At 68.8% G+C, this 230686-nt stretch carries 189 protein-coding genes, 10 tRNA genes, 1 rRNA gene and 1 pseudogene (1 of these 201 cut by a window edge); 128 read left to right on the top strand and 73 right to left on the bottom strand.

Annotation, left to right across the window (positions count from 1 at the left end):
• From IPN47_00005 to IPN47_00015, 3 genes are all read right to left on the bottom strand, one after another.
• Nucleotides 1-686: metal ABC transporter ATP-binding protein (locus IPN47_00005; protein ID MBK9406439.1), on the bottom strand; the 686-nt coding region annotated here is incomplete at its 3' end.
• A complete protein-coding gene (locus tag IPN47_00010) occupies nt 683-1633 on the bottom strand; it encodes a zinc ABC transporter substrate-binding protein (protein MBK9406440.1) in 951 nt (316 codons plus the stop codon). The genes IPN47_00010 and IPN47_00005, both read right to left, overlap by 4 nt.
• A 1049-nt stretch (nt 1634-2682) precedes the next feature.
• A complete protein-coding gene (locus tag IPN47_00015; GenBank protein MBK9406441.1) occupies nt 2683-2934 on the bottom strand; it encodes a hypothetical protein in 252 nt (83 codons plus the stop codon).
• A 623-nt stretch (nt 2935-3557) separates the two neighbouring features.
• Here IPN47_00015 and IPN47_00020 point away from each other — a divergent pair.
• Nucleotides 3558-5882 carry a TonB-dependent receptor gene (locus IPN47_00020; protein ID MBK9406442.1) on the top strand — a complete coding sequence of 775 codons (2325 nt, stop codon included), beginning with the start codon at nt 3558-3560 and terminating at the stop codon, nt 5880-5882.
• A 242-nt stretch (nt 5883-6124) separates the two neighbouring features.
• Here IPN47_00020 and IPN47_00025 read toward each other — a convergent pair whose 3' ends face one another.
• The 13 genes from IPN47_00025 to IPN47_00085 all read right to left on the bottom strand — a co-directional run bounded on the left by IPN47_00025 (nt 6125) and on the right by IPN47_00085 (nt 19485).
• The gene (locus tag IPN47_00025; GenBank protein ID MBK9406443.1) at nt 6125-7018 is read right to left on the bottom strand and encodes a deoxyribonuclease IV; all 894 of its coding nucleotides are present in this window, start codon (nt 7016-7018) and stop codon (nt 6125-6127) included.
• Nucleotides 7019-7142: 124 nt separating this feature from the next.
• Nucleotides 7143-8384: a peptidoglycan DD-metalloendopeptidase family protein gene (locus IPN47_00030; protein ID MBK9406444.1), complete on the bottom strand. Its 1242-nt coding sequence runs from the start codon at nt 8382-8384 to the stop codon at nt 7143-7145.
• Nucleotides 8381-9232, bottom strand: coding sequence for an ABC transporter permease (locus IPN47_00035; protein ID MBK9406445.1), 852 nt, complete (start codon nt 9230-9232; stop codon nt 8381-8383). Before IPN47_00035 ends, IPN47_00030 begins: the two co-directional genes overlap by 4 nt.
• A gap of 10 nt (nt 9233-9242) precedes the next feature.
• Entirely contained in the window at nt 9243-9938 is a 696-nt protein-coding gene (ftsE, locus tag IPN47_00040) for a cell division ATP-binding protein FtsE (GenBank protein MBK9406446.1), read from the bottom strand.
• 201 nt (nt 9939-10139) lie between these two features.
• A complete protein-coding gene (locus IPN47_00045) occupies nt 10140-10445 on the bottom strand; it encodes a hypothetical protein (GenBank protein MBK9406447.1) in 306 nt (101 codons plus the stop codon).
• On the bottom strand, nt 10442-10996 hold the full coding sequence (locus IPN47_00050; GenBank protein ID MBK9406448.1) for a hypothetical protein: 555 nt from the start codon (nt 10994-10996) through the stop codon (nt 10442-10444). The genes IPN47_00045 and IPN47_00050 overlap by 4 nt, the downstream gene beginning before the upstream one ends.
• A complete protein-coding gene (locus tag IPN47_00055) occupies nt 10993-11883 on the bottom strand; it encodes a hypothetical protein (GenBank protein MBK9406449.1) in 891 nt (296 codons plus the stop codon). The genes IPN47_00050 and IPN47_00055 overlap by 4 nt, the downstream gene beginning before the upstream one ends.
• Complete coding sequence (locus IPN47_00060; GenBank protein ID MBK9406450.1) at nt 11880-12854, bottom strand: carbohydrate kinase family protein; 975 nt, start codon at nt 12852-12854, stop codon at nt 11880-11882. Before IPN47_00060 ends, IPN47_00055 begins: the two co-directional genes overlap by 4 nt.
• Before the next feature lie 86 nt (nt 12855-12940).
• Nucleotides 12941-13942, bottom strand: coding sequence for an ROK family protein (locus tag IPN47_00065; GenBank protein MBK9406451.1), 1002 nt, complete (start codon nt 13940-13942; stop codon nt 12941-12943).
• Between the two features lie 52 nt (nt 13943-13994).
• Entirely contained in the window at nt 13995-14789 is a 795-nt protein-coding gene (locus tag IPN47_00070; protein ID MBK9406452.1) for a sulfite exporter TauE/SafE family protein, read from the bottom strand.
• A gap of 2 nt (nt 14790-14791) precedes the next feature.
• Nucleotides 14792-15811: a glycosyltransferase family 9 protein gene (locus tag IPN47_00075; protein MBK9406453.1), complete on the bottom strand. Its 1020-nt coding sequence runs from the start codon at nt 15809-15811 to the stop codon at nt 14792-14794.
• Nucleotides 15812-15944: 133 nt separating this feature from the next.
• Nucleotides 15945-17741, bottom strand: a complete 1797-nt coding sequence (gene lepA, locus IPN47_00080) for an elongation factor 4 (GenBank protein ID MBK9406454.1) — start codon at nt 17739-17741, stop codon at nt 15945-15947.
• Nucleotides 17742-17910: 169 nt separating this feature from the next.
• Nucleotides 17911-19485 (bottom strand): DUF4384 domain-containing protein, encoded by a 1575-nt coding sequence (locus IPN47_00085; protein ID MBK9406455.1) that lies wholly within the window; start codon nt 19483-19485, stop codon nt 17911-17913.
• A 352-nt stretch (nt 19486-19837) separates the two neighbouring features.
• On the opposite strand from IPN47_00085, the gene IPN47_00090 reads away from it, so the two are divergent.
• From IPN47_00090 to pdxA, 6 genes are all read left to right on the top strand, one after another.
• Nucleotides 19838-20683, top strand: a complete 846-nt coding sequence (locus tag IPN47_00090) for a DUF58 domain-containing protein (GenBank protein MBK9406456.1) — start codon at nt 19838-19840, stop codon at nt 20681-20683.
• Nucleotides 20680-22488, top strand: a complete 1809-nt coding sequence (locus IPN47_00095) for a BatA and WFA domain-containing protein (protein MBK9406457.1) — start codon at nt 20680-20682, stop codon at nt 22486-22488. Before IPN47_00090 ends, IPN47_00095 begins: the two co-directional genes overlap by 4 nt.
• The gene (gene mfd, locus IPN47_00100) at nt 22488-25883 is read left to right on the top strand and encodes a transcription-repair coupling factor (GenBank protein ID MBK9406458.1); all 3396 of its coding nucleotides are present in this window, start codon (nt 22488-22490) and stop codon (nt 25881-25883) included. The genes IPN47_00095 and mfd overlap by 1 nt, the downstream gene beginning before the upstream one ends.
• A 37-nt stretch (nt 25884-25920) precedes the next feature.
• Nucleotides 25921-27372 carry a peptidylprolyl isomerase gene (locus tag IPN47_00105; GenBank protein ID MBK9406459.1) on the top strand — a complete coding sequence of 484 codons (1452 nt, stop codon included), beginning with the start codon at nt 25921-25923 and terminating at the stop codon, nt 27370-27372.
• 90 nt (nt 27373-27462) lie between these two features.
• Entirely contained in the window at nt 27463-28842 is a 1380-nt protein-coding gene (locus tag IPN47_00110; GenBank protein MBK9406460.1) for a peptidylprolyl isomerase, read from the top strand.
• Between the two features lie 31 nt (nt 28843-28873).
• Nucleotides 28874-29800: a 4-hydroxythreonine-4-phosphate dehydrogenase PdxA gene (gene pdxA / locus IPN47_00115; protein ID MBK9406461.1), complete on the top strand. Its 927-nt coding sequence runs from the start codon at nt 28874-28876 to the stop codon at nt 29798-29800.
• 11 nt (nt 29801-29811) lie between these two features.
• Here the strand turns inward: pdxA and IPN47_00120 are convergent, their stop codons facing one another.
• Nucleotides 29812-31125: an HlyC/CorC family transporter gene (locus IPN47_00120; protein MBK9406462.1), complete on the bottom strand. Its 1314-nt coding sequence runs from the start codon at nt 31123-31125 to the stop codon at nt 29812-29814.
• A 42-nt stretch (nt 31126-31167) separates the two neighbouring features.
• Between IPN47_00120 and IPN47_00125 the strand changes: the two genes are divergently transcribed.
• Nucleotides 31168-32169 carry a cation transporter gene (locus IPN47_00125; GenBank protein MBK9406463.1) on the top strand — a complete coding sequence of 334 codons (1002 nt, stop codon included), beginning with the start codon at nt 31168-31170 and terminating at the stop codon, nt 32167-32169.
• 15 nt (nt 32170-32184) lie between these two features.
• Here IPN47_00125 and IPN47_00130 read toward each other — a convergent pair whose 3' ends face one another.
• Complete coding sequence (locus IPN47_00130; GenBank protein MBK9406464.1) at nt 32185-32328, bottom strand: hypothetical protein; 144 nt, start codon at nt 32326-32328, stop codon at nt 32185-32187.
• 51 nt (nt 32329-32379) lie between these two features.
• Here IPN47_00130 and IPN47_00135 point away from each other — a divergent pair, with 51 nt between their 5' ends.
• Together IPN47_00135 and IPN47_00140 are read left to right on the top strand one after the other, a co-directional pair.
• Nucleotides 32380-32844, top strand: a complete 465-nt coding sequence (locus IPN47_00135) for a hypothetical protein (GenBank protein MBK9406465.1) — start codon at nt 32380-32382, stop codon at nt 32842-32844.
• 398 nt (nt 32845-33242) lie between these two features.
• Nucleotides 33243-34421 carry a type IV pilus twitching motility protein PilT gene (locus tag IPN47_00140; GenBank protein ID MBK9406466.1) on the top strand — a complete coding sequence of 393 codons (1179 nt, stop codon included), beginning with the start codon at nt 33243-33245 and terminating at the stop codon, nt 34419-34421.
• Between the two features lie 183 nt (nt 34422-34604).
• Here IPN47_00140 and IPN47_00145 read toward each other — a convergent pair whose 3' ends face one another.
• The gene (locus tag IPN47_00145; GenBank protein MBK9406467.1) at nt 34605-34799 is read right to left on the bottom strand and encodes a hypothetical protein; all 195 of its coding nucleotides are present in this window, start codon (nt 34797-34799) and stop codon (nt 34605-34607) included.
• Between the two features lie 103 nt (nt 34800-34902).
• On the opposite strand from IPN47_00145, the gene typA reads away from it, so the two are divergent.
• The 3 genes from typA to IPN47_00160 all read left to right on the top strand — a co-directional run bounded on the left by typA (nt 34903) and on the right by IPN47_00160 (nt 38870).
• Nucleotides 34903-36744: a translational GTPase TypA gene (gene typA, locus IPN47_00150; protein MBK9406468.1), complete on the top strand. Its 1842-nt coding sequence runs from the start codon at nt 34903-34905 to the stop codon at nt 36742-36744.
• 59 nt (nt 36745-36803) lie between these two features.
• On the top strand, nt 36804-37112 hold the full coding sequence (locus IPN47_00155; GenBank protein ID MBK9406469.1) for a hypothetical protein: 309 nt from the start codon (nt 36804-36806) through the stop codon (nt 37110-37112).
• A gap of 232 nt (nt 37113-37344) precedes the next feature.
• Nucleotides 37345-38870, top strand: a 16S ribosomal RNA gene (locus tag IPN47_00160).
• 215 nt (nt 38871-39085) lie between these two features.
• Here IPN47_00160 and IPN47_00165 read toward each other — a convergent pair.
• The 6 genes from IPN47_00165 to IPN47_00190 all read right to left on the bottom strand — a co-directional run bounded on the left by IPN47_00165 (nt 39086) and on the right by IPN47_00190 (nt 49616).
• Nucleotides 39086-40282: a hypothetical protein gene (locus tag IPN47_00165; protein ID MBK9406470.1), complete on the bottom strand. Its 1197-nt coding sequence runs from the start codon at nt 40280-40282 to the stop codon at nt 39086-39088.
• Nucleotides 40279-45393 (bottom strand): Ig-like domain-containing protein, encoded by a 5115-nt coding sequence (locus tag IPN47_00170; protein ID MBK9406471.1) that lies wholly within the window; start codon nt 45391-45393, stop codon nt 40279-40281. Before IPN47_00170 ends, IPN47_00165 begins: the two co-directional genes overlap by 4 nt.
• Nucleotides 45394-45405: 12 nt before the next feature.
• Nucleotides 45406-46149 carry a hypothetical protein gene (locus IPN47_00175; GenBank protein ID MBK9406472.1) on the bottom strand — a complete coding sequence of 248 codons (744 nt, stop codon included), beginning with the start codon at nt 46147-46149 and terminating at the stop codon, nt 45406-45408.
• Complete coding sequence (locus IPN47_00180) at nt 46149-48113, bottom strand: serine/threonine protein kinase (GenBank protein MBK9406473.1); 1965 nt, start codon at nt 48111-48113, stop codon at nt 46149-46151. The genes IPN47_00175 and IPN47_00180 overlap by 1 nt, the downstream gene beginning before the upstream one ends.
• Nucleotides 48110-48808, bottom strand: coding sequence for an FHA domain-containing protein (locus IPN47_00185; protein MBK9406474.1), 699 nt, complete (start codon nt 48806-48808; stop codon nt 48110-48112). The genes IPN47_00180 and IPN47_00185 overlap by 4 nt, the downstream gene beginning before the upstream one ends.
• Before the next feature lie 265 nt (nt 48809-49073).
• On the bottom strand, nt 49074-49616 hold the full coding sequence (locus IPN47_00190; GenBank protein MBK9406475.1) for an FHA domain-containing protein: 543 nt from the start codon (nt 49614-49616) through the stop codon (nt 49074-49076).
• A gap of 490 nt (nt 49617-50106) precedes the next feature.
• Between IPN47_00190 and IPN47_00195 the strand changes: the two genes are divergently transcribed.
• The 4 genes from IPN47_00195 to IPN47_00210 all read left to right on the top strand — a co-directional run bounded on the left by IPN47_00195 (nt 50107) and on the right by IPN47_00210 (nt 52012).
• Nucleotides 50107-50180 (top strand) — tRNA-Ile (locus IPN47_00195).
• A 407-nt stretch (nt 50181-50587) separates the two neighbouring features.
• A complete protein-coding gene (locus IPN47_00200) occupies nt 50588-50725 on the top strand; it encodes a hypothetical protein (protein ID MBK9406476.1) in 138 nt (45 codons plus the stop codon).
• A gap of 103 nt (nt 50726-50828) precedes the next feature.
• On the top strand, nt 50829-51359 hold the full coding sequence (locus IPN47_00205) for a Rieske (2Fe-2S) protein (protein MBK9406477.1): 531 nt from the start codon (nt 50829-50831) through the stop codon (nt 51357-51359).
• The gene (locus tag IPN47_00210) at nt 51356-52012 is read left to right on the top strand and encodes a cytochrome b/b6 domain-containing protein (GenBank protein MBK9406478.1); all 657 of its coding nucleotides are present in this window, start codon (nt 51356-51358) and stop codon (nt 52010-52012) included. Before IPN47_00205 ends, IPN47_00210 begins: the two co-directional genes overlap by 4 nt.
• 15 nt (nt 52013-52027) lie before the next feature.
• On the opposite strand, the gene IPN47_00215 is transcribed toward IPN47_00210, so the two are convergent.
• On the bottom strand, nt 52028-53335 hold the full coding sequence (locus tag IPN47_00215; GenBank protein ID MBK9406479.1) for a YncE family protein: 1308 nt from the start codon (nt 53333-53335) through the stop codon (nt 52028-52030).
• A 146-nt stretch (nt 53336-53481) separates the two neighbouring features.
• Between IPN47_00215 and IPN47_00220 the strand changes: the two genes are divergently transcribed.
• The 15 genes from IPN47_00220 (at nt 53482) to IPN47_00290 (ending at nt 74761) form a co-directional block, all read left to right on the top strand.
• Nucleotides 53482-55647, top strand: coding sequence for an Ig-like domain-containing protein (locus tag IPN47_00220; GenBank protein ID MBK9406480.1), 2166 nt, complete (start codon nt 53482-53484; stop codon nt 55645-55647).
• 130 nt (nt 55648-55777) lie between these two features.
• Nucleotides 55778-58831, top strand: coding sequence for a hypothetical protein (locus IPN47_00225; protein MBK9406481.1), 3054 nt, complete (start codon nt 55778-55780; stop codon nt 58829-58831).
• A gap of 226 nt (nt 58832-59057) precedes the next feature.
• A complete protein-coding gene (locus tag IPN47_00230; protein MBK9406482.1) occupies nt 59058-59483 on the top strand; it encodes a hypothetical protein in 426 nt (141 codons plus the stop codon).
• Entirely contained in the window at nt 59425-60555 is a 1131-nt protein-coding gene (locus IPN47_00235; GenBank protein ID MBK9406483.1) for a hypothetical protein, read from the top strand. The genes IPN47_00230 and IPN47_00235 overlap by 59 nt, the downstream gene beginning before the upstream one ends.
• Nucleotides 60552-60719, top strand: coding sequence for a hypothetical protein (locus IPN47_00240; GenBank protein MBK9406484.1), 168 nt, complete (start codon nt 60552-60554; stop codon nt 60717-60719). Before IPN47_00235 ends, IPN47_00240 begins: the two co-directional genes overlap by 4 nt.
• Before the next feature lie 79 nt (nt 60720-60798).
• Nucleotides 60799-62613: a TonB-dependent receptor plug domain-containing protein gene (locus IPN47_00245; protein ID MBK9406485.1), complete on the top strand. Its 1815-nt coding sequence runs from the start codon at nt 60799-60801 to the stop codon at nt 62611-62613.
• A 1159-nt stretch (nt 62614-63772) separates the two neighbouring features.
• Nucleotides 63773-65164 carry a RagB/SusD family nutrient uptake outer membrane protein gene (locus IPN47_00250; GenBank protein MBK9406486.1) on the top strand — a complete coding sequence of 464 codons (1392 nt, stop codon included), beginning with the start codon at nt 63773-63775 and terminating at the stop codon, nt 65162-65164.
• A 100-nt stretch (nt 65165-65264) separates the two neighbouring features.
• Nucleotides 65265-66296, top strand: a complete 1032-nt coding sequence (locus tag IPN47_00255) for a putative sulfate exporter family transporter (GenBank protein ID MBK9406487.1) — start codon at nt 65265-65267, stop codon at nt 66294-66296.
• 120 nt (nt 66297-66416) lie between these two features.
• Entirely contained in the window at nt 66417-67769 is a 1353-nt protein-coding gene (soxC, locus tag IPN47_00260) for a sulfite dehydrogenase (GenBank protein ID MBK9406488.1), read from the top strand.
• On the top strand, nt 67769-68419 hold the full coding sequence (locus IPN47_00265; protein ID MBK9406489.1) for a cytochrome c: 651 nt from the start codon (nt 67769-67771) through the stop codon (nt 68417-68419). The genes soxC and IPN47_00265 overlap by 1 nt, the downstream gene beginning before the upstream one ends.
• Before the next feature lie 109 nt (nt 68420-68528).
• On the top strand, nt 68529-69992 hold the full coding sequence (locus tag IPN47_00270) for a TolC family protein (protein ID MBK9406490.1): 1464 nt from the start codon (nt 68529-68531) through the stop codon (nt 69990-69992).
• Nucleotides 69993-70028: 36 nt separating this feature from the next.
• Nucleotides 70029-71063 (top strand): efflux RND transporter periplasmic adaptor subunit, encoded by a 1035-nt coding sequence (locus IPN47_00275; protein ID MBK9406491.1) that lies wholly within the window; start codon nt 70029-70031, stop codon nt 71061-71063.
• Nucleotides 71064-71067: 4 nt separating this feature from the next.
• A complete protein-coding gene (locus tag IPN47_00280; GenBank protein ID MBK9406492.1) occupies nt 71068-74301 on the top strand; it encodes an efflux RND transporter permease subunit in 3234 nt (1077 codons plus the stop codon).
• Nucleotides 74240-74530, top strand: a complete 291-nt coding sequence (locus tag IPN47_00285; protein MBK9406493.1) for a hypothetical protein — start codon at nt 74240-74242, stop codon at nt 74528-74530. Before IPN47_00280 ends, IPN47_00285 begins: the two co-directional genes overlap by 62 nt.
• Nucleotides 74531-74563: 33 nt before the next feature.
• Nucleotides 74564-74761, top strand: a complete 198-nt coding sequence (locus tag IPN47_00290) for a DUF2892 domain-containing protein (GenBank protein ID MBK9406494.1) — start codon at nt 74564-74566, stop codon at nt 74759-74761.
• 65 nt (nt 74762-74826) lie between these two features.
• Here the strand turns inward: IPN47_00290 and IPN47_00295 are convergent, their stop codons facing one another.
• Complete coding sequence (locus IPN47_00295; protein MBK9406495.1) at nt 74827-75246, bottom strand: DUF302 domain-containing protein; 420 nt, start codon at nt 75244-75246, stop codon at nt 74827-74829.
• 149 nt (nt 75247-75395) lie between these two features.
• Here IPN47_00295 and IPN47_00300 point away from each other — a divergent pair, with 149 nt between their 5' ends.
• Both IPN47_00300 and IPN47_00305 read left to right on the top strand, forming a co-directional pair.
• Nucleotides 75396-75785 carry a winged helix-turn-helix transcriptional regulator gene (locus IPN47_00300; protein MBK9406496.1) on the top strand — a complete coding sequence of 130 codons (390 nt, stop codon included), beginning with the start codon at nt 75396-75398 and terminating at the stop codon, nt 75783-75785.
• 137 nt (nt 75786-75922) lie between these two features.
• A complete protein-coding gene (locus IPN47_00305) occupies nt 75923-76993 on the top strand; it encodes an AI-2E family transporter (protein MBK9406497.1) in 1071 nt (356 codons plus the stop codon).
• Nucleotides 76994-77081: 88 nt separating this feature from the next.
• On the opposite strand, the gene IPN47_00310 is transcribed toward IPN47_00305, so the two are convergent.
• Nucleotides 77082-78734: a GGDEF domain-containing protein gene (locus IPN47_00310; GenBank protein MBK9406498.1), complete on the bottom strand. Its 1653-nt coding sequence runs from the start codon at nt 78732-78734 to the stop codon at nt 77082-77084.
• Between the two features lie 423 nt (nt 78735-79157).
• Between IPN47_00310 and IPN47_00315 the strand changes: the two genes are divergently transcribed.
• On the top strand, nt 79158-80153 hold the full coding sequence (locus IPN47_00315; protein ID MBK9406499.1) for a VWA domain-containing protein: 996 nt from the start codon (nt 79158-79160) through the stop codon (nt 80151-80153).
• A gap of 19 nt (nt 80154-80172) precedes the next feature.
• Here the strand turns inward: IPN47_00315 and corA are convergent, their stop codons facing one another.
• Nucleotides 80173-81228: a magnesium/cobalt transporter CorA gene (corA, locus tag IPN47_00320; GenBank protein MBK9406500.1), complete on the bottom strand. Its 1056-nt coding sequence runs from the start codon at nt 81226-81228 to the stop codon at nt 80173-80175.
• A gap of 179 nt (nt 81229-81407) precedes the next feature.
• Here corA and ccmA point away from each other — a divergent pair, with 179 nt between their 5' ends.
• The 11 genes from ccmA to IPN47_00375 all read left to right on the top strand — a co-directional run bounded on the left by ccmA (nt 81408) and on the right by IPN47_00375 (nt 90567).
• Nucleotides 81408-82121, top strand: coding sequence for a heme ABC exporter ATP-binding protein CcmA (gene ccmA, locus IPN47_00325; protein ID MBK9406501.1), 714 nt, complete (start codon nt 81408-81410; stop codon nt 82119-82121).
• Nucleotides 82118-82804, top strand: coding sequence for a heme exporter protein CcmB (locus IPN47_00330; protein ID MBK9406502.1), 687 nt, complete (start codon nt 82118-82120; stop codon nt 82802-82804). Before ccmA ends, IPN47_00330 begins: the two co-directional genes overlap by 4 nt.
• Nucleotides 82805-82866: 62 nt before the next feature.
• The gene (gene ccsA / locus IPN47_00335) at nt 82867-83541 is read left to right on the top strand and encodes a cytochrome c biogenesis protein CcsA (protein MBK9406503.1); all 675 of its coding nucleotides are present in this window, start codon (nt 82867-82869) and stop codon (nt 83539-83541) included.
• Nucleotides 83534-83683, top strand: coding sequence for a CcmD family protein (locus IPN47_00340; protein ID MBK9406504.1), 150 nt, complete (start codon nt 83534-83536; stop codon nt 83681-83683). Before ccsA ends, IPN47_00340 begins: the two co-directional genes overlap by 8 nt.
• Complete coding sequence (gene ccmE, locus IPN47_00345) at nt 83680-84153, top strand: cytochrome c maturation protein CcmE (protein ID MBK9406505.1); 474 nt, start codon at nt 83680-83682, stop codon at nt 84151-84153. The genes IPN47_00340 and ccmE overlap by 4 nt, the downstream gene beginning before the upstream one ends.
• A complete protein-coding gene (locus tag IPN47_00350) occupies nt 84150-86204 on the top strand; it encodes a heme lyase CcmF/NrfE family subunit (GenBank protein MBK9406506.1) in 2055 nt (684 codons plus the stop codon). Before ccmE ends, IPN47_00350 begins: the two co-directional genes overlap by 4 nt.
• Nucleotides 86204-86833 (top strand): redoxin domain-containing protein, encoded by a 630-nt coding sequence (locus tag IPN47_00355; GenBank protein MBK9406507.1) that lies wholly within the window; start codon nt 86204-86206, stop codon nt 86831-86833. Before IPN47_00350 ends, IPN47_00355 begins: the two co-directional genes overlap by 1 nt.
• Entirely contained in the window at nt 86833-87354 is a 522-nt protein-coding gene (locus IPN47_00360; protein ID MBK9406508.1) for a cytochrome c-type biogenesis protein CcmH, read from the top strand. The genes IPN47_00355 and IPN47_00360 overlap by 1 nt, the downstream gene beginning before the upstream one ends.
• Nucleotides 87355-87673: 319 nt before the next feature.
• Nucleotides 87674-89170, top strand: coding sequence for a hypothetical protein (locus IPN47_00365; protein MBK9406509.1), 1497 nt, complete (start codon nt 87674-87676; stop codon nt 89168-89170).
• A 160-nt stretch (nt 89171-89330) separates the two neighbouring features.
• The gene (locus tag IPN47_00370) at nt 89331-89783 is read left to right on the top strand and encodes a hypothetical protein (GenBank protein MBK9406510.1); all 453 of its coding nucleotides are present in this window, start codon (nt 89331-89333) and stop codon (nt 89781-89783) included.
• A gap of 202 nt (nt 89784-89985) precedes the next feature.
• Nucleotides 89986-90567 carry a CBS domain-containing protein gene (locus IPN47_00375; GenBank protein ID MBK9406511.1) on the top strand — a complete coding sequence of 194 codons (582 nt, stop codon included), beginning with the start codon at nt 89986-89988 and terminating at the stop codon, nt 90565-90567.
• Between the two features lie 73 nt (nt 90568-90640).
• Here IPN47_00375 and IPN47_00380 read toward each other — a convergent pair whose 3' ends face one another.
• Nucleotides 90641-91147 carry a hypothetical protein gene (locus IPN47_00380; GenBank protein MBK9406512.1) on the bottom strand — a complete coding sequence of 169 codons (507 nt, stop codon included), beginning with the start codon at nt 91145-91147 and terminating at the stop codon, nt 90641-90643.
• Between the two features lie 87 nt (nt 91148-91234).
• Between IPN47_00380 and cadA the strand changes: the two genes are divergently transcribed.
• From cadA to IPN47_00400, 4 genes are all read left to right on the top strand, one after another.
• On the top strand, nt 91235-93100 hold the full coding sequence (gene cadA, locus IPN47_00385; GenBank protein MBK9406513.1) for a cadmium-translocating P-type ATPase: 1866 nt from the start codon (nt 91235-91237) through the stop codon (nt 93098-93100).
• 153 nt (nt 93101-93253) lie between these two features.
• A complete protein-coding gene (locus IPN47_00390) occupies nt 93254-94912 on the top strand; it encodes a HAMP domain-containing histidine kinase (protein ID MBK9406514.1) in 1659 nt (552 codons plus the stop codon).
• Nucleotides 94912-95598 (top strand): response regulator transcription factor, encoded by a 687-nt coding sequence (locus tag IPN47_00395; protein ID MBK9406515.1) that lies wholly within the window; start codon nt 94912-94914, stop codon nt 95596-95598. Before IPN47_00390 ends, IPN47_00395 begins: the two co-directional genes overlap by 1 nt.
• A gap of 215 nt (nt 95599-95813) precedes the next feature.
• Nucleotides 95814-97100: a universal stress protein gene (locus IPN47_00400; protein ID MBK9406516.1), complete on the top strand. Its 1287-nt coding sequence runs from the start codon at nt 95814-95816 to the stop codon at nt 97098-97100.
• A 227-nt stretch (nt 97101-97327) separates the two neighbouring features.
• Here IPN47_00400 and IPN47_00405 read toward each other — a convergent pair whose 3' ends face one another.
• A complete protein-coding gene (locus IPN47_00405; protein MBK9406517.1) occupies nt 97328-98599 on the bottom strand; it encodes an MgtC/SapB family protein in 1272 nt (423 codons plus the stop codon).
• A 172-nt stretch (nt 98600-98771) separates the two neighbouring features.
• Entirely contained in the window at nt 98772-99101 is a 330-nt protein-coding gene (locus IPN47_00410) for a hypothetical protein (protein MBK9406518.1), read from the bottom strand.
• A 1145-nt stretch (nt 99102-100246) separates the two neighbouring features.
• Here IPN47_00410 and IPN47_00415 point away from each other — a divergent pair.
• The 11 genes from IPN47_00415 (at nt 100247) to IPN47_00465 (ending at nt 113836) form a co-directional block, all read left to right on the top strand.
• Nucleotides 100247-101293, top strand: coding sequence for a sensor histidine kinase (locus tag IPN47_00415; GenBank protein ID MBK9406519.1), 1047 nt, complete (start codon nt 100247-100249; stop codon nt 101291-101293).
• Nucleotides 101294-101312: 19 nt separating this feature from the next.
• On the top strand, nt 101313-101975 hold the full coding sequence (locus IPN47_00420) for a response regulator transcription factor (GenBank protein MBK9406520.1): 663 nt from the start codon (nt 101313-101315) through the stop codon (nt 101973-101975).
• Nucleotides 101976-102053: 78 nt separating this feature from the next.
• Nucleotides 102054-102851 carry an ABC transporter permease gene (locus IPN47_00425; protein MBK9406521.1) on the top strand — a complete coding sequence of 266 codons (798 nt, stop codon included), beginning with the start codon at nt 102054-102056 and terminating at the stop codon, nt 102849-102851.
• Nucleotides 102848-103864 carry an MCE family protein gene (locus IPN47_00430; protein ID MBK9406522.1) on the top strand — a complete coding sequence of 339 codons (1017 nt, stop codon included), beginning with the start codon at nt 102848-102850 and terminating at the stop codon, nt 103862-103864. The genes IPN47_00425 and IPN47_00430 overlap by 4 nt, the downstream gene beginning before the upstream one ends.
• A 237-nt stretch (nt 103865-104101) precedes the next feature.
• Nucleotides 104102-106003, top strand: a complete 1902-nt coding sequence (locus IPN47_00435; GenBank protein ID MBK9406523.1) for a PAS domain S-box protein — start codon at nt 104102-104104, stop codon at nt 106001-106003.
• A 169-nt stretch (nt 106004-106172) separates the two neighbouring features.
• On the top strand, nt 106173-108380 hold the full coding sequence (locus IPN47_00440) for an ATP-binding cassette domain-containing protein (GenBank protein ID MBK9406524.1): 2208 nt from the start codon (nt 106173-106175) through the stop codon (nt 108378-108380).
• Nucleotides 108380-109687: an HlyD family efflux transporter periplasmic adaptor subunit gene (locus IPN47_00445; GenBank protein ID MBK9406525.1), complete on the top strand. Its 1308-nt coding sequence runs from the start codon at nt 108380-108382 to the stop codon at nt 109685-109687. The genes IPN47_00440 and IPN47_00445 overlap by 1 nt, the downstream gene beginning before the upstream one ends.
• Nucleotides 109684-111126: a TolC family protein gene (locus IPN47_00450; GenBank protein ID MBK9406526.1), complete on the top strand. Its 1443-nt coding sequence runs from the start codon at nt 109684-109686 to the stop codon at nt 111124-111126. Before IPN47_00445 ends, IPN47_00450 begins: the two co-directional genes overlap by 4 nt.
• A 310-nt stretch (nt 111127-111436) precedes the next feature.
• Nucleotides 111437-111844 (top strand): Hpt domain-containing protein, encoded by a 408-nt coding sequence (locus tag IPN47_00455; protein ID MBK9406527.1) that lies wholly within the window; start codon nt 111437-111439, stop codon nt 111842-111844.
• Nucleotides 111841-112218, top strand: coding sequence for a response regulator (locus IPN47_00460; protein ID MBK9406528.1), 378 nt, complete (start codon nt 111841-111843; stop codon nt 112216-112218). Before IPN47_00455 ends, IPN47_00460 begins: the two co-directional genes overlap by 4 nt.
• A 31-nt stretch (nt 112219-112249) precedes the next feature.
• On the top strand, nt 112250-113836 hold the full coding sequence (locus IPN47_00465) for a response regulator (protein MBK9406529.1): 1587 nt from the start codon (nt 112250-112252) through the stop codon (nt 113834-113836).
• Nucleotides 113837-113878: 42 nt separating this feature from the next.
• Here IPN47_00465 and IPN47_00470 read toward each other — a convergent pair whose 3' ends face one another.
• Nucleotides 113879-114700: a ubiquinone/menaquinone biosynthesis methyltransferase gene (locus IPN47_00470; GenBank protein MBK9406530.1), complete on the bottom strand. Its 822-nt coding sequence runs from the start codon at nt 114698-114700 to the stop codon at nt 113879-113881.
• A 40-nt stretch (nt 114701-114740) separates the two neighbouring features.
• Here IPN47_00470 and IPN47_00475 point away from each other — a divergent pair, with 40 nt between their 5' ends.
• A complete protein-coding gene (locus tag IPN47_00475; GenBank protein ID MBK9406531.1) occupies nt 114741-115991 on the top strand; it encodes a mannose-1-phosphate guanylyltransferase in 1251 nt (416 codons plus the stop codon).
• Between the two features lie 198 nt (nt 115992-116189).
• On the opposite strand, the gene IPN47_00480 is transcribed toward IPN47_00475, so the two are convergent.
• Entirely contained in the window at nt 116190-119348 is a 3159-nt protein-coding gene (locus tag IPN47_00480) for a prolyl oligopeptidase family serine peptidase (GenBank protein ID MBK9406532.1), read from the bottom strand.
• Nucleotides 119349-119800: 452 nt separating this feature from the next.
• On the opposite strand from IPN47_00480, the gene IPN47_00485 reads away from it, so the two are divergent.
• Both IPN47_00485 and IPN47_00490 read left to right on the top strand, forming a co-directional pair.
• Complete coding sequence (locus IPN47_00485; GenBank protein MBK9406533.1) at nt 119801-122758, top strand: SusC/RagA family TonB-linked outer membrane protein; 2958 nt, start codon at nt 119801-119803, stop codon at nt 122756-122758.
• Nucleotides 122759-122821: 63 nt separating this feature from the next.
• Nucleotides 122822-124240 carry a RagB/SusD family nutrient uptake outer membrane protein gene (locus IPN47_00490; protein ID MBK9406534.1) on the top strand — a complete coding sequence of 473 codons (1419 nt, stop codon included), beginning with the start codon at nt 122822-122824 and terminating at the stop codon, nt 124238-124240.
• Between the two features lie 169 nt (nt 124241-124409).
• On the opposite strand, the gene IPN47_00495 is transcribed toward IPN47_00490, so the two are convergent.
• Nucleotides 124410-125111 (bottom strand): hypothetical protein, encoded by a 702-nt coding sequence (locus tag IPN47_00495; protein ID MBK9406535.1) that lies wholly within the window; start codon nt 125109-125111, stop codon nt 124410-124412.
• A gap of 426 nt (nt 125112-125537) precedes the next feature.
• On the opposite strand from IPN47_00495, the gene IPN47_00500 reads away from it, so the two are divergent.
• The 5 genes from IPN47_00500 to IPN47_00520 all read left to right on the top strand — a co-directional run bounded on the left by IPN47_00500 (nt 125538) and on the right by IPN47_00520 (nt 130475).
• Entirely contained in the window at nt 125538-125912 is a 375-nt protein-coding gene (locus tag IPN47_00500) for a RagB/SusD family nutrient uptake outer membrane protein (protein MBK9406536.1), read from the top strand.
• 267 nt (nt 125913-126179) lie between these two features.
• Nucleotides 126180-126977, top strand: a complete 798-nt coding sequence (locus IPN47_00505) for a CPBP family intramembrane metalloprotease (protein ID MBK9406537.1) — start codon at nt 126180-126182, stop codon at nt 126975-126977.
• 299 nt (nt 126978-127276) lie between these two features.
• Nucleotides 127277-128389 carry a M20/M25/M40 family metallo-hydrolase gene (locus tag IPN47_00510; GenBank protein MBK9406538.1) on the top strand — a complete coding sequence of 371 codons (1113 nt, stop codon included), beginning with the start codon at nt 127277-127279 and terminating at the stop codon, nt 128387-128389.
• Between the two features lie 76 nt (nt 128390-128465).
• On the top strand, nt 128466-129584 hold the full coding sequence (locus IPN47_00515; protein ID MBK9406539.1) for an aminotransferase class I/II-fold pyridoxal phosphate-dependent enzyme: 1119 nt from the start codon (nt 128466-128468) through the stop codon (nt 129582-129584).
• 156 nt (nt 129585-129740) lie between these two features.
• A complete protein-coding gene (locus tag IPN47_00520; protein MBK9406540.1) occupies nt 129741-130475 on the top strand; it encodes an SIMPL domain-containing protein in 735 nt (244 codons plus the stop codon).
• A 176-nt stretch (nt 130476-130651) separates the two neighbouring features.
• Here IPN47_00520 and IPN47_00525 read toward each other — a convergent pair whose 3' ends face one another.
• A complete protein-coding gene (locus IPN47_00525; GenBank protein ID MBK9406541.1) occupies nt 130652-132622 on the bottom strand; it encodes a PAS domain S-box protein in 1971 nt (656 codons plus the stop codon).
• A 177-nt stretch (nt 132623-132799) separates the two neighbouring features.
• On the opposite strand from IPN47_00525, the gene IPN47_00530 reads away from it, so the two are divergent.
• From IPN47_00530 to IPN47_00540, 3 genes are all read left to right on the top strand, one after another.
• A complete protein-coding gene (locus IPN47_00530; protein ID MBK9406542.1) occupies nt 132800-133657 on the top strand; it encodes a hypothetical protein in 858 nt (285 codons plus the stop codon).
• A gap of 138 nt (nt 133658-133795) precedes the next feature.
• A complete protein-coding gene (locus tag IPN47_00535; GenBank protein ID MBK9406543.1) occupies nt 133796-134968 on the top strand; it encodes a YncE family protein in 1173 nt (390 codons plus the stop codon).
• Nucleotides 134969-135283: 315 nt separating this feature from the next.
• Complete coding sequence (locus IPN47_00540; GenBank protein MBK9406544.1) at nt 135284-137143, top strand: Ig-like domain-containing protein; 1860 nt, start codon at nt 135284-135286, stop codon at nt 137141-137143.
• Nucleotides 137144-137325: 182 nt separating this feature from the next.
• Here the strand turns inward: IPN47_00540 and IPN47_00545 are convergent, their stop codons facing one another.
• Nucleotides 137326-139986, bottom strand: a complete 2661-nt coding sequence (locus IPN47_00545) for an ABC transporter permease (GenBank protein ID MBK9406545.1) — start codon at nt 139984-139986, stop codon at nt 137326-137328.
• Nucleotides 139983-140732 (bottom strand): ABC transporter ATP-binding protein, encoded by a 750-nt coding sequence (locus tag IPN47_00550; GenBank protein MBK9406546.1) that lies wholly within the window; start codon nt 140730-140732, stop codon nt 139983-139985. The genes IPN47_00545 and IPN47_00550 overlap by 4 nt, the downstream gene beginning before the upstream one ends.
• On the opposite strand from IPN47_00550, the gene IPN47_00555 reads away from it, so the two are divergent.
• The 10 genes from IPN47_00555 (at nt 140731) to IPN47_00600 (ending at nt 145313) form a co-directional block, all read left to right on the top strand.
• The gene (locus IPN47_00555) at nt 140731-141486 is read left to right on the top strand and encodes an arylesterase (GenBank protein ID MBK9406547.1); all 756 of its coding nucleotides are present in this window, start codon (nt 140731-140733) and stop codon (nt 141484-141486) included. The genes IPN47_00550 and IPN47_00555 overlap by 2 nt on opposite strands.
• A gap of 61 nt (nt 141487-141547) precedes the next feature.
• Entirely contained in the window at nt 141548-142114 is a 567-nt protein-coding gene (gene efp / locus IPN47_00560; GenBank protein MBK9406548.1) for an elongation factor P, read from the top strand.
• A gap of 76 nt (nt 142115-142190) precedes the next feature.
• Nucleotides 142191-142264 (top strand) — tRNA-His (locus IPN47_00565).
• 72 nt (nt 142265-142336) lie between these two features.
• Nucleotides 142337-142409: transfer RNA gene (locus IPN47_00570), tRNA-Trp, on the top strand.
• Nucleotides 142410-142503: 94 nt separating this feature from the next.
• Nucleotides 142504-142576, top strand: a tRNA-Glu gene (locus IPN47_00575).
• A gap of 22 nt (nt 142577-142598) precedes the next feature.
• Nucleotides 142599-142670: transfer RNA gene (locus IPN47_00580), tRNA-Glu, on the top strand.
• A gap of 147 nt (nt 142671-142817) precedes the next feature.
• Nucleotides 142818-142891, top strand: a tRNA-Asp gene (locus tag IPN47_00585).
• A gap of 18 nt (nt 142892-142909) precedes the next feature.
• Nucleotides 142910-142991 (top strand) — tRNA-Leu (locus tag IPN47_00590).
• 70 nt (nt 142992-143061) lie between these two features.
• Nucleotides 143062-143133 (top strand) — tRNA-Thr (locus tag IPN47_00595).
• A 152-nt stretch (nt 143134-143285) separates the two neighbouring features.
• Nucleotides 143286-145313: a S9 family peptidase gene (locus IPN47_00600; GenBank protein MBK9406549.1), complete on the top strand. Its 2028-nt coding sequence runs from the start codon at nt 143286-143288 to the stop codon at nt 145311-145313.
• A 70-nt stretch (nt 145314-145383) separates the two neighbouring features.
• On the opposite strand, the gene IPN47_00605 is transcribed toward IPN47_00600, so the two are convergent.
• From IPN47_00605 to IPN47_00635, 7 genes are all read right to left on the bottom strand, one after another.
• Nucleotides 145384-146544, bottom strand: coding sequence for a hypothetical protein (locus IPN47_00605; GenBank protein ID MBK9406550.1), 1161 nt, complete (start codon nt 146542-146544; stop codon nt 145384-145386).
• Nucleotides 146535-147746 (bottom strand): hypothetical protein, encoded by a 1212-nt coding sequence (locus IPN47_00610; GenBank protein ID MBK9406551.1) that lies wholly within the window; start codon nt 147744-147746, stop codon nt 146535-146537. The genes IPN47_00605 and IPN47_00610 overlap by 10 nt, the downstream gene beginning before the upstream one ends.
• Complete coding sequence (locus IPN47_00615) at nt 147739-147897, bottom strand: hypothetical protein (protein MBK9406552.1); 159 nt, start codon at nt 147895-147897, stop codon at nt 147739-147741. Before IPN47_00615 ends, IPN47_00610 begins: the two co-directional genes overlap by 8 nt.
• A gap of 501 nt (nt 147898-148398) precedes the next feature.
• Nucleotides 148399-149376: an ABC transporter ATP-binding protein gene (locus IPN47_00620; GenBank protein ID MBK9406553.1), complete on the bottom strand. Its 978-nt coding sequence runs from the start codon at nt 149374-149376 to the stop codon at nt 148399-148401.
• Nucleotides 149373-149753, bottom strand: a complete 381-nt coding sequence (locus IPN47_00625) for a GntR family transcriptional regulator (protein MBK9406554.1) — start codon at nt 149751-149753, stop codon at nt 149373-149375. Before IPN47_00625 ends, IPN47_00620 begins: the two co-directional genes overlap by 4 nt.
• A 132-nt stretch (nt 149754-149885) precedes the next feature.
• Complete coding sequence (locus IPN47_00630; protein MBK9406555.1) at nt 149886-151967, bottom strand: methyl-accepting chemotaxis protein; 2082 nt, start codon at nt 151965-151967, stop codon at nt 149886-149888.
• A 99-nt stretch (nt 151968-152066) separates the two neighbouring features.
• On the bottom strand, nt 152067-154100 hold the full coding sequence (locus IPN47_00635) for an MCP four helix bundle domain-containing protein (GenBank protein ID MBK9406556.1): 2034 nt from the start codon (nt 154098-154100) through the stop codon (nt 152067-152069).
• A gap of 188 nt (nt 154101-154288) precedes the next feature.
• Here IPN47_00635 and IPN47_00640 point away from each other — a divergent pair.
• From IPN47_00640 to IPN47_00695, 12 genes are all read left to right on the top strand, one after another.
• Nucleotides 154289-154361: transfer RNA gene (locus tag IPN47_00640), tRNA-Gly, on the top strand.
• A gap of 306 nt (nt 154362-154667) precedes the next feature.
• The gene (locus IPN47_00645) at nt 154668-156914 is read left to right on the top strand and encodes a molybdopterin-dependent oxidoreductase (GenBank protein MBK9406557.1); all 2247 of its coding nucleotides are present in this window, start codon (nt 154668-154670) and stop codon (nt 156912-156914) included.
• Nucleotides 156911-157459 carry a 4Fe-4S dicluster domain-containing protein gene (locus IPN47_00650; GenBank protein ID MBK9406558.1) on the top strand — a complete coding sequence of 183 codons (549 nt, stop codon included), beginning with the start codon at nt 156911-156913 and terminating at the stop codon, nt 157457-157459. Before IPN47_00645 ends, IPN47_00650 begins: the two co-directional genes overlap by 4 nt.
• Nucleotides 157460-157466: 7 nt before the next feature.
• The gene (nrfD, locus tag IPN47_00655) at nt 157467-158429 is read left to right on the top strand and encodes a polysulfide reductase NrfD (GenBank protein MBK9406559.1); all 963 of its coding nucleotides are present in this window, start codon (nt 157467-157469) and stop codon (nt 158427-158429) included.
• Between the two features lie 9 nt (nt 158430-158438).
• On the top strand, nt 158439-158951 hold the full coding sequence (locus IPN47_00660) for a YeeE/YedE family protein (GenBank protein MBK9406560.1): 513 nt from the start codon (nt 158439-158441) through the stop codon (nt 158949-158951).
• Nucleotides 158948-160129 carry a YeeE/YedE family protein gene (locus tag IPN47_00665; protein ID MBK9406561.1) on the top strand — a complete coding sequence of 394 codons (1182 nt, stop codon included), beginning with the start codon at nt 158948-158950 and terminating at the stop codon, nt 160127-160129. The genes IPN47_00660 and IPN47_00665 overlap by 4 nt, the downstream gene beginning before the upstream one ends.
• Nucleotides 160129-160824 (top strand): thioredoxin domain-containing protein, encoded by a 696-nt coding sequence (locus IPN47_00670; GenBank protein ID MBK9406562.1) that lies wholly within the window; start codon nt 160129-160131, stop codon nt 160822-160824. The genes IPN47_00665 and IPN47_00670 overlap by 1 nt, the downstream gene beginning before the upstream one ends.
• A gap of 417 nt (nt 160825-161241) precedes the next feature.
• Nucleotides 161242-162798, top strand: a complete 1557-nt coding sequence (locus IPN47_00675; protein ID MBK9406563.1) for a hypothetical protein — start codon at nt 161242-161244, stop codon at nt 162796-162798.
• A 2-nt stretch (nt 162799-162800) separates the two neighbouring features.
• Nucleotides 162801-164468, top strand: coding sequence for a cytochrome c3 family protein (locus IPN47_00680; GenBank protein ID MBK9406564.1), 1668 nt, complete (start codon nt 162801-162803; stop codon nt 164466-164468).
• Between the two features lie 71 nt (nt 164469-164539).
• The gene (locus tag IPN47_00685) at nt 164540-166237 is read left to right on the top strand and encodes a hypothetical protein (GenBank protein MBK9406565.1); all 1698 of its coding nucleotides are present in this window, start codon (nt 164540-164542) and stop codon (nt 166235-166237) included.
• Nucleotides 166234-167148 (top strand): cytochrome b/b6 domain-containing protein, encoded by a 915-nt coding sequence (locus IPN47_00690; GenBank protein ID MBK9406566.1) that lies wholly within the window; start codon nt 166234-166236, stop codon nt 167146-167148. Before IPN47_00685 ends, IPN47_00690 begins: the two co-directional genes overlap by 4 nt.
• Before the next feature lie 68 nt (nt 167149-167216).
• On the top strand, nt 167217-168740 hold the full coding sequence (locus IPN47_00695; protein ID MBK9406567.1) for a hypothetical protein: 1524 nt from the start codon (nt 167217-167219) through the stop codon (nt 168738-168740).
• 181 nt (nt 168741-168921) lie between these two features.
• Here IPN47_00695 and IPN47_00700 read toward each other — a convergent pair whose 3' ends face one another.
• On the bottom strand, nt 168922-169551 hold the full coding sequence (locus IPN47_00700; GenBank protein MBK9406568.1) for a hypothetical protein: 630 nt from the start codon (nt 169549-169551) through the stop codon (nt 168922-168924).
• Between the two features lie 442 nt (nt 169552-169993).
• On the opposite strand from IPN47_00700, the gene IPN47_00705 reads away from it, so the two are divergent.
• The 7 genes from IPN47_00705 (at nt 169994) to IPN47_00735 (ending at nt 179317) form a co-directional block, all read left to right on the top strand.
• Nucleotides 169994-170341, top strand: coding sequence for a hypothetical protein (locus IPN47_00705; protein ID MBK9406569.1), 348 nt, complete (start codon nt 169994-169996; stop codon nt 170339-170341).
• A 274-nt stretch (nt 170342-170615) separates the two neighbouring features.
• Nucleotides 170616-173066, top strand: a complete 2451-nt coding sequence (locus IPN47_00710; GenBank protein ID MBK9406570.1) for a histidine kinase — start codon at nt 170616-170618, stop codon at nt 173064-173066.
• A 20-nt stretch (nt 173067-173086) separates the two neighbouring features.
• Entirely contained in the window at nt 173087-173923 is an 837-nt protein-coding gene (locus IPN47_00715) for a response regulator transcription factor (GenBank protein ID MBK9406571.1), read from the top strand.
• 214 nt (nt 173924-174137) lie between these two features.
• On the top strand, nt 174138-175943 hold the full coding sequence (locus tag IPN47_00720; GenBank protein ID MBK9406572.1) for a methyl-accepting chemotaxis protein: 1806 nt from the start codon (nt 174138-174140) through the stop codon (nt 175941-175943).
• Nucleotides 175933-176352 carry a response regulator gene (locus IPN47_00725; GenBank protein ID MBK9406573.1) on the top strand — a complete coding sequence of 140 codons (420 nt, stop codon included), beginning with the start codon at nt 175933-175935 and terminating at the stop codon, nt 176350-176352. The genes IPN47_00720 and IPN47_00725 overlap by 11 nt, the downstream gene beginning before the upstream one ends.
• A 190-nt stretch (nt 176353-176542) precedes the next feature.
• Nucleotides 176543-178858, top strand: a complete 2316-nt coding sequence (locus IPN47_00730; protein MBK9406574.1) for a methyl-accepting chemotaxis protein — start codon at nt 176543-176545, stop codon at nt 178856-178858.
• 87 nt (nt 178859-178945) lie between these two features.
• Entirely contained in the window at nt 178946-179317 is a 372-nt protein-coding gene (locus IPN47_00735) for a hypothetical protein (protein MBK9406575.1), read from the top strand.
• A gap of 115 nt (nt 179318-179432) precedes the next feature.
• On the opposite strand, the gene IPN47_00740 is transcribed toward IPN47_00735, so the two are convergent.
• Entirely contained in the window at nt 179433-179792 is a 360-nt protein-coding gene (locus IPN47_00740; GenBank protein MBK9406576.1) for a P-II family nitrogen regulator, read from the bottom strand.
• Between the two features lie 84 nt (nt 179793-179876).
• A complete protein-coding gene (locus IPN47_00745; GenBank protein ID MBK9406577.1) occupies nt 179877-181064 on the bottom strand; it encodes an ammonium transporter in 1188 nt (395 codons plus the stop codon).
• A 482-nt stretch (nt 181065-181546) separates the two neighbouring features.
• Here IPN47_00745 and IPN47_00750 point away from each other — a divergent pair, with 482 nt between their 5' ends.
• The 3 genes from IPN47_00750 (at nt 181547) to IPN47_00760 (ending at nt 183267) form a co-directional block, all read left to right on the top strand.
• Nucleotides 181547-182407 carry a proline iminopeptidase-family hydrolase gene (locus tag IPN47_00750; GenBank protein MBK9406578.1) on the top strand — a complete coding sequence of 287 codons (861 nt, stop codon included), beginning with the start codon at nt 181547-181549 and terminating at the stop codon, nt 182405-182407.
• Nucleotides 182408-182508: 101 nt separating this feature from the next.
• Nucleotides 182509-182582: transfer RNA gene (locus tag IPN47_00755), tRNA-Pro, on the top strand.
• Nucleotides 182583-182739: 157 nt separating this feature from the next.
• Nucleotides 182740-183267 (top strand): hypothetical protein, encoded by a 528-nt coding sequence (locus IPN47_00760; protein MBK9406579.1) that lies wholly within the window; start codon nt 182740-182742, stop codon nt 183265-183267.
• Nucleotides 183268-183470: 203 nt separating this feature from the next.
• On the opposite strand, the gene IPN47_00765 is transcribed toward IPN47_00760, so the two are convergent.
• The 16 genes from IPN47_00765 to IPN47_00840 form a co-directional block, all read right to left on the bottom strand.
• Nucleotides 183471-183743 carry a hypothetical protein gene (locus tag IPN47_00765; GenBank protein MBK9406580.1) on the bottom strand — a complete coding sequence of 91 codons (273 nt, stop codon included), beginning with the start codon at nt 183741-183743 and terminating at the stop codon, nt 183471-183473.
• A 112-nt stretch (nt 183744-183855) separates the two neighbouring features.
• Nucleotides 183856-184044, bottom strand: a complete 189-nt coding sequence (locus tag IPN47_00770) for a hypothetical protein (protein MBK9406581.1) — start codon at nt 184042-184044, stop codon at nt 183856-183858.
• A 352-nt stretch (nt 184045-184396) separates the two neighbouring features.
• The gene (locus IPN47_00775) at nt 184397-185008 is read right to left on the bottom strand and encodes a hypothetical protein (protein MBK9406582.1); all 612 of its coding nucleotides are present in this window, start codon (nt 185006-185008) and stop codon (nt 184397-184399) included.
• A 27-nt stretch (nt 185009-185035) separates the two neighbouring features.
• Nucleotides 185036-185245, bottom strand: a complete 210-nt coding sequence (locus IPN47_00780) for a hypothetical protein (GenBank protein ID MBK9406583.1) — start codon at nt 185243-185245, stop codon at nt 185036-185038.
• Between the two features lie 23 nt (nt 185246-185268).
• Entirely contained in the window at nt 185269-186774 is a 1506-nt protein-coding gene (locus tag IPN47_00785) for a hypothetical protein (protein ID MBK9406584.1), read from the bottom strand.
• On the bottom strand, nt 186674-188428 hold the full coding sequence (locus IPN47_00790; protein ID MBK9406585.1) for a hypothetical protein: 1755 nt from the start codon (nt 188426-188428) through the stop codon (nt 186674-186676). Before IPN47_00790 ends, IPN47_00785 begins: the two co-directional genes overlap by 101 nt.
• A 71-nt stretch (nt 188429-188499) precedes the next feature.
• Nucleotides 188500-189345, bottom strand: a complete 846-nt coding sequence (locus IPN47_00795) for a hypothetical protein (protein MBK9406586.1) — start codon at nt 189343-189345, stop codon at nt 188500-188502.
• A 3-nt stretch (nt 189346-189348) separates the two neighbouring features.
• Nucleotides 189349-190224, bottom strand: a complete 876-nt coding sequence (locus IPN47_00800) for a hypothetical protein (GenBank protein ID MBK9406587.1) — start codon at nt 190222-190224, stop codon at nt 189349-189351.
• The gene (locus tag IPN47_00805; protein ID MBK9406588.1) at nt 190224-190466 is read right to left on the bottom strand and encodes a hypothetical protein; all 243 of its coding nucleotides are present in this window, start codon (nt 190464-190466) and stop codon (nt 190224-190226) included. The genes IPN47_00800 and IPN47_00805 overlap by 1 nt, the downstream gene beginning before the upstream one ends.
• A 280-nt stretch (nt 190467-190746) precedes the next feature.
• On the bottom strand, nt 190747-192075 hold the full coding sequence (locus IPN47_00810) for an AAA family ATPase (protein MBK9406589.1): 1329 nt from the start codon (nt 192073-192075) through the stop codon (nt 190747-190749).
• The gene (locus IPN47_00815; protein ID MBK9406590.1) at nt 192072-192827 is read right to left on the bottom strand and encodes a hypothetical protein; all 756 of its coding nucleotides are present in this window, start codon (nt 192825-192827) and stop codon (nt 192072-192074) included. The genes IPN47_00810 and IPN47_00815 overlap by 4 nt, the downstream gene beginning before the upstream one ends.
• Entirely contained in the window at nt 192803-193033 is a 231-nt protein-coding gene (locus IPN47_00820) for a hypothetical protein (GenBank protein ID MBK9406591.1), read from the bottom strand. The genes IPN47_00815 and IPN47_00820 overlap by 25 nt, the downstream gene beginning before the upstream one ends.
• A complete protein-coding gene (locus tag IPN47_00825; protein ID MBK9406592.1) occupies nt 193033-193290 on the bottom strand; it encodes a hypothetical protein in 258 nt (85 codons plus the stop codon). Before IPN47_00825 ends, IPN47_00820 begins: the two co-directional genes overlap by 1 nt.
• 72 nt (nt 193291-193362) lie before the next feature.
• On the bottom strand, nt 193363-193866 hold the full coding sequence (locus IPN47_00830; GenBank protein MBK9406593.1) for a hypothetical protein: 504 nt from the start codon (nt 193864-193866) through the stop codon (nt 193363-193365).
• Nucleotides 193863-194114, bottom strand: coding sequence for a helix-turn-helix domain-containing protein (locus tag IPN47_00835; protein ID MBK9406594.1), 252 nt, complete (start codon nt 194112-194114; stop codon nt 193863-193865). Before IPN47_00835 ends, IPN47_00830 begins: the two co-directional genes overlap by 4 nt.
• Entirely contained in the window at nt 194111-194308 is a 198-nt protein-coding gene (locus IPN47_00840; protein MBK9406595.1) for a hypothetical protein, read from the bottom strand. The genes IPN47_00835 and IPN47_00840 overlap by 4 nt, the downstream gene beginning before the upstream one ends.
• Nucleotides 194309-194406: 98 nt before the next feature.
• Here IPN47_00840 and IPN47_00845 point away from each other — a divergent pair, with 98 nt between their 5' ends.
• Nucleotides 194407-195063: a helix-turn-helix transcriptional regulator gene (locus tag IPN47_00845; GenBank protein ID MBK9406596.1), complete on the top strand. Its 657-nt coding sequence runs from the start codon at nt 194407-194409 to the stop codon at nt 195061-195063.
• 55 nt (nt 195064-195118) lie between these two features.
• Here the strand turns inward: IPN47_00845 and IPN47_00850 are convergent, their stop codons facing one another.
• Entirely contained in the window at nt 195119-195478 is a 360-nt protein-coding gene (locus IPN47_00850; protein MBK9406597.1) for a hypothetical protein, read from the bottom strand.
• A 362-nt stretch (nt 195479-195840) separates the two neighbouring features.
• Between IPN47_00850 and IPN47_00855 the strand changes: the two genes are divergently transcribed.
• The 4 genes from IPN47_00855 to IPN47_00870 all read left to right on the top strand — a co-directional run bounded on the left by IPN47_00855 (nt 195841) and on the right by IPN47_00870 (nt 197718).
• Entirely contained in the window at nt 195841-196083 is a 243-nt protein-coding gene (locus tag IPN47_00855) for a helix-turn-helix transcriptional regulator (GenBank protein ID MBK9406598.1), read from the top strand.
• 16 nt (nt 196084-196099) lie between these two features.
• Nucleotides 196100-196864: an FRG domain-containing protein gene (locus IPN47_00860; protein ID MBK9406599.1), complete on the top strand. Its 765-nt coding sequence runs from the start codon at nt 196100-196102 to the stop codon at nt 196862-196864.
• Between the two features lie 210 nt (nt 196865-197074).
• Nucleotides 197075-197269: a hypothetical protein gene (locus IPN47_00865; protein MBK9406600.1), complete on the top strand. Its 195-nt coding sequence runs from the start codon at nt 197075-197077 to the stop codon at nt 197267-197269.
• A gap of 14 nt (nt 197270-197283) precedes the next feature.
• Nucleotides 197284-197718 carry a DUF2335 domain-containing protein gene (locus IPN47_00870; GenBank protein MBK9406601.1) on the top strand — a complete coding sequence of 145 codons (435 nt, stop codon included), beginning with the start codon at nt 197284-197286 and terminating at the stop codon, nt 197716-197718.
• 109 nt (nt 197719-197827) lie between these two features.
• Here the strand turns inward: IPN47_00870 and IPN47_00875 are convergent, their stop codons facing one another.
• Entirely contained in the window at nt 197828-199126 is a 1299-nt protein-coding gene (locus IPN47_00875; GenBank protein ID MBK9406602.1) for a site-specific integrase, read from the bottom strand.
• Between the two features lie 283 nt (nt 199127-199409).
• Nucleotides 199410-200252, bottom strand: a complete 843-nt coding sequence (locus tag IPN47_00880; protein MBK9406603.1) for a DUF4037 domain-containing protein — start codon at nt 200250-200252, stop codon at nt 199410-199412.
• 303 nt (nt 200253-200555) lie between these two features.
• Here IPN47_00880 and IPN47_00885 point away from each other — a divergent pair, with 303 nt between their 5' ends.
• From IPN47_00885 to IPN47_00900, 4 genes are all read left to right on the top strand, one after another.
• Nucleotides 200556-202664 carry a glycoside hydrolase family 97 protein gene (locus IPN47_00885; GenBank protein ID MBK9406604.1) on the top strand — a complete coding sequence of 703 codons (2109 nt, stop codon included), beginning with the start codon at nt 200556-200558 and terminating at the stop codon, nt 202662-202664.
• A 335-nt stretch (nt 202665-202999) separates the two neighbouring features.
• Nucleotides 203000-204946 (top strand): beta-lactamase family protein, encoded by a 1947-nt coding sequence (locus tag IPN47_00890; GenBank protein ID MBK9406605.1) that lies wholly within the window; start codon nt 203000-203002, stop codon nt 204944-204946.
• A 135-nt stretch (nt 204947-205081) separates the two neighbouring features.
• The gene (locus IPN47_00895; GenBank protein ID MBK9406606.1) at nt 205082-206428 is read left to right on the top strand and encodes a Gfo/Idh/MocA family oxidoreductase; all 1347 of its coding nucleotides are present in this window, start codon (nt 205082-205084) and stop codon (nt 206426-206428) included.
• Nucleotides 206429-206484: 56 nt separating this feature from the next.
• Nucleotides 206485-207687, top strand: coding sequence for a peptidoglycan-binding protein (locus IPN47_00900; protein MBK9406607.1), 1203 nt, complete (start codon nt 206485-206487; stop codon nt 207685-207687).
• A 56-nt stretch (nt 207688-207743) separates the two neighbouring features.
• Here IPN47_00900 and IPN47_00905 read toward each other — a convergent pair.
• A pseudogene (locus IPN47_00905) lies at nt 207744-208519 on the bottom strand (metallophosphoesterase family protein).
• Nucleotides 208520-208532: 13 nt separating this feature from the next.
• Complete coding sequence (locus tag IPN47_00910) at nt 208533-209015, bottom strand: winged helix-turn-helix transcriptional regulator (GenBank protein MBK9406608.1); 483 nt, start codon at nt 209013-209015, stop codon at nt 208533-208535.
• 83 nt (nt 209016-209098) lie between these two features.
• Here IPN47_00910 and arsD point away from each other — a divergent pair, with 83 nt between their 5' ends.
• The 4 genes from arsD (at nt 209099) to IPN47_00930 (ending at nt 212700) form a co-directional block, all read left to right on the top strand.
• Complete coding sequence (arsD, locus tag IPN47_00915) at nt 209099-209584, top strand: arsenite efflux transporter metallochaperone ArsD (GenBank protein MBK9406609.1); 486 nt, start codon at nt 209099-209101, stop codon at nt 209582-209584.
• A gap of 11 nt (nt 209585-209595) precedes the next feature.
• Entirely contained in the window at nt 209596-211479 is a 1884-nt protein-coding gene (gene arsA / locus IPN47_00920) for an arsenical pump-driving ATPase (protein MBK9406610.1), read from the top strand.
• 120 nt (nt 211480-211599) lie between these two features.
• Complete coding sequence (locus tag IPN47_00925) at nt 211600-212118, top strand: DUF2202 domain-containing protein (protein ID MBK9406611.1); 519 nt, start codon at nt 211600-211602, stop codon at nt 212116-212118.
• Nucleotides 212119-212232: 114 nt separating this feature from the next.
• Nucleotides 212233-212700 carry a DNA-binding protein gene (locus tag IPN47_00930; protein MBK9406612.1) on the top strand — a complete coding sequence of 156 codons (468 nt, stop codon included), beginning with the start codon at nt 212233-212235 and terminating at the stop codon, nt 212698-212700.
• Between the two features lie 77 nt (nt 212701-212777).
• Here the strand turns inward: IPN47_00930 and IPN47_00935 are convergent, their stop codons facing one another.
• Nucleotides 212778-214802 carry a glycoside hydrolase family 3 protein gene (locus tag IPN47_00935; protein MBK9406613.1) on the bottom strand — a complete coding sequence of 675 codons (2025 nt, stop codon included), beginning with the start codon at nt 214800-214802 and terminating at the stop codon, nt 212778-212780.
• 925 nt (nt 214803-215727) lie between these two features.
• Here IPN47_00935 and IPN47_00940 point away from each other — a divergent pair.
• The 9 genes from IPN47_00940 to IPN47_00980 all read left to right on the top strand — a co-directional run bounded on the left by IPN47_00940 (nt 215728) and on the right by IPN47_00980 (nt 225005).
• On the top strand, nt 215728-215898 hold the full coding sequence (locus IPN47_00940) for an SH3 domain-containing protein (GenBank protein MBK9406614.1): 171 nt from the start codon (nt 215728-215730) through the stop codon (nt 215896-215898).
• A 166-nt stretch (nt 215899-216064) separates the two neighbouring features.
• Nucleotides 216065-216568 (top strand): HNH endonuclease, encoded by a 504-nt coding sequence (locus IPN47_00945; GenBank protein ID MBK9406615.1) that lies wholly within the window; start codon nt 216065-216067, stop codon nt 216566-216568.
• A gap of 170 nt (nt 216569-216738) precedes the next feature.
• A complete protein-coding gene (locus tag IPN47_00950; protein MBK9406616.1) occupies nt 216739-218469 on the top strand; it encodes an L-lactate permease in 1731 nt (576 codons plus the stop codon).
• Between the two features lie 71 nt (nt 218470-218540).
• On the top strand, nt 218541-219593 hold the full coding sequence (locus IPN47_00955) for a proline racemase family protein (GenBank protein ID MBK9406617.1): 1053 nt from the start codon (nt 218541-218543) through the stop codon (nt 219591-219593).
• Between the two features lie 99 nt (nt 219594-219692).
• Nucleotides 219693-221258, top strand: coding sequence for a HAMP domain-containing histidine kinase (locus IPN47_00960; GenBank protein ID MBK9406618.1), 1566 nt, complete (start codon nt 219693-219695; stop codon nt 221256-221258).
• A 75-nt stretch (nt 221259-221333) separates the two neighbouring features.
• Nucleotides 221334-222563, top strand: a complete 1230-nt coding sequence (serA, locus tag IPN47_00965; protein MBK9406619.1) for a phosphoglycerate dehydrogenase — start codon at nt 221334-221336, stop codon at nt 222561-222563.
• A 2-nt stretch (nt 222564-222565) separates the two neighbouring features.
• Nucleotides 222566-224134, top strand: coding sequence for an FAD-binding oxidoreductase (locus tag IPN47_00970; protein ID MBK9406620.1), 1569 nt, complete (start codon nt 222566-222568; stop codon nt 224132-224134).
• 71 nt (nt 224135-224205) lie between these two features.
• Nucleotides 224206-224682 carry a GNAT family N-acetyltransferase gene (locus IPN47_00975; protein ID MBK9406621.1) on the top strand — a complete coding sequence of 159 codons (477 nt, stop codon included), beginning with the start codon at nt 224206-224208 and terminating at the stop codon, nt 224680-224682.
• Between the two features lie 2 nt (nt 224683-224684).
• On the top strand, nt 224685-225005 hold the full coding sequence (locus IPN47_00980) for a hypothetical protein (protein ID MBK9406622.1): 321 nt from the start codon (nt 224685-224687) through the stop codon (nt 225003-225005).
• Here the strand turns inward: IPN47_00980 and IPN47_00985 are convergent.
• Both IPN47_00985 and IPN47_00990 read right to left on the bottom strand, forming a co-directional pair.
• Nucleotides 224986-225879, bottom strand: a complete 894-nt coding sequence (locus IPN47_00985; protein MBK9406623.1) for a cyanophycinase — start codon at nt 225877-225879, stop codon at nt 224986-224988. The genes IPN47_00980 and IPN47_00985 overlap by 20 nt on opposite strands.
• A 13-nt stretch (nt 225880-225892) precedes the next feature.
• Nucleotides 225893-226387, bottom strand: coding sequence for a hypothetical protein (locus IPN47_00990; GenBank protein MBK9406624.1), 495 nt, complete (start codon nt 226385-226387; stop codon nt 225893-225895).
• Between the two features lie 239 nt (nt 226388-226626).
• On the opposite strand from IPN47_00990, the gene IPN47_00995 reads away from it, so the two are divergent.
• Both IPN47_00995 and IPN47_01000 read left to right on the top strand, forming a co-directional pair.
• Nucleotides 226627-228249, top strand: coding sequence for an amidohydrolase (locus tag IPN47_00995; GenBank protein MBK9406625.1), 1623 nt, complete (start codon nt 226627-226629; stop codon nt 228247-228249).
• Nucleotides 228250-228495: 246 nt separating this feature from the next.
• Entirely contained in the window at nt 228496-229698 is a 1203-nt protein-coding gene (locus tag IPN47_01000; protein MBK9406626.1) for a S8 family peptidase, read from the top strand.
• A 149-nt stretch (nt 229699-229847) separates the two neighbouring features.
• On the opposite strand, the gene IPN47_01005 is transcribed toward IPN47_01000, so the two are convergent.
• A protein-coding gene (locus IPN47_01005; GenBank protein ID MBK9406627.1) for an acetyl-CoA hydrolase/transferase family protein crosses the window boundary here: on the bottom strand, nt 229848-230686 show its 3' portion. Its footprint extends 448 nt past the window's final position; only the last 839 of its 1287 coding nucleotides appear in the window; its start codon lies off the right edge, out of view; it ends in the stop codon at nt 229848-229850.

The following is a 230686-nucleotide window of genomic DNA, read 5'->3' on the forward strand; positions in this document are numbered from 1 at the left end:
CCGTAGACGTCGCCCAGCGTCTCCTCGGTGAGGATGCTGTCCACCGCACCAACGCGAAACTGTCCGCGCACCACGAGCGCGATCCGCTCCACGTAGTTGGCCACTTCGTTGAGCGCGTGGCTCACCATGAGCACGGTGAGCCCGTCGCGCTCGTGCAGGTCGCGCACCAGGCCGAGGATCTGCGTGGTCGAGACGAGGTCCATCCCGCTGGTCGGCTCGTCCAGCACGAGGACATTCGGGTCGCCGACCAGCGCGCGCGCGATGAGCGTGCGCTGCTTCTGCCCGCCGGAGAGCGCCGTCAGTCGCCGCTCGGCCAGGTCGGTGATCCCCACCTGTTCGAGCGCGCGATAGGCGAGTGCATGGTCCGAGGCTCCCGGCCGTCGCCCCAACCCGATGCGGTCGTACCGCCCCATCAGGACGACATCGAGGACGCGCAGCGGGAAGTGGGCGCTCACCTGGTCGCGCTGCGGCACGTAGCCGAAGCGGAGACCGGTCGCCCGACGGATTGTCCCCGCCAACGGGGCCAGCGTCCCGAGCAGCGCTCGCAGCACCGTCGTCTTCCCCGCGCCATTCGGCCCCACCAGTCCCAGGAAATCGCCTTCGGTAAGCGTGAAATCGAGCCCGGAGAGCACGGCCTTGCCGCCGTAGCCTAACGAAACGCCCTCGAAGGTGACGAGGGCGCTCATCGCACGGCCGCCGCGAGCTGCTGGATGTTGTGGCGCATCACGGCCACGTAGTCGTCCAGCCCCTTCACCCCGCCCACTGACGGCGGCAGGATGAGCACCGTCCCTCCGACCTTGCTCGCCACGAAGTCCGCGGTCTTCCGGTCGTAGAAGGGTTCCATGATGATCACGCGTGCGCCGCGCTGCTTCATCGTCTGGATGAGCCCCGCCAGGTGCGACGGCGACGGCGGGACGCCCGGCTTGGGCTCCATGAAGCCGACGATGTCCACCCCCGTATACTCGGCGAAGTAGCGCCAGCTCGTATGCCAGGCGACGATGGGCTTGCCCTTGAGCGAGGCGAGGTCTCCCGCCCAGTCCCGCTCGGCGGCGTTCAGTTTGTCATCGAAGGCCTTCTCATTCGACTGGAAGGTCGCCGCATCCTTGGGAGCGAGCGCACTGAACGTCCCGCGGAACAACGCCGCGATCTTGCGGCCGTTCTCGGGGTCGAGCCAGTAGTGCGGATTCCCCTGCGGATGCACGTCCCCTTGCGAGCGGTCCACCGTGCCGCGCGCCTGGTCGAGCACCGGGATCGCCCGCGAGACGTCGAGGTATCCGCTCCCCCCCAGGCGGATCCTCGGGTTCCGCGCGCCGTCCAGCAGCAACGACATCCACCCGATCTCGAGGTCGAGCCCCACGAAGGCCCACACGTCGGCTTTCTGCAGTTGGAGGACAAACGATGGCTTGGCCTCGATGAAGTGCGGATCCTGATAGCCCTCGCCGATGTGCGTGGCGACGATGCGGTCGCCGCCGACCGCCCGGGCAATGTCGTAGAGGTCCGTCGTGCTCGTGACGACGCGCAGCTGCGCCGCGGCCGGGCGTGTGCCGGCGAGTGAGACAACAGCGGCCAGCAACACGGCAGCTCGGCGCCCGATGGCACCGCGCGGGATCGACGGACGTGGAGAATGAGTCACCCGGGAAGGGATGCGGCTTTGTGGGCCGAGGCAATGTGGCCTGCAGGATGATCCGGTCGTACGCCGCGGCACTCGTGCGCGGCGGGATCACTCGTTCATACCCCGCCACGAGCTTCGAGAACTCGCTTGGGAAGAACTCGAGATACGCCGATGCGGCCCGCGTCGTCCCGCCGTCGTAGTCGGGATCCTGCAGCACGTCCGTGCGCGCCCCCACGTAGCCGCGACGCCCCGTCTGCCAGCGCGCGTAGGCGTAGAAGCCGGAATAGTCACGCGTGGGGCCAGCGTAACCCACGTCGCTGGCCGGCACACCGTTCACCTGGCGCAGCACTTCGGTCTGCAGGATGAACGACCGGTACAGCCCCTGCTGAAGCGGACGCCAGCGAACGGTCAGGTCCGCGCCGTACACGGTCTGTCGCACATCGACTGCGTTGGTCCCGTCAGCGAGCGGATTGTTCAATGGCTGTTCGCGCTCGCCCGAGATGACCGATCCCGACAATTCCACGTTTGCGCTCTGCGACAGATCCCAGTAGTTGCGGAGCCGAGCCGAGTATCCGAGCCCTGTCAGCTTCTTGTTCGCCGGCTCGTCGGCGACGAGATCGGGGTTCACTTCGCCGAAGCGATCGACCGCCGTCACGATCAGCTCCTGATAGAAGCCGAACGGCGAGACGACCTTGCTGGCGTAGATGCCGGTTCCCTTGAGTCCCTCGGGCCCAAGAAAGCGCTGCAGGACGTACGGGTACTCGATCGTGTGCAGGTCGTGCCGGTGCGTGGTGTTCTCCTTCCCGACCGGCATGAGCAGGCGTCCCAAGCGTAGCTCGAGCCCCCACGGGAGCGCGCTCGCCGTGAGATACGCCTGTTCGATCGATACCCCCTCGTTGTCCGAAATCCCGAGGAAGACATCGCCGCGGAAGTACGGGTCGACGGCGGCCTGAATCGCGACTTCGACCTCGCGAATGCCGAAAGGCGAGCGATCCTCCTCGGTGCTTCCCTTGGGCGAGAGATCGCCGATGAGGTCGCCCACCGCGCTGAGGTCGGGGAGCAGGCGGGGATTACTCGCACCCGCCTGCCCGGCAGGGGAGGTGCCAGCTGGTTTCCCCTTGTCCTTTCCCCTCCAGTTCGCGGACAATCGCCAGCGAGTCGGCCACGCGAATGCTGTCCGCCCGCAGCGAGTCCGCCTTCGCGCGCCGCGCCGTGGAATCGCGGTGCTGGGCACCGGGCAGCAGTGGCGACGGCAGAAAGAGGATCGCCAGTCCAACGGATCGCGATGCGGTGCAGCGGCGCAGGAAGAACGACTTGTGCACGTGGGCGCGCTCCGCTGGGAATATTTCGTCGCCCTGAAAGCCCCCGCCGGAATGGCGGCGCTGGTAGGCAAGCTAGGCGAGGTTTCGACGCACTCCATGACAATTCCTGCGAAACCGCACGGCGGCATCGGGGAATTGTCCAAGGCGACGTCGGGCACTAGGCTTTGGGCATGCGTTCGCGCCGCGTCGTCCTCCGCTTGCTGGCCGCCCTTGTGGCGGTCCTGCAGGGCTTTGCCCCTGGGGTGGCGTCCATCATCGACGCCCGTCCGGCCGCCCTCGCCCTGTCGGAGAATGCGGTCACGCACTTCGAGGAGCCGGGCTCGCCGCACGCGATTGCCCACGAGGAGCACTGCGTACTCTGCAGCGCGGCGACACAGCTTCCCGCCGAGCCGCTGCGCGCTCGCCCTCGGCGACATCGGCGTTGCGTCGTGGCCCTCCCGTGCCGACTGGATCGGGCACGCCAGCTTCGACTGGAACGGCACCCTCAGGTCGCGCGCCCCGCCAGCCTGAGTGAACCGCGCCGCGCCTGCCGGTGCGCGCGGAGATCGCACATTCCCGGACGCTTCGCCCGACAGGCGCAATCGCGCCGCATCCGGGCCTCACGCCATGTTGCGAGTTCACTCATGCCTATTTCCACCGCCGTTTGCGGCGCCAGGATTCCGACGCTCGTCGCGATCATCGCGGGGACGCTCTTGACGGTCGCGGCTGCGCCACGCCGCGTCGACGCCCTCTCGCCTGCGCCACACCGCTTCACCTCGTTCGCCGCGTCAGCCGCTGCTGCGCCCGGCATCGTCGGCACGGTCAAGGATTCCACGGGCCGTCCCCTCGCCAACGCACAGGTCGTGGTGAGCGTGGTCAATCGCGCCCTCCAGACCGACGCCAACGGCGCCTTCGCCGTGCGTGGCCTCGCGCCGGGCGTCTATCACGTCGACGTCTCGCTCATCGGCTTCGCCCCGCAACATGCGGTGGTGACCGTCCCCGAATCCGGAGCCGACGTCGTGCTCAACCTCGTGCTGCGCGCCTCACCGTTGCGCCTGACCGGCGTCCTGGTGAGCGCCGCCCCCACCGGGACCGATGCGCTCGGGGTCACGCAGGCCGCCGTCGAACTGTCGGGGAAGGGGCTCGCCCTCAACCTCGGCAGCTCCGTCGCCCAGACGCTCGCCAACGAGCCGGGGATGGCGATGCGCTACAACGGGCCGATGGCCAACGTCCCGGTCATCCGTGGCCTCACCGGCGACCGCATCCTCGTCCTCCAGGACGGCGAACGCACGGGCGACCTCTCGTCCGCATCGGCCGATCACGCGCTCTCGATCGATCCGTTCAGCGCCGATCGCATCGAGGTCATTCGCGGCCCCGCGTCGCTCCTGTACGGCAACAACGCCTTGGGTGGCGTAGTCAACGTCATTTCCAACGACATCCCCACCGACGTGCCGACGCGCCCTACCTTCTTCCTTGGCGGTCAGGGGGAATCGGTGACGCCGGGCGGTGTGATCGGCGGCGGCGGAACCATTCCGCTCGGGTCGAAGGTCGCGCTCACCGCGCGTGGCACCTGGCTGAGCACGGACGACCTCCGCGTGGGCGGACGCGGGACGCTCGCCAACACCGATGCCTCGACCAACGGTGGTTCGATCGGTGTGGGCTACTCGGGCGATCGGGTGCAGGTCGGCGCGGCGTTCCGCGCCACCTCGTTCGAGTTCGGGGTCCCGTTTCCCACGGACGGCGAGGCGATCCGCCTCGACGGGCTCCGCACGCAGGGGGCGATGCGCGCCACGGTCAACACCGGCGCTGGGCTCATCCCCACGGTGCGCGTGGACGGTACCGTGCAGCGCTACGAGCATGACGAGATCGAACCCGACGGTGCCGTGGGGACCAGCTTCCTCCTCAACACGCAGACCGTCAACGTGATGGCCCGCACGCAGGGGAAGCGCCTGACGGGGACGATCGGCCTGCAGGGCTACTTCCGTGACTACAAGCCGACGGGCGAGGAGGCCTTCACCCCCGGGGCGACCAATCGCAACGTGGGGCTCCTCCTCTTCCAGGAACTCCCGCTGCGCCGCGCGGTGCGCACCGATGCCCGCGTGCCCAAGTTGCAGCTGGGGGCGCGCTACGACTGGTTCACGCTGCAGACCAAGGCCGATGCCGGTCGGTTCGGCCCCGCCGAGTCGCGCGACTTCAACAGCGCGTCGGCATCGTTAGGCCTGAGCCTCCCGGTCGGGCAGGCCGCCAACTTCAGCGTCAACGCGCAACGCGCCTTCCGCGCCCCGACGGTCGAGGAGGTCTTCGCCGATGGCTATCACGTGGCCGTCGGCACGTACGACGTCGGCAACCGCGACCTCACCGCCGAGGTGAGCACGGGGATCGAGGGGATCCTGCGCACGCAGTCGACCAAGGGCTTCGCGCAGGTGAGCGCGTACGTCAACGCCATCGGCGACTACGTGGCCCCGCGCGCCGTGGGGACGGTCGACGTGGAAGGCGAGGACGGGCCGGTGGAGGTGCCGCTCGTCAACTTCGTGCAGCAGGACGCCCGGATCTTCGGCCTCGAGGCGCAGGGTGAGGCCGAGGTGGCCCGGCACTGGGTCCTGGGGACGAGCGCCGACTGGGTGCGCGGGCGCTTCACCGACGACTCCAACCTCCCCTACATCCCGGCCGGACGTCTCGCCGCCACGCTGCGCTGGGACAACGGGCGCTTCTCGTTAGGTGGCGGGGTGCGCCAGGTCTTCAGGCAGCAGAAGGTCTCGGGCGACGCCCTCGACGTGGCGACCGACTCGTACACGCTCGCCAACCTCTCGATCGGCTTCACCATCCTCGGCGGAGCCACGGTGCAGAACATCGTCCTCCGCGCCGACAACCTGTTCGACACCATGTACTACGACGCGACCAGCCGCATCAAGAGCTTCGCCCCCAACCCCGGTCGCAATCTCGCCCTCGTGTACAAGATTCTCTTCTAGAAGACGGGAAGACGGGAAGACGGGAAGACGAGAAGACGAGAAAGAGCAACTACAGAAGCTCGACGCGGAGGTTCACGGAGGTATCACAGAGGTACACGGAGGCGTTCACGCCGACGCCGTCTTCCTCCGTGAAACCCCCGGGTAACCTCCGTGAACCCCCGTGTCATGCTTTTGATCGTGGCCTCACTCGTCCTCTCGTCTTCCCGTCTTCCCGTCTTCCCGTCTTCCCGTCTTCCGTCTTCTCAAACCGCATACGACCTGAGCCGGTTCAGCATCTTCGTGTCCATCACTTCCGGCTCGTCCCCCTTGGGCGTCTCGATCACCTTCGCCACGCCGCGCAGCCGCTCGTCGGTCATGATGCGGCGGAATGCCCCCTCGCCGATCGCCCCTTCGCCGATCAGCTCGTGACGGTCCTTGCGGGAGCCGAAGGGGGCCTTGGAGTCGTTGAGGTGCATCATCCCTAACCGCGCAAAGCCTATCGTGTCGCCAAAGCGCGCCCAGACGTCGTCGTAGGCGTTGACGAGGTCGTAGCCGGCGGCGAACACGTGCGCGGTGTCGACGCAGACCCCCACGCGATGGCGCACCGCGGGATCGATCGACTCGAGCAGGAACGCCATCTCCTCGAAGTTCGCGCCGATCGCCGTCCCGCTCCCCGCGGTCGTCTCCATGAGCAGCGTCGTCCGCCCCGGCACCACCGCCAGCGCGATGCTGATCGCCTCGGCGTTGCGGGCGATCCCGCTGGCGCGGTCGTCCATGAAGTTGCCCGGATGCGAGACGAGGTACGTCAGCTGCAACAGCTCGCAGCGCCGCAGCTCCGAGATGAACGAGATGAGCGACCGGTGCCAGAGCACCGGATCGGGGGAGCCGAGGTTGATGAGGTACGAGTCGTGGGCGTTGGAGACCACGACCTCGGTCGCGGCCAGCGTCTCCAGGAAGGTGGTGCGATCGTCCGGCGTCACGCCGGGCTCCTTCCACTGGTTGGCCTGCTTGGTGAAGATCTGCATCGCCGTCGCCCCGATCGCCTTGGCGCGCGGGACGCACGACGTCAGGCCACCGGCCGTGGAGACGTGCGCGCCTAACGGGCCGGTGTTGGAGGCGGGAGACGGGAGACGGGAGACGGGAGGTTGCCTGGGCATGCGGGGCGGGTGAAACACGGAGAGGGGAAGGGAAGGTTAGGCCGCCATCAACCACCAAGGAAGCCGCAAGTGAAACGCGCGCGGCAACGCCGCGCGCACTCCCGTCTCCCGTCTCCCCTCCGCCCTACCGGCTCCCCGCTCGCAGCGCCAACCAGGCCAGCGGATCGGTCGCGCGCCCCTTGGGGCGAATCTCCAGGTGCAGGTGCGCGTCCATGTCGGGGTCTGCACGCCCCACGGCGCCGATCACCTGTCCCTTGCCGATCTTGTCTCCCTTGCGCACGTCGGCGCGCGACAGCGAGCCATACACCGAGTAGTCGCCGCCGCCGTGCTGCACGATCACCGTGAGCCCGTACGTGCCGATGGGATCGGCGACCATCACCTCGCCCGACGCGATCGACTTCACCGCGGCCCCTTGGGTGGCGCGGATCCCGATCCCGTTCCACCGGATCGCCGTGTTGTTCGGGTTGATCACGCGGCCGAACCGATAGATGATGTCCCCGTCCACCGGCCAATCGAGCTTCCCGAAGTCAGCCGTCTTGAGCGTGCTCGTGGTCGGTGCCGGCGCGTTGGGCCGCGACTCGTTGCGCTTGCGCGTCTCCTCGAGCGAGGCGAGCAGCTGCGACAGCCGCTGCTCGTCGCGCTGGATGCGCGCCAGCCGGTCCTGGATCTGTTGCTGCGATTCCTTCACCTGCGCGAGGTTGCGCGTGCGCACCCCCTCGAGCGATCGCAGGCGTTGCTCCTCGAGCAGCTTCTCCTCGCGATTGCGTTGCAGCTCCTCCTGCAGCTTCAGCAGGAGGGCGCGCTGCCCCTCGATTTCGCGATAGAGCACCTCCACGCGATGCACGACCGAGCGGTCGTGCAGTGCCAGTTCGTGCAGGTACTTGTAGCGTCCGACCAGTTCGCCGAAGGTCCGGGCGGAGAGCAGCGCCTCGGTGGTGTACATCGGGCCGCGCTTGTAGATGTCGACCACGCGACGCTTGAGCGTCCCGCGGCGCGACTGCACCTCGCCCTCGGCCCGCTGAAGCGAGACCGTCGTCGAGTCGACGTCGGCATTGATGGTGATCAGCTGCGCGTCGAGCGAGCGCACCAGGCGCGCCGTCGTCTCGGCCTGCCGGTGGAGGTTCTGCGCCTCGTCGGCGAGGTCGTGTGCGCGCCCCTGCAACTCCTGCAGCCGCGATTGCAGCTCCGAGCGCTCGCGCCGAATCGACTCCAGCTCCTCGCGCTGCTGCCGGAGCCGCTGCTCGGCGTTCTGCGCACGACCGACCGAGGGGACGAGCGCGAGCATCGCCAGCGCCAGCGCCGCCACTACGGGCGAGCGTCCCCACGTGGGCCGGCGCGACGCGCCGTCGCGGCGCTCGGGCGTCACAGCACCCGGCGGATCTGGCGCCCGACCGAGACGGCGCTCCCCACCACGCCGATGACCGCCCCGCCTAACAAGCCGAGCATGGCGAGGCGCAGGTCGAAGAACTCGGTGCGGATGAAGTAGCGGGAGATGAGCGTCGCCGCGAGCCAGGTCAGCAGCAGCGCCATCGCCCCGCCCAGGACCCCCTTCACGAACCCCTCGATGAGGAACGGGCGCTGGATGAAGCCGTCGGTCGCCCCCACCAGGCGCATGATCGAGATCTCCCGGCTGCGCGCCATCACCGCCATGCGGATCGTCGCCCCGATCACGATGATCGAGACCGCGGCGAACGCCAGGCCCAGGATGATCCCCGCCGCCGTGGCGACGTTCCGGATGCTGTACAGCTTCTGCACCCACTCCTCGCCGAAGCGCACGTCCTCCACCATCGCTAGCTGCTTCACGCGCTCAGCGATCTGCTTGACCGTGGCGGGATCGCGATAGCCGTCGCGCAGTCGGATGTCGATCGAGGCCGGAAGGAACCCCGCCTCGAAGACGTCCTTGAACTCCCCCAGCTCCTTGCGGGCACGTTCCAGCGCCTGCTCCGGGCTCACGTACTCCACCCGGGCGACTTCCTTGTAGGCCCCCACGTCGCCCATCGCCAGCGCGATCGACTCCGGGGAGGTCGAGTCGGCGATGAAGGCGCGGATCTCCACGCGCGATTCGACCGAGCGCAGCGTGTTCCGGATGTTGAGCGCCACGAGCGAGAAGAGCCCGAACGCGAACAGCGAGAACGCGATCGTCGTGATGCTCAGGACGCTCAGCACCGGCGCACGCTTGAACCCCAGCAGCGCCTCGCGGACGGCGAGCTTCATCGGGGGCTCCTCACGGCGTCAGCTCCGGCGCGCGCCGCTTTTCGTCGGCGCTGTCGAAGACCACCGCCCCACGGTTGATCTCCAGCACGCGGAGGTCGGCGCGCTTGACCAGTTCGAGGTTGTGCGTCGCCATGACCACCGCCGTGCCGGCGGCGTTGATGTCGCGCAGGAGCTGGAAGACGCCGCGCGTCGCGCGTTCGTCCAGGTTCCCGGTCGGTTCGTCGGCCACGAGGACGAAGGGGTCGTTCGCCAGCGCGCGGGCGATGGCCACGCGCTGCTGCTCGCCCCCGCTCAATTCGCGCGGATAGTTGGTCGACTTGGACGAGAGCCCAACCTGCGTGAGCAGGCGGCTCACCTTGGGGTGGATCTTCTCGTGCGGCGTCCCGATGACGTCGAGCGCGAACGACACGTTTTGCTCGACGGTGCGATCCTCCAGCAGGCGAAAGTCCTGGAAGACGACGCCCAGCTTTCGGCGCAGGAGCGAGATCTCCTTGCGCGTCACCCCCTTCGAGCGCGTCCCGCTCACCCAGACGTCACCCTTGGTCGGGAGTTCGTCGAAGTAGATGAGCTTGAGGATCGTGCTCTTCCCGGCGCCGCTCGGTCCCGTGAGGAAGATGAACTCTCCCTTGTTCACGGCAAACGAGACGTCGTTTAGGGCGACGCCGGTACGCGGATACTCTTTGGTGACGGAGGCGAATCGGATCACGGGGCGGTAAGCTAGCAACCGTGAGACATGACGACCGAGGGGGCCCCTTGGTCAGGTTGTGCGTGACGCCGCACCGGCACGGTCGAGTTCGCCGACAGGAAGGGGTGGCGCGAGGGCCGATACGCCAACCTCGGCGCGCCACGGCCCGCGGGGGGGGCGGGAGGCCCGGGCGACGCCTGGTGCCCCGGCGCCGCGAGAACGTTAGGCGGGGCGCCCCGGGATGCGGGGGCGCTCGCGTTCCGGATGCACGAGGCGCACGATTTCCGAGACGGCGATCCCCGCAATGTCGCGCACGGCGACCCCGCCGCGCGGGAGGCTGGGGTCGAGCGCGATGGTCGCCAGCTCCTGGCGTCGCGGCCCTTCGACCCAGACGAGGTCGCCCTCGTTCATGAGGCGCGACGCGGCGTCGTCGGGGCGCATGCGCACCAGCGGTCCGCGCTCGGCATCGCCCCGTCGGGTCGCCCAGAAGCCCACCACCTGCAGCGGTGGGCTCGACGCGAGGCTCACAGCGCCAGGGAGAGCGACATGTAGCCGTCGTCGCGGCGCATCACGAGACGACGCGCCGAGAGGTGATCGAGCATGCGCGAGGCGGTCTCGGCCGGGGCGCCCAGCTCGACTTCGAGTTCCTGCGCCCGCATGCGTCCGTGCGTGTTGACGAGCTGCCAGGCTTGGCGCGCCCCGTCGTCGAGCGTGCCGACGAGGCGCAGCGTGCCGTCCTCCCCCTCGACGATCACGGCGAGGTTGTAGCGCTCCAGCACCGCCTCGATGGCTTCGAGGTGGCCGTCGTGCACGCCGCGGATGAGGAAGTAGCGCTGCGGCTGGCCGGCGAGCTTCTGATAGTAGTCGAGGAGCTTCCCCACGACTTCGTCGGCGCAGGAGAAGTCGAGCATCTTGACCTGGGCAAAGTCGATGACCGTGACGTTAGGCTCGGGGAGTTCGGCGAGCGCCGCCTCGATGGCCTGACGTACGGCCACGCCCGTGGGGCGCGTGACCAGGTTCGTGTAGAGGTCGCACACCGTCTTGCGAAGGACGGAGCTGACGGAGATGTGGTAGATCACCGCTGGGGTACCCGTTCCGGTATCGTGATCTGGACTTGTGCCCCAGGGAGGGGAGAGAGGTGCTCGCGCATCGGCAGGTCGTCGTCCCAGGGGGGGACGAGCGAGATGCGCGCCGTGCCGCTTCGCACGGAGAGTTTCCCGTCCCACCGCCCCACGTACCGACGGACCCCGGCGAGCCCCTGGCCACGACCCGGATCACGGAATCGACTGACGCCACGAATCACCGCTTCTTCCAGCGCCATCCCGTCGTCCCACCGGTCGCTCAACTTCCGTCCCGGCGCGCTCTCGAGCGAGCGACGGAAGCCGATCCCGGCATCGCAGACGGCGATGACCACCACGCGACGACCCAACCGCTGGCGATAGCGGTACGTCTGCACCGCCACCCACCCCATGGTCTGCGCGTGTTCCACGATGTTCTGGCAAACTTCGGAAAGCGTCATGGCAAAGCGCATCGTCGCCATCGGGTCGAGGTTCAACTCGTTGACGAGGATCTGCTGTGCCTTGGTCTGAATGCGTTCGACGACATCGTGCACGTCGTCGCTCTTGGCCACCGGCGTGATCTCGAGGAGCACGTTGGACTCGGCGGCCTGCGCGCGGGCGCGCGGGACGTGGCCGTGCATCTCGAAGAGCTCTTCGGCGTAGCGATAGAAGCCCGCCCGCTGCCAATAACTGGCTGTCTCCTCGGTCTCGGGGCCGGTGAAGGCCGCCTGCGTCCCGCGCGACTGCGCCAGCGTGAGGAGGGCGGTGAGTCCGTACGGCGAGGCCCACCGCGTGTGACGCGCGTCGATCAACACCTTCTGGTCGACAGCCACCGGTGCCAACTGTTCCAGCACCTGTTCGAAGGTGTGGTCGTCGAGCGAGGGAGGAACGGTGATGACGGTGGTCACGAGGGAATCAGTTCGCCGCGTAGGTGATGCGAGAGTCCGCGGGCCCCGCGGTAGGTCACATTGCGTGCGGCCGCTTTGATCGCGGCGTGTAACGCGTTCGTGAACGTATCACCGGCGAGCAGTCGCGAGAAGAGTGTCGCGCCAAAGACATCGCCGCACCCTGTGGGGTCGCCGCCACTCCCCTTGACATCGGCCCGCTCGGCCGCCACCAACGCCGTCCGAATCGCCCCTAGAACAGATGTTCCGGCCCCGCGACGCGCCAAATCGCCCAGCTGCTCGAATCCTGGGGCGGTGAAGTACACCACGCCCCGCGCGCCGAGCGTCACCACCAACGCCGACACTTGCTGTGCCAGTGCTGTCGCCGCCAGCGCCATCGAGTCCGGCGCCATCATCGCCAGCTCGTCCTCGTTCATCTGGATCACGTCGGCGCAGGCCATCCATTGCGCCGCGTTAGGCAGCGGCTGCAGCGTGCGCAATCCGTCGGGCTGCACCGCCAGCACCAACGAGTGCATGTCGAAGTAGATCGGCCCGCTGAAGTGCTGCCGGATGAGCTGCATCGTCTCCAGCTCGAGCTCGAAGCCGGAGATCAGGTTGATGTACAGCGCATCGAGGTCGCGCAGCAATGGCCGCAGGCCGAGCCACGGCCAGGCCGGCACCCCGCCCGTCAGCACCTCGCTCCGCCGCTCGTCGGAGTGATAGCGCAGCTCCACCCGGTTGTTGGGGTAGGGGACGGCGATCGGTTCGGCGTCCGGGGCCACGCGCCGCAGCGTGCGCAGGAACTCCCGCGCCTGCGCGTGCAGGTCCTCGCCCACACGCGCCAGCGGGACGATCTGCCAATCGTTAGGGAGTGCGGCGTCGAGGGCCGAGAGGGCGTAGGTGATCCCCCCCCACTCCTCCACTGGCGCGCTGCGCGGGTCGCGCCCGTGGATCACGTCCCACACGAAGCTCCCGATCACCCCAAGGCGCTTCATCCCCCCTCCCGCCGCGGCCCCGTGCCCATCGCGTCCGCCGACGCTCGCATCGCGCCCTGCGACGCTCGCGTCGCGTCGCTCGACACTCACACCGCGCCCAGCGCCTGCTGCTTGAAGCTCGCCACGGCGCCGACCACCCCTGCGTTCCCCGGCAGCGACCCCGGGACGATCCGGCAGGCATCCACCGCCGCCTTGAACGCGCGCTTGCGCACCTCGCGCTTGAGCGGGTCGAACAGCGTCGCCCCCGCCTGCGTCACCCCGCCGGCGATCACCACCACGTCCGGGTTGAACACGTTGAGCAGGTTGGCGATCCCTGCCCCGAGGAAGCGCGCCGTCTCGCGCACGACTTCCAGCGCCGTCTCGTCTCCCTTCTTCGCCGCGTCGTAGACGATCGCCGCCGTCAGGCGCTCGAGCTCGCCATCGACCATCGTGTACATCGTCGACTCATGGTCCCCTTCCAGCTGCTCGCGCGCCCGCTCGGCGATCGACGGCCCCGACGCGTACGCCTCGAGGCAGCCGTAGTTGCCGCACTTGCAGCGGCGACCCGTCACGTCGATGGTCGTGTGCCCGATCTCGCCGGCGATGTCGGACGAGCCATGGTACAACCGCCCCTCGAGGATCAACCCGCCCCCGATCCCCGTCCCGATCGTCACGCCGACGACATTGCGCCCCCCCTTGGCCGCTCCCATCCACCACTCGCCTAACGTGGCGCAGTTGGCGTCGTTGTCGAGCTTGACCGCCAGCCCCACCCGCTCGGCGATCACATCGCGCAGCGGGAAGTTCTGCCACCCCAGGTTGGGCGTCGTCAGGATCACCCCGCGCTCGCGATCGAGCGGGCCGGGGGCGCCCACGCCCACGCCGAGGAAGTCCTCCCGCTTCGCGCCAGTCTCGGCCATCGTCTCCTTCACCGCCGTCTCGATCATGCGCACCATGCGATCGACCACGGCGTCGGCCCCCTGGTCGGAACGCGTCGGCTCCGAGCGCATCGCGAAGTCCTTGCTCCCGTCTTCAGCGCACGCGCCGACGACGATGTTGGTCCCGCCGAGGTCGACGCCGATGATGTACTTGGGACGCTTGGGCTTGGGCATGCGAGGGGCGGAAGACGAGTAGAAGGGAAGGCGAGGCGATGCGCTGCCTGAACTACGGGACCACGTGCAGCTTTCGAAGGGCGAAATATGTCCCCAACACGAGGATCATGACAGCGAACCCCTGCTTGATCCGGTGCTGCGGAACGCGGCGCACCATGCGGGTCCCGAGCAGCGCCCCCACCGCCGCCACCCCGGTGAAGCTCCCCACCAGTCCCCAGTTGATCGGGACCTGGCCGATGTAGCCCACGAAGCCCGACAGCGCGTTCATCGTGATGATCAGGAGCGAACTCCCCACTGCCTCGCGTACCGGGAGGCGGGCGAGCAGGACCAGGGCAGGGACGATCACGAAGCCCCCGCCCGCGCCGATGAGCGAGGTGAGCGCCCCCACGCCGAGCGCCTGCAGCGCCAGAGGAGCGGTGAAGTGCGCATCGGCCGCCCGTGGCTCGGTCGCGCCGCTCCCCCCGCTTCGCCCGGTTCGCATCGAATCGCGCAGCATCATCAGCGCCGCGGTCACCGCGAAGACGCCGAAGAGCCCGAGCTGCACCTGTTCGGGGACGTGGCGCGCCAGGCGAGCGGTGACGAAGGCCCCGCTCATCGCGAACAGCCCGAAGGGGATCGCCACGCGCAGGTGCACCGTTCCTTGACGCCAGTGCGACAGGAAGCCGACGCCCGCGCTCATCCCCACCACTGCGAGGCTCATGGCGATGGCCGGCTTGACCGGCACCAGGAAGACGTAGAGGAAGATCGGGAGCGCCAGGATCGATCCCCCGCCGCCGAGCAGGCCAAGCACAAACCCCACCACGAGGGCGAGGACGAGGCCGATGATGGGGTGCGGGACGCCCTCCATCGCTATCCCTCCCCCGAGCGCCGGACGGCGTCCACCGCGTCGAGCACCTCGGCGACGGTGAGGTCGCGCATGCAGCGCCAGTGCGTCAGCGGGCATGCGCGTGGTCCGTGCGCGTCGCACGGGCGGCACGCGAGCATCGGGACCTCGGCCACCTGCCGTGCGTCGGCCAGCGGCCCGAAGCCTAACGACGTGACGGTGGGGCCGAAGAGCGCGACGGTCGGGGTGTTCATCGCCGACGCCAGGTGCAACGGCGCCGAGTCGTTGGTGACCAGGACGTGCGCGCGTCCGATGAGCGCGGCGGAGGCGAGGAGCGACAGCTTCCCCGTCGCGTCGATCGCGCTTCCGAAGGTCTCGGCGACGATCTCCTGGGCCAGGTGCGAGTCGCCGTCGCTCCCCAGAATCACCACGCGCCCGAGCAGGGTGAGCCGCCGCGCCAGCGCGGCGTAGTACGGCCACCGCTTGGTGGCCCATGCCGATCCCGGGGCCATCGCGAGCAGCGGTTCGCCGGCGTGCGCGTTGGCGTCGAGCAGGCGTTGCACCGCCTCCTCGTCATCGGCGCCGGGAAAGAGCGTCGGGCGCAACGTCGCCGCGTCGGCGCGTGCGCCATCGCCGTGCCCCGCCAGCGACCAGAGACGCTCGGCGTGGTGCCGGTCGCCATGATACGGATAGCGGCGCGTGTACAGCCATCGCCCCGTCGACGTCTCGAAGCCGATCCGGTCGGTGTAGCCCGCGGCGACGGCCAGCGCGGCGCTCCGCACGGAGCCCTGGGCCAGGAACGCGGTGTCCGATGCTCCCTCGGCCTTCGCCAGCCGCACGATATCGCGAAAGCCCCGCGCCCCCGCATGTGCGCCGCGCTTGTCGTAGCGGTACACGTGCCGCACGTGCGGGTGATGCGCCAGCAATCCCGCGTTGGCCGGCGTGGCCACGACATCCACCGGGCCGCGGGCCGCCAACTCGCGAATGAGCGGCGTGGTGAGGACCATGTCGCCGAGGAAACTCGTCTGGATGACGAGAGCGCGCATGTCGCGTTATGCGCGGGGAAGACGAGAAGACGGGAAGACGAGAGGACGAGATACCGTCCCTCGGGCGCGGACACTCGGCGCCTGGGACGCAACCACTCGTCCTCCCGTCGTCCCGTCTTCCCGTCTTCCGCCCCTAGTCAACTTGCAGCACCGCCAGGAAGGCCTCCTGCGGAATCTCGACCGCCCCCACCTGCTTCATGCGCTTCTTGCCCTCCTTCTGCTTCTCCAGCAGCTTGCGCTTGCGGGAGATGTCGCCGCCGTAGCACTTCGCGAGCACGTCCTTTCGCAGTGCCTTGACCGTCGTGCGGGCGATGATCTTCGTCCCGATGGCGGCCTGGATGATCACCTCGAACAGCTGGCGCGGAATGAGCTCCTTGAGCTTGTCGGCGATCTTGCGCCCCCAGTCGTACGACTTGTCGACATGGATGATCACCGAGAACGCGTCGAGCACGTCGCCGTTGATCAGCATGTCGAGCTTGACCAGCTTGCCCGGGCGATAGTCGGCCATCTCGTAGTCGAGCGAGGCGTAGCCGCGGGAGATGGTCTTGAGGCGGTCGTAGAAGTCGAGGATGATCTCGGCCAGCGGGAACTCCCAGTCGAACTCCACGCGCGCCGTGTCGATCCACTTCATCCCCATGTACACGCCGCGCCGGTCGGTGCCTAACGTCATGATCGGCCCGATGTACTCCGACGGCGAGACGATGCGCGCCTTGACGTACGGCTCCTCGATGCGCCCGATGACCTGCGGCGACGGGAGCTTGGCCGGGTTCTCGATCAGCTCCATCTCCCCGTCCGTCTTGTACACGTGGTATTCCACGTTGGGGACGGTGGTGACGAGGTCGAGGTTGAACTCGCGCTCCAGCCGCTCCTGCACGATCTCCATGTGCAGCAGCCCCAGAAAGCCGCAGCGGAAGCCGAAGCCCAGCGCGGTCGAGGTCTCGGGCTCGTAGTTCAGCGACGCGTCATTGAGCTGCAGCTTGCTGAGCGCATCGCGCAGCGACTCGTACTGCGTGGTGTCGGTGGGATAGATCCCCGCGAACACCATCGAGTGCACGTCCTTGTAGCCCGGGAGTGCCACCGTGGCGTGGTTGGTGGCGTCGAAGATCGTGTCGCCGGCGCGCGTCTCCTTCACCGAGCGCACGTTGGCCACGACGTACCCCACCTCGCCCGCCGCCAGCGACTCCCCCTTCACCTGCCGCAGCATGAGGGATCCCACCTCGCTCACCTCGTACCGCGCATCGTTTGCGCCAAAGGTGATCTGCATCCCGGGCTTCAGCACGCCGTCCACCACGCGAATGCTGGGGATGGCGCCGCGATACCGGTCGTAGTACGAGTCGAAGATCAGCGCGCGCAGCGGGGCGTCGGGATCGCCCGTGGGCGGCGGCACCTTGGCCACGACCATCTCCAGCAACTCGGGGATGCCCAGCCCTTCCTTCGCGCTCACCAGGAGGATGTCGTCGGGATCGACGCCGATGAGGTCGTGCACCTCCTGCTTGCGTCGCTCCGGCTCGGCCCCCGGCAGGTCGATCTTGTTGAGCACCGGGATGATCTCCAGCCCCGCGTCGAGCGCGAGGAAGAGATTGGACAGCGTCTGCGCCTGGATCCCCTGCGAGGCGTCGACGACGAGGATCGCCCCTTCGCACGCCGCCAGCGACCGCGAGACTTCATACGTGAAGTCGACGTGCCCTGGCGTGTCGATCAGGTTGAGCTCGTACTCCTCACCGTTCTTTGCGGTATAGCTCATCCGCACCGCGTTGAGCTTGATCGTGATCCCCCGCTCACGCTCCAGGTCGAGGGTGTCGAGCACCTGCGACTTCATCTCGCGCTTGTTGAGCGTCCCGGTCGCCTCGATGAGGCGGTCGGCGAGCGTCGACTTGCCGTGGTCGATGTGCGCGACGATGCAGAAGTTGCGGATATGCTGGAGATTCACGATGCAGCACGGGCAGGGGACGACTCTCCGCGGCGGACGAGCCACTCGGAGGACTAACCAGGCACTCACAGGCGAGCCACCAAGTATAACCGGGCGTCCCCCGAGACACCGACGGGGGAGCCTTGGCTGGCTCCCCCGTTGGTCCCACTCAGTCAGTCCAGGCCGTCGGCTACGGCTTGTCCGGCTTCTTTTCCGTGGACAGCGGGCGTCCGCCCCCCGACTCGGCCGGGCGCACCGGCTCTGAGCGCGGCGCCGGGGCGGGGTCGGTCCGCACCTGCCCTCCCCCCGAACCGCCCGAGCTCCCGCCGGCCGACGGGTTATGGCTCGGCGCATAATCGCGCGGCGGCGGCGGGGCGTAGTGCGGCTGATCGATCGAGTTGCGCACGTTGGGCGGCGGCGTGTCGAAGCGCGGCCCCTGCGTCCGCACGGGCGGTTCGTAGCGCGGCTCGTTGCGCGAGGGACCGCGTCCCTCGCTTCCGCTCACGAAGGTGGTGCGTCCGCCGCGGAACTCCCCGTCTCCACGCTCGCCCCCGGACCGCGGCGAGCGAGGGAGGGCGCCGCTTCCATATGGGTTGCGCGCCCCCTCGACGACGTCGCGCGGCGGACGAACCCAGATGATTTCCGGGCCGCCGGTGGCGGTCGGATTCATCCGGTCCGGGCGCGCCGACGTCTCGCCGCCACGATCGCGCCCTTCGCCAAAGGTCATCGGCGAGTTGCGCAGTGCCCGCCCCGGAATGGCGTACGAGCGACGCGACGGATCGTCGGCGTCAACCGTCGTTCCGCGCCCGGGGCCTTCGGTGATCGTCGTCTGGCGGCGGATGTTGTTGAGCGCCTCGCCGTTGCGACGCTCGGGGATCGTCCCGACGGTGTCCGGACGCCCGCCCTTGATACTGTCGGGCAGCCACCCCGGGACCCGGCTGGAATCGACCGGTGGGGTGTACGGCGGCACTGGAGGATTCTGCGGGTTGGTCGGAGGACGACCGAGGAGGCAGACCGGGTTGATGTGGCCGAACATCCCGTAGTCGAAGCTGTAACCGCCGTAGGGCGACCATCCCAGGCCGCTGCAGCCATAGCCGCTGAAGTTGTTGCAGTCGGCCGACCCGCCGTAGCCGTCGCCGTAGTACAACTGGTCGTCCCACCGCTCGGCCATCCCGCGGCGATAACCGCCGTAGTACCCGTTGCAGAAGTTGGAAAAGCCGGCCGACGAGACCCAGTAGGGGGCGTCGACGTTGTAGTACTCGACCGCGTAGTCGAACGGCGAGTCGTCGCTGAAGTTCACGAGGCTCGCGAAGCGCGTCACCACGCGATGCGGATCACCGATGTACACGCGGCTCGGCCGCCCGACGTACATCCCGGTGACGTAGCGATCGAAGTCGCGCAGGGCGAGGCGGGAGAGATCGAACGGATCGTACGACGCCATCGCGAAGACGAAGCCGCCCCCCACCCGGTCGGTCGCGTAGAACGACGCGGAGCCGCGGCGTCCGCGAATCGGGATGTCACGCCCCCCCTCCACGCCGGTCGACATCGTGCGGCTCGCGGGATAGAGCAGCGTGAGATGGCCGTTGGCATCGACGCGGGCAACGATGACGTAGGCGTCCTGGCTCACGTTGAACCAGACCCGCACCGGCGCACCGTACGAATAGACGCTCGTGCCCTCCATCCAGACCTTCACGAGGGGCGCATCTTCGAGCGTGTCGGACGCGCTGGCCAGCGCGTTCCAACGGATGGTCTGAGCGCGTTCCATCGTTCGGGCGGGCTGCGAACCCACGCTGCGCGTCGCCTGCGCCCCTCCGGATGTCGCAACGGAGAGCACGGCGAGCGTCCCAAGCACCAACGATCGACGTCCCATGTCCACACCTCCGACCTGACGCTGGACCGCACGGCATTGCCCGCGCAATCGGTTCGAATGCCCCCCCAACCTAACGTCCCCATCACCCCGCGCCAGCACTTTCGCCCCGCCCCCCGTAGGCAAGCCACATGCCCCAGGCTATTTGACCAGTCTCGGCACCATCCCTAGCTTCCGCCTCCCTATGGAGACGAGTCGCGCCTCGCGCGCCGATCTGATCGACCCGGCCCAACTTGCCTCGCTAGGCCGGATGGAAATCGTCGCGAAGTGGGTCGTCGACGGTTTCCTGCAGGGGCTACACCGTTCCCCCCGGAAAGGTTTCTCAGTCGAATTCGCCGAGTTCCGCCCGTACCAACCGGGCGACGACCTGCGATACATCGACTGGAAGATCGTCGCGCGCGCCGACAAGTGGATGGTGAAGCAGTTCGAGGAAGAGACGAACATGCGCGCCGCCATCGTCCTCGACGTCTCCAAGTCGATGGATTGGCGCGGCGCGCCCGAGCGGATGACCAAGCTGGCCTACGCCGAGCAGATCGTGGCGTCGCTGGCACTCCTCCTCATCCGGCAGAAGGACGCGGTCGGCCTCATCCGCTACGACGACACGTTGCGCAGCGTGATTCCGCCGCGCGCGCGCAGCGTCCAGTGGCGCCGCATCGTGAAGGCGCTCGAAGAGGGGGGCTCCGGGAAGGACTCGGACATGTCGGCCGCCCTCGTACAGGCGGGCAAGCTCGTCTCCCGCCCGGGGCTCGTCGTCCTGGTCTCCGACCTCCTCGTGGACGAGGAGGCGACGCTGGCGGCGCTCAAGGTCGTGCGCGCCGGTGGGCACGGGGCGACCGTCCTGCACATCATGGATCCCTCGGAGCGCGACTTCGACGTCTCCCCCGAGGCGATCTTCGCCGACACCGAGCGCAACTTCCAGCTCCCGGCCACCGCGGCCGAGGTGCGCGAGGCGTATCGCACGACGGTCGAGCACGCGATCGCCGACTGGCGCAGCAAGCTCGCCGCCCTCGGCGTGGGGTACGAGGTCGTCTTCACCGACTCTCCGTTCGGCGTGCCGCTGCGCCGCGCCTTCGCTTCGCGCCAACGACTGCCGTGAGCTTTCTCGCCCCACTGTACCTCATGCTCGCCGGGGCGGTCGCCATCCCGCTCTTCCTGCACCTCCGGCGGCGCCGCATCGAGAACAAGGTCGACTTTCCCGCCGTGCGCTACCTCGAGCGCGCGGAGAAGGAGAACGTTCGGCAGCTCAAGGTCCGCAACCTGCTCCTGATGTTCCTGCGGATCGCCGCCGTCCTGGCCATCGCCTTCGCGGCGGCGCGCCCGATCGGGGCCTTCTTCGGCGCGGGGCACGTCCCCAGCGCGCTGGCGATCGTCCTCGACAACTCGCTGAGCACGAGCGCGATCGTGAATGGGCAGCCGCTCCTGGCCACGCTGCGCGAACGAGCGCTCGAGGCGGCCAACGCGGCCTCGCGCAACGATCGCGTCTGGCTCGTGACGGTCGACGGCACGGTGACCGGCGGTTCGCTCGACGCGGTGCGGCAGGCGATCACCCGCACCGATGTGCACCCCGGTCGCGGCGACCTGGCCAACGCCATCACGCGCGGCGCCGGCCTGGTGGTCGGGTCGGGGATGGAAGGGCGTCAGGTGGTGGTGGCGACCGACGCACAGGCATCCACATGGAACGCGCCGATCGCCACCGGTGATGTGCGCCTCTCGGTGCTCGCACCGGCCGGGGAGGCGCCGCGCAATCGCGCCGTCGTGCTCGCCGAAGCGCGTCCCTCACGCTGGACGCCGCGCGGGACGGTGGTGGCCCGTGCGCAGCTCTCCGACTCGGCGACGTACCGCATCGCGTTAGGCGAGCGCACGCTCGCGCGCGGAACGGCGCGCGGCGGCGAGGACCTGACCGTGCGCGCCGCCCCCCCCGAGCGGGGGTGGCAAGCCGGCGTCGTCGAACTCGAGCCCGATGAACTGCGGGCCGACGACACCCGCTTCTTTGCCGTCTGGCTGGGAGCGGCCCCGCTCGTGCGCCCCGAGCCGACGGCCGGCCCATTCCTGCGCACCGCGGTCGACGCCCTGGTGCAGGACGCGCGGGTGGCGTTAGGCGGCGACATCGCGCTCGCCCCCGCCGACGGCGCGGTGCGGCTCCCCGCGCTCCTCCTCGCCCCGGCCGATCCCACGCGGCTCGGGGCGGCCAATCGCACGCTCGAACGACTCGGGCTCCCGTGGCGCTTCGGTGCCCCGCGCCGCGACGAGACAGCGGTGCGCGGCGACAAGTTCGACGGTGTGCGCGCGACGCTGCGCTATCCGCTCGAGGCGCAGACGGGGGCCACGGGCGACACCTTGGCCACCGCCGGTGGCGCCCCATGGATCGTGGCCGGCGACGGCTTCGTCATCATCGGCAGTCCGCTCGATCCCGCCGCCACCGACCTTCCGCTGCGCGCGAGCTTCGTCCCCTGGCTGGGGGACATCATCGCCCAGCGGCTGGCCGGTACCGCGTCGGCCGACCTGCAGGCCGCCCCCGGCGCCGCGATGCGTGTCCCGAGCGGCACCGACGGTCTCGAAGGTCCCGATGGACAGGTCACCCCGCTCACCGCCAGCAGCAACGCTCCGTCGCGCGCCGGCGTGTACTTCCTGCGTCGCGGCACCGCGCGGGTCGGGGCACTGGTCGTGAATGCGGAACCCGAGGAGTCGGACCTGGCGCGCCTCCCGCTGGCGACGCTGCGCGACCGGGTGCGCACGCGCGACGCGCTGGTCACCGCCGACGCGGCGGAGTGGCGGCGCTCGCTGTTCAACCTCGGCGCACGCCGGCCGTTGCAGCTGCCGCTCATCCTGCTGGCCCTCGCCCTCCTCGCTGCCGAGACGCTGGTCGTGCGGCGCGACGAGCGGCGCCGCTCGGCGGCCTGATGTCGCTCCCCACGATCCTCGACGCGATCGAGCGCCTCGGCGCCTTCGCGCGAGTGGCGAACGCCTTCCCCTCGGGAGGGGCGCGTGTCCCGGTGGCCGGGCTGCACGGGTCGAGCGACGCGGTCATGGTGGCGGCGCTCGCCCGCCGCTTTCCGCAGCGCTTCTTCGTCGTCGTCACCGACGCCGTGCCCGACGCCGAGCGCTGGCTCGCCGACCTCCAGGTCCTCGTCGATGACGCGCACGCGGCGCTCTATCCGCCGCGCGAAGGGTTTGGCGAGGTCGAGCCGCACGCCGAGATCGCCGGCGAGCGCGTGGAGACGTTGGAAAAGGTCTCGCGTGGCGCGGTGCGCATCCTCCTCACCACGTCGCGCGCCCTGCTCGAACGCACCGCGCTGCCGCGCGCGTTAGGCTCGGCGCGCCTCGAGCTGCACAAGGGCGACACGCGACGCCCCGAGGACCTCGCGTCGCACCTCGAGTCCATCGGCTTCGAGCGGGTGGCCATGGTCGACGATGTGGCCCAGTTCTCGGTGCGCGGCGGAATCTTCGACATCTACTCGTTCGGCATGGCCGAGCCGGTGCGCCTCGAATTCTGGGGCGACGAGATCGTCGAGCTGCGCCACTTCGAGCTCGGCTCGCAGCGCTCCACGCGCCCGGCCACCGTCGCGGTCGTCCTCCCCGTCGACGGCGCCGTGGGCGACGTGGCCTTCGGGACCGAGCGCGTGTCGATCCTCGAGCTCTTTCCGCCGGACAGTGTCCTCGTGCTCCCCGACGAGTCGCACATTGCCCCGGAACTCGCTCGCACCTGGGAGGAGGCGGAGCATCACGCCGACCTCGCGCGCCGCCGCGGCGAGGACGTCGTCCCGCGCGACCAGCTCTTCCTCCCCCCCGCCGATGTCACCAAGGCGTTAGGCGCGTTCGGTCGCATCGCCGCCGCCGACCCGTCGCGCGAGAAGGACTGCATCACCTTCCCGATCCGCCCCCCGGAGAGCATCGCCCGCGACATCAAGCTGCTGCGGCAGGTGGTGCGTGACGGCACCCCGACGGTGATCCTCTGCGACAACCCGGGCCAGGCCGAACGCCTGGACGAGCTGCTCAACGAGGACGTCGATTTCCGCGCGCCGGCGTCGCTGGTGATTGGAGTGCTCAACGGCGGGTTCGTGGTCCCGCCTGGCGTGAAGACGAGAGGACGAGAAGACGAGAAGACGAGTGAGAGCGGTGACATCTCGTCTTCTCGTCTTCCCGTCTTCCCGTCTTCCGAGAACGCGAAGGGACTGCGCGTCCTCACCGACCACGAGATCTTCCGCCGCGAGCGCAGGCTTCGGCGTGCTCGACGTTACGCCACCGGCGCCGCCCTCGAGACCATCACGGCGCTCAAGTCCGGCGACTACGTCGTGCACCTCGAACACGGGGTCGGGATCTATCGCGGCATCGAACAGTTGTTCATGCGCGAGAGCACGATCGAGGTGGCCGTCATCGAGTACGAGGGTGGCGATCGCCTCAACGTCCCGCTCTATCGCATCGACCAGATCGAGCGCTATCGCTCGGGCGTCGACGTTGGCGACGATGCCCCGCCGCCCAAGCTGCACCGGCTGGGCGGGCGACGGTGGGCGCAGCAGCGCGAGAAGACGCGCGCCGCCATCGAGGAGATGACGCAGGAGCTGCTCGTCCTGTACGCTCGACGTCACGTCGCGTCACGCCCGCCGCACGTCCCCGATACCGCGTGGCAGCGGCAGGTCGAGAGCTCCTTCCTCTTCGAGGACACCCCCGACCAGCGCAAGGCGACCGAGGACGTGAAGGGGGACATGGAGAAGGCGCGCCCCATGGATCGGCTTCTCGTGGGCGACGTGGGCTACGGCAAGACCGAGATCGCCATTCGCGCCGCCTTCAAGGCGGTACAGAGCGAACGACAGGTCGCGGTCCTCGTCCCCACGACCATCCTGGCCGAGCAGCACTTCCGCACCTTCTCCGAGCGCCTGGCCGACTTCCCGGTGCGCATCGCCGTCGTCTCGCGCTTCCAGACCCCCAAGGAGCAGCTGACGATCCTGGCCGAGCTGGCGGCGAAGAAGATCGACATCGTCATCGGGACGCATCGCCTCCTGTCGGAGGACGTCGTCTTCGGCGCGTTGGGGCTCATCGTCATCGACGAGGAGCACCGGTTTGGCGTGAAGCACAAGGAACGGCTCAAGCAGCTCAAGCTCGAGACCGACGTCCTCACCCTCACCGCCACGCCCATCCCGCGCACGTTGCACCTGTCGCTCGCCGGGCTGCGCGACATGACGCTGATGCAGACGCCGCCGCGCGACCGCTCCCCGGTCCTCACCTTCGTGGAGCCGTGGGACGATGGGCTCATCGAGGAGGGAATCGCGCGCGAGCTCGATCGCGGGGGGCAGGTCTTCTTCGTGCACAACCGCATCGAGACCATCGAGGCCATCGCCGACCACGTGCGCCGCGTCGTCCCGCGTGCGCGCGTTGCAGTGGGGCACGGACAGATGCGCGAAAAGGACCTCGAAGACGTGATGCGGCGCTTCGTCTCGGGCGAGGTCGATGTCCTCGTCTCGACGCTCATCGTGGAGTCGGGGCTCGACGTCCCCAACGCCAACACGATGTTCATCAACCGCGCCGACCACTTCGGGCTCGCCCAGCTGTATCAGCTGCGCGGGCGCGTGGGGCGCTCGCATCGCCGCGCCTACTGCTACCTCGTCGTCCCCGATCGCATCGACGAGGATGCCGAGCGCCGTCTGCAGGTGCTCGAGCACCACACCGAACTCGGTGCCGGCTACCGCGTCGCACTCAAGGACCTCGAACTGCGCGGGGCGGGGAACCTCCTCGGCGCCGAGCAGTCGGGGCACGTGCATGCCGTCGGCTTCGAGCTGTACCTGCGCATGCTCGAGGAAGCGGTGCAGCGCGTCCAGGCTGGCGACGCCACCCCCAAGGTGATCCCGACCGACGTCTCGCTCGACCTCCCGTCGTACCTCCCCGACGACTACATCGCGTCGCAGGAGGCCAAGCTCGATATCTACCGCCGCCTCACCAACATCACCGATCCGGGAGTGATCGAGGCACTCAAGGGCGAGGTGCGCGATCGGTTCGGCCCACTCCCGGCCGAGGCCCAGCACCTGTTCGCCGCCGCCATCCTGCGCCTCGTCGGCGGGGAGATGGGGATCGAGGGGATCCTGGTGCATGGCGACGAAGCCCGTGTTACCTTTCGCGACTCCGCGGCACCCCGCCTCAAGGGGCTCAACGCGGCATTTGGAGAGGTGCAGTTCCGCGCCGATGTGCGACGCGTGCAACCGCTGTCACTCAAGCTCACCCGGCTGGGCGGCGCGGGGATCCTCGATGGACTCGTACGCGCCCTCAACATGCTGCGGCCGAACGAGACGCGCCGAGCCGGGTAACCCACGTTCCTCACTTCGATTTCCTCACCGGACGACCATGACTCGCCTTCGCTCCCTCGCCACGCTCGCCCTCGTCTCGCTCGCCGCGTGCGATGGACTGAAAGAGGCCTTCTCTTCGCATGTAGACGTCGCCGCGCAGGCGGGCTCGCAGGAGCTCTCCGTCCAGACGCTTGCCGACCTGCTCGGCAAGTCGCGCGTCCCCGTGCGCAAGGAAGTCGCGCAGAGCATCGCCGACGCCTGGGTCAACTACCAGCTCCTCGGCATCGCGGCCGCCAATGGCGACTCGCTTTCCGATCCCAAGCTGATCGACGAGGTCATGTGGCCCGTCTACACCTCGGCCAAGACCAACAAGTTCTACAAGCAGGTCTCCGAGAAGTGGACCACCGACACGTCCGACGCGACCGCCTCGGTCGCCTTCGACAAGGGAGACTTCCTCGCCGCCCGGCACATCCTCTTCCAGCTCGCGCCGGGACAGGAAGGTGACTCGCTCGCCGTCATGAAGAAGGCGCAGGGCGTGCTCGCCCGTACCACCTCGGCCAACTTCGCCACGCTCGCCAAGGAGTACGGCTCCGACGGCACGAAGGACGTGGGTGGTGACCTCGGCGTCTTCGCCCCCTCGGCGATGGTCCCCGAGTTCTCCAAGGCCGTCGCCGCCCAGAAGCCGGGCGACATCGGCATGGTCCGCACCCAGTTCGGCTACCACATCATCCGTCGCAGCACCTACCCCGAGGCCAAGGCCGCCTTCATGGCGGAGTTCGTGAAGCGCCAGCGCTTCGTGGCCGAGAGCACCTTCATCACGGGGCTCGAGAAGGACGGGAAGATCGACATCAAGGAAGGGTCGGCCAAGGTCGTCAAGGCGATCGCCGCCAACCCCTCGGAGCACGAGAAGGACAACACCGTCATCGCCACGTCGTCGCTCGGCAACTTCACCGCGGCGCGCGTCACCCGCTGGATCAACGGCTTCCCGAACCCCGACCAGATCCGCGGCCAGATCGCGCAGGCCCCGGACTCGTTGATGAAGACGTTCGTCATCAACCTGCTGCGCAACGAGCTGATCCTCGATGCGGCCGAGAAGGCGAAGGTCACGACGGACAGCAGCGAGACCAACGAGATCCGCTCGTCCTTCCGCGCCCTCATCGGCAACACCTGGGCTGGGCTCGGAATCGGCCCCGAAGCGCTGGCCGACAGCGCCAAGGACAAGGCCGGCAAGGAGCGCCTCGCGGCCGACCGCGTCGACGCCTACCTCGCCAAGCTCGTGAACGGAGAGGCCCAGTTCGTCGAGGTCCCGTCGCCGCTGGCGCAGGCGCTGCACAAGAAGTACGACTGGAAGATCAATCAGGCGGCGCTCGACAAGGCCGTGACCGCCGCCCAGCCCATCCGCGCCAAGGCCGATTCGGCGCGCTCCGCGCAGACCCCGCCCTCGGCGGTGCCGGTCCCGGGCGCGACGCCGCCGGCCCCCCCGCCGGTCGACACGAGCGCCAAGAAGTAGGCGCTCACCCCCGTTGAGTCTCACGCGCGGGCGATCCTTCGGGGTCGCCCGCGTTGAACTTCCCGACCCTTCCTCGTGTACCTTGTGGGCATGAAACTCCTCTCCCGGATCGCCCTGGCGACGGTGGCCCTCGCGGCCTCGGTGCTGTCGTGGCCGACGTCACTCGCCGCACAGGCGCCGATCAACATCCCGGTCGACAAGATCGTCGCGGTCGTGGGGCAGCAGCCCATCCTGTGGAGCGACGTGCTCGAGGAGATCTCGCAGCGCCGCGCCGCCGGGTTGCAGGTCCCGGAGGATTCCACCGCGCAGCTGGCCCTTGCCAAGTCCATCATCGAGGAGATGATCGACGTCGAGGTCATGGTGCAGCGCGCCAAGGCCGATACGTCGATCACCGTCGAAGACGCCGACCTGACCAACACGGTCGAGCAGCAGATGAAGCGGCTGCGCGACAACTTCAAGACCGACGGGGAGTTTGCCGCCGCCCTCAAGGGGGGTGGCTTCGGCAACGTCGAGGAATACAAGCGCTGGCTCACCGATCAGGCCCGGCGCCGCGCGCTGCAGGAGCGCCTTGTCGCCAAGATGAAGCAGGACGGCAAGATGATCTCCGTGGCCGTCTCCGAAGAGGAGATCACCGAGGCCTTCGGGCGCGAGCGCGAGCGACTCCCCAAGCGTCCGGCCACCGTCACCTTCCGGCAGATCGTCGTCCCCACCGTTGCGTCCGAGGCGTCCAAGAAGATCGCCTACGCGAAGGCGGAGTCGATCTACAAGGACCTCACCACCGGCGGAGACTTCGAGAAGATCGCCAAGCGGGTCTCCGAGGATTCGGGGTCGGCGGTGCAGGGCGGTGACCTGGGGTGGAGCCGTCGTGGGCAGATGGTCCCCGCCTTCGACGAGATGATGTTCCTCCTCCCCCCGGGGCAGATCTCGCCGATCGTGGAGACGCAGTTCGGCTTCCACATCATCCGCGTCGATCGTGTGCAGCCGGCGGAGCGCAAGGCGCGCCACATCCTCATCAAGCCCAAGTACGATTCGGCCGACGTGGCCATCGCGAGCATGCGGGCCGACTCGGTGCTCGCCCTGTGGGAAAAGGGGACGACGTTCGATACGCTCGTCGCGCGCTACCACGACACCGCGTCCGACGAAGCCAAGGGGGTGCTCGAGCCGTTCGAACGCTCGCGCCTCCCCGAGTCGTACCAGAAGGCCTTCGAGGGGAAGAAGAACGGCGACTTCATCACGCCGTTCCCGGTCGACGACAAGCAGCGCGGCGTCCCCAAGTACGTCATCGCGCAGTTGGTGAACGTCGTCGATGAAGGGGAGTACACCGTGCAGGACCTGCGGAACCAGATCCGCGACCAGCTGTCGCAGGAAAAGTCCTACCGCCGCCTGCTCGACGGGCTGCGCAAGGACACGTACGTGACCGTCCTGCTCGACGCCGCAGAAAAGAAGTCGGCCGCCAGCCAGCCGAACTGACGCCACCCCCCTCTCGGTCCGTCGCCCCGCGATGTCGCGCCCCATTGCCATCACCCTCGGCGATCCGCGCGGCATTGGCCCCGAGATCGTCGCCAAGGCGTTAGGCGATCCGCGCGTCGCCGCGCTGGGGTCATTCGTCCTCGTGGGGCCGAGCGGGACGGGGCTCGAGGTGCGGCACGACGTGGGGCGCTGGCACCCCGGCACGTCGTCGGTAGGCGACGCGGGGCGACTCGCCGGGCTCGCCATCGAGCGCGCCGTCGCGTTGGCGCTGGCGGGTGAGGTGGGGGGCATCGTGACCGCCCCCATCGACAAGGCGGCGCTCCTGGCCGGGGGCTATGACTACCCCGGCCACACCGAGATGCTCGCCGCCCTCACGGGATGCCGGGTAGCGATGATGCTCGCCTCCGACAAGCTGCGTGTCGTTTTGGCCACCACGCACATCGCCTTGCGAGACGTTCCCGCGGCGGTGACTCGTGAGGCGATCCTGCAGGCGGCGGAGGTCACGCGCGACGGACTGCGGCGCTGGTTCGGCATCGCCGAGCCGCGCATCGCGCTCTGCGCGATCAACCCGCACGCGGGGGATGGCGGGCGGTTCGGTCGTGAAGACGAGACGATTCTCGCCCCCGTCGCGCGCGAGGCGGGGATCAGCGGTCCGTTCCCGGCCGACACCGTTTTCGTGCGCGCCATGCGCGGTGCCTTCGACGCGGTCATCGCGCCCTATCACGACGTGGGGATGACCGCGATCAAGGTGGCCTCGTTCGGGCACGCCGTGAACGTCACCCTCGGCCTCCCCTTTCCGCGCACCTCGCCCGATCATGGCACGGCGCTCGACATCGCGGGGCAGGGGATCGCTGATGCGGGGAGCATGGTCGAGGCCATCACGCAGTGCGCCGGCATCGTCGCTCGCCTTGCGGCGACTCCGGAGGGCACGCCAGAAGGGGCGGCGGGCGCCGCCTAACGCTCGTCCGCCTAACGCTTCTCCGCCTGGCGCACGCCGTCGATCGTCATCGCCAGCACCTTGATGCGCCGGCCGTCCATCTCGCGCACGTCGAACGTGGCGCCCCCCGCCGAGACGCGGTCGCCCACGAGCGGGAGTCGCCCCAGGGCGCCAAAGACGTATCCGCCGATCGTCGTGTAGTCCTCGTCCGAGAGCTCCAGCCCGTACTGCTCGTTCACCTCGGCGACGTGCGTTTCGCCGGGGAGCGTCGTCTCGCCTGACGACGAGGTCGTGGCGCGCTCCTCGGGCTCGTCGTACTCGTCGAGGATCTCGCCGACGATCTCCTCGAGCAGGTCTTCCATCGTCACGATGCCGGCCGTCCCGCCGAACTCGTCGAGCACCACCGCCATGTGCTCCTTCCGGCGCTTGAAGTCGGACAGCACCTCCTCGACCTCGCGCGACCCGGGGACGACGAGGACGTCTCGCATCACGTCGCGCAGGGTGAACGACGGCGTGGGGCGGCGCAGTGCGCGCAACAGGTCCTTGGCGAGCACCACCCCGATCACGTTGTCCAGCGTCCCTTCGTAGACCGGATAGCGCGAGAAGTTGCTCTCGTCCACCGCCGTCAGCGCCTCCTCGAGCGTGGCCTCGATCTCCAGCGCCACCACCTCCGTCCGTGGCGTCATCACCTCGCGCGCATTCTTCTCGCTGAACTCGAAGACCCCTTCCATCAGCGCCGCGTCCTGCGTGTCGATCGCCCCCCCCTCCTCGCTGTGCTCGATGAGCATCCGCAACTCGTCAGGCGAGTGCACCGTGTCCTCGGTCACGTCGGCCTTCTGCCCAAACAGGCGCAACACGAGTTCGGCCGACGCGTTGAGGACGAAGGTGAAGGGGGCGGTGAGCCACGCGAATCCCAGCAGGAGCGGGGCAAGGATGCGCGCGAACTGCTCGGGGTGGTTCAGCGCGGCCGCGCGCGGCGCGAGTTCGCCAAAGACGACGTGCATGAAGGTGGCGCACGTGAGCGCCACTGCCGCGCCGATGCTCACGCGCACCGATGCCTCCAGCGCGATCGGGAGCGAGGCGAACCAGTGCTCGAAGAACTCGCCCAGCGTCCCCTCGATCGCCCACCCCAAGCCGAGCGACGCGAGTGTGATCCCCAACTGGCTCGCCGACAGCACCTTCGCCAGATTGCCGGTGGCCTTGAGCGCGTACGTCGCCAGGCGATCGCCCGAGCGCACCATCGCCTCGAGCCGCGTCCGGCGCGACCGGACCAGGGCGAACTCCACCGCGACGAAAAAGCCGTTGAGGAGCAGCAGGATGACGATGAGCAGGGCGCGATTGGGCACGCTGGAACTTACCCGAACGACGGACGCGTCGTCCACCGAAAGATGACGTCGCCGCCGCACGCGCCCACACATTCGCACGAGCACGGGCAGTCCCACGCCCATGGGCGTGACCACTCACATGGCCACTCGCATGGTCACGGGCATGGGCATGGGCACGCCCACGCGCATCTCCCCCATGGCTCCGCCGACCCGGCACTCCAGCGCCGCCTGCGGTGGGCGCTCGCGCTCACCGTCGTCTTTCTCGTCGCCGAAGTCGTTGGGGGCTTCGTCGCCAACTCGCTCGCGTTGCTCGCCGATGCCGGGCACATGCTCACCGACGTGGCGGCGCTGGCCCTGTCGCTCTTCGTCGCCTGGTTCTCGCGCCAGCCCGCCGCCCCGGAAAAGACGTATGGCTATCTGCGATGGGAGATCCTCGCCGCCTTCCTCAACGGCGCGGGGCTCCTCGTCGTCTCGGCGGTCATCATCGTCGAGGCCATCGGCCGGCTGCAATCGCCCGAACCGGTGGCGACGGGGCTGATGCTCGGCGTGGCCGTCGGCGGGCTGCTGACCAACGCCGTCTGCGCCTGGATCCTCCACCCGCTGCACCAGCACTCGCTCAATGCACGCGGCGCGTATCTCCACGTCCTGGGTGACCTGCTCGGGTCAATCGGCACCGTGGCCGCCGGTCTTCTCATTCGATTCACCGGATGGGACGCGGCCGACCCGATCGCCTCGATCCTCGTGACGCTGCTCATCGTGCGCTCCTCGTGGCACCTCGTGCGGGAGAGCGTCGACGTCCTGCTCGAGTCGACACCGTCGCACATCTCGTTAGGGGCGGTGCGCGAGCGGTTGGGCGGCGTGGCCGGCGTGGCCGCGGTGCACGACCTGCACGTCTGGACGGTGACGTCGGGAATGATCGCGATGAGCGCCCACGCCGTCGTGCCGCGCGACGTCGATCACCAGCGGGTCCTGCGCGACGCGGTGGCCGCGATGCGCGACTTCGGCATCCACCACTGCACGGTGCAGATCGAGTGCGAGCCGATGTGCGAGAACGGTCACCCCTGACCATCCGGGCGACCGTCACCGCCCCGGCGTGACGCGGATCACCAACGCCTCCTCGACGGCCCCCCCGTTCACGTTCTGCCCCGCACACGCCGACACTCGCACGTGCCGCCCGAACGCGCGCGGCGCCAGGATGGCGGGGCCCGTGACGGCGCACCGCATCGGGCGTCGTGTCCGGTGGAGATAGTCAACACGCGAGCGCCGATGTGGACCATGATCAACGATTTCCGGATCGAGAAGTCGCGCCTCCCGGTGGTGCTCGTCACTGTCGATGGGCAGCGCGTCTCGGGTGACCTGTTCGTGCAGGCGAGTGCCCGCAACCAGCTGGGGCACGAGACCGCGCGCGACGTGCTCAACGCACCGGAACCCTACTTCCCGATCGCGACCATGAAGGGACGCACGTTGCTCCTGGCCAAGGACAACGTGCGCGAGCTGTTCGTCGCCCGGGAGGACGCGGAGCAGGAGGAGTGGGAGTTCGGCACCCCCGCGGAGGTCGACGTGGTCATGCAGGGGGGCTCCCGACACCTCGGCACGATCCTCATCCAGCAATCCTCGGGGCGGCAACGCGTCCTCGACTATCTCAACCGACTCGGTGATCGCTTTCTCGCGCTCCACAAGGACGAGGGAATCGTGCTGTTGAACCGCGCGCGCATCGCGCACGTCTGCCACGAAGCCTGATGTCCCAGATCCCCCGCCTCCTCGAGGTGCTGTCCAGCACCCGCGCCGACGCCCTCACCATCACCGAGGGGGCGCCGATCACGCTCACGCGTCCGGATGGCACCCACCCGATCACGAAGCAGCCACTGACCTCCGCGCACTGGCGCATCCTCGTGGGCGAGTTGATCGCCCCGACGCCGATCGCGTCGCTCGAGGAGGGAGCGGTGGTGGAGCAGCCGTACCTGTGCGCGGGGCAGGAGTACCGCGTCAAGGCCTGGCGCGATGGATCGTTAGGGCGGGCCGAGGTGCGCCTGACGTCGGCGCCGCGCCCGTCGGCGGCGCCGGCGCCGGTCGCGGCCGTCCTGGCCACCCCGGCCGAGCCGTGGCGCGCGCCGGTCGACCGCGAGGCCCATGCGCGCATGGACGAGCTGCTGCGCGAGCAGATGGCGCGCGGCGCCTCGGACTTGCACCTGCGCTCGGGCGACTATCCGCTCATGCGCGTGCACGGCGACATCGTGCGCCTCACCGACCATCCGCTGGTCGATCCGGACACGTTAGGCGCGATGCTCCACGCCATCATGCCCGAGCGCAATCGCCGGGAGTTCCACGAGATCCACGACACCGACCTGGCCTACGAGATCCCGGGGCTCGGGCGCTTCCGCGTCAACGTCTTCTCCGACCGCCACGGCCCGGCCGCCGTCTGCCGCGCCATCCCGTCCAAGATCATCACGGCCGAGGAGCTGGGGCTGACCGCCGAGGTCCAGGCGCTGACCCGCCTCACCAAGGGACTCGTCCTCGTCACCGGCCCCACGGGGAGCGGGAAGTCGACGACGCTGTGTGCGCTCGTCGACCTCGTGAACCGCGTCCGGCAGGATCACATCGTCACCATCGAGGATCCCATCGAGTTCGTCCACGAGAGCAAGGGGTGCCTCGTGACGCAACGCCAGGTGGGGATGCACACCGGCTCGTTCAAGCACGCGCTGCGCGCGGCGCTGCGCGAGGATCCCGATGTGGTGCTCGTGGGCGAGTTGCGCGACCTCGAGACCGTCGGCATCGCCATCGAGACGGCGGAGACGGGACACCTCGTCTTTGGCACGCTGCATACGACGACGGCGGCCAGCACGATCGATCGCATCATCGACCAGTTCCCCCCGGACCGTCAGGAGCAAATCCGCACCATGCTCTCGGAGTCGCTCAAGGGGGTCATTGCGCAGACGCTCTGTCGGAAGATCGGCGGGGGGCGGGTGGCCGCCATGGAGGTCCTGCTGGCGACGCCGGCGGTGTCGAACCTCATTCGCGAGTCGAAGACGTTCCAGATTCCCAGCGTCATGCAGACGTCGCGGCGCCTCGGGATGATCACGCTCAACGATGCGCTGGTGGACCTGGTCGACAAGGGACAGGTCGAGCCGAAGGAGGCGTACCTGCGGGCCATCGACAAGGGGGCGTTGGTGACCAACCTCAAGACGCGCGGCTTCGACATGTCCTTCATCGAGCCCGAGGCGGGGAGCGCGCCTAACGCGTCGTCACGATCCGACGCGCCGTCCCCGGTGCAGGCCCGGACTCCCGCCGCGCGCACCGGCTTCGGCCTGCGTCGCTGACCGCGGCGTGGGCGGCCCCGCCGCGCCGCCCCCCGGCCCACTGGGCACTCCCGGCACCCGCGTCACTTCGAATCCGCCCGGCACCCCCGGGCGACCACCGAAACAAACGGCGCGAGGGTCGTCCCTCGCGCCGCAATCGTAACTCTGGGTGGTGGTGACGCCCCGTCCGGGGCGACGTGGTCGTTACGTCCTGACGTCTTCGCTGGAACCCGCCGCATCGAGGTCATTCCCCTTCGGCAGCTCGCCACGGGGCCGTTCGTACTCTTCACGCTCGCTGTAACCGTAGCCGCCGCGGACTTCTCCTCCCCGCATGTAGTCGTGTCCGTAACCGCGTCCGATGGGGTATTCGTCCTTCGCGGGATCCTGCTGCTGGTGCATGGCACACCTCCGGCAAGTGACTGGACCCCTACACGGTGCCATGCCCGGTCTTTCTAGGCAAGAGCCTTGAATGCCCATCGGCGCGCGGAGATACTTCAAGGCTATGGATATCCGCAACATCGCCATCATCGCGCACGTCGACCACGGGAAGACGACCCTGGTCGACAAGATGCTTCGGCAAGCTGGTGCATTCCGGGACAATCAGGTCGTCGCTGAGCGCGTGATGGACTCCAATCCGCTCGAGCGTGAGCGGGGGATCACGATCCTCGCGAAGAACACCGCGGTCACCTGGAAGGGCACCAAGATCAACATCGTCGATACGCCCGGGCACGCCGACTTCGGCGGTGAAGTCGAGCGCATCCTCCGCATGGTCGACGGCGTCCTGCTCGTCGTCGATGCCTTCGACGGCCCGATGCCGCAGACCCGCTTCGTCCTGCGCAAGGCGCTCGACCTCAAGCGCCTGCCCATCGTGGTCATCAACAAGATCGATCGCCCTGGGGCCGAGCCGCTCCGGGTACACGATGAAGTGCTGGACCTGTTCATCGAACTCGAGGCCGACGACAGCATCCTCGACGCGCCCTTCATCTTCGCCTCCGCGCGCGAGGGGGTGGCCACCGCCGACCTGAGCGTCACGCCGGTCGACCTGGCCCCGCTGTTCGACGCGATCGTCGCCCACGTCCCGTCGCCGCCAAGCGAGACCGAGGGGACGTTCCAGATGCTCGTGTCGACGCTGGATTATTCGCCGTATCTCGGACGCCTCGCGGTGGGGCGGGTGGAGCGGGGGCGGGTCAAGCTGGGGCAGACGGTCGCCTTGCTGGCGAACGACCCCACGATTCCGGTCGTGACGTCGCGCGTGACCAAGCTGTACACGCACCAGGGGCTGGACCGCATCGAGGTGGAGGTCGCCGAGGCGGGCGACATCGTGGCGCTGGCCGGGCTGGAGGGGGTGGAGATCGGGAGTACGCTCTCGGACGTCGAGACCCAGGAGCGCATGGAGGGGATCTCGGTCGAGGAGCCGACCATCTCCGTCGACCTGATGGTCAACAACTCGCCGTTCGCCGGGAAGGACGGGAAGTACGTGACCTCGCGGCAGCTCCGCGAGCGCCTGACGAAGGAGCTCGAGCGGAACGTGGCGCTCAAGGTGGAGGATACCGAGTCGACTGACACGTGGACGGTGTCTGGGCGCGGCGAACTCCACCTGTCGATCCTGATGGAGACGATGCGGCGGGAGGGGTACGAGTTCCAGGTGTCACGCCCGCGGGTCATCCCGCGGGAGGGCCCTAACGGCGAGAAGCTCGAGCCGTACGAGGAGCTGATGATTGACGTCCCGGAGGCGCATCTCGGGGTGGTGATCGAGAAGCTCGGGCCTCGGCGGGCGGAGCTGATCGACATGCGGAATCCGGGACAGGGGATGGTACGGGTACGCTATCGGATTCCGGCGCGCGGCTTGTTCGGCTATCGCAGCGAGTTCCTGACCGATACGCGCGGCACGGGGATCATCCACCACCGGTTCCTGGAGTACGGGGCGTGGGCGGGGACGCTGGAGGGGCGGACGCGTGGGACGCTGGTGTCGATGGAGCAGGGGAGCGTGGTGGCGTTTGCGCTGGGGAACCTGCAGGAGCGGTCGACACTGTTTGTGAGTCCCGGCGATGCGGTGTACGACGGGATGATCATCGGGGAGAATTCGCGTCCGGGCGACATGGACGTGAATCCGACGAAGGAAAAGAAGCTGACGAACATGCGGTCGAAGTCAGCCGATGATGCGATTCAGTTGGAGCCGCCGCGGGAGTTGACGTTGGAAGGCGCGCTGGAGTACATAGAGGACGACGAGCTGATCGAGGTCACGCCGACCGCGGTACGATTGCGGAAGCGGATGTTGAATGCGATCGATCGCAAGAAGCTGTCCCGAGAGGTGAAGCGCGAACGGGAGCGCGCGTCATCGTAATCTTCATCCAGGAGACTAAAGCAATGTTGCCCGAGTTCGAGTCGTCGCAGGCGCACGCCATGTTCGCGATGTCCCCCCGGCGTGAGGACGATGACGACTTTGACGACGCGGAGGAGGAAGAACTGGAGGAGGACGACGAGTTCGACGACCAGTTCGACGATCCGGAGAAGGTGTCGTTGGAGGATGACGAGGAGGACGACGACGACTTCGAGGAGGATGAGGAGGACGACGAGGATGAGGACGAGGACGAGGATGACGACGAGGAGGACGAGGATTTCGAGGACGACCTGATCGACCTGGACGACGAGTACGATGAGGACGAGGACGAGGATCGTTCGCGTCCGGGACCGGGGCGATTCGAGGAGTAGACGTCCCCACTTGACGGGGTAGTTCTCTGTCTTATCTTACGCGTCCCCTCAGACCCTTGGGGGGACGTGCTGTTTGAAAATCGAGCGAGATGGTGTGCGAGGCTCTTGAAGATCCGCGGCGTTCGTGCGCTGCGGGGAGAGTCACAAACACGAATTGATTCCGGATGCAGTGACGGATCGCCGAGCGATCGACTGATCCGAGACTGCGTTCGGTGAGCTTATGAATTGAATTCTCTTGGAGAGTTTGATCCTGGCTCAGGACGAACGCTGGCGGCGTGCTTAACACATGCAAGTCACGGGGGGCCCGCAAGGGTCAACCGGCGAACGGGTGCGTAACACGTGAGCGACCTGCCCAATTGCGGGGGATAGCCGGCCCAACGGCCGGGTAATACCGCATACGCTTCCCTGGGGGCATTCTTGGGGAAGGAAACCTACGGGGCGATTGGAGGGGCTCGCGGCCTATCAGCTAGTTGGCGAGGTAACGGCTCACCAAGGCGATGACGGGTAGCTGGTCTGAGAGGATGGCCAGCCACATTGGGACTGAGAGACGGCCCAGACTCCTACGGGAGGCAGCAGTGGGGAATCTTGCGCAATGGCCGAAAGGCTGACGCAGCGACGCCGCGTGGAGGATGACGCCCTTCGGGGTGTAAACTCCTGTTGCCCGGGACGAATGCCTGTTTCGACAGGAGTGACGGTACCGGGTGAGGAAGCACCGGCTAACTCTGTGCCAGCAGCCGCGGTAATACAGAGGGTGCGAGCGTTGTCCGGAATCACTGGGCGTAAAGGGCGCGTAGGCGGTCGGGTAAGCGTGTGGTGAAAGTCCGGGGCTCAACCCCGGATCGGCCATGCGAACTGTCCGACTGGAGCACGGTAGAGGCACATGGAATTCCGGGTGTAGCGGTGGAATGCGTAGAGATCCGGAAGAACACCGGTGGCGAAGGCGGTGTGCTGGGCCGTAGCTGACGCTGAGGCGCGACAGCGTGGGGAGCAAACAGGATTAGATACCCTGGTAGTCCACGCCGTAAACGATGGGCACTAGGTCCTTGGGGGAGCGACCCCGTGAGGGCCGGCGCTAACGCATTAAGTGCCCCGCCTGGGGAGTACGGCCGCAAGGCTGAAACTCAAAGGAATTGACGGGGGCCCGCACAAGCGGTGGAGCATGTGGTTTAATTCGACGCAACGCGAAGAACCTTACCTAGGCTTGACATGGCCGGGAAAGCCAGGGGAAACCTTGGCCCCTCTTCGGAGTCCGGTCACAGGTGCTGCATGGCTGTCGTCAGCTCGTGTCGTGAGATGTTGGGTTAAGTCCCGCAACGAGCGCAACCCTTGTCACTAGTTACCAGCGGGTAAAGCCGGGCACTCTAGTGAGACTGCCGGTGCCAAACCGGAGGAAGGTGGGGACGACGTCAAGTCATCATGGTCCTTACGTCTAGGGCTACACACGTGCTACAATGGGCGGGACAACGGGTTGCGAAGCCGCAAGGTGGAGCCAATCCCACAAACCCGTCCTCAGTTCGGATTGTCGTCTGCAACTCGACGGCATGAAGCTGGAATCGCTAGTAATCGCGGATCAGCTACGCCGCGGTGAATACGTTCCCGGGCCTTGTACACACCGCCCGTCACGCCATGGAAGCGGCGAGTGCCCGAAGTCCGTGCCGGAACCCTCACGGGACCAAGCGGCCGAAGGCAAGCGTCGTGACTGGGGCGAAGTCGTAACAAGGTAGCCGTAGGGGAACCTGCGGCTGGATCACCTCCTTAACGGAGCATCACTAGTAGACCCTTCGGGCAACCGCTCGGGTCGAACGTCGCTCTCGTAGTCGCAACCCGCACACCATCCGCTCGATTCTCAATAAAACAAACGCCCCGCATCCTCTCAGATCGCGGGGCGTTTGTCTTGTCCGTCACACTCGAATCCACGCGCAGTGTACGACGCGTCGCACACGACCACAGGGCGGTCGCGCCCCGCGCCCCACCTACCGGTCCGGAGACTCCTGACGGCTGCCTAACGGGAGCGACACGCCAAGCCCTACCCGGCGGCGCGGCAACGGCGTCACGGCCAGCGTCACCCCACGGTCCTCGTTCCGCGCGATGATCGCCTCCGCGCGTGAACGCGACCGGCGCGCATAGCTCGCCGACTCCAGCGCCGCCCCCGCCCACACCACCCCAGCCGCCGCCAGTCCGGCCAGCGCCATCGGGCGCGTCGTGCGCGTCAGCGAATCGGTGTACTGGTTCCCGAATGGGTCGGTGAAGCGGTCGGTCACCACCTCCTCCTTGGACGACAGCGCCAGCACCACCGCGCCGGCCACCGCCCCAAGGGCGAGCACGCCGACCACCGGACGCCCCGTGGACATCTGCCCCATGCCCGGGAAGAGCAGCCCCGCCCCGAAGGCCTGACGCGGGGCGTAGACACGGTCTGGCAGGCGCGCCATCGAGCTGCGCACCGTTGTCAGGTCCGACGCCTGCGGCGACAGCTCGAGGTACTTCTCGAAGTCCTGGATGGCCTGCGTGCGGTCACCACGCGCCGCGCGCGAGAGCGCCCGGTTGAAGTACGGCTCGGGGGCCGCAGGAACCTGTCGCGCCACCGCGGCGAAGGCCGAATCGGCGGCGAGGTACTGGCGGCGCTGCAGGAGCGCGACGCCGGAGCGGAAGTTCGCGCGCGCCTCGTCGACACGCGCCAGCTCCGTGGCCGGGGTGAGGCGCACGATGCGGCCGCGCACCTCGTCACCGTCGGGGGCCGACGGCGAGAGCGCCAGGTAGCGGCAGTACTCGCGCACCGCCGGGTTGCTCTCGGCCAACGCCTCCAGTTCGCGCCCCAGATAGTAGGCGACACGCGCGTTGCCCGGGACCAGGAGCGACGCCTTGGCGAAGGCATCGCGGGCCGCCGTGTGATCGCCCTGCAGTGCGGCGTCCTGCGCGTCGTCGATCAGGCGGCGTGACTCGGACTCGGCGCTCGGCGCCGAGGCGCGCACCTGTGCCGGAGGAGGGAAGGCGGCGCAGCCGCTGACCCCCGAGGCCGCGAGCGCTGTCTTGACCGGGAGGCGAGCCGACTGCTGTGCGCCGACCGACGACGACGCGAGCAGCGCCGGCGAGAGCGTGATCGCGCCGAGCGTCAGCGCGTGCGCGAGCCGGCGCGAGACTTGGCGGAGGGGATGCGGCGAGACACGACTCATTGCACCACCACCGAGGCCTTGTTGGATTGCACGCCTTCGCACGATGCCGTCACCGTGGGATCCGCCGAACCCGACGGCGCGACTCCCGTGATCGTGATGACCAGCTGGCCTGACGAATCGGTGAGGCCGTCCTGCGGCGACCCCGCGATGGGCGTGGCGGGGACGGCGGTGAGCTTGTTGATGTCGTCAGATGCAATCGTGCAACGGCGCCCGGCGAGCGCGATCCCTCCGACGGCCGCCGACCGCACCTCGAGCATGAGCGACTTCGACGTCCCGGCGGTGACGGTCTCGCTCGATGGCGAGATGACGACGCTCCCGATGGGGATGAGGGTCACGGTGAGGGCGGACGACCCCGAGGGGTTGGGATTGCCCGCCGTCCCCTGGCTGGTCGCGGTTGCCGTAATCTGGACCGGAGTGGCGGCGGTGGAGTCGACGCCCGCGACGGTGCCGTTTGTCGGGTTCACCGTGGCCTTCGCCACGTTGCCGCTCGACCAGGAGAACGTGTAGGTGTGTCCGGTGATCGCCACGCCGTTGGAGTCACGCGGTGTGGGCGTGAAGAGGAAGGCGCTGCTCCCCACCTGGATGCTGGCCGTCGTCGGCGCGAGCGTCACGCTTGCCACGGGGACCGGCTTCACGACGACCGTGATAGGAGTCGTGGCCCCGATCCCGTCGACCGTTGCGGTGATGGTGGCGGTGCCGACGCTGACAGCCGTGATGCTCGCCGATCCCGCCGTCCCCGCCGCGACAGTGGCTACCGCCGGGTTGTTCGACGACCAGACGATGGTGCGCTGGCCGAGTCCGAGCGGGGCGTTCGATGCGTCGAAGGCCTGCACGGTGGCGGGGAAGGTGTGCGTGGGGTGCACGTTAGGTGGCTGTGTGGCCGAGACCTGCACCGACGCCACGGGGACGAGGCTCACGGTGAAGGGGATCGCCGTCGACGTCTTTCCTTCGGAGGTGGCGGTGATGTTCGTCGTCCCCGAGGCCACGGCGGTAACGAGCCCCGTGCTGCTGACGGTGGCGACGCTGGTCTGCGACGACGTGTACGTCACCAGACGACCGGTGAGCGCGGCATTGAAGCGGTCCTGCAGGACGACCGCGACCTGCTGTGTCTGTCCGACGAAGACCGAGGAGTCCGGTGTCGTGATGGCGATGCTGTTGACCGGCTCCTGCACGAGGAGCGACTTGGTCCCCTGCCTGCCCTCGGCGTCGGCCTGGATGGTCGCGGTGCCGGCGGCCACGCCGGTGATGACCCCGGTCTGGGCTGCGGTGGCGACGAGTGCAGGCAACGCATTCCAGGTGATCGGGCGCCCCGTCAGGACGTTGTTGCTGGCGTCGCGTAGCGTGGCGGTCGCCTGGATGTTGCCGTTCACGAAGATGGAGTCGACGCCGCCCGTTGCCACGGTGATGGACGAGACGGGGGCGAGGACGCGCACGGTGGTGCTGTTGGAGATGCCGTCGAACGGCGCGCTCGCCGTGATCGTGGCCTGGGCGCGCCCGCCGGGGGCCGAGACGCCGGTCACGGTCGTGGAGATCGACCCGGTGCCGATGTTGGTCCCCACCGTCACGACGCTCGGCGTGAGCGACAGGATGGCGACGGTACGGCCGGCGATGGTCGAGTTGCTCGCGTCGCGTGCGGTGGCCACGAGCGCGGCGGTGCCGCCGATGAAGAACGAGTCGGGGGCGACCGTGAGCAGGATACTGCTGACGGGCTGCAGGATCTTGAGCGTGGCCGACGGCTGGGTGGTGGTCCAGTCGGCCTGCACGGTCACCGTCCCCGGCGCATTGGGGGTGACGGTGGCGGTTGCACCTGACGGAGTGATCGAGGCGAAGGTGGCGCCGCCGGTGAGCGACCACACGGGGGTGCGACCGCCTAACGCGGCCCCGCTGATGACGTTGCCGGCGGAGTCACGCGGGGTGGCGGTGTAGCTGCGGGCGTTGGCTCCCCCCGGGATGACCGAATCGGCCTGTGCGCCGGGGAGGGTGACGGTGGAGGCGCTACCGACGGCGACGAAGTCGGTGGGGACGGCGATGGAGTCGGTGACCGTGCCGCTTCCGCCCTGCGCCTGGGCGTAGACCTTCACCGTCGCGGGCGAGCCGTTGCCGGTGATCGTGACCTGCCCGTTGGTCGAGCTGGAGGCGGAGACGGAGATGCCGGAGTTCTCCGATGACCACGCGATGAGGCGGCCCGGGAGCGGATTGTTCGAGGCATCAAACGCCGTCGCCGTGACGGTGCGGGCGTACGCCGACCCGATGTGCAGCGTTCCGGGGAGCGGGGTGAAGGCCACTCGGGCCACCTGCACGGCGGTGATCGTGAGTGCGGCGGTGGCGGTGACGGGAGTGCCCTGTCCCGGCGAGGACGCGCTCACCGTGATGGTGCCTGTCCCTGCGGCAACGCCCGTGACGAGCCCGGTGGTCGCGTTGATCGTGGCGGCGTTGGCGGGGGAGGTCACCAGTGACCAGGAGACGGTTCGACCGGTCGCCGACAGCACCTGCCCGCCCGAGGAGTTCAGCGTGACGCTCGGCTGTGTCGTGAGTCCGACCGTCACGAGCGGGTTGTTCGGGAGGATCGTCGCGGTCGCCACCGGCGCGAAGGTGACGGTCACCGCCGACGTACCCGGTGTGGGGTTGGTTCCGTTGACTCCCTGACCCGGGGCCGAGGCGCTGATGGTGACCGTGCCTGGGACGTTGGCGGTCACCAGCCCGGTCTGACTTACCGACGCGATCGCGTTGTTGCTCGAGGACCAGACGAGCGTGCGCCCCGTGAGGATGTTGTTGGCGGCATCGCGCGCGGTCGCCGTGAGCTGCAAGGTCTTGAGCTCCTCGACACTCACCGGCGTCGGCGACACCGAGATGCTCGCAATCGGCACCGCCGTCACCGAGACCGTCGAGACCCCCGTCACGCCGCCGATGGTCGCGCGAATGGTCGCCGTCCCCGTCCCGACGGTCGTGATCGTATTGGTATCCGCGGTGACCGAGGTGCCAACCGTCGCGACTGTCACCGCGCTCGAACTCCACGTGACCGGCCGGCCGATGAGGATGTTGTTGCTGGCGTCCCGCGCCACCGCCGTCACCGCCTGCTTCTGCCCCAGCTGCAACGCCGCGGTGCTCGGCGTCAGCGTCACGCTGGCGACCGGGATGTTGGTGACGGTCACGAACGACTGCGCGATCACCCCTTCCACCGTCGCCTGCACGGTGACGGTGCCCGGGGCGAGGGCGGTGACGGTGCCACTGGTGCTGACCGAGGCGATCGCCTGGTTGGAGACCGCCCAGCCGATGTTGCGCCCGGTGAGCGAGAGCGGGGCACCGCTGGAATCGGCGAGCAGGAGGGTGAGCGTGAGCGTGGAGCCGACGGTGACGGTCGGCGCCCCGGGAATGATCGTCGCCGTGGCGACCGGGGTCGGCGTCACGGTGATCGGGGCCGTGCCCACCACGCCGTCGACCGTGGCCGTGACGTTGGCCGTCCCGGGGGCAATGCCGCTCACGAGCCCCGACGACGAGACCGACGCCACCGCGGGGGCCGACGAGTTCCACGAGACGGTGCGCCCCGTGATCGTGTTCCCCTGCGCGTCGACCGGCGTCGCCGACAGCTGCAGCGTCCGGGCCTGCGCGATACTCCCGCTCGGCGGCGAGATGCGCACGCTGGCCACGCCCACGCTGCTGACGGTGATCGAGACGCTGGTCGAGACCCCCTCGGAGGCGGCGAAGATCAGCGCCGACCCGGTGCCGACGGCGGTGACCAGCCCCGCCTGGGTGACGGTCGCGACGGACGGGGCGCCGGAGATCCAGGTAATGACGCGCCCAGGGAGCACGTTGTTCGAGGCGTCGCGCGCACTGGCCGAGAGCTGCAACGTGCCGCCCACGAGGAGCGTGCCCGAGCCCGGCGTGATGCTCAGCGACGCCACCGGGACCGGCGTCACGGTGATGGTCGCCGTCCCCGACTTGCCCCCCGTGCTGGCGCTGATGGTCGCCCGCCCGTTGGTGAGGGCGGTGACCAGCCCGCTGTTGGACACGGTGGCGATCGTCGGCTGGTCGGTGTCCCAGGTGATGGCGCGTCCCGACAGGACGTTGCCCGCGCTGTCGACCACGCGGGCGGTGAGCTGCTGGACCTGTCCGGCGGCGAGCGTCGTCGTGCGCGGGGTGACGCTCACGGTGTCGACGGGGACGAGCGAGACGGTAAGACGCGACGTGGCGCTCCGGCCCTCACTGGCCGCGGTAATGGTCGCTGCTCCGGTCGCGAGCGCCGTCACCAGCCCGGTCGACGAGACCGACGCGACGGTGGGGGCGTTGGAGCTCCAGGTGATCGAGCGCCCGTTGAGCGCGTTTCCGGCGGCGTCGCGCGGGGTGGCGACGAGCTGCAGCGACTGCCCGAGGATGAGCGCGCCGGTGGCCGGGGTGAGCGATATGGATGCGATCGGGACGGGCTGCACCGTGACGACCGATGCGCCGGCGACGCCGTCGACGGTAGCCGTGACGTTCGCGGCGCCGGCGGCGACGCCGGTGACGACGCCGGTCGACGTGACGGTGGCGATGGTGGCGTTGCTGGTGGCCCAGATGACCGGACGTCCGGTCACGGTCGCTCCACCGGCGTCGAGCGCTTCGGCGCTGAGTGCCGTGGTGGTCCCGGCGACGATCGTGGCGGTCGACGGGGTGACGCGTACCAGGGAGACGGGGCGCGCGTTGACGGTGACCGGAAGGATCGCCGACTTGCCGCCGGCGCTGGCCGCGATCTGGGTCCCGCCCTGCGACACGGCGGTGACGAGCCCCGCCTGTGTCACGGTGGCGATCGCCGGGTTCTGCGACGACCAGAAGACCTGCCGACTATCGAGCGCCTTCCCCGCGTCGTCGAGGACACGAATGCTGACATTGCGCGCCTCGCCCACGGTGAGGCTGAGCGAGAGCGGATTGGGTTCCAGCCGGGCGACGGTCTGGTCGTCGGGGGCGAACGGAGAATCGCACGAGACGAGCAGGAGTGCGTACGTCGCCGCCATCATCGCGCGCCTGGGTCCCATCGCGCCGACCGTGCGCCGCCGGAAGCGCACGAGCGCCTGCGCCACGGAGGCGAGGCGCGTCGCGAGCGACGACGGCGGGGACGAAGGGCGCGACGGCATCATGCCTCGGGCAACCTAACGACCGGGGAGGACGACGCGCGCGGGGGCGCTGGCGTTCTCGCGATCGCCGGCGCCGAGCTGTCCGTCGATGTTGTAGCCCCAGCAGAACCCCTCCCCAGACGATGTGACGGCGCAGGTGTGGGCTCCGCTGGCGTTGACCGCGGCGTACGAGGTCCCGCCGCGCACGGCCACCGGGCGCGAGCGATCGGCGTTGCCGCCGTCGCCCAGCTGTCCATACGTGTTGCGCCCCCAGCAGTAGGCGCGCCCGTCGCGACTGCGGGCGCAGCTGTGCAGCTGGCCGGCGGTGACGGTGGCGAAGGAGACGGCCCCCTCGACGCTCTGCGGCGTGTTGGCGTCGGTGGTGGAGCCGGTGCCGAGCTGCCCGAAGTTGTTGCGCCCCCAGCAGTAGACGGTCCCCACGGTCGAGACGGCGCAGGTATGCTGGTTGCCGGCGGCGATGGAGACGAAGCGCTGGTCGGTCGCGACCTGCACGGGCGTGGCGCGGGAGGCGGTGGAGGCGTCGCCGAGCTGTCCGGCGTCGTTCTGCCCCCAGCACCAGGCGGTGCCATCGAGGGTGAGGGCGCAGGTGTGCGAGCGTCCCACGGTGAGGGCGCCGGCCACCATGCCTAACGGGACGGTGGCGGGGGTGGTGCGGGTGGCGCGCGACCCGTCGCCGAGCTGCCCGAGGGCGTTGCTCCCCCAGCACATCACGGTCCCGCTGCGGGTGAGCCCGCACGAGTGCGAAGCGCCGGCGCGCATCAACCGGAACGACGCACTGCCACTGACCCGAACGGGGGCGGAGCGGGGCGAGGTGGTGCCGTCACCGAGCTGGCCGGCGTCGTTGCTCCCCCAGCAGTAGGCCTCGCCATCGCGCGAGACGCCGCAGGAGTGCCAGACGCCGGCCGAGAGGGAGGCCAGGGCGAAGTCGCCGACGACGGGGACCGGTTCGGCGTGCGCATCGAAGCTGCCGTCGCCGAGTTGGCCGCGCTCGTTGTTGCCCCAGCAGCGCGCGCCTTGCCGGCGTCGTCGAGCATGCAGGAGTGGCGTCCGCCAGCCGCAATTGCGCCGCGATCGGCGGGGAAGCTGACGGCGGTGGCGGTGAGGGCGGCCGCACGGGCCGCGGAGTCGCGCGCGGCGGCCAGGGCGGCGCGGGAGACGGCGGCGGTGCTGCTGGGCGGAGTGCCCGGCAGCGGGGGCGTTGCCCCTGGCGGCAGCACCGCCGGCGTGCCCCCGGGGCGCGTGGCGGGCGGGATCGGGCTCGCGGTCGAGCGACCGGCGAGTTCGGAGGCCGCCAGCGCGCGCAACGAGTCGACGTTGCCGCCGGGGCGCAGGGAGAGCGCCGCGGAATCGGTCCCGGCGGCCGCCGCCGCTACCGAGTCGAACGGAAGGGCCCCGACGATCATCGCCGAGTCGGTCGGCGGGACGACGGGGACGACGACCTGCGCTGCGTCGGCGAACCGCGCCGAGTCGATGCGCGTGGCGAGTGCGGCGCTCTTCTGCTGCTGGACGTACGCGACCGCCCCGACGGCGGCCAGCACCACCGCGCCGACGACGTACCAGAGGCGGCGCGACGGCGCGACCGGCGCCGCTTCATCGGGAGGATGGACGGCCGCCGCCCCCCACGCCGGGCTGCGGCTCAGGCGCTGGGTGGCGTCGGTGTCGGCGATCTGGATCGCCTGCAGCTCGTCGGGCGAGGGCACGCCCCCCGCCGCCGCCACATCCTCGCGACGGAACTTGACGGTCGAGAGGGCAGGGTTGGCCGGCGGCGAGATGCTCGGCGCACGCGACGGGGTGACCGGGCGATAGGCCCCGGAGCGCCGGCGCTTCTTGGCGGCGGCGATCCAGTCCTTGAGCCCGGGGACGTTGTCGTCGCCGCTGAGCAGGGTGAGGAAGCGCGCCGCGCTCGCCCAGCGCCGGTCGGGGTTCTTGTGCATCAACCCCTCGATCAGGTACTGCATCTTGGGCGGGACGTCGGTGCGAATGAAGTCCAGCGGCGGGAGCGGGTCGTGCTTCTGCCGGTAGATGACCGAATAGAGGCTCTCGCCGGCCCAGGGGCGCTGTCCCGAGAGCATCTCCCACCCCACCATCCCTAACGAATAGAGGTCGGAGCGCCCGTCCAGGTGGCCGCCGTCGATCTGTTCGGGGGACATGTACGTCGGGGTCCCGATCGCCGTCCCGGTGGCGGTGAGCTCGGTGTTCTCTTCGATCGAGCGCGCGACGCCGAAGTCCGACAGGAGGGCGCGCCCGGTGATCTCGTCGAGGAAGATGTTCTCCGGCTTCACATCGCGATGCACGACGCCGCAGCGATGGGCGTAGGCGAGGGCCCGCGCGATGTCGCGCAGGACCAGCTCCGCCTCGTTGGGCGACATCGGGCTTCCGGCGAGCGCGGCCTTGAGGGTGCGCCCCGGGACGAGCTGCATGACCAGCGCGAGCCCGTTGTTGAGCTGCTTGACCGCGTGCAGCGAGACGATGTTGGGGTGCTCGAGCTGCGCGACCGTGCGCGCTTCGCGCGCGAGGCGCGCCACCGATTCGCTATCGGTGTGGAACCGTGGGCGAACGACCTTGATGGCGACGTCGCGCCCGAGCGAGCGCTCGCGGGCGCGATACACGACGGCCATGCCGCCGCGCCCGAGCTCACCGAGGCAGTCGTACTCCGTGTCCAGCTCGTGCGGCCAGCCGCCGCCCCCGACCCCACCCCCGTTCTGCACCGCCGCGTCTGTCATCGCTGATGAAAGCGGAAGACGAGTGTCCCCATCTCGATCCGGTCGCCATCACGCAGCGGGACCGGTTCCTCATCCGTGAGCGCAACGCGGTTCACGAGGACGGGATTTGTACGCGACAGGTTGGTGAGCGACCAGCCGTCGGATTCGAAGCTCATGCGGGCGTGGGACCGGCTCACCGTGGGCTCGAGGAGCTGGACGTGGCGGAACGGTGGCCCCTCGCTCCGGCCGAAGCTCACGACGGGAGGCTCGCCCCCGGCCATGCGGACGAAACGCACGTCGAGCCCGGCATCGGGGCCTTCGATCACCTGCAGGTGCCCCGGGAGGAGCGGACGCGACGCATCGGCGTGGCGATGGAAGCGCAGCGCCTGCCCCTGGATCATCTCCGCGACCGCGCCGGTCATCACCGTCTCGCCGGTCGTCATCGTGACGAGGGCATCCTCGGGCGAATCGGTGATGACGTGATACTCGTCAGGCGTGAGTCGCTGCGCGACCGCGAGCGCGGTGATGGGCGACGAACGCATGGGCGTGACCTCCCGAATCACCGGGGGGAGACGCGGCTCCTCGGTGGGGGGGAGGGTGGGCATGATGAGCATCGGCTTGGCGTGTTCGCGCAGCTCGACATCGCGCTTGCGCCTGGCGAGCCACAGCCAGACGACGATGCCGCCGCAGGCCAAGGCCAGCGAAGCCAGGATCACGGACAAACTGAGGAAGCTGACGCGCATTATCCGGTTCGAGGCCCCGGTACTGGAGCGGTCGTCGTACGCGCCGCGAGCTACCGGCGGAGACGGACGAGGTCGCGAGCGAGGGGCGAACGCCCACCGCGGACAGGTACACGCACGCCGCCCCGACGTTTCGTCGGTTTACACGGAGTACGCCGCGGTAACTTAGGCTCCCGGAACGGAGGCGCGCCAGAGAGTGGCGTACGTGCCACGCCTCGGGCGGAAGGGGGTTCCTAGCGCCCTACTTGGCGCGAAAGCGGAACACGACCTCGCCCATCTCGATGCGGTCGCCTTCGCGCAGGACGACCGTCGATCCCTCGCCCGCGAGCGGCATCCCGTTCACGATCGCCGGGTTGGTCGCCGAGAGGTTGACCAGCGACCAGCTCTTCCCATCGAGGGCGAGCTTGGCGTGCATGCGCGAGACCGTGGGCTCGTGGAGTTGCACGTGGCGATATTGGGCCCCTTCGGCGCGTCCGAAGGTGATGGTGGTCCCGTCGGGGCCGGGGGTGCGGACGAACTTGATCTCCTGCCCGACGTCGCGCCCATCGATGATCTCGAGCCGGCCGGGGAGGAACTGCAGCGTCCCGTCCTGCGGGCGCTCAAGGCGCAGCGTGACGGCGGACCGTTCGTCGCGCACGGCGTCGCGGCGGTCCCCGGCCACGTGCATGCGAAGGACGCGCGCGCGGTCCTCGTTGGCGACCTCGCCGAGTTCCATGGCGCGCATTTCCACCGGGATGGCGGGGGCGCTCGGCGTTGGCGGCGCGGGCGCAACAGGCTGCGGCATGGGCGCCACCGCTACAGCGGGCTCAACCGCAGGCTGCGCCGCGATGCTCGCCGGAGTGCGCCGAGTGGGCCTCGGCGGGATCGACGCCATGTCACCCTGTCCGAACGGAGCGATCGGAATCGGCCCGTTGAGGTGCGCGCGCCGACGTCTGCGAGGGAGCCACACCCCGAAGATCAGCGCGAGTACCAGGACGAGGACAGGAACTGCGGCGACGTACGGAAGCAAGAAACTCCGTGGCGAAAGAGCGTGCGAAGCGTTCGACGCGGGCTCGAGAAATCGGCGCGGCGAGGTACCCCGGGCGCATCCCTTCCGCGAAGGTCGTGCCGCGGTATCGAGCGATGCCCCAATCTGACGACGCGATGGGTGCGGAGGCCACCGGTTCCCGGGTGGATTTTATGCACGGCTAGCGGCCCGGGTTCCATTGTGTGCGCAGACTGCGGCGCGGTTGACCTGAGCGAGTCGGGGTGACTAGTTTGTCGTGCTCGGGTAAGGGCCTGTAGCTCAGTTGGTTAGAGCGCACGCCTGATAAGCGTGAGGTCAGAGGTTCAACTCCTCTCAGGCCCATCCTTACACTGTCGTTCCTGAAGGACTGAACAACTGACTGACGAGAGGGGGCGGCGCCGATGGCGTCCGCCCCCTTTTCCTTTTGGCCCCCGATCGGCCGCCGATCACCGGCCGCGCCCCAACGGTCGTGGTCGCCATGCGGAGGTCGCGGGCGGCCCGCGGTCAGTCGCGCGGGCCCGTGGCGCGCCGGTCGCGCGCCGGTCGCGCGCCCGTTGCGCGCCGGCCTCCCAGACGGACTGGTTGGTCCGCTCGTCGACGGCTCTGCCGTCCCCTCGGATCGCGCCGCCCCAGCCGCCGATCGAGTCGAGGCCACGCTCCGGAGCGACCGAGCGCGACCGGTACCGAGTGGTTCGGCGCCGGTCGCTCGATCGTGGTCGATCGCGCGAGCGCCGCGCCGTTCGTCGTGAATGCACCGCGAGTCCATCGGCGAGCGCATCGGCGAGTGCATCGGCGAGCGCATCGGCGAGCGCATCGGCGAGTTCACCGCGAGTTCACCGAATGGCCTCCGCGACGCGCCGCCGTTCATCTCCCTGTCACAAATCTAACGTCTCGCAGCCACGCGCGTCTCATCGCATGCAGGCAGCGCGCGACCGCGTTCCGCATCGGCGTGCCTTGCATCTGACGGACATACATCCACGGAGTACTGCCATGACCGACGACCACTGCCACGACCGCTCCCCGTGCCGCGCGAGCTGCGATCGCGCCGCCTCACGCCGCGCCTTCCTCCGCGATCTCGGCATCGCCGCGATCGGGTCGATCGCCGCGACCACGATGCTGCCGAGCGACGCCTGGGGCGCGACCGTCGAGATGCTGACGCCGCTGGCGCGCCGACAGGGTGAGGTCGCCTATCCCATTCCCAAGGGCGATGGCGTGCAGTTCGACGAAGCCACCGGGGTGATCCTCGTCCGGTGGCAGCAGCACCTCTACGCCTTCTCCAGCGAGTGCCCGCACCGCGGCGCGACGCTGAGCTACCTGGCCGCCGAGAATCGCATCTATTGCCGCAAGCACAAGGCGCGTTTTGCTCCTGACGGGGCCTGGCAGTCGGGGCGCCAGACGTCGGCGCTCGACCGCTTCCCGCTGCGCCTCGACGCGGGGCAGGCGCTCGTGCGCGTCGACGCTCCGCTGGAGGCCGAGCGTGACCCGGCGGGCTATGCGGCCGCCAGCGCAGGTGTCCCATGACCGCCCCGGCCGTTCGCGCGCCGCGCATCGCGCGTCATCGCACCTACGACCCCGTCCTTCGCGTCATCCACGGCGTCATGGCGCTCAGCATCACGGTGATCGTCGCGGTCTTCGCCCTGGGTGACCTGCTGGGCGATCGCGCCGATGGCGATACCGTCGCCCTGCTGCACACCGCGGCGGGCTTCATCCTGGTGGGCGCGCTCCTGGCCCGCCTGGTCTGGGGGATGGTTGGCCCCCACGAGGCACGCCTGGCGCGACTCTGGCATCCCCGCGTTTGGGTGGAGGCGATCCGTCGCCGCCAGTTCCCGCACGCCTCGGGCTTCGGTCACCACCCGGCGGCGAGCGTCGCGTACCTCGCCTTCTACGCGGCGATCGCATACCTGAGCGTCTCGGGGATCGTCATGGCGGGGGCGGAGTTCGACATCGGCCCGGCCACCTGGTGGACGACGTCGCGTGCGCTACGCCCGCTGGCGCGCGCGCTGGGCGAGGCCCATGAGGGGGCGGCGTTGGTGGTGATCGGCTTCATCGCCGCGCACCTGCTCGCCCTCGTGTGGCACGAGCGGCGCGATGGCGTTCCCGTCGCGCAGGCGATGATCAGCGGCTATCAGTATCGTAGCGAGTCCGAGGTCACCGGCGAGCACGTCGCGCGGTAGCCCCGGGGCGCGGGATCACCGCTCCATCTTCCAGAAGGTGATCCCGCTGGCCTGCTGCGCCACGTCGACGGTGGCCACCTTGACCATCGCCTGCAGGTCGTAGACGTCGACCTTCCCCGGCTGTGCGCCCACCCCTTCGCTCGAGACGAAGGCGTAGCGCGAGTCGGGGCTGGTCACGACGCCGTGGGCGACGGTCGTGGAGTTCTTGAAGGTCGCCACGCTCTTCCCCTGCGACAGGTCGAAGACCTCGAAGCCAGCGCCCTGCTTGAGCGTTGCGACGAGGTACTTCCCGTCGGCGGTGACGGCGAGATTGTACGGGCCGCGCCCGGTCTTGAGGCGGCGCGACACGCGCCACGAGGCGCGATCGACTTCCAGGATCTCGTCGCCCTTGTTGCAGGTGACGAAGACGACCTTGCCATCGGCCGAGGGCTGGGCCCAGGTGGGGGAGCAGGTCGCGCTCATCGACACGCCGTGTCCCTCGCTCGCATCCATCTGATGCGCGGCATGCGCGTTGGCCGAATCGGGCTTGGTCTCCATCTTGTGACCGGCATGACCTCCCGCCGCCGGCTGCATGGCGATCGGACCTTCCTTTCCCTTGGCCAGCGAAAAGCGCCGCGCGACCGAAAAGGTGCGCGTGTCGATCTCAACGAGCTGATCATCCATCATGCACCCCGAGTACTGCATCGCCCCGCTGGGCTCGATGCGGCTCCCGTGCGGCATGGTGCAGGTCTCGACCTGCGCGACCTCGGTCATGGTGGGCGTGTAGACCACGCTCATGCTGCTCGGCACCATCTCGCCGTGCAGGTTGAAGTTGGCGGAGAAGGTGTAGAGCCCGTCCGGGGTGACGTCGAGCGAGGCGGGGAACTTCCCGAGGGAGATCCCGGGGCCGGCGAGGGTGTCGGGGCCCAACGCGTACTTCCAGAGCTTGCCGTCTGGGGTGCCGTGGCCGGTGGTCATGTAGAGCCACTTGGCGTCCGGCGAGATCTGCAGGCCGTGGGGCCCTTCCATTTCGGCGGCGAGTTCACCGATCAGGATGGTCTTCTCGACCTCCGCCCCCTTGGGGCCGAATCTGACACGATGGATGCGGTCGGCCGATTCGGCACCGACGTACACCCAATAGGTGGCGGTGGGTGGTACGGGAGCCTTGGCGGTGGCGACGGCGCTCGCCGCAGTGGCGGCGGTCGCTGGCTTGGGGGCGGTGGCCGGTCGCATGGGGCGCGCGACCGGTCGCTGCGCGCGCGCCTCCGGTGCGAGGGCGGTCATGCCGAGGAGGGCCACACCGGCGGCGGTGATTGTCTTGCGACGGAATCGTACGTCGGCCATTGTCATCGCTCGCTGCAGCGGGCCCGCGCCCGTGCCGGTTGAAGCCCTGAAGTGCCGTCCGCTGCGACGCAGCGGTCCCCCATCGACGGAGAACATCGCTCATGAACGTAGCGCGAAGCCTTCGCTTCGTCACGACAGCCATTGTCATGGCTTCTGCCCTCTCCACCGCGCTCCCGGCGCAGTACGCGCAGGGGGTAGTGAAGATCGTCGCCGAGCCGTCGCGCCTGACGCTCAAGGCCGGGGAGACGGTCCCGCTCAAGGTGACCGCGCTCGACAAGGACGGGAAGGAAGTAGCCGACGCCATGGTGCGCGTCGGTGGGCCGCGTGGGGCGGTGCAGTACGCCGACGGCAAGCTGACGGCGCTCAAGGCGGGGTCGTTCACGGTGGTGGCGTCGGCGTTCCTCGGTCGTGGCATCGAGGCGATCACCCTCGACATTCCGGTGATCGTGTCGTGGCCAGCGCTGGCCACCATCGAGCTGACGGGCGAGGCGGCCCGACTCTACACGGGGACGATGCTGGCCCACACGGCGAAGGGGTCGCACGCCGATGGCTCGCCGCGCGTCGGGCTGACGGTCACCTGGCGCACCTCCGACGCGAGCGTGGCCACCGTCGATCGGTTCGGCAACGTCACGGCGCTCAAGCCGGGGGCGGTCTCCATTTCGGCCGAGGCCGAGGGCGTGAGCGCCCAGAAGCGCTACGCGGTCGTGGCGAGCCCGGTGGCGCGCATCGAGGCGACGATCAAGGAGACGTCGGTGAGCACCGGCGACGTCGTGCACCTGGCGGCGGCGGCCAAGCGGGCCAACGGCGAGACGGTGAGCGACGCCAAGATCGACTGGAGCTACCTCTACACGCCGGATGACACGACGGTTGCGCCTGGCGGCCCGGCCATCATCGACCGCGCACCGGACGGGATGCCGATCTTTGCGGCGAACGCCCCGGGGCGCTTCACCCTGGTGGCGCAGTCCGGGACGGCGCTGAGCCGTACGGTCATCGACGTGAAGCCGCGCGACGTGCGGCGCAAGATCACGGTGACGGGGCGCGGGACGATCAACACGACGGCGACGTCGGACCTCTGGCCGTGGACCGGAAAGGACGGCCGCGACTACTGCATCGTGGGGACGTGGGGGGGCGATGGCTACGCCATCATCTTCGACATCACGGACCTCAACAACATCGTGAAGACCGACTCGGTCAAGGTCGATGCGCGCACGATCAACGACGTCACGATCTCGCCTGACGGGCGTTATGGCGTCATCACGCGCGAAGGGGCGTCGAATCGCGTGAACGGCGTGGTGATCCTCGACCTGGCGACGCCCGCGCATCCCAAGATCGCCTCGACGTTCGACAAGGAACTCACCGGCGGCGTGCATAACGCCTTTGCCACGAACGACTACCTGTTCGCGATCTCCGGCGGCGAGAAGTACGTCATCATCGACGTGAAGGACATCTACGCGCCCAAGTACGTGAGCGAGTACAAGCATCCCGGCGCCCGCATCCACGACCTGTGGGTGCGTGACGGGATCGCCTACTCCGCGCAGGGGGGGGCGGGGACGGTGATCGTCGACGTCGGCAACGGGAAGTGGGGAGGGACAATCCAGAAGCCGAAGCTCATCAACGTCTTCCCGATCAACTCGGGGCACGAGATCTATCCGTACGTCCAGAAGAGCACGGGGAAGACCTACCTGTTCATCGGCGACGAGGAGATGAACCGCGCCGGTCGGGTGTGGGAAGGCACGAACTACTTCGCCTCGCTCGGACAGTCAGGGGGCATTGCGCAGACGTCGGGGGGCTACGTCCACATCGTCGACGCGACCGATCCGATGAACATGAAGAAGGTCGGGCGCTACCACCTCGAGGACTACGGCGCACACGACATCATCGTCGAGGACGACATCCTGTACCAGGCGTACTACGACGGCGGGGTGCGCGTGGTCGACGTGTCGGGCGAGTTGTTAGGCAACCTGGCCAACCAGAACCGGGAGATTGCCGTCTTCAAGTCGTTCGATCCCAAGGGGCTCACCTCCAATGCGTCGTTCGTGATGAATGCGATGCCGTGGAAGGGGCGCGTCCTGTTCACCGACTTCAACTCGGGGCTGTGGGCGGCGAAGCAGCCGGCCGCAGAGCTCCCCACCCCTCTCCAGGGGAGGCCACGACGCCCGGGGCCCCCTCCGTCCCTCGCCCGCAACCGGCTGATGGCGCCGCGTGCGATCGTGCAGACGCTGACGTCGCGCGATGCCGCGTTCGCGCGCGCGGTGTACGATCGGCGCGGTTGTGGCGGTGCATCGACCGTGACCGCGTCGCGCGACGAGTAGGGGGCGATCGTCGACGGTGGCCGGCCGCGCGCGCGGGGCCTGCTAGCGTTCGCCGGACTTCGGGCGTAGAACTTGGTAACGACCGCCACGAGGGTGGTCGCCTCCGAGACTCCCGCACCCCGATCTCACGATGTCCATCCCGCGCGGCACACGCCTGCTCCGTACGTCGAGCGTGGCGGCCGCCCTGCTTCTCGGCGCGAGCGCTCTTGCGGCGCCGCTCGGAGCGCAGGCGACGCAACAGCAGGACGAGGAGTACACCCGCCTCATCCGCGAGAATCTGCGCGACCCGCGCATCACCACCGAGCTGGTGGATCACCTCCCGGCCTCGAGCACCGTGCCGACGCCGCTCAAGTTCCATGGGCGCATCGTCGGCCAGCCGGGCGAACTCACGTATGCGCGCGACATCCAGCGCTACTTCGAGGCGCTGGCCAAGGCGTCGCCGCGCGCGAAGTTCTGGACGATCGGCAAGTCGGAGGAGGGGCGCGACATGTTCGTGCTCGCCATCGGCGACGAGGCGACGATTCGCGATCTCGACAGCTACAAGGCCAAGCTCGCCGCGCTGACCGACCCGCGAAAGACGAGCGCGGCACAGGCGAAGGAGCTCATCGCGACGGCCAAGCCGATCTACTGGCTCACGAGCGGGATGCACTCGCCGGAGACCGGTGGCCCGGAGACGCTGCAGGAGCTGGCGTACCGGCTCATCGTCGAGGAGACGCCGTACGTGCAAACGATCCGCAACAACGTGATCACGTTCATCACGCCGGTGATCGAGGTGGACGGGCGCGAGAAGCACGTCGACACCTACTACTTCAACAAGAAGCGCCCGGCGGGGAGCGAGCGGCTCCCGCTGATGTACTGGGGGAAGTACGTCGCGCACGACAACAACCGCGACAACATGGGGCAGTTCCTCAAGCTGTCGCAGCACGTGAACAAGTTCTTCCTCGAGTGGCACCCGCCCATCATGCACGACCTGCACGAGGCGTCGAACTACCTGTACACCTCGACGGGGACGGGGCCCTACAACGAGGCGATCGACCCGATCACGATCGACGAGTGGTGGTTGCTCGCCAAGACGGAAGTGATGGAGCTGACCAAGCGCGGCGTGCCGGGCGTCTGGACGTACGGCTTCTACGACGGATGGGTCCCGAACTACATGTTCTTTGCCGCCCACGCGCACAACGCGACCGGGCGCTTCTATGAAGTGCAGAGCTACGGCCCCGACACCTCGACGGTGCGCCTGGGCGCCACGCAGACGAGCCGCGAGTGGTTCCGCCCCAACCCGCCGCTGGCCAGCATCAAGTGGGGGCCGCGCAACAACGTCAACATCCAGCAGTCGGCGCTCCTCATCGCCCTCAACCACGTGGCGAAGAACAAGGAGACCTACCTGGAGAACTACTGGCTGAAGAACAAGCGCCAGGTGGAGAAGGGGAAGAACGGTCCGACCTACGCCTGGGTGATCCCGGCGGGGCAGCGTCGCAAGGGCGAGGTGGCCGATGCGGTCAACGCGCTGCGGGTGCAGGGGCTCGAGTTCCACACGGCGACGTCGGCCTTCAAGGCCGGGAACGTCGAGGTGAAGCCGGGCGACTACATCATCCGTGGCGACCAGCCGTACCGCATCCTCCCCGAGATGTACTTCTCCGTGCAGAACTTCGCCCCGGGGAACCCGCGCCCGTACGACGACACCGGCTGGACGTACCAGCTCACGCGCAATTTCAAGGTGTCGGAAGTGACCGACCAGGCGATCCTCGCGCAGGCGATGACGCCGGTGACGGCCGACGTGAAGGCGTCCGGCGGGATCGACGGGACAGGGTCCGTCGTGGTGGTGGAGCACACCACCGACAACAACCTCATGAAGTTCCGGTTTGCCAACGCGACGGTGAAGATGCTGGCCGCCGAGGAGGACTTCACGCTCAACGGCAAGTCGTTCCGCGCCGGGTCGTTCATCATCCCGAGCGCTGATCGCGGCAAGCTCGAGTCGTCGCTGCGTGAGCTCGGCCTCTCGGCCGTGGCGGTCGCGGCGGCGCCGACGGTGGCCACGCACGAGCTCGACGTACCGCGCATCGGCTACGTGCACGCCTGGCAGCGCACGCAGGACGAAGGGTGGGTGCGCGCGGCGCTCGACACCTACGGCGTCCCCTACACGTACTTTGCCGACCAGCGCCTGAAGGAGGGGAGCCTGCGCGCGAAGTACGACGTCATCATCTACCCGAGCGTCGGCGGGAACGCGATCTCGCACGTGAATGGGATCGCCAAGACGTCGGCCTTCCCGCTCCCGTACCAGAAGACGGCGGCCACGCCCAACCTGGGCGCGCTCGACCAGTCGGAGGACATCCGCGGCGGCATGGGGATGGAAGGGCTGGTGGAGTTGCAGAAGTTCGTGAAGGCGGGGGGGACGCTCATCGTGGAAGGGTCGACGTCGACGATCTTCCCGGCCTTCGGCATGACGCCCGGGATCACGATCGAGGAGCCGGCGGCGCTCTTCGCGCGCGGATCGATCATGCGCGGGATCATCGCCGACAAGAAGAGTCCGATCGCCTACGGATACGAGGGGGGGCAGCTCCCCGTGTACTTCAACCAGTCGCCCGTGATCAGCGCGGGCGGGGGCGGCGTTCCGGCGGAGTTCGCGGCGTTCCTGGGTGGTGGCGGCGGTCCGAGCCAGAACATCACGCCGATGGCGACCAAGCTGCGCCTCTCGCCGTGGGAGCAGGACTCGTCGGCGTCACGTCCGGCGGCACCGGCAGCTGACGAAGGCGCCAACTTGCGGGCGATGGCGGCGCAGTTCGGGATCAACGTCGACCAGGGGCGTCCGCGCGTGGTGATGTCGTTCCCCACCAATCCGAACGACATGCTCCTGTCGGGGACGTTGCAGAATGGGCAGCTCCTGTCGGGGCGCGCGCAGGTCGTCGATGCGACCGTCGGTGACGGGCACGTCGTGATGTTCGCGATCCGGCCGTTCTGGCGTTGGCAGACGCAGGGGACCTACTTCCTCGGCTTCAACGCGATCCTCAACTGGAACGACCTGCATGCGGGGAAGGCGGCGCCTCCTGCGAGACCGGCGGCGGCCTCCCATGGGGAGAGACGGGACGAGTGGCCCGTCTTCCCGTCTTCCTCTCCCCCTAGAGGCCTGGGGGGGGGCTCCAGCGGCCGCAGGTTGGGGACGGGGGGGAGGGGCGTCACGCCCTGACTTGCATGCCGCCCGCGCTGCTCGCGAAGATCGCGTTGTGACGGGATTCCGTGCCCGCCTTCAAGCCTGCGGTACTGCCCGCCCAAGGGCCAACGCCCGCTCTCCCTGGCGCGCGAGGCCTGGGGGGGGGAGGGTTCTGGGGGGAGGGGGGGCGGCGGGCCCAGCGGGGGTCACAGAGGGCGGTGAGGCGGACTCTGCGGCCTTGGCGCGCGGCCCGCTGCCGCCTATGGCGACGCCAGCCCCGACGCTGGCGCAACGCCCGGTTCCGGACGCGGCAGCGGTCGCGGGAGCGCAGGCGGGCGCGCCGACGCCGGCGGGGTGGCCGTCCGGCCGGGCGAAGCTTCGCTTCGAAGTGACCATTCCGGCGGCCGTGCGTGCGGAGCCGACCACCGGGCGGGTCTTCGTGATCCTCTCGCGCACGAACCAGTCGGAGCCGCGGCTGCAGATCGGGCGCATCGGCGCCCCGATGTTCGGGCGGGACGTCGAGCAGCTGCAACCGGGGCGCGCCGCCGTGGTGGGCGGAAGCGACCTGGGGCACCCGGTCTGGGACCTGGCCGAGATCCCCGCCGGGGACCTACTGGGTGCAGGCGGTGGTGAACGTCTACACCGAGTTCCCCCGCGCCGACGGGAAGGTGCTGTGGATGCACGATGACCAGTGGGAGGGGCAGCAGTGGACTCGCTCCCCCGGCAACCTGTATTCCGTGCCGCAGAAGGTGACCTTCGATCCGCTGAAGGGCGGGGTGGTTCGGCTGGCGGCCGACCAGAAGATCCCGCCGATCGCGGTGCCGGCCAACACCCCGTGGGTCGAGCGGTTCCGCTTCGAGTCGCCGTCGCTTTCCAAGTTCTGGGGGCGGCCGATCTACCTCGGGGCGACGATCCTCCTGCCCCGCGACTACCACCGCGGCACCACCGCCTACCCGGTGCTGTATGAACAGGGCCACTTCTCGTCGGGCAACCCGATGCGGTGGGATGAGGCGAGCGACCTGGGGAAGGAGTGGATGAAGGACGACTTCCCACGCGTCCTCGTGGTGACGTTCCAGCATCCGACGCCGTACTTCGACGATTCGTATGCGGTGAACTCGGTCAACAGCGGCCCGTACGGCGATGCGATCATGCAGGAGCTGATCCCCGAGGTGGAGAAGCGTTATCGCGTCATCAAGGAGCCGTGGGCGCGCTGGCTGCATGGCGGTTCGACCGGCGGGTGGGAAGCGCTCGCGCTGCAGATCTTCAACCCGGACTTCTTCGGCGGCACGTGGGCGTACTGTCCCGATCCGGTCACGTTCACCGACGTGGAAGGGATCAACATCTACAAGGATACCAACGCGTACTACAAGCAGATCACCGAGTGGCACCGCACCCCCACCATCAACTCGCGGGAGATCAACGGCGAGGTCCGGCAGACCTCGCAGCAGCGCAACTGGATGGAGCTGGTCAACGGCACGCGTGGCCGCTCGGGACACCAGCTCGACATCTGGTCCGCCACGTATGGCCCGCTAGGCGAGGACGGCTACTTCAAGCCCGTCTTCGACAAGCAGACCGGGGAAAAGTCGTCGATCGGGGCGTCGCGGAGGGTACTGGCGCGAGACACTACGACCTGCTGTATTACCTGCAGCGCAACTGGAAGACGGTCGGCCCCAAGCTCGTGGACAAGCTCCACATCTACACGGGCGATGCCGACACCTACTTCCTCGATCGCGCCACGCGGGAACTGGAGGCGTGGATGAAGACGACCGAGAACCCGCACTACGAAGGGTACTTCCTGTACGGCGACCAGAAGCCGCATTGCTGGAGCGGGCCGGTCACCGCCGCGCAGCGCCTCAAGGAAATGGCGATGCACGGGTTGCGCCACATGCCGACGGGGACAACGGCCCCGTGGTGGAAGTACTGACCGAGCCAGTGCGGCGGCCCAGAGCTGGGGCGTATCGATTGTGAAACACCAGCTCACACCTCATCTCCACAGAGGAATCATGCGACGACTATTGTTGGCAGCGTTCGCGGGCGTCGCCCTGTTCGCCGGCACGGCAGCGGCACAGGGTGGCACGCGACAGATCACCGGGACGGTGGTCGAGGAAGGGAGCAATGCGCCGATCGCATCGGCGCAGCTGCAAGTGCGCGGGACCACGGTCGGGGCGCTGTCGCGTGCCGACGGGTCCTTCACGATCACCGCGCCCACGGGTGAGGTCGTGCTCGACGTCCGGCGGCTCGGCTACCCGCCGGTCAGCGTGACGGTCGCGGCCGGCGCGTCCACGGTGCAGATCGTCATGCGGAAGGACGCGCTCAAGCTCGACCAGGTGGTCATCAGCGGGCAGGCAACGGGGATCTCGCGCCGCAACCTGCCGAACTCCGTGGCCAGCGTGAGCGCCGAGCAGGTGGCGAAGGTGTCGTCGCCGTCGGTCGACCAGGCGCTGCAGGGGAAGGTGGCCGGCGCGCAGATCTCGACGAGCACCGGTGCCCCCGGCGGTGGAAACCGCGTGCGTATCCGCGGCATCTCGTCGATCCTCGGAAGCGCGCAGCCGCTCTACGTGATCGATGGCGTGATCACCTCCGACGTGTCGATCGGGCAGGGGACCAACCTGGTGACGCGCGCGGGCGGCACGGCCATCTCCGCCGTGTCGCAGGAGGCGCCGGTGAATCGCATCTCCGACATCAACCCCAACGACATCGAGTCGATCGACGTCCTCAAGGGGTCGGCCGCGGCGGCGATCTACGGCTCCAAGGCCTCGGGTGGTGTCATCATCATCACCACCAAGCGCGGTGCCGCCGGGCGTCCGCAGTTCAACCTGCGCACCGGGCTCGGGACGGGTGAACTCGCGTATCGCAACGGACAGCGCCGATTCAAGACGGTGGAGGACGCCACCAAGGCGTTCGGTCCGCTGGCGGCGCAGTACTATGATCCCAATCGCGTCCTCGACTACGAGGAGATGATCTACAACGGGGAGCAGCCGCTCAACCGCGAGGCGACGCTGTCGGTGAGTGGCGGATCGCAGGACACGCGCTACTTCATCTCCGCCAACACGCGCAAGGAAGAGGGGATCGTCAAGAACTCCTATTCGCAGAAGATGGGGCTCCGCGTCAACGTCGACCAGCGCCTCAACGACCGAATGGAGTTGCAGGTGGGATCGGAGGTGCTGCGCACGTTAGGCGACCGCGGGTTGTTCGGGAACGACAACGCGGGCAACTCGATCGCCTACACGCTGACCAAGATCCCGAGCTTCCTCGACCTGCGCCGCAACGCTGATGGCTCGTACCCGGTCAACCCGTTCTACAACTCCAACCCGTTCCACACGATCGACGCGGTCAAGAACGAGGAGGGCGTCTGGCGCAACATTTCGACGGCCAAGCTCACGTGGGACATTCTCGCGAGCAAGCGCCAGGAGTTGCGCTTCGTCGGGTTTGGCGGAACGGACGTGCTGAACCAGGGCAACAACGTGTACTCGCCGCCGGTGCTGCAGTACGAGCCGCTCGACGGGCTGCCGGGGACGTCGACCGTCGGCAGTGCCTCCAATGTTCAGGCGAACGTGAACCTGAACCTGGTGCATGTGTGGCGCCCGATCACCCGTTGGACGGCGACCACGCAGCTCGGGACGCAGTATGAGCGCCGCAAGTTACAACGAGTCGCGCTCTTCGGCGCAGAACCTCCTGGGTGGGCTCGAGGTCGTGACGTCGGGGACGGTGCGCGACCTGTCGGAGACGCGCATCCTCACCGAGGACTTCGGCGTCTTCGGGCAGACCGAGCTCCTGTACAACGATCGCCTGCTGTTGACGGTTGGTGCGCGCGCTGACCGCTCGTCGAACAACGGCGACGTCGGGAAGTTCTATCTCTTTCCCAAGGCCTCGGCGTCGTATCGCCTGCCGCAACTCCTGCCGGGCAAGATCGACGAACTGAAGCTGCGCCTGGCCTATGGCGAGACGGGGAACCAGCCGCTGTATGGCCAGAAGTTCACCGGGCTGGCGTCGTCGAACATCGGGGGGCTTGGCGCCTTCCGCATCGGGACGGGGCTCGGCGCATCGGACGTGCGACCGGAGCGGCAGCGCGAACTCGAGGGCGGTCTCGACCTGGCGATGTTCAACAACCGGGGAACGCTCGAGCTCACCGGCTTCCAGCGCAACATCTCGGACCTGCTCATCACGCGCACGCTTCCGCCGACCAGCGGCTACTCGTCGGAAGTGTCGAACGGTGCGGAGATGAAGGTGTGGGGCGTCGAGGTCGCGGGAACACTCACCCCGATCCAGCGCGGAAGCTTCAGCTGGAACACGCGCGTCAACTGGGGGATGAACCGCAGCGAGATCACCAACCTCCCGGTGCCGGCCTTCTTGTTAGGCACGTTCCAGGTGGGCGCCGTGCGCGTGGAGAAGGGGAAGTCGGCGACACAGCTCATCGGCAACGACACGCTGCCGCAGTCGCCGCGGACGCTGTATCCCAGCGGTGTGCTCATGGGCGACGGCAACCCTGATTGGAACGGTGGTTGGTCAAACGAAGTGCGCTTCGGGCGCTTCTCTGCCTTCGCGCTCCTCGATCGCCAGCAGGGCGGGATGCTCGCCAACGGCACGTGGCGGCACTATGACCTGGGACAGAACTCGCGCGACTTCGACGATCCGGGCCCGGGCGGTCAGAAGCTGGGCGACTTCCGGCGCAACACGTACCTCGTCGTGACCCGCATCTACTACCAGGAGACGTCGTACACGAAGCTCCGCGAGCTCACGGTGGGCTACGACATCCCGACCTGGCTGGTGCAGCGCGGGTGGAGCCGTGCCCAGAGTGCGCGCGTGCAGCTCTCGGGCCGCAACCTGTATTGGTGGACCAACTTCCGCGGTGGCGATCCGGAGGCGGCGAACTTCGGTGCGGGAAACGTCCCCGACGCGGTGCAGCGCAACCGCGAACTCGCCGCCTATCCGCCCAGCCGTACGTTCTGGCTCAACTTCAACGTGGAGTTCTGATCGATGCGCACACGACACACGACCGCCCTCCGGCGGATGACGGTGGCGGCGCTCGTCAGCGCGGTCACGCTCTTCAGCGGCTGCAAGGAAATCACGGTTCCCAACTACAACTCGCCGAATGTCGACGGGTTGCTCAACAATCCGGATGCCGGCACGGTGAACACGGCGGTCATCGGGTTGCTGGTTGGCGCCCGCGGTGGCGTCGGGACCTTCTCGCAGACGCTCGGCATCTTTGGTCGCGAGATGTACAACCTGGACCAGGCCGAGCCCCGCAACTTCCTCTCGTTCCTGGTGGAGCCGCTGACGCCTGGTGGTTTCGGCACCGACCTCGGGTGGACCAATACGTATCGCCAGGTGCTGCAGGCCGAAACGATCCTGGGCGCGGTGGAGAAGGTGGGGAACTACACCGCGGCGCAGAAAGAAGGGGTACGGGGCTTCACCAAGACGTTCGAGGCACTCGCCCTGATGGAGCAGCTACGGGTGCGCGACACCTTCGGCATCGTCCTCGAGGTCGACCCGACGGCTACCAAGCTTGGGGATTTCGTGACCAAGGATGCTGGCTACACGCGTGCTGCCGCGCTGCTCGATGAGGCGCGGACGCATCTCAACGCAGCGGGAACGAGCTTCGCCTTCGCGCTCACCAGCGGCTTCACCGGATTCAACACGCCCGTGACGTTCCTGCGCGTGAACCGGGCGCTCAAGGCGCGACTGGAGATCGATCGTGGGCGGTGGCAAGACGCCCTGACCGCGCTCTCCGAGTCGTTCATCGCGGCCACGCCGGCCACCGCCGCGACGCTCGCTACGGGGGTGTATCACACCTTCAGCACCGCGTCGGGCGATGCCACCAACCCGATGTTCGACGCCTCGCCGCGCGCACTGGTGGCGCATCCGTCGTTCCTCGCCGACGCGCAGCGGAGGGCGGACAACACCCCTGACCTGCGCACCGCGAAGGTGGCGATCAGCACCATCACGCTCACGAGCCAAGGCGTGTCGTCCAACCAGCGCCTCAACCTCGTGGCCAGCAATGCTGCGTCGTATCCGCTCATCCGCAACGAGGAGTTGCTCCTGATGCGGGCCGAGGCGAACGCCAACCTGGGGAATCGCGCCGCGGCGATCGGGGACCTCAATGTGGTGCGCACAGTGGCCGGCGGGCTGGCGCCGCTCGACGCCAACTTCGCGGGCAACCTGATCGACGAACTGCTGTACAACCGCCGCTACTCGTTGTTCGGGGAGTACGGCAACCGCTGGGTCGACATGCGGCGCTACGGGCGGTTGGCGCAGCTGCCGAAGTTCGCGCCCACGCACCGCATCTACCCGATCGTGCCGCTACCGGCCGACGAGTGCAACCAGCGCTCGCCGCAGCCCAAGGGGTGCACGCAGGTGAGCGGGATCTAGCGCGGTCGGCGCCTAACGGCTCGACCGCCCACGCCACGCGTTCGGTGGCGTGAACGAGGGAGGCATTGTCCGATGCAGCGCCGCGGCGCAGCTTTGGGCGATGCCTCCCTCGGCGCTTCCCCGACTCATCTCCCCCATCCCCGGCGTCGTCGTGACGGCAGCCCTCGGCGGGGTGGCGGTGGTGAGCGCACGGTGGCTGAGCGGGGAGTTGCCACGGGTGGGGATCGACGCCGTGGTCCTGGCGATCCTCCTGGGGATCGCGGTGCGCGCGCTCTGGCACCCGCCGGCCTGGGCCCACGACGGGATCGCGCTGGCAGCCAAGCAGTTGCTCGAGGTGGCGATCGTCCTCCTGGGATTCGCGACCGACGTGCGCTGGATGGCGCGTGCGGGCGGGGTGCTCGCCTCGGCCATCGTGGTGACGACCATCCTCGCGTTAGGCGTGGGGCTGCTGTGGGGGCGCCTGTTCGGATTGCCACGGTCGCATGCCCTGCTCGTGGCCTCGGGCAACGCCATCTGCGGCAACTCGGCGATCGCCGCCGTGGCGTCGGTGATCGGTGCCAAGCGCGAGGAGACGGCGTCGGCGGTGGCGTACACGGCCATCCTCAGCCTGGCCCTCGTCCTCGTCCTCCCGTTCGTGCGCGCCTGGCTTGCCCTGGACGACCTGTCGTACGGCGTGGCGACCGGCCTCACGGTGTATGCGGTGCCGCAGGTGCTGGCAGCCGCCTATCCCGTGAGCGTGCAGGCCGGGCAAGTGGGGACGGTGGTCAAGCTCGTGCGCGTCCTCATGCTCATTCCACTCGTCACCATCGTCTCGCTGCTGGAGCGCAAGGTGGCGCACCACGCGGAAGCCGTCGTCCCCTGGGGGCGTGTGGTGCCGTGGTATGTGATGGGCTTCCTGGTGGCGACCGTGTTGCGATCGAGCGAAGTCGTCCCTCCCTTCGTGTCCGTGGGGGCGCAGCAGGGGTCGCACCTGCTCACCGTGATCTCGATGGCGGCGCTTGGTCTTGGGGTGGAGGTAGAACTCCTGCGGCGGGTGGGGTGGCGAACGGCGGCGACGGCGACAGTTTCCCTGCTCTCGCTCTGCGCGCTGGCCGCGGTGGTAGTGATGTGGCTCCCGACCACGGCTCCGTGACTCGGGACTGTCGCGCGATTCGATCCGTCGCACGTACGCTCGCAAGCTCGCTCGTCTGTTCGCTCAACTGTCCGCCCGTGTGAACGCGCACTGCGCGTGACCGACACCCTTTGCAGGAGGATGGACGTGGACCCAACGGCGCACCCCTCAGTTGACGCCGAGCCTAACGATCCGCCCGTCGTCGCGTCGCAAGAGGCGCGCCGCGCCCCGGAACGCGTGAGTCGTCGTGCCCTCCTGGCGGGGGCCGCCGGGGCGGTCGGTGGGGCGATCGTCGTCTCGATTCCGACCGCGGCCATCGGGCAATCGGGGGCGCCGACGGCGGCGCCGGCACCATCGCCAGCCGCAACACCCGCCGGCGATGCCCCCGCCTCGCTCCTTGGCACCCCGACCACGCCGCAGGGCGCCAGGGCGGCGGCCGTGAACCCGTCGCGCGTTCCCGTGGGGCAGGTGACCGGGAGTTCGCGCGCGCCACTCGGCGATCTCACCGGGACCATCACCCCGTCGGACCTGCACTTCGAGCGGCACCATGCCGGGGTCCCCGCGCTGGATGCGTCCACGCATCGCCTGCTCATTCACGGTCTCGTCGAACGCCCCACCGAGTTCAGCGTCGAGGAGATTCGCCGCCTGCCGCAGGTCACGCGCACGTACTTCATCGAGTGCTCGGGGAACGGACGCGCCCCCTTCAAGGATCCCAAGCCGAACCTCACCGCGCAGGCGGTGGCCGGGATGACGAGCAATACCGAGTGGACCGGCGTCCCGCTTGCCACCCTCTTTCGCGAGGTTGGGGTCAAGGACGAGGCACAGTGGTTCCTCGCCGAGGGGGCCGATGCCTGTCGCATGACGCGCTCGGTCCCCGTCGCCAAGGGGTGGGAGGACGCGATGATCGTCTGGGCGCAAAACGGTGAACCGCTGCGCCCGGCGCAGGGCTATCCGTTGCGCCTGCTCCTCCCCGGGTGGGAGGGGAACATCTCGATGAAATGGCTGCGACGCCTCGAACTGGGGACGGAGCCCTGGATGACGCGCTGGGAGACGTCGGTCTACACCGATCCGCTCCTGGGCGGCAAGGCGCGGCAATTCAGCTTCGTTCAGGATGCCAAGTCGATCATTACGTCGCCGTCGCATCCCGACGTGATCAACGCGCGCGGGTGGCGGCCGATATCCGGGCTCGCGTGGTCGGGGCGAGGGCGCATCGCGCGCGTGGAGGTGAGCACCGACGGCGGCACGACCTGGCACGACGCGGAGTTGAGCGGGACGCCGCAGCCCAAGGCCCACGTGCGCTTCCAGTACATGTGGAAGTGGGAGGGGGAGGAGGCGACGCTCCTCAGTCGAGCCACCGACGAGACGGGGTACGTGCAGCCGACGCGGTCGCAGTTGATCGCGGTGCGCGGCGCCGGCACGGACTACCACTTCAATGCTATCGCCGGTTGGCGCGTGCAACGCGACGGCGCCGTCTTCTACCACGGGACCACCTGATGCGCCGCGACCTCATCACGGTAGTGTTGCTCCTGGCGGGGACCGCCTGCGGTGGCGCGGGGAGTGGAACCTCGGCCAGCGCCGGCAGCACCGTTCCCGCAACCTTCGAGCGCTACGATGCCGGTGCCGTGGCCGGCGGTCCGGGGGCGGGAACTCGCTATGCTTTCGGCCGTCAGCCGAGCGACTCACTCCTCGGCGCCTGGGACACCGACGTTGGGAAGAACGGGGCCGAACTGCCGCCCGGGAAGGGGAGCGTCGCGCAGGGGGCGACGCTGTATGCCGCGTCGTGCGCGTCGTGCCACGGTGTCGGAGGCGTCGGTGGCATCTCTCCGAATCCCGCCCTGGTCGGCCGGGACTCGAGCGCCGAAGGGTTCCGCTTTGCAGACGACCCCAAGCTCGTGAAGACGATCGGCAACTACTGGCCGTACGCGACGACGATCTTCGACTACGTGAAGCGGGCGATGCCCCACGCCAACCCCGGGTCGCTGACCAACGACGAGGTCTACGCCCTCACCGCATACCTCCTCTCGGCCAACGGGATCGTCCCCGACAGCGCGACGCTCGACGCGGCGGCGCTACGCGAGGTGAAGATGCCCTACCGGGACCGATTCGTCCCGGATGAGCGAAAGGGGGGGGCTGAGGTCAAATAGTCCGTACGCGGCGAAGGGAAGGGGGAAACGGGGCGATTCTCCGGCCCGGGCGGTATTGACGATCGCTATATAACCACTTAGTTATATGCTCAGTCCCTAGACCGAGCATATGACGCGATTCTCTCCTTCTCGTATCCGGGCCGCCGCGACCGCCCTCGCCACCCTCGTGGCACCGGCGGCCCTTGCCGCGCAGGCGACGATGGCCGCCCAGGCGACCGGAAGCGCGATGTCGGTATCACTCCCGGAGTCGGCCGCACAAGCGCGGCTCTCCCTCGGAGACGCCCTCGATCGCGCCGATCGATCCGCGTACGGCAACCGCGCCCAGGGGGCGATGGCCCGCGCCCAACGGGCGCAGGCGATCGCTCCGCTCAAGGGCATCCTGCCGAGCGTGCGCTTCGACGCTGGCTTCATGCGCACGACCGATCCGATCGGCGCGTTCGGCACCACGCTGCGCCAACGCACCATCACCCAGCAGGACTTCGATCCACGCCGACTCAACTACCCGGCGGCGACGAACAACTACACCGGGGCGATGGTGCTCGAGCAGCCCCTGTTCAACGCGGACGCCCTTGTGGGACGTGGCGCGGCCACGCACGCTGGTGATGCGGCGCGCGCCAGCGCCGACTGGGCGTCGATCGCCACACGCGTCGACGTAATCCGTGCCTACTTTGGCGCCGTGCTCGCGACCGAGAAGGTCGAGATGCTGGAAACCGCGGTCCGCGCGGCTCGCGCCCACGTGAAGCAGGCGGATGAGATGTCGAAGAACGGACTCGTCACGCCGTCCGACGCGCTCCTCGCGTCGGTGAAGGCGGGCGAGGTCGAGACACTCCTCATCGAGGCGCAGGGCGACGTGCTCAACGCACGCCTCGGCCTGGCCACGCTCCTCGGCACGCCGGGCGACAGTGTCTGGCAGCTGCCGGCGGGACTTCCCGCCAGCGACGCCCTGCGCGCGCTGGCGCGTGAGGCGCTCGACGCGTCGCCCCGCGACGCGCGCGCCGACGTCGACGCCGCGCGTGCGGGCGCCGATGCGGCGGGCGCCGATGCACGGCGCGCCCGCGCACTCTACCTCCCTCGCCTGAACGGCTTTGCGCGCTACGACTGGAATTCGGCGCTGCGTCCGTTTGGGGGCGACAACAACTGGACGGTCGGGGTGATGGCGTCGTGGTCGCCGTTCGCCGGCGCGTCGGAGCTGGGTGACGTCCGCGCCACGGCCAGCCGCCGAGAGGCGGCCGAGGCGATGCGCGACGGTGCCGAGGCGAAGGCAAGCCTGGAAATGCAGCAGAGCGCCACGGCCCTTCGCACGGCGCTGGCGCGTCTCGAGATCGCCGAGCGCGCGGTGAAGCAGGCCACCGATGCGCACCGGATTGTCGGGCGCAAGTACGCGGGCGGACTCGCCCCCGTGGTGGAACTGCTCGACGCCGCCGCGATCGAAACGCAGACCCGGTTGGGGCACGCGGGGGCGCGCTATGCGCTCCTCGTCGGCACCGCCGAACGGCGCAAGGCGCTCGGGCTCGACCCGGCCGCCCTGCGTACTCTCGACAGCGCGCCGATCGTGGCGCGCGCCGAACCGTAACAGTCCACACACCCAACCGGTCCACGGAGACTCGTTATGCAGGTATTGAAGGTGACGGTGCTGGCGTCGACTGCCCTGGCGCTCGCGGCGTGCGGTGGCGCCCCGGAACACAGCGCGGTCCGCGAAGCGGCCGCCGCGCAGCCGGTCGGCACGCCGTACGCGATGCGCGACACGACGGTGGTGGCGACGCAGGAAGCGACGGCGATCGCCGAGCCGTTCGCGCAGGCGACGGTGAGCACGAAGCTGATGGGGACGGTGATCGCCGTCCTCGTGAAGGAAGGCGATCGCGTGGCAACGGGACAGCCGTTGGTGCGCATCGATGCCCGCGACCTGGATGCGAAGCGACAGCAGGTGCAAGCGGGGATCGCCAGCGCCGAGGCGATGCATCGTGAGGCCGAGCTGATGGCGGCGCGCATGCGCGCCCTGTACGCCGACAGCGCCGCCCCCAAGGCGCAGCTCGACGCGGCCGAAGCCGGGCTCGCCCGGGCGACGGCCGGAGTCTCGGCGGCGCGCGCGGGAGAGGCGGAGATCAACGCGATCTCCGGCTACGCCGTGGTGCGCGCCCCGTTTGCCGGCACGGTCACACAGCGCTTCGTTGATGCGGGGGCCTTCGCCGCCCCCGGGGCGCCGCTCGTGACGGTGCAGGACAACAGCACGCTGCGCATCGCGGCGACGGTTGCCCCCGAGGTGGCGGCCGGCGTGAAGCGCGGTGCCTCGGTCACGGTGACGGTCGAAGGGGTGGAGGCCGCCGCGACGGTCGAGGGTGTCGTCCCTGCACCTGGCGGAAGCCTCTACACGGTCAATGCCATCGTGAAGAACCGCGACGGCAAGCTGTTGGCCGGTGGCGCCTCACGCCTGCGAGTAGGGACGGGGACGCGGCAGATGCTGCTGGTCCCGTCCTCGGCGCTGCGTCGCGAGGGCGACCTGACCGGGGTGACGGTGGCGAGCGGCGGCGTGACCACCACGCGCTGGATCCGCACCGGGGCGCTTGTCGGCGACCGGATCGAGGTCCTGGCCGGGCTCGCCGCCGGCGACACCGTGTACGTGCCTAACGCGCCGGTCAAGGAGTAGGGTCATGGGCATTTCCGGACGTATCGCAAAGGCGTTCCTGCAGTCAAAGCTGACGCCGCTGGTGACGGTGGCGTCGCTGATCGTGGGGCTGCTGGGGATGCTGGCGACCCCGCGGGAAGAGGAGCCGCAGATCTCCGTCCCGATGATCGACGTGATCGCCGCGCTCCCGGGCGCTGGCGCGCGTGAGGTGGAGAACCTGCTGTCGCGCCCCATCGAGCGGCGCATGTGGGAGATTCCCGGCGTGGAGCATGTGTACGCCATGGCCGGTGAGGGCTACACGATGGTCACCGTGCGCTTCAAGGTGGGCGAGGACCAGGAGCGCAGCATCACGAAGGTGCACGCCAAGCTGGCGTCGGCAATGGATCAGGCCCCGGCCGGGGCGATGCCACCGCTGGTCAAGCCGCATTCCATTGACGACGTCCCCGTGATGACGCTGACGCTGTCGTCGTCGCGCTATTCGTCCAACGAGCTGCGGCAGATTGCCACGCACCTCGAAGACGAGATCCGCACCGTGACCGACGTCTCGGAGACGTCGGTCGTGGGAGGGCAGCCCAAGCAGGTTCGCGTCACGATTGACCCGTCGCGCCTGGCGGCGCGTGGGGTGACACCGGGCGAAGTGGCGATGGCGCTGCGCGGGGCCAACGCGCGGCTGCAGGCGGGGGAGTTCACGGCGGCGAACGAGGTCTATCGTGTCGACGTGGGGGCGCCCCTGGCCAACGCGGCCGATGTCGGGAGTGTGGTGATCAGCGCCCGCGGTGGGGCGCCCGTCATGCTGCGCGACGTGGCCACGGTGCGCGAGGAGTTCGGGGAGGTCGACAGCTACGTTTCGCACGCCGAGTCGGGGGGGAAGGTCGAGCCGGCGGTCACGATCAGCATTGCCAAGCGCAAGGGAGCCAACGCCACGCTCGTGACCAAGGCGGTCGAGGGGCGGGTCGAGGCGGCGCACGATCGGCTCCTCCCCAAGGACGTCACGCTCAGCGTGACGCGCGACTATGGCGAGACGGCGGGGGAGAAGGCGCAGGAACTCATCCTGCACCTGATCATCGCGACCCTCTCCGTGACCCTCCTGGTCGGGATCTTCCTGGGCTGGCGCGAGGCGATCGTGGTGCTGGTGGCGGTCCCCGTCACCCTCGCGCTCACGCTCTTCGTCTACTACGCGTTAGGCTACACGCTCAATCGCATCACGCTGTTCGCGCTGATCTTCTCGATCGGCATCCTGGTGGACGATGCCATCGTGGTGGTGGAGAACATCTACCGCCACATGGTCCGCGGCGACCGCACGCCCGAAGTGGCGGCGGTGGAAGGGGTCGATGAGGTGGGGAACCCGACGATCCTCGCCACGCTCACGGTCATCGCGGCGATCCTCCCCATGGCGTTCGTGTCGGGGATGATGGGGCCGTACATGCGTCCCATTCCCGTCGGCGCCTCGGTCGCGATGATCGCGTCGCTGGCGGTGGCCTTCATCGTGACGCCGTGGATCGCGCTCAAGCTCCTGCGCGGACACGTGGCCAAGCATGCAGCGGCGGCGGTCGACCGGGCGCACGAGCCCGAGGAAGGGGGGCGCTTCGGCGCGTTCTACTCGGGCATCATGACGCCGCTCATCGAGCGCGCGGGGCGTCGTTATGCCTTCTACGGCGTCACGGTCCTGCTGCTCTTCGGCTCGATGGGGCTGCTCGCCATCAAGGCGGTGCAGGTCAAGATGCTCCCCTTCGACAACAAGAGCGAGTTCCAGGTCATCGCCGATCTCCCCGAGGGGACGACGCTCGAGACGAGCCAGGCGTTAGGCGAGTCGATGGCGGCGTACCTGCGCACGGTCCCCGAAGTGAAGAGCACCGAGGTGTACGCGGGGACGGCGGCGCCATTCAACTTCAACGGGCTGGTCCGCCACTACTTCATGCGCCGCGGCGCCAACGTCGTCGATGTGCAGGTCAACCTGCTGGGCAAGGAAGAGCGCGACCGGCAGTCGCACGACATCGCGGTCGCGGTGCGGCCGCACCTGGACTCGATAGCCCAGCGCTTCGAGGCGTCGGTGAAGGTCGCGGAGATCCCGCCGGGGCCGCCGGTGATGTCGACGCTGGTGGCCGAGATCTACGGCCCCAACGACAGCGTGCGCATCGCGGCGGCGACCGAGGTGCGCAAGGTATTCGAGACGACGCCTGGCGTGGTCGACGTCGACTGGACGATCGAGGCGCCGCAGGTCAAGCGCTCGTTCCGCGTCGACCGCGTCCTCGCCGCACGGAGCGGGGCCAGTGTCGAGCAGATCACGCAGACGCTCTACCTCGCCCTGTCGGGGACGCCGGTGGGGGTGTCGCCAAGCGACGAGGCACGTGAAGGGACGGCGATCGTCCCGCGCCTCGCGCTGGAAGACCGCTCGTCGGTGGAGGCGCTGCTCTCCATCCCGGTCGCGACGATGATGGGGCCGCAGCCGTTAGGCCGCTTCGTTTCGGTCGATGCCGGAACGCGTGACGGCGTGCGCGTACGGCGCAACCTGCGCCCGGTCATCTACGTCACGGGTGACGTGGCGGGGACGATCGAGTCGCCGGTGTACGCCATCCTGGCGATGAACGAGAAGCTCGACCAGGTGCGCGTGAACGGGGCGCAGATCGCGCGCTACAACGCGGTGCAGCCGACGGACGTGAACGAGCTGGCGATGAAGTGGGACGGCGAGTGGCAGGTGACGATCGAGGTCTTCCGCGACCTCGGCATCGCCTTCGCCGCGGTGCTCATCCTCATCTACGTCCTCGTGGTCGGCTGGTTCCAGTCGTTCACCACGCCGCTGGTGATCATGGCGCCGATCCCGCTCACGCTCATCGGGATCCTCCCGGGGCATGCGATCACCGGCGCGTTCTTTACCGCGACGTCGATGATCGGGATGATCGCGCTGGCGGGGATCATCGTGCGCAACTCGATCCTGCTCGTCGACTTCATCCAACTCGCCGAAGCGCGCGGGCGATCGTTGCGCGAGGCGGTGATCGAGGCGGGGAGCGTGCGCTTCCGCCCGATCGCCCTCACCGCCGCGGCCGTCGTTATCGGCGGGCTGGTGATGGTGCTCGACCCGATCTTCCAGGGGTTGGCGGTGGCGCTCATGTCGGGCGCCATCGTGGCCACCCTGCTCACCATGGTGGTGGTGCCGCTCCTGTACTGGGAGCTGATGCATCGCCGCGCCGGAGAAGCCGATGAAGCTCCTGCTCCTGATCTACAGCGGGCCGACGCCGCAACGCATCGCGGCGCTGCTTGAGGCGCATGAGGCGCCCGGGTACACGCAGTTCGAGAACGCGCGGGGGGCCGGGGGCACCGGGCGCATCGAAGGGACGCGCGCCTGGCCAGGGACGGCGACGGTCTTCATGAGCGTCGTCCCCGCCGAGCGGGCGACTGAACTGCGCGACGCGCTCCAAGCGTATCGCAGCGCGGGCGTGGAGGGCGAGCACCTCCACGTCGCGACGATTCCGATGGAAGACTACTTCTGACGCACCAACCACCGCTGACACGAGAGACCATCGATGTGTAACGACGACGTGATCCGCCGCATCGCCGGCATCTTCATCCTCCTCTCCGTGGCACTCGGCACCTGGGTGAACCCGTGGTGGTTCGCCTTCACCGCCTTCGTGGGATTCAACCTGGTGCAGTCGAGCATCACGCACTTCTGCCCGCTGGAGAAGATCCTCGGGCGGTTCGGCCTCTTCGGCTGTCACCGGTGAGGTGCCACGCGGGGCGTCGGGGCGCGCCGTGGCGGCCCGACGGCGCTTCGCGGGAGGCGTCGCCGTTAGGCGGCGCCGCGCTCCACGTCGGCGAGCGCGCGCTCGAGGCGCGCGCGCACCTCGAGCGACAGCTCGGCGATGTCGGCGCGCCCGGTCAGCTGCAACGCCGCGGCCGGATCCATCGCCGCCACCGTGCTCGTCCCCGCTGTGTCCCCGGCGTACACGATCACGTTGCAGGGGAGGAGGAGGCCGATGTCACGTTCGGCCGAGAGGGCGCGGTGGGCGAGCGCCGGATTGCAGGCGCCGAGGATGATGTACGGGCGAAAGTCGACGTCGAGCTTCTTCTTGAGCGTCGCGCTCACGTCGATCTCGGTGAGGACGCCGAATCCTTCACGCCCGAGTGCCTCGCGCGTCCGTTCGACGGCGACGGGGTAGTCGAGCGGCACGGTGACGGCGAGGCCGTAACGGGTCGTCTGCTGGACCATGGTGGGCTCCGGATGGGAGAGGGCGTGTCACGAGGCACCCCGCGGGACGCGCGGCGACGCGCACCGCACGGGACGCGTCGCCGCGCGCCGCGGCGTACGCGCGCCCGTCGCGCGGTACGCCTGCCGACATATTACTGAGTGGCTATATTATGGTCCAGCGACCCGCCTGTCCGTTTCCGCCACGGTGTGACGAAGGAGAAGCGCCGGTGCCCAAGACGATGTCCCCTGAGTTGCTGACCCTGGTAGCCGAGCGCTTCAAGGCGCTCGCCGACCCCGCGCGCTTGCGCCTGCTCAACGCCCTCCGCCCCGGCGAGATGACCGTCGGTGAACTGGTCGAGGCCACCGAGCTGTCGCAGGCGAACGTCTCCAAGCACCTGGCCCAGTTGCACACGCTCGGCTTCGTGCGCCGCCGAAAGGAAGGGCTGTTCGTGTACTACGCGCTGGCCGACAAGGAGATCTTCCGCCTGTGCGACGTGATGTGTGGCCGCATCGAATCCGAGTTGAAGGATCGCGAGCGACTCTTGCGCCCCACCGGGTGAAGCGCTGAGGGAGGCCCTGCACGGCGGAGCACGACGTCGCCGAGCTGCACGTCGTCGAGCACCGCGGGCGGCGTTGCGAGGGGGCGGACGGCGCGCCATCGTTCGAGGGCGGCGCGCGTTCCCTCCCTCCGGCCTTCATGGACTTCCTCAATTCCAAGCAGCAGCGGGCGGGGCTGATCATCGTCCTGCTCGGGATCGGAATCCTCATCGCGATCGCCCCCTTCGCCTCCGGACTCCTCGGGGCGTCGGTGCTCTACGTCATGTGCGTCCCGGTCTATCGGCGCCTGAAGGGGATCGTGAACGCCGACCTTGCGGCCGCGATCACCCTGGTCGGCGCGATCCTTTGCATCGCGCTTCCGATCGCGTGGATCATCTTCCTCGCCGCCGACCAACTCCCTGACGCGCTGCGCGGTGCGCAGAAGAGCGACGTCATCCAGCGGCTCTCGACCATTCGCGTGGGGCGCCTGCAGGTCGGCACCGAGATCGCCAAGGCGAGCGGGAACCTCATCCAGTGGCTCTCGTCGCAGGCGATCGATGTGGTCGGCGGGGCGGCACGTGCGACGCTCAACCTGGTCATCTCGTTCTTCGCGCTCTACTACATGCTGCTCTCCGCGGAGCGGTCGTGGCGCGTGTTCCGGCGCGTGCTGCCGTTCTCCGAGGACACCGCGGACGAGCTGCGCACGCGCTTCTACAGCGTGACGCACGCGACGCTGCTCGGCACGATGCTGACGGCGGTGCTGCAGGGGACGCTCATCGGCGTCGGCTTCCGGCTGGTGGGGATTCCGAACGCGGCGTTGTGGGGCGTGGTGACGGGGTTCTGCTCGATCCTGCCGGTGCTGGGGAGCGCCCTCGTCTGGCTGCCCGGGACGCTCGTGCTCGTGATCGAGCAGCGCTATGGCGCGGCGGGGATCCTGTTCGTGATGGGGGCGGTGGTGGCCAGCAACATCGACAATGTGATCCGCCCGATCGTCTTCAAGCGCGTCTCCAACATCCATCCCATGGTGACGCTGGTGGGCGCCTTTGCCGGGGTCGCCTACTTCGGATTGTTGGGGATCCTCCTGGGCCCGCTGGCGATCCAGTACTTCTTCGTGCTCCTGCGGCTCTACCGCGAGGAGTACATCGACAAGCAGGTCACGCGCACGATGGAGATGCGGATCCCGCACCCCGTGACCGATCCGACGTCGGGGCCGGAGGACGCGCCGGCGTAGGGCACACGGGGTGCGAGATGCGAGACGGGAGTGCGCGCGGTATCGCCGCGCGCACTCCCGACTGTCGTCTTCCCCCTTCTGTCCGCGGTCAGTCGCGCCGCAGCAGCTCGAGAAATCCGTCGGCGGTTACCGGCTCCGAGAACAGCGTCCCTTGCCCGTACTCGCACTTGAAGCGCAGCAGTTCCGTCAGCTGCTCCTCGCGTTCGATCCCCTCGGCCACGGTGCGCAGGCGCTTGAGCTTGCCCAGCGCCACGATGGCCCGTGTCGCGGCATGCTCTTCCGGGCGGCGGGTGACCTGGCTGATGTAGCTGCGGTCGATCTTGAGGATGTCGACCGGGATGTCGGCCGGGTCGCCTAACGACGCGGACCGCGAGCCGTAGTCGTCGATGGCGATGCGCACGCCCAGTGCGCGCACCTGGCGCAGCCGGTTGAGCGAGTCGGTCATGCTGCGGGCGAGTCCCCCTTCGGAGATCTCGAGCACGAGGCGGTGCGGTTCGATGGCGCTCTGCTGCAAAGCCGACGCGACGTCCTCGACGAAGCGCGGGTGCAGGAGCTGGCGCGGCGTGATGTTCACCGTGACCGTCAGCGAGCGATCGGGGCCGATGGTGTCCTGCCACGTCTTGGCCTGCTTGCACGCCTCCAGGAGGATCCAACGCCCAAGCGGGACGATGAGCCCCGTCTCCTCGGCCACCGGGATGAAGGCGGCGGCGGGGATGAGCCCGCGCGAGCGATGGTTCCACCGGACCAGCGCCTCGACGCCGGCAATGCGGCGCGAGCGCAGGATCACGATCGGCTGGTACACGAGCGAAAAGTCGCCGCACTCGATGGCGCGCTTGAGGTCGTCCTCGAGCTTGGAGTGCGAGAGGGCCGGTTCATGCACGCGCGGGTCGAAGAGCTCACACGCCCCACGCCCGCGGCGCTTGGCGGCCCGCAGCGCGACGTCCGAGTGACGGAGGATGTCGTCGACCGAGTCCTCGGGCATCGCGCTGGCAATCCCGAGGTTGGCATTGCCGATGAATTCCTTGCTGTCGACCAGCAGCGGTGCGGCAAATGCCTGCCCGATGCGATCGGCGACCTGCACGAAGTTCGACTCATCGGCCATGTCCTCGAGGAGGATCGCGAAGCGCGACCCCTCGACACGTCCCGCCGAGTCGGAGGAGCGAAGGACGGTGTTGAGGCGCGTGGCCGCGGCGACGATGAGGCGCTCGAGCTCTTCCACCGTCGCGCGGATCCCCGCGGCGCGGAAGTCGTCGAACTCCAGGAAGAGCACGGCGAGCGGCAGCTGCAAGCGATGCGCGCGCGACAGAGCGTGCTCTGCGCGGTCGCGGAACAGCGCGCGGGAGGCAAGTCCGGTGAGGGGGTCACGCAATCCTTCGCTGCTCCCCGTCGAGGCGTCGCGTGCCGGCGCCTCGCGCAGCGCGATGACGACACAGCGGTCGACCGGCGCGTCGGCGAGGCGCGTGGCCGTGCACTCCGCCTCAAACCAGCTCCCGTCGGCGCGTCGCACCCGCCAGCGTTGTGGCAGGTGCAACTCCGCGCCGTCCGCGACGCGTTCCAGCGCCTGCGACGCCTCGGCCACGAAGTCTTCGTGGATGAGGCTCGAGACGCGACGCGCGCGGAGGTGGTCGGGCGACCACCCGAGCACGCGCTCGGCGCCGCGGCTGGCATTGGCAATGATGCCATCGCGCCCGGCGATCAGGACCGCGTCGGAGAGCTTGGAAAGGAAGGCTTCTTCGTTCATATCAACAGGTGTCTCAGCCGGAGAGGCGGACGTGGTGGCGCGTTCGGGACGGCGCGAGCGCTGGCGGAAGACCCACCAGAACGACAGGCCCGCGGCGACGACGATGGGTGCGACGACCGACGACAGGGCGGGCGGATTCACACCGGCACCGCGCCGGGGCGTTCTTGAAGAGGTTCGAGCACGAAGTCCTGGACGATGATCGCTCGCGTGTCTGTGGCTTGGAGCGGATGGCGCCCTCCCCAAACTCCCGTCCGGGGAGCGGAAAGGAAACCTCGCGCATCGCGCGGAGTTGCACGAAGGACGCTCATCCGAGTGTCGGCGTTGCAGACTGCATTCCTGAGCCGCACCTCGGCGGTACTTTGATGGTATAACCGCGGGACCTCGCCCACCCATCGCCGCCCCACTCACCTGGTCACGCCGCTCGTGCCCGTCTGGCTAACGCAACTCCAGTTCCACGCCCCCTGGCTCCTGCTGGCGCTTCTCGCCCTCCCGCTCTGGTGGTGGTGGCGCCGACGTCGCCAGCCTCCGGCCATCACCTTCTCGCGGGTGGCCGTCCTGGCCAAGGGACCGCGCACCGGATCGTGGATCTCACGCTCCCTCATGGTGTTGCGTAGCCTCGCCCTGGCCGGGTTGGTCCTCGCCATGGCCCGCCCGCGGGTGGCCGGGCGCACCGAGCAGTCCAACAGCGAAGGGATCAACATCGTTATCGCCTTCGATATCTCGAGCTCGATGCTGGCCGAGGACTTCCAGCCGCAGAACCGGTTGGAGGTTGCCCGCGACAAGGTGAAGCAGTTCGTCGGCATGCGGGGGAGCGACCGGATCGGGATCGTGGCCTTCTCGGGCGAGGCGCTCACGCAGGTCCCGCTCACGACCGACTATCCGGTCGTCATCGCCGCCATCGATAACCTGCAACCGGGGCAGTTGGAGGATGGGACGGCGATCGGGACCGCAGTCGCGACGGCGGCGAACCGGCTGCGGACGGCCCCGGGACGTTCGCGTGTGATCGTGCTCCTGACCGACGGGGTGAACAATCGCGGGGCCATCGATCCGCGCACCGCGGCGCAGGCCGCCGCTGCCTTCGGGGTCAAGATCTACGCGATCGGCGTCGGGACTGAGGGGATGGCGCCGGTTCCCGTTGGGCGCGGTGTGTTCGGGCTTCGGTACGAGAACCGGCCGGTGGAGATCGATGATGCCCTGCTGACCGAGATCGCCCAGAAGACGGGCGGTCGGTACTTCCGGGCGCGAGACGCGGCCGCCCTCCAGCGCATCACCGAAGAAATCGACCGCCTCGAGCGCACGCCGGTTCGCACGCGGGTGTACACGCGCTTCGCGGAGCTGTATCGCTGGCCGTTGGCGCTCGCGATGCTGGCCCTTTTGTTGGAGCTGGGGATCACGGCGTGGAAGGGGCCACTGCCTTAGGCTCGGGTCTCTCGCAGTGCTATAACCACTTCCGGTTCCGGAACAGCCAGATCAGCCCACCGCCTAACACCAGCTGTGCCACCACGATGAGCTCGAAGCCGTACGGGTGCTGAGAGAACGGAATACGGGAGAAGTTCATCCCCCACATGCCGCTCACCACCACGAACGGAATGCTGAGCGTCGCAATGACCGAGAGCCCCTTGGTCACGACGTTCAACCGATTCGAGACCTGGCTCAGGTAGCTTTCCATCGTGCTGCTCAACAGGTCGCGATACGTTTCGAGCGAGTCGTTGATGCGCAGCATGTGGTCATAGATGTCGCGATAGTACAGCTGCACGTCGGCGGGGAGGAGCGGCGACGGGCGGTTGGAGAGCACGTTGAAGATCTCGCGCTGCGGCGCGAGATAGCGCCTGAGCGACAGGATCATCCGCTTCACGGAAAAGATGTCGCGCAGCGACTCCTCGTCGAACGAGCCGAAGACGCGCTCCTCGAGCGAGTCCAGGAATTCGTCCACGCGATCGAGGATCGGGAAGAACGCGTCGACCGCGGCGTCCATGATGTGGTGCGCGAGACGGGCGGGACCACGCGAGATGAGGTCGGGCGTACGAAGCGCGACTTCCGCGACCCGGTCGATGTTCGGCGACGGACCGGAGTGCACCGTCACGAGGAACGACGGGCCGAGGAAGAAGTACAGGTTGGCCGTCTCCATGTCGTACGGATCGGTCGTTTCCTCCTGGAATCGCACAACACGCAGCGTGACGAAGAGGTAGCCGTCGTACTGTTCGACCTTGGGACGACTCATCGGGTTGAGCACGTCCTCGATGGAGAGCGGATGGAAGTTGAAGACCTTTTCCAGCAGGGCGAGCTGCTGTCGGCTGTTCGAGTCGATATCGACCCACAGCGTCCCCTGGGCCTCGCGGACGGCGTTGGCGATCTCGCGCACGTTGAGTTCGCGATGCACCGATCCTTCGCCCACCGCGTGAAAGCAGCGCGGGAGTCGCGAGTCGGCCGCCGCGCCGCCGTTCATCGCGCCATTCACCGCGCTGTTCGCCGCGCTGTTTACCGCGCCACTCACCGCGCCGGAAGCTCAGCCGGGGGTCGCCGGTCCGTCGGGGGATTGGTGGGAACGGAGTCGCTCACGTGGTCACATCTCGGGGGAACGCCGACGTGCGTGTCAGGAGGAGTCCCGGGTCACGACGGGCGTGCTGAACGATTACATTGCCGACTGTGATAGTCAGGATAGCCGATAAGGATGTGGCGGCGGCCACGGTCGAAGGGGTCACCCGGCGGTTTGGGCGTCGGTGGGCGCTTCGCGGTGTCTCTCTGTCGGTGTCGTCCGGAGAAGTTGTGGGGATCGAGGGGCACAACGGAAGCGGAAAGAGCACGCTTTTACGCATCCTGTCCACGGCCATCAAGCCGACGGGGGGCGTTGCCCGGGTCTTCGGAGCCGATGTCACGCGTGAGGCGACCCGCGTGCGCGGCCACATCGCCTTTCTCACGCACTATCCTGGCCTGTACGACGACCTCACGGCGGAAGAGAACCTTCGCTTCGCCTGCCGCATGCTCGGCGAGGACTATTCGCGCATCCCGGCCTGCCTCGAGCGCGTCGGGCTCCTGCGCGAGGCGAAGGAGACCGTCCGCACCTTTTCGGCCGGGATGCAGCGGCGCCTCTCGCTCGCGCGCCTCCTCCTGCAGCGTCCGCAGCTCCTCCTGCTCGACGAGCCGTACAACAACTTCGACCCCGCCGGAATCGCGCTGGTGAACGACGTCGTGCGTGAGACGCAGGCCTCGGGCGGATCGGCCATGATCGTCTTGCACGATCGTCACAGCGCCGGCGACATGCTCGACCGTCTCGTCTGCTTCCGGCAGGGGATGATCGACAGCGACTTCTCGCTTCGGGACTCGGCGACGGGCGCACGCCCCCACGCGGAGACGCTCGCCCCTGCCGTCGCGGAGGGGGTGTCGTGACCTGGAAGGATGAATGGCGGCGGGTGTGGGCCATCGTGTGGAAGGACCTGACCACCGAGCGCCGTTCCAAGGCCGGGCTCAACGCGGTCGCCTTCATGGGGATTCTGGTCCTGCTCCTGTTCGGCTTTGCTCTGGGCCCGGACACCGAGGCGCTGCGCAACGCCGCCGCCGGCGCCCTCTGGCTGGCGATCCTCTTTGCGGGAGTGCTCGCGTTCAACCGCTCGTACCAGCTCGAGCTCGACGGGGGGGCGCTCGAATCGCTCCTGCTTTATCCCGGCGCGCGTTGGGCGATCTATGCGGGGAAGCTGATCGCCAACCTCGTCTTCGTCCTCATCGTCGAGGCCGTCGTGGTCCCCGTCGCCATGGTCCTGTATCAGGTCTCGCTCCCGCCGGGATGGCCTGCCCTCATCGGCGTGACCGTTCTCGGGACGATCGGCTTCGTGACGCTCGGGACGTTCTACTCGGCGATGTCCAGCCGTAGCCGCGCCCGCGAGGTGCTGCTCCCGCTGCTCCTCTTCCCGATGCTGATTCCGGTCCTGCTGGCGGCGGTGGAGTCGTCCGCGTCGCTGTTGGGGGGCGACCCGATGAGCGAGGCGGGGGCGTGGGTGCGTTTGTTGGGCGCATTTGATATCATCTTTCTCGTTGCTTCGCTCCTGGCCTTCGAATACGTGATCGAGGTGTAATGATGGGAGTCACCACAGCAGGCATGACAATGGCTCCGGCAGCAAAATCGCGGTCACGTGGCATGCTGATGGGGATCGGCGCGTTCGTCCTGCTCGCGGCGATGCAGGCCTGGGCGATTTCGATCAGCGTGGCCGATCGCGACATGGGACATCTGCAAAAGATTATGTATGTCCACGTCCCGGCGGCGTGGAACATGATGATTGCCTATTTCGTCGTCGCGATCGCCTCGCTCAAGTATCTCTGGAAGGGGCAGGAGAACGACGATCTCCTGGCGGCGTCGGCCGCGGAAGCGGGGGCGCTGATGACGGGGCTGCTCCTGCTGCTCGGGATGATCTGGGCCAAACCCACCTGGGGTATCTGGTGGACGTGGGATGCGCGCCTGACCTCCTCGGCGGTGCTCTTCTTCATCTACGTTGGCTACCTGATCCTGCGGGCCTTCGTCGATGATCCCGATCGTCGCGCGCAGTGGAGCGCAGCGGTCGGACTGCTCGGGGCACTCAACGTCCCGATCGTGTACATGTCGGTGCGCTGGTGGCGGACACTGCACCAGCCACAGTCGAGCCCGCGAACGCTCGACCCCAACTACACGATGGGGCTTCGGGTGAATGCCATCGCTGTGATGCTCATTCTCATCTGGTTCATCAAGCATCGTTACGATACGGCCAAGATGGAACGGTCGGCCGATCAACTGCACGAGCGGCTCGCGCTGAGCGGCCGCGGAGGGATCAATGCCTGACAATCGGCCGTTCATCATCGCGGCGTACGCGATCACGTGGATTGCCCTGCTTGGCTACGCTGTGCGCCTGTATCGCGCGCGCGCCGAGGCCGAGCGTCGCCTGCAGCGGGCGACTGAGGATCTCACTGGAGGACCGACATGAGCGGAAACATCGAGGGACGCAAGCGAGCCGCCCTGCTGGTCGCGGCGGTGATCGTCATTGGAGGGACCTTCGGGTACCTGATGTATGGTGGGCTCGACAAGAACGTCGTCTACTTCCTCACGCCGCAGGAATTGCTGGCCAAGGGGACCAAGGTGGTCGACGTTCCGGTCCGGTTAGGCGGCATGGTCGCCCCCGGTTCGGTGAAGTGGGACGCGGAGAAGCTCGACCTGCGCTTCCAGGTGATGGACGGCGTGAAGACGGTCGAAGTCCACTCGAAGGGCGCCCCGCCGCAGATGTTCCGCGACAACATGGGGGTGGTCTGCGAGGGGCGCTTCAAGAACGGCGTCTTCGAGTCGACGAACTTGATGATCAAGCACTCCGAGGAGTATCGCGCCCCCAAGGCGGGGCAGACGCCGCAGGAGATGTACAAGGAGATGTTCAAGACCCTGCGTGAGGACGCGAAGTCATGACGCGTCTCATCGGGCATAGCGCGCTGCTGGTCGCCCTCTTCGTGGCGGCCCTCGGCGTCGTGCTCGCCCCGATCGGAGTGAAGCGCGCACGACAGGACCTGGTGCGCGCGATGTATTCGGCGACCTACGCCATGTTCGCCCTCGTCACGGCGGCGACCTTCGCGATGATCTACGCCCTCGTCACCCATGACTTCAGCGTGGGATACGTCGCGCAGGTGGGGAGCCGAGCGACTCCGCTGTTCTACACGATCATCTCGTTGTGGGGGGCGCTCGAGGGGTCGATCCTCTTCTGGGCCTGGGTGCTCACCCTGTTGTCGGCGCTCGTCGTCTTCTGGAATCGTGATCGCGAAGGGGCGCTGATTCCGTACACGACGATGACCATGCTCTCGGTCAGCGTCTTCTTCCTGATTCTGCTCGCGGGGCCGGCCGATCCGTTCACGCTGATCTCGCCGACGCCGCCGGATGGTCCGGGCCCCAACCCGCTGCTGCAGAACCACATCCTGATGGGGGTGCACCCGCCGCTGCTGTACCTCGGCTACGTCGGGCTCACCGTGCCGTTCGCCTTTGCCGTCGGCGCGATGGCGGCGGGCGAGGTGGCCACCGATGACTGGATCCGCCTGTCGCGGCGCTGGACGTTAGGCGCGTGGGCCTTCCTCACGGCGGCGATCATCGCCGGGATGTGGTGGTCGTACGAAGTGCTGGGCTGGGGTGGGTACTGGGCGTGGGACCCGGTCGAGAACGCGTCGTTCATGCCGTGGCTCACCGCGACGGCCTTCCTGCATTCAGTGATGGTGCAGGAGCGTCGCGGGATGCTCAAGCTGTGGAACCTCAACCTGATCGTCGCGACGTTCGCGCTCACGATCCTCGGGACCTTCCTCACGCGTTCCGGCGTGCTCTCGTCGGTGCACGCCTTTGGTGAAGGGCCGATCGGGATGTACTTCCTGGTCGCGATCGCGCTCACACTGCTGGTGTCGTTCGCGCTGGTCGCCGGTAACTCCGAGGCGCTCGCCAGTGAAGGGCGCCTGGATGGTGTGGCGGCGCGCGAAACGGTGTTCCTGCTGAACAACCTGATGCTCACCGCCTTCACCTTCACGGTGCTGGTGGGGACGCTCTTCCCGATCATCGCCGAGGCGGCGCGCGGGGTGAAGGTCAGCGTGGGAGAGCCGTTCTTCAACAAGATGACGCTCCCCATCTGCGCCTCGCTCCTCTTCCTGATGGGAGTGGGACCGGCGCTGCCGTGGCGCCGCGCGTCGAAGGACGTGATGCGTCGGCAGCTGGTGCCGCCGCTCATCGGCGCGGCCATCGCAGCGTTCGCCGCGATTGCGATCGGTGCGCGCCAAGTCTATGCGGTACTCGCGTTTGCCTTCGCGGCGTTCGCGTTGGTTGCGAACCTGCGGGAGTACTGGACGGGCATCAAGGCGCGCATGCAACTGCGCAACGAAGATGCGATGACCGCGTTAGGCAGGTTGGTCGGGGCCAATCGCCGGCGCTACGGCGGCTACGTGGCGCACATCGGCGTCATTGCCGTCGCCGTCGCGATCACGGCGTCGTCGACCTTCCGCAAGGAATACGAAGCGACGGTCAAGAAGGGGCAGGTGATGGACGCGGGCGCCTTCCAGATGCGGCTCGTCGAGGTGTATGCGCGCGAGGAACCGCAGCGTTCGCGCATCGCGGCCAACGTCGCCGTGCTCAAGGATGGCAAGGAGATCGGCCGGCTCGATCCGGCGATGAACTTCTATCCCACCTCGCAGCAGCCCATTCCGACGCCAGCGGTGCGCAGTCGTCCCTGGGGTGACATCTACCTCAACCTGATGGCCTTCAAGCAGGACGGCTCGGATGCGACGCTCAAGGTGATCGTCGAGCCGATGGTTCCGTGGATCTGGTTTGGCGGGGCCATCATCTGCCTGGGTGCGATCATCTCGATGTTCCCCGCGCGGCGCCGGTCGGCCGCGTGGGTCGGCGCTCCGGTGCCGGCGGACGGTCGTGGAGTAGCCCCCGTCCCCAGCGCGGCGGGGATCATGGCGAGCAATTCGTTGGAGGGAGCGGACTGATGAACTGGAAGCGCGCTGCATCGGCGGCCGCGGTCGCCGTCCCGATCATCGCTCTCCTCGGGTACGGCATGACCCGAGATCCCAAGGAGATTCCGTCGCCCCTGCCAGGCCGGGAGGCGCCGACGTTCTCCCTGGCAGTCTTTGCGGAAGGGCAGGGAGGCCAGCTACGTCCGGTCGGGGACACGGTGCGCCTCGCCGATCATTCGGGTGAGGTGGTGGTCCTGAACTTCTGGGCCTCCTGGTGCCTGGCCTGTCGTGACGAGCACTCGACGCTCTCCAGCGTGGCCGAGGCCTACGCCGGGAAGGGGGTCAAGTTCTACGGGGTTCTCTACAACGATGTCCCGGCCAACGGGACGCGCTGGATCTCCGAGATGGGGGGGCAGAGCTACCCGTCGCTCAACGACCCGCGCACCCGCACGGCGATCGACTACGGGTTGTATGGAGTCCCGGAGACGTTCTTCATTGCCCGTGATGGCCGCGTGGCGTACAAGCACGTGGGACCGGTGACGGCCCAGGTGCTGGCGTACAAACTCGACTCGCTCCTGGCGCAGCCGGCCCCCGGTGGAGCGCCGCGACGTGCTCCGGGAGATTCGGCCACGTCGGTCACCGTTCCCACGTCTGGATCCTGATGCGATCGCACTGGTCGAAGGCCGCGCCGCTGCGCGCGGGACGATGCCATCTGACGTCGCTGCTCGCCCTCGCGGCGCTGCTGGTGGCCGCCCCCATCGCCGACCCGATTGCCGCCCAGGATTCCGCCGGCGCGGCGGCACAGGCGGGAGCCGCCGTGCAGGAGCGGAGCGCTCCTGTCTCCAACGATCCGGTGCTGGAAGAGAAGACCCGAATGGTGGCCTCGGAGCTTCGTTGCCCAGTCTGCCAGGGGAACAGTATTCAGGACTCGCCCTCCGAACTCGCGCAGGAGATGAAGGGGGTCGTGCGCGACCAGTTGGCCTCCGGAAAGTCGCCGGACGAAGTAAAGCAGTATTTCATCGCCAAGTATGGCGAGTGGATCCTGCTCGAGCCCAAGGCGAGCGGATTCAACCTGGTGGTGTATCTGCTGCCGCTGGTGGTGGTGGCGGTGGGAGGGTTGGTGATCTGGCGCGCGGTCAAGAAATGGACGGCGCCGGTCGAGCCAGCGGATGGGAGTGCCTAGCGAGTGCTGGTATGGCGAAGCGAATCGGACTCAAAGTCCGGTAGTTCACTGACAAACGTTAGGCGATTCTCAGGCAGGCCGCCCCGATGGGCGGCCTTTTTCGTTTTGTGTTGGCGTCGCGACACGAGTGAGGAAAGCCCCTCACACTGCAGTCTCAAGTGATCACCACCTTCATGTCAGGTATTTCCCCCGTGGCGTCAAGAAAGTACCTACGTAGTATTACGGCCAAGTGAACGATGCATTATGTGAGGATCGTTTCACGCGCTTTCTCGAGTTCTTTTTGTTCGTGTGTGAGCCATATCTGAAGGAGGAAGGGGCAATGACGAGGCGTAGAGAGTCGCACGTGGCCGCAATGGGCATCGGGATGCTGATGCTCGTTGCCGTTGGCGGCTGCGTAGACGAGAAGATCGTCTACCGGGACGGCCCTAATTTCGCGGCGCCTCCGGCGGCCGCGGCGAGCTTTCTGGGCTACAGTGACGAGGTCAACAAAGTCACGGTCTGCGGAAGCTGCCACGTAAGTCAGCAGGCGAAGTGGAAAACGACCAAGCATGCCGGTGCCTTCTCGACGCTGGAGAAGAGCGGCTCCATGCAGGGACTCTGCCAGGCGTGCCATACGGTGAACAACCTCGGCAACGCGCTGACCGACACGACCGCCGGGTGGCGTTCGACGAAGGACAACCGCTACCACGACGTGCAGTGCGAGAGCTGCCACGGCGCGGGGCTGCAGCACGTGCAGGCGCCGGCGCGCGGGCAGATGCTCCCGTCGCTCAAGCCAGACACCGCCACGGCCCAAACGACGGGTTGCGCGGAGTGTCACAGCGGCACGCACCATCCGTTCGCCGAAGAGTGGAAGCAGACGCGTCACGCGACGTCCTTCCGTCGTGCGTACAACGGGGCGACCGCCACGGCGCCTGAAGTTCCGGGTGGTCCGCGCGCGGCCTGCCAGTCGTGCCACATCGGCCAGCGCGTTCTCGAGGCGTGGGGCGTCAGCACCAACTACGTCGAGAAGTCGCAGGGGCAGACCAACGCCACTGGCCTGGGCGTGACCTGCGGCGTCTGTCACGACCCGCACGGTTCGCCCAACAAGGGGAACCTCCGCTTCGCCATCGACGCTCGCGACGTGGATGCCAACCTCTGCATGAAGTGTCACCTCCGCCGCTCGGTCCCCGACTTTAGCGGCAGCCAGAACTCGCCGCACGCCCCGCAGGGGCCGATGCTCCTCGGGTCTGCCGGCTGGTGGCCCCCGGGCATCACGGTGGATGGCGACCTCGTCGCCACGCACGGAACGGAGCGCAATCCGAAGCTCTGCGCCGGCTGCCACGTGAACAAGTACGACGTCACCGACAAGGCGACGGGCAAGTTCGTCCAGACCGTCACCGGTCACCGCTTCGCCGCCATTCCGTGCGTCGACGCCAACGGCGCGCCGACCGCCTCGCAGACGTGCACGGTCACGCAACGCTCCTTCAAGTCGTGCGCCGGCTCGGGCTGTCACGCGACCGAAGCGACCGCGCGGAACCTGATGACGGGCGCCGAGGCGGACGTCGCACTGCTCGCCAATGCGCTGCTCCCGATGCTCAACGACGCCAAGGTCCCGGCGACTGACAAGGTGGCGGGGAAGGTCTCCACGTGGCGCGGGGCAACGTTCAACCGAAACCTGGCGCTGCACCCGGGGTCGGAAGTGCACAACCCGTTCCTGGCGAAGGCGCTCCTCCGTGCCAGCATCGCCCAGATGGCCAAGGACTACGGCATCACGCCGCCCATCGCCATCCCGCTCCTGGCGCCGTACGACAAGCTGATCCTCGCACGCGGCAACTAGGCGTGCAGGGGTAGTGGACTGTCGCGAAGCGGGTGAACGATGCAACTTCGTTCACCCGCTTCGTGCGTCTCCACCCCTCGCGCGACGGTCGGTACCCCTTCTCGCTGATGCACACGCGCGGCGACGACACGCGGACTCAACCAGAAACGATCGAATTCGGATGCGAAGACTACTGATGGTCGGCGCGGCAGTCGCCGCCGTGGCCTGTGGCAAGTCCAAAGAAACAAAGCCGGTAGACAGCCTCGCCGCGGCGCTCCCGCCGGGGCATGTGCCCATCGACCAGCCCCCGGGCGCCAGCGCGCTCTCCGTGCTCGGACAAGCCCTCGTCGATAGCGGCAACACCGCGTTCCGCGAGAAGAAGTTCGACCTCGCGCTCGACTTCTATCGCAAGGCGTCGGAGTCGGACCCGACGCATGCCGCGCCGTGGTTCGGCACGTACATGGTCGGGCAGGCGATCAAGAACACCGCGCTCGCCGACAGCGCGCTGGCAATGGTTCGCGCTCGCGCGCCAGAGATGAAGGCACGTCCAGGCGGAGCGCCCGCGCTTCCGCCGGGTACGCCCGCCCCCTTCTCGCCGCATCGCGACGTGAAGACGCCGGGGACGACGTCGTAGCGAACCCGAGATCGATAGCGCGCGCGATGTTGCGCGCATGACGTTTCTCAGGGGCGTGCAGCGCGATCGCTGCACGCCCTTTTTGTAGGCCTGAAATGCCCGACGGTTGGGGGGTGATTGTCTGACTGACGCTGCCGAGACCCAGGGGCAACGTAGCGATGCGTTGTATCACCAGTTCCACCGCCGCTCCGCAGGAGGTCACATGCTCAGGGTCCGCGACATCATGACGCCCAGCGTCGTCACATTCGCCTCTGACCAGACGCTGCGCGACGCAGTGGAAGTGCTCGTCTCCTGCCGCATCGGCGGTGCACCGGTCCTCGATGGCGACAAGGTGGTGGGAGTGCTCTCGGCCACCGACATCATCGAGTTCGAATCGATCACGCCGCCGCCTGACGCCGAGCGGGAGCAGGACGTCGAGGAAGAGGAAGAAGAGGACGACGGCATCGAGGAGTGGCAGGAAGGCGACTCGCTCTCGTCGCGCTACTTCACCGACTGGTGGCCGAGTGAAGGCCCCGACGTGGCCGAGCGCTTCGCCTCGTCGAAGAGCCAGCAGTGGGACCTGCTCTCCGATCACTCGGTTGGTGAGGCGATGTCCCGCACGGTGTGCACCGTCGATGCCGCCATGGAGGTCTCCAACGCGGCGCAGCGCATGCTCGCGGCCAGTGCGCAGCGTGCCCTCGTCACCGACGAAGGAACGCTGGTCGGGATCCTGACGACGACCGACATCCTGCGCGCGGTGGCCGAGCGTCGCCTCACGGTTCGCCAGTATGTCTTCGACAAGTAGCGACGCGTCACGCAGGTGCAGGACGACGACGGGCGGCCATGTGGCCGCCCGTTCGCATTTGCGACGGCGCGTATCAGGGGGGCGGCGCTGACACGACGCGCGTCACCCACCATGTTCCCTTCTGCTGAGGCGCCATCTGGTCGCTATGCGCGGAGGTGAAGGTCCCCTCGATCCGATTCCCCGTCATGGTCCCATGAAACACGGTCGAGAGCATGCAGCCGCAGTCGGGTGACGGGTACGGCGCGAGCGTCCCCGACACGACGTTCGTGGCGACGCGCACGAAGGCGATGGACAGGACCCGCGGTGTCGATGGCATGGCCGTGACGCTGCGCGGGTCGGACGTCGACGGCGCCATCGAACGAGGGACCATCACCACGTCACCGAACGCGGTGTCGGTCCCGGCCTTCAAGCTGAAGCTGATGCTCCCGCTGCGCCCCGTCTCGGCGCTACTGTACTCGCCGCTCCACTCGCCCGTGAGCACCGAGATCTCGCGCTGGGTGCCGACGACGTGGACGGGCGACGGACGGATCGCGCAGGCGGCGACCAAGAGGAGCGCGGATGGCGCGAGGTGGAATCGCATGGAACCTCCAGGGATGTGCTGCCAATGCACGATGCCCTGGGGACCGGCAAAGTTGCATCGGGTGCCCTACCTGAGGAGTGTCGGCGGATGAAGCCGGTCGCGTCGTCGCGGGGGGCCACCATGCTGCGGGCGTCGGTGCTGCCGGCGGCCGCGCTGCTGGGGTTGCTGGCGGGGGGGCTGGCGTTCTGGATGCAAGGCGCCCCCCTCGCGACCGGCATCTGGTTCGGCGCGCTGGCACTGACCGGGGCACCCGTGCTCATCCGGACGACGATCGCCGTCCTGCGTGGCCACTTCGCGACCGACGTGGTCGCCGCCCTGGCCATCGGGACGGCGCTCGCCTTGCGCGAGCCGCTCGCCGGGCTCGTGGTGGTCCTCATGCAGACAGGGGGCGAGGCGCTGGAGCGCTACGCCGAGGGCCGCGCGTCGGCCGCCGTGCGTGCACTCGAGGATGCGGCCCCGCGCGTCGCACACCGGGTGGCGCAGGGGCGCGAGGACGATATCGGGGTCGAGGCCGTGGCGGTGGGCGACTCGCTGGTGGTGCGCCCGGGCGAAGTGGTCCCCTGTGACGGCGAGGTGGTGGACGGTCGGTCCGACGTGGATACCTCGCGCCTCACCGGCGAGCCGCTTCCGCGTGCGGTGGCGCCGGGGGCCTCGGTCATGAGTGGGATGCTGAACGGCAGCGGCGCGTTTGTCATGCGCGCCACGGCACGATCGGGGGAGAGCCAGTATGCCCGCATCGTGGAGCTCGTGCGCTCGGCCGAGGCCTCCAAGTCGCCCTTGCAGCGCCTGGCGGACCGGTACGCCAGATGGTTCACCCCGGTCACGTTGCTGGTCTGTGCCGTGGCGTGGCTGGCCAGCGGCGACGTGACGCGCGTGCTCGCCGTCCTGGTCGTCGCGACACCATGCCCGCTCATCCTGGCGACGCCGGTAGCCATCATCGGCGGGATCAACCGGGCGGCCACCCGCCACATCATCGTGCGCAGCGGCGCGGCACTCGAGCGCCTGTCGGATGCGCAGATCGCGGTCTTCGACAAGACCGGGACGATCACCGAGGGGCGCCCGCGCGTGCACCAGGTGGTCGCGCTGGATGGGATGACGGAGGGGGAGGTGTTGCGGCTGGCGGGAGCGCTCGAGCAGCGGGCCGGTCACCTGCTGGCGCGCTCCACCGTCGAGGCGGCGCGGGCAGCCTCGACGACGCTGCCGACACCACACGACGTGCGTGAGGCACCGGGGCGCGGCGTCGCGGGTGAGGTGGAGGGGCATCACGTCGTCATCGGTGCCCGCCGCTTCGTCCTCGAACAGGTGGGGCTGGACGCCTCGGCCGTCACCCCGCTCGACCAGGATGTGTCGGTGCTGCGCGCCTTCGTGGCGGTCGATGGGGCATTACGCGGGGCGATCGACTACGACGACCGGGTACGTCCCACCGCGCGGGCCCTGCTCGAGGTGCTCCCGTCGTTAGGTGTGCGGCGGACGCTCCTCCTCTCGGGCGACAATCGGCAGAACGTGGAGGCGGTCGCGCGCGCCGTCGGGATCGGCGAGGCCATCGGCGACCTCCTGCCGGGGGACAAGGTCGACCGGGTCGCCGAGCTCTCGCGTCGCGAGGGTCGCGTGATGATGGTGGGCGACGGGACCAACGACGCGCCGGCGCTGAGCCGCGCCGACGTTGGGATCGCGCTCGCTGGGCACGGCGGCGGGATCACCGCCGAGGCCGCGGACGTGGTCATCCTCGTGGACGACCTCTCGCGCGTGGGCGAGGCGATCCGCATCGCGCAGGCGACGTTGCGCATCGCGAAGCAGAGCATCCTCGTCGGGCTCGGGCTCAGCTCGGCCGGGATGGTCCTGGCGGCGCTCGGGTACCTCCCGCCGGTGGCGGGCGCGGTGGCGCAGGAGGCGATTGACGTGGCCGTGATCCTGAATGCGCTGCGAGCCAGCCGGGTCGCCTATTCGGCGTGATGGGGAGGGAGGGCGTGGCCCCGACGTCGCGGCCGCGGCTGTCAGGGAGTTGTCAGAACGCGCCGCGACGCGCCGGCTCACGCGTTATGGTAGGGCGCCCCGCATTGCCCCCGTCCCGGTGGCAGGCGGGGCGGTCACGCACTAGCCTCCGTCATGCCGCCGCGTCGCGCCCGAGCCACCCCCACGCGCGTTACCCTCCTCGTCGTCCTCCTGTCGGCGACCGTCCTCGTGGCGGCGCGCCTGGCATACGAGGCGCACGTGGCTGCGCGTGCCGAGCGGGTGACGGCAGAACGTGCGTTGCGGGACTACGCCGCGATGGCGGCGTGGGAGTTTCGCTCCGAGGCACGGCAGCGGCTCGAGGCGGAGGCGCTGAAGGCGTTAGGCACGGTGATCGTGGGGTTGGCGCCGTCGCCGTACGAGCCGCCGCTCCCGCTCCCGGCGCTGGCCGCGGCCAGCGAGGGGGCCTTCCCCTGCGCTCGTGGCGACTCCGACTCGGCGCGGATCCTCGCCCGGCTCGACCTGCGCAGCGGGGCGAGCGCCGTCCATCCTCCCACCGTGTCGCCGGCGGCGCAGCAGGCGGTACTTGGCGCGCTCGCCCGCGCGGGGCGCGCGCTGCCGGTCCCCGAGGCGCCGTGGCGAGTCGACTTCGTGGACGTCGCGGGGACGCGTCGTGCGGTGGTGATGGGGGTGCGCTTCGCGCGGCTGGGGACGCCGCTCGCCGTCTACGCCATCACCGTGTGTCCGTCGGCGGTGGAGCTCCGGATCCCGGCGTCGGTGATGCGCGAGCATCGCCTCCTGCCGGCGGTCACGGCGGGACCGGCTCCCAACGACTCGTTGCTGGCGGTGCGACTCGTCAGGCAAGACGGTGCCGAGGTGTTGCGACTGGGGACCGACGATGGAGCCGGCTACCGCGCGGCGGCGGAGTGGAGTGACGCGGCGCTGTCCATCCAGGTCGCGCTGCGCCGCGACGCGGCGGGACGGCTCGCGGTCGGGGTGCCGGCGCGCTCCAACGTGACCTTGCTGGTCGGGCTCCTGGCGCTCACCGCCGCGCTGGGCGCGGTGGCGCTGGTGCAGATCCGCCGCGAGCATGAGCTGGCGCGGCTGCGCGCCGACTTCACGTCGAGCGTGTCGCACGAGCTGCGCACACCGCTGGCGCAGATCCTCCTGTTCGGCGAGACGCTGTCGCTCGGACGGGCGCGCACGCCGCGCGAGGCGCGGCAGGCGGCCGAGACGATCGTGCAGGAGGCGCGGCGCCTGATGCAGATGGTGGACAACATCCTGCACTTTGCGCGGGCACGGCGTGGCGCCGCACCTTTGCAGCTGGCGACGCTGCCGCTGGGCGACATCGTGCGCGAAGTGGCGTCGGGCTTCGCCCCGCTCGCCGAGGCGGCCGGAGGGACGCTCACGTGCACCGTGACCGGAGCGCCGTGGGTACGCGCGGATGCCGGGGCGATCCGACAGGTCCTCCTCAACCTGCTGGACAATGCGCTCAAGTACGGGGCCCCGGCGCGAGGGATTCGCGTGGAGGCGTGGCGCGAGGGGGACGACGCCATCGTGCGCGTCGACGACGCCGGCGACGGCGTCCCCGTCCAGGATCGTGCGCGCATCTGGTTGCCCTATGTGCGCCTGACGAGCGGCGGCGCCGGCGCGCGCGGCGGGAGCGGGCTGGGCCTCGCCGTCGTCCAGGAGTTGGCGATCGCCATGCACGGCCGCGTCTGGGTCGACGACGGGAGCCGCGGCGGCGCGGCGTTCCATGTCGCGTTGCCGCTGGCGGTGGCGTCGGGCGTCGATTCACCCGACCGGGTGGCGTGATGACGACGATCCTCGTGGTGGAGGACAACGAACGGCTGGCCACCGGGCTGCGCAGCAACCTGGAGTTCGAGGGGTATCGCGTCGTGGTGGCGGGGACGGCAGAGGAGGGGCTCCGCTGCGCGAAGGACGCGTCACCAGACCTCGTCCTTCTCGACCTGATGCTCCCCGACGCGGACGGCTACCGCGTCCTGCGCGACCTGCGCGAACGCGGGAACGACGTGCCGGTGCTCGTCCTCACGGCGTTGGGCGAGGAGGCGGACAAGGTCCGCGGCTTTCGCTTTGGCGCGGACGACTACGTCACGAAGCCCTTCGGGCTGATGGAGCTCCTGGCTCGCGTCGATGCGCTGCTGCGGCGCGCGCGGCGTGGCGGCGCCGGTGAGGGGCGGCGCGACCTGGGCTTCGGAGACGTCGTGGTCGACGAGGCGACCCGCTCGGTGCGGCGCGCGGGGGGCGACGTGGCGCTGCGCCCCAAGGAGTTCGACCTCCTGTGCGCCTTGCTGCGTCGCCAGGGCGAGCTGGCGACGCGCATGGAGCTGCTGCGCGAGGTGTGGGGATACGACGACTCCGTGATGAGTCGGACGGTCGATACGCACATCGCCGAGCTCCGGCGCAAGCTGGAAGCGGATCCGGCGTCGCCACGGCACATCCTGACCGTCCTCAAGGTGGGGTACCGGCTGCAGCGCTGACCTCGGCAGGCCCGCGGACGCGAGGTCGTGGTGCCGCGTGGACTCGGGCCAACTGGATTCTCCCGTGCGGCTTTGCCCGACAGTGGATGTCGGACTCCCTCACGCGTCGTGGGTGCAGCGACGACAGACGCCCTCGGAGCGCGGAGGCACTATCCGGTCAAGCTGTGTGGTGGCCGCAGGGTGCGGCCCCCCGGTGAAGCAGCGGAGGTGTCACGATGTCAACCGCACTTGAGACTCCCCAGGCTGGGGTGGCTGCTGTGTCGGGAGATCACAACCTCCTGGGCCCCATCATCGTCGCCACCGACGGCACCTCGTCGGCGAGCGCGGCGCTCACGGCTGCCGCGCAGTTGGGCGATCGTTCAGGGGCCAACGTCATCGTGCTGGCCGTGCTCGAACCGCTCCCTTTGGTGGCGGCTGACTACGGGCTCCTGCTCCCCCCGGCCGAGACCGATGACGCGCGTCGCACCGCCCTCACGCAGCGCGTGCGCGAACAGGTCAACGAAACCGCCGGCCCGCACCCCAAGTGGGACGTGCTGGTGCGCGATGGCGATCCCGCTGCGGTCATCGCGCGCACCGCGCGAGAGCAGGGGGCCCGCCTGATCATCGCGGGGATCGGGCATCACGACCTGCTCGACCGCATGTTCGGTGGCGAGACGGCGTTGCACACGTTGCGCCTGTCGCGCGTCCCCGTGCTCGCGGTGGCGCCAACGTTCGTCGCGCTCCCGCAGCGCTTGGCCATCGCCATCGATTTCAGCGAGTCGTCGATCATCGCGGCACAGACCGCACTGACGCTCCTGCCGTCGGCGACGATGGTGTATCTGGTGCACGTGGCGCCACGGCTGGAGCTCCAGCCCGAGGCCTACGCCGCGTGGATGTCGGACTACAGCGAAGGGGTCGAGCCGGCCTTTGCTCGCGTGCGTGCCCGGCTCGAGATCCCCGCGGGGGTCACCATCGAAACGATGACGCTCACCGGCAAGCCGACCAAGGCGCTGCTGGAGTTCGCGAAATCGGCGCACATCGATGCGATCGTCACGGGGAGCCGGGGGGCGGGGCTGGTCGACCGCATCCTGGTGGGGAGCACGGCGACGGGGCTCATCCGCGGCGCATCGTGCTCGGTCTTCGCGATGCCGACGCCCATGGGTTCGGTGCCGCCGCGGTCGCCCGAAGGGGTGCCTGACGAGATTCCGGAACACGAGTGGGCCGCGTGCCTCGAGGCCTTCACGCGTCGCAACGCCGGTCGCGTGGCCACCCTTGAAGTCGACGACCCGGAGTTCGGCGCGCAAGCGCAGCAGCACGATTATCCGTTGGTAGGTGCGGCGTACGATCGCCACGATCGTCGCATCGAACTGATGCTGGGGGACATGGAGAACTCGACCCGGCACCTGACACGTGGCATCGGCGATGTTCGGCACCTTGACCTCCTGAAGGATGCCTCCGGCCGAGACTGGGTTCTTCGAATTGCGCATGGCTCAGGACAAACCATCCTGACGCTCGCTCGCTGAGGGGGCGCGCGGGTCCGAGAAAGGGGTAACCCAATTTCGGCATGCGCAAGCGGCGCCGTTCCGGCTCACCGGACGGCGCCGCTTGGCATTCGACGGTCACGCGGGGCAGGGCAGGGTCAGGCGGAACCGTGTCCCGCACGGAACGCGGCGAATCACGCGTTGCGTCGGCGGCGCGGCCGTACTTGGCGCGCCTGGCGCACCCAACTCGCCTGGCACGCCCGGCGCGCCTAACGCGCCAGCAGGATGATCGTCACCGCCCCTGCCGTGAGCAGGGCCCCAAGCCCGAGCGCCGCCTGCGCGCGATAGCGCGGCCCGCCGAGCACCAACGCAACCACGAGTTTGGTCACCGCATTCGCACTGACCCCCACGGCGATCGCCTGCGCCGCCAGCGGAACCATCGATGGGGCGCGCCCCAGCCGATTCATCGAGAGGGTGAGCGCATCCATGTCGGTGAGCCCCAGCAGGGCCGCGGACACGAGCACGCCCGGTGAGCCGAAGCGCAGGCGCGCGTACTCGATCGCCATGAGCGCCAGCTGAAAGGCGACCGCCATCTGGATCGCGGAGAAGAGGCGAAGCGGGCTGCGCTCCAACGCCTCGGCGTCGCCGTCCAGTGGATCATGGCGCGACTGCACCAGCCGAATCGTCACCACCAGCGCGCCCGCCAGAAACGGGGGGGCGAGGTAGGGGAGGAGCGCGAGCGCGACGGGGGGCGCCAGCGCCGCAGACAGGAGCAGGACGCGCGGGAGGAGGACCGTGCTGGCGGCGATCGTCCCGATCGCCAACGGTCCGGCGAGCGCCGGGCGAAGGCGACTCATGCGGGAGAACTGCAGCGTCACCGCCGTCGAGGAAATCACGCCGCCTAACGCACCGGTCACGCCGTACCCGCGAGACGCGCCCACCGCCCGCCGCGCGAGGAAGCCCGCGAAGTTGAGCCCCGAGAAGATGAGCACCACGATCCACAGGGTGCGCGGATTGATCCCGCCCAGCGGGCCGTACGCCTGGTTCGGCAAGACCGGCAGGACGATCAGGGCCAACACCGCAAACTGCATCGCGGCGCGCAACTCGGTTGCGCCGAGGCGCGCCACCGCGCCGTGGATCGCGGCCTTCTCCGAGAGCGCGAGCACAAGCAACGCCCCCGCGCCACCGGCCACCGCCATCTCACCCATCCCGGCCAGCGTGCCGAGCGCGAGGACGAGCAGCGCCGCCATCTCCGTCGTTCCGTCGATGGCGTCCGCGCCGCCGGCGCGTGCGGCCGACCAGTACGCCGCGGCGGTCAGGAGCGACGCCCCGGCGAGGAGCGACACGGCAAGGGCCGTCGATCCGGTCGACTGGAGCCACCCCGCCGCCCCGCCGACCCCTCCGATGACCAGGAAGGTGCGCACCCCGGCAAAGCGCGGATGTGCCCCGGTGGATCCGTGCCCCGACCGCTCGCGCTCGATCCCCACCGCCAACCCGACGAGGGCCGCGATCGCCAGGCGGATGATGAGCGACTGTGTCATGACGTCAGGCTAGCGAGGCGGGCGAAGGCGGGCAATCGCACGCGCCCGCCTCGTGAGGCGGGCCTGCGCCTGCAGTAGATGGACGTGCGCACGACGCCGAGTGCACGACGCCGTGCGTGCGGCGTCCCCTTCGCGCGCAGCATCTTCTGCGCGCGAGCCTGATGGAACCCTGCTACGCGGCCGAAACGCTCCCTTCGGCCAGGCGACGCGGATCGAGCACCGCGCCATTGGCGTCGAAGTCGAAGCGGACGATCGCCTGCGGCGCCCCCGAGGCGAAGAGGACCGAGCGCAAGGCATCGCGCAGCAGCGGGTGATGCAATGGCTCGTTGAGGAAAGCGGCCGTGAGCCCTTGCACGCTGGCGTGCAGCAGGACGCGTTGCAGGGCGGCACCGGCGCGCAGCCACGCGTCGGGGACATCCTCGTTCGCGCCGAGGACGGCGAGCAGCGGCGCCTCGAGGGGCGCTACCGCGAACCGCAGCGGCGCGCCCGGCGGTCCATTCATTTGACGGCTGCACGTTGGCGCCGAGCGCCCCGAGCAACTCGCCCAACGTAGGCCCCCCGCTCACGGCAAACTGCGCCCCGCCGCCGCTCGCCCCGAAGCGCGCCGACAGCAGGCGCCGCGCCCCACGTTCTGCATCAGCGATCGCCGCCGCCTCGGACTCCAAGTCGCCCAGGATCTGGCGACGCACGTCGTCGGCCACCACGTCGAGCCACCCGCCTTCGCAGCGCGCGGCATGACGCAGGACCGCCACGAGCGCCGGTGAGACGCCGCCGCGGATGCGCCGCGTCGCCGGATGCTGCCCACGGGCGATGACGCCGAAGAGCGCTTCCTCTTCGTGGCGCGGGACCAGCGGCTCACCCAGCGAGAGTCGAGCGATGGTGGTTTCCGTGCGCCCCATCGGCCACCACTCGATCCGGAGGTCCGCGCCGTGGTGATGTGCGGCGATACGGAGATTCTCCAGCACCGCCCCGCAGGCCATCACGATCTCGCGATTGGCGCGATCGGTGATGATCTCGTCCCGCACGCGATCGAGGCGCAGGAGGAGCGAGGCACCGTCTCGCCGTTCGCGCACGACCGACCAAGGGAGGTCGCGCCAGACGTTGAGCGGGGTCCCCGAGAATGGGACGATCGCCGCGAGCACATCCGGAACTGACGACGCCTCACCAGAGGCGCGTGGGGTGGTGGGCGCGTCGATCATGATCCGCCTCCAAGGCAGGTCGCGAGGGCACGAGTGCTGGTGTCCTGAAAGTCGGCCGTCGCGTCACACGAGTCTGTCAGGGGTGACGGTACCGGGATTCTCGCTCCCGCTGATCGGTGGCGCGGGAAACCCCGACCCCTATGAATGGGTCAGGCAATACCTGACATTTTGTGGGAGGTTTTTGCGGGGATTATCCGACGAGCGCCCGACAAAGCCTGCCTTTCACACACCCCATACTCACATCAGGATGAGAGGTGTCGGCCAGCCAACCGCAAATGGCGACGACGCTTACCCGTTCTGATGACATCGGCGCGCAGGGCGCCGGGTCTCGGTTGCCACTGCGGCGCTGCCGCCGGGAGTAACTACGGAACCGCAACTGTCTACCGCCTCGCCCCAGCAGGGGAGGGCCACTCCGCCGCCAGTTCCGGCCGTGCACGCGGTCGGGGCGGTGCGGGTACCGTCCTGGATTGGTGCGATCCTTCAGGTCCCGCTGGCGGCAAAGCTGGCGGGGGCCAACGCGCTGCTCGTGATCGTCGCGCTCGTCGCGGCGACCATCGTGCGGCGCGGCGGGTTCGGTGACCTACCGGTGACGGTCGTCTTTGGGGGCGCGATGATCGGGAGCGCGCTCGTCAATTTGGTGCTGGTGTCGCTGGCCCTGCGTCCGCTGGCCGACCTCGAGTCCACGGCGCAGCGCATCTGGCGCGGCGACCTGACGGCGCGCGTCCCGCGTTCGATGCTGGCCGACGGCAACCTGCAGCGCGTCGGTGGAGCGCTCAACGTATTGCTCGACGGCCTGGCGGCGGACCGTGCGCGGCTGCGCGAACTCACCTCCCGCGTGATCAGCGCGGGGGACGAGGAGCGCGCGCACATCGCCCGCGAGCTGCACGACTCGACGGCGCAGTCGCTCGCAGCGCTCTTGATGGAACTGAGTGTGGTGATTCGGGAGAACCACGACCCGCACGATGGCGAGCGACTGGAGCGAATTCGGCGCATCGCGAGCGACGTGCTGGACGAGGTGCGGATGCTGGCGCAGACGGTGCATCCGCGGGTGCTCGACGATCTCGGAATCGGCGCCGCGCTGCAGCACCTGTCGCGCGAGTCGGAGGCGCGGGGGTCGATCCGGATCGAAGTCGTCGTGGAGGACTCGGCCCACGAGATTGGCCCCGCCGTCTGTTCGGTGCTCTACCGGGTGGCGCAGGAGGCGCTGAACAACGCGTTGCGCCACGCCAATGCCACCTGCGTGATGATGCGGGCCGGGGTGTCGGGGCGGGTCGCGCGGTTGGAGGTGAGCGATGACGGCGTGGGATTCCGGACCGATGATGCCGATCGGCGGCGCCCGGGGATGGGGATCTTCACCATGCGCGAGCGCATGGCGCTGGTGGATGGCGCGCTCGAAATCGAGAGTGCGCCGGGACGAGGGACGCGGGTGATCGCCAGCGTCCCCCTGCTGGCGCCGGCACGGACCGCCGCGTCGAGCGAGACGACGGCAACCTAACGATACATCTGAGGCGTGCATGACTTCTGATCTCATTCGGGTGGTGCTGGCGGACGACCACACCGTGGTCCGAGCCGGGCTCAAGGCGGTACTGGGAACGGCCAAGGACATCGACGTGGTCGGGGAGGCGAAGGACGGACGCGAGGCCATCTCGCTCGTCGACCGCTTCAAGCCCGACGTGGTCGTCATGGACCTGTCGATGGCGGGGATGGATGGCACGGCCGCCACGAAGGAGATCGTCGCCAAGGGACTCAGTACACGCGTGCTGATCCTGACGATGCATCCGGAGGAGGACTATCTCGTCCCCCTGCTCGAAGCCGGGGCCGCGGGCTATCTGGTGAAGAGCGCGGCCGATCGCGAACTGGTCGATGCGGTGCGCGCCGTGGCCAAGGGCGACGTGTACGTGCGCCCGACGGCGGCGCGCGTCCTCGCCAAGGGGCTTACGAAGAAGGATCCGCATCAGGTCGATCGCGAGCGCTTCGAGAAGCTCACCGAACGGGAACGCGATGTGCTGCGCCTCACGGCGCAAGGCTACTCGGCGCCGGAGATCGGTGAGCGACTCTTCATCAGCCCTAAGACCGTCGACACGTACAAGCAGCGGATCAACGAGAAGCTGGGGCTGTCGCACCGCGCGGACTACGTGCAGTTTGCGCTTCGACTGGGCTTGCTCGCCCAGCCGTAGGACGACGTCGCCGCTCGTGGGGCGCGGCCGGACGCGCGCCCCGAGGCATCAGCGGCGCTATAGCGGGAGGGACACGGGATGAGTCGTTCGCTTCGACTGACCGTCGAAGGGCTCGGACGTCGCACCCGGACGTCGGTCGAGGGGGCGGGACGCGCCGGACGGTTCTGTGCCGAGACGTTGCGGGCCGTCGCGGACGTGCGCACCTGGGGGCCGGTGGCAACCGCACAGGCGCGCTCGTTAGGGGTCGACTCGCTCCCCATCGCCGTCTTCATCGCCATCTTCACCGGCATCGTCCTCTCGCTCCTGGCGAGCTACTCCTTCACGGGGGCGGTACCGCTCTACTTCGTTGGAGTGTTGGTCGAGAAGACCATCACGATGGAGCTGGCCCCGGTCCTGACCGGGCTCGCCCTGGCCGGACGCGTGGGGGCCAACATCGCCGCCGAGCTCGGGACGATGCGCGTCACCGAGCAGATCGACGCCCTCGAGACCCTGACCTACGATCCCTTCGCCTTTCTCGTGGTCCCGCGCGTGGTCGCGGGGACGGTGATGTTCCCCGTGGTGGTCGGCTTGGCGATGGTCGTGGGCGTCGCGGCGGGGTGGGTCGCCTCGGTGCTGCTGCTCGACCTCTCGTCGCACGATTTCCAGCGCGGCCTACGCCTGTTCTTCCAGTCGTTCGACGTGCGCTATGGCCTCGTCAAGTCGGCGTCGTTCGGGACCGCCGTCACGCTCATCGGGTCGCTGCACGGCATGTCGGCGGAAGGCGGGGCACAAGGCGTGGGGCGGGCGGCCACCAACGCCGTGGTGTATTCTGCCGTGATGATCCTCGTGCTCGATGCATTCTGGGCCGTCGTGTGGCTACTGGGGCGCAATCCATGACGCAACCCAAGGGACGGGCGAACGACTTCATCGTGGGGCTGACCATCATCGTCACCACGATCATCCTCATCGGCGCCGTGCTGTGGGTTCAGCAGTCCGATCTCGGACAGAAGCGGCGCAACGTCATCGCGCGCTTTCGCGACGTGGGCAACGTGCGCATCGGCGCCCAGGTCGTCATTCGGGGGGTGAAGGCGGGACGCGTGGAACGCCTCGAACTCGCCCCCAACGGGTGGGTGGAAGCGCGCCTCGCGCTCGACCCCACGGCGGAGCTCCCGGCCAATCCCGTCGTCCTGCTCAACGAGTCGTCGCTCTTCGGCGAATGGCAGGCGACCATCCTCGGACGCGACGCGCTCCCCCGCGACGAGGCGGTGGCGCGCCAGATCGCCGAGGCCGATCAGGGGGGCGGACGACTCCCTGGTGCGACCCTGCCCGACATCGCCCAGCTCACGGCCGTCGCCGGGCGAATCGCCGGTGACGTGGCCACCGTCGCCGAGCGGGTCGAGGTCGCCTTCGACGATCGCGCCGCGCGCGAGCTGCGCGCGTCGATCAAGAACTTCGCCGAGCTCTCCACCGTCCTCGCCAACACCGTGCGCGAGCAGTCGAAGAACATGCACGACATGTCGGCGGACGTGCAGGACGGGGTGCAGTCGCTCGTCGCGGCCTCGAAGGACGTGCGGTCGATCTCGGCGCGCTTCGATTCCACGACCGCGCGCGGTGAAGTCCAGCAAATCGTCGCGGATGCGGCGACCGCCGCCAAGGAAATGCGCGAGACCAGCCGGCGCCTCCTCGAGATCTCGGGGCGGCTGGGCTCCTCCGAGGAGCGCCTGCATCGCTTCATCGCCAACGGCGACTCGGTCATGGCCAAGATCAACCGTGGCGACGGCTCGTTAGGACTGCTCGTCAACGACCCCGCGCTCTATCGCAACGCCGACTCGACGCTGCGCGAGTTGCAGGCCTTGATTGGTGACATGCGAAGGAATCCCAAGAAGTACGTGAACGTCAGGATTTTCTAGCCGGACGCGCGAAGGGCTCGGCCCCGAAAATGGTGGGAGCACAGGGCAGTTTTTGACGTGCCTTGGTCCGCGACCAAACGTGGCGAAACGTCGGCGACACGCAGGAATCGCGGCGAAGCGCGGCGAACGCGAGCGTGTCGTCTTCCCCAACGCGTGTTAGGTGGATATCGTGTGCGGGCGGACGATCGGTCGGTGGAGCGCTAGGCGACATCGAACCGTGCCCCCTCGACCCACGCTGTGAAGCAATCGTCGTTCTTTTCCCCCACGCGCATCGCCCTCCTGCTCGCGCTCGCCGTCCTGGCGGTTGCGGGGGTGCTGTTGTTGGCACAGGCGGCGACGGCCAGCGAGAACGCGCGTGGGGGCCTCAAGCGGATCGCCTTCGTGCTCGCCTTCGTCTCGGCGGCGATCGCGCTCCTGGGGGCGTGGGCACTCTCCCGTGAGCTGCAACTCCGGCTCGAGGCCGAGGGCGAGCTGCGGGCCTCGCGCGCCAAGTTCGAGGGGATCCTCTCGATCGCCGTCGACGCGATCGTCACGGTCGACGAGTCGCAGCACATCCTCCATTTCAACCACGGGGCCCAGACGCTCTTCGGATATTCGGAGAGCGAAATCCTCGGCACGCCGCTGTCCACGCTGCTTCCGCATCGGTTTCGTGACGCGCACGCGCGCCACCTGATCGACTTCGCACGCGGGGGACAGGTGGCGCGACGCATGGGCGAGCGGCGCGCGATCTTCGGTCTCCGACGCGACGGGAGCGAGTTCCCGGCGGAGGCGTCGATCTCACGACTCGAGCTCTCCGGGTCCACCATCTACACGGTGGTGCTGCGCGACATCACTGAGCGCCTAAGGACCGAGGAGAACCAGCGCTTTCTTGCCCGCGCCGGTGCGGTGCTGGCAACGTCGCTCGATTACGAATCGACGTTGCGGAGTGTCGCGCACCTCGCCATGCCGCACCTCGCCGACTGCTGCCTGCTGTCGATCGACGACGGCGGCGCTGCCGTCCGCACGATCGTCAGCGTCCACGAGGACCCCGAGCGCACGAAGCGGCTTCGCTCGCTGGAGCGACGCCGCATGGAGCGCTCCAACTGGCCGTTCCCCGTCGCCGACGCGATCTCCGCGGGACGTCACGTGGCGCTGCGGCGATTGAGCGCCGGATGGGAGCGGGAGGGCGGAAACGGCGACCCCTCGATCGATGATCTCGAGGCGCTCGGGATTCAGGCCACGCTGACGATCCCCCTGGTCGCGCGCGACCGCGTGCTTGGCGCGCTGACCCTGATCTCGACCGATCCCTCCCGCCAGTTCGACGATGGCGAGTTGGCATTGGCCGACGATCTCGCGCACCGGGCGGCGTTTGCGATCGAGAACGCGAGACTCTATCAGGCGGCGCAGCAGGCGTCGCAGGCGCGCGACGAGATCCTCGGCGTGGTCTCGCACGACCTGCGAAATCCGCTGAGCGCGATCTCCATGTGCGCGAGGGTCTTGCTGGAGAGCCCGCCGGCGGCCGCGGAGGATCGACGTGAACTGGCCGACGCGATCCTCGAGTCGACGCACCTGATGCAACGGCTCATTCAGGACCTGCTCGACGTCTCGACCATCGAGTCCGGCCACCTGAAGATCCAGACGCGACGGGAGGTGCTTGGGCCGATCGTTGATGCCGCCCTCACCATGGTGCGCGAGGGTGCCGACGAGCGGGGGCTGTCGCTCGTGCGTGACCTGGCCCCGAATCTTCCTGACGTCCAGGTCGACGCGATGCGCCTGGAGCAGGTCCTCGCCAACCTGGTTGGCAACGCGGTGAAGTTCACGGAGCGTGGGGGGAGCGTCACCGTTCGCGCGGAGGCCAGCGGAGAGATGGTTCGCGTGGCCGTGATCGACACCGGAGTGGGAATTCCGCCGGAGCATCTCCCACACATCTTCGACCGCTACTGGCACGCGCGCCGACAGTCGCGAACGGTGGGGACGGGGCTCGGGCTGGCGATCGCGCGCGGGATCGTCGAGGCACACGGCGGGTCCATCTCCGTCGAGAGCGCCCTGGGGGGAGGGACCACGTTCCTCTTCACCCTCCCGGCCGTCGAGTCCGATCGCGCGACGCCAGCGCCGGCGGCCAAGCGCGGCGCGACGGCCGAGGCACGACGTCGGGGCTGACCGGTCGAGGCGCCCTCGTTCGTTCGGGTGGTAACACATACAAAAAGCAGTAAGTTGTGCCGTAATACTTAGATTTTGAATTCGTGGGAGCCGTCGCTAGCCTTCAGGCGTTCTGAGCACAGGTGCGCCGAGCGCGCGCCGTGCACCCACTCCCTCGACATCGCACTTCATGCTCACTCGTCAGGCGCTGGCCGTGACGACGGCCGTCGGCCGTGCGCTCCGCGTCCCGATCGATCCACGCCGCGTCGTGGCGGTTCGGCGTCGTCGCGCGCCCGAGGCGACGTCGGCGACGGCGCTGGCCGATCACATCATCGAACTGGGGCGCGAGCACCAGCTGACCTACCTGCGCCGCCGCGCGGCCTGGGGTGAGATTCGCACGCTGCTCTCGGGTGGCACGCTCCCCCTGGTCGTGGTCACGGGGACGCGTCCGGCCTTCTCGGTCCTGGTGATCGAACGCCTGCAGGGCGACGTGATGCAGGGCACCGTGATCGGCGAAGGGGCAGAGGAACGGACGGAACGCGCGCTCACCATGGAGGCGCTGGGGGCTCGGCTCGGGAGTGCGGTCGTCGACGTCCTCGTCCCGATGCTGGTCCCGTCGTCCGTCACGCCGCCGACGGCGTTGCCGGAGCGCGGCGCGGCCCACGATGCCGAGGCGGCCGAGCCACCCTCGCCCATGGCGCGCCTGTGGCGCTTGCTCGGGCACGAGAAGCGGCTCATCACCTTCGTCTACCTGTACGCGGGGCTGGCCGGGCTCTTCGGCCTCGCACTCCCGTTAGGCGTGCAGGCGATCATCGGGCTGGTCTCGGGCGGGATGATCTTCCAGCCCGTGGTGCTCCTGATCGCCTTTGTCGTGATCGGCACCCTGGTGAACGGCGGGCTGCAGATCATGCAGCTCAGCGTGGTGGAGACGGTGCAGCAGCGCGTCTTCGCACGTTTTGCCTTCGAGGTGGGGGGGATCCTGCCGCGGCTGCGCCTGGACGAGATCGGCGAGGTGGACCTGCCCGAGCTGATGAACCGCTTCTTCGAGATCAAGATGATCCAGAAGACGCTGTCGAAGATCCTCACCGACTGGATCGCCGCGCTCCTGCAGGTCCTCTTTGGTGTCATCCTGCTCACCTTCTATCACCCGTACTTCTCGCTCTTCGGGCTCCTGTTGCTCGTGATCCTGGCGGGGATCTTCCGCTGGTCGGGGCCGCACGGCCTCGAGACGTCGCTCTACGAGTCCAAGTACAAGTACAAGGTCGCGCACTGGCTGCAGGAACTGTCGCGCAACCTCCCGGCCTTCAAGTTCTCCGGGCGCGGCGATCTCCCGATCCAGCGCCTCGATGAGGAGGTCACCGGGTACCTCGCGTACCGGCAGGAGCACTTCCGCGTGCTGGTCCAGCAGTCCTGGGCCTTCGTGATCTTCAAGACGCTCATCTCGGGGGGCGTGCTGATCCTCGGATGCGTCCTCGTGGTGAATCGTTCGATCACACTCGGGCAGTTCGTCGCCTCCGAGCTGGTGATCGTCTCGGTACTGCTGGCGGTCGAGAAGGCGATCCTCGGGTTGGGAGACGTCTACGACCTGCTCACCGCGGTGGAGAAGGCGGGGCACATCACCGACTTGTCGCAGGAGCGCGGGACGGGGATGGTCCCGCCGCCCATCGCCGATCCGAACGGGCTCGCCCTCGATGTGCGCGACGTGAGCTTCACGTATCCCGGGGGCGATCAGCCGGTCCTGAACGGGATCTCCCTCTCCGCCTTCCCGGGGGAGAACGTGGCGATCACCGGCGTGGAAGGGGCGGGGGAGTCGACGCTGCTGGCCGTCATCGGCGGGTTGTACGAGTCGTACCGCGGCGCCATCACGTACGACAACGTCTCGCTGCGCGAGATGGACCGGGCGCGCGCGCGCGAACTGGTCGCGCACTGTGGCAGCTCGCTGGCGCTCTTCGAGGGGACGGTGGAGGAGAACATCGCGATGGGACGATCGTGGGTGCGCACCGAGGACGTCCTCGAGGCGGTGGCGATCGTCGGATTGCTCGAATGGGTGCAGGGGCAGCCCGACGGGCTGCAGACGGCGGTCGCGTCGTTAGGTCGCGGGCTGCCGTCGCAGGTGGCGCGCAAGGTGGAACTCGCGCGGTGCCTGGCCGGAAAGCCGCGCCTCCTCCTGCTCGATGATGTCTTCGACGTCCTCGACCCGCCGGTCAAGCGTGACCTCCTGGCGCGCCTCCTCAAGCGCGACGCGTCGTGGACCGTCGTGACGGTGACGCACGACGCGCAGGTGCTGGCGGCCTGCGACCGCGTCGTGGTGTTGCGCGACGGCGCCGTGGCGTGCGACGGCCCCTTCGAGGAGCTGCGCCGCTCCGATCCGTACTTCCGAGAACTCTCGTTGAACTGATGGCCGACCAGCACTCTCCACTCGACGTCACCATCGCCCCGCTCAGTGCGGCGCGACTGCTCAACATCGCCGACCGCCATCACAGCTTCGCGCGCATCCTCGGTGGACTCGCGCTGCTGCTCGTCGTCGTCCTCTTTCTCCCCTGGCAGCAGAACGTGCAGGGGAAGGGGGTCGTGACTTCCCTGCGCCCGCAGGATCGTCCGCAGGTCGTCCCCACCGTGATCGCCGGGCGCATTGCGGCGTGGCACGTGGCCGAAGGCGAGTACGTGAAGGCCGGCACGCTCCTGGTCGAGATCACCGAGGTCAAGGACGGCTACCTCGACCCCAACACGCTGCAGCGGTACAAGGAAGTGCTGGCCGGCAAGGAAGCGTCGGTGGGGGCCAAGCGGGCCAAAGTCGAGGCGCTGCAGCGGCAGGTGTCGGCGCTCGAACAGACGCGGGAGTTCAGCATCGCCAAGGGGCGCAACAAGGTGGCGCAGTACGAGGCGGCGGTGCAGTCGGCGGTGACCGATTCGGTCGTCGCCGAGCGGCAGCTCGTGCGCAACCAGCAGCTGTTCGACGAGGGGCTCAAGTCGCGCGCCGACCTCGAGGCGTACGTCATGAAGGCGCAGGCGGTCAGCGCCAAGCTCGTGGAGAAGCGACAGGAGCTGCAGAACGCCCGCGTCGAACTCGAGGGCTACGGCGCCGAGTACGCGGAGAAGATCGCCAAGGCGATGTCGGACATGAGTGCGACGCGCTCCGAAATCGGGGAGGGGACCGGCGAAGTGTCGAAGCTGGAGAACCAGGTCGCGTCGCTGGCGATCCGCAACGGGATGTATCGCATCACCGCCCCGCAGGACGGCTACGTCGTGCGCGCGGTCAAGTCGGGGTTGGGGGAGCAGCTCAAGGAAGGGGATCCGGTCGTCACCATCATGCCGGCGCATCCGCAGCAGGCGGTGGAGCTCTTCGTGCGCCCCATGGACGTCCCGCTGCTGAGCGTGGGGCGCAAGGTGCGACTGCAGTTCGACGGGTGGCCGGCGCTCCAGTTCTCGGGGTGGCCCAGCGTGGCCGTCGGGACGTTTGGTGGGGAGATCCGGGTCATCGACCTGACCATCAGCCCCGATGGGCGCTATCGCGTGCTCGTCGTTCCCGACCCGGCGGAGGAGCCATGGCCGCAGCAGGTGCGCGTCGGCTCTGGCGTGTTAGGGTGGGCGATGCTCGACGAGGTGCGCGTCTGGTTCGAGCTCTGGCGCGTGCTCAACGGCTTCCCGCCCAGCGTGCAGCCCGGCGACGCCGCGGCCAAGGACGGCGGGGCGGGGAAGAAATGATCGCCACCGTGCCGCTCGTCTGGGCGTTGCTCGTCGCGCAGGGAGGGACGACCGTCCCGTCCGCTCCCTCCGCCGACAGCACCCGCCCCTTCACCTTCGAGTCGTTCTATCGGTTGGTGGCGACCCACCACCCGGTCGTGCAGCAGGCGCGCCTGCTGGAGCGCATCGCCGACGGCGAGGTGCGCCAGGCCCGCGGGGCGTTCGACCCCACCGTCACCGGGTCGTGGGATCGCAAGACGTTCGACGGGACGCGCTACTACGACTATGTGGAGTCGGCGCTCAAGATCCCGACCCCGTTAGGCGTGGACGTGAAGCTCGGCTACGAGCGCACCGAGGGGCGGTACTTTGCCCCCGACCGGCGCACGCCGTCGGGCGGGCTGCTCTCGGCGGGGATCAGCGTCCCCCTTGGGCAGCGCATGCTCACCGACGAGCGTCGCAACGCCCTCGCACAGGCGAGGGCGTTGCGCGACTACGCGGTGGGGGAGCGCGCGGCGCAGGTGAACAAGTTCCTGCTGACGGCGGCCAAGCTCTACGGCGAGTGGTACGAAGCCTCGCGTCGCCAGCAGCTGGCCCGCGAGGCGGTGTCACTCGCCGACTTCCGTCTGCGTTCAGTGCGGAGCCGGGTGCGCCAGGGCGATGCGGCGGCCATCGACACGATCGAGGCGCGGTTGGAGTGGCAGCGCCGAACCGTGCAGCAGCTCGAGGCGACGGTCGACTATCGCAACGCGACCATCGTGATCGAGGGACTGCTCTGGAACGAACGTGGCGAGCCGGTGTCGCTCGATTCGCTTGCCTCCCCTTCGCTCGCCGGGCTCGAGGCGCAACCGATCGATTCCACGAGCGTCGCGCGCTGGCTCACCGTCGCCGAGCAGCGGCACCCCAGCGTGCGAAAGGTCGTGGCGAAGGTCAAGCAGGCCGAGTCGGAGCGGCTGTTCGCGGTGCAGCAGCGCTGGATCCCCCTGGCCGAGCTGTCGTACACGCCGATCGGTGCGCGCGACGAGGGGCTCTCCGCGCTCGGCGACGCCGCCGGGACGACAAACGACGCCAAGCTCGGCGCGGCGTTCAAGCTTCCGTTGCTCGCCTTGAAGGAGCGCGGGAAGTACGCGTCGGCGTCGGGAAAGCTCGAGCAGCAACGGTATGAACTCGCGCTCGTGCGGCGCGACATCGCCATTTCCGTGCGGACGGCGGCCAACGACCTGGCCGCGCTCGACACCCTGCTGCAGCTGCAACGCCAGGCGGTGCAGCAATCGCGACTGCTCCGCGACGGGGAGCAGCGGAAGTTCGAGAACGGGGAGAGCACGCTCTTCCTCGTGAATACGCGCGAGCGGCAGGTGATCGACGAGGAGCTCAAGCGCATCTCGCTCGAGGCCAAGTACGCGGCGGCGCGCGCCGCACTCGCCGTCGCCATCGGCGAGCCGGCCCGCCTCCCGGAGCGATAGGGGGCGAGCGGGACGGGACGCGGTGCGCCGGCCACGGCGCGCCGCTCAGCGTGCGCCCGCCACCGTGCGCCCACCAGCGTGCCCCCGCCACGGTACGCCGGCCACCGTGCGGCGGCCAGAGTACGCTGGCCACCGTGCGGCGACCACCCTGCGCCCGCCACGGAGCGTGCGACGGCGCGGTTAGTCGCCCCCAACGAGAATGCCCAGAGGGGGAAGGGGAAATTCCTTCATTGCGGGATTCGGGCGTCCGATACTCACCGATGACCCCCGGCGCCCGTGGCGCTGGAACCACCCCGTCCGTGAGCTCGGCATGAGCAACCCGACCACCGTTGTCGACGAATCAACCTCGCACGAGGAGACCCCGCCGCCCGAGATGCACGAGGCGCTCGCGCTGGTGCAGCGCATCGGGGGGCGCGACCTGCTGACCAAGGTCATCGGGCTCTTTCGCACGACGTCGGAGCAGCGGCTCGGTGCCATGCGCGCCGCCGTGGCCGGCGACGAGCGACAGCAGCTGAGCCGACTGGCCCATGCCATGAAGGGGAGCGCCGCACAGGTGGGGGCCGAGTCGCTGCGCGCCGTCTCGGCGGCGCTGGAGAAGGAGGCCGTTGGCCTCGGCCCCGCCGACCTGTCGGCCCGCATCGACGTCATGACCATCGAAGTCACCAACGCCTGGGGGCAGCTGGAAGCCTACGGTCGCATCGAAGGAGGCATCGCGTGAAGCGCATCGCGATCGTCGAGGACAATCCCGACAACCGGTTGCTCGCGCTGGCCCTGCTCGAGGGGCTGTACGAGTGTACGGAGTACGAGACCGGGATCGAGGCGCTGGAGGGACTGGAGCGCGATCTCCCCTCGCTCGTCCTGCTCGACATCTCGCTCCCCGGCATGGATGGCGTGGAGACGCTCGCCCACCTGCGTGCCAACCCGGCGCTCCGGCACCTGCCCGTGATTGCGCTGACCGCGCACGCGATGACCGGCGACCGCGAGAAGTACATCGCCGCCGGCTTCGACGACTACGTCACCAAGCCGATCGTCGACGAGTCGATCCTGTTGGGCGCCATCTCGCGCGCGCTGGAGGGGGCGTTCGCGCGCTAGGCGCTCGCCGCCTCGCGAACACCGCTATCCCATGATGACAGGGGCGCTGCAGCGCGAGCGAGTACTGGTCGTCGAGGACGATGACGTGACCGCCGCGGTCGTCATCGCGGCGGTCAGCGGTGGCGGTGACGGCGTCGATGCCCGGGCGGACTTTGAAGCGGACCGTGTGGCCTCGCTCGCGCAGGCGATCGAGCGGCTGCAACGCGAGCCATTCGCCGCCGTCCTGCTCGACCTCTCGCTCCCCGACAGCAGCGGGCTGGCGACGCTCGATGCGCTGCTCGACCTCGACCTCGACTGCGCGATCATCGTGCTCACTGCGCTCGACGACAGCGCCGTGGCACTCGAGGCGGTGCGTCACGGGGCGCAGGACTATCTCTTCAAGGGGCGCGTCGATCCCACCCTCATCCTGCGCTCGCTTCTCTACGCCATCGGGCGACATCGTGCCGAGGCGCAGCTGCGGCACGCGCAGCAGATGGAGGCGCTCGGCCGGCTGGCGGGAGGGGTCGCCCACGACTTCAACAACCTGCTCACGATCGTCATCGGCAACGCCGAGGCGCTCGAGCACGGGCTGCTGGAGCCGAGCGACGTCCCGACGGCCATCGGCGAGATCCGCCAGGCCGCGCGTCGCGCCGCCGAACTCACGCAACGCCTCCTCGCCCTCGGCCGTCAGCAGCAACTGCAGCCTCGGGTCATCGACGTGGGCGACGCGGTGGGGGCGATGGAGCCGATGCTGCGTCGCCTCGTCGGCGGTGACACGGTCTTCACGCTGGTCACCTCGGGGGGGACTCGCGGCGTGAAGGTCGACCCGACGCAGCTCGAGCAACTCGTCCTCAACCTGGTGCTCAACGCCCGTGAGGCGGTCCGCGCCGGCGGTCGCATCACCATCGAGGTGTCGCCGATCGACGTGCGCGAGGGCGAGGCGTGGAAGCCGCGGCTGCGCTCGGGACGCTACATCGGGCTGACGGTGCGCGACGACGGCGAGGGGATCCCTCCCGAGGTGCAGGCGCGCCTCTACGAACCGTTCATCTCGACCAAGGCGCCGGGGCGGGGCGCAGGGCTCGGGCTCTCGATCGTCTACGGCATCGTGCAACAGAGCGAGGGGGCGCTCCGGTGCGACTCGTCGTTAGGGCGGGGGACGACGTTCACCGTCGCCTTTCCGGAGGCGACCGAGCCGTCCTCCGTGGCGGCGCCGCTCATCGAGACGGCCCCCGATGCCGCACAGGGGGAGCTGATCCTCCTGGTCGAGGACGAGCAGGCGGTGCGTTCGCTCACGCGGCGCATCCTCGAACGCGCGGGCTACGCGGTGCTCGACGCGTCCTCCGGCGAGGAGGCGTTGGCGCTTTTCGCCCGCGACGGCGGTCGGGTGCGCCTCATCCTGACCGACGTCATGATGCCCGGGCTTCGTGGACCGGAGCTCGTCGTTGAGCTCGAGCGCCAGCGCCCCGGGCTCCCAGTGGTCTTCATGTCGGGCTATGCCGACGACGAACTCCTGCGGCGTGGCGCATTTCCGCACCACGTCGGCTTCCTCAAGAAGCCGTTCACGCACCTCGAACTCCTGGCGCTCGTGCGCGAGCACCTGCAGCGCGCGCGCGCCGCGGAGCCGCGCGCCATCGCGTAGCCGCACGGTCGGGCGACGCCCGCCGCCCGACCGGTCGAACGCCTAACGCCGCACCGCCTCGTGCAGGGCGATCCCGCCGAGCAGGTAGTCACGGCGCCGCACCACCGTGAACCCGGTGCGCTCCAGCGCCTGGTCGAAGCCGGCCGACGTGGTGAAGTGGCGGATCGAGTGCGCGATGTAGTTGTAGATGACGGGAGCACGGTGCCACCACCACCCCACCAGGCTCCCCGACAGGTGCAAGTAGCCGAGGAAGAGCTCGCGCCAGGCCGCCATCGGCGGACGGTAGAAGTCGAGCGTCAGCAGCACCCCACCCGGGCGCAGCACCCGGTGCAGCTCGGCCAACGCCGCCTCGTAGTCCGGAACGTTGCGCAGCGCGTACCCCGCCAGCACGACATCGACGCTGGCGTCGTTGAGCCACAGGCGCGTCAGGTCGCCCGTGGCGAAGTGCACGCGCGACGCATCGCGCGCCCGCACGCGTGCGAGGGCACGCTCGATCATGCCGCGCGCCGCGTCGACGCCGGTGACGGTCGCTTCCGGGCGCCGCCCGGCCGCGGCGAGCGCCAGATCCCCGGTACCGCATGCCACGTCGAGCACGTCGCACCGTTGCGGGGCGCGCGCGTCGAACCAGGCGATCAACTCCCGCTTCCACCGCGCATCCATCCCGAACGAGAAGAGCCTCGTGAAGGCGTCGTACCTCGGCGCGATGTGCTCGAACATCGGCGTCACGAAGTCCTGCTTGCGCGCCGGATCCCCGAGGTAGGTCGCCAGGTCGAGCGATGCCAGCGCCTGCGGCGACGGCGTCGCCCGGGCGGGCGAATCCGATCCGGGGGCGGGCGGAGGAACGGCGGGGTTCGGCGAGTGCATCAAGGAATGGAGGGGGAGGGATGCCGGGGAGTAGTTTATCTTGCGTGACCTGATCGGGGGGAGCACGCGCCCCACCGTCGAGCGCCCTCACGCCAACATCGCACCGGACATGTCCATCGGCGACACCCCGCCCACCGGGTGGACCTCGTTTGGCAGCACCAGCGCCGCCGGCACGCTCCCCGCCGAGCAGCTGGCGGCGACGGAGCTCCTGTCGTCCGACACGGCGATGTGGGCCATCGTCTTCGCCGGCGGGATCGGGTCGCGCTTCTGGCCGTTGTCGTCGCCGCACCGCCCCAAGCAGCTCTTGCGCCTGGTTGGCGATCGCCCGCTCATCGCCGAGACGGTCGGACGGCTCCATCCGCTCATCCCCGCCGAGCGCACCCTGGTCGTCACCTCGGACGATATCGCCGCGGCCATTCACGGCGCGATCCCCGAGATCCCCGAGGCCAACCTGCTCGTCGAGCCGCGCCCGCTGGGCACAGCGGCGGCGCTGGCGTGGGGGGCCCGGGAAGTCGCCAAGCGTGCCGGTCCCAACGCGCTGCTGTGCGCGCTGCACGCCGACCTCGCCATCGCCTTCCCCGATGCCTTCCGCCACACGTTGCGCCAGGGCGGGGCCGTGGCGGCGCGCGAGGACCTCATCGTCTCGGTGGGGATCAGTGCGGTGCGACCGGAGCCCGGCTTCGGCTACCTGGTCGTCGGCGATGCGCTCGCGATCGACTTCCCGCTTGCGGCTGGCGGCCCGGCCTTCGTCGAGCGCTTTGTCGAGAAGCCCGAGGCCGACCTCGCCGCCGCGATGTGCGCCGAGGGGGCGCTCTGGCACTCCGGCGTCGCCCTCGCCCGCGCCAACCTCATCCTCGAGGCACTGGCGCTGCACACCCCCGAGGTCGCCCCCGTCCTCGAGGCGGCCGATCTCACCGATCACGATGCCTTCGCCGCCAACGTGCGCTCCATCTCGCTCGAACGCGGGCTCTTCGAGCGCATCGGGCGCATGGCGGTCGTTCCCGGCGACTTCGGATGGGACGACGTCGGCACCTGGGCCTCGCTCAAGCGCGCCCGCGACCTCGACGACGACGGCAACGGGGCCATCGGCGATGTGCACTTCGTCGACGCCAGTGGCAACGTCGTGCACGCCGAAGGGGCGTCCGTCGTGCTCTACGGCGTGGAAGGGCTGCTCGTCGTCTCGCTCCCCGGGGTGACCTTCGTGACGACGCTCGATCGCGCCGCCGACCTGCGCCCGCTGCTCGACCAACTGCCTGACGAGTTGCGTCGGCAGCTCCCGCGCGAGGAGTAGCGCGCCGGGCGTTGTCTGCCTGGCGGCGTGCGTGGACTCAAGAACGGCTCACGCGAAGGCGCGAAGCCGCGAAGCCGGAAGACGCGAGCCGCGGCACCCATACCGCAGGTTCTCTTCGCGCCTTCGCGGCTTCGCGTGACCGCCGTTGATCTCACTTGAACCTCCCCCCCGCCGCCGCCGCCACGAGCGCATGCGCACCTACCGCATCCGCGCCAACTCCGCCTCGGCCGCGAGATACCCGAACGACGCCCACTGCCCCCGCGCGCTCACGATACGCCGGAAGATCGTCTCGGCCTCGGCGCGCCGCCCGTTGTACAGGTGCCAGTTCCCCACGCCGTACGCGGTGGTGATGTCCTCCAGTCCACCGTCGGTCCCAAAGCGCCCCAGCAGTTCCCCGGGGGTGAGTTCACCCTTGTACAGCAACAGCAGCTTGTGGTACGCCCCGTTCTCGATGATGTCCATGTCCTTGCGGATCGGGACGAGCACCTTGGCCGCCTCGCCGTTCCGCCCGAGGCGACGCAGCGTCATGTACAACCAGTGGCTGCTGGCGACGAGCATGTCGGGGTTGCCGCGTGAGGCGGTGACATCCTCCTGGTACAGGGGCAACGCCTTCGCGAAGTCCCCATTGAGGTAGTACGCGAGTGCCAGGTGATAGCGGATGTTCCCCTTGAGCGTCGACGTCGGGATGTTGCGTGCGTTCGGCTGCCCGTCGGGTTCGACCTCGTCGGGCGCATGCTTCGTCAGGTCGTACGCCTTCTCGAGGTCGGCGATCGCCTTGTCGAGCTGGCGCGTGCTGATGTAGCGGTGCCCGCGATGCCGATAGAAGCGCGCGTCGCCCGGGAACGTCGCGATCCCGTCGCTGAAGATCGCGATCGCCTCGTTGAAGCGCCCGGGATAGGCGGTGCGCCGTCCGTACCAGATGATCGAGTCGGCATTCGCCGGCGTGCGGCGCCACGCCGAGCGCGCATCCGCCAGCTGCTGCTCCATCCGCGCCAGCGTTGCGGCTGGCGGAACCGCGCGCGACAGCGGTTCGCCCGTGAACGCGATCGCCTCGACCACGCGTTCGCCCGGCGCTCCCTTGAGGTGGCGGTCGAAGAAGGCGACCAACCGGTCGTGGAAGTCGACGAAGTCGGCGGGGGTTGTCGACGGCGTCCCGTGCCCGCCGTTCATGTAGTTCACCCACGTCACGTCCTTCCCCAGGCGACGCAGGGCGTAGAACATCTCGCGCGTGTTGTCGGCCGGCACGTTCGGGTCCAGCGCGCCGGTCATCAGGAGCAGCGGCGTGGTGATGCGGTCGGCGAACATCACCGCCGAGTGGGCGACGTACTTCTGGGGCTGCTGCCAGAGCGTCGCCCCCAGTCGATCCTGGCTCTTCTCCGCCGCATGGATGTTGCGCACCCCTAAGCGCGGAGAGTCGGTGTAGAACGAGATCATGTCCACCTTCCCCGAGATGTTGGCCGCGGCGCGGAATCGCTTGGTCTGGGTGATGAGGAGGTTGGTGGCATACCCGCCGTAGCTCGTCCCGAAGACGCCAAGCCGGGCGGAATCGGCGATCCCCGCCTCGATGAGGTGGTTGGCGGCCGCCGTCACCCCCTTGGCCCACGCCTCTCCCGGAAAGCCCGTCTCGAAGCCCACGCTCGGCTTCACCACCACATAGCCGCTGGCCGTGAGCACGTTGATCGTGGGGTCGAAGGTGTCGTCGAAGAACTCCTCGTAGATGTTGAACAGCGTGGGGTAGCGTTTGCTGGCGTCGTAGTCAGCTGGGAGGTAGGCGACGCCGTAGCGCGTGGCGCCGTCCATGTCGTGGTAGGTGATGAGACGGGTGCGGGCGAACGCCTTGCCGGCGAGCTGCGGGTTGCCGTCGGTCACGCGCCGCGCGTTGCGCATGCCGGCGTCGGCGACATACAGCTCCTGCGGACGGTTCCCCTCGCCTGACGAGTAGACGAGCACGTCGCCTGCCTTGGCGAGGCGCACTCCGCCGTACAGGCGCGTGTCCTTCACCAGCTCCTGCAGCGTCTTGCTCTCCCGATCGTAGCGGGCGACGCCGCGTCCCCATTCCGTGCGGCTGGCGATGCTGAAGTAGAGGTGCCGTCCGTCCGCGCTCCAGTCGATCGGCTGGTAGCGTGGCGCCGTCCCGGAGTCGCTGGTCGCCACCACCCGTGTGCGCGGCGCACCGTCGGCAGGTGCAACCCAGAATCCCTCGCGATTGGAAAGGAGCAGGGCATCGCCGCGCGGCGACCAGCGCACCACGGTGAAGCGCTGCGCCTCGCGATCGGCGCGTGCGGCGGCACTGGTGTCAGTCGCCGCGCGGCCGGTGCTGCTGGCGGCCGAGTCGGGGCCTGCGAGCTGGCGGGCTGGGGAGCCCCCACCGGCTCGCTGCACCCAGACCTTCCCCTCGCGGCTCCACGCGAGCTGCCGCCCGTCGCTGGACCAGGCGAGCGTGACGCCCTTGAGCGAGGGGAGGACGACCTGCGCCGCCTCACCCGCCACGCGCGCCATCAATCGGCGCTCCGTCCCGAAGATGACGTCGTAGTCGGTCTGCCGGGTGATGTCGTCTTCCCACGTCACCAACGAATCGTCCTCGCTCACCTGGTACGCGCTGATCATCCCCTCCGGGAGCAGTTCGCGCGGCTGGCTGGTGACTGCGTCGAGCGAGTAGACGGCGCGGACGTTTCCCTCGCGGCGCAGGCGGTCCCATGCCAGGAACGGGTCGCGCCCGTCCTGCACGAAGACCGGCCCCTGCGTCATGCGGGCGAACTCCGCGGTCACGCGCCCCCGCCAGCGGTCGCGGCGCAGTGCGACGATCACGCGCGTGCCATCGCGGCTCCACCGCACGTCGCTGTTCTCGGCCACGTACCATCCGGCCGGGACGGTGAGCGTCCGCGTACGTCCGCTGACGCGGTCCCAGATGAGGGGCTGGAGTCGGTCACCGCCCAGGGCGAGGAGGGCGAGTCGGCTGCCGTCGTGCGACCAGACCGGGGATCGCAGCACGCGCGGCTCACTGAAGACCGCCTGGTGCTGTCCGGTGGCGGTGTTGATGCTGACGAGGCGCGCCACCGCCGGGCGGATGTACGAGGGGTCGCCGTCGCGCCGGACGTCGGTTCCGAAGCCGTCGGCGCGGGTTTGCTGCAGGACCGCGAGCCAGCGCCCGTCATCACTCAGGTCGGCCACCTGGCTGGTGACGATCTGCAGAAGGTCGGTGGCGGTGACTGGCGCGATCGGGCGCTCGAACCGGGCCTGGGGACTCGTCGACTGCGCGCGGACCCCGTGCAGCGGGGTGAGGGCGAGGGCGAATTGCGCGAGGGCGGTGAGCGTGAGGAGGGCGGCGCTGGAGCGCGGTGCGGTCCGAGTTCGCATGGGGGCGGCAGGCGGCGGGGGGAAGTCAGACGAGCAGGGTGGCGCGAATCGACGGTTTCGTGAGGTGCCTGACGAGCGACGGGGCCTGGCGGGTGGGACGAGCCGTCAAGCGGACGCTCGGGGTAACATCTCCCCCGCATTTCGGCAATAGGGGATCACACATGCAACGCGCTAATCCGCCATGAGGAAAACCCTCATTGTCAAGTCCCGCAACGGGATGCGCCGGTTGTCGCGAAATTTTCTTGACACTCCGGAGACAGTTTCCGAGGTTTGGCCACTCGCAGAAATGCGCCGCAGGACGATTCCTGGCTAGTGATGAGCGGATGAACGGGTTCGCCTCGCCCGGTCTGGTCGTCACCTTTTCTGCGAGTCAATCGGTTCCCCCCCAACATCGGGAGGTTTTTGTGCGCAGGTTCTTTGTCCTTGCAGCAGCTCTGCTCGCGACGTTCGCCATGCCGGCGAGCGCGCGGGCGCAAACGCGTGAAGTCACCGGCAAGGTGACTGTCGCCGGCAGTGGCAATCCGCTTCAGGATGCCATCGTCGGGACGGTCGGTGCCGTGGGCGGCGCGCGGACGAACGAGCGGGGCGAGTTCCGCCTCCGCGTGCCGAACGGCGACGTCACCGTCCAGGTGCGCGCCATCGGCTACAAGCGCCAGACGGTCCGTGTGTCGGCTTCGCAGACCACCGCCGACTTCGCGCTCGAGAAGGACGTGCTCCAGATCGAGGGCGTGACCATCACCGGTGCCGCCACGACGATCGAAAAGAAGAACGCCGCAACGGCGGTGGCCTCGGTGAACTCCGAGGAGTTGGCCCGCGTCCCGGCGCCCGCGCTCGAGAGCGCGCTGCAGGGTAAGGTCGTCGGTGCCAGCATCAACATGAACAACGGCGCCCCGGGCGGCGGTGGTCAGGTGCAGATTCGCGGCGCCTCGTCGCTGATCGCCAACTCGCAGCCGTTGTTCGTTGTGGACGGCGTCATCATCTCCAACGCCACGCGCTCCAACCGCATGGCGGTGGTCACCGGCTCGCTCAATGCCGGCGAAGAGAACGGCACCAACCGTCTCGCCGACGTCAACCCCAACGACATCGAGAACATCGAAGTCCTCAAGGGTGCAGCGGCCAGCGCCATCTACGGCTCGCAGGCCACCAACGGCGTCGTCGTCATCACCACCAAGCGTGGCTCGGCCACGGCGCCGCGTTTCAACTTCACGCAGCGGGTCGGGACGTTCCAGGCGCAGCGCCTTCTTGGGTCGCGCCAGTTCCAGTCGCTCGACCAGCTCACCGCGCTCGGCCTCGGCGCCGAAGCGACGGCCGCTGCGACCGCCGCGTGCAACCCGAAGTGCCCCTACTTCGATTACCAGAAGCAGCTCTACGGCCAGGTCGATCCGTCGTTTGAGAGCGTCATCTCCCTAACGGGTGGCGTGAACAGCACGCGCTACTTCTTCTCGGGGATGGACAAGCAAGAGGCAGGCGTCATCAACAACACCGGCGCCCGTCGTCAGTCGCTGCGCGCGAACCTCGATCAGGCGATCGGTAGCAAGGTCACGGTGAGCCTTGGCGCCAACCTGCTGCGGTCGTTCTCGCAGCGCGGCATCTCCAACAACGACAACGCGCTCTCGTCGCCGATCTACTCGTTCGGCTACACGCCGGCCGTCGTCGACCTGCGCCAGAAGGATGCGACCGGACGTTTCGTCCTGAACCCCTTCCCGGCCACGCTGAGCACCTCGAATCCGTTCCAGACGATGGAGACGATGCTCAACAACGAGGACGTGTATCGCCAGATCTTCTCGAGCCGCATCAACTACGCGGCGCTCTCGACTGGCAGCAACAACGTCAACTTCTCCTTGCAGGCCGGTGCGGACCGCTTCTCCAGCGAGAACTACCTCTACGCGCCGCAGGAGCTCCAGTTCCAGCGCGCCGGGACGGTGCAGGGCGGGCAGTTCCCGGGGACGATCATTCAGGGGAACGGCACGAACCTCTTCAGCAACGTGACGGCGTCGGGGACGTGGAACAACAGCACGTTCTCGTGGCTCAACGCCACGACCTCCGCTGGTGTGCAGTACGAAAGCCGCAGCCTCAACGACTACAACGTCATCGGGCGCGGCCTTGGCCCGGCGCAGAAGAACGCGGCCGGCGCAGCGAACACCACGGTGTCGCATAACCAGCAGCTCATCCTGAACCAGGCGTTCTTTGCCCAGGAAGAGCTCCTCATGTTTAACGAGCGCCTGTACCTCTCCGGCGCCGTTCGCGGCGAGCGTTCCAGCGTGAATGCCGATCGCGAGAAGATCTTCTACTTCCCGCGTGTCAGCGGCTCCTATCGCTTTGCCGCCCCGATCAAGGGCGTCACCGAAGTGAAGCTTCGCGCTGCGTACGGTGAGTCGGGCAACCAGCCGAACTTCGGCGAACGCGATCTCACGTTCGCGTCGTACGGCCTCATTGGCGGCCTAGCCGGCTTTGGCATCCCGGGGACGATCGGCAACACGACGGTCACCCCCGAGCGCCTGAAGGAAATCGAGTACGGCATCGACGCCGGCTTCCTCTCGGATCGCATCCGCCTCGAAGCCACGTACTATGACCGCAACATCGTCGACCTGCTGGTTCGTCCGACGCTGGCTCCGTCTTCCGGCATCACCACCACGACTGTCAATGGTGGCGAGATGAAGGCGACTGGCGTGGAACTCGGCGTCACCACGGTGCCGGTGCAGACCGGCAACTTCCAGTGGACGTCGCGCGCCACGTGGTACCAGAACAAGGCCGAGATCACGTCGTTCCCCGACGGCGTGAAGCCGTTCCGCGACAACACGGCGGCCCGCGGCTTTGGCAATGCCTACGGCCAGCTCTTCTACACGCCGGGGCACACCGTCTCGACCATCTGGGGCAACGCGCTCATCAATGGCGTGCAGACGACGCAGACGCCGCTGGCCGACGCCAACCCGCGCTACGTGATGTCGTTCTCCAACGACTTCAACTACAAGCGGTTCAACGTCAACATGCTCATCGACTACCGCCGCGGCGGCACGTTGTCGAACATGACGAAGAACCTGTTTGACGAGGGTGGCAACTCGTGGGACTACGACGAGAAGTCGCCGGAAGACGGCGTGCCGCTTGGCGAGTACCGCTACAACACATGGAATGGCGGCCGCACGACCGCGATGTATCTGGAAGACGGCTCGTACACGAAGATCCGCGAGATCAACGTGTCGTACGACCTGCCGCAGAGCTGGTGGTCGGTGGTGCCGGGGGCCCGCTCGGGGCGCATGTCGCTCGCCGCGCGTAACCTCTTCATCATCTCGGGCTACAACGGCTTCGACCCCGAAGTGAACAACGGCGGTGCCTACGTCGTGCGCTTCGTCGACCTGGCGCCGTTCCCGCCCACCCGCTCGTTCTTCTTCTCGGTCGATCTCGGCTTCTAACCGATGACGTTCCGACTCAATCAGACTTCAGCGAGCACTCGCTCGATGGGAGATCGTATGCGCATGAGGTCCATTGCGCTCCTCGGAGCGCTCACGTTCAGCGTCGTCGGGTGCAACGCCGACAAGCTCAACGTGCCGAACTACAACGCGCCCAGCGTCGACGCCTTGTCGAAGGATCCCAACGGGATCCAGCTGTTGGCGACGGGAATCCTCGTTTCGGAGCGTGGCGCGCTCGCGGGCTACAACCGCGACGTCGGCATCTTCGGACGCGAGGTGTACAACTACTTCACGACCGACGCCCGTAACGTGTCGAACTACCTGGTGGGGTTGGCCAACCCCCAGCGTCTCGATCCGGGTGGTTTCGCCAGCGGCAACTGGGCTGGCCGTTACCAGAACATGAAGAACGCGCTTGCCATCGTCGACGCGGCCAACGCCTCGAACCTGAGCGCGGCCCAGAAGTCGGCGGTCGAAGGATGGGCCAAGACGTGGTACGCGCTGGATTTGCTGTACCTCATCGCGACGCGCGACTCGATCGGCGTCCCGACCGAGATCCCGAGCACGCCGAGCACGCCCGCGCCGTTCGTGGCCCGCGCGCAGGTGTACCAGCGCATCATCGCCACGCTCGACACGGCGAAGACCAAGCTGGCAGCTGGTGGTGCGGCGTTCCCCTTTGCCATGCACTCCGGCTTTGCGGGGTTTGACACGCCGGCCAACTTCCTCAAGTTCAGCCGGGCCCTCGCCGCCAAGGCCAACGTGATCTACGGCTCGCTCGGCTGCGGCAACACCTGCTACGCGGCCGCCGTGACCGCGCTCGGCGAGTCGTTCCTCTCCACCACGGCGACGTTGGCGTCGCTGAACACGGGGCCGCAGCACATCTATTCAACGGCCACCGGTGACGCAACCAACGCCAACTCGTTCGTGCAGCAGAACTTCATCTACGCACACAAGCAGGCCGTCACGATCGCCCAGAAGCAGGCCGATGGCGTGACGCTCGACGACCGCGTGGCCCGCAAGCTCGTCAAGCTTGCGACGCCGGTCTTCCCGCCGCTCAACACGAACATCGCGGCGGAGTATCGCTTCGACATCTGGCAGACCCCGAGCTCGCCGGCCGCCATCATCCGCAACGAGGAGCTCCTCCTCCTGCGCGCTGAGGCGCTGTGGGCACAAGGACAGACGGGTCCGGCGCTTGCCGACCTCAACCTCGTGCGCACCACGTCGGGCAAGCTACCAGCCCTTGCGGCGCTCCCCACGGGTGCGGCTGGCCTGGACCTGATCGCGTATGAAAAGCACCAGTCGCTCCTGTTCGAAGGATCGCGCTGGGTCGACATGCGTCGCTGGGGTCGCCTCGGTCAGCTGCCGATCGACACGCCAGGGATGTTCGTCGCCAAGGTCATGCCGATCCCGCAGGCGGAGTGCGATGCGCGCCGCCCGGTCGGGGCGCCGGCGAGCGTCACGCCGCGTGGCTGCGAGGGGAACCTCTAGTCCGCATTAGTTTTCTCTCTTGTAGGACCTGCGGCCGCTCTCAGGTGAGAGCGGCCGCAGGTCTTTATTACGGTGAATTGCTGCCTGGTTTGCTCAAAGCTCAAACAGAGGGCAAGGTGTTCGTTGCAGCACGATCGTAGACAGAGTTCACACGTGTGGGTTGGAACGATCAGTAGTCATCGAAATTCGGAAGGTGCCACATGGAGTCAGAGTACGACTTCTTACCTGAGCACCAGTCTCTGGAGTAGAAGTGATGGTGACCCGGCGCGTACTTCGCCGAATCCGTCCCATTGTTGGGGCCTGGAAACTTGGTGGTATCCCGGTACGTGGTCTCTTCCATTCGCATGGTGCCGAGAACACCGCACACGCTGAAGCCAGCAGTGCCGCCATAGCTTGGCCAGTCCGGCCCTTTCACGAACATCGCGCCGCTCTGGTAGGAAGGATAGTTAGGCGCGTGATCTTCGTTGATGAGCACCTTGGCGCGCGCGTAGGCCACGTAGCTAGGCATGTCTATCGCGAACGTAGTGGAATCTCGACCTGATTTTGTCTGATACGAGTTTCCGCACACGTCGAAGCGATCGCAGTACTCGACATGCCATTCATAGAAGTATGGGCCTCCGGCTCCACCTGAGACGCTGTTTACCCAGAAGTCCTTGTGGCTGCCATAGGTAGCCTTGGGGCTCCAGTTGTAGCTGGCGGTAATGGTAGTGCCAGACGGAGCTGTAGGATTGTCGCCGGAATCCATCAAGAGTCGTGACAGTGAAGGAAACTCAAGAGCAGAAGGAATCGGCGTGCTGTCGATGGAACTGCTGCATGCGGTAGTCGCGAGAGCGATCGCGCTCAGTGCGATCCGTCGTGAATGTGGTCGCATGATCTCTCCTGGTCAGGCGTCGTAGGTTGCGCGGCCTCGTCTATGAGGCGCGCACACGGCAGCTGCAGTGCGCTAGCACGGTAGTGTGCTTTGTCTCGGCATGCTGTGCGCCTGCGCACGCGAGGTACATGCGAAGGCTGCGCCCGCTTGCAGGTGGCGGAGTCGAGTATGGGCAGATGGCGATGCGGAGAGCCGGCGCGCTGAGCGAACGCCGCGCGAGCGCCGAACGATGCACGCTGGGGTGCGAGTGGTGCCACGTTAGGCAAGCCCGGCCGGCGGCGCGTGTCTGTCGACAACCCCGGCGTAAGCGCACAGGTCGGGCGCTCGTGAGAGTTGTCGTGCTGCCTGCGTTGCGCAGAACCGTGAGGCGATTGACCGACGCCTCCGGACTCTCGACTGGACATCTGGCCGACCCAGACCTCGCCGGTGGCCATCATCCGCAACGAGGAGCTCCTCCTCCTGCGGGCCGAGGCGCTGTGGGCGCAGGGCCAGACCGGCCCGGCACTCGCCGACCTCAACATCGTTCGCACCACCTCGGGCAAGCTCGCGCCGCTCGCCTCGCTCGCCACGGGCGCGACTGGTCTCGACGCGCTCATGTACGAGAAGCACCTGTCGCTCCTTTTCGAAGGGACGCGTTGGGTCGACATGCGCCGCTGGGGCCACATCGGGCAGCTGCCGATCGACCGCGCCGGCCAGTTCGTCGCCAAGGTCATGCCGATCCCGCAGGCGGAGTGCGATGCACGCCGTCCGATCGGGGCGCCGGCCTCCGTCCTGCCGCGCGGCTGCGAGGGCAACCTCTAGTCGCACGGTTCGATCCTGTTCCACGGTTGCAGCCGGCGGCCGGTCCCTTCGGGGGCCGGCCGCTCGGCATTTGTGGGGACTCGGGGGCGTTAGGCGGCGGGGCGACGTGCGCTCCCTCCGGGGCCGGCGTGCCGATCGCCGTCGCAGGGGTCGGCGTCGCAGGGGGCTGCGTCGCAGGGGGCTGCGTCGCAAGCGCCCCCATCGCTCGGGTCGGCGACGCGCCGGCGACCGATGAAACGTGCGCGCCTCGGGTGCGTAGATTCCATCATGGCCGCCGCTTCTCCCATCGCCGCCCCCAACGCCACCCTCCCCGCCACACGACGGGGCTACTGGCACGAGAGCCGCTCTCCGCGCTACTCGCTGACCTTCGCCATCCCGCTCCTCGTACTCTACGAGGCGCTCGCCGCCGCGCTCTCGCAGGACGCCAACGGTGTGCGCAACGGCGCCGACGTCCTCCTCAAGTCGGCCTTCCAGGCGGTGCTCGGCGGGCGCGGACAGCTCGTTTTCGGCGTGGTCCTCGTGGGGACCATGGTCGCGTTCATCGTGCGCGACCTGCGGCGTTCACCCGGTGGGCTCAAGGGCTCCACTTTCGTCGGGATGCTTGTCGAATCGGTCGTGCTAGCGGCGCTCTTCGGCACCGTGGTGGGCCTCCTGACCGCGCAGCTGGTGGGTGCACTGGTTGGCGGCGGTCAGGCGACCGGGTTGGCGATGGGCGCGCTGGATGGCGTCGGATGGCCCACCGCGCTGATGGTCTCGTTGGGAGCCGGGCTGTACGAGGAACTCCTCTTCCGCGTGATCCTGGTCTCGGTCCTCCTCTGGTCGGCCAAGAAGCTCTTCGGATGGGGGCCCGTCGCCTCGGGCATCTTCGCCACGCTCACGGCGGCGCTGATCTTTTCGGCCTTCCACTACGTGGGACCATTCGGCGATCGACTGGAGCTGGGAAGCTTCGCCTTCCGCGCCATCGCCGGTGTGGCGTTCAGCGCGCTGTACATCGTGCGCGGCTTTGGGATCACGGCGTGGACGCATGCGCTGTACGACGTGATGCTGCTGGTCACGCGCGGGTAGCGCTGGTGTTCGGCTCCTCCTCGAGTCGAAGCGCGACGTCCGCAAGGAAAAGCTCGACACGGAGGTTCACGGAGGTAACACGGAGGTTCACGGGGGAAAGCACTGCCGTGGTACGGTGCGCAGACGTACCCCGCGCTCGACAACCTCCGTGAACCCCCGTGTATCCTCCGTGAACCTCCGTGTCTTGCTTTTGAACGTCTATCGCCCCGCGCGCCGCCGGAGATTGCGCCCGCCCCCCCGCGTCGCGAGGTTCCGGTAGGCGGCCCGCGCCCGGGCCCTCACGTCACCACGACCTCGACATGTCCCGATACCTCCATCGCGCCTCATCCACGCGCGTCTTCGCGCTCGCGCTCGTGTCCGCCGCGGCCACGCTCACTGCCTGCTCGCGCTCGGCGACGATCGCCAACGGCGGCGCCACGCCGTTTCGCAGCACGACGGTCGACTCCGCCTACGTGCTCTCGCTCCTGACGGCGCTCTCGCACGACTCCATGGCTGGCCGAATGACCGGCGCGCCGGGCTCCGCACGCGCGGCCCGCATGATCGGCGAGCAGATGCAGCGCATCGGACTTACCCCGGCGGGTGATTCGGGCTTCTTCCAGCGGGTTCCGCTCTATCAGGTGCAACGCACCATGGGGAACCAGACGCGCACGGTGCCGGCGCTGGCCGCGTCGTTCGCGGCGCTGGATACCATCTCCGCCGCGCGCCGCCTCACCGGGGTGAACGTGGTCGGCGTGATGCGCGGGAGCGACGCCGCGCTGGCCGGCGAGGCCATCCTGGTCGATGCGCATTACGATCACCTGGGCACCACCACCGCCGTCGACGGCGATTCCGTCTTCAACGGCGCCGATGACGACGCCTCGGGGACCATCGCCGTGCTGGAGATTGCCCGCGTCCTGGCCGCCGGCCCGCGCCCCAAGCGCACCATCATCTTCGCCGCCACCACCGGCGAGGAAGTCGGCTTGTTAGGCACGCGCTGGTACATCCAGCACCCCGTGCACCCGCTTGACCGCACCGTGGCCAACCTCGAGATCGAGATGATCGGGCGACCGGACTCGCTCGCCGGCGGGCGAGGGAAGGGGTGGCTCACCGGCTACGAGCGCTCGACGATGGGCGAGGCGCTGGCGGCGGCCGGGATTCCGCTCGTCCCCGACAAGCGCCCCGAGCAGAACTTCTTCATGCGGAGCGACAACATCGCCTTTGCGCGCCTCGGCATCCCGGCGCACACGCTGTCGTCCTTCAACCTGCACGCCGACTACCACCGGCGCACCGACGATGCGTCGCGCGCCGATGCCGGGCACATGGCGCAGGTGATCGACGCGGCCGCGCGCGCCGTGCGCCTCCTGGCCGACGGCCCCAAGCCGGAGTGGAAGCCCGGCGGGCAGCCCGGCCCGGCCGCGCCGCGCCGCCAGTAGCTCGCACGCCGTCGTTCGTCGATCGTCGCTCGCCGCCCGCAGCCCACACGTCATGTCGCACGACACCACGCACGCGTTGCACCTGGAGACGGTTGCCGTCCACGCCGGCCACGCCCCCGATCCCACCACCGGGGCCGTGGCCGAGCCGTTGCACCTGTCGACGACCTTCCTGCGGGCCCCCGACGGGACCTACCCGAGCGGCTACGTCTACTCGCGCGATCGCACCCCCAACCGCTCCGCCCTCGAGACGGCGCTCGCCGCGCTCGACGGGGGCGCCGACGCGGCGGCGTTCTCGTCGGGGCAGGCGGCGGTGGCGGCCGTCCTGCAGTCGCTCGCCCCGGGCGATCACGTGATCTGCCCGAACGCCGTGTACTACGGCACCAAGAAGCTCCTCGCGCAGGTCTTTGCCCCATGGGGGCTCGAGTATTCGATCGTCGACACGACCGACCTCGAGGCCGTGCGCGCGGCGGTTCGTCCGCGCACGACCCTCGTGTGGGTCGAGACGCCGTCCAACCCCACCTTGGCCATCACCGACATCGCCGGCTGCGCCGCCATCGCCCACGCGGCGGGGGCCCGCCTTGCGGTCGACAACACCTGGGCCACCGCGCTGGGGCAGCGGTCGTTGGCGTTAGGCGCGGACCTGGTGATGTACTCGACCACGAAGTACTACGGCGGCCACTCCGACACGCTGAGCGGCGCCCTCGTGACCGCACGCGCCGACGACCTGTGGGAACGCATCCGCCTGGTGCAAAGCTCGGTGGGCTCCGTCGCCGCTCCCTTCGACTGCTGGCTCGTGCACCGCGGCATCGCCTCGCTCCCCTGTCGCCTGCGCCAGCACACCCACAACGCCGAGATGGTCGCGGCGTTCCTCGACTCGCACGCACGCGTCGAGGCCACGCACTATCCGGGGCTCCCCGCCCACCCGGGGCACGCCGTCGCCGCTCGCCAGATGCAGCTCTTTGGCGGGATGGTCTCGTTCCAGGTGCAGGGGAGCGCCGCCGACGCGCTGGCCGTCGCCGGCCGGCTCCGGATCTTCACCCAGGCCACATCGTTAGGTGGCGTGGAGAGCCTCGTCGAACATCGCAAGTCCGTCGAGGGGCCCGAGTCCCCAACCCCAGACAACCTCCTCCGCCTCTCCGTCGGCCTCGAACACGCCACCGACCTGGTCGAGGACCTTCGGCAGGCGCTGGGGTAGGAAGGGCGCCCGATCCAAAGAGCGATGGCAGGGTGAAGCACGGCAGTCGAAGATGAGCCCCTCGGCATCTCCACGCCGCGTGATCTCTAGAAGCTGTCACTCGTCTTCCCGTCTTCTCGTCTTCTCGTCTTCTCGTCTTCGCGTCCTCGGTGTCCCATGGATGACCGCAAGTCCCAATACCTCTACGGCTTCGCCGCCCTCGGCCTCAGCATCGCCCTCGGCCTCTTCTTCGTCTCCGGCGCCCTCAAGGACATTCGCCGCGGCAATGAAGAGGTCACCGTCACCGGCTCGGCCCGCCGCCCCATCCGCTCCGACTTCGTCGTCTGGCGGCTGAGCGTCGCCGTGCAATCGGCGTCCATTCAAGCAGCGTCGGCCGAGCTCACGCGCGGCACCGACCGCGTGCGCGAATTCCTCAAGGCCGAGGGGGTCAACGATTCGCTCCTCACGGTCAAGCCGGTCGAGGCGATGGGGATCTCCGAGACGCTCCCCGATGGGCGCGAGACGGGGCGCGTCATCGCCACCCGCCTCTCACAGGCGTTCGAGATCCGCAGCCGCGATGTCGATGGGATCACCCGCGTCTCCCAGCGTGCCAGCTCCCTCATCGCCGACGGCGTCCCGCTCCAGGCGTCGTCGCCGGAGTACCTCTACACCAAGCTCGCCGACGTGCGCGCCGGCCTCCTCGAGGACGCCACGCGCGACGCCAAGCAGCGCGCCGAGGCGATCGCCAAGAGCTCGGGTGCCACGGTGGGCGCCGTGCGCGACGCGCGCATGGGCGTCTTCCAGATCACCCCCCGCTTCTCCACCGAAATCAGCGACTACGGGGTGAACGACGTCAGCAGCATCGACAAGGACGTCACGGCGGTGGTGCGGGCGACGTTTCAGCTGCGGTGAGGTAGGCGGGCAGTCGAGTCCTTCTTACGGGGGCACTGCCGAGAAGCGGGACACGGAGGTGCACGGAGGTCACTCGGGGGTTCACGGAGGAAGTTCCGGCGCGCGCCGATCTCCTCCGTGAACCCCCGTGTGTCCCCCGTGCCCTCCGTGTCCCGCTTTGGGATGCCGTGGTCGCCCTACGCGTCCAGCGCCGTGCGCAAGACCGCGTCCAGCTCCTCCACCCGAAACGGCTTCTGGATGCACGCCGTGACGAAGCCCGGCGCAAAGCGGCCACTGACCTCGCTCTCGCTGAAGCCCGACATGAGCACGATGGGGAGCTCCGAGTCGATCGCGCGGATCGCGGCGACCAGCTCCTCGCCCCCCATCCGCGGCATCGTCAAGTCGATCACCGCCAACTGCACCGCGTCGCGTTCGCGCCGGTAGGCGTCGAGCCCCTCCACGCCGTCGGTGGCCACGCACACCTGGTAGCCGTGGCGCTCCAGCATCGCACGCGACACCTCGCACACCGTCGGGTCGTCGTCGACGACGAGGATCACGCCGCTCCCGCGCAGGTCGCCCTCGCGCGCCGCCGGGGTCCGGTTCGTCCCGGGCGTCCCTGGGACGCTCACGGGGAAGAGGACGCGAAAGGTCGTCCCCTCGCCGGGGGTGCTGTCCACGGTGATCGTCCCGTGGTGGCCGCGCACGATGCCTAACGTCGCCGCCAACCCCAGTCCGCGCCCGGTGAACTTGGTCGAGAAGAACGGGTCGAAGATGCGCTGCATCGTCTCCGGCGTCATCCCGATCCCCGTGTCCGCCACCTCCACGAAGGCGTACACCCCTTCGTCGAGGTCGTAGTCCATGTACGGCGATTGCAGTGCCTCACGATCGGCCCACATCACTCCGGTGCGCAGCGCGATCGTCCCGTTCTCTCCCGACAGCGCGTCCGACGCGTTCGTGATCAGGTTCATCACCACCTGTCGCACCTGCGTCGCGTCGGCCTCCACCGGCGGTACCTCACGCCCGAAGTCGAACTGCAACGACGCCTTCTTCGAGATCACCGTCTGCAGCAGGTGCGCCATCTCCGACACCAGCGCCGAGAGGTCGAGCGGGCGCACCACGAAGCGCCCGCGCCCGGAGTAGGCGAGCATCTGCTTCGTGAGGTCGGCCGCGCGCAGCGCCGCCGTCTCCACGTCGCGCAGGAGTTCGTGCAGCTCCGAGGTCGGCTCCACGTCCATCAGCGCCAGCGACGCGTTCCCGAGGATCCCCACCAGCAGGTTGTTGAAGTCGTGGGCGATCCCCCCGGCCAGCACCCCCAGGCTCTCCAGCTTCTGCGCATGCTGCATCTGCTGCTCGAGGCGCTTGCGCTCGGTGATGTCCTGCCCGCTGGCGATCACGCCTAACGGTCGGGAGTTCACGTCCAGCAGCCGCGTCACCGTCCACAGCACCGTGCGCGCGTCGCCGCGCCGCGAGACGATCGCGTCCTCGCGCGGGCGCGGCGTGTCGCCCGCCAGCACGCGGATGACCTCGTGCCGCATCGCCTCCCGACGCGCCTCGTCACTCATCAATGCGAAGTAGTCGCGCCCCAGCACCTCGCGCCGGGCATAGCCGAACAACCGCTCCGCCTCACGGTTCCACTCGATCACCATGCCGTCAGGCGCAATGCCGATCAGCACGCTCCCGGTCGTCTCGATCAGCGAGCGGTACCGATGCTCGCTCGCCAGCAGCGCCTGCTCCGCCGCCCGGCGTTCCGTCACGTCGCGAAGAAAGACGTACGTCAACGGCGTGCCGTGCGCGTCGCGGAACACCGTCGAGGTGATCTCGGCCTCGAATGGGGAATCGTCCTTGCGCCGCATCGTCACGACCCCGGCGAAGCGCCCCGTCTTGCGACGCGTGGCGAGCGCCGAGTGCACGCGGTCGTCGCGCGGGTCGGTCAGGTCGCGTGTGCCGAGCCCCACCATCTCGCCGGGTTCGCGCAGGAAGAGCTTTCCCGCCTCCCCGTTCGCCGCCAGCACCTCGCCGTCGAACGTGGTCAGGAGGATCGCCTCGAGCGAATGCTCGAAGATCGCCCGATAGTGCGACGCGTCGGACTCCGGCATCGCCGAGGGCGGTACCGGAAAGCGAAGTGCGTCGGGCGTCTCTTCCCCTCGAACGACCATCGGGACAGACACGGGCAGGCGGCGTCGGGTGGATCGTGAACGTGCTCTAATTGACGTCCAGACCTGGACCCGTGTCACAGATCACGCCCCGTTTCCCTCCCACCCTTCTCTCGCTCCGGTTCGACACGGCTCTGGCCCACGGAACGCTTTACAGGTTACTCTTTTCTCTCCTCGATCCGGACGACTCGCATGGTTGCGGCACCTCTGTTCCTCGCGCTCGCGTCGGTAGCCTCGTTTGCGGGCGGTGAGTGTCGCCCGCCCAAGGACAGCTCCGAGGCCAAGCTCTTGGCCTTCTTTGCCGCCCCCATCGCCTTCTCACCCGCCGGACATGCCGAGCGGCTCGCCCCCGGCGCCGTCCGACTGTCGTTCGACGTCACCTACGTCCCCAAGCCGGCCGCCAACATTCGCCGCGCGAGCTACTGCCAGCGAAAGAGCGAGAATACCGATCTCTCGCCGATCTTCCCGCGACCGCGCATCGCCGTCGGGTTGCCCGGGGGGCTGTACCTGGAGGGGAGCTACCTCCCACCGGTCACCGTCATGGACGCCACGCCGAACCTCGGATCGGTCGCCTTGGGGTGGACGCGCGCGATGAGCAGCAACGCGGCAGGGGGCGGAACGTGGGTGGGACTGCGTGCGCACGCGACCTTCGGCGAGGTGAGTGGCCCGATCACCTGCGCCGAGGACGCGCTGCAGACCAGCTCGGCCACCCGCGCCTGTTTCGGGACGAAGCCATCCGACGACACCTACGAGCCCAACATGATGGGCGGAGAAGGGATCTTCGGCTGGAACGGGGGCGCGCGACTCTCGGCGTACGTCGGTGGCGGCTACACGTCCATCAAGCCGCGCTTCCAGGTGAACTTCACCTCGCAGGGCGGCACCGTCGACGATACCCGCGTACTGCTAGACGACAGCCGGATCACGGCGTTCGCGGGGGGCGCCTTCAAGATCTCACCGCGCGCGTCGCTGACCGCCGAGCTGTACTCCGTCCCCAAGGACGTGACGACGATTCGTGTGGGGGGGAGCTGGATGCTGCGCGGGGCGCCCTAACGACACGCGACGACGACTCCGGGCAGCGCGACGAGGACGAGGGAGGGGCGGGGGGCGGCGACGCGATTGACGGCGTGCCGCGCCCCGTCTACGCTTTGAGGCAGTCACTCGCTGCTGGCGGCCACCTTTCCTCCGAACATGTCCCGACTGTCTTCGGTCCTTTTCGCCGCGGCCCTCGCCCCCTTCGTCGTCGGGGGCGCGCACGCGCAGGCTACTCCGTCCGCCCCTCCCACGCAGGACTACCTGGTATACACGGTGGCCGAGTCGGCCGACCAGTTGGCGCTCGTTCGGTTCGGTCCCAAGGGGATCAAGATCGAGCGGCAGCACAAGGTCGGAATGATGCCGACGGAGATCAACGGGCCGCACGGCATCAGCGTCTCGCCGGACGGGCAGTTCTACTACATCAGCATCGCGCACGGGACGCCGTACGGGACCTTCTGGAAGTTCCGCACGTCCGACGACGAAGCGGTGGGCCGTACGACGCTGGGGCTCTTTCCGGCGACCGTACAGACCACCCCCGACGGGGCGCTCGCCTTCGTGGTGAACTTCAACCTGCACGGCGACATGGTCCCGTCGTCCGTCTCCGTCGTGTCGACCGATGAAATGGTCGAGATCGCGCGGATCACCACCTGCACCATGCCGCACGGGTCGCGCATCAATCCGGCGGGGACGCTCCAGTACTCGGGGTGCATGATGGATGACATGCTCGTCGAGGTCGACACGCGTGCGCTCGAGGTCTCCCGGCACTTCCTCGTCGCCAAGGGGAAGGAGATGGGGATGAAGGGTCCTCCGGGGGCGATGTCGCATGCCGGACACGCCGGAATGGCGAACATGTCGCACGACTCGGCGATGGCGGCGGCTCCGGTGCAGTGTTCCCCGACGTGGGCGCAGCCAAGTGCAAACGGCGGAAAGATTTACGTGGCGTGCAACAAGTCGAGCGAGATTGTGGAGATTGATGCCGCGACCTGGACGATGACGCGCCGGTGGGACGCGGGCGACGGCGTCTACAACCTCGCCGTTTCGCCCGATGGCAAGCAGCTCGTGGCTACCAACAAGCGCGGAAAGTCGGTGTCCGTCTACGACCTGGCGACGGCGAAGGAAATCGCGCGAATCCCCACGCTGAAGGGAGTTGTGCACGGGGTCGTGGTGTCTCCCGACAATCGCTACGCCTTCGTCACGGAGGAGGGGCGGGGTTCGGAGGCCGGCATTCTGGAGGTGTTCGACCTCAAGAGCTTCCGGAGCGTGGCGACACTCGAATTGGGGCAGCAGGCGGCGGGGGTCGACTTCTTCCGCGTGGAGCCAGCGAAGTAGCGGTCGCGCCGGCGCGCGCACCGGCAACGGCGTGCTGTGGGGCGGGGAACGGCGGCGCTCGACGAGTGTAGCCTTGCGGGTTCCTGCATCTCACGGGCGTGAGGGGCTGGGCGGCAGGGCGGTGTCACTTTCCATGGTTGGCCTCGCGCGAGTGCGTGCGGCCGGATATTCGAGGGAGAGGAGTCGTCAGTGAGACAGTGGATCATCCTTGGGGCGTTGTCGCTCGCCGCGTGCTCTGGCGGCGATACGCCGCCCACCGGAACGACGCCCCCTGGCCCGGTGGCGCAGGTGAGCATCGCGGCGGTGGCGTCGTCGATGGTGGCCGGGGGAACGCAGCAGCTGACGGCCAGGCTGTACGACAAGGACGGCAAGGCGGTGACCACGTCGACGGTCACGTGGAGCGCGACGCCAGCGACCGTCGGCACCGTGTCGTCCGCCGGCGTCCTGACGGCCGTCGCCCCGGGGACCGTCAAGGTCACGGCGACCTCGGGGACGCTCTCGTCCACCGTCGACATTCTGGTCGAAGCCAACCCCTGCACGACGCCAATCGCGCTCCAGGCGGGGCAGGTGCGCAGCTTCACCGGTGGTGGTGTCGTCTCGTGCATCACGCTCGCGGCCAGCGCCGGGAGCAGCGATTACCTCGTCATTGGCGCCAACACGCGCCCCGTGCAGGACGACCTGATGCAGTACAGCGTGAGCCTGCAGTCGGTGGCGGCCTCGCTCTCCTCTCCGGTGGTACAGGCGCAGCTCGATCCTCGCCTGCTCGTGCAGGATCAGGAGCAGGAGCGCATCGACGGCACGCACGAGCGGCTGCGGCAGTACGAGCGCGCCACGGTGGGGCCGGTGGTGCAGGCGGTGGCGCGCACGCGTACATCGCCGACGCCCGCTGCGCGCGCCAACCTTGCGGTCTCGCTCGCGGTGTCCGCGGTAGGCGATACGGTGAACCTCCGGGTGCCCAACCTCAACACTGGGAAGGACATCTGCAAGGACTTCATCGCCATCAAGGGCGTGGTCCGGGCCAGCTCAACTCGCGCGACGATCGTCGAGGATGTGGCGTCGCCGTCGGGCGGTTTCACCGCCACAGACTACAACGCGATTGCGCAGGAGTTCGACAACCTGATCTTCCCGACCGACACGTCGTGGTTCGGCAAGCCGACCGACATCAACAGCGACGGGCGCGTCACGATCCTCTACACCCCCGAGGTCAACAAGCTCACCCCCTCGGGTTCGTCGGGCTTCACCGCCGGCTTCTTCTTCGGCTCCGACCTCATCAAGAAGTCGGAGTATCCGAGCACGAACGAGTGCCGCAACCAGACCAACGAGCAGGAGATCTTCTACGTCCTCGCCCCTGATCCCGCGGGGACGTTCAACAACGTGCGCTCGACCGTCACCGTGCGTCAGGGGACGCGCGGCGTCATCGCGCACGAGTTCCAGCACATGATCAACCAGGGGGTGCGCCAGTACAATCCGGCGGTCGAGGCCCTCGAGACCTTCTGGTTGAACGAAGCGCTCTCGCACCTCGCCGAGGAGATCGTCGGGCGCGCCATCATCGGCGTGGGCGACTTCCAGCGCCTGACGTACAGCCAGGTGAACCCGTCGCCCAGCTCGGCCAACGATTACAACGCCTTCTTCCGGCAGAACCTCTCGCGCTTCCAGCGCTGGATGGTTCGCCCGGACACGTCGGCGCCGATCAGTGTCCAGAATCGCGCGCAGCTTGCACCTCGCGGGGCCAGCTGGGCGCTGCTGCGCTACGCCATCGACCAGTACAGCAACGGCTCGGCGCGAGCCTTCACCAAGGCGCTGGCCGCCGGCCCGCAGACCGATGTGGCCAACCTGCTGGCCCGCACGTCGGGGGCGCAGTTCGACCAGATCATCACCGGCTGGCTGGTCGCCAACTACGCCGATGGCCTCAACGTCAGCGGCCTGTCGCCGCGATACGGCTACCTGAGCTGGAACATCCGCGACGCGATGTCGGGGTCCAACAGCGGCTCCTTCCCCCTCCTGGTTACCCCGCTCCCCGGGACGTACACCACGCAGTCGCTCTCGAGCTCGGGCAACTACTACCGCCTCAATCGCAGTGGCAGCTCGCCGCAGGTGCAGATCAAGCTGCAGGCGCCAGGCGGGGGCAACATCACCAACGAGTACACCACGGTGATCGTGTTGCGCGTCTCCTGAGTTGCGTGACGGGAAGACGGGAACGCGTTCCACTTCAGAAAGCTCGACACGGAGGTTCACGGAGGTAACACGGGGGGGTCACGGAGGACGTCGGCGCGCCGGCCGCTCTCCTCCGTGAACCCCCGTGAATCCTCCGTGAACCTCCGTGTCCCGCTTTTAGGTCGTCCCGTCCTCCGAGTTCCTCAGGACTCCCGCAGCGCCGACATCGCCGTCTCGCGGAAGACGTCGCGCCCGCTGAGCATCCCGATCGCCACCGCCATCAGCATCATCGCGGCCGAGATGCCTAACGCCTGGCCGGTCGCCGCCGTGAACGGGCGATCGAAGACGTAGCGCATGATGGCCCACGCCCCCCCGAACGAGAGCACGAGCCCCGTCAGGCTCCCCAGCACCCCCAGCACCGTGTACTCGGAGACGAGGATCCGCCCGATCTGCGCGCGGGTGGCCCCCAGCGTCTTGAGGAGCACGCCTTCCCGCACCCGCTCGCGACGCGTGGCGGCGACGGCCGAGAAGAGCACCGGGATCCCCATCGCCAGCGAGAAGATCGCCAGGAAGCGGATCGCCAGCGACGCACGACGCGAGATCTCCCCCACGGTCTTCCGCACGAGCGAAAGGTCGATGCTGGCCACGTTGGGATAGCGGCGTACCACGGCGTTCTGCACGCGGGCGCCAGCCTTCTGGTCGTCCGACGCGGCGAGCAGGACGAAGGTCTTGGGGGCCTTCTCCAGCGTGCGGCTCTGGAAGACGGCGTAGAAGTTGGGTTCGAAGCGCGCCCAGTTGACCTCGCGAATGCTCGTGACGCGCGTGGGGATGCGCACCCCCTGCACGTCCCACGTGACGACGTCGCCTAACGCCACATTCAGTTCGTCGGCGATGTCCGACTCGAGCGAGACCTCATCCGACGGCTTCCCCTGCGGCGGCGGCGTGGCACCGAACCACTTCCCCGCCAGGAGCACCTCGCCGGTGAAGAGGGTGTCGCGAAAGGTCGAGCGATACTCTCGGCGAAGCGCCCACCCCGAGGGGCGACGCTCCCCCTGCGGGCGCTGGGCGTTGCGCTGGCGCTGGCCGCCGCCCTGACCCTCGCTCAGCGTGTCGGCCGGGCGCCGCGGGGCCAGCTCGTCCACCGTCTTCCCGTTCACCAGCGCGATGCGCATCGTCACGATCGGCGTGCGCTGGATGACGGGAATCCCCGAGGCGCGCACGATCGAGTCGACGCCAAGCCCCTGGTCGTCCTGCACGTCGAAGAAGAGGAGGTTGCCGCGCGACGCCTCTTCGGTGATGCGGAGTTGCGCCAGCAGGTTGCTCTGCACCAGGTACAGCGTCGTGACGAGGAAGGCACCGAACCCTAACGAGAGCACCACCGACCGCGTCTGGTTGGCCGGGCGATAGAGGTTGGCGACGCCCTGCCGGACGACGTACGGCCACCCCGCCCGCACCGAGACCCGCGCCACGCGTGAGAGGATGGCGGCGCTCAGCAGGAGCAGGACGAGCACCCCGGCGATCCCGGCGCTGAAGCCGATCACCTCGCGCGGCGCGTTGGCGCGCGTGGCCGAGATCCCCACGACGGTCAGGACGATGAAGAGGTTCACCATCCACACCGCCCAGTCGAATCCCGGCGCCTTGGGCGGGTTCACGTTGCGACGGATCGCCTGCAACGGCGAAATGCGACGGAGCGCCACGAGCGGACGCAGGGCGAAGGCGAGGGCGATCCACACCCCCAGGCCGATCCCGGTCGCGATCGCCACCGGCTCCAGTTGCACCTGCACATCGAGCGGGAGCGCCCCCTTGAGGAGCCCCGGGAGGAAGAACTGGATCCCCACGCCCAGCGCGGCGCCTATCGAGGCCCCGAGCAATCCCATCAGCGCGGCCTGCGTCGCATAAATCAGCAGCACCTGGCGCGACGTCGCCCCCACGCAGCGGAGCACCGCCACGATGTCGATCTTGCGCGCGACCCACGCGTTCACCCCGCTCGCGACGCCAACGCCCCCCAGCAGGAGGGCGACGATCCCGACGATCCCCAGGAAGTTGGCCAGTTGCTCGATCGACTCGGTGAGCGAACTCTCGCTCTCCGACACGGTGCGCGACCGCACGCGCGCCGAGTCGAGCGTCGGTCGAATCGCCTTGAGCCAGTCTTCGGCGTTGACCCCGGGGCGGAGGCGGGCAAACCCCTCGTAGTCGGCTCGGCTCCCGAAGGTCAGGAGCTTGGTGTCGGCGACGTACTGGTCGCCGATGTAGATGCGCGGGCCGATGGCGGCGGCCATCCCGGGGTCGCCCGGGACGTTCACCAGGCTTCCCACGATCTCGAAGCTGGCGAACCCCAGCTGCAACGAGTCGCCTACTGCGACGTCGAGGGCGATGAGCAGCGAGGGGTCGACGAGGGCGACGCGGCGCTGCTGCAGGTCGGCCCAGCGCCCCGCCGGGTCGGTCGTGACTTCGCCGTACAACGGATACGTCTGCGTCACCCCGCGCACCTGCGCGAGGCGGGTCGTCCCCTTGGCCTTGGAGGTGGCCATGGAGGCAAAGCTCGTCTCGCGGGCCAGCGTGACCCCGGTCTTCCCTAACGAGTCGAAGAGGGCGTCGGTCTGCTTCGTCCACCCCTGGCGCGCCGTGAACGAGACGTCGCCGCCCACAAGGGCGCGCGACTGCGCCCGCACCGAGCGGTTGATGTTCGCGGCGAACGAGTCGATGGCCACGAGCGCCGCCACACCTAACGAGATCGACGACATGTACAGGAGGAGGCGCCGCCGCGTCGACCGCGACTCGCGCCAGGCCAGCGAGACCAGCGTGCGGGCCCCCCCGGCCTCCTGGGCCGATTCGGGCGCCCCAGCCAACGGTGCGGGCGTCATGCCAGCCCCGGCGCGGTGGTCGCCGTGGCGGGGGGCGAGACGGGGGCGGAGGGCGCGGCCTGTGTCTCGGCACCGGCCGTCGCCCGATCCTCGACGACGAGGCCGTCGGCAAGGCGGATAATGCGCTGGGTGCGTTCGGCGAGCGTCAGGTCGTGCGTGACCAGGACGATCGTCGATCCCGATTCGCGGTTCAGCTCCTCGAGTAGGGCCACGATCTTCGCCCCGGTGGTGCCGTCCAGGTTCCCCGTCGGTTCGTCGGCGAAGAGGATGCGCGGCCGATTCACGAAGGCGCGCGCGATCGCCACGCGTTGCTGTTCTCCCCCCGAGAGCTGGGAGGGGAAGTGGTCGAGCCGGTCGCCGAGCCCGACGCGCTCGAGCAGGGCGCGCGCACGAGCCCCGGCCCCTCCCTCGCCGCGCAACTCGAGCGGAACCTGTACATTCTCGATGGCGGTAAGCGTCGGGATCAATTGAAAGGACTGGAAGACGAACCCAACTTTCGCCCCGCGGAGCTGGGCGCGCTGATCCTCGCTCATGGCGGTGAGGTCGGCGTCGTCGAGGAGCACCTGCCCGCGGGAGGGGGTATCAAGTCCGGCGAGCAGTCCGAGCAGCGTCGTCTTGCCACTGCCTGAGGGGCCGACGATCGCGACCAGCGCTCCCTGCGGCACCCGGAACGAGACGTCGCGCAGCACCGTAAGTCGATGAGTGCCGCTGTCGAATTCCTTCGTGAGACCTCGAGCTTCGAGCATGCGAGTCCTGTTGAGTATTGTCGCCCTGGCGAGCGTGGCCGTGCTGGGCTGTTCGGGCACCGACGCGGGGAAAGATACCGCGCGCGACACGTCCGCTCCCGCCCAGCGGGATGAACGCGCCGACGCCATGTCTGGTGCCGCCGCGGTCGGAGAGGACTCCGCGGCGTCGTCCGGTGCCCCGACGATGTTGATCGTGGGGACGTCGCTCACGGCCGGGCTGGGGCTCGACCCCGCCGAGGCCTATCCCGCGGTGCTGCAGCGCATGGCCGACTCGGCAGGGTACGGGGTGCGCATCGTGAACGCTGGGCTGAGCGGGGAGACGTCGGCCGGAGCGCTGCGCCGCCTGGAGTGGCTCCTGCGCGAACCCGCGGCGGTGGTGATGATCGAGACCGGGGCGAATGATGGGCTTCGGGGGCTCGACGTCGATTCGACGCGGGCGAATCTGGTGGCGATCGTGCGGCTGGTGAAGCGGGCGCTCCCCGCGGCCTCGGTGCTGCTCGTGCAGATGGAGGCGCCGCCCAATCTTGGCGCGGATTACACCCGGCGCTTCCACGACAGCTACGGGGCGGTCGCGGCGGCGGAGGGGGCGACGCTCCTGCCGTTCCTGCTGGAGGGAGTGGCCGGGGTGCGGAAGCTGAACCAGGGGGATGGGATCCATCCGACGGTGGAGGGGGCGAAGCGGGTGGCGGGGAATGTGTGGCCGGCGCTTGGGCCGATCCTCTCCCGACTTGCCAAGCCCGGCATGACCGGCTAAAATCCGAGGCTGTCGCAACTTACGTTTTCTTTCGCCCACTTCAGGCGGAGCTCGTTAGGTCATGGCTGTTCCTGCCACGCAGATTCGCAAGGGCATGGTGATCGTCTTCGAAGGCGATCCCTGCCGCGTGATCGATTTCCGCCATCATACGCCGGGCAACCTGCGCGCGATGGTGCAGACCAAGATGAAGAACCTCCGCTCGGGGGCGAACTTCGAGCACCGGTTCCGCGCGGACGATTCGATCGACAAGGCCTCGATGGAGACTCATGAACTCGAGTTTCTCTATCAGGGGGGCGACACGTACCACTTCATGAATCTGGAGAACTACGACCAGATCGAGTTGGACTCCGAGGCGCTGGGCGACAATGCGCAGTGGATGGTGCCCAACATGAAGATCATCGCCGAGTACTACGATGGCCGTCCGATCGGGATCGAGCTGCCGCAGTACCTGGTGTTCGAGATCGTCGAGACGTCGCCGGTGATGAAGACGGCGACCAAGACGTCGTCGTACAAGCCGGCCAAGCTGGAGAACGGGGTGACGGTCAACGTCCCCGAGTTCATCGGCACCGGCGAGCGTGTTCGGGTGAACCCGAGCACGGGTGAGTACCTGGATCGGGCGAAGGACTGATCGACGCTCGGCCGGTGGGTCCCCGGTTGTTTCAGGGGTGCGGCCGGTTTAGAATGTTGGTCCTTCGCACGTCATGGTGGCCGTAGCTCAATTGGTTAGAGCACCGGACTGTGGCTCCGGGGGTTGGGGGTTCAAGTCCCCTCGGTCACCCCTGTTTCAAACAGACGGGAGACGGGAGACGCGAGACGCGAGTCTCACGATGCTCCAGCCGACTGCCTGAATAGGTCAGTAGCTCAATTGGTAGAGCACCGGTCTCCAAAACCGGCGGTTGGGGGTTCGAGTCCCTCCTGGCCTGCTGGACAGAACGGAACGGAAGCGCTGCGGACGTCCCGCCGTGGTGCCGAACATTGCAGGGAGTGCCGCCTCCAACCCACCGGAGGCGGGTCGGAGGCGGTATCGTCTAGGGGACTAGGACACAGCCCTCTCAAGGCTGGAACACGGGTTCGAATCCCGTTACCGCTATGGGATGTCCCGAGGGGAAGTCGGCCCCATCGTCTATCGGTTAGGACGGCACTCTTTCAAGGTGCAGAGACGGGTTCGACTCCCGTTGGGGCCACTGCAGGTGTTGGTGTGCAGTGACTATGTTGGTGCAAGCTGGACCGCAGGAAAACACGGAGTCGTAATCTCCGTGCAGGGTTCGCGTACGGTTTTCGTGGATGGCGTAGCTACGCTCCTCGCGAGACAGGACGCACGATTGAAGTCGGGGGCTGTAGCTCAGCTGGTTAGAGTGCCGGACTGTCACTCCGGAGGTCGCGGGTTCGAGCCCCGTCAGCCCCGCTGTCGTACCTGGAAAATGCCCAAGTGGCGAAATTGGTAGACGCGCCATCTTGAGGGGGTGGTGCCGAAAGGCGTCGCGGTTCGAGTCCGCGCTTGGGCATAGCTCGTCGCAACACCGGCAACATTTTAGGCCGCATCTGGCAGCACCTCGCACCACGCGGATGGATTCCGCCAGCGTAGCTCAGTGGTAGAGCACCCGATTCGTAATCGGGCGGTCGTCGGTTCAATCCCGACCGCTGGCTCTGACAGGCTAGAGCGCCCGACGTCCCCGTGACGTCGGGCGCGTTGCTTTTCCGCCTGAGCCACCGCCGCGCCGCGCGGTCGACCTGCCGGTTGGTGCTCGCCGTCGCGGGGATCAGGCGCCACATTTGCGCCTCTCGTTCACCCGCCGCCTATGCATCGCGCTCACTACCGCCTCGCTCTCGCCGCCTGCCTTGCAGGCGTCGCCTTCGTCGTTCATCCGGCATCCGTCGGCGCCCAGCAGGCGCGCGCGATGACCTTCGACGACATCACGAAGTTGCACGCGCTGTCGGAGGCGCGCCTCTCCCCCGACGGGCAGTGGATCGCCTACGCGGTGCAGTCGAACGACGTCACCGCCAATACCACCGACTCGGACCTCTGGCTCGTGGCGGCCGACGGCCGCGCGGCGCCACGACGGCTGACCAACAATCCAAAGCGGGATCGCTCGCCCGATTGGTCGCCCGATGGCCAGCGGCTCGCCTTCATCTCCGAGCGTGCCGGTGCGCCGCAGCTCTTCCTCCTCCCGTTAGGCGGCGGGGAGGCCGAGCAGGTCACGACGCTCAAGGGGGCCGTGCTCTCGGCGCAGTGGTCGCCGGATGGAACGCAGCTCGCTGTCGTCGCGACGCAGCCCCCCAGCGAGGACGAGGAGAAGGCGGTGAAGGGCGGCGACGACGCCGTCACCGTCGACCTCAACCTCAAGCACACCCGGCTCTGGATCGTGACCGTCGCCACGCGCGCCGCCCGCGAGGTCATCGCGCGTGACTGGGACGTCGCCGATCCGCAGTGGTCGCCCGACGGCAAGACCATCGCCTACCGCGCCTACCCCTCGTCGCGGGCGGACGATGGGCATCGCGGTGACATCTGGCTCGTCGACGTCGCCAGCGGCAACGCGCGCCGCTTCAGCGAGAACGCCGGGAACGATGCCTCGCCGCGCTGGTCCCCCGACGGGTCGGCCCTCGCCTGGCTCGCACGCCCGGCCACGGGGCCGATGATCGCGCAGGATCGGCTCGTGGTGGGTTTGGTGGCTGGCGGGGCGCCGCGCGAGGTGATCGCGCCGTCGTTCCTCTACCAGCCGGCCCCCGTGACCTGGTCGGCGGACGGACGCACGCTCTACTTCACGACGCAGACCGGGACGACCACGCAGGTCTTCGCCGTCCCGTCCGCGGGGGGGACCCCCGCGGCGATCACGAAGTTCGAGGGGACGCTCGGCGGCTTCTTCGGCGCGGAGGGGGTCGCCTTCACCGCGGATCGCTCGCGCTTTGCGTCGGTCGTCGCCACGACCACGACCCCGTTCGAGGTGGCCGTCTTCGACGCCGCCACCGGGACGCCGCGCGTGGTGACGTCTCACAATGCGGTCGCCCGCGAGTGGTCGTTAGGGCGCACCGAAGTCGTGCGCTGGAAGTCGAACGACGGGCTCGAGGTCGAGGGGCTCCTCGTCTATCCCGTGAACTACCAGGCGGGGACGAAGGTCCCGCTCCACACCGTCGTGCACGGCGGTCCGTCGGGGGCGTGGATGCAGTCGTTCGCCGGCGACTGGTACAACAACGCGGCGCATGTCTGGGCGGCCAAGGGGTGGGCCCTCTTCTATCCCAACCCGCGCGGTTCGTCCGGCTACGGCGAGAAGTTCCTCCTGGCCAACGTGAAGGATTGGGGGGGCGGCGACTATCGCGACATCCAGACCGGCATCGATGCCCTGGTCAAGCGCGGGATTGCCGACCCGGACAAGCTGGTGCAGTCGGGGTGGAGCTACGGCGGCTACATGACGGCGTTCACCCTCACGCAGACCAACCGCTTCAAGGCGGTGATGGTCGGGGCCGGGCTCACCAACATGTTCTCGATGTACTCCACCAACGACCTGCAGACGCTGCTCGAGGGGTATTTCGGGGGCGAGCCGTGGGACGTGAAGCAGCAGTACGAGCGCGCGTCGGCCATGACCTACATCAAGAATGCCAAGACGCCCACGCTGATCCTGCATGGCCAGGCCGACACGCGCGTGCCGGTGGGGCAGGCACAGGAGCTATACCAGGGACTCAAGAAGAACGACGTCCCGGTGGAGCTCGTCTTCTTCCCGCGCGAGCCGCACGGACTGCAGGAGCCGCGGCACCAGGTGGACAAGCTCAAGCGCGAGTACACCTTCCTGACGCGCTATGCGCTGGGAGAGGGCGTCAAGATCGTCCCCTGAGTTGGTCGACGGAACGCACGCGGGGCGCGACACGGAGCAGGACCGGCCGCGTCGCGCCCCGTGTCGTTCATCACGCGCCGCGCCGCTCCCGCACGCCGGTCAGTGCCGCGGCGCTTCCTGCCACGACGAGAAGCCACCAGGTCGTTTCGGCGCGTGCAGGACGTGGGGAAGGTGATACCCGCGCGTACGAGCGTGCGAGCCAGCGTGAGAGCCAGGCGCTCTCGTCCATCCCAACCAGAGAGTGGAAGACCGCGTCGACGCGGACGTCCCGCCGCCACGCCTCGCCGAACTTCGCCGGTCCCACTTCGCGCACCAGGTCGGAGAGCGCGAGACCCTGCCTAACGCCGAGCGCGCTGCCATGTACCGAGTGCCACGGCAGCGGCCCCACGAGTCGCTGCGCCGCGACCACGGCGGTCGGACGCTCGTCGTCGAACATCCAGCGGCCGTGGTGTGTCGCCTCGCTCCACGTGCGCGCGCAGGCGGCGTCACCTCGCGCGAGGCATCGCGCCCCATTGGCGGAGAGGTCGCTCCAGGGCTGACGCGCTTCCTCATCGTCGTTGGCGACATCGTTCCAGCGCGCGAAGGCCGCCGGGTTCCACTGCGCCGAGTCCAGGTGTGCGCGCAGGGCCGCCCCCGGCAGGCCAAAGGCGGCGAAGAAGGCACACGGGCCCAGCACCCCGCGCCCGGAGGAAAGGGTCGCGACGATCCGGTCGCGGTTGAGGTTGCGCACCGTCAGGAGCAACGTGCAGGGGTCCCCGGCGCGCTGCGGAAGGCGCGCGAACCGGGCCACGGGGGCGTCGGCGTTGCCGATCCCGACGATTGGCGGGAGGGTCTCACGCGGCGACCGCGAGACGAGGACACGAAGCGGCGAGCGGAGTATGCCGCCGGCTCCCAACGCCAAGGTGGAACGTTCGCGGCTGATCGCCTCGCGTACCATCGGGAGAATAGCCCGCCCGGCCGAGTCGATGGCCACCACGGTGACGTCGCTCGTGTCAGGAGTGCTCACATCCGCGTGGTCGGCGATGGCGATGAGTTGCTGGTCCGTATAGGCGTTCGCCTCGCGGATCATGGCGTCACGGACCGCCACTCGCTGCGCGTAGAGGGTGCGTTCGCGAGCACGTCGCAGGTAGTACGGACGCTCCTCGGCCTCGCCGAACTGCAGCGCCAGGGCGAGGGCGGCGGCGCAGGCGCCCAGGAGCGTCAGCCGCCAGGGCATGGTGGTCAGTCGCATCGACGCGTCCTCCGCAGTCCGAGTCCCGTCAGGAGCAACGTCCATCCGATCGTGGCGAGGGCGACCTCGCCCGTGGGGCGGATGCGTGCGCCTCGCTGCGAGATGACCCGCCGGCGCCAGCTCGACAGCAGCGAATCCTCTTCCACGCCAGCGGCAGCGGAGAGGCGCGTGCCGATGTCACCGGTGCTGGCACGCAGGCGCGTGATGGCGCCATCCCCGCCCAGGCGCAGGGCCTCGTGGAGGAGGACAAGACGCGGGGCCTCCAGCGTCGGTGCCGGAAGACGATCGGGCCCCAGGCGTTTGATCAGCGTCGAACATGCCGCAGCGTCACCCGTGAGGCATCGGCGCTGCAGGCGCGGCGCTTCGTCCCCGTCCTGCGGTGCGAGACGCAGGCGGCTGGCGAGGTCGCGGTAGTCCTCCGGGGCGTACCACGCGTGCGCGGGATCGGAAGGGCGTCCGCGCAGCGACAGGATCGTTGCGCACGCGGCGAGGTCTCCGACCACGCATCGGCGCGCGGCGAACGACCCGGCGGTCGCGACGTCCATGCGGGCCCGCGTCTCCACGGTGGCCGCGGGGGCGACCGTCACGATGGACACGTTGAACAGCCACGTGCGCATCGCATCGTCCATGGTCCGGTTGGTGATCGCGCCGACGATGGCTGTCAGCTGCAATCGCAGGTCGTCGCGCGGCAGGAAGGCCTCGCCTCCGGCCGGTCCGTATAGCCCATAGGGGACCTCGTCCCATACGACGAGGCGCTCCGGACCGAACGACCGCCCCTCTTCTGGCAGGAGAGGTCGGACGTGGATGAGGTGCCGCCGCAGCGAGTCGACAATCGTCGCGTCGAGGGACGGTTGCAGTTCTCGGGATAGTGCGGTGGCCGCACGACGTACGCCTTCGCGAAGCCGGCGGGTCGTGGCGATCCGGAAGAGCCCGGCCTGCACGGTGTCGGTGAACCAGTGACTGGTCGCCACGGTGCGTTCGCGCTTGCCTGTGCTGTCGAGCGCGCGTCGGCGGTGGTCGAGCTGCTGCAGGCGACGCGCCCGCGCGGCGGGCGCGTCATCGCGCGTTGCTCTGACGGCGTGTTGTTGCGCGGTGTCCGGACGCTGCGCGCCTCCGGCGGCGGCGTGCGAGCGCCCCGACACGGCGACGACGAGGACCAGCGTGCGGAGCGCGAGCGCCGAGGTGCGCATCGTCCTAGACATCGATGAAGCTCCACGGACTCAACAGGATACCGAAGGGGCCCCCCGGGAGCACCAGCGCGCGTGAGGCGAGCGAGAGCCAGGTGAGCGGCGCCGGCAGCGTCTCCGCTGGGAGGAGGACGAAGAGAAAGAGGAGGATGAGTGCGCCGAACACGACTCCGCGCGCGCTGTCCGGCACCGAAGCGCACGAGGAAGGCGAGGGCGTGTACCAGCCACGCCGCCATCAGTGCCCGCAGCGCCAGTGACGCGGGATACGCGTGCAACGATTCCGGGAGCTCGAGCAGCCCTGACGCCGCGGCCCCCCCAAGCCAGATGGCGACGGCGAGCATCCCTAACAGGAGGAAGCCAGCGCCCAGCCGGTACAGGAGGTACCGGCGACGGGCGATGGGGAGCGACAGGGCATAGACGTGCCGCCCGCGATCGTCGACCGACCAGTTCTGGACCACCAGGGCAACCGCTGCCAGGCAGACGGTGATGGCCACGAGCAGCCCGATCATTCCCCCGACCTCGACGTAGCCGTTCGCCGAGATCCATCCGATCCCGAACCGTGCGGACATCGGGACGGAGAGCACCGGGAGCGCGAACCCCGCGGCCAGGAAGAAGAGCATGATGGCGCGCGTCCAGATCCACTGCGCCCGAAGCATGGCGACAAACATCACGCAGCCTCCCGTCCGTCCGTGGTGGTCTGTCCGCGCGCTCGTGCGGCGCTGAGCAACTCGACGAAGCTGTCCTCGAGGTCCAGATCCTCGACCTCGCGCAACGTGCTGCCCGGAAGGAGCGCGGCAAACGCGCCCCGCATGTCGGGACGCCAATCGCGCACCACCCACTCCTCGTCGCTGCCGATCAGCGTGCGCCTGGCGAGGACGCGAAAGGGGAGGGTCGCGATCGTCGCACCCGCACCCGCACCCGCACCCGCACTGTCACCCGCACCTGCAGGCGCGCTTGCACCACGCACGCGCAGTCGCTTCACGCCCGCGCGGAACTCGGACATCGGGAGTTCGGCGACCATCCGTCCATCATCCAGCAGCCCTACCCAGTCGCAGATGCGCTCCTGCTCGTGCACGAGGTGGCTGGAGATGAAGACGGTCGCCTTGCTCGCCGCGACGTAGTCCACGATGGCGGAGAGGACGTCACGCCGAACGACCGGGTCGAGTCCGTCGGTCGGTTCATCCAGGACCAGCAGCTCCGGCCGCACGGCGAGCGCGAGGAGGAGCATCAACTTGCCCGCTTCGCCCTTGGATAGTCGCCCGACCAGCGCGTCGCCGCGGAGCGCGAAAGCGCGCTTGAGTCGATCACCCTCTCGCGCGTCCCAGCGAGGATAGAAGGCCGCGTGGTATCGCATCGTCTCGTCGACCGAGAGCGCCGGGTACAGGTGCAGGCGCTCGGGGACGTAGCCCACGCGCGCGAGCGCGGGGACCACGTCGTCGGGGACGCGGTGACCGAGGAGGTCGATCGTGCCGTCGTCAGGGGGGAGCATCCCCATCAACGACTTGATCGTCGTCGTCTTGCCCGACCCGTTTGGGCCGAGGAAGCCGTACACCGAGCCGCTCGGCACGGTGAGGTCGAGCCCACGCAGGGCGAACTCCCGTCCGGCGCGATAGGTGAGCGAGCGGATGCGGATGGCGTCGGTCATTTCCTGGTCTCCTGCATGGCGTCGTGAAGTGCGCGACTCAGCTCGTCGGCGGCGAGGCCAAGACGCGATCCCTGCGCGAGCATCTCCTGCACGAGGCGCCTGGCCTCGGCGGCGCGGTCTTGCCGCTTTCGTTCGGTTGGGACGCAGGAGACGAATGTCCCCGCTCCCTGGCGCATCTCGACCGTCCCGTCCTGCTCCAGCTCGCGGTACGCCTGCGCTACGGTCGCCGGATTGATGCGGAGCTGGCTCGCGAGCGCGCGCACCGACGGCAGGGCGTCGCCGGCGCGCAGCTCGCCCGCGGCAACGGCGACGCGGAGCCGTCCGGCAATCTGAGCGTAGAGAGGAGTCGGGGAACGCGGGTCGATTCGGTCGAACATGCCGCCGTCGCTAGGTGTATCGGTGTAGTAGTACACTGGTACGACGAGCGATCGCCGACGCCGTCACAGGCCCTGACGAAAACGAAGACGGCCGCCCCGAAGCGGGGCGGCCGAATCCGTCGTTGACGACGATCAGAAGGAGGCCAGCAGTTCGTCGAGGTCGGCGGCGTCCGGTGGGTCGGCTGTCTGTGGGTTGGTGGAGTGGCGTGCCGGATCGACCACCCGCGCCCTGGGCGCCGGGGCTGCGGCCAAGGGAGCAGGGGAGGGGGGCGGGCTCGAGGCGTCGTCGTGCAGCTGGAAGCTCCCCACCACGGCGCGCAGCTGGTCGGATTGCGACGCCAGTTCGACGGCGGCCGCGGCGCCTTCCTCGGCGGTTGCGGCCGACTGCTGCGTCACCTGGTTCACCTGTTCCACCGCGAGGTTGATCTCGTCGATGCCTAACGACTGTTGTGCGCTGCCGGCGGCGATTGTCGACACCACGGCGCCCGCGGACTCCACGCGCCGGGCGATCGTCTCGAGCATCGCGCGGGCCTCGGTCGTGACCGCGACGCCATCGTCGGCGTGGTTGACGAGCTGCTCGAGGAGCCCGGCGGTGCTGCGGGCGCCGTCCGCGGCGCGCACGGCAAGGCTGCGCACCTCGGCCGCCACCACCGCGAAGCCGCGTCCGGCGTCGCCGGCGCGGGCGGCCTCCACGGCGGCGTTGAGGGCGAGCAGGTTGGTCTGGAAGGCGATCTCGTCGAGGGTGCGCACGATGCGTGCACTCTGGTCCGCCGACTCCTTGATGCGTCCCATGGCGTCGCTGAGCCGTTGCATGCGCTCCACGCCACGCGCCGCATCCGCGCGCGCGGCGTCGGTGATGTCATGCGCCTCACGTGCCTGAAGAGACCCCGCCTTTGCGGTCGAGGCGACCTCGTGCAGCGACGCGGAGACTTCCTGCAGCGCACTGGCCTGCGATGACGCACCCTCCGCCTGGCTGCGCGCCCCGGACTCGAACTCGCGGCTCACGCGCGCGAGCGTCTCGGCCGACACGGCAACCTCGTCCAAGGCAGAGCGCAGGTTGTCCACCGCCCCGTTGATGGCGCCCTTGATGCGGTCGAAGTCGCCGCGGTACTCGCCGGACATGTGCACACGCAGGTCGCGCGAGGCGACGCGCCCGAGCACGTCCGACGCCTCGTTGATCGGGGCGACCACGGCATCGAGTGTCCGGTTCACCCCCGCAACCAACTCCCGATAGCCGCCGGCGTAGGCGCCCGCATCCGCACGCGTGTCCAGCGCCCCGGCCTCGGCACCAGCGACCAGTGCGCGCGTCTCCTGCACGAGGTTGCGCATGGTGTCGGCGGCGCGCGTGAACGCCTCGATTGACCGCGCGCTCTGCTCGATGATTCCGTTGACGCTCGACGCCAATGCGGCGAGTTCGTCGTTGCCGTTCACCGGGAGGGGCGGGGTGCCGTACTCCGCCCGCGCATCGAGATCGCCGGCGGCCAAGGCATCCAGCGCGTTGGCGAGGTTGGCAATGCACACGCGTTGCAGCATCTGCGTCCGCTCGAGCATCAGGTTGAGCGTTCGCGAGAGCGTGCCGGAGACGACGATGGCGATCCCCGTCGCGTACAGGATGACCGCAATGAGCAACCCGAGCACCATGAACGTGACGCGTTTGGCCAGCGCCTCATTGCCCGCGGCGAGCACTTCGGCGCGTCGCAACATCTGGCGCTGCATCTCGTGCATCGTCGCGGCGAGCGACTGTTCCATGAAGTACGTGCCGCCCTGCAGCGCCTTGGACGCCTCGGCGCGCTGTCCGGAGGTGATGAGCCCGAGGACCCGGTCGCGTTCGCCGCGAAAACGTCGCAGTTCATCGAGGAACGCGACGTTGATGAGTTGCAGCTCCTTGGTGTCCAGGCGCTGCTGCACGCGCAGGAGCAACGTGTCGATGCGCGCATCCACCTCGACCGCCTCGCGCGCGTGCCGCGCCGCCGTCGTCGCGGAGTCGGCCAGGACGGCCTCTCGCATGTCGACCCGGATCCCCTGCAGGTCGGTCATCGCCTCGCCGGCATCGGCAAGGGGGACCGTCATGTTCTGGAAGAGCGCGCGGTCCGCCGTTTCCAGTCGACGCATCGCCAGGAGGGCGACCACGCCGAGCAGCGCCGTGATCACGGTGACGCTCCCGAAGCCGAGGAGGAGCTTGGGGCGGAGCTTGAGGTTCTGGAACCACCGCATGAGGTTCGTTCTCCTTTCAGTCGATCAACGCGTCGCGTCCAGGACGCCGAGCGGCGCATCGGCTGTCTCGCCAATGCGCCGCACGGCCGCGCCTTCGGGTCAGACTCCTGCGAACGACCGTCGTCCCATCGGGCGACGTGCAGCTGACGATGACCTGCTGCTCGCCACGGAAGCGGGGGCCTCCAGTGCCACCGCGCCGCCCCCGTCGCCGAGGTTGAACTGCCCAACCAGCTCCTGCAGGTGCGTCGATTGCCCGGCGAGCTCGATGGACGTGGCCGACGACTCCTCGGCGTTGGCCGCGACCCGCTGCGTGACGATGTTGATCTGCTCGACGGCGGTGCTGATCTGGTCGATGCCAAGCGCCTGCTGGTCGCTCCCGGCCGCGATCTCGCTCATCGCGATCCCCGCCGTTTCCACGTGCTGGGCGATAGTCGCGAACTGCTTGAGGGCGCGCGCATTGAGGGCCACCCCTTCGTCGGCCGTGCGCACCGATTCGGCGATGAGCCCGGTGGTGGTGCGGGCCGCATCCGCGGCGCGCATGGCAAGGTTGCGCACCTCCTCGGCGACGACCGCGAAGCCGCGACCGGCGTCGCCGGCCCGCGCCGCTTCCACTGCGGCATTGAGCGCAAGCAGGTTCGTCTGGAAGGCGATCTCGTCGATCGTCTTGATGATCTTGGCGCTCTCGTGCGCCGACGACTTGATGCGGCTCACGGCCGATTCCAGCTGCCGCATCTCCTGCAGCCCCTCGGCCGCCTGCTGACGTGCCTCCTCGGTCACGGCGCGCGCCGACTGGGCGCGTTCGGCGCTGTTCTTGGCCGTCGCCGAGACCTCGTGGAGGCTGGCGGCGACCTCTTCCAGCGAACTCGCCTGCTCACTTGCCCCCTCGGCGAGTGTCTGGGCCGACGAGGAGATCTCCTCGCTGGCACCCGCCACCTGCATCGCCGAGGCGGAGACGTCGCCGAGCGCGCGCTGCAGGTTGGCGACCGCCAGGTTCACCGCGGCGCGGATCGTGTCGAAGTCGCCGTTGTAGCGACCGTTCATGGTGGCGGAGAGGTCGCGCTCGGCGATGCGTCCGAGCACCGCTGAGGCTTCCGAGATCGGGGCGACGATGGCGTCGAGCATCCCGTTCATCCCGTCGCCAAGTTCCCGATAGCCCCCCTGATACTTGCGGGCATCGACGCGCTGCGAGAGGGCGCCTGCCTGCGCGGCCCCAACGAGCGATTGCGTTTCGTGCACCAGCCCCTGCAGCGTGTCCGCGGCGCGGCCGTACGACTGAATGGACTTGACGCTGGTCGCAATGATGCCGTCGACGCTGCGCGCCAGGTCGCCCAGTTCGTCCTTCGTGCTGATGTTGAGCGGCGGCGTGCCGTACTCCGGTCGGGTATCGAGCTTGCCGTCGGCGAGCGCGTCGAGTGCGCTGCCCAGGTTGGTGATGCAGACGCTCTGTAGCCGGTTGGCGCGCTCCACCATGAGGGAGAGCACACTGGAGAGGCGCGAGGAGATGAAGAGCGCGATGAGGAGGGCGACGAGGACTGCGGTCACCAGCCCGATCACGATGATGGTCGACATGCGCGAACCCAGCGCGAGGTTGGCGTCCTTCACCTCGGCGGCGCGCGTCACCTTCTGGAGCTGCATCTCGTGCATCGCGGTCAGCAGCTGCTCCTCGGCCTCGGCGATATGACTGGCCAGGAAGGCGTACGAGCCAAGCCGGTCGCCGGCCAGCACGAGCGCGACCAGCGAGTCGCGATCGGTCCCGAACACCTTGAGGTTGGCGTCGAAGGCTGCATACGACTTTCGACCCTCTTCGGTCGTGATCGTCTTCTGGTACTCGGCCAGGAGTGAATCGGCCGTCCGCGAGAAGGCACGGACATTGGCGATGTGCGGGGCGGCGGCCTGCTGCGACTCGGAGAGCACGGCGTCGCGGAGGTTCACGCGTACGCGCTGGATGTTGTTGATCGCGTCGCCGGACTGGGCGAGCGGAACGGTCATGTGTTCGTACAGTTCGGCGTCTGCGTCGCGCATCTGCTTGAGGCTGATGACGCTGGCGACACCGATCGCGACCATGATCGTGACGACGCTAGAGAAGCCAAGCAGGAGCTTGGAGCGGAGACGGAGGTCGTGGAACCAGTCCATACGAGGCACCAACGGGCGGGAGGTCGGGCGACAATCGTGACGGGAAGTGTCGGCCGTTGTTCCGGATCTCTCGTCTTCTGCGAGGCCCGTCCGCGGATTTTCGGTGGAATGGAGGACGCGCGCCCCCCCGCTTTTCCGGACATCGCTTGATTTCCGGGTGAGACGACGCTTAGTATTCGCCTCCACTTGCGGGCGTAATTCAGTTGGTAGAATGCCAGCTTCCCAAGCTGGACGTCGTGGGTTCGAGTCCCATCGCCCGCTCTCCAAACATCGATTCGTCGGTCCGAAGGGCCGTCCCGCCACAGCGGGACGGCCCCTCGTGTTTGAGGGGGGCGGGGGGCGCGGTTTCTCGATCGCGCCCGGCGGCCTGGCCGCCGGGGTGTCGACACCCTTCCCGCGCGGAACCGCCGTCCGTCACCGCTCCCTCGGCATCTGACCCACAGAAAGCAGGGGAGCGCCCTACAACGCATCGTCGGTCACGGGGCGACCTTCTTCGCGTAGGGCAAGTCGTGAGCAATGAATTCCTATATGCTCATGTAAGCATCTTGAGGTCCCTCGAACGTTCTTATGAAACGACGAGACTTCATTCGATTCGGCTCGGCAGGGCTGACGGCAGCGGCGGTTCTTGGCGCCGCCCGATCACGGCAACTGCAGGCCTACGCGCACCCCGTCCCCGATCCGCGTACCGACGGCGACCGCGTCGTTCCCTCCTTCTGTGAGCTCTGTTTCTGGAAGTGCGGGATCCTCGCGCATGTGAAGGACGGGCGCGTCACGAAGATCCAGGGCAATCCCAACGATCCGCTCTCCGGCGGGCGCCTCTGCCCGCGCGGGGCCGGGGGAACCGGGTTGCTGTACGACCCGGACCGCCTGCAGCGCCCGATGATCCGCCGAGGGGCGCGTGGGTCGCAGCGATTCGAAGAGGTTTCGTGGGATGCCGCACTCAACCGCGTCGCCGAAGGGATGCAAGCGATCACGGCGCGCCACGGCGCCGAGGCGTTGGCGCTGTACTCCCACGGGTACGGCGGCAGCTGGTTCGAGCACCTGTTCAAGGCGTATGGCTCGCCGAACATCACGCATCCGTCGTACGCGCAGTGCCGAGGGCCGCGCGACGCGGGCTTCGAGCTCACCTTCGGGGAGGGGGCTGGCTCGCCAGAGATCACCGACATGGCGCACGCCCGATGCCTCGTGCTGATCGGGAGCCACCTCGGCGAAAACATGCACAACACGCAGGTGCAGGACTTCGCGTCGTCGATTCGCGGCGGAGGTGACCTGATCGTGGTCGACCCGCGCTTCTCGACCGCGGCGGGAAAGGCGCGCCACTGGTTGCCCATCAAGCCCGGGGCCGACTTGGCGCTCCTGCTGGCGTGGATGCACGTCCTCATCACCGAGGGGCTCTACGATCGCGACTACATCGCGCAGTACGCGTACGGTTTCGAGCAGCTCAAGGCGCATGTCGAGCCGTTGACGCCCGAGTGGGCACATCCGCGCACCGGCATCGACCCGGCCGTGATCCGGCAGACCGCGCACCTGATGGCGGGGGCGCGTCCCGCGACGCTCGTGCACCCGGGGCGCCACGTGACCTGGTACGGGAACGACACGCAGCGCTCGCGGGCCATCGCGATCCTCAACGGGCTCCTGGGTTCGTGGGGGAGACGCGGAGGGCTTTACAGCTCTTCGCAGTTGGAGGTGATGCCCTATCCCAAGCCCGCGTATCCGACGGTGACGGCGGCGATTCGCGACCGCTCCGACCCGGCGCTCTATCCGCTGGGGCACGAGCTGGCGCAGGGCATTCGCGATGCGTCGATCCGCACGGAGGGGAAGGAACCGGGAATCCGCGGCTGGATGGTCTACGGCTCGAACCTCCCGACCACCCTCCCCGACCAGCGCGCGACGTATCGGGCGATCCAGGATCTCGAGCTCCTGGTCACGGTCGATGTGCTTCCCATGGAGATCGTGGGATGGTCGGACGTCGTCCTCCCCGAAGCGACGTACCTGGAGCGGTGGGACGACCTCAACACGCCGGCGTATCGCGAGCCGTTCGTCTCGCTGCGACAGGCTGCGGTCGATCCGCTCTTCGAGAGCAAGCCTGGTTCGTGGATCGCGAAGGAGCTGGGGCAGCGCCTGGGGCTCGCGTCCTACTTCCCGTGGAACGACGCAAAGGAATACGTCGAGACACGCGTGCGGGCGACGGGGCTCGACTGGGAGCGGTTGCGCAAGGACGGCACGTTGCGCGGCTCGCCGCAGCCCCTGTACTACGAGGAGGGCGTGGCTCCGTCGTTCGCCACCGAGTCCGGGAAGATCGAGCTCTACTCCGCGCAGCTGGCGGGGCTGGGTTTCGATCCGATGCCGACGTTTCACGACGGCGAGGTCGAGGATCCACCCGCCGGCTACTATCGCCTCCTCACCGGGCGCGCCCCCACGCACACCTTCGGGCGCACCACGAACAACCGCCTGCTCTCGGAGGTGTTCGCGGAGAATGCGGTGTGGGTCAACCGAGCCGTCGCGGCCAAATGGCGCCTGCAGGATGGCGAGCGGATCTACCTGAAGAACCAGGATGGCGTGCGCTCCACCTACTCGGCCCCCGTGAAGGTGACCGAGCGCATTCACCCCGACGCGGTCTACCTGGTGCACGGCTACGGGCACAAGGCCAAGGGGCTGCGCTTCGCACAGGCGCGCGGCATCGACGACGCCGAACTGATCACCCGCTACAAGGTCGACCCGATCATGGGTGGGACCGGGATGAACGTCAACTTCGTCACCTTCCTCCGCGCCAGTGACGTCGACGCCGAGGCGGCGAAGGAGGTGGTCACATGAAAGGGCCGAGCTACGGCATGGTGCTCGATACGCGCACTTGCGTGGGGTGCAGCGCCTGCGTGATCGCGTGCAAGACGGAAAACGACGTTCCTGACGGCGTCACGCGCAACTGGATCTTCACTGAGGTAAGCGGCACGTATCCCGACCTGTCGATGTCGATCCGGTCGGAGCGCTGCAATCACTGCGAGAACGCACCGTGTGTCGCCGTCTGTCCGACCGGGGCCTCCTACTACGGCGCCGGGGGGACGGTGCAGGTCGACGCCGACAAGTGCACCGGCTGCAAGGCGTGCATCGCGGCGTGTCCGTATGGTGCGCGCTTCGTCGATCCGCGGACCGACACCGTCGACAAGTGCACGTTCTGCCTGCACCGACTGGAGAACGGGACGCCAACGACGGCTTGCCAGGACATTTGCCCGACCCAGAGCATCTACTTCGGGGACCTCAACGATCCGGAGAGCGACGTGAGCCGATTGCTGGCCTCGCGCGCGTCGTACACGCTCCTGCCGGACGCGGGGACTCGCCCCAAGCACTTCTTCCTGCGGTGAGGGGACGATGAACGAAATCACCTCCACGCGATCGAACCCCTTCGTCGACCCCTCGGTGCACGTGTGGCACGCCGAGGTGCCGATCTATCTCTTCCTCGGCGGGCTCGTGGCCGGGCTGATGGTGCTGGCGGGGCTTTGGCGCCTGCGGGCGCCGCGCGAAAGTTCGCGCGCCCTGACGTTGCTCCCCTGGATGGTCCCGGTCCTCCTGACGGTGGGGATGCTCTTCCTCTGGCTCGACCTGGAGAATCGGTGGAATGCCTATCGATTCTACCTCACGATGCAGCCTACCTCTCCGATGTCGTGGGGGTCGTGGATCCTGCTGGCGGTGTATCCGGTGTCGGTCTTCGTGGCCTGGGTGTCCATGCCGGAGGCGACGCGCACCGCGATCGTCGAACGTGCACCGTTAGGCGGGGCGCTGCTCTCGCGCCTCGAGACGTGGGCGCTTGCGCGCGAGCGCACGCTCGCCTGGATGAGCATCGTCTTGGGCGCCGCCCTCGGCGTCTATACCGGGGTCCTGCTGGGGACGATGGCGGCACGACCGCTTTGGAACTCGGCGATCCTCGGCCCGCTCTTCCTGGCCTCCGGGCTGTCGAGTGCCGCGGCCTTCCTGCTGCTTCATCGCATCACCGATGCGGAGCGCACGACGATCGGGCGCCTCGACATGGGACTCATCCTCGTCGAGGGACTCCTGCTCGTGCTCTGGCTCGTGGCGCTGCGCAGCGGCGGGGCGTCGTCACGCGCCGCGGCCGGCTTGCTCCTCGGGGGTCCGTTCACCGCCGCCTTCTGGACGCTCGTCGTGGTCATGGGGCTCGCAACGCCCGTCCTGGCCGAGTGGATCGAGGCACGACACGGACTCCGGCCTGGGCGCGTCCCGGCCGTGCTGGTGCTCCTGGGTGGCTTTGCCCTTCGGTGGATCGTGGTCTACGCCGGGCAGGAGTCGGCGATACTCGCGCAGACTGCACTGCGGTAGGAGAACAACATGCACGCGAAACCGTACTGGAATCCGTACAAGGCCGGCGTGGTGCTGGGGCTCGCGCTACTCGCCGCCTTCCTCGTGGCCGGGCAGGGGCTTGGGGCGAGCGCCTTCCCCAAGCGGCTGATCGCTCTCTGGAGTCACGGCGTCGCCCCCGGGTGGACCGAGGCGAACAGCTTCTTCGGCTCCTACGTGTCGGGCGGGGCGAACCCCCTGCGTGACTGGCTGATGGTGGAGGTCGTGGCGGTGATGCTCGCCGGCTTTCTTGCCGCGGTCAGCGCGGGGCGCTTCAAGGTGACGGTCGAGAAGGGGCCTAACATCTCGGTGCAGGGGCGCCTGGGCTACGCGCTCGTCGGTGGCATCGTGATGGGCTTCGCCGCGGCGCTGGCGCGGGGCTGCACGTCGGGGCAGGCGTTGAGCGGCGGGGCGCTGCTGGCGACCGGTAGTTGGGCCTTCATGCTGATGGTCTTCGCGGGCGGCTACCTGGGCGCCCACTTCGTGAGGAGGCAGTGGATATGAGCGCGATCTTCCCCCTGACCTTCGCGAGCGACGACCTCCGGCTGCTGACCGCCGTGGCAATCGGCGGCGCCTTCGGCTTCGCGCTCGAGCGCGGCGGCTTCGGCAATGCTCGCAAGCTCGCCGCGCAGTTCTACCTCAGCGACATGACGGTCTTCAAAGTCATGTTCACGGCGATCCTGGTGGCGATGACCGGCGTCTACACGCTCGCCGGACTCGGGGTCGTGGACCTCGCGGGGATCTGGATCAACCCGACCTTCATCTGGGCGCAGCTGGTGGGGGGCTTCCTGCTCGGGCTTGGCTTCATCCTGAGCGGGTTGTGCCCGGGGACGTCGCTCGTCTCGGCGGCGTCGGGGCGGCTGGATGCCGTCGTGACCGTCGTGGGGATCTTCTTTGGCACGTGGCTCTTCGGCGCCACGGTGGACTGGTTCCCCGGCCTGGCCGCGCTGTACAAGGCGGGGTCGCTCGGCGTCTCGACACTCCCCGACCTCCTCGGAATTCCCGCGTGGGTCGTGGTGCTTCTCGTCGTGGCGATGGCGGGGATGGCGTTCGTCGGCGCGGAGAAGGTGGAACGCATCTTCGAACAGACGCGTGGCGTACTCGCCCTCACACCGTCCACGCGTCCCCCGGTGAAGTTCGCCCTGACCGCGGTCCTGGTCGTCTTCGTCCTGGTCGGGACGGCGGCGCGGCGTGCACCGTCGCCAGCCGCTGCGCATGTCGCAACGGCGATCGAGCCGTTGTCGCTCGCCACGCGGCTCATCGAGCGCGACCCTTCGCTCCTCGTCCTTGACCTGCGCGGCGACGGCGCGGCGAAGCCCATCCCGGGGGCGCTCCTCGTGGCGGCGGACACATCGGCACTCGGTGTCCTGGCCGAAGCGGTTCCAGGTCGCACGACGGTGGTGGTGTACGATTCCGCAGGATCGCTTCGCGCGCTCCCCGGCGAATGGCCGGCGGACCTCGAGTATCGCTACCTGGCGGGTGGTCGCGCGGGATGGGAACGCGAGGTGCTCACGCCGGCGACCCCTCGCGCCTCCACGTGGCAGGAACGCGAGCGCGTGCAGCGGCAGCACCACGTCGCCGCCTTCTTCTCAGGGGCAGGGGTCAAGGCATCGAGTGCCGCGCCGCCACCGCGCGTGGCAGGGGGGGGAGGGGCCAAGAAGAAGAAGGGCGGCGGGTGCTGATGCGCACGACGGCCCGCACCATCGTGCGCGGAGTCGCCGGCCTTGTTGTCGTCGTGGTCGTGCCGTGGATCGGGGGGTGCGCTGGTGTGGAGTCGACACCGGCCCCCTCCGCATCGCATGTGCAGTCGAAGACGGAGGGCGAGACGCCGGCCGTTCTCGCTCGCGCCACCGGCTACGGCTACGCTCGGGGAAGCCGCGAGGCGACGGTGGTGGTGACCGAGTTTTCGGACTTCGGCTGCCACTACTGCGCCGACTTCGCTCGAACGGTCCTGCCGTCGCTCGATCGCGAGTTCATCGGTCCAGGGCGCGTTCGCTGGCAACTGGTGCCAGTCGCCACGGCATCGACGCCGCACGCCCTCGCCGCTGCGGGTGCAGCCGAGTGCGCCTCACAGCAGGGCGGGGAATGGGCGATGCACGATCGGCTCTTCGCGACGCAGCGGGAGTGGACGCACTTCGGCGACCCGACACGGCACTTCGTCGACCTGGCCCGCGCCGACGGGCTCGACGTGGCGCGTTTCGTCAACTGTCTACGTGACCCCCGAACCGCCGAAACCGTCGAGAGGCTGCACCAACTCGCGCAACAGCTCAACGTGCGTGTGGCCCCCACCTTCTTCGTCAACGGACGGCGGGTCGAAGGGGCCGTTCCGCTCGATGCCGCGCGATCGGTGCTGGACGTGGCCGTTTCGTCGCGATAGCGGCGCCTTCTCCCGACTGTGACTGGCGCACCGCCGTGAGGGAGCGTACGGTGTGGCGGGACGCTTGCACGACGGCTCCGAGCGCAATTCGTTAGGTTGACGGCCGCTAACCTATTGTACCGAGTGGTTCTATCGACACGGTGGGATCACGTGGTGTCGGAGCCGTTCTGTAGGCGAACGCCGGACAGACGGAGTGTTCGCACGTGAACAGATATGTCCGACGCGCGCACGTGCGCGCGTCGCAGGACCTTGTCGCCGTCGGGGCGGGCGCAGCTGCTCACGCCACGCCACGACCGCGGTCATCCAGCTCTTCGGGAAGACACCATGCACCTGCTGCAGGCCCCGAACGTCAATCGCCACCGCTGGCGCCATGCGCCGGCGGCATATCGGCGTACCGCGTGATGCGCGTTGCGTAGCGTGACGAGAGCGCAGTTTCCGCAGCGCGCCCGCCTGCTCGGGGAGAGCCCGCGGGCGATCGTTTCGGTCGCGCGACGCGCGCTGGTCGCGGTCGTGCTCATGGCGGCCGCGGTGCGCGCGGTCGAGGCGCAGGGGATCCGCATTGGCGGTGCGAGCAGCGCGCGCTACGTGCAGCTGCGCCCGCTCGTGGCCGACAGCGTGGCCGACTCCGCGGCGACGGGTACGACGGGGCTCGACCGACTGCTCGCCGATGGCACGGTCGTCCGCTGCATTGGCGATGGCTACTGCCGATATCTGCGAGGCGCGCCGGTGTCGGAGTTGATGGCCATGATGCAGGACCTGGATGCGACCGCGTGGGGCTTTGGACGCGGGATGAGCGCTCGGGCCGAGTTGCGCTTTCGTGAAGCGGTGGGCAGCGGGCGCACGTTGTGGCCGCAGGCGCAACAGCACATGGACGTGATGGCGCTCTACGCCGAACTCGATCGCGAGCGCGTGCGCGCGCGACTCGGCCGGCAGTGGTACGCGTCGCAGCTGGGCTATCGCAACTTCGACGGCGCACTGGTGGAAGCGCAGCCGCTCGCGTCGTTGATGGGGCTCCGCGTGGAAGGCTATGCCGGGTGGAGCCTGATTCAGGGGCTTGCCCGCGACGTCACGAGCGATGCGCTGTCGGCCATCGAGGAGTTTCCCCCTGATTCCCGCGGTGTGCTGGTGGGGGGATCACTGCGCTGGCGCCCGACGAGTGGGCGAGGGGCGGTGCGCGCCCAGTACGAACGTGAAATCCGGCAGGATCGAGGGGCGCTCTACGCCGAGCGGGCGGCGGCGTCGGCCGACCTGCGCGTGGGGCGCACGATGTTCGGGGGCGAGATGGTGTACGATTTCGCGACGGGTGACTTCAACGAACTGCGCGTGAACGCGCGCCACTCGGTCTCGCGCGTCGTGGAGCTCTCCGCCGAGGCGCGGCACTCGACGCCGTTCTTCCCGCTGTGGACGATTTGGGGCGCGTTCTCCCCGATCGGCTTCGACGAGGCTCGGCTCGACGCACGCTGGACCACGGCGGGGGGCCGGCTCTCGCTGACCGGTCGCGGCGCGTACCGGAGTTATCAGGAGACCGACGCAGGTGTCGCGTCGCTTCCGCTTCGCACGGATGGCTGGCGGGTGGGCGGCACGGTGGCGGCCCGCGTGTCCGAGTCGTGGGCGCTGCAGGGCAACTACGGCGTTGACGTCGGGAGCGTGGCGACGCGCTCGGATGGCGACGTGGCGCTGCGCTGGAGCCGCAGCGACCGCCTCTCGGTTTCGGCCCGGGCGACCGCGTTCGAGACGATTTCGGAGTGGCGAGTCGGGACCGGACGCGTGGTGGGCGGAGGGGCCGACGTCACGTACACGCTCCGCCCCGACCTTCGTCTTGCGGCGGACGCGATGCTCTATCGGCAACGTTCCAACGGTCGCCCGGCTGAGGGGCCATGGAACCAGCGGCGCGCGTCGGTGCGTCTCGAGTGGAGCGTCGGCACCGATCCGGGGGCCGTTGCGCGCGGGGCCGAACGAGGGCGCACGCCATGAGGATGATGCCGACCCTATCGCACGGATTTGTGCGCCGCGTGCTGCGTCGCGCGTTGCGCCTCGCGCCGCTGATGGTGGTGGCGAGCGTTGGCCTGTCGACGGCGGGGTGGGCGTGGGGGCGCGCGGCGTCGGCGCTCCCGCGCAAGGCGGCGCGCGTCGAGGAGAAGCGCTTCCCGCACCAGAAGCACGCGCGACTCTTTCCCGAGTGCGAGACGTGTCACGCCGGGATCATGGCCGGCGACACCGCGACCAACTATCCGGCCACGAGTTCGTGCGCCGATTGCCACGACGGAACGCGGCAGAAGCGCGTGGAGTGGGATGGGCACCGCGTGCGGCCATCCAACCTGATCTTCTCCCACGCCAAGCATCATCGGGAAGCGGAAGGAAAGACCCCAGCGCTCGACTGCCGAACCTGCCATGGCCTCGGGGGGGGCAGCACGTTCATGGCGGTGGCCCGGGCCACGCCGGAGCTGTGCATCGGTTGTCACACGCACAAGGCCGATGGTCACCTGACGGAGGACCCGCCGTGCTCGCGCTGTCACGCGCCGCTCGCCCGCGCGACGCGGCTGTCCGACAGCGCCGTGGCGGCGATTTCCGTCCCCGAGTGGCACCGCCGCGCGAACTTCCTGTCGAAGCACGGGCCGCGCGCCGAGGCGGACGTCTACCAGTGCGCGACGTGTCACGCGCGTGAGAGCTGCGCGCGCTGCCATCCGAATGCCGGGGAGATGGCGCAGGTGGCCTCGTTGGAGCGCGATGCGCGCGTGGCGCGACTGCTCAAGGGGCGCGCGCCGACGTACGCCACTCCCCGGAGCCACAACGGTGCCCCATGGGTCGTGCTGCACGGCGACTCCGCGAAGGCCAAGCCCCAGAGCTGCGCGAACTGTCACGCGCAGCCAAGCTGTCGCACCTGTCACATCGGTCGCAGTGCGTCGCGCGAGATCGCCCGCCTGGCGCGCCCCGATCCGGACGGGGCGGCCGGGGTGCGACTCAAGGTGCTTCCGGTGGACGTGGTGGCACGCGGGGCGGCGTCGACCTTCCCGCATGCACCGTCAGGTGCAGCGGCATCGCCGACGGCGCCCACCGTTGCAGCGGTCGGCCTTGTCGGCGGTCCATCCGTGGCGCAGATGAACCGGGTGGCCCACGCACCGGCCGACACGGCGCTGCGCTTGGTGCGAGTGCATCCCCTCGACTTCGTGGAGCAGCATGGCCCCACCGCGTCGAGTGGTCGCATCAATTGCCAGGGGTGCCACGAGGAGCGCACGTGCACCAATTGCCACAACGGCGGGAGCCGGCGTCGCTTCCATGGCTTCAACTTCGTGAGTCGACACGCGGCCAGTGCGGCGGGGCGTGAGCGCGACTGCTCGTCGTGTCACGCCACGGAGACCTTCTGCCGTGAGTGCCATCGCGGGCAGGGGGTACTGGCGCGCGGGTCGCGCGACGTCGCGTATCACGACCGCCAGCCGCTCTGGCTCAACCAGCATGGGCAGGCGGCGCGGCAGGAAATGCAGACGTGCGCGAGCTGTCACCAGCAACGGGACTGCACGCGATGCCACTCGGACGTCGGGTTGCGCGTGAACCCGCACGGCCCTGGCTTCGACGCCGCCCGCATGGCCAAGCGCAATCGTCAGATGTGCCTCACGTGTCACCTCAAGGACCCGTTGAAGCCCTGACCCGCGTCGACGACTTCACCCACACCATCCAGCCGCTCATCTCGAGGCGCCGTCCCGTTTCCCAGGTTCGCATGTCCCCCTCCAGTCCCTTCAGGCCGTTCGTCCACGTCGTCGCCCGCGCCCGCGCCGGCGGTGCGGTGGCGTTGCTCGCCCTGGGTGCCTCGCTGCTGGACGCGTCGCCGCTCGTTGGTCAGGAGCCGGCGCGCCGCGCGGTGGCGCCCGGTGGCGATGCGCGAACTCCGGTGCAGGGTGTGGTGGCGCCGGGCGCCGCACAACAGAGCGCCGCCGAGCAGCGGGCCATCACCTCGCGCAGCGGGCGCACGCGAAGCGCCGACTCGCCCAGCACGGCATCGCGCGCTGGCACGCGCGTCGGCGGCGGGCGCGGTCCGGTCCAGTGCGAGAAGTGCCACGCCGATCGCCAGTTCCTCGCCGGCAAGGCGAAGGGGGAGCGCGGCGACTCGGTCCTCTTCGTCCCCGACACGCTCCTGCGCGACTCACGGCACAAGACCCTCCTCTGCGCCGACTGCCACGCCGGGTACAACGACGGCTATCCGCACACGAAGGTCGCGTCGGTCTCGGTGTCGTGCCAGCACTGCCACGAGGACCAAGGGGCGGCGTACCACCGGTCCATCCACGCGCCAAACTTCGAAAAGAAGGGGGACGCGCCGACCTGCGTGAGCTGTCACAGCTCGCACAAGGTCCTGGGCGCTGATGACCGTCGCTCGCCGACGTACCCGCTCAACGTGGCGCAGCTCTGCGGCAGCTGCCACAACAAGAAGGCGATCCTCGACGCGTACTTCGACAAGCCGGCCGACTCCACGGCGCGGTCGGCGGTGGGCGACTATCGCCACTCGGTGCACGGGATCGCGATGACCAAGGCCGGCCTCACGGTCTCGGCCACGTGCAGCGACTGTCACGATGCGCATCGCGTGCTGCCGACCGACTCCACGGAGTCGACGCTCCATCGGTCCAACGTGGCCTCGACGTGCGGCGCCTGCCATCAAGGGGTGCTGGCCACCTTCGATTCGTCGGCCCATGGGCAGGCGCTCGTCTCCGGTGACACGACCGAGACGGGGAAGAAGGCGCCGGTGTGCATCGAGTGCCACGGTGGACACAAGGTCGTGGAGGCGAATGATCCGGCGTGGTTCAGTGGCGTCGTCGAGGAATGCGGGGCGTGCCACAAGCGGCTGCTCGACACGTACTTCGAGACCTATCACGGCAAGGCGACGCAGCTCGGCTACGGGATCGCCGCCAAGTGCAGCGACTGCCATGGCGCCCACGCGATGCTCGCCGCCGACGACTCACTGTCGTCGGTGCATCCGACGAACCTTGTGGAGACGTGCAGCCAGTGTCACAAGGGGGCGACGGTCAACTTCGTGAAGTACAAGCCACACGGCGATCCGCGCGACCGCGAGCGCAACCCTGAACTCTATTGGGTGTGGCTGGCGATGACGTCGCTGCTGATCGGTGTGTTCGCCTTCTTCGGCGTGCACTCGCTGTTGTGGTTCATGCGACTGATGGCCACGCGCAACGAACGGGCCGCGGGGCACCACGCGAACGGCGCGACCACTGCGGTGACGCCGGCACCAGCACCAGCACCAGCACCACCAGCACCCATTCCGACCGAGCCGTCGGCTGCAACGCCGCCGCCTGCTGCGGTGTCGACCATCGACCCTGCGCTTCGGACGCCGCCGGCGGCGCCGCCCCCGGAGCCTCCAGCAGACAGCCAAGCCCCTGACCTCGGCGAGAAGCCAGGAGAGAAGCCATGAGCGACGCGTCGAGCGGCACGACGGCACCGGGAGGGGGACGCCCCCTCGCGGGCGGCGCGGCCGCGGACCTCCCGCTGGCGTCGTCGGACCGTGGACAGCGGCCGTACATCCAGCGATTCGGGCCCGTGGAGCGGTTGACGCACGCGATCATGGTGCTCTCGTTCTTTGGACTCGTCATCACCGGCGTGCCGCTGCACTTTTCGCACGCTCCATGGGCCGCCACGATGATGGGGCTCCTCGGCGGCGTTGGTGCCGCGGGGGCGATTCACCGCTTCTTCGGGGTGATGACCTTCGGCTACTTCTTCTTGCACCTGGGGATGCTGGCGACGCGCTTCCTCAGTGCGCCGGACAAGAAGGCCTTCCTGCTCGGCCCGCGCTCGATGGTGCCGCAGCCCAAGGACCTCGAGGACGTGGTGGGGATGTTCCGCTGGTTCGTGGGGAAGGGACCACGCCCCCGGTTCGATCGCTACAGCTACATGGAGAAGTTCGACTACTGGGCGGTGTTCTGGGGTATCGCGATCATCGGCGGATCGGGGCTGCTGCTCTGGTTCCCCATCTTCTTCTCGCGCTTCCTCCCCGGCTGGATGTTCAACGTCGCCACGATCGTGCACGGTGACGAGGCGCTGCTGGCGATGGGCTTCATCTTCACGATCCACTTCTTCAACTCGAACCTGCGGCCGGAGAAGTTCCCGATCGACGTCGTGATGTTCACCGGGAGGGCGCGCGCGGAGTACATCGAGGAGGAGCACCCCCTCGAGTACGAGCGAGAGCTCAAGGCGGGACGGTTGCAGGCGCTCGAGGTGCCGGCGCCGTCGCGGGCGTCGTACCTGTGGTCGCTCACGCTTGGCTTCATTGCGATCGCAACCGGCCTGACGCTGACGGGGCTCGTGATCTACGCGGTGCTGCAATGAGGCACGCGCGGCGGAGTCGTGCGGCTGGCGGTCCCCTGGTGGGGGCGGTTCGGGTCGTTCGCGCCGCCGTGCTTGGCCTGCTCGTCACCGCCGGTGCGGTGCTCGTGACGGGGTGTTCGCGCGACACGCAGAGTGGTGAGCAGCGCCGGCGCGACGTGGACGAGTCGGTGGCTCGTCGCAGCGCGGGAGATCGCGCGGCCGACACAGCGTCGCTCGTGACGCCGGTCCGCGATGACTCGCTGATCGGCGCGGCGCGAGGGGTCGGGGCCGAGGCGACGGTGCGCGCCGCGTGCGCCACCTGCCACGAGGGGGCGCACGCCGCCCCCCTGGGACGCGGCGAGCAGCCTTCCGCGGTATGCATCGATTGTCATGCGTCGTCGCACGAACCCATCCAGGCGTTCTACGCCGGGGCAGTGCGCGGCGTCGCCGTGCCGGCGGACACCATGTTCCTGGCCCGCGTGTCGTGCGTCGGTTGCCATAGCGACACCACCTTCACGGCGCCGGTCGGTGCGGCGCGCAACGCTGCGTTCGACGGGATGTGCACGAGCTGCCACGGCCGGCGCTTCGGCGGCATGCTGGCCATGTGGCGGAACGGCGTGGAATGGCGTACGCAGGCCGTCTCGGCCTACGTCGCCCAGGCGGTGGCCGATCCGCGGCTCGCCGGCGACGCGGCGCGGGCGCGCGTGCGCGTGGCGCGTGACGCCATGCAACTCCTCCGGACGGTGGGGGCACTGCACAATGTGCGCGGTGCGGACCAACTCTTCCGTGCCGCACTCGATAGCACCACCGCGGCGTATAGGCGCGCCGGCGTGGCGGCGCCCGCCCGTCCCGCCCTCGGCCCCGACCCGGCCAGCAACGAATGCCTCGGGTGTCACTACGGCGTCGAGTCGGCGCGTACCACCATCTACGACCAGAAGTTCGACCACGCCTCGCACGTGGTGCGTGCCGATGTCGCGTGCAAGGACTGCCACAGCGCGGCGACCTACTTCGCCGGCGCGAAGAGCGGGGCGACCGACCAGGGACGCGCGGTCGATGCGAAGCACGGCAAGACGACGCTGACCGCGGCGTCGTGCGAGAGCTGCCATCACTCGCCCACCACCAAAGTGGGGTGTACCGCGTGCCATGCGGGTGACGAGCGGCTCAAGAAATCCGTGCGCGTCGTGATGGCGCTCAAGCTCAAGCCGGAGAAGGCGCCGACGAGTCGTACCGTCGCGTTCCAGCATGCGCAGCACGAGAAGTCGAGTTGCGAGAGTTGCCACACGGCGCCGGGTTCGGTGCGCAACATCGCGACGTGCGCGTCGTGCCACACCGATCATCACAAGGAACGCGCATCGGGCTGTGTGTCGTGCCATACGTCGACCATGCTGGCCACGCACACGATGGACACCCACTTCAAGTGCGCCACGTGTCACGAGCGGGAGACGGTCGCCAAGCTGCTCCCCGATCGTGCCTTCTGCGTGAGTTGCCACGTGAAGCAGGTGAATCACGAGCCCGGGCGCGAGTGCTCACCGTGCCACCTGCATCTCTCGCCGACCGAGGTACGTCGCCGCATGCTGGCGGCCGAGGCGGCGCGTCCGGCACCGCCTCGGTGACCTGAGGCCAGACCAACGGGGCGTCGCTCGTTAGGGCGACGCCCCGTTGTGTGTCACGGCGCGGCCCTGTCGCGTGTTAGGGGGATGGCCCGGCGCGCGCTCGTTCCACATTCACTCGCGCGCGTGGGCGGTGATCCGCCAGTATGCGAGCACGGAACGCCGTGAAGAACGGTCGTGCGGCCTACAGCGACTTGAGCAGGTTCTCGACGCGCTTCCGGTCGGCGTCCATCGCCTGACCCGAGAGGATGGTCGCCAGCAAGTCCATCGCCTCTTCGTCCAGCGCCTCGGGGTGCTTGCGATCCTCGGGAAAGCGAAGGATCACGCCGAGGGCGAAGGGGACATGCGGCTCGCCCTCCTCCTCGTCACCGCCGGGCTCGACGAAGCTCGACGTATCGGGCTCCTCGGCCACACTGGCCAGCCAGGGCTCGTCGGCGGAGCGACGCAGGCGCTCGGCCCGTTCGACCAGACGCTGCGGGACGATGGCGGAGAGGACGCCGCGAATCCCGCCGTCGTGTTCCTGCGCCGAGAGGAGCAGCGGGACCGGCGCATCGAAGAGCCCGATCGCCTGCACCGCATCGAACATCGCCTCCGGAAGCGATCCCTGCGCGAGCACCGGGGACTCGTCCGAGAGATCGCCATCCACGGCGCCCAGGGCGCGAAAGACGGTGTGGCCCTGCGGCTGGCGCGGGTGCGGCGTCGCGACGAGGCGCACGGCCACCGGCGTCAGCGTCATCACGCGCGCCACGCTTGGGTCGCTCTCGTCCTGATCGTCAGGCGAGTTGTCGTCGGATTGTGGGGACCAGTCGCTCATGGCAGTCGAGTCGAGGGCCGGGGAATAGTGCACCTGCGCGACGCGCGAACCAAGGGGGGGAAGGGGAGGCAATGGCGCATTGCGTTGTGACCGGGCTTTTGATGGAAGGGTCTCCCACATACGGCGCCGCACCGGCGGTGCCGACCTGCACAGGCGCACCACTCACTCTTGGGCGTGTCGATGCCTTCCTCATACCTGCGCACATCCTGCATGCGATCGTGGACTGCCACGGGGCGCCGTTCGCCCCGGCGGGACGCCGCGGATGCCGGCATGCACCGGACTGTTGGAGATCGTACGCGCCCGGGTGTGGGCGCGGGGAGTGCGTAGGACACGCACTCGCCGCCAGTCGAGCCTCACTCGACGCCCCGCCTGCGCACGCCGCCGGCGGGGCGTCGTGCATTGTGGCAACCCACCCGCCATCACCTGCACTGGAGGACGAGCCATGGTGCCCTTCACTCGATTTTTCGCAACTCGCCTCCGGCGTCTCGCCTGGCGGCCCGCACGTGCGACCGATGCACGTTCGGCACAGTCGTTAGGCGTCCGGTCGACGTCGGCCGAGGCGTGGGCGCGGCTCGAACGCGCGCTGCTCGCGCCGTCCGGTCCGGCGGCGGAGACGCGTGCGCGCGAACTGGCCCAGGAGAACGTGCGGCTCGCGCTGACCCTCATCGGCCAGCAGGGGCGGGGCGCTGTCGCCCGCATCCTTGCCGCGTGCGACGGGGAGCCTGCCGAGGCCAGCGAGGCCATCCGCGTCGCGCTGGCGGTGGCCGGCGCGCTGGGGCATTCGGCCTGAGCCTGACCGGCGGTGGGGCGCTTTCCCGCCGCCGGTCCTGCGGCCCCACGGGCATCGAGGTGCGCCACACCGCGCCGCAGGAAGAAACCTTTCACCCCCCTCCCCGTATCCAACCGCGTGACGTGATCGACGTGGCGTTCGCCTCATGCCGCCTACCGATCGCCTGGTCCCGCGCGACTTGGATTCCCAGGTACCGACCACTTCCTTGGACGCACCGCCGACTCGGTCGACGACACCTCCGTCGTCGGCCGCGTCGGTGCGCCTCCTCCCGCGAATGGTCGCACCGTCCGGTCACATCCCCCGCGCGTCGACACCACCGTTCTGGGCGGTCGTAGCCGGGGCGTGGACCTTCTTCGGGGTGATGTACGGGTGTGTCTGGACGGCCGCGGCCCGGTACCCCGAATCGGCGTTCCGCTGGACCATTCCGACCGCGCTCGCGGTGGCTTGGTGCTGGGCGCTGCTCACCCCGCTGCTGTTTCGACTGACGCGGGCAGTCACGCCGTCTCGCGTGGGCTGGGTGGTGAGCCTCGCAAGCCACACGGCGGCGGCGATGGCCTGCGCCGCGCTCCTCACCGCCCTGCTGCGCCAGTCGATGGCGTTCCTCGCGGAGTGGAGTCCGGAGCCGTACGTCTCGATGCTCTTCTACTGGTTCGACGTCTGGCTCTTCGTGTACGCGTCGCTGGTCGTGGTGGGACACGCGCTCACGGTACGGCGACGGTACGTCGATCGCACGGTGCGCGCGCACCTGCTCGAAGCCCAACTGTCGCGTGCGCAGCTGCAGTATCTCGAGCTGCAGCTCCAGCCGCACTTTCTGTTCAACGCGCTCAACGCGATCCAGGAGCTGGCCCACGAGGCGCCGCACGCCGCCGAGCGCATGTTGCGGCGCCTGCATGCACTGTTGGCCATCTCGCTGGAGCGATCGGGACGCGACGAAGTCACGCTCGACGAGGAGCTGGCGGCGCTGGAGCCGTATCTCGACATCCAACGCACGCGCTTCTCTGACTGGCTCGACGTGGGGGTGGCGGTGCCGCCGTCGTTGCGTCGCGCGCTCGTGCCGCACCTGATCCTGCAGCCGCTGGTGGAGAACGCGATCCGGCACGGGCTGTCGGTGCGGCAGGCACCCGGGACGGTGACGGTGCACGCGGCGCGGGCGGACGACCGTCTCATCCTGCGCGTGGAGGACGACGGGGTGGGGCTCCGTCAGGCGCAACAGCGCGACGGTGCGACGCGGCGCGAGGGGATCGGGTTGCGCAACGCCAGCGAGCGCCTCCGCCAACTCTACGGGTCGTCCCACCGCTTCGAGCTGCGCGAGGCACCCACCGGTGGGGTGACGGTGGAACTCGAGCTGCCGTATCGCGAAGGGGAGGCCGTCGCCCGAACCGCTGCGTCGCCGATGACCGTCGCCGATGCCATGGCCGCGACCGACCTCGACGACCCCTCGACCTGGCGCACGGGTGAGTACTCGACCGTCTTCCCCGACCTCGAGGTGGTACGGCCCGAGGCGCCTCCCGAGGCGCGCGAGGCCGAGGTGGTGCCCACGCCGCAGTGGCAGGCGAGTGGGAGCTTCCGCGCGGCCCGGCGGGCCACGCCCGAGGCGACGGGGGCCTTCGTGTCGGCCGAACAGCCGGTCCTCGCGCCGACCCCCGGCCTGTCCTGGCGCGCATGGAGTGGCATCGGGGCGCTCTGGTTCGCCATGGCTGTCCTGTGGACCAACCAGATGGTGCTGTACTCGGCGTCGATGCGTCCGAGCGACGACTACTCGTGGCTGGGGTTGGCGCGGCTGCAGGTCGCGACGTCGATCATCTGGCTCGCCCTGTCGCCGGTGGTGGTGGCGCTGGCGCGACGGTTCCGCATCGATGCCACCAACTGGATGCGGATCCTCCCGCTGCACGCGCTCTTTGGCGTCTGCGCAGGGTTGGTGCACACCGGGGTCATGCAGCTGTCGGGGCTGAGCCAGCTCCCCGTGCTGTCGCCTGGCAACATGAACCCGCTCACCGGCGACTTCTTCGTCTACTTCGGATTGTTGGCCTGGTCCCACGCGCGCGACTTCGTGAGCTGGTACCGTGCGCGGGAGCTTGAAGGGGCGCGGCTGTCGGCACGCATCGCTGGATCGCGCTTCCAGGCGTTGCGCGTGCAGCTGCGACCGCAGTTTCTCCTTGCCACGCTGGACCTGCTCGCCGAGCTGGTGCATCGCGACGTGCCACGGACCGAACGGCTCATCACGCGACTCGCCGACACGCTGCGACTCACGCTGGAACTCGGGCGCGACGCGACGTCCTCGCTCAAGCAGGAACTCGAGCTGCTGCAGGCCTGTGTCGAGACACACCGCGATGGGATCCGTCCCGGGGTGCAGCTGGTGGCCAACGTCCCCACATCGCTGCTCCCCCTGCGTATCCCGAGTCGCCTCGTCTGCACCATGGTCGATGAACTGCTCGCCGCCGATTCGTTGAATCCCGGTGCCCCGCTCACCGTACGGGTGGACGTGGAACGGGTGGCCGACGTGACCCGCATTCGCTTGAAGGGGGACGCGGCGTGGGGGGGACGGGCCGGTGGGTCGCACGCCTGGTGGCGCACCAAGAGCGTCGCCGAGGCCGCGGTGGCCGACGCGGGGGCGCTGGTGAGCGTGACCTTCCCCGACCGCGCATCGGCGGTGCTGCTGGTCGCCGATGCACGCGTTGCGTCGAATCCCGAAGCCGCGCCCGAGTGGGCGGCGGCCGTAGCCTAACGCTCGACAGGAGAACGCCGATGCCGATTCGCGTGCTGGTCGTGGACGACGAGCCCATCGCTCGACGTCGCGTGCGCCGCCTCCTTCGCCTCGAGCCCGACGTCGATGTCATCGACGAAGTGGGGAGCGGCGGTGAAGCGATTGCCGCGATCAAGCAGGAACGCCCCGACCTCGTCCTGCTGGACGTGCAGATGCCGGACGTCGACGGCTTCGGGGTGGTTGGGGCGCTCGGGGCGGAGCACATGCCGCCGACCATCTTCGTGACGGCGTTCAACGAGTACGCCGTCCGCGCCTTCGACGTCAACGCGATCGACTATCTGCTCAAGCCCTACGATCCGGAGCGATTCCGCTCGGCGTTCCAGCGCGCCCGCTCGCACCTCGAGCGCATCTCGTCGGCCGAACAGGGGCGGAAGATCCGGGCGTTGCTCGAGCAGGTGCTGGGCGAGGATCGCACCAGCGCCGCGCTGGCCGATCGCCCGGCGCAGCCCATGGGGGGGCAGGCCGCGATGCCGCGCACGCGCTTCCTCGATCGCCTGATGGTCAAGCACGATGGACGCGTCTTCTTCGTCAAGGTCAGCGACGTCGACTGGTTCGAGGCGTCCGGCAACTACGTGCGCGTCCATACCGGCAAGGTCTCGCACCTCATCCGCGAGACCATGCACCACGTCGAGGCCCAGCTCGATCCGTCGATGTTCGTGCGCATTCACCGCGCCGTGATCGTGAATATCGACCGGATCAAGGAGCTCCAACCGTGGTTTGCGGGTGACTATGTGGTGATCCTGCGGGACGGGCGACAGCTCAAGCTCAGCCGCACCTATCGCGAGCACCTGCAGTCGCGCATGCACCGCTTCGCGTAGGGCCTCGCGGGGGGGGCGTTGGTGAACGCGTCATGCATCGGCGGGCCCCTCCGGGGCGCCCGCCGATCGCCGTCCGGAGGAGGGCGGGGCCCGCCATCGGGACTCCCCGTTCACGGCGACTCAAGAGCACGTGCGCTGCGGTCGATACCGTAAGCAGCAGCCTCGGGTTCGTCTGAGGTCGCCTTCCATCGCCGCCCACGCTTCGCCGGCCCGCATGCCCCTCCCTGCAGACCCCACCGCTCGCCGCACGCTTCTCGATCGTGCCCGCATCGGCGTCGATCGATCGCTCGGCCTGCTGCTCCTCCTGCACCTGCCTGTCGCCCTCGTCCTGGCGACGTTGCACGGGACGTGGTTCGCCGCGCTGGGCGTTGGGGCCCCGGTCTCGCTGGTCGTCTTCTGGCTCTCGCGCGTCCGTCCCGGCACGACGCTGACTCGACTGGCGGTGTCGGCGGCGTTCATGGTCTACTCGGCGATCTTCATCCATCAGAGCGATGGAATGGTGGAGGCGCACTTCCACGTCTTCGTGTCGCTCGCCTTCCTGCTGTCGTACCGGGACTGGCGCGCACCGGTGGTGGCGGCGGCGGTAATCGCGGTGCATCACGTCGCCTTCATGGTGCTCCAGAACAGCGGCGTCGGCGTCCACTTGCTGCCGCACGGGCAGTGCACGCTGGGGATCGTGGCCATTCACGCCGCCTTCGTGGTCATGGAAACCGCGGTCCTCGTCTGGCTCGCCAATGGCCTCCAGCGCGAGGTAATGGAATCCGATCAGCTGCAGCAGGTGGCGCACGAGTTGGCGGCCGGCAACGTCGAGGTGGACGTGCAGGGGGGCGAGACCGCCGAGGCCTATCGCAAGGTCATCGTCGCGGTGCGCTCCCTCGTCGCCGAGGCTGGGGCCGTCTCCAGCGCGGCCCAGAAGAACGACTTCACCCGGCGCGGCAACGCCTCGCTCTTCGAGGGATCATACAAGCACGTCATCAACGATCTCAACGCGTCCATGGACGCGGTGCAGCACGCCCACGCGCAGGCGGCCAGCGAGCGCGACGACGTGCTCCGTTTTCTCCGCGCGCTGCAGAAGGCGGTCGACCGCCTGGCCAACTGCGACATGACGGCGCGCCTTGGTGGGAAGTTCAGCGGGGACCAGGCCCATGCGCAGGAGGCCTTCAATGCCGCCATCCAGCGGCTGGAGACGACGCTGACGGAGGTCTCGCAGCTGTCCGTCGACTGCAAGAACGCCGCGGATGAGATCTCCGACGGGAGCGAGCGATTGGCGCACGGCGCGTCGGCCCAGGCGGCGGCGGTCGAGGAGTCCTCGGCCTCGCTGCACGAACTGTCGGCGATGACCAAGTCCACGGCGGATCACGCGCGCGCCGGACGCGAACTCGCGGAAGATACGAGACACTCCGCGTCGGCCGGCGTGGAGGCGATGCGCGCCCTGAGCGAGGCGGTGACGAAGATCAAGACGAGCGCCGACGAGACGGCGAAGATCGTGCGAACGATCGACGAGATCGCCTTCCAGACGAACCTGCTGGCGCTCAACGCGGCGGTCGAAGCCGCGCGCGCGGGCGATGCCGGCAAGGGCTTCGCGGTCGTGGCGGGCGAGGTGCGCGAACTGGCCATGCGCTCGGCCGAGGCAGCGCGCACGTCGAGTGAGCTCATCGCGCTGTCGGTGAAGCAGGCCGGGCAGGGAACCTCGCTCAGCGAGGACGTGTCGGCTCGCCTGTCCGACATCGACGGACGCGTGCAGCGCGTGCGCGACGTGATCAACGAGATCGCCTCCGCCAACGAGCAGCAGGCGACCGGCGTCGCGCAGATCACGACGGCGGTGGAGCAGGTGGGACGCATTACGCAGGAAACGGCCGACACCGCCGAGCAGTCGCACCTCGTGGCCGCACGGCTGACGGGCGAGGCCGAACGGCTGGACGACGTGCTCAGCGCATTTCGACTCGGGAGCGAAGCTCCCCCCGAGTCGCGTGCGCGCAGCGCGCTCGAACCCGTGCGGGCGGTGGCCCGTGTTGGATAGTCTCCTCGATCTTTCGCACGTACGCCGCGCCCTCGTCATCGACGACGAAGGCGCGGTTCGTGGCGTTTTGCGCCGCTGGCTCAAGCGCCGCGGATGGGAGGTGGCCGAAGCGCCCGACGGCGCCGTCGCCCTCGCGCAGCTCCAGGAACAAAGCGGCGAGAACGCCGCGTCGGACTTCGACGTGATCATCTGCGACTTGCGGATGCCGACACTCAGCGGCCCGGAGCTGCACGCATGGACGCTGACGCACCGCCCGGAGCTGGCGCGTCGCCTCGTGTTCGCCAGTGGAGACGTGCAGGAACCCGCGGCCGCCGAGTTCCTGCAGCAATGTGGTTGTCCCGTGCTCGAGAAGCCGTTCGAGCTGGCGCGGCTGGAAGCGGTCCTCCTGGAACTCGAACCGCGCATCTAGTCCGCGAGGCTCGTGCGTGATCGCTACCGTCCGAGTGCATCGCCGGCAGCCGTCCTGACAAAAGCGGGGCGGTCTTCCCGTTCAGGGTTTCCCGGACGCGGCCGATACTTCGACCCGCAGGGGGCGAAGGTCGTGGTCACGCGCCTCTCGCGACGTCACGCAGTTCCCCTCACGTACCCTCGGGCCGACCATGCTCTCTTCCCTCTCGCTCCGCGCGAAGCTCTTCCTGCTCGCATTCCTTGGCGTAGCCGGTACGACGATCGTTGGCGGCATTGGCTTCGTGGCGCTCGGGCAGAGCATTGCCACGGCGGACGGGCTCAACGTCGGCTCGGCTGCCCAGCGCTCGCAGATGGAAGCGGACATGATGCATGACGCCATCCGCTCCGATGTGTACTCGGCCTTGCTCGCAGCGCAGACCGCCAACGACAAGCGGCGTGCCGACGCGGTCAAGGATCTCGCAGAGCATGCGACGGAATTGACAAGCCAGGTCACCGACGTGGCCAAGTCGACGCTGTCGCCTTCGGTGGCAAAGGAGGCGAGCGCCGTCATGCCGCTGCTGGCCGAGTACGTCGCGAAGGCCCGCGCGGTACAGGAGGCCGTCAGCGGCGACCCCGTGGTGCTCGCGCAGTCCATCGTGGCGTTCGAGGCGAGCTTCGAGAAGGTCGAAGCCGACATGGCCACGCTGGGTGACCACATCCAGTCGACGACGAACGCGATCACGAAGGCGAGCGCCACGCAGTTCGCTCGCGCGAAGCTCATCGTCGTGGTCTCCTCGGTGCTCGTCATCCTCATCGCCCTCGCGGTCGGCTTCGTCATCGAGCGCCGCATCACCGGGTCGCTGCTCGCCGTGGTGGAGCGCGTGCAGACGCTGCGCGCCGCGTGCATCACCGAACTGCGCACGGCCCTCGTGTCGATGAGTCGGGGCGACCTGTCGGTGAGCGTCACCCCGAGCACGCAGCCCCTCCCGGTCACCTCGCAAGACGAAATCGGCGTCCTGACGGGCGAGATCAACGACATCATCGCACAGACGCAGGCGACGGTCGCTGCCTATGGCGATGCGCGCCACATCCTGCACGCGCTCATCGACGAGTCGAATCGCCTCGTGGAGGCGGCGAAGGCGGGGCAGTTGCAGCAGCGAGGCGACGATCAGTCGTTCGACGGGTCGTTCCGCGAGCTCGTGCAGGGGATCAACCATACACTCGACGCCGTCATCGCCCCGGTCAACGCGGCGACGGAGACGCTCGAGCGCCTGGCGGTTCGCGACCTCACGTCGCGCGTGGAGGGGAACTATCGCGGGGACCATGCCCGCATCCAACAGTCGCTCAACAGCGCGATGGACAAGCTGTCGGAAGCGATGAGTGCCGTGGCCGACACGGCCGAAGGGGTAGCGAGCAGCGCCCAGCAGATCGACGCCGGGAGCAAGGAGCTCGCGCGTGGGGCGAGCGACCAGGCCGCCTCGCTCGAGGAGGTGTCGGCCAGCGCACGCGAGCTCGCGGCGATGACCAAGCGCAACGCAGCGAGTGCCGCCGAGGGACGCTCGCTGGCCGAAGGGGCGCGCGCCAGCACCTCGGATGGAGTGACCGAGGTCAAGCGGCTCGCCGACGCCATCGCCCAAATCAAGCAGAGCTCCGAGGCGACGGCCAAGATCGTCAAGACGATCGACGAGATCGCCTTCCAGACCAACCTCCTCGCGCTCAACGCGGCGGTTGAAGCGGCGCGCGCCGGCGATAGCGGCAAGGGATTCGCCGTCGTCGCCGACGAGGTCCGGTCGTTGGCCATGCGCTCGGCCGAGGCGGCGAAGAACACGGCGGAGCTCATCGACCAGTCGGTGCGCTCGACCGAGCAGGGGGTCACGCTCAACGCCAAGGTGCTCGCACAGCTCAGCGAGATCGACGACCGCGTGAATCGCGTGGGGCAGGTCGTGGGCGAGATCGCCGCGGCAAGCGACGAGCAGGCGAAGGGGGTCGAACTCATCGACCGCGCGCTGGAGGAGATGTCGCTTCGTACGCAATCGGTGGCGGCAAGCGCCGACGAGAGCGAGGGCGCCTCGCGCAACCTGACCGAGACCAGCTCGATGCTGCGCGGTCTCGTGGGCGAGTTCGTGCTGGATCGGCGCGGGACCCGACCGTCGAGCCGCGCGACGTCCACGGCTGCCGAGGGGGCCGCGGCCGCCGAGGCGACGGACGGAAGGGCCCGCGCGTTAGGCAGCGGGGCACCGACATCGGCGGGGCCGTCCCCGTCGTCTTCGGCGGCGCCGCGTGCCAAGGCAGGGCGGGGGAACGCCGTCGCTCCGCGGGCAGCCGCCGCGGCCAAGGTCACGCCGTCGCCCAAGGCCGCGCCGTCGGCCAACGCGTCGTCGCTCCCCAAGCCCTCCGCCCTGGCCAAGGCGCCGTCGCCGCCGAAGGCGAGCGCCGCGCGGTCACGCCCGGCCCCCAATCCGCCCGGGCTTCCCGAGATCTCGATCCCGCTCGACGACGACGACTGGAACTCGATGCAGAACTTCTAGCGCCGCACGACGGGCAACAGCCGCGGTGCAGGACGATGGGCGAGGACCCGGTGCGAAACATCGCACCGGGTCTTCGCGTAGGATCCAGTGTCCCACGCACTTCTCCAACGGAGCGGCAACGTGTCGGTCATCAAGCTCGCGGTCTTCGTCCTGCTCACGCTCTTCGTCGCGCTCCCCTTGGCCGGGGTTGTCGCGTTGGTCGGCCTCCCGATACTGGCGGTCCTCGGCGTGGTGGCGATTCCCGTCGTGGCGCTCCTGTTCGCCATCGGCCTGCCGTTCTTCATCCTGTTCGTCGTCGCGATCGCGCTCCTGGGCGTCGTCTTCGGACTCCTGGGCGCCGTCGTCGGCGTGGGGATCGTGGTGCTCAAGCTCGCTCTCCTGATCGCGATCCCCGTCTGGTTCGTCGCGTGGCTCGTTGGCAAGGCGCGCGACCGTCGGCAGGACTACTCGACGATCTAGCCGTCGGGGAGGCAGGAAGGAGAAGCGCCGCAGCGACTGGTCGCTGCGGCGCTTTCATCTGCGACGCGTTCACGTGTGCGGGCGCGCGGACGTCGCGCGGGATGACGGGCCTTCGCTATTCCGCTGGCAGCAGCGGCGTCACGGCGGCGCGGTCTTCCTCGCCGGTCCGGATGCGCACGACCTTCTCGACGGGGAGGACGAAGATCTTGCCGTCCCCAACCTCGCCCGTGCGCGCGCCCTTGACGATCGCGTCGATCGTCGGCTGCACGAACGGGTCGGAGACGCCGATCTCGAGTCGAATCTTGGGGTGCAGCTCGACCTTCACGGTGGTCCCGCGATAGTTCTCGACATGCACCGTCTCACCGCCGTGCCCTTGCACGCGCGAGACGGTCAGGCCGCGGACGTCGGCGCGGTACAGCGCCTCGAGGACGTCGCCCAGGCGCTCGGGTCGAAAGACAGCAACGATCAGCTTCATGGCTTCTGGAGACCGAGAGACGAGTAGTCGGGACGAGGCGAGGACGACGGACGGCAGCTTCACGAGGAATTCCCCAGCGCGCCGCTATGCGGCGGTGTCCTGCAGGACAAGCATCGCGCCTTCGCCGTCCGAGTAGCCTTCTTCGCCGTGCTGCGACACGTCCAGCCCCTCGGCCTCCTCACGCACGGGGACGCGCAGGGGACGCACGAGCGAGACGAGCTTGAAGACGACAAACGAACCGAAGCCGGCGTAGACGATCGTCGCCAGGACGCCCACCAGCTGCTTGACCACCAGGAAGGCGTTGCCGGCGAGCAGGCCGTCCTCGGGTGCGCCGCCCCACGCCTTGGTCGCGAAGACGCCGGTGAGCAGCGCCCCGACGATTCCACCGACACCGTGCGCGCCGACGACGTCGAGCGAATCGTCGAGCCGCGTCGAGGCGCGCTTGGCGATGGCGAAGTACGACGGAACGGCGGCGATGGCGCCGATGGCGAGCGCGCCTAACGGCGAGACGAAGCCACACGCCGGGGTGATGGCCACCAAGCCGACGACGAGCCCGGTGCCGGCGCCCACTGCCGTCGCGTGACGCGTGCGCCAGAGGTCGAGCGTCAGCCAGACGGCGAGCGTCGCCATGGGGGCGAGCGCCGTGTTGACGAGGGCGACGACCATGGACCCGTTGACCGCGAGCGCGCTGCCGCCGTTGAAGCCAAGCCAACCGAACCAGAGGAGCGCGGTTCCGGTGAGCATCATCGGGACGTTGTGCGGGAGGAACGCCTGCCGGCCGTAGTCGCGCCGCTGCCCGACCACGATCGCCCCCACCCCGGCCGCTGTCCCGGCGGCGATGTGAACCACCGTCCCTCCGGCAAAGTCGAGCACCCCCCACGCGCCGAGCCAGCCCCCGCCCCATACCCAGTGCGCGATGGGCGCGTAGATGACCACAGACCAGATGGTAATAAAGAGCAGATAGGCCGAGAAACGCATGCGCTCGACCAGGGCGCCAGAGATGAGCCCCGCCGTGATGATGGCGAAGGTCCCCTGGTACGCCATGAACAGCAGGTGCGGAATCGACCCCTTGGCCTCGAGCGTCACCCCGTTCAGGAGGAGGTGGTCGAGGTTCCCGAGCACCGCGTTCCCCGAGCCGAACGCGAGCGAATAGCCGAGCAGGAGCCATGGGACACCGACCACCCCGAACGAGGCGAGCGACATCATCATGGTGTTGAGTATGCTCTTGGACCTCACCAGGCCGCCGTAGAAGAGCGCGAGGGCGGGGGTCATGAGGAGGACGAGTCCGGTGGCGATCGCGATCCAGAGCGTATCGACCGGGTTGGAGCCTGTCAGCGGCACGGGCGTCTTTGTAAAGGTCGGGGACGGCGCCTGGGTTGCCGGCCCAGAACGTAGTGTAACAGTAATCGTGCTGAAAATGCACGAAAACCCCCTCAAGCGACGCAAATCGCCGAGAGATTGCCTCGTAATGACTCTCAATGCGTGCTGAAAGCGCACGAAAGAGCGCTCGTTGTACGTGGAGACGCTTCGCAACAAGAAATGGGACTCGCCCTTCGCGGCCTCGGCTGCTACATCTTCGCGACGGTCGCCGTGCCTCTCCAGAACCACTGACCAACATGACTCGCTCTCGCAAGGACCGCGATTCGCCCCGCCCAGTCGCGCCAGGAGAGACTCGCGCCAAACCACGCGACAAGCCCGGCGCGAAGCCTGGCGCCAAAGCTCGCCGGAACGTGGGGAAGGAGGGACGCGAGGACATGACGCGTACGCGCGTCAGCGTCCCGGGAGGCGATGTGGTCGCGTACTCCTGCGGGACCGGACGCGAGACGCTTCTCGTGGTGAGCGGCGGTCCCGGGTGTGCGTGCGACTACTTGCGAGACGCGCATCGTCACTACGCCAACGAAGGCTTCCGCGTCGTGGCGTGGGACCAGTTGGGGACCGGCGAGTCGGACGTCCCGGATGACCCTTCCCTGTGGAACATTCCGCGCTTCGTGGCCGAGCTCGAGGCGGTTCGCCGTGCCCTCGGTATCGGGCGCTTCCACCTCCTGGGACACTCCTGGGGAGGGATCCTGGCCCTCGAGTACGTACTCGCGTTTCCACAGCACGTGAAACGCTTCGTGATGTCGAACATCGGGCCCTCCGTCCCGCTGCTCAACCTCGGCTTCAAGCAGTGCAAGATGGCGCTGGGCATCGAGACGGTGAAAATGATCGCGTTGCACGAATGCGCCGGGACGGTCGGCCATCCGGAGTACCAGGCGGCGGCCACCCTGCTCAGCTTCCGGCACCTTTGCCGGATGCATCCGCTCCCTGAGCCCGTCGTGAGGAGTCTGGGAGTGCTCGGTCCCTCATTTGCGGCGATGTTCGGTCCGCACCTGTATCACTGCACGGGGTCCCTCGCGTCATGGGATCGAACCGCCGACTTGCACACGGTCGGCCTCCCGGTGCTGCTGACGACCGGTGAGCACGACTACGTGCTCCCCGAGTACGTCGCGATCGCCGGGAATCACTTTCCGCGCGCGAGCCTCCGCATCTTCGCGAATTGCGGTCATATGCCATTCTGGGAGGATCCCACGGCGTATCACGCCGAGGTGCTGGGCTTTCTCAAGGGACACGGATAGCGCGATTCCAGGTTCCCTTCTTCGGGGCGAGGTGGTACAATTCCTGACCGCAGATCGACCGGGCGTCAGGATGGGTTCGGACGCACTGCGGGCCGAGAGTACGGGACGTAGCGCAGTCCGGTAGCGCACCTGAATGGGGTTCAGGGGGTCGCGGGTTCGAATCCCGCCGTCCCGATCGATGTGGCAGCGTAACATCATCAAGAGCAAGGCTTTGCAGAGCGCTCCGCGAACGACTCGCGGGGCGCTCTGCATTTCAGGGTTCCAGTGGAAGCGCAGTGGAAGCATCTGCGCACAGCGGTGGCGCGAATTGCTCGGCGTCGCGATACTCGATCATGGCCACCGTCGAGATTCACATCCGCACGAATGCGGAAACCGTCGCCCGCCACCTGAGCGAGCGCGCCCAACGGCAGATTCCGTTCGCGCTCGCTCTCGCGAACACCAAGACGGCGCGTGCAGGGCAGTCCGCCATGCAGGAGCGCATGCCGCGGATCTTCCAGCTGCGCGGATCGGAGCGACTGTTCCGCCAGGCGGTGAAGTCGAAGCCGGCGACGAAGAGGGATCTCATCGCGAATGTGCGTATCGAGGGGCCGGAGACGGCGAAAGGATACGACGCACGCGTGAGCCGGTTGATTCTGCGGCACGAGAAGGGCGGGGCTCGCACGTCGGACGCGGTGTACCGCGTGCACGGCCAGCTGCAGGCCCTAGGCTTCTTCCTACCCGCCAAGGGGCTGCGCACGCCGGCGGTGAACGTCCCGCGGCGACTGTACCCCCTCGAACATCGGCGCCGCACTGCGTCGGAACGTCGACGGCTCCCTCCTACTTCGCCAACTCGCGCAAGGGCGGAAGGTGAAACGGGGTAATGCACAGCGGGAGTTCTCCTACGTTGCCCTCCCCAGTGGGATCTACGAGCGGCGCCGGTTCGGCAGCTTCTCCGCGCTGCGGCCGCTGTGGCATTTCGAGCGCACCATCCAACTGCGGCCGCGGCTTGGGTTCTTCACCACGCTCGAGGCGGTCGTACGCACGCAGCACGCCGCGAACGTTCAGGAAGCCCTCACCTTCGCATTCAGGACCGCGCGATAGTCCCGTGCGGATCGAGGATGGCGAGCCCTTTCTCGATCCGTTCGAGCGCCGCCTGCATCGAGGGTTCGTCGCGCGAGGCCTTGATCAGCACGGCCGCGGCAATCTCTGGGGTGCACGTCGGTGAATCGATGCACAGCTGCACAAGGCGCTCCTTACCTGGCATGCCTAGCGACCGAATGCTCTCGATGCGGCGCCGCTCACTGGCGGCGGCGTCGGCCCGGATGCGCTGCAGTACGGCCGTGTGCGTGAGCTCCAAGGCGGCGATCGTGGCGTCGAGTGTGGCGTCCGTGATCGGTGCGCCGGACGCAGGAGCGGAGGGGGATGGGGAGGACATAGGCCGTGGGGTATGGGGTGCTCGAGGAAGGGGACTAGCGCGCCGGATCGGGGATCCGGAGGATCGCCAGCATCGCGGCCGCGCGGGTGAGCAGCGGTTCCGGATCCCACTCGTCGGTGTGATCGTCGCCGCGCAGCCAGGCGTCGATGTCGCCAATGAGCGCGCGCACGTCGCGAGGGGTCGGCGGGTGCTGTGGGGTGAAGGTGGGATGTGTGACGGGCACGGAAAGAGGTAGTGGTGTATATCTTCGGAAGGTTGCAGCCTAACGAATGATGCTCTAGTTAGTTAGTGCGGGTCCCTCTGGTGATGTGGGCACGGGGTGCCGAAGACCGCGCTAACTGTGTGTATCCACGGCATTTCGTCCCCTTTTCCGTTTCCGCCTGTCGATCGTGTAGGCTCCATGTAGTTAGTGTGGACGGGGGCGGGTCCCTCCGGGCGCTTGTGTTTGCGGGGGCCGCAGACCGCAGGCCTAGGCTACATACACGGCACGCCAGGAGCGATTGCGCTTGCGCACGTTAGGCGCCGGCGAGGCGGGCGAGGCGTCCCGGAACACCTCGCCCGCTGTCGGTCGCCGCTCAGCGGGGCAGGTCCGCCGGGTGCACCAGGAAGTACGGGCCCTGTCCCGCGTCGAGCCGGGGGAGCATCCGGAGGCGCTCGTTCAGGTACAGCTTCCCGTTCGTCAGCGAGCAGCCAGGGGGCACCGGAACCCCGGTCTCCTCGATCAGCTCATTGTAACGGCCGTCCGTGCGGCGCCGCGTCTCGATCTCGCTGAACTCGTCGCTCACGCGGCGCAGCGCGTGCAGCGTCTCGACCAGGGCCGCCGCCTGCTTCTGGTAGTCCGCGTGCAGCTTCGCGGAGCGCGTGGAGAGCTCCCGCGTCTGCTTCAGGTCGGCCGCCCACTGGTCGCGCGCCGCCTGCTCCGCCTCGAGCGCTTCCGTCTCCGCGAGGAGCTTCTCGAGCTCCGCACGCTGCATCTGGAGCTCCTGCAGGTCGTACTCGGCGCCCTTCACCGCGGAGCGCGTGCTGACCTTGTCGTTCTCGGCGCCGTCGACGACGGCTTGCCGCCAGGCGTCCTTCCGCGCGGTGAGTTTCGCTTCGGCTGCCGCCGACTCCCGCTCGACGCGCGCTAGCTGTTCGCGAATGCTGGCCGACTTCGGCGTCGTGCGCAGCGTGGATAGCAATCCCATGGGGTCCTCAGGGTGATGGGGTGGGGATCAGGCGAGGAGCTTCGCCTGCGGGGGGAGCGGGCGACCACTCGCCTCGCTCGGGAGCGGTGCGGGGCTCGCGAGCTCGCGGAGCCGATCGGCGTTCGCCTCGAACGCGGCGAGTTTGTCGTGGGCTTCGCGGTCGGTCGCGGGGATCGCGAGACGGGCCGCGTCCGCGAAGCCGCGCAGGTAGCGATCGAGTCGAGCAAGAACGGACATGGCGAGACCGAAAGAGGTGAGGGTTAGTTGGCGCGGGAGAGCCCGGCGCGTCGCACGGCGACCTGCAACTCCGTTGCGAGCGCGCCCTGGAAGAGGTCGTAGATCCGCTGTTGGACGAGGCGCGCGAGCTCGTCCTCGCTCGCGGTCGTGACGCTGCCGTTGAAGGCGAGCGTGAGGTTGACGACGATAGGAGACGAGAGCCCCGCCGCGCCGCGCATGCCCCCCCACTGCTCCGCCACCTGCGACGGGAGCAGCGGGGCGCGGACGGTCGGTACTGGGCTCAGGGCACGGGCGAGGTTGCCCGCGAGCGCATCCCGGATCTGCTCCGTGGCCACCACGTTGCGCCCGAAGAGGTCGACCAATCGGTTCGCCGTCACCTCCGTGATCGACGCCGCCGCGGCAATGTTCGCGCTCGAGGCGGCCGCGGCTCCGGAGGATCCGCTCCCTGTGCCCTGCAGCGCCGACGGCCCGACGACCGGCACAGATCGGATCTGCGCGAGCAGCCTGAGCACGGCCCGCTGCACGTCGGCGTCGGTGGTGGACTTGCCTAACGCGATCAGGGCGGCCTCGGCACCGGCGCGCCCCTGGGCGGTCGAGACGTCGAACTGCTTGAAGAGCGCGGCGAGCTCCGGCATCACGTCGCTCACCTTCGCGGCGGAGCGGCGCAGCTTCTCCAGTGGATCGGTGATCCCCTCCAGCTCCGTCTCGAAGTCGGCCGCATCGAACGCGGCGCCCAACTTCTCGGCGAGCGTGGCCACCTTCGTGGCCGCCGCGTCGGCCCCATCCTCGAGGCCGACGAGCGCCGACAGCAGCTCGTCCACCGAAACGCCCATGGCGGCCGCGAGCGACTCGAGCGTCTCTGGGCTTCCGGCGATCGCCTGAATCCAGGCCTCCATGGCGTCCCGTCCGTCCTGCGTCGAGACGTCGAAGTCGCCCAGGATCGCCGCCAGCGCGGGGAATGCCTCGCTCAGCGCGGCCACTCGGATGCGCAACTGCTCGGCCGGGTCGGTCACGTCGTTGAGGCGGATGCGCGTCTCCGCGCGATCGAGAATCGCCTGGCGCCGGGCGCTCTCGGCCGCCAAGCGATCCGCGGCGTCTCGCGCGATCTCGTCGGCCGCATCGGCGGCGGCCTCCAAGATCTGCTTGATCGCGTCGATGATCGCCTGCTCTTCGGTCGTCACGCCGCCTTCGGCGAGCGCGTCGAAGATCGCCTGGGCCCGCGCCTTCAGCGTGTCGAGGGCCTGCGGGTCGGTCTTGAGGTCGAGCCCTTGCAGGAGCTCGCCGATCGACGGGAACTGCTCGCCTAACGCGTCGGCGAGGGCGGTGAACTGGTCGATGGCGCTCGTGCCGAAGATGGCGAAGCGATCCTGCAGGACGCCGAGCGCGTCGCTGAACTTCTGGGCCTCCGGGATGGTGGACTTATACGCCTCACGGACCGCCCGAAGCATTGCGATCTGTTCCTTCTCGGCATCGCTCAGCTCTCCGTCGGCGGCGAATGCGTCGATGATCTTCGCGATCGACGCGTCCATAGCATCGAGAGACGAGAAGTCGAGCGCGGCGAAGGCCTCGTCGTTGAGGCCGGAGAAGTTCAGGCGGACAAAATCCTTGATCTTCTGCAGCCGCTGCTCGGCGGTCATGGTTCCGAGTTCCACCGCCACCCCCCACGCTTCCATGGCGTCGTTGAACCGCTCGCCGGCCTTCTTCGCGGCCGGGTCCATCTCCCGGAGGCGCTCGATGGCCGCGAGGATCTCCTCGATGAACTGGTCGAGCGAGAGTCCACCCAGGTCGCTCACGTCGAGCGAGTGAGATGCTGCGCAGGGTCTCGGTGAGGCGGGCGATGGCGGCCGCGCGCCCCTCGGACGTACGCAGACTGTCGAGCTCCCCGATCGCTCGAGCGATCGCGCGCGCGCCGTCCGTCTGGTCGGTCAGCACGCGCAGCCGCTTGACCAGACCTTCGATGCCCTCGAAGGCGGTGGGATCGAGGCGCGCCTCGATCTCCAGGCGCCGGAGCTGGCCGCTGAAGCCCTTGGTGATGGCCTCGAGGTCGAGCCGCTTGAGGGCGTTGAGGAAGTCGACGTAACTCTGTTTGGTGCCGTTGAGCGTGATGCCGAGCGACTTCGCCAGGGCCTCGATCTCCTTGAACGAAAGGCCCGTCTGGAACTCGAGGAACGAGGCCTCGTTGACGTCCCGGAGGGGGCCTGCGTCGCCGAACCGACGGAAGCCGCCGGCGTTGCCGGTGTTGGCCAGCAGGAGCCCCACGGCATCGCGGACGCCGGCGATCGACTTCCCGCTCGCGCTGATGCCGAGCAGGTCGCCCGTATTCTTCGCGATGTTCCGGAGGACCTCGAGGTTCTCGACGTGCTCGCGCTGTCGCTGCTCGGTCGCGGGGTCCTTCCCGACGGCGCCGGCGATGAGCGAGATCGCGCCACTCGCCAGCTGCGCCGCGCCCCCGGCGGCATCGCCCGCGATGATCCGCCCCAGCCCAGCGGCTACGTCGATCGTCGCGGCGAGGGCCTTCGCGGCCTCGTCCGACAGCACGCCAAAGGCGTCGGCGGCGGTGAGCGTGAGTCGGCTGATGTCCTCGATCGACCGCCCCAACCGCTGCGCCTTCACCTGCGCCTGGTCCTGGTTGCGGAGATCGTCGTTCGAAGGCCCGTTCCCACCGGCGGCCGCGATCTCCTGCTGCAGCTTGGCGATCTGCGCGCGGAGTCCGGCGATCACGATGGCGCTCTGCTCGGATCCGCCGGCGAGCGCTTCGACGGTTTCGAGCTTACTGAGCTGCGCTTCGACCTCCTGCAGAAGCCCCATGAGGCCCAGCTGGGCGTCGAGCGAGGAGATCGCCGTCGACTTCACCTGGGCGATGCGCCCCTCGATCGTTTCCAGCCCGATCGCGACCTTCGCCAGCGCCTCCTCGAAGCCGAGCAGGTCCTCCACCTGGTCGGGCGCGAACTTTTCGGACAGCTCCTTCCGGAGCTTCGCGAGCTTGACTCGGAAGTCGTCGATCACGGTGGGCGTCAGCGACGCGCGGAGCGTCTCGAACTCCTCCGCCGCCTTGGTCGCGGCCGTGTTCTGCAGCACCGTACGCACCGCAAGGGCCTGTTCCGCGAACTTCGTGAAGACAGCCGTCTGCTCGGCCGTGGGTTTCTTGAGTTTGTCGCGGAAGCTGTCGCCGAGCTCGCGCACCGCGCGGTCGAAGTCGACGAGCGCCACGTTTCCTTGGGCCGCGCGCGCGAAGAGATCGTCGAAGCCCTGGGTCAGATCCCGGACGATCTGCGCCGTCGCGCGCGGGTCCTGCGTGCTCGCACCGCCGCGCGACGCGGTGGTCGTGATCGGCGAGCGGACACCGCTCGCGTCTCCGCCCGGGGCGAGCAGGCGGCGGCGAATGTCGTTGAACTCAGCCTCCGCCTGTCGGAGCTGCGCGACAATGCGGTGCGATCGGCCTTGACCTTCTCGAAGAGGTCAGCCAGCGGCGAGACCGGCACACTGCCAATCTTTGCGGCGGCGAACTGCGACGCCCCCACCTGCCCACGGAGGGCCGATTGCGCTTCCGCTCCCTTCGCCCGCAACGCCTCGAGCTCGCGCTCGGCCCCGGCCAGTTCCACGCGCAGCGCCCGGATCCCGTCCGCGAAGCCGGCGGCCGGTGTCCCCTGAAAGAGCGTCTTCGCGCGATCGGTGAGCCCGGTGAAGTCGCCGCGATTCTGCAGGTCGTCGAGCGTGCGCTTCGTGTCCGCCGCGAGGCTTTGCGTCTCGTCCCGCGTGCGCCGGAAGAACTCCGTCACCGCGACGAGGCCGATGCCGATGGCGCCGACGATCGCCCCTTGCGGGCCGAAGAGGAAAGCCATGTTCGAGCCCTGCACGATGACCTGCTTCAGCGCATCGCCGCCCACCTTCCCGGCGCGTGCCATGTTCTCGAAGGCCGACGCGATCTGCACGCCGGCCTGTGCGTAGCGCTGTCCGTTCGCCTGGGCGAGCGTCGCCGATTCAGCGGTCGCGCGCGAGAGGCGACGCACCGCCGTCTCGCCCTTCGCCATTTCCGCCTGCAGCTGCGCCGCGTTGGACTGGATGTCCACCTGCAGGCGCTCGATCACACTGGATGCCATGAGTTACCCCTCGGAGGTGGGAGGCGAGGCCTTCTTGCGCGAGGCCTCGATCGAACGCGCCGCACTCACGGCCTGGGCGAACAGCTTGCCTAACGCAAAGCGACGCATGTAGGCCGCGGCGTCGCCCCCGTGCTCGTGCGCGTAGGCACCGACAAAGGCGCTGAGCGACAGACGCTGTGAGGTGGTGTGATCGTCCGGCATGAGCTGGGCGACGAGGGCGGTGCGCTCACTGTTCACGCGCCGATGGGCGCCGGCGAGCGCCAGGAGGTCGAGCGGGGTGATCGCCGCCGTCCACTCGGGTGGCTCCGGCCAGTCGGCCGACACGGGGAAGGGGAGCGCCGGACCGGCGGTGATCACCCATGCCCACAGGCGAACGGCCGTCGAGCGCACCAGCGGCTGGAAGGCGCGAAGCTCCTCGCTCGCCGCGCTCTCCTGGTGCGCGAACTGCCCCGCCACTTCGGTGGCGAAGAGGATCACCTGGTTGAGGGTCGCGCAGAGCTCGAGCGCCTCATAGCTCAGGGGGTGCACGGCGACGATCTCCCCCGCCTCGAGCGGCACCGTCTCGGCGCGATCGAGGGTCGCGTCGGTGAGGGCGACCTCGCTCCGGTCCAGGGTGCCTTGCCGCTGCGCGGGGGTCGGTTCGCGCATGCGGTCGGCCAGCCGCACCATCTGCGCATAGCAGAAGATCCACGCGCCGATGCCCTCCTGCGCGTTCTCGCCCCCGCCGGGCCAGTAGGCGGCGAGTTCCTCGGGCGTGATGACGTCGGTCGCGGCGATGCTCAGCTGGTCGCGGAGCCGCCTGCAGCGGGCCTTGAGATCGCGAAAACTCCACGGCTTGGGTTCGCGGCGCGGGGGACGAGTGGCGTGGGCGGTCGGCATTACCGGATCGGCAACGGGAGGGAGATCGGCGCGCCCGCGAGGGCGACGTCGGCCAGGGCGAGGAGATGCACCGCCCGCAACGCCACCAGGCGCTCGCGGCGGGCGGTCGTGGCCGCCGGGAGTTGCTCGCGGCCGCTAAGGTGCAGCTGACGGGATGCGACTTCCCACCAGAGCACCGCCTGCGCGAGGCCCGGCGCGGGCACCTGCAACGTGTCGAGGGCGGCCGCCGTGACGGCGCCCACCCGGACCAACGCGGCGCCGGCCGCGTCCGGTAGCGGGGGCGGGGCGAGGGGCGGAGGGTGCCGTCCGGATCCGGGGCGAAGGTCACGCCGGCGCGCAGCCCCCAGGAGAGGAGCCGATAGACGTCCGGGAGCGCGGCGGGCGGAAGCTCGAGAGAGTCAGACACAGCAGGTGTCGGCGGCGGGGCGATGCATGGGTGCGTCGGGAGAAGGCGCAGGGGACGGTTAGGGGTGAGCGGGCTCCGACACGGTGGCGCACGTGGGCGGCCCGCAGGGCAGGGGATCATCCGGGCGGATCCACGAATCGTGTGGGATCCCGCGCATGACGGTGGCCTGCCAGTGCAGCACGACGTCGAACGTGGCCGTTCGCCTGGCAGCCGCCACCGACACCAGCATGTGATCGGGGGTACCGGCCGGGAGTTCGCCGTACAGCGCCGGCCGATACAGGAGGGCGACGAAGTCCGCCGCTTTGAGCGGCCCGGAGCTCCCGGAGATGTCGCGCAGCATTGGGCGCTTGTCCGGACGGTCCTCGATCGACTTCTGGTTCAGCTGCGTCGGCGCGACGAGGACAACCTGAGCGCGCTTCGCGAGGTCCTTGAGTCCGTACGAGATCGCTTCCAGCTCTTCGTCGCCGCGCCGTCGCCAGGCTGGTAGCGGACCAGCTGCAGGAAGTCGACGACGACCGGGCGAGCGTGGGATGCTGGGCCTTAAGCGCGAGGACACGCGCCACGATGTCCTGGAGACGTGGCACGGCGCCGTCGTCGATCCAGAACGGCGCCCGAAACAGTGCGGTGCTCGCCTCGGCAAGGCGCCGGTACTGCGCATCGGTCAACGTGCCGGCGCGCATGGCGCCGATCGGCACGCCGGCGAGCGCGGCGAGCAGGCGCTCGGTGATCGCCTCACTGCTCATCTCGGCTGAGACGTAGCCCACGCCCCCCTGGCCGGACAGTGCCACGTGCATCCCGCACTGCGCGGCCACGGTCGACTTGCCCACCTTCGGGGCCCCGCAGATCAGGACGACTTCGCCCGCCTGCAGCCCTTGCGCCTGCCGGTCGAACTCCGGCCACCCCAACCGGAGCCCACTGCCCTCCCCTCGGCCGCGACGCTCGATCTCGTCGCAGACGGCGTGTACCGGCAGGGGGCGGAAGCCGGCCCGCGACCGATCCGGACTCATGCCTAACAAGTCCGAGACCAGTGTCGTGCGCAACGCCTCGGCGGAGAGCTCGCCGCTCTGCACGGCCTCGCTCGCGTGGTGCATGCGGTCGAGCAGGGCGCGTCGCGCCGCGTGCTCCTGCACCAGCCGCAACGGCGCCGCGATGTTCGCCGAGGTGACGGCGTCGTCGAGCAGCATGGCCAGGTACTCCTGGCCGCCGCACGCCTCGAGCTCCCCGTGCCGTCGCAGGACGTCGCAGAGACCGAGCAGCTCGACCGGGACCCCGTCCGCGACCAACGTCGCCATCGCCGCCGCGATGCGGCGGTGCGCCGGCCGGTAGAAGTCCGCGTCGCCGAGCTGCGGGAGTACCTGATCCGGAAGGCGAGCGTCGAGCAGGAGTGCGCCCAGGAGCGCGCGCTCCGCGGCGTCGTCGTGGGGTGGAACACGTGGAGGGTTCACGACGCGACCGGGAGTTCTGGGGCATGGACGCGCTCGGCGGACGCGATGTGTTGGGCGAGGAGCGCCAATTCGGGACGGGGAGGGACCTGCATCACGCCGGCCTCTCGAGGGGCGGTCGCGGTCCGCGACGGCGAGGAGCGAGCCTGCGCGTGCGCCTCGGACGCCTCCCATCGCCGGATGATGGGCGCGACGAAGTACTTGAGCGAGCGGGGAGGCTCTTCGAGCCCCAGCGTCTGGACGATCTCCGCGAGGGCCGCCGTCGCGAACTCGAGCGGCACCCCGGCCTCGTCCAGTGACTTCGCCGCCGCGAATGAGCCGGCGTGACTCGAGATGATCGGGTCGGCCTGCTCGCCGTACCGCGCTGCGATGGCTTGGTTGGCGGCAACGGTGAGCGGGAGGGCATTCCCTCCCTGCGACTCCCCCTTCAGGCCGAGGTTTCCACCACCAGCCGCCGCCCTTCGCGCGTGGTCGTTGGTCGGTGGTCGTAGATCGTCGGTCGAAGGTCGTTGGTCGTTGGTATGGTTCGGCGACTCCTCCCCGACGTTTCCCCGACTCCTCCCCGACGTCTCCCCGACAAGTCGGGGAAGGCTCGGGGAACCATCGTCAACACTTGGCGCCGCAACGTCTTGTGGATCAATCGGCGGAAGCGCGCTGCGAAAGTTCGGCTTCTCGATCTTCTGGTGGGCGGTCCAATTGACGATCTGGATGATGCGCTGCCCCGACGCGGTCACGCCGCGCTGGATGCGCCCCATCGCCGACAGGTCGGTGAGGCTTCCCCGACTCGTCTCCGACGTTTCGGGGAAGATGAAGCGTCGATGATCTTGAGGTTGTCGAGCACGCGCCCGCAGTCGTCCGCCATCGAGATGAGACCGAGGAAAACGAAGCGCGTGAGCACCGGCAGCGGCGCTAGTTTCTCGTCGCTGAAGAACTCCGGTTTGATCGTGCGAATTCGAGGCATCAGGCCGCCTCTCGTTGGCGATCGTAAGCCCGCCACGCCTGACGGGCGGCCAGGACGTCGCCGCGGGCGGCGGTCACGCGGGCCTGCAGCGCTTCCCCACCGACGGAATACCGATGGCAGAGGGCAGCACTCTCCGCGGCCGCGAGCGACCGTTCGGCCTCACGAATGGCCGTCAGCAACGCAGCCTCCTCGCCCGTCGGGGCGAGTGGCTCTCGGTCGTTGGTGTTGCTCTCGAATGGGATCGAGGCTAGATTCACGGAAGACCCCCTCCTGGGTCAGAAGAGCCGGCCGGCCGCTCCCTTTCTCGGGGGATGGTCGGCTCTTCGCTTTTAGGTCGTGGGCGAGAACGCATGCGCCTTGAGCGTCGCGAGGATCGAGGCCACAGCAGCCGCCTCCTCGTCCTCGTTCGTCTGCCACGTGGTGGGCTCGGCGCGGCAGCGCGCCATGGCCGTGCGCCACATCGCCGCCCCACGTCGCGCGAAACGACTTGCCCGCAGACGCAGGGTCCCCTCGCAGGCGAGACCGAGCTCCCCGGCCGCTGCGTCGAAGTGGGTGATCGCGGATTGGACCAGAAGCGCGCCGAGCGCATCCTGGCGGGGCGCGTCGAGCCCGAGCGGCTCGAGGACCGCCGATTCCGCGTGCAAGGTGAGCTCGCCCCGCAATGCACGCGGCGTAGCGCCGGGGACCAGGGAGAGCGTGAGGCGGCCACTCACCCCCGTGGCGTGATCGTCGGTGCAGAGTGCGGCCAGCGGGGCCGGGAGTGCCGCGGCCAGCTCGCGTAGGGTGATCTGCCGTGAGATAGCAGGAGTCCGAGCAAGGGGCAGGAGGCTCATCGAAGGGGCGGGATGGGAGCGGCGACGTCCGAGGTCGAGCGCCGGACGTGCTGCGCGATGAAGGACTCGAGGGCGGCGCGTTCGTAGAGGACGCGTCCGCCGTAGGAGACGAAGCGCGGGCCGCGGCCCTGCACGCGCCAGTTAGCGAGCGTCTGAATCGACCGCTTCAGGATGCGGGCGGCGTCCTGTGTGGTGACGAGCACGGCGCCGAGATCCGCATCGGCGGGGAAGGCGAACGCCTCGCTCATGCGACGGCCTTTCGCTCGACGCCGCGTGCGTCCTGCAGTCGCTCGAGCACCTCGCGGCGGACGAACCACCGCGAGCCGTGGCGCTCGGCGGGAAGCACACCGCGAAGGACTTCTCCGTACAGCGAGCTGTACGAGCGACCCAGCGCGAAGCACACCTCGACCAGCGGCACGAGGGGAATCTGCGGCAGGGGCATAAGCTCTCCTTGACAGGGTTGTCGAAAGCGACAACGTTGTGACGTCAGTAGAACGACACCTAGAAAGTAGAACACGTTTCACTTTCCCGTCAACTCCTATGTCCGAATCTTTGAGCGACCGTGTCCGATTTCTCGTGAAGGTCGGGCATCCGCGCGGGGCGAAGTACGCCGCCGAAGCGATCGGCATTCCGAACGCGACGCTGCACAAGATCCTCGAGGGGCAATCCGAGAACCCTCGCTCCCGCACGCTGCAGGCGATCGCCGATCACTTCGCCACGTCCGTCCGATGGTTGCTGTCGGGCGACGGTCCGCCGCCGGCGCTACTGGCCGATGAGCGCCCGGCGGAGACCACGGCGCGCGTGCTGTCGCGACTTGGCCTCGACGCCACGCGGCGCGACACCGGGTCAGCATTCGGGGCGGTGATGGGGCTCTCGGTGTGGCCGGCGGTTCTGGAACGTGCCCTCCGTGAGGGGGCGCCAGTCGCTGCGCGCGGCGTCTCGCCCAACAACGCGGCCGCGTTCTTCGCGCATCGCCGGGCGGCGATGCAACACTTCGACGAATGCGTGGCGGAACTCCTCGAGGCGCTTGCGATCGAGGCGGGAGAGGAAGGCGCGCGTCGGCAGCTGCTCGCGCGCGACGTGCAAGAGGCGTTAGCACGCGTTCGCGAGCCCATGCCTCCGGTCGGCTCCGTCGGCGCGACGCCGGGGCGCGCCGATCCAGTCGCGTCGCTCCGGAAGCGCAGGCGATCGCGGTAGCGTTCTCCCGAACGGGCCGCGTGGAATCCTGGCGCAGTGCGTTGCACGTGGCCCCTCACCTCTCCAGTTCGAACCGCGATCGCTGCATCGCGGCGCGCACTCGCTGCTCTCCCTCCCAGGCCGTGCGCCCGTGCTTGCGAAGCACGGCGATGAGATCGTCGATAAGCGCCGCGGTCTCCTCGCCCGTCATGTGCCCGGGTTGGACCTCGGCCACCGCGACGCCGGCCCGCTCCTGAAACGGGAGCCGGGGGTCGCCGCTGAGGAGGACGAGTCGGGTCACGTTCCCAAGCGCGATGTTCTGGATGACGAACACTTCCCGCTCCGTGTCGACGGACGGGGCCGGCGCCTCCGGGAGGTCCGCCGCACTCTCAAGCAGGGTGAGGGTCGGCTGCGCTTTCCGTCGCCGTCGCTTCATGAGGACCCCCGCCCTGGCTCCGCCGCCGGGGTACCTGCAGACGGGAGCGCGACGACCACTCGCAGGCTGTCGCGCGTGCGGCGCCCGACGATGAAAGCCCAGCCGGTGAGCGAGGGCGGGGCAGGGGGCGACGGAGTGACGAGTACCAGCATCGGACGCACCTCCGGTGGCGCCCGTCGACCGCTGGTCCTATCTTGACCGCGCGTGCCTTCGGGCTCGTGGGCGGGGCGTCCGGTTCACTTTCCAGGGTGATCGACCGGCGCCCCGCTCTCTGTGCTGAGAGTAATAAGCTTCCTTAGTGCGCCTGTCAAGGATGGTTATTGTAGCTTGCTTATTACTCCCTGTGCGCCTACTATGGCCCTATGCAGGGGATCCTCTCGATGGCCGTCCGATTCCGATTGGCGGATGTGCTGGCTGAACGCACGATGACTCAAACGGAGCTCTCGCGACGCTCCGGGGTCAGCATCGTGACGGTGAATGGCATTGCCAACAACCGAACGACGCGCGTTGACCTTGAGACGCTCGATAAACTTTGTGAGGTCCTCGAGGTGGAACCAGGGGAGCTCCTCGAGCGCGAGACGCCGAAGAGGCGTCGCGGACGGTGACAAGGAGCGGTGACCCGTGCACGAAGTCGTTGTGGAGTCCGTCGTCGATCTGGTGGCTCGAATCGAAGAGTATCGGGAGCACTCCGTACTCTATCGGGGCGTGGGTCGGACGACGTTCACACTCATGCCATCGCTCGGCCGCTACCTCGCGCAGATGGAGGCGAGCGGCCTAGGGCGTGCGGACCTGCTTCGGGATGAGAGGGGGTTGTTGGACGCCTTCAAGCAACAGTCCCTCCCGTACTTGACGATTCGCCCCTCCGATGACTGGGAGTGGCTCGCTCTCGCGCAGCACTACCGCCTTCCGACTCGCTGCCTCGATTGGTCGCGCAGTCCGCTGGTCGCGCTGTACTTCGCGCTCGAGCCGGCGGTGACATACGGCCGCCGAGACGAAGACGGTGATGTCGCTGTCTACGTTTGGATCGATTCAGAGGTAGAGGTTCTAGGGGCGAGTCAGCTTGCTGGCAGAAGTCCCTGGGATCTTGAGCGGACGGTCGTATTCCAGCCGCCTCGGACCCACCCGAGGATCTCCTCGCAGTCAGCTGCACTTTCCGTTCACCCGAAGCCATGGGAGGAGCTCGACGACGCTTCCGTCGAGAAGCTCATCATTCCGCGGGGAGCGCGCTATCGCTTCTTGGAGTTTCTGCTACACACGGGCGTCAACGCGGACACCCTCTTTCCCGACTTGGAGGGGCTCAGCAGGAAACTCACGACTCGGCTGCTCGAGTTGACGCCGTGGACGTACGAACAATCCGCGGGCCCCGGCAGTGTCGGCGACGGTTAGGCAACGGTGAGATCCGTGGCGCGTTCGAGGCGCTTCGCCTCGCGCAGCACAGCGCAGGAAGCGGTGTCGGCGTCTCTTCGGGCGAGGCGGGGGCGGAAACCAAACGCCCCCCTTTCGGGTATAGTGTTCGAGCCGATACTATCTACAGACTGACGCGTCTTTCGAGGGCGACTTCCGCCCCACACTATGCCAACTGACTACTTCTTCGTCATGCCCTCTGCTGTGCGGGGGGCCGCAAGCGTTGTCGACCTCGCGGGTGCGCTGCGCGAGGGAGACTATGTGTTCGTTGGCACGTCGGAAGAGGCCGATGCCTTGGCTTTCGCGACCGATCGACGTGCGCTCGCGCGTGACTTCGCCGTCGCGAAGCAGACGCTGGAATCGCAGGTCGCCGCCGCGACGAAGTGAGCAAGAGGAGCCGGATGCCCACGCCGGCCGGCGGGCATGTCATGGCCGCGCGTCATGAGCAGTCTGTCAGCGTCGAGCAGAGTGTCTGGACCTCGCCGATCCCGCCCGCGCATGCCCTGGCAGAGTATCAGGCGCTCATCCCAGATGCTCCCGAGCGATTTCTGCGACTGGCGGAGCAGCAGTCTGCGCATCGGCGAAGCATGGAGGCCAAGGTGGTCACGTCCAACATCTGGCGCGACCACATGGGTCAGGTGTTCGCCTTCCTACTCGCGGCCGGCGCCATGGGCGGCGGCTTCTGGATGATGCATGAGGGACGATCGGCCGAAGGCCTGACGACATTCCTCTCGGCGGTCGCCGGGTTAGCCGCGGTCTTCGTCACGGCGCGAAGGCGCCAAGCGCGCGAACTGGCCGCAAAGTCCGGCGGCGACGCGCTGGCGCGGCGTCGCTAGGCGGGGCATGCAGAGCGGGAGCTGATCGCGCCCCGCTCATCCTCATGGGTGGGGTATCCCGCGCGACCAGACTCCCGCTCGTGTCGAGAAGATAGTATCGTCGCCGCGCCTACGCCTTCCCCTTCCTGAGCGGCGTGACGGGCGTCTCCTTCCCGCCGAGCCACGCCGCGAGCGACGCGGAGGCCCGGTCCGCCGCTGCTTTGACGGGATCGTCGGAGAGGTGGGCGTAGCGCGCCGTGGTCGCGATGTTCCGGTGCCCCAGGAGGGCCCGCGTCACGAGCAGGGAGTCCCCGCCCGTTGCCGACACGGCCGCGAAGGAGTGGCGGAGATCGTGGATCCGGACGTCCGGGAGCTCCGCGGCGGTGCGCACCGCGTGCCAGAGGCGATTGAGGTCCTTGAGGTGCTGGCCGGCCTTGCTGCCAGGAAAGACGAACGGGGAGCCGTGGACGCGTGGGAGCGCCTCGAGGAGCTGCGCAGCGGCTGCCCCCAGGGGACGCACACTTTTTCCCGTCTTGGTGTCCGCCAGGCGCAGGAAGCCCCGTTCCAGGTCGACCGCGTCCCATCGCAGCGACAGGATCTCGCCCTCGCGGCAGCCGGTGAGCAGCAACAGGCGGAGCGCCGCGATCGCGAAGGGGTTGGCGCGGCGCGGCGTGTCGGCGGACTTGGGCCGATTCTGCGGCTTCTTGGCCGGCGGGGACCGTCGCTTGTTGCCAGCGGCGGGAAGTCCGTGTCGTTCGGCCCGCGTGAGCACCTCGCCCAGGCGCGCCACTTCCGCGGCGCTCAGGAATCGCTCGCGGGGGACCTCCGGGTAGGGCTTCACGGCGTGCGCCGGATTGCTGTGGCGCTCGCGGAGCCCCTCGTCCTCCGCGAAGGAGAAGAACGCGCCGAGCATCGCCAGGACGCGATTGGCCTGGTAGGGCGTCGCGTGGAGGGCACGGTGCAGGCGCCGCACGTCCGCCGTCGTGGCGGCGCCCACGGCAAGCGCTCCGAGCGCCGGCACGACGTGCAGGGCCCAGAGGCGCCCGTACTCCGTCGCCGTGGTGGCCTTGCGTCGCACGCCTACCTCGCGGAGGTAGGCTTCTCCTACCTCCCGCACGCTGCGCCGGGCGCGGGCCTGGCGTCGGGTCTCGGCAGGATCGGTGCCCTCGAGGACGTCGGCGAGGAGACGCTTCGCCCGTCGGCGCGCCTCCTGGAGCGTGAGCGGACCGTGCGCGCCGATCGTGTGGCGCCGGAACCCCTGTCCGCTGGCCGGCCGGTAGCCGACAACGTAGGCGCGTCGCACAATGCCGGCGTGCTCCGTGACGCGCACGCCGAACCCTTTCAGGGTGTCGTCCCAGACGAAGTAGTCGCATTCCGGCGGGGCAGGGAGGGCGTCAACGCTGCGCTTGGTCAGGCGAGTCGTGGCCATGGGCGGGCAGGGAACCGGTGACCGGAAAACGGACGCATGCACTCCCAGTGGAAGCGCAGTGGAAGCAGAATAACGGAACTCGGCGGTATGTCGCGAAATGCGTTGTCGAGGCTAACTCGTTGTGATCGTGATAGCTAGGTGGGAGAGCGGTAGGGGGAGGGATGAGCGAAAAACCGAATGGGGTTCAGGGGGTCGCGGGTTCGAATCCCGCCGTCCCGATCAATACGAGGGAATCCGAGATCGCCCCGGCGCCAACCGCGCCGGGGCGATCTTCGTGTGGCGGTCAGGTGGCGGGGGAGGGTGGCCCGACCGACGTGTCGTCGGCGTGATCGAGTGCGACCTCGAGTCCGTCGAGGAGTGCATCGATTCGGAGCGCCAGGGTATCGGGCGCGGCCGCGGCGGCGAGCAGCAGCGCCGCGATGTCGTCTGCCATACGCGGCGGGAGCGACCGGCAGTTGGCGAGCGCGAACTCGACGAGTCGCTTCTCGCCTGGATGCAGGACACGGTTGGCGGCAAACAGGCAGTCGAAGTAGCTCGCGAGCAGTGCCGCCACGCGGTGGTTGACGCTCACCAGATCGCCGCGCGCGACCGCCGTGGCGACCTGCGCTGCATAGGACGTGTAGATCGACCGCAGGACGGGATGATTGTGCGCGATGATGTTGCGGCGCAGCGCCTCGGGATACGCGACGAGGCAGCGGGCCTTGAGCCCGGCGAGCCACGACGCGCGGTCGAAGAGCGGCTGCGATTGCTGGATGGTGCGCCAGAAGCAGGTCGTGTATCCGAGCGATGCCTGATGCGCCTCGACGACACGCACGACGCTGTCCTGCATCCAGCCGGCGTCGAAGTAGTTCACGTCGATGTGCAGCCCGCTCGCCGGGTCGATCCACTGGTCGGAGAGTCCCCAGAAGTGCTGGTCGAGCTGCGCCGTCGCGGTGCCCCCGAGTCGCGCGACCACGACCTCCCGGGTCGCCAGGGGGACGTGACCCCGCGTGAAGACGTAGAGGTCCACGTCGGACGCCGGATCGGCCGGGGCCGAAGTCCGCGCGCGTGACCCGCTGACGGCAATCGACTCCACCGCGGGGATGTCCGCGAACTGGATGCGGAAGCGCTCGAGGAAGGAGATCACCGGTGGCAGGGCGGGGTGGGTCGTGACGGGCGGAGGGAATATCGCGTGCAATCGCGCAGGTCGGCCACCGCAGGGGCGGGTTCCGGGGGAACGCGCCACGTGCGGCAGCCCGTGGTCGTGATGGGGCGGCCCACGGGCGGCGACGGCGACGAAGCGGGGCCTCGGACGAGTGGTGAGGAAGACGCGGCGAGGCGAGATTCGGGAAGTGGAACGGCGCGATCGTCGAACGCAGGGACGGTCATCGATCGCCAGTCGAGCGCCTCCCCGCGCAACGCTCCCCCTCTCCCGGCCCGAACCGAAAGAATGCGGTCGTTCGTCCAACTGCCAAGTCGCCGCGTCGAGTCCCGGCGTCGTCTTACCCTCGGAAGCGGAGGTGCGCGCCGCACCGCGCGCATGCTCGTGCTGCTCGCTTCGGTGAGCGTGCCGGCGGCGACCGTGCGCGCGCAGTCGGCGCTCACGCTCGCGTCACCCGACCAGCGCAACGTGGTCACGGTTGCGCTACGGAACGGGCGCCTGACCTACGCGCTCGCGCGTGACGGTCGCGCGATCATCCTCCCGTCGCGACTTGGATTCGCCCTTCGTGGCGCGGCGCCGCTCGACTCCGGGCTGCGACTGGTGGACACGCAGCGTTCGACGGTCGATACCACGTGGACGCAGCCGTGGGGGGAGGTCAAGCGGGTGCGCGATCGGCACCACGAGCTGCGCGTTCGGGTGGCCGAGACGTCGGGGTTGCAGCGCGAGCTGCAGGTGACCTTCCGTGCCTTCAACGACGGCATCGGCTTTCGGTACGAGTTCCCCGAGCAGCCCAACCTCGGCGCCTTCGAGATCGACGACGAACTTACCGAGTTCGCGATGGCCGACAACGCCAAGGCCTGGTGGATCCCGGCCAATCGCAAGGCGATGGACCGCTACGAGTTCCTCTATGCGTCGTCGCCCGTCAGTATGCTCGATACCGTGCGCACGCCGCTGACGATGGAGATGCAGGGCGGTCCGCTCGTGGTGCTCCACGAGGCCGACCTCTCCGACTATGCGGCGATGGACCTGGCTCGCGTGGGCGAGCGCACCTTCCGGCCGGCGCTCGCCCCGTGGGCCGACGGGGTGAAGGTGCGCGGGCGCCCCCCCTTTGCCACCCCATGGCGCACCGTGCAGCTGGCGGACAAGGCCACCGACCTCGTCCCGTCGGTCTTGGGACTCAACCTCAATCCCCCCTCGCGCATCGCCGACCCCAGCTGGATCACCCCGATGACGTACAACGGGATCTGGTGGGGGATGCACGCCGGGATGTACACCTGGCACTCGGGCCCGAAACACGGCGCCACCACGGCGAACGCGACGCGCTACATCGACTTTGCGGCCGCCAACCGGCTGGGTGGGACGCTCGTCGAAGGATGGAATGTCGGGTGGGACGGCGACTGGATCGGGACGCACGGTCGCGACTTCTCCTTCACCCGCGCGTATCCCGACTACGACCTGCGAGCGGTCGCCGCGCACGCCAGGTCGCGGGGCGTCTCGCTCATCGTGCATAACGAGACGGCGATGGGGATCGCCAACTACGAGCGCCAGCTCGACAGCGCCTTCGCCCTCTACCGGTCGCTCGGCGTCTCGGCGATCAAAACGGGCTACGTCAACGACAAGACCGCCGAGGGGCATGCCCACACCGGGCAGTTCATGGTGCGCCATCACCGTCGCGTCATCGAGACGGCGGCCCGCTACGGCATCACGGTCAACGCGCACGAACCCATCATGGACACGGGCGAGCGACGCACGTGGCCCAACATGCTCAGTCGCGAGGGCGCGCGCGGGCAGGAGTACAACGCCGGTGGGCCCGACGGCGGCAACCCGCCGGAGCATGAGACGATCCTGTTCTTCACCCGCCTCCTCGCCGGGCCGATGGACTACACGCCGGGGGTCTTCGACATCCTGCTCGCCGGCTCGTCAGGCACGGCCCGCACGCCGGACCAGCCGAGGGCGCGCACGACGCTGGCCAAGCAGCTGGCCAACTACGTCGTGCTGTACTCGCCCGTGCAGATGGCCGCCGACGTGATCGAGAGCTATGCGAACCAGCCGGCGTTCCAGTTCGTGCGCGATGTGGCGGTCGACTGGGACACCACGCGAGTGCTCGACGGCGCCATCGGCGACTACGTCGTGGTGGCGCGCAAGCAACGCGGTGCCGACCGGTGGTTCATCGGCGCCATCACCGACGAGCAGGCGCGGCGCTTCGAGATCCCCCTCGACTTCCTCAGGCCGGGGAAGCGATACGTCGCCGAGATCTACGCTGACGGCGCGGGGGCACACTGGCTGACGAACCCGCTGCCGGTGTCGATCACTCGGCGCGCGGTCGGGGCGGGGGAGCGGCTGCGGTTGTCTCTGGCGGCAGGCGGCGGTGCGGCGATCCGGATCCGCGAGCGCTAGCGCCGGGATCGGCGCACTTCAATCGGCGCGCGCGGCGGCAAGCGGCGGCAAGCGCTGGCGAGCGCTGGCGAGCGCTGGCGAGCGCCGGCGAGCTGACACGAGCCGACACGAGCTGAGGCGAGCTGCGACGAGCAGTTGCGCGTTCGAGGCGCACGCCCCGCGCGTCGATCGCGCGGTGCGCTCCGTGCGACGTGCCGCCGGACGATTCGTGGACGGTCGAGTCGTCCGCACGGTTGGGCGTGCGACGGCCGGCACATTGCGCCGAGTCGGGGAGCTGGCGAGAATACACGCTCACGATTTTGTATACAATTTGGTCCGCCCTGTTCGGAGGTCCTGTGCGACTGTCCCCTCCCGCCGCGCTGCTCCTCGCCACTGCCTTGGCCGCGCCGCAGCTGCCGGCCCAACTCCCCCCCGCTGCGACCGCGGCGGTTGCGGCGCCCGGCGTGCCGCAGGCGGCCACGCGCGGCCCGCGTGACCCCGCGGAGCTCGAGGCCTTTCTCGATGGACTGATGACGGCCTGGATGCGCGACAAGCATGTCGCTGGCATCACGGTCTCGGTGGTGCGCGACGGACGCATCCTGTTGGCGAAGGGCTACGGGTATGCCGATGTCGCCAAGCGGGTTCCCGTCGACCCCGAACGCACGCTCTTTCGCGTTGGGTCGATCTCCAAGCTGTTCACGTGGACCGGCGTGATGCAGCTCCACGAGCAGGGCAAGGTCGACCTCGGCAAGGACGTCAACGGCTATCTCGACTTCAAGATTCCCGCGACGTATCCGCAACCCATCACCCTCCTCGATATCCTGACGCATACGCCGGGGCTGGAGGAGGATCCGCGCGACCTCTTCACCGAGGATTCGTTGCACATCACGCCGATGGGGACGTGGCTTCCGGCGCACATGCCGGCCCGGGTGCGGGCACCGGCGACGTTCGCGTCGTACTCCAACTGGGCTACGGCGGCCGCGGGATACATCGTCGAGCGGCTGGGTGGTGCGAAGAGCTGGGACGACTACAACGAGCAACACATCTTCCAGCCGTTAGGGATGACGCACACCAGCTCACGGCAACCGTTGCCCGCGGCGTTGCGCGGCGACATGTCGAATGGCTACGAGTGGAAGCAGGGCGAGTTCGTCCCGCACGCGTTCGAGATCGTGACCGGGGCGGCGCCAGCCGGATCGGTGAGTGCCTCGGCCACCGACATGGCCAACTTCATGATCGCCCATCTCAACAGGGGGGCGTTAGGCGACGCCCGTATTCTGGGCGAGCAGGAGGCGGAGTTGATGCACACGCGCGTCCGGGGTCACGACCCGCGCCTCCCCGGCTTCGCCCATGGCTTCTACGAGCAGTCGTCGCACGGACTGCGCATCATCGGACATGGCGGTGATACCCAGTGGTTTCACTCGAGCCTCTCGCTCATCCCCAGCGAGAACGTCGGCGTCTTCATGTCGACCAACACCAACACGGGCGGGGAACTCTCGTTTCTCCCGTTCCTGACTGCCTTTCTCGATCACTACTATCCCGAACCGGTCCCGGCGCTAACGCCCAAGGCGTCGGACCACGCGGCGCTGCAGCGGTTCGCCGGTGAGTACGTCTTCAACCGGATGAACTTCACCAGCTTCGTGAAGGTGGCCGCCCTGGCGGGGACCATTCCCGTGGCCGCGATGGGTGACGGGACGCTGATGGTCACGACGCCCTTCGGGGCGATTCGCCTGGTCCAGGTGGACTCGCTGCTCTTTCGCGACGTCAACAGCGGAACGCGGGTGGCCTTCCGCGCCGATGCGGCGGGGAGGATCACGCACGCGTTCTACGATGCGACGCCGATGATGGTGATGGACCGGACCAACGGGCTGGGGCGGCCCGCGGTGCACCAGGCGATTCTGGGTGGCGGGCTGCTGATGTTCCTCGCCATCGTGCTCACCGCGATCGTGCGTTTCTTCATTCGCAACACGCCGGGGCGGCCGCGTGTCGAGCCGTCGATCGTGAACGGGCGTCGTGCGCTGACGTGGGCGGGGCTCCTGCTCCTGGTCTTCATCGGGCTCCTGGTGTCGCTCGTCTCCAATCCCGATGACCTGCTGGGGCCGACGCCCACGATGCTCAAGGTCGCGCTCGCCTTGCCGGTGATGGCGCTCGTGTTGGTGCTGTGGGGTGCATGGGCGATGCTCGCGCAGTGGCGCGCGGGCGACGGGAGCGTGTGGATGCGACTGCGGCACACGGGCGCGATCCTCGTGGCGCTCGTCTTCTTCTGGTCGCTGAACACCTGGAACCTGCTGGGGTGGCGGATGTAGCGACGACCGCGCCCGGCACGCTCGGGGCTTGCGCGCATCCAGCGTGCCGACTTGCGCGATGTAGCGCCGGCCCGTCGTTTGTAGGGGATCGCGAGCCGGTTGGTTCGCGGTCCCCTCGTCGTTGGAGCATGGCTCGTGAGTCCGTCTCGTCGCACGTTCCTCCAGCAGTCGACCCGGGCGGTCACCGGTGCCGCACTCTCGACGGTCCTCCCATCCGTAGCGTGGGGCGCCGCGCGTCGACGGGTGGCGCCCTCGGACCAACTCAACTTCGCGATCATCGGCGCGAACGGGATGGGGTGGTCCGACGCACGTTCGATCCTCAAGATCGACGGGATGAACTGCGTAGCCCTTGCCGACGTCGACCGCAGCGTGCTGGCCAGTCGCGCGAAGGATCTCGCCGGGATGGGGAAGCGAACGCCCGCGCTACACGAGGACTATCGTCGGCTGCTCGACGATCGCGCGATCGATGCCGTGATCGTCGCGACCCCCGATCATTGGCACTGTCTCGCGACGGTCGATGCGTTGAGTGCGGGGAAGCACGTCTACGTCGAGAAGCCGATTGCCAACACGATCGAAGAGTGTCAGGTGATGCAGGCGGCGGCGCGACGGTATGGTCGCGTGGTGCAGGTGGGGCAGTGGCAGCGCAGCGGGCCGCACTACGCCGAGGCGATCGCGCACGTGCGCTCGGGCGCGCTGGGGCGCGTGCGGGTGGTGAAGGTGTGGGCGTACCAGGGGTGGATGAAACCGGTGCCGGTGCGCGCCGATGGGGTTGCGCCTGACGGAGTGAATTACGAGCGATGGCTCGGTCCCGCCCCGCTTCGTCCGTTCAACGCCAACCGCTTCCACTTCAACTTCCGCTGGTTCTGGGACTACGCCGGCGGGTTGATGACCGACTGGGGGGTGCACGAGATCGACATCGCGCTCTACGCGATGAACGTCACGGCGCCCAGGTCGGTGGTGGCGTCGGGGGGAAAATTCGCGTATCCGGACGACGCCTCGGAAACCCCCGACACGCTGCAGGCCGTCTTCGAGTACGACGGCTTCACCATGCTTTGGGAGCACGCCACCGGGATCGACGGCGGGCCGTACGGCCGGACGGAGGGGATCGCCTTCATCGGCAACAACGGGACGCTCGTGGTCAACCGTGGTGGATGGGAGGTGCTCCCCGAGTGGGTCACCGAAGGCGGGACGCGCAAGGCGAAGGTGCCGGCGGTTCCCCTGCAATCGAACCGTGGCGATATCCTCGACCTGCACACGCGCAACTTCGTCGCGGCGATCAAGGCGAACGACCCGTCGATCCTGGCGTGTGGCATCGACACGGGGAGCGTGGCGGCCATCAACGCCCAGATGGGGAACATTGCGTTCAAGACCGGGCGCAAGGTGCACTGGGACGCCTCGGCGAACCGTTTCCGCGACGATGCCGAGGCCAACGCCCTGATGCGTGCGCGCTATCGCGACGGGTACGTGCTCCCGACCGCCTGAGGCGAAGTCGTCACGGGCGCTGGCGTTGAGCGCCCCTTTTCAGGAGTTCTGATCTCATGATCACGCTGGGCTCGTTCGACGCCGGAACGTCCGAGGCGGCGCGTACCGCCTATCTCAAGCAGCTGCAGTCGCTGACGCGCGTGGCGCTCCCCGACGTGGTGGCCGGGGTGGATCGGCTGGCCTTCGCGGCCTACACTCCCGAAGCCGACCAGCCGATGACGGTGGCGCAGGTGCAAGCAGGCCTCACGCGCGCCGGCTTCTTCCCGGGTGGGGTGGCCGATGGCATCTGCGGCTATCGCACGTTGTCGGCGATCCGGCTCTTCCAGGAATACGTGCGCTCGGTAGAACGGCTCGACGTCATTCCCGATGGTCGGTTTGGCCCCGGCACGCAGCGCCACCTGCAACGCTGGCTCGACGGCCGGCTGCAGACAACCTGGGCCCCGACCATCGCCGCATGGGCGGCGGGCACGTCCGTCGCGGGCGAGTATGCAGACTGGCTGCAGCTGCTAGACCGCGTCAAGGCCAGGCACGCGGCCGCCCCCAACCGCATGCTGCAGCTCGTGAACGCCTCGACCGTCAGGAGCGATACGCACAAGGTGGCGGCGTGGGACTATTCCCCCTCGCACGTGCACCTGGTGGGCATCCGGCGACGCGAAGCGAGCGGGAAGTTCGACGACATCTTCGTCCTGCTGCTCAAGGGGCTCGTCTTCAAGTTCCAGGGCTCGACCGAGCCGGGGGCCACCAGTTCGCCGCTGGGGCGGCCGTTCCTCGTGCAGGGGCAGCATGACTACCACTTCGGCTGGCACCAGAAGAAGTACCTCGCCCTCCGCCCGAGTGGGGCGGGGGTGCTCGTGGTGCGCTCGAAGGACAACGCGACACTCGACGAGGCAGACCTTGGCGCGGGCGTCGAGGCGAACGCGTCGATCAACGTCCATTGGGGCGGCAAGGGGCTCACGGCCGACGTGAAGACCTGGTCGGAGGGATGCCAGGTGATCAACGGCTCCGTCTACATGGATCCGGCCAACCGACTGGTGAGCTGCGCGTCGTTTGCCGCCCTCAACAACGGCGAGATCAACGCCAACCCGGCCCGGACGCGCGGGGCGTACAACGTCCTGCTGGACCTCGTGACGGCACTCGCCAGCGACCGCCCGCCCACCGTGAAGTACACCCTGCTGAATGAGGAAGACCTGGAGCTGGCGCCGGCGCTCGGCCAGGGGCTGGTGCAGGCGCGGGCGGGGGTGGCGGCACTGCTGGGGTGAGCGTCCCGCCGCCCTCCATGCCCGGTCGCGCCGTGCATGCGCCGGGCAGGTACGCGTTAGGCGGTCGGCGCGTCGGTCGCGGGCGCGGCGCGCCCCCCGGTGCGCAGGAACTCCGCAAAGTCCTCGGGGAGCCCCGCGCCTCGCACGGCCGCCGCAGCGGCCGCGACGTCGTACTCCACCCGCACGACGTCGACCTGCACGTTGCCTTCGCCGAGCCCCAACCGCACGTAGCCGGCGCGCCAGTCGCCGTCCTTGGGGCGCCCGACGCTCCCCGTATTCACGAAATGGATGCCGCCGACCGTCCGGTGCCAGGGCTTGTGCGTATGTCCGAAGGCGATGACGTCGCCCGCCTGCAGCCCGACGACCCCCGCCATCCGGAGGCAGAAATCGTCGCTCGATCCTCGGTCCAGTACACGGTGTTGAGCGTCGGCGTCCCGTGCACCAGCACGAGGCGCGGGCCGGCCAGATGTCCGCCTAACGGCCGGAGGTCGAGCGAGAAGGGAAGGGCCGCGAGCCGCCGTGTGGTCTCCGCCGAGACGGTGCGGCAGGTGAACGCGAATGACAGGTGCGCCAACTCCTCCTGGCGCGCGCTCTCCGACCGGCAGCCGCAGTGTTTGTAGCGGGTGGCGACGGTCGAGTCGTAGTTGCCGGCGATGCCCGCGACGCCGCGTGAGGCGAGGCGATCCACGACCTCGTTGGGATAGGCGGAGTAGCCGACGAGGTCGCCCAGGTGATACACGGCGTCGATGTCTCCGCGTCCATCGATGTCGGCGAGGACGGCGTCGAGCGCGTGGAGGTTCGCATGAACGTCGGACAGCAGCGCGATTCGCATGGGCGGGGCCGGGTCAGTCGCAGGGTTGTCGCGCGCGCTCGGCCGCGTGCTGCGCCGCCACGACGCGTTCGGCGACGAGCGTCGGGACGCGCGCCGCGCAGGCGTCGACGCAGGTCAGGATCGCGCGGTGCACCGGATCGCCAGGCTCGGCCAGCCGATAGTGCGCGAACTTCCACAGGCGCGTCGCCGAGACGAGCCCCGCGCGTCGCAACAGGCCCAGATGCCGGGAGACGGTCGGCTGCGGGAGGGCCAGGATGTCGACCACGTCACACACGCAGAGCTCCCCAGCCGCCAGCAGGTTGAGGATGCGCAGTCGCGTGGGGTCGGCGACGCTCTTGAAGCGGGCATCGACCACGCCGAGCGCGGTGTCGCCGGTCGGCGCAGCGTTGCGCGCGGGCGAGCGCGGCGCGTCCGCCACGTTGGTCGGGCCGGTGGCAGCGCTCGCGGGTCCTGTGAGGGGGCGACGGACGCGTCGTAGGGAGATGGGAGGTGTCATATGCGGATTTGTGGATAATATTGAACTTGCCGAATATGATCCGTCAATATCTCGCGTCGGCGAAGCTCTCCAACGCTGCTCCCATGCCCCGCTCACTCCCCCTCGGACCGACCGTCGCCGCCCAGCTCCCCGAGGGCGAGCACGCGCCCCACGCGGACGATCGTGCCCCCCTGACGATCGCCGGGACCGTGCAGGTCTTCGACCCGGCGATGTGCTGCGCGACCGGGATCTGCGGCCCGGGCGTCGACCCCCTGTTGTTGCAGCTGGCGCGAGACCTTCGCTGGCTCACGGCGCACGGCGCGACGGTGGAGCGCTACGGGCTGAGCCAGGAACCGCAGGCGTTCGTCGCGAATGCGCGCGTCTCCGGGCTCATGCAGGCGTTCGGCGAGGGGGCGCTTCCGGCGGTGCTGGTCAACGGACGTGTCCTCGTGCACGGACGATATCCTGGGCGTGAGGAGCTCGTGGTCGCGCTCACCGCGGCTCCGGACGTTGCGCCGGCCACGGACGCAGGGACTGCTCGATCGGCAGACGCCGGATGCGGCTGCGCCCCGGGGTCCACGTGCTGCTGAGAGAACCCGAGATGGCCGCCGTGCCGACGACCGTTGCACCGATCGACACCGCCGGGGCGATTCCCTCGGCGCTCGCGTGGCTTCCGGTGGCCACGCGCTTCCTCTTCTTCACGGGAAAGGGGGGCGTCGGGAAGACGACGATCGCCAGCGCCTCGGCGTTGCAGCTCGCGGATGCCGGACGTCGCACGCTCATCGTCAGCACCGATCCGGCCAGCAACCTTGACGACGTGTTCGGCGTGCGCGCTGGGGGAACCCCGACGGAGGTGCCCGGCGCGCCGCTGCTCCGGGTGATGAACATCGACCCGGTGGCGGCGGCCGCGACGTATCGCGAGCGAATGGTGTCGCCCTATCGCGGCGTCCTCCCCGACTCCGCGATCCGCGGGATGGAGGAGCAATTCTCCGGTGCCTGCACGGTGGAGATCGCCGCCTTCAACGAATTCACCGCGCTCCTCGCCGACGCGCGCGTTCAGGCGGACTTCGACCACATCGTCTTCGATACCGCGCCGACCGGTCACACGCTGCGCCTGCTCTCGCTCCCCACGGCGTGGAGCGGTTTCCTGACGACGTCGAGCAGCGGCGCCTCCTGCCTCGGTCCGTTGGCGGGGCTCGAGCAGCACCGCACGCAGTATCAGGCGACCGTCGCCGCCCTCGCCGACGCCCAGCGCACCACCGTCGTGCTGGTCTCACGCGCGGAGGCGAGCGCGCTGCGCGAGGCGGCGCGGGCGGGCGGCGAGCTGGCGGCGTTAGGCATCACGCACCAGCGACTGGTGATCAACGGCGTGCATCCGCGTGCGCTCCCTCCGGACGAGCAGGCGCGCGATGGCGACCCGGTGGCGACCGCGTGGGCCGACCGGCAACGTCGGGCGCTCGGCGAGGTGCCGGTGGCGCTCGCATCGCTGCCGCGGACGCTCGTCCCCCTGGTGGCGCGGGAGATGGCCGGGTTGGAGACGCTGCGTGCGCTCGCGTCGATGCGATGGCCCGACGCGGAGTCGACCGGATCGCTCGGGAGCGAGATGTCCCCATCCCGCACTCCCACGTCGGAGCACGATGATGGCGGCGACGCTCTCCGCGACGCGCTCCGGGGCTTTGCCTCGTTCGATGACCTCGTGGATACGTTGTCGGCGACCGGGCACGGCGTCGTGATGACGATGGGGAAGGGCGGCGTGGGGAAGACGACGCTCGCCGCGCAGGTGGCGATATCGCTGGCCCGTCGTGGCCATGCGGTGCACCTGTCCACCACCGACCCGGCAGCGCATGTCGCGGACGCGGTGGGCGACGATGCGCCGCCTTCGCTCCGGTTGTCGCGCATCGATCCGGTGGCCGAGACGGCGCGCTACTCCGACGAGGTGCTGGCCGCCGCGGAGGCGTCGGCTGCAGCCGACGGTGGACTGCTGCCTGACGAGCGCGCGCTCCTGGCCGAGGACCTGCGCTCGCCCTGCACGGAAGAGATCGCCGTCTTTCGTGCCTTCGCGCGCACGGTCGCCGAGGCGGCGCACGGTTTCGTGGTGCTCGACACCGCGCCCACGGGACACACGTTGCTCCTGCTCGATGCGGCGGAGAGCTATCACCGCGAGGTTGCCCGGACGGCCGGGAGCCACGTGCCCGACGCGGTGCGCGCGCTCCTGCCGCGACTGCGCGATCCCGCGTTCACGCGGATGCTGCTGGTGACGCTGGCCGAGGGGACCCCGGTGCACGAGGCCGAGCGGCTGCAGGAGGACCTGCGCCGCGCCGGCATCGAACCGTTTGGGTGGGTGGTGAACGCCAGTGTGGCGGCCACCGGGACGCGCGATGTGCTGCTGGCGTCGCGGGCGCGCCTGGAAGGGCCGCACCTGGTGCGCGTACGGGACGTCTTGGCACGACGATCCTGGTTGCTGCCGTGGCGGGCTCACGCCTGACGGCGCATGCCCTAACGATTCGCCGCACGCGGCGTCCAATGGTGTGGAGGCGGAGGTGAACGGGGGCACCCCCAGACCGCCCGAGGCGTGAAGTTCTTCGCTCCCCACAGGGCAGGATGTATGAGGCAGACGATTCGCATGGGGCGCCGGTTCTCGCTCGTGCTGGGGACCGTGCTGGCCCTTGGTGGCTGCACGAGTGAAGGCACGACCGCCCCACCGAGCGCGGAGCTGGCGCCGGCCGTCCTCGAGGCGATGACGGATGGTTTGCAGGACGAGTATCGAGCGGCGGCGGTCTACGAGGGGGTCCTGACGCAGTTCGGTCAGGTGCTGCCGTTCCGGAACATCCTGCAGGCGGAGCAGAAGCATGCCGCATCGATCGCGGCGCTGTTCGCGGTGCGAGGCCTCGCAGTTCCGGCGAGGACCAGCGAGGGGAGCATTCCCTCGTTCGCCTCGGTCACTGACGCGTGCGCGCTCGGCGCCACGGCCGAGGTCGAGAACATCGCACTGTACGACAGGCTGCTCGCGCTGGAGCTGCCGCTGGATGTGCGGCGCGTGTTCGACGCCAACCGGCTGGCGTCCCTGAACAATCACCTGCCGGCCTTCGAGCGCTGCGGGCCGATCGCGGTCGGCGTGCGCTGACGAACGATGTACGCCACATCAGATGATCGCGTCGGGCAGCTGAATCGGTCTCCCCGTTGGTGGAGTGCGGGGAATGAATACCTGATTTCGCGGGATCTTAAGGAGGAGGATGGTATGTCGAGTCTCAGAGAGCATCCGTTGCGTGCCGCGCGCCTGATGGTCGTGCTCACGGCGGTGGGTGTCGGGCAGGCGTTGCTCGCGGCACATGCCGTGGCGCAGCCGCCTGGTGGCGGGCGTCGAAGCCCGCGATACGATGCCGCGACCGTGGTGACGGTCAGTGGCGAGGTGACGACGGTCGAACGGTTGAGCAGTCGCCCCGGGATGGCGGGGATTCACCTCACGATCAAGACCGCGAGTGGTACGGAGTCCGTCCACCTTGGCCCGGATGCCTTCGTGGATGGCAAGGGGATCGTGGTGCAGCCCGGCGACAAAGTCGAAGTCATCGGATCGCGTGTGACTTGGCAGTCGGCGCCGGTGGTGCTGACTCGCGACCTCACGAGGGGGGGGACGACGGTCGCGCTGCGCGACAGCGCCGGCTTCCCGCTCTGGGCCGGGCAGGGGCTGCGGCGGCGGTCGCCGTAGCGCAGGGTGCCGAGGGGCGAACGGCCCGCGGGCGCTGACGCCTGCGGGCCGTTGTCGATGCTCCAAGACCGACGCGCCTAACGCCTCAGCCCCGCCCCAAAACGATACAGCGGACGCGTGAGGTCGTGGGCGCGGTCGCCGCGCTGTGCCGCCACGCTCTCCATCGACGCGGGCAGCGCGAAGGGCAAGACTCCGCGCGGCGTGTCGCGCCCGGCGATGACGTCGAGCAGCGCGGCGTCACTGACCCCGAAGTTGGCAAGCAGGACCTTCGCCCGTTCCTTGAGGGGGGTGAGGATGGCCGGGCGGTCGAGGTAGACGGCGACGATCGTCGGGACCTTGGCGCTGACCTCCTTGAAGCGCTCGAAGTCGGGGTCGCCGTCCCGGAAGCCCAGGTTTCCCTCGTGCTGCATCGCCCCGAAGACCCAGCCCGGGTGCAGCGTCTCGAAGGGGGCATCGAGGCGCATGATGGCGACGTCGGCCTGCGCCGGGTCGGTGACGACGCGCCAGCCGTACGACGCGGCCAGGAGCGGGTCGATCCGGTGCAGGAAGACGCGCTTCACGGCGGCGCCTAACGGCCACGTGCGCCCCTTGTTCTCGAGGAGGACGAGGGCCCGGCGCTGGGCCTCGAGTGCCGCCGCGCGGAAGGCCTCGTTGCCCACGAGCCGCTGCGCCGCGATGGGATCGACGTACGGGTTCTCGAACAGCCCGAGGGCGAACTTCTGCGCCATGATCCGGACGACGGAGCTGTCGAGGCGCGCCTCGACGAGCCGCCCCGCGGTGACCGCCTCGGCCACCGCCGCGGCGTCTTCCGTCCCCCCGAATTGGTCGACGCCGGCGTGCACCGCCTTGGCGAACCGCTCGACGCGCGGCAGGGTCTCGACCCCCCAGGGCATGGCCACGTCGGCGAAGCTGGGACGTTCGCCAGGCGCAACGCCGTCGCGGCACTTGGCGCTGCAGTCGTTGGTGACGGCCCAGTCGGTGAGGACGATCCCGCCGAAGCGGTGGCGGGTGCGCAGGAGGTCGGTGATCAGCTGCCGGTTGAAGCCGGCGCCCACCTGCTCGAGCGGCCTGCCGTCGATGGTGGCGCCGGGGAGAATCGCGTACGTCGGCATGACGCCGGCCACGTTGGCGGCGAACGCCCCCAGGAAGGGGCGGACGTGGTATGAGAGCGCGTTGCCGCTGACGGGGGCGTAGCGGCCGTAGTAGTTGTGCCCGTCGTACCCGTCCTGCGACGCCCCGTAGCCGACCCAGTGCTTGACGACGGCGAGGACGCCGCTGGAGTCGGTGCCACGTCGCCCGTGCTGGAAGCCCTCCACGTACGCGGTCACGAGGGAGCCGGCGAGGTCGGCATCCTCACCGAAGGTCGCGTTGATGCGCGACCAGCGTGGTTCGGTCGCGAGGTCGGCCTGCGGGGAGAGCGTCATGTGGATCCCCACCGCCCGGTACTCCTGCCGCGCGATGTCGGCAAAGCGCCGCATGAGCGCCGGGTCGCGGAGCGCGGCGAAGCCTAACGGCTCAGGCCATTGCGAGAACTGCCCGCTCTGGACGCTCGCCCCCAGGACGAACTGGAAGTGATGGCGCGGGTCGGTGCTCACCGTGAACGGAATGCCCAGCCGGGTCCCCTCGGCCACTTCCTGCAGCTTGTTGTGCTGCTCGGCGAGCGACGACGGCGGGCCGCCCAGGCGAGTGATGCCGGCACTGATCCCCAGGTCGCGCATCACGACGGTGTTTTCCGCCAGGTCGTACTCGGTCCCCACCCCCACACGCCCCATCGGGCCCACGCTGCGGATCGTGCCGTGCATCATCGCCCCGGCCTTTTCGGCGAGCGTCATGCGCCCGGTCAGGTCCCGGGCCCGCGCGTCGGGGGTGAGCCGCCAGTCTTCGTAGGGATCGACGCGTCCGTTGCGATTGAGGTCGCGAAACCTCAGGCCGTCCTGCTCCAGGAGCTTGGCGACGCGCGCGCCGAGCACAGGCTGGGCGGGGGGGCGGCGTGCGCTGTTCCGCTGCGCGGCCTGCGCCCCGCCAGGCGACGCGATTGACACGAGTGCGCAGAGGGAGATGGCCGCGTGCACGTGGGCGGTACGAATCCGTCGGTGTTTCATGAAAGCGTCGATGCTGGTGGTCACGGAGTATGGCACGGTGAGGTGCCTGATGCACGCTCGTTGATCGTCGCCGTCGCCCCCGTCTTGTTGATCGGCGGTTTGGGATGTGTCGGTAGAGCAGGGGCGTGACGCGGACGACAACCGACAGTCTCTCGGAGAGTTTCCCCTTTCCCGTCGCGGCTCCGATCGCCAGTTTCCCGCCGTTCGAAGACCGCCGGTTTTGCTTCCCTTGTCCGCGTAGTGGTCGCGTATGCGTTTCGTGCGCTGCGAACAATGCGGCGCGAAGGCGCTCATCGCCGCCTCCCAGTGCCCGCGCTGCACTCATCCGCTGGCGCTCCGAGATTCTCGGGGCGAGGCGGTGGAGTTGGCGCATTGCCGTCAGTGCGACACGTTCTATCCACGGTCGCGGGGAGGGTGTCGCTGGTGCGGGACCAAGGCGTCTGCGTCGTCGGCTTCATCGGCCAAGATCGCCGGAGGCGTCGCGGTGGTGATCGCCCTTGTGGCGATCGGGGTGTGGCAGCTCCGCTCCCGACCGAGCGAGGGGGCGAGCCGGCCGGAGGAGCCGAACCCTTCGCAGGTCGCCGTCAATCCCCCGGCGCCCGCGCTCGAACCGCCCGAGACAGAGGACCTCGGCGTCGTGCCGGATGTGGCGGTGCCGGCGGACTCCGCGGCCGGAGCGGCACCCGCGCCAGATAGCGCCCGAGGTGGCGCGGCTTCGCTCCCGGCACGACCTATCGCTCCGAACACGGCGGCGATCCCCCCGGTGACGCCCCCGGCGTCGACTCCGACCCAGATTGCGGCACGTCCGGCGGCGGCGCCTGCGGTAACGCCCACCTCGGGACTCGTGCCGGCGGCGTCTGCCGCGACGCCGCCCGGGCCGGGCCAATATCCGGGACCTTGGACGCGGGCGATCGCCGAGCAGTGGGTGAATGTGCGCGGCAGCGCCTCGCGTGACGCGGCGGTGGTGGGGGTCGTGACGCCCAAGACTCGCGTGCAGCTGGGCGAACTGCGCGCCGGGTGGCGTCGCGTTCGCTCCGCGGGGATCGAAGGATGGGCGGACTCGCGCTACTTCAGCGCCGACTCGACCCGGCGCTGATCGAGCGGCGGGGTTGCGTCTCCCCTCTGGGAGGCGCAGATCTAGGGGGCGGGGGCACGGGCTCCATGGATGGCTACGGTCCCGTTCGCTGACCGACGGGAATCCCGATCGTCTATTTCGTGATGGCTGCCGCAAATGCGGTGTGCCAGGTATCATTCACGCGTACATGACAAATCCAGCAAAGCGCCGGAGCCGCCGACCGCGGCGGGGCAAACCGGACGCGCACTTACCACAGCACTCCTCCGTATCAACCAGCCGGGAAGCATACGCTGAAACCCGCCGCTGGCTGTTGGCGCAACATGGTCCAACCTGCGCCTATTGCGGAGTCGAGTCGAACCCGCGGAACATTACGCTCGATCACGTCACCCCCCGCAAAGGGCAGACGGCGTACGATCGACGCGACAACCTCGTCCTGGCCTGCAAACGCTGCAACACCGCCAAGGCCGACAAACCATTCCTGATGTACCTGCTCGCCCAGCGCGTGCGAGCGGAGAACCTGGCTCGCTACGGGCAGCACCTGAGCGACGGGATCCTCGACATCGTGCGGCCGTTGGCCGGTGACGTCGCCCCGCTCCCCCCGAAGATCGAGATGCGTCCCCGCATGGTGTACGGGGGCGACGATCACGACGACTCGCCGTACTCCGAGTCGCCGTACCGAGCGACCGCCTGACGGCTCGCTTCGCCCGATTCGCCTGACGCCTCGGCCCCCGCCGGCACCTGCCCGCGGGGGCCTCGTGTTTTCGTGCCCCTCGCGCCAACTTCGCCGCCGCCGATCAGCAGCACCGGGAGCCGGGTGCCCGCAGCAGGCACCGCCTTCCCGTCGTCCCGTGCACTCCAGCGATGCCCTGGCCCCAGCGCTACGACCCGCTCGATTCGACGGTCCTGTCGACCGCTGTCGCCGCCCTTCCACTGGTGGTGTTGCTCGGCCTGCTGGCGGCGCACCAGGTGCGGGCGCATTGGGCGGCGGTCGCCGGGCTGGCCTCCGCGGTCCTCGTCGCCATCCTGGCGCTGGGGATGCCGACCACCACGGCGCTGGCCTCGGCGGGGTACGGGGCGATGTACGGGCTCTTTCCGATCGGGTGGATCGTGGTGAACGTGATCTTCCTGTACCGCCTGACGAGTAGCTCCGGCTACTTCGGCGCGTTGCAGGGGAGCATCACGACGGTGACCCCCGACCGCCGGCTGCAACTCCTGCTGATCGCGTTCTCGTTCGGGGCCTTCTTCGAGGGGGCGGCGGGGTTCGGGACGCCGGTGGCGGTGACGGGGGCGCTCCTGATCGGGCTCGGCTTCTCGCCGTTGCAGGCCAGCGGGCTCTCGCTCATCGCCAACACGGCCCCCGTCGCATATGGGGCGCTGGGGACGCCGGTGATTGCCTTGCAGGGGGTAACGGGGCTCGACCTGCTCGACCTGAGTGCGATGATCGGTCGCCAGCTCCCGGTCTTCTCGATCATCGTGCCGTTCTGGCTCATGGCGGCGTATGTCGGCTTCCGCGCGACTCTGGCCATCTGGCCCGCCTTGCTGGTGGCGGGAGCGGCCTTTGCCTTGCCGCAGTTCCTCATCTCCAACCTGCACGGTCCGTGGTTGGTGGACGTCGGAGCGAGCGTCTGTTCGATGGGGGCGCTGGTGCTGTTCCTTCGCGTCTGGCGGCCGAGGGATGATTGGACGGGGGAAGGGCGACAGGCGACCGAGGGGCGAGCGACGCGCGCGGGGGCGCCGACATCTTCGACGTCGTCGTCTCCCGATCCAGCGCCCGCGTCGGCGGCAGCGTTGGCCAGTCCGTCGTCGCCCCGGCCCGACGTGAAGGCGGCGATATCGCCGCGGCGCGCGTGGGTCCCCTGGATCGTGCTGTCGGTGCTGGTCTTCGCGTGGGGGTTGCCGCAGGTGAAGGGGGTGCTGAACGGGATCTCGGCGCCGGCGATCCAGGTGCCCGGGTTGCACCTGCAGGTGCAACGCGTGCCACCGGTGGTGGCGGCGCCGGCGGCGGAGGGGGCGGTCTTCACCCTCAACTGGCTCTCGGCGACGGGGAGCGCGATCTGGCTGGCGGCGATGGTGGGCGGGCTGTTCATGGGATTCTCGCCGCGGGCACTGGTGCGCGAGTACTGGGCGACGCTCGCCCTCACCCGCACCTCGCTCCTGACGATCAGCGCGATGTTGTCGTTAGGCTACGTGTCGCGCTACTCGGGGATGGATGCCATCCTCGGCCTCGCCTTCGCGCGCACGGGGGCGTGGTATCCGTTCTTCGGGGCGATGCTGGGGTGGCTGGGCGTGGCCCTCACCGGGTCGGACACGTCGTCGAACGTCCTCTTCGGGAGCCTGCAGACGCTCACCGCCCAACAGGTGGGGGTCAGCCCCGTGCTCATGGCGGCCGCCAACTCGTCAGGCGGCGTGATGGGGAAGATGATCGACGCGCAGAGCATCGTCGTGGCCAGCACCGCCACACGGTTCTACGGCCAGGAAGGGAAGATCCTCCGCTTCGTCTTCTGGCATTCGCTCGCGCTGGCCGCGCTGGTCGGCGTCCTGATCCTGCTGCAAGCGTACGTTCCGCCGTTCACGCGCATGGTGGTGCCGTAGTCGAGGGCCGCGGCCCGCGCACCTTCCTCGCACCGTCACGCGCCCGCTCGTCGTCTCGACTTCTCGACACCATGCACCTCTCCAACCTCATTCACGCGGTCGACGCCCACGCCGCCGGCGAGCATGGGCGTGTCATCACCGGCGGCGTCGTGAACGTCCCCGGCGCGACGATGTTCGACAAGATGTCGTGGCTCCGGACACATGGCGACGCGTTGCGCCTGCGCATGCTGCGCGAGCCGCGTGGCTACCCGGCCGCCAACTGCAACCTCATCCTCCCGTCCAATCATCCCGAGGCCGACGCCGGCTTCGTGATCATGGAGCAAGTGGAGTATCCGGGGATGTCGGGGACCAACACGATGTGCGTGGTCACCGTGCTGCTGGAGACCGGGATGCTCCCCATGATCGAGCCGGTCACCGAACTCACGCTCGAGTCGCCGGCCGGGCTCATTCGCGTGCGTGCCGATTGCGCGGGGGGGAAGGTGACGCGCGTGACGTTCCGCAACGTCGCGGCGTTCGCCACGCATCTCGACGCGCCGGTCGAAGTGCCGCAGCTGGGGACGGTGAAGGTCGACGTCGCGTATGGCGGGATGTTCTACGTGATCGCCGACGCCACACAGTTCGGGCTGCGCCTCACGCCGGACGAAGGGGGCGACATCGTGCGCATCGGCGAAATGATCAAGGCGGCGACGCGGGAGCAGCTCCCGGTGGTGCATCCGGAGCAGCCGGGCTTCGAGGGGGTGACGATCGCCCAGCTCTCGGGGCCCCCGTTGCGCGGTGACGCCGACTGGCAGAACGCGGTGGTCGTCTCGACGGGGACGCTCGACTGGAATCGCCCGTCGACGTGGACGGGGGCGCTCGATCGCTCGCCGTGCGGCACCGGGACCTCGGCCAAGATGGCGACGCTGCACGCGCGTGGTCGGTTGGGGCTCCACCAGGACTTCCGCCACGCCGGCGTGCTGGGAACGGTCTTCACCGGGCGTCTCCTGGAGGAGGTGCAAGTCGGCGACTACACCGCCGTGGTGCCGAGCATCTCGGGTCAGGCCTGGATTACGGGGATGGCGACCTACGTGCTCGACCCGACCGACCCGTTCCCCGAGGGATACACCGTGGGCGACATCTGGTAGCGCGGGCCCGGTAGAGAGGGGCGGAAGGGGGGCGTCGGCGCGCGGGGCGAAAAGCCGCACAGTTTCGCGGGAATGCGACCGAGACTAGCTGGCAGCGCCATGAACGCAGCCGTCCTTCTCTCCGCCTGTGTCGCCGTGCTCCAGTTGGGCATCGGCATTCTGCTCCTCCCCGTCTCCAGGGCGCCGGGGTGGAGCGGGGCGCGCGTCTTTTCCGTCATCGCGTTCAGCGCGGCGGGCTACAGCGCGATGAACATCACGACGGCGTACGTCCCGCTCTCCGACGGGATACGGGCGGCGGGGGCGCGCACCAGCTTCCTGATGGCCGGCGTCTTTGTCGCGGCGTGGCTGGTGCAGGCGTACGGCGACCGGACCGGGCGCTGGCATCGTGTCCCGATCTGGGCGCGCTGGCTGGCTGGGGCGGTTGTGGCTGGCGGCGTCGTGTCGGCGGTCACCGGGTGGTCCATCGTCCCGGGCGCATTCACGGAGATCGACATCGCCTGGGCCGGGGTCCGCTACCGCTTCGCGACGCAGACGGCCCTCGGCAATGCGACCGCCTTCCTGGATCTGGCGGCGGTGCTCTGCGTGGGCGTCTCGTACATGCGCCGTCGCCGCGAGTCGCGGCGCAACTGGGAGTACCTCATCGGCTTCTCGGTCTTCATCGGGGCGTCGGCGGTCGAGGCGCTCGTCGGCGCCGGAATGCTGGACTTCTTCTTCATGGCCGACATCGGCTTCCTGGCGGTCGTGATCCCCATGGCAGCCGAGACGGTGCGACGCTTCGTCCAGGATGCGCAGCGGCTCGCGGCGACCTCCACGCAGCTGACCGAGGAGATCGAGATCCGCACGCAGGAGCGCGACGAGGCGCAGCTCGCGTGGATCGAGGCGGAGCGCCAAGCGTCGGTCGGGCGTCTGGCGGCGGGAGTGGGACACGAGATCAACAACCCGCTGGCGTATCTCCGACTCAACGTCGAGTTGATCGGCGAGTGGGGGCGCGAGCACGCGGCCCCGCCGGACCTGATGGAATCGGTGGACAGCGCGCTGGATGGCGCGGATCGCATTCGCCGCGTCGTGGACGCCCTGCGTGCGTACTCGAGGCAGGGGACGGGAAAGCTCGCCCCGGTCGCGCCTGAGGCGGTGACGCAGTCGGCGTTGCGGGTGGCCACCCACCAGCTGCGCGGCGCCGAGATCGATCTCGTCGTGGACGAGGCACCGCTCGTGATGGGCGAGGAAGCCAAGCTGGTGCAGGTGGTCGTGAACCTGCTCCTGAACGCCTCGCAGGCGATTGCCGAGGGGGCAACGGGGCGCAGGGGCGTGATCACCGTACGCGTGGGAGGTGACGACGAGGGGCAGGCGCGGATCTCGGTTGGCGACAACGGTCCCGGCATCTCGCGCGAGGACCTCCGCCGCCTGACGCAGCCGTACTTCACAACGCGGGCGAATGCCGGCGCGATGGGGCTCGGGCTCTTTCTCGCGCGCGGCGTCGTGGAGCAGCATGGCGGCTCACTCCACATCGAAAGCACGCTGGGTGCTGGGACGACGGTGCGCGTGCTCCTTCCGGCGGCGAGCGAGGCGACGGCCTCGGCGTTGGAGCCCGTGATGGGGCGCGTCGGGGCCCCACGAGCGGACGTCAGCACATCTCCGGCACGAGGGGTGGTCGTGGGGCATTAAGTTGGGGTGCGTCCGGGGGAGTTGGCGGTGGTGCCGCTCCCTCGGTGCCCCCCAGCAAACCGTCGCCCCAGCCGCATGTCGAGCCCAACGTCGTTCCCGCGCGAGCGCATCCGCATCACCCTTCTCGAAAACATCCATCCCGCGGCACGCGAGACGCTCGTGGACGCGGGATACAGCGTGGAGGTCATTCCGCGCGCGCTGGACGGCGACGAGCTGAACGCCGTGGTCGCGGCGTCGCACGTGCTGGGGGTGCGATCCCGGACGAAGCTGCGGGCGGCGCAACTCGAACACGCGAACAAGCTGCTGGCGATCGGGTGCTTCTCCGTGGGGACCGACCAGGTGGCGATCAACGAGGCCGCGCACGCCGGCGTGCCGGTGTTCAACGCGCCGCACGCATCGACGCGCAGCGTGGCCGAGCTGACCATCGGGAACATCATCGCGCTGGCCCGTCGCATCGGTGACAAGAACAACAAGCTGCATCGCGGGGAGTGGGACAAGAGCCTGAGCGGGGCCCACGAGGTGCGCGGGCGCTCGTTGGGAATCGTCGGGTATGGGCACATCGGGCAGCAGGTCGGGCTCCTGGCCGAGGCCTTCGGGATGCGTGTGGTCTTCCACGACATCCAGAAGAAGCTCCCGCTGGGCCTCTGTCGCCCCGTGAACACGCTGGACGCCCTGCTCGAGCAGTCGGATTTCCTCTCGTTGCACGTGCCGGACACGCCGCGTACGCGCGGCATGATCGGCGCGGCTCAGCTCGACCGGCTAAAGCCCGGGAGCTACGTGATCAACCTGTCGCGCGGGAGCGTGGTCGACGTGGAGTCGCTGCGTGCCGCGCTGAGGAGCGGGCACCTCGCGGGGGCGGCGCTCGACGTCTTTCCGACCGAGCCGGCGCCGACGAACGCCGACTTCGACGTCGGCTTCGATGCGCTCCCGAACGTGATCCTCACGCCGCACGTGGGTGGCAACACCGAGGAGGCGCAACGCGACATCGGCATCGAGGTGGCCAATTCGTTCATCGGCTTCATCGATCGCGGGTCGACAGAAGGGGCGGTGAACTTCCCGCACGTGAACCTCCCGGCGATCCCCGAGACGCATCGCATCCTCAACATCCACCGCAACGTTCCCGGCGCGCTGGCCGAGGTGAACCGGATCGTCTCCGAGGTCGGGGCCAACATCGAGGCGCAGCAGCTCGCGACGACGCGCGACATCGGCTACCTCGTGATGGACGTGAACCGGGAGCTGTCGGACGAGGTCAACGCACGGATCGCCCAGCTGCCGATGAGCGTGCGGACACGCATCCTGTACTGAGCGTGTCGCATCGCCCCGGTCTGCTCTCGGCCACGGACGAAGTCGGCGCGGTCGACACCGCGCCCGACTGTGTACGCCTTGCGCCTGACGACGGCGCCATCGCCGACTACCTCCACGACGAGTCGAAGCTCGCCTCGCACGGCGCCGGCTCATTGGCGGTGCCTCAGACGCTGTCGGAGTTGCGACAGGTGCTGCGCTGGCACGCTCAGGCGCATCACGCGGTCGCGGTTTCGGGGGCGCGCACCGGGGTGGCGGGGGGGGCGGTGCCCGATCCCGGGGCACATGTGGTCTCGCTCGACGCGCTGCGTGGCGTGATCGCGGTGCATGCCGACCGCGAGCCACCGACCGCGGAGGTCCTGGCTGGCACGTCGTTGCGCGAGTTGAACGAGTACCTGGCGGTCCACCACCCCGGCCTCGTATTCCCCGTCGACCCAACCGAGAGCTCCGCGTCGATCGGCGGGATGGTGGCGACCAACGCCGGCGGGGCGCGCACCTACCGGTTCGGCGCCATGCGCGACTGGGTGACGCGGCTGACGGTCGAGCTGCCGAGCGGTCGCACGCTCGACGTGTCCCGCGACGATCATGCAGGCCCCGACGGTGCGCTCACGTTGGTCGATGGCGACGACTCGCGGGTCCTGACGATCCCGCCGATTCTCAAGCCGGCGACGAAGAACGCCGCCGGCTACGGCTTCACCGCCGAGCGGGCGCCCCTCGACCTCTGGATCGGGGCCGAAGGGACGCTGGGCGTCGTGTCGGAGGTCGAGCTTCGCCTTCAGCGCCAGCACGAAGAGCGACTGGGTTACCTCCAGTTCTTTGCCGACGCGGAGACGGCATTCGCCTTCGTCACCCGACTTCGCGCCGATCGGTCGCTCAAGACGACGGCGATCGAGTTCCTCGACGCGCGGTCGCACGCCCTGGCGAAGGAGAGCGGCAAACCGGCGGTCGACCGGGTTCTGCAGTTCGCCAGCGAGTCGTCGTGTTCGGTCTTCGCGGAGATCGGGTACGAGACCGAGGAAGAGCTCGCGGAAATAGCAGATCGGCTATCACTGTACGTCGCCGACGTGCACGGTGACTCAGAAAGGGCGCTGGCTGGGGCAAACGAGGGGGAACTCAAGGACATTCGCGCTTTCAGGCACGCGGTTCCTGAGCGCATAAATGCTATCATCGCGCAGCGGCGGGAGCACCACCCCGGGTTGCACAAGATCGCCACCGACATGGCGGTCCCCGACGAGTCGCTCGGCTGGGTCTTCGACCGATACCAGGAAGTGCTGGGCGCGGCGGGGCTCGACTTTGCCGTTTTCGGGCACGTGGGAAACAACCACTTCCACGTCAACATCCTCCCGCGCGACGAGGAGGAGCTGGCCCGGGCCAAGACGTGTTACGCCGTCCTCGCCCGCGAGATCGTCGCGCGTGGCGGCTGTGTGGCCGCCGAGCACGGGATCGGACGGATCAAGAAGTCCTTTCTCTCCGTGCAGTACCCCCCCGAGGTGATGGCGTCGATGCGTGGCGTGAAGCGCTGGGTCGACCCCGAGTGGCGCCTGAACCCGGGAATCCTGATCGACCCGTCCTAGCGGCAGAGCGGTTGCGGTCCTGCGCCGGGACGGCGTTGCGCGCCCCGGCGGACACTCCCTAAGATCCCGTCATGCGTCCCATTGCCCCTGCTCGCGAGTACGACGTCCCCGTCCTCGCCGACCTGAACAACCGCTTCGCCCCCGACGGGCTCACGCTCCCGCGTTCCGAGTCGTTCGTCGAGGCCCATCTGGACGACTATCGCGTCATCCGCGACGACGACGGCCACGTAGTCGGGTGCGTCTGCATCGACGAGTACTCGCCCTCCTTGGTCGAGCTGGTCTCGCTCGCGGTCGATCCGTCGCAGCAGGGGAAGGGGCTCGGCGCGCAGCTCGTGAAGGCGGCGGTGACGCTGGCCGCCAAGCGCGGCTACCCGGAGATCTTCGCCGTCTCGTTCAGCGACTCGCTCTTCCAGCGCTGCGGCTTCCACTTCCAGGACATCGAGAAGTACCCGGAGAAGAAGCGGCGATACGACCGGGTATCGGCGGACGAGTGGACGATCGGCCACAAGCACTGCTTCGCCCTCGCGCTCCCCGTGGAGCACGTGTAGGCGTGGTCCCCTCGCGCCCCTCGTCGTCGCGTCCCCCCACCAAGGGGCTCGACGACTATTCCGAGGTGCTGGGGATGACACCGCGCCAGCACGAGCAGAAGATGCGGAAGTGGTACGTCCTGCTGGCGGTCGCGCTTTTCTTCTCGGTCTTCGGCGAGGGGTTCCTGATGCTCGCCGCCCGGATGAAGGAAAAGCGGGAGGTGGAGGCGCGTCGCGCGAAGGGGGCGGTGACGGAGCCGGTACGGCAGGGGGCGACGACGCCCTCCGTGCCATCGACAGTGCCGCCCGCGCCTGGCGGTCCGCCTAACGCTGCGCCGCGCTGATTCGCCGGCGTGCGCGCAGGTCGAGCGTCTCGCCGGCGCTTAGCGTGACGTAGGGCTGCTCGGTGCCGGGCGACTCGCCGCCATTGTGGACGTAGAGCAGGCCGGGCCCCATCACCTCGGCGCGGTCGCCACGCACCACGATCGCCGTCCCTTCGTCGAGCCCGAGCCCGAGGAGCGTCGGGTGCACCGTGATGACCTGCTGCAGGTCGCGCTCGCGCTTGCGGGCCCCCACGTGCTGGTCGACGGCGACGTCGCGCAGAAAGCCGAAGCCCTGCTCGTAGCCCGGGGCCATCATGATCGTGTTCCCCTCGCGCGCGCCCCGCACGAGGTACGAGGCGAGGATCGACGCGCCCGCCGACGTCCCGCCGACGACGCCGCCACGTGCAAGGAGGGCGTGCAACTCACGCTCCGAGCGCGTGCCGAGGTAGGCATCGACGAGTCGCCATTGCCGTCCCCCCGGAAACCAGACGCCGCGCGCACGGCGAAGCAGCGTCGCGAACGAGTCGCTCTCGGCGAGTCGCCGGTCGCGCGTGTGGATGATGGTGAGGTTGCGCGCCCCCGCCCGGGTGAACATGCCCAGTCCCGACCAGTCGGTCGGATACACGGAGTCCTCGCCCGCGGTGGGGATGACGACGATCGGGGCGTCGGGGCCCCCGGCCAGTTCGATGAATCGAGAGACGATGGCCGGGACGATCTGCCCGCCGCCCACCACCACGAGATGACCCGCGGCGGGGGCGATGGTCCGCTCGCCCGACGCGCGGCCCGAGGGGGACGCCGATGTCGCGGGGGCGTTTGCGCCGCGCGCCGTCGCCTGCGAGCAGGCGGCGACGGCGCAGGCCAGTGCAAGGACGATGATACGGTGCGCGCGGATCATCGGCTGTATCCGGTTAGTGCTTCATCCCCTTCATGGACTGTTTGGCCGTGCACGACTTCTCGACGACCTCGAAGGTGTCGTGAATTGCCGTGATTGCCGCCTTGAGGTCGGCGTCGCTCGTGGAGCCCTTCACCTTCTCCGCGAGATCGGCGGTGCTGGCGGCGATGGTGGTCACGGCCTTGGCGTTCTCCGGCGTGGCGCAGGCGGCTGGTGCGGTGGAGCCTGCCCACGCCTTGGCCTTGTCGGCCAGCGTCTGGGCATTGGCCTTGAGGGGGGCGAAGTCGCCCTTGTCGGCGGCGGGGTGGAAGGTGCCGCCGAGGACGCCGTGGAAGGCGTCCATCTCCTTCCAGGGGGACATCATGTGTTCACCCTTCATGTCGTGCTGCATCGCGGCCGGCTTCGACGCGGAGTCGGGCTTGGCCCCGTGCTGCTGGTGCTGCTGGGCCTGAACGGAAGTCGCCGCGAGGGTGATCGTGACGGCGACGGTGAGGCGAGAGGCGAGCGACATGAGGGAAATTCTCCAGGATGTTCGGGTGGAGCGCTGAGGCCGGGAATCTAACGGGTCGGCGAGGGGGGCCCTATGTTCCCGCCGCGAGCGGATACCCGGGATCGGAGGGAGAGTGCCACGGGGGGCGGCCCCGGGGGCTCAACCCTCGTGCGGGGTGATCCGTTCATCAGCGACACCCCGGCCGCGCCCGTCGGCGCGAACGCCGGTCGAGACCCAAGTCACCAAAGGGAGCGACAGACATGCACTCGCGTTTCACTCGCGCGCTGGTGGGCGTGGTGGGGGCTGCCGTGATGGCGGCGTGGTCCGCGCCGCTCGTGGCGCAGGACGCCGATCCCGCACCCAAGCGGGCGGAGGGTGAGGGGCCGTTCGACAAGCTGATCATCCGTGGCGCGACGCTGATCGACGGGCAGGGGGGGCCGCCGCGCGGGCCGGTGGACATCGTGATCGAGAAGAACCGGATCACGCAGGTGGCGGAAGTCGGGTATCCCGGGCTCCCGATCAACGAGGCGCGTCGCCCCAAGGGGCCGGCGCGCGAGATCGATGCCAAGGGGATGTACGTGATGCCGGGGCTCATCGACCTGCACGTGCACACGTGCGGCAAGCCGAAGGCGCCGGACGCCGAGTACTGCTACAAGCTCTGGCTGTCGCACGGGATCACGACGGTGCGCGGCGTACCGTTAGGCGGCTTCGAGTGGTCGGCGAGCGAGGCCAAGCGGTCGTCCACCAACGAGATCACTGCGCCGCGCCTGGTGAACTACCAGCGCCCGGGGTCGGGGAAGGGGTGGACCGGTGGGCAGATCACGACGCCCGAGAAGGCGCGCGAGTGGGTGCGCTGGGCCAAGACGCAGGGCATCGATGGACTCAAGGTGGGCGCGCACGAGCCGGAGATCATGGCGGCGCTGATGGACGAGGCGAAGAAGCTCGGCCTGGGCTCCACCGCGCACTTGCAGCAGACGGGCGTGCCGAACATGAACGCGATGCAGGCGGTGCGCCTCGGCCTCGGCGCCGTGACGCACTACTACGGCATCTTCGAGTCGATGTACGAGGGGACGTCGATCCAGCCGTATCCGGCCGACTACAACTACTCGGATGAGCAGTGGCGCTTTGGCCAGGTCGCGCGGCAGTGGAGCCTGGTAAAGCCGAAGAGCGCGAAGTGGTATGCGTTCCTCGACACGCTCAAGAAGTACGACGCGACGCTCGACCCGACGATGACGACCTACATGTCGGGGCGGAACCTCATGTACCGTCGCACGGCGGAGTGGCACGAGAAGTACACGCTGCCGTCGTTGTGGGACTTCTACACGCCCAACCGCGAGAACCACGGCGCGTACTTCTACGACTGGACCACCTGGGACGAAGTCGCCTGGCGCCGCTTCTACAACGTGTGGATGGAGTTCATCAACGACTACAAGAACATGGGCGGGCGCGTGACGCCGTCGACGGATGCGGGCTTCATCTACAACACGTACGGCTTCAGCTACATCGAAGAGTTGGAGAACTTCCAGGAGGCCGGCTTCCACCCGCTCGAGGTGATTCGCGGCGCGACGTTGCACGCGGCGCAGGAGCTGAACAAGGCCAACGGCAAGCCGATCGAGATGGGGCTGGTGCGCCCGGGGATGCTGGCCGACCTGGCGATCGTGGGCGAGAACCCGATCAACAACTTCAAGGTGCTGTACGGCACGGGGCACCTGCGCCTCAACGACAAGACGGGGCAGATGGAGCGCGTGGGCGGGGTGAAGTGGACGATCAAGGACGGGATCGTCTATGACGCCAAGAAGCTCCTCGACGACGTGGCCAAGATGGTCGAGAAGCAGAAGAAAGAGCGCGGCATCTCCAAGCTGCCGGCCGTCTCGATGCCCTAGCGGCGACGGACGGACTTCATCATCGACACAGCGAGGGGGTGGAGGCGCCGCACGGTGCTTCCACCCCCTCCCCGTTTGGGGAGGGCGTCGGCGTGCACTACACATCGGGTGTGACGTACGGCGGGCTGGACGGTGTGACACGACTGCTTGCGCGGGAAACTCGGAACGCGTATTCAGTTGGCCCGACTGGCAGGCGGGTCGGCTCCCCCCTTGAGCCCCCCCATCTTCAACCCCCAGGAGCACGCCATGAAAGGAGTCGTTCAAGTCGCTGTTCCCCTGTTGGTGTTGGCGGCATGCGTGGATGCCCCGAGCCCGGTGGCCCTCCCTAACGATGCCGCGCTTGCGGCGACCGAGGACGCGCCCTTGATGGCGGTGTCGGCCGCTGCCGGGACGCCGATTCCCGGGGAGTACATCGTGGTCATGAAGCCGAGTGCGGCGATGCGCACGACCTCGGCGGCGCAAGCCGTCGGGGTTGCAGCTGGCCGAGTCCGCCGGACGTATCGCGCGGCGCTCGACGGCTTCACGGCGTCGCTCTCCGAGGGCGAGGCGGCGGCGCTGGCACGCCACCCGAACGTGGCGCTGGTCGAGCGTGACCAGGTCATGACGATCTCGACGACGCAGAGCGGTGCCACCTGGGGGCTGGATCGCATCGACCAACGCAATCTCCCGCTGTCGACCACGTATTCGTACACCAGCACGGGGGCCGGCGTCCGCGCCTACATCATCGACACCGGCATCCACGCGTCGCACACCCAGTTCACGGGCCGGGTGGGAACGGGGACCGACAAGGTGGACAACGACAACAATCCGGCAGATTGCAACGGGCACGGCACGCACGTCGCCGGTACGGTCGGTGGTACGACGTACGGCGTGGCCAAGGGCGTGACGCTCATCGGCGTGCGCGTCCTCAACTGCTCGGGAAGCGGGACCACGTCCGGCGTGATCGCTGGCGTCGACTGGGTCACGGCCAACCACGTGAAGCCGGCGGTCGCCAACATGAGCCTTGGCGGTGGCGCATCGACGGCGCTCGACAACGCGGTCGCCAACTCCATCGCCGCTGGCGTGACCTACGCGATTGCAGCCGGCAACTCCAACGCGCGTGCGTGCAACGCCTCGCCGGCCCGCGTACCGAGCGCGATCACCGTGGGCGCGACGACGTCCACCGATGCCCGCGCGTCGTACTCGAACTGGGGGAGCTGCCTCGACCTCTTCGCTCCGGGGTCGAGCATCACGTCGGCCTGGTACACCAGCAACACCGCCACCAATACCATCAGCGGCACCTCGATGGCCACGCCGCACGTGGCAGGGGTCGCGGCGCTCTACCTGCAGGGCAACCCGTCGGCCACGCCTGCGACGGTGCGTAACGCCCTCGTGGCCAACGCGACATCGGGCAAGGTGACCAACCCGCGCAGCGGCTCGCCGAACCTGCTGCTGTTCTCCAACTACTAGCAGCCACCGCACGGGGGCGAAGCGCGGCGCAACGCGCCCCCGAGGCGCGATGCTGCTGTCGCGCGGGATGGATGGACGAACGGGCCCGGCAGGCGATTGCGCCTGCCGGGCCCGTTTGCGCCTGCCTTCGGGCTGGGGACCTGTGCCGCTCAGCCCCGGAGCTTGGCGGCGTCGCGCCGCAGTTCGGCCCGGAAGTCCGGGTGTGCGATCGAGATCAGGGCGTCGGCGCGCTCGCGCAGCGACAGGGCGTGCAGGTTGACGGCGCCGTACTCGGTCACGACCCAATGCACGTGGCCGCGCGTCGTGACGACACCGGCCCCGGCGTCCAGTTCGACGACGATACGTGAGATCTTGCCGCGTGCGGCCGTCGAGGGGAGTGCGATGATCGGCTTCCCGCCGCGCGAGCGGGCCGCACCGCGGACGAAGTCCATCTGTCCGCCGATCCCCGAATAGATGCGCGGTCCGATGGAGTCGGCGCAGACCTGACCGGTGATATCGACCTGGATGGCCGAGTTGATCGCCGTGACCTTGGGGTTACGCGAGATGAGCGCCGTGTCGTTGGTGCGGTCGCAGGGGTGGAACTCGACCAGCGGGTTGTCGTTCACGAAGTCGTAGAGCCGCTGGCTCCCGTTGACGAACGACGTCACGATGCGCCCCGGGTGCACCTGCTTGAAGCGGTTGGTCACCGCGCCGGCTTCGACGAGGTCGACGATGCGGTCCGAGAACATCTCGGTGTGGATGCCGAGGTCCTTCTTGTCGTGCAGTCGGGCGAGGACGGCGTCGGGGATCGCCCCGATCCCCATCTGCAGGGTGGCGCGGTGCTCGACGAGCCCCGCGACGATCTCGCCGATGCGTCCCTCGACCTCGCTCTCCTGGCCCGGCGCATGCCCAGGGAGGAAGCGATCGGAGCACATGAAGGCATCGATGCGCTCGAACGGGATGGCGGTGTTGCCGAGGGTGCGCGGCATCCGCTCGTTGATCTCGGCGA

The organism is Gemmatimonadota bacterium (assembly GCA_016719105.1).
GTDB lineage: Bacteria > Gemmatimonadota > Gemmatimonadetes > Gemmatimonadales > Gemmatimonadaceae > SCN-70-22.

Coding starts and splice junctions, on each gene's coding strand:
- IPN47_00485 (MBK9406533.1), top strand. CDS start 119,801: ATGCCGGCGAGCGCGCGGGCGCAAACGCGTGAAGTCACCGGCAAGGTG.
- IPN47_00255 (MBK9406487.1), top strand. CDS start 65,265: ATGCCTCCCTCGGCGCTTCCCCGACTCATCTCCCCCATCCCCGGCGTC.
- IPN47_00125 (MBK9406463.1), top strand. CDS start 31,168: ATGACGTCGCCGCCGCACGCGCCCACACATTCGCACGAGCACGGGCAG.
- IPN47_00680 (MBK9406564.1), top strand. CDS start 162,801: ATGATGCCGACCCTATCGCACGGATTTGTGCGCCGCGTGCTGCGTCGC.
- IPN47_00630 (MBK9406555.1), bottom strand. CDS start 151,967: ATGCGGTGGTTCCAGAACCTCAAGCTCCGCCCCAAGCTCCTCCTCGGC.
- IPN47_00625 (MBK9406554.1), bottom strand. CDS start 149,753: ATGTTCGACCGAATCGACCCGCGTTCCCCGACTCCTCTCTACGCTCAG.
- IPN47_00835 (MBK9406594.1), bottom strand. CDS start 194,114: ATGAGCGAGGCGTTCGCCTTCCCCGCCGATGCGGATCTCGGCGCCGTG.
- IPN47_00875 (MBK9406602.1), bottom strand. CDS start 199,126: ATGGCCACGACTCGCCTGACCAAGCGCAGCGTTGACGCCCTCCCTGCC.
- IPN47_00900 (MBK9406607.1), top strand. CDS start 206,485: ATGATCACGCTGGGCTCGTTCGACGCCGGAACGTCCGAGGCGGCGCGT.
- IPN47_00250 (MBK9406486.1), top strand. CDS start 63,773: ATGCGCACACGACACACGACCGCCCTCCGGCGGATGACGGTGGCGGCG.
- IPN47_00470 (MBK9406530.1), bottom strand. CDS start 114,700: ATGCACTCGCCGAACCCCGCCGTTCCTCCGCCCGCCCCCGGATCGGAT.
- IPN47_00665 (MBK9406561.1), top strand. CDS start 158,948: ATGAGCGCGATCTTCCCCCTGACCTTCGCGAGCGACGACCTCCGGCTG.
- IPN47_00190 (MBK9406475.1), bottom strand. CDS start 49,616: ATGCCGCAGCCTGTTGCGCCCGCGCCGCCAACGCCGAGCGCCCCCGCC.
- IPN47_00935 (MBK9406613.1), bottom strand. CDS start 214,802: ATGAAACACCGACGGATTCGTACCGCCCACGTGCACGCGGCCATCTCC.
- IPN47_00710 (MBK9406570.1), top strand. CDS start 170,616: ATGGTCGCACCGTCCGGTCACATCCCCCGCGCGTCGACACCACCGTTC.
- IPN47_00395 (MBK9406515.1), top strand. CDS start 94,912: ATGACGACGATCCTCGTGGTGGAGGACAACGAACGGCTGGCCACCGGG.
- IPN47_00305 (MBK9406497.1), top strand. CDS start 75,923: ATGGACTTCCTCAATTCCAAGCAGCAGCGGGCGGGGCTGATCATCGTC.
- IPN47_00300 (MBK9406496.1), top strand. CDS start 75,396: ATGGTCCAGCGACCCGCCTGTCCGTTTCCGCCACGGTGTGACGAAGGA.
- IPN47_00495 (MBK9406535.1), bottom strand. CDS start 125,111: ATGCGACCACATTCACGACGGATCGCACTGAGCGCGATCGCTCTCGCG.
- IPN47_00360 (MBK9406508.1), top strand. CDS start 86,833: ATGCGATCGCACTGGTCGAAGGCCGCGCCGCTGCGCGCGGGACGATGC.
- IPN47_00450 (MBK9406526.1), top strand. CDS start 109,684: ATGATCGCCACCGTGCCGCTCGTCTGGGCGTTGCTCGTCGCGCAGGGA.
- IPN47_00480 (MBK9406532.1), bottom strand. CDS start 119,348: ATGCGAACTCGGACCGCACCGCGCTCCAGCGCCGCCCTCCTCACGCTC.
- IPN47_00610 (MBK9406551.1), bottom strand. CDS start 147,746: ATGTCTAGGACGATGCGCACCTCGGCGCTCGCGCTCCGCACGCTGGTC.
- IPN47_00035 (MBK9406445.1), bottom strand. CDS start 9,232: ATGAAGCTCGCCGTCCGCGAGGCGCTGCTGGGGTTCAAGCGTGCGCCG.
- IPN47_00660 (MBK9406560.1), top strand. CDS start 158,439: ATGCACGCGAAACCGTACTGGAATCCGTACAAGGCCGGCGTGGTGCTG.
- IPN47_00465 (MBK9406529.1), top strand. CDS start 112,250: ATGATGACAGGGGCGCTGCAGCGCGAGCGAGTACTGGTCGTCGAGGAC.
- IPN47_00400 (MBK9406516.1), top strand. CDS start 95,814: ATGTCAACCGCACTTGAGACTCCCCAGGCTGGGGTGGCTGCTGTGTCG.
- IPN47_00930 (MBK9406612.1), top strand. CDS start 212,233: ATGTCGAGTCTCAGAGAGCATCCGTTGCGTGCCGCGCGCCTGATGGTC.
- IPN47_00355 (MBK9406507.1), top strand. CDS start 86,204: ATGAACTGGAAGCGCGCTGCATCGGCGGCCGCGGTCGCCGTCCCGATC.
- IPN47_00420 (MBK9406520.1), top strand. CDS start 101,313: ATGACTTCTGATCTCATTCGGGTGGTGCTGGCGGACGACCACACCGTG.
- IPN47_00620 (MBK9406553.1), bottom strand. CDS start 149,376: ATGACCGACGCCATCCGCATCCGCTCGCTCACCTATCGCGCCGGACGG.
- IPN47_00955 (MBK9406617.1), top strand. CDS start 218,541: ATGCACCTCTCCAACCTCATTCACGCGGTCGACGCCCACGCCGCCGGC.
- IPN47_01000 (MBK9406626.1), top strand. CDS start 228,496: ATGAAAGGAGTCGTTCAAGTCGCTGTTCCCCTGTTGGTGTTGGCGGCA.
- IPN47_00105 (MBK9406459.1), top strand. CDS start 25,921: ATGACTCGCCTTCGCTCCCTCGCCACGCTCGCCCTCGTCTCGCTCGCC.
- IPN47_00650 (MBK9406558.1), top strand. CDS start 156,911: ATGAAAGGGCCGAGCTACGGCATGGTGCTCGATACGCGCACTTGCGTG.
- IPN47_00210 (MBK9406478.1), top strand. CDS start 51,356: ATGACCGCCCCGGCCGTTCGCGCGCCGCGCATCGCGCGTCATCGCACC.
- ccmE (MBK9406505.1), top strand. CDS start 83,680: ATGAGCGGAAACATCGAGGGACGCAAGCGAGCCGCCCTGCTGGTCGCG.
- IPN47_00130 (MBK9406464.1), bottom strand. CDS start 32,328: ATGCGGTGCGCCGTCACGGGCCCCGCCATCCTGGCGCCGCGCGCGTTC.
- IPN47_00135 (MBK9406465.1), top strand. CDS start 32,380: ATGATCAACGATTTCCGGATCGAGAAGTCGCGCCTCCCGGTGGTGCTC.
- IPN47_00780 (MBK9406583.1), bottom strand. CDS start 185,245: ATGTCCGTTCTTGCTCGACTCGATCGCTACCTGCGCGGCTTCGCGGAC.
- IPN47_00280 (MBK9406492.1), top strand. CDS start 71,068: ATGGGCATTTCCGGACGTATCGCAAAGGCGTTCCTGCAGTCAAAGCTG.
- IPN47_00270 (MBK9406490.1), top strand. CDS start 68,529: ATGACGCGATTCTCTCCTTCTCGTATCCGGGCCGCCGCGACCGCCCTC.
- IPN47_00180 (MBK9406473.1), bottom strand. CDS start 48,113: ATGACAGACGCGGCGGTGCAGAACGGGGGTGGGGTCGGGGGCGGCGGC.
- IPN47_00815 (MBK9406590.1), bottom strand. CDS start 192,827: ATGGGGCGCATCCAGCGCGGCGTGACCGCGTCGGGGCAGCGCATCATC.
- efp (MBK9406548.1), top strand. CDS start 141,548: ATGGCTGTTCCTGCCACGCAGATTCGCAAGGGCATGGTGATCGTCTTC.
- IPN47_00995 (MBK9406625.1), top strand. CDS start 226,627: ATGCACTCGCGTTTCACTCGCGCGCTGGTGGGCGTGGTGGGGGCTGCC.
- IPN47_00950 (MBK9406616.1), top strand. CDS start 216,739: ATGCCCTGGCCCCAGCGCTACGACCCGCTCGATTCGACGGTCCTGTCG.
- IPN47_00730 (MBK9406574.1), top strand. CDS start 176,543: ATGCTCTCTTCCCTCTCGCTCCGCGCGAAGCTCTTCCTGCTCGCATTC.
- IPN47_00555 (MBK9406547.1), top strand. CDS start 140,731: ATGCGAGTCCTGTTGAGTATTGTCGCCCTGGCGAGCGTGGCCGTGCTG.
- IPN47_00370 (MBK9406510.1), top strand. CDS start 89,331: ATGCGAAGACTACTGATGGTCGGCGCGGCAGTCGCCGCCGTGGCCTGT.
- IPN47_00215 (MBK9406479.1), bottom strand. CDS start 53,335: ATGGCCGACGTACGATTCCGTCGCAAGACAATCACCGCCGCCGGTGTG.
- mfd (MBK9406458.1), top strand. CDS start 22,488: ATGTCGCTCCCCACGATCCTCGACGCGATCGAGCGCCTCGGCGCCTTC.
- arsD (MBK9406609.1), top strand. CDS start 209,099: ATGCCCCGCTCACTCCCCCTCGGACCGACCGTCGCCGCCCAGCTCCCC.
- IPN47_00985 (MBK9406623.1), bottom strand. CDS start 225,879: ATGATCCGCGCGCACCGTATCATCGTCCTTGCACTGGCCTGCGCCGTC.
- IPN47_00865 (MBK9406600.1), top strand. CDS start 197,075: ATGCCCTCTGCTGTGCGGGGGGCCGCAAGCGTTGTCGACCTCGCGGGT.
- serA (MBK9406619.1), top strand. CDS start 221,334: ATGTCGAGCCCAACGTCGTTCCCGCGCGAGCGCATCCGCATCACCCTT.
- IPN47_00685 (MBK9406565.1), top strand. CDS start 164,540: ATGTCCCCCTCCAGTCCCTTCAGGCCGTTCGTCCACGTCGTCGCCCGC.
- IPN47_00535 (MBK9406543.1), top strand. CDS start 133,796: ATGTCCCGACTGTCTTCGGTCCTTTTCGCCGCGGCCCTCGCCCCCTTC.
- IPN47_00975 (MBK9406621.1), top strand. CDS start 224,206: ATGCGTCCCATTGCCCCTGCTCGCGAGTACGACGTCCCCGTCCTCGCC.
- cadA (MBK9406513.1), top strand. CDS start 91,235: ATGAAGCCGGTCGCGTCGTCGCGGGGGGCCACCATGCTGCGGGCGTCG.
- IPN47_00945 (MBK9406615.1), top strand. CDS start 216,065: ATGACAAATCCAGCAAAGCGCCGGAGCCGCCGACCGCGGCGGGGCAAA.
- IPN47_00245 (MBK9406485.1), top strand. CDS start 60,799: ATGCGACGACTATTGTTGGCAGCGTTCGCGGGCGTCGCCCTGTTCGCC.
- IPN47_00550 (MBK9406546.1), bottom strand. CDS start 140,732: ATGCTCGAAGCTCGAGGTCTCACGAAGGAATTCGACAGCGGCACTCAT.
- IPN47_00205 (MBK9406477.1), top strand. CDS start 50,829: ATGACCGACGACCACTGCCACGACCGCTCCCCGTGCCGCGCGAGCTGC.
- IPN47_00020 (MBK9406442.1), top strand. CDS start 3,558: ATGCCTATTTCCACCGCCGTTTGCGGCGCCAGGATTCCGACGCTCGTC.
- IPN47_00645 (MBK9406557.1), top strand. CDS start 154,668: ATGAAACGACGAGACTTCATTCGATTCGGCTCGGCAGGGCTGACGGCA.
- IPN47_00715 (MBK9406571.1), top strand. CDS start 173,087: ATGCCGATTCGCGTGCTGGTCGTGGACGACGAGCCCATCGCTCGACGT.
- IPN47_00265 (MBK9406489.1), top strand. CDS start 67,769: ATGCGCCGCGACCTCATCACGGTAGTGTTGCTCCTGGCGGGGACCGCC.
- IPN47_00795 (MBK9406586.1), bottom strand. CDS start 189,345: ATGGCATCCAGTGTGATCGAGCGCCTGCAGGTGGACATCCAGTCCAAC.
- IPN47_00705 (MBK9406569.1), top strand. CDS start 169,994: ATGGTGCCCTTCACTCGATTTTTCGCAACTCGCCTCCGGCGTCTCGCC.
- IPN47_00505 (MBK9406537.1), top strand. CDS start 126,180: ATGGCCGCCGCTTCTCCCATCGCCGCCCCCAACGCCACCCTCCCCGCC.
- IPN47_00165 (MBK9406470.1), bottom strand. CDS start 40,282: ATGAGTCGTGTCTCGCCGCATCCCCTCCGCCAAGTCTCGCGCCGGCTC.
- IPN47_00350 (MBK9406506.1), top strand. CDS start 84,150: ATGACGCGTCTCATCGGGCATAGCGCGCTGCTGGTCGCCCTCTTCGTG.
- IPN47_00750 (MBK9406578.1), top strand. CDS start 181,547: ATGACGCGTACGCGCGTCAGCGTCCCGGGAGGCGATGTGGTCGCGTAC.
- IPN47_00960 (MBK9406618.1), top strand. CDS start 219,693: ATGAACGCAGCCGTCCTTCTCTCCGCCTGTGTCGCCGTGCTCCAGTTG.
- IPN47_00600 (MBK9406549.1), top strand. CDS start 143,286: ATGCATCGCGCTCACTACCGCCTCGCTCTCGCCGCCTGCCTTGCAGGC.
- IPN47_00545 (MBK9406545.1), bottom strand. CDS start 139,986: ATGACGCCCGCACCGTTGGCTGGGGCGCCCGAATCGGCCCAGGAGGCC.
- IPN47_00700 (MBK9406568.1), bottom strand. CDS start 169,551: ATGAGCGACTGGTCCCCACAATCCGACGACAACTCGCCTGACGATCAG.
- IPN47_00520 (MBK9406540.1), top strand. CDS start 129,741: ATGGATGACCGCAAGTCCCAATACCTCTACGGCTTCGCCGCCCTCGGC.
- IPN47_00850 (MBK9406597.1), bottom strand. CDS start 195,478: ATGAAGCGACGGCGACGGAAAGCGCAGCCGACCCTCACCCTGCTTGAG.
- IPN47_00840 (MBK9406595.1), bottom strand. CDS start 194,308: ATGCCCCTGCCGCAGATTCCCCTCGTGCCGCTGGTCGAGGTGTGCTTC.
- IPN47_00745 (MBK9406577.1), bottom strand. CDS start 181,064: ATGACCCCCGCCCTCGCGCTCTTCTACGGCGGCCTGGTGAGGTCCAAG.
- IPN47_00430 (MBK9406522.1), top strand. CDS start 102,848: ATGACGCAACCCAAGGGACGGGCGAACGACTTCATCGTGGGGCTGACC.
- IPN47_00200 (MBK9406476.1), top strand. CDS start 50,588: ATGCACCGCGAGTCCATCGGCGAGCGCATCGGCGAGTGCATCGGCGAG.
- IPN47_00445 (MBK9406525.1), top strand. CDS start 108,380: ATGGCCGACCAGCACTCTCCACTCGACGTCACCATCGCCCCGCTCAGT.
- IPN47_00075 (MBK9406453.1), bottom strand. CDS start 15,811: ATGCGCGCTCTCGTCATCCAGACGAGTTTCCTCGGCGACATGGTCCTC.
- IPN47_00845 (MBK9406596.1), top strand. CDS start 194,407: ATGTCCGAATCTTTGAGCGACCGTGTCCGATTTCTCGTGAAGGTCGGG.
- IPN47_00425 (MBK9406521.1), top strand. CDS start 102,054: ATGAGTCGTTCGCTTCGACTGACCGTCGAAGGGCTCGGACGTCGCACC.
- IPN47_00540 (MBK9406544.1), top strand. CDS start 135,284: ATGGTGGCCGGGGGAACGCAGCAGCTGACGGCCAGGCTGTACGACAAG.
- IPN47_00635 (MBK9406556.1), bottom strand. CDS start 154,100: ATGGACTGGTTCCACGACCTCCGTCTCCGCTCCAAGCTCCTGCTTGGC.
- IPN47_00275 (MBK9406491.1), top strand. CDS start 70,029: ATGCAGGTATTGAAGGTGACGGTGCTGGCGTCGACTGCCCTGGCGCTC.
- IPN47_00225 (MBK9406481.1), top strand. CDS start 55,778: ATGTCCATCCCGCGCGGCACACGCCTGCTCCGTACGTCGAGCGTGGCG.
- IPN47_00220 (MBK9406480.1), top strand. CDS start 53,482: ATGGCTTCTGCCCTCTCCACCGCGCTCCCGGCGCAGTACGCGCAGGGG.
- IPN47_00060 (MBK9406450.1), bottom strand. CDS start 12,854: ATGAAGCGCCTTGGGGTGATCGGGAGCTTCGTGTGGGACGTGATCCAC.
- IPN47_00740 (MBK9406576.1), bottom strand. CDS start 179,792: ATGAAGCTGATCGTTGCTGTCTTTCGACCCGAGCGCCTGGGCGACGTC.
- IPN47_00405 (MBK9406517.1), bottom strand. CDS start 98,599: ATGACACAGTCGCTCATCATCCGCCTGGCGATCGCGGCCCTCGTCGGG.
- IPN47_00440 (MBK9406524.1), top strand. CDS start 106,173: ATGCTCACTCGTCAGGCGCTGGCCGTGACGACGGCCGTCGGCCGTGCG.
- IPN47_00800 (MBK9406587.1), bottom strand. CDS start 190,224: ATGCCGACCGCCCACGCCACTCGTCCCCCGCGCCGCGAACCCAAGCCG.
- IPN47_00285 (MBK9406493.1), top strand. CDS start 74,240: ATGAAGCTCCTGCTCCTGATCTACAGCGGGCCGACGCCGCAACGCATC.
- IPN47_00870 (MBK9406601.1), top strand. CDS start 197,284: ATGCCCACGCCGGCCGGCGGGCATGTCATGGCCGCGCGTCATGAGCAG.
- IPN47_00910 (MBK9406608.1), bottom strand. CDS start 209,015: ATGACACCTCCCATCTCCCTACGACGCGTCCGTCGCCCCCTCACAGGA.
- IPN47_00375 (MBK9406511.1), top strand. CDS start 89,986: ATGCTCAGGGTCCGCGACATCATGACGCCCAGCGTCGTCACATTCGCC.
- ccsA (MBK9406503.1), top strand. CDS start 82,867: ATGCTGATGGGGATCGGCGCGTTCGTCCTGCTCGCGGCGATGCAGGCC.
- IPN47_00175 (MBK9406472.1), bottom strand. CDS start 46,149: ATGCGCGCCGGCGCTTCGCACTCGTGCGGGCTCACCCGCAGCGGGACC.
- arsA (MBK9406610.1), top strand. CDS start 209,596: ATGGCCGCCGTGCCGACGACCGTTGCACCGATCGACACCGCCGGGGCG.
- IPN47_00310 (MBK9406498.1), bottom strand. CDS start 78,734: ATGAACGAAGAAGCCTTCCTTTCCAAGCTCTCCGACGCGGTCCTGATC.
- IPN47_00380 (MBK9406512.1), bottom strand. CDS start 91,147: ATGCGATTCCACCTCGCGCCATCCGCGCTCCTCTTGGTCGCCGCCTGC.
- IPN47_00240 (MBK9406484.1), top strand. CDS start 60,552: ATGAAGACGACCGAGAACCCGCACTACGAAGGGTACTTCCTGTACGGC.
- IPN47_00025 (MBK9406443.1), bottom strand. CDS start 7,018: ATGCCCAGGCAACCTCCCGTCTCCCGTCTCCCGTCTCCCGCCTCCAAC.
- IPN47_00070 (MBK9406452.1), bottom strand. CDS start 14,789: ATGGAGGGCGTCCCGCACCCCATCATCGGCCTCGTCCTCGCCCTCGTG.
- IPN47_00490 (MBK9406534.1), top strand. CDS start 122,822: ATGAGGTCCATTGCGCTCCTCGGAGCGCTCACGTTCAGCGTCGTCGGG.
- IPN47_00090 (MBK9406456.1), top strand. CDS start 19,838: ATGGAAATCGTCGCGAAGTGGGTCGTCGACGGTTTCCTGCAGGGGCTA.
- IPN47_00365 (MBK9406509.1), top strand. CDS start 87,674: ATGACGAGGCGTAGAGAGTCGCACGTGGCCGCAATGGGCATCGGGATG.
- soxC (MBK9406488.1), top strand. CDS start 66,417: ATGGACGTGGACCCAACGGCGCACCCCTCAGTTGACGCCGAGCCTAAC.
- IPN47_00885 (MBK9406604.1), top strand. CDS start 200,556: ATGCGGTCGTTCGTCCAACTGCCAAGTCGCCGCGTCGAGTCCCGGCGT.
- IPN47_00155 (MBK9406469.1), top strand. CDS start 36,804: ATGTTCGCGATGTCCCCCCGGCGTGAGGACGATGACGACTTTGACGAC.
- IPN47_00785 (MBK9406584.1), bottom strand. CDS start 186,774: ATGGACGCGTCGATCGCGAAGATCATCGACGCATTCGCCGCCGACGGA.
- IPN47_00170 (MBK9406471.1), bottom strand. CDS start 45,393: ATGATGCCGTCGCGCCCTTCGTCCCCGCCGTCGTCGCTCGCGACGCGC.
- IPN47_00605 (MBK9406550.1), bottom strand. CDS start 146,544: ATGCGACTGACCACCATGCCCTGGCGGCTGACGCTCCTGGGCGCCTGC.
- IPN47_00925 (MBK9406611.1), top strand. CDS start 211,600: ATGAGGCAGACGATTCGCATGGGGCGCCGGTTCTCGCTCGTGCTGGGG.
- IPN47_00230 (MBK9406482.1), top strand. CDS start 59,058: ATGGCGACGCCAGCCCCGACGCTGGCGCAACGCCCGGTTCCGGACGCG.
- IPN47_00455 (MBK9406527.1), top strand. CDS start 111,437: ATGAGCAACCCGACCACCGTTGTCGACGAATCAACCTCGCACGAGGAG.
- IPN47_00530 (MBK9406542.1), top strand. CDS start 132,800: ATGGTTGCGGCACCTCTGTTCCTCGCGCTCGCGTCGGTAGCCTCGTTT.
- IPN47_00295 (MBK9406495.1), bottom strand. CDS start 75,246: ATGGTCCAGCAGACGACCCGTTACGGCCTCGCCGTCACCGTGCCGCTC.
- IPN47_00855 (MBK9406598.1), top strand. CDS start 195,841: ATGCAGGGGATCCTCTCGATGGCCGTCCGATTCCGATTGGCGGATGTG.
- IPN47_00340 (MBK9406504.1), top strand. CDS start 83,534: ATGCCTGACAATCGGCCGTTCATCATCGCGGCGTACGCGATCACGTGG.
- IPN47_00690 (MBK9406566.1), top strand. CDS start 166,234: ATGAGCGACGCGTCGAGCGGCACGACGGCACCGGGAGGGGGACGCCCC.
- pdxA (MBK9406461.1), top strand. CDS start 28,874: ATGTCGCGCCCCATTGCCATCACCCTCGGCGATCCGCGCGGCATTGGC.
- IPN47_00670 (MBK9406562.1), top strand. CDS start 160,129: ATGCGCACGACGGCCCGCACCATCGTGCGCGGAGTCGCCGGCCTTGTT.
- IPN47_00145 (MBK9406467.1), bottom strand. CDS start 34,799: ATGCACCAGCAGCAGGATCCCGCGAAGGACGAATACCCCATCGGACGC.
- IPN47_00830 (MBK9406593.1), bottom strand. CDS start 193,866: ATGAGCCTCCTGCCCCTTGCTCGGACTCCTGCTATCTCACGGCAGATC.
- typA (MBK9406468.1), top strand. CDS start 34,903: ATGGATATCCGCAACATCGCCATCATCGCGCACGTCGACCACGGGAAG.
- IPN47_00085 (MBK9406455.1), bottom strand. CDS start 19,485: ATGGAACGCGCTCAGACCATCCGTTGGAACGCGCTGGCCAGCGCGTCC.
- IPN47_00140 (MBK9406466.1), top strand. CDS start 33,243: ATGGACGAGCTGCTGCGCGAGCAGATGGCGCGCGGCGCCTCGGACTTG.
- IPN47_00065 (MBK9406451.1), bottom strand. CDS start 13,942: ATGCCCAAGCCCAAGCGTCCCAAGTACATCATCGGCGTCGACCTCGGC.
- IPN47_00390 (MBK9406514.1), top strand. CDS start 93,254: ATGCCGCCGCGTCGCGCCCGAGCCACCCCCACGCGCGTTACCCTCCTC.
- IPN47_00410 (MBK9406518.1), bottom strand. CDS start 99,101: ATGAATGGACCGCCGGGCGCGCCGCTGCGGTTCGCGGTAGCGCCCCTC.
- IPN47_00720 (MBK9406572.1), top strand. CDS start 174,138: ATGCCCCTCCCTGCAGACCCCACCGCTCGCCGCACGCTTCTCGATCGT.
- IPN47_00820 (MBK9406591.1), bottom strand. CDS start 193,033: ATGCCTCGAATTCGCACGATCAAACCGGAGTTCTTCAGCGACGAGAAA.
- IPN47_00510 (MBK9406538.1), top strand. CDS start 127,277: ATGTCCCGATACCTCCATCGCGCCTCATCCACGCGCGTCTTCGCGCTC.
- nrfD (MBK9406559.1), top strand. CDS start 157,467: ATGAACGAAATCACCTCCACGCGATCGAACCCCTTCGTCGACCCCTCG.
- IPN47_00110 (MBK9406460.1), top strand. CDS start 27,463: ATGAAACTCCTCTCCCGGATCGCCCTGGCGACGGTGGCCCTCGCGGCC.
- IPN47_00290 (MBK9406494.1), top strand. CDS start 74,564: ATGTGTAACGACGACGTGATCCGCCGCATCGCCGGCATCTTCATCCTC.
- IPN47_00760 (MBK9406579.1), top strand. CDS start 182,740: ATGGCCACCGTCGAGATTCACATCCGCACGAATGCGGAAACCGTCGCC.
- IPN47_00775 (MBK9406582.1), bottom strand. CDS start 185,008: ATGGGATTGCTATCCACGCTGCGCACGACGCCGAAGTCGGCCAGCATT.
- IPN47_00990 (MBK9406624.1), bottom strand. CDS start 226,387: ATGTCGCTCGCCTCTCGCCTCACCGTCGCCGTCACGATCACCCTCGCG.